The 223,532-nt window shown below is 68.3% G+C and carries 209 protein-coding genes, 3 tRNA genes and 12 pseudogenes; 133 read left to right on the top strand and 91 right to left on the bottom strand.

Annotated elements, in window-relative coordinates; genetic code table 11:
* Positions 1–365: 365 nt before the first annotated feature.
* The 3 genes from AB8P05_RS09510 to AB8P05_RS09500 form a co-directional block, all read right to left on the bottom strand.
* Entirely contained in the window at positions 366–1,286 is a 921-nt protein-coding gene (locus AB8P05_RS09510) for a manganese catalase family protein (protein ID WP_472759331.1), read from the bottom strand.
* Positions 1,287–2,831: 1,545 nt separating this feature from the next.
* A complete protein-coding gene (locus AB8P05_RS09505) occupies positions 2,832–3,326 on the bottom strand; it encodes a BLUF domain-containing protein (RefSeq protein ID WP_472759330.1) in 495 nt (164 codons plus the stop codon).
* Positions 3,327–3,560: 234 nt separating this feature from the next.
* Positions 3,561–3,902 carry a recombinase family protein gene (locus tag AB8P05_RS09500; RefSeq protein ID WP_472757757.1) on the bottom strand — a complete coding sequence of 114 codons (342 nt, stop codon included), beginning with the start codon at positions 3,900–3,902 and terminating at the stop codon, positions 3,561–3,563.
* A gap of 308 nt (positions 3,903–4,210) precedes the next feature.
* Here AB8P05_RS09500 and AB8P05_RS09495 point away from each other — a divergent pair.
* From AB8P05_RS09495 to AB8P05_RS09475, 5 genes and pseudogenes are all read left to right on the top strand, one after another.
* A pseudogene (locus tag AB8P05_RS09495) lies at positions 4,211–4,330 on the top strand (IS5/IS1182 family transposase); the annotation flags it as partial.
* A gap of 530 nt (positions 4,331–4,860) precedes the next feature.
* Entirely contained in the window at positions 4,861–6,378 is a 1,518-nt protein-coding gene (locus AB8P05_RS09490) for a GGDEF domain-containing protein (protein WP_472757756.1), read from the top strand.
* Positions 6,379–7,070: 692 nt separating this feature from the next.
* Positions 7,071–7,238 carry a hypothetical protein gene (locus AB8P05_RS09485; RefSeq protein WP_188092299.1) on the top strand — a complete coding sequence of 56 codons (168 nt, stop codon included), beginning with the start codon at positions 7,071–7,073 and terminating at the stop codon, positions 7,236–7,238.
* 1 nt (position 7,239) lies between these two features.
* A complete protein-coding gene (locus tag AB8P05_RS09480; RefSeq protein ID WP_149223678.1) occupies positions 7,240–7,488 on the top strand; it encodes a type II toxin-antitoxin system Phd/YefM family antitoxin in 249 nt (82 codons plus the stop codon).
* 958 nt (positions 7,489–8,446) lie between these two features.
* A pseudogene (locus AB8P05_RS09475) lies at positions 8,447–9,520 on the top strand (IS630 family transposase).
* A 32-nt stretch (positions 9,521–9,552) separates the two neighbouring features.
* Here AB8P05_RS09475 and AB8P05_RS09470 read toward each other — a convergent pair.
* Both AB8P05_RS09470 and AB8P05_RS09465 read right to left on the bottom strand, forming a co-directional pair.
* Entirely contained in the window at positions 9,553–9,945 is a 393-nt protein-coding gene (locus AB8P05_RS09470) for a nuclear transport factor 2 family protein (protein ID WP_149223679.1), read from the bottom strand.
* A 428-nt stretch (positions 9,946–10,373) separates the two neighbouring features.
* Positions 10,374–11,527, bottom strand: a pseudogene (locus AB8P05_RS09465) (YifB family Mg chelatase-like AAA ATPase); the annotation flags it as partial.
* 208 nt (positions 11,528–11,735) lie between these two features.
* Between AB8P05_RS09465 and AB8P05_RS09460 the strand changes: the two are divergent.
* The 4 genes from AB8P05_RS09460 (at position 11,736) to AB8P05_RS09445 (ending at position 14,870) form a co-directional block, all read left to right on the top strand.
* Complete coding sequence (locus tag AB8P05_RS09460; RefSeq protein WP_472757755.1) at positions 11,736–12,482, top strand: creatininase family protein; 747 nt, start codon at positions 11,736–11,738, stop codon at positions 12,480–12,482.
* Between the two features lie 151 nt (positions 12,483–12,633).
* Positions 12,634–13,674, top strand: a complete 1,041-nt coding sequence (hrcA, locus tag AB8P05_RS09455; protein ID WP_455172970.1) for a heat-inducible transcriptional repressor HrcA — start codon at positions 12,634–12,636, stop codon at positions 13,672–13,674.
* Positions 13,675–13,732: 58 nt separating this feature from the next.
* The gene (gene grpE / locus AB8P05_RS09450) at positions 13,733–14,347 is read left to right on the top strand and encodes a nucleotide exchange factor GrpE (protein WP_472757754.1); all 615 of its coding nucleotides are present in this window, start codon (positions 13,733–13,735) and stop codon (positions 14,345–14,347) included.
* Between the two features lie 157 nt (positions 14,348–14,504).
* Positions 14,505–14,870 (top strand): response regulator, encoded by a 366-nt coding sequence (locus AB8P05_RS09445; RefSeq protein WP_455172968.1) that lies wholly within the window; start codon positions 14,505–14,507, stop codon positions 14,868–14,870.
* Positions 14,871–15,012: 142 nt separating this feature from the next.
* Here AB8P05_RS09445 and AB8P05_RS09440 read toward each other — a convergent pair whose 3' ends face one another.
* The 6 genes from AB8P05_RS09440 to AB8P05_RS09415 form a co-directional block, all read right to left on the bottom strand.
* Positions 15,013–15,897 (bottom strand): DUF1848 domain-containing protein, encoded by an 885-nt coding sequence (locus AB8P05_RS09440; protein WP_472757753.1) that lies wholly within the window; start codon positions 15,895–15,897, stop codon positions 15,013–15,015.
* 65 nt (positions 15,898–15,962) lie between these two features.
* On the bottom strand, positions 15,963–16,520 hold the full coding sequence (locus AB8P05_RS09435) for a NifU family protein (RefSeq protein WP_063636273.1): 558 nt from the start codon (positions 16,518–16,520) through the stop codon (positions 15,963–15,965).
* A 166-nt stretch (positions 16,521–16,686) separates the two neighbouring features.
* On the bottom strand, positions 16,687–17,217 hold the full coding sequence (locus AB8P05_RS09430) for a universal stress protein (RefSeq protein ID WP_472757752.1): 531 nt from the start codon (positions 17,215–17,217) through the stop codon (positions 16,687–16,689).
* 18 nt (positions 17,218–17,235) lie between these two features.
* The gene (locus AB8P05_RS09425) at positions 17,236–18,018 is read right to left on the bottom strand and encodes a TIGR02186 family protein (protein ID WP_472757751.1); all 783 of its coding nucleotides are present in this window, start codon (positions 18,016–18,018) and stop codon (positions 17,236–17,238) included.
* A complete protein-coding gene (locus AB8P05_RS09420) occupies positions 18,018–18,935 on the bottom strand; it encodes a sulfite exporter TauE/SafE family protein (RefSeq protein WP_455172964.1) in 918 nt (305 codons plus the stop codon). Before AB8P05_RS09420 ends, AB8P05_RS09425 begins: the two co-directional genes overlap by 1 nt.
* Before the next feature lie 108 nt (positions 18,936–19,043).
* Positions 19,044–19,574 carry a hypothetical protein gene (locus AB8P05_RS09415; protein WP_472757750.1) on the bottom strand — a complete coding sequence of 177 codons (531 nt, stop codon included), beginning with the start codon at positions 19,572–19,574 and terminating at the stop codon, positions 19,044–19,046.
* Between the two features lie 145 nt (positions 19,575–19,719).
* Between AB8P05_RS09415 and AB8P05_RS09410 the strand changes: the two genes are divergently transcribed.
* Positions 19,720–20,199 (top strand): hypothetical protein, encoded by a 480-nt coding sequence (locus AB8P05_RS09410; RefSeq protein ID WP_472757749.1) that lies wholly within the window; start codon positions 19,720–19,722, stop codon positions 20,197–20,199.
* Between the two features lie 180 nt (positions 20,200–20,379).
* On the opposite strand, the gene AB8P05_RS09405 is transcribed toward AB8P05_RS09410, so the two are convergent.
* Positions 20,380–21,387, bottom strand: coding sequence for an adenosine kinase (locus AB8P05_RS09405; protein ID WP_472757748.1), 1,008 nt, complete (start codon positions 21,385–21,387; stop codon positions 20,380–20,382).
* A gap of 97 nt (positions 21,388–21,484) precedes the next feature.
* On the opposite strand from AB8P05_RS09405, the gene AB8P05_RS09400 reads away from it, so the two are divergent.
* The 4 genes from AB8P05_RS09400 to AB8P05_RS09385 all read left to right on the top strand — a co-directional run bounded on the left by AB8P05_RS09400 (position 21,485) and on the right by AB8P05_RS09385 (position 25,047).
* Positions 21,485–22,012: a winged helix-turn-helix transcriptional regulator gene (locus AB8P05_RS09400; protein WP_472757747.1), complete on the top strand. Its 528-nt coding sequence runs from the start codon at positions 21,485–21,487 to the stop codon at positions 22,010–22,012.
* On the top strand, positions 22,009–23,265 hold the full coding sequence (gene fabF / locus AB8P05_RS09395) for a beta-ketoacyl-ACP synthase II (RefSeq protein WP_472757746.1): 1,257 nt from the start codon (positions 22,009–22,011) through the stop codon (positions 23,263–23,265). Before AB8P05_RS09400 ends, fabF begins: the two co-directional genes overlap by 4 nt.
* 94 nt (positions 23,266–23,359) lie before the next feature.
* Positions 23,360–24,043, top strand: a complete 684-nt coding sequence (locus AB8P05_RS09390; RefSeq protein WP_472757745.1) for an EI24 domain-containing protein — start codon at positions 23,360–23,362, stop codon at positions 24,041–24,043.
* Between the two features lie 119 nt (positions 24,044–24,162).
* Entirely contained in the window at positions 24,163–25,047 is an 885-nt protein-coding gene (locus tag AB8P05_RS09385) for a bactofilin family protein (RefSeq protein WP_472757744.1), read from the top strand.
* 83 nt (positions 25,048–25,130) lie between these two features.
* Here the strand turns inward: AB8P05_RS09385 and nth are convergent, their stop codons facing one another.
* Positions 25,131–25,766: an endonuclease III gene (nth, locus tag AB8P05_RS09380; RefSeq protein ID WP_472757743.1), complete on the bottom strand. Its 636-nt coding sequence runs from the start codon at positions 25,764–25,766 to the stop codon at positions 25,131–25,133.
* 272 nt (positions 25,767–26,038) lie between these two features.
* Here nth and AB8P05_RS09375 point away from each other — a divergent pair, with 272 nt between their 5' ends.
* Both AB8P05_RS09375 and AB8P05_RS09370 read left to right on the top strand, forming a co-directional pair.
* Complete coding sequence (locus AB8P05_RS09375; protein ID WP_472757742.1) at positions 26,039–26,515, top strand: hypothetical protein; 477 nt, start codon at positions 26,039–26,041, stop codon at positions 26,513–26,515.
* 100 nt (positions 26,516–26,615) lie between these two features.
* On the top strand, positions 26,616–27,230 hold the full coding sequence (locus AB8P05_RS09370) for a DUF2244 domain-containing protein (RefSeq protein WP_472757741.1): 615 nt from the start codon (positions 26,616–26,618) through the stop codon (positions 27,228–27,230).
* 105 nt (positions 27,231–27,335) lie between these two features.
* On the opposite strand, the gene AB8P05_RS09365 is transcribed toward AB8P05_RS09370, so the two are convergent.
* Entirely contained in the window at positions 27,336–29,660 is a 2,325-nt protein-coding gene (locus AB8P05_RS09365; protein ID WP_472757740.1) for a mechanosensitive ion channel domain-containing protein, read from the bottom strand.
* Positions 29,661–29,921: 261 nt separating this feature from the next.
* Between AB8P05_RS09365 and AB8P05_RS09360 the strand changes: the two genes are divergently transcribed.
* Both AB8P05_RS09360 and AB8P05_RS09355 read left to right on the top strand, forming a co-directional pair.
* A complete protein-coding gene (locus AB8P05_RS09360) occupies positions 29,922–30,635 on the top strand; it encodes a sulfite oxidase-like oxidoreductase (RefSeq protein ID WP_472757739.1) in 714 nt (237 codons plus the stop codon).
* A gap of 72 nt (positions 30,636–30,707) precedes the next feature.
* Positions 30,708–30,784 (top strand) — tRNA-Arg (locus AB8P05_RS09355).
* A 57-nt stretch (positions 30,785–30,841) separates the two neighbouring features.
* Here the strand turns inward: AB8P05_RS09355 and ybaK are convergent.
* The 3 genes from ybaK to apaG all read right to left on the bottom strand — a co-directional run bounded on the left by ybaK (position 30,842) and on the right by apaG (position 32,870).
* On the bottom strand, positions 30,842–31,324 hold the full coding sequence (gene ybaK, locus AB8P05_RS09350) for a Cys-tRNA(Pro) deacylase (protein WP_472757738.1): 483 nt from the start codon (positions 31,322–31,324) through the stop codon (positions 30,842–30,844).
* Positions 31,325–31,396: 72 nt separating this feature from the next.
* Positions 31,397–32,017, bottom strand: a complete 621-nt coding sequence (gene folE / locus AB8P05_RS09345; RefSeq protein WP_455173073.1) for a GTP cyclohydrolase I FolE — start codon at positions 32,015–32,017, stop codon at positions 31,397–31,399.
* Positions 32,018–32,477: 460 nt separating this feature from the next.
* Entirely contained in the window at positions 32,478–32,870 is a 393-nt protein-coding gene (gene apaG / locus AB8P05_RS09340) for a Co2+/Mg2+ efflux protein ApaG (protein WP_455172950.1), read from the bottom strand.
* 473 nt (positions 32,871–33,343) lie between these two features.
* Here apaG and AB8P05_RS09335 point away from each other — a divergent pair, with 473 nt between their 5' ends.
* From AB8P05_RS09335 to AB8P05_RS09190, 30 genes and pseudogenes are all read left to right on the top strand, one after another.
* The gene (locus AB8P05_RS09335; protein ID WP_472757737.1) at positions 33,344–34,015 is read left to right on the top strand and encodes a GNAT family N-acetyltransferase; all 672 of its coding nucleotides are present in this window, start codon (positions 33,344–33,346) and stop codon (positions 34,013–34,015) included.
* A 180-nt stretch (positions 34,016–34,195) separates the two neighbouring features.
* Positions 34,196–35,590 carry a tRNA (N6-isopentenyl adenosine(37)-C2)-methylthiotransferase MiaB gene (miaB, locus tag AB8P05_RS09330; RefSeq protein ID WP_472757736.1) on the top strand — a complete coding sequence of 465 codons (1,395 nt, stop codon included), beginning with the start codon at positions 34,196–34,198 and terminating at the stop codon, positions 35,588–35,590.
* A 56-nt stretch (positions 35,591–35,646) separates the two neighbouring features.
* Complete coding sequence (locus AB8P05_RS09325) at positions 35,647–36,681, top strand: PhoH family protein (RefSeq protein ID WP_472759329.1); 1,035 nt, start codon at positions 35,647–35,649, stop codon at positions 36,679–36,681.
* Positions 36,678–37,184 (top strand): rRNA maturation RNase YbeY, encoded by a 507-nt coding sequence (ybeY, locus tag AB8P05_RS09320; protein ID WP_472757735.1) that lies wholly within the window; start codon positions 36,678–36,680, stop codon positions 37,182–37,184. Before AB8P05_RS09325 ends, ybeY begins: the two co-directional genes overlap by 4 nt.
* Positions 37,181–37,396, top strand: a complete 216-nt coding sequence (locus tag AB8P05_RS09315) for a hypothetical protein (RefSeq protein ID WP_472757734.1) — start codon at positions 37,181–37,183, stop codon at positions 37,394–37,396. The genes ybeY and AB8P05_RS09315 overlap by 4 nt, the downstream gene beginning before the upstream one ends.
* A gap of 41 nt (positions 37,397–37,437) precedes the next feature.
* Entirely contained in the window at positions 37,438–38,136 is a 699-nt protein-coding gene (locus AB8P05_RS09310) for a hemolysin family protein (protein WP_472759328.1), read from the top strand.
* 175 nt (positions 38,137–38,311) lie between these two features.
* Complete coding sequence (gene lnt, locus AB8P05_RS09305) at positions 38,312–39,925, top strand: apolipoprotein N-acyltransferase (RefSeq protein ID WP_472757733.1); 1,614 nt, start codon at positions 38,312–38,314, stop codon at positions 39,923–39,925.
* Positions 39,926–40,055: 130 nt separating this feature from the next.
* Positions 40,056–40,550, top strand: coding sequence for a helix-turn-helix domain-containing protein (locus AB8P05_RS09300; protein ID WP_455172944.1), 495 nt, complete (start codon positions 40,056–40,058; stop codon positions 40,548–40,550).
* A gap of 236 nt (positions 40,551–40,786) precedes the next feature.
* Complete coding sequence (gene metK / locus AB8P05_RS09295) at positions 40,787–41,956, top strand: methionine adenosyltransferase (RefSeq protein ID WP_455172943.1); 1,170 nt, start codon at positions 40,787–40,789, stop codon at positions 41,954–41,956.
* Between the two features lie 108 nt (positions 41,957–42,064).
* Complete coding sequence (gene trmB / locus AB8P05_RS09290) at positions 42,065–42,787, top strand: tRNA (guanine(46)-N(7))-methyltransferase TrmB (protein ID WP_472757732.1); 723 nt, start codon at positions 42,065–42,067, stop codon at positions 42,785–42,787.
* 264 nt (positions 42,788–43,051) lie between these two features.
* Complete coding sequence (rimP, locus tag AB8P05_RS09285) at positions 43,052–43,552, top strand: ribosome maturation factor RimP (protein WP_455172941.1); 501 nt, start codon at positions 43,052–43,054, stop codon at positions 43,550–43,552.
* A gap of 127 nt (positions 43,553–43,679) precedes the next feature.
* Complete coding sequence (gene nusA, locus AB8P05_RS09280) at positions 43,680–45,239, top strand: transcription termination factor NusA (protein ID WP_455172940.1); 1,560 nt, start codon at positions 43,680–43,682, stop codon at positions 45,237–45,239.
* A gap of 74 nt (positions 45,240–45,313) precedes the next feature.
* Positions 45,314–46,120, top strand: a complete 807-nt coding sequence (locus AB8P05_RS09275) for an RNA-binding protein (protein WP_472757731.1) — start codon at positions 45,314–45,316, stop codon at positions 46,118–46,120.
* A 14-nt stretch (positions 46,121–46,134) separates the two neighbouring features.
* Positions 46,135–49,005, top strand: a complete 2,871-nt coding sequence (gene infB, locus AB8P05_RS09270; RefSeq protein WP_472757730.1) for a translation initiation factor IF-2 — start codon at positions 46,135–46,137, stop codon at positions 49,003–49,005.
* A 197-nt stretch (positions 49,006–49,202) separates the two neighbouring features.
* Positions 49,203–49,703 (top strand): annotated as a pseudogene (rbfA, locus tag AB8P05_RS09265) (30S ribosome-binding factor RbfA); the annotation flags it as partial.
* Positions 49,704–49,800: 97 nt separating this feature from the next.
* Positions 49,801–50,742 carry a tRNA pseudouridine(55) synthase TruB gene (gene truB, locus AB8P05_RS09260; protein WP_472757729.1) on the top strand — a complete coding sequence of 314 codons (942 nt, stop codon included), beginning with the start codon at positions 49,801–49,803 and terminating at the stop codon, positions 50,740–50,742.
* A gap of 14 nt (positions 50,743–50,756) precedes the next feature.
* On the top strand, positions 50,757–51,026 hold the full coding sequence (gene rpsO, locus AB8P05_RS09255) for a 30S ribosomal protein S15 (protein ID WP_014249210.1): 270 nt from the start codon (positions 50,757–50,759) through the stop codon (positions 51,024–51,026).
* A gap of 346 nt (positions 51,027–51,372) precedes the next feature.
* Positions 51,373–53,484: a polyribonucleotide nucleotidyltransferase gene (gene pnp, locus AB8P05_RS09250; protein ID WP_472757728.1), complete on the top strand. Its 2,112-nt coding sequence runs from the start codon at positions 51,373–51,375 to the stop codon at positions 53,482–53,484.
* A gap of 123 nt (positions 53,485–53,607) precedes the next feature.
* Entirely contained in the window at positions 53,608–54,297 is a 690-nt protein-coding gene (locus tag AB8P05_RS09245; RefSeq protein WP_472757727.1) for a helix-turn-helix transcriptional regulator, read from the top strand.
* A gap of 106 nt (positions 54,298–54,403) precedes the next feature.
* Positions 54,404–54,826 carry a VOC family protein gene (locus AB8P05_RS09240; RefSeq protein ID WP_472757726.1) on the top strand — a complete coding sequence of 141 codons (423 nt, stop codon included), beginning with the start codon at positions 54,404–54,406 and terminating at the stop codon, positions 54,824–54,826.
* Positions 54,823–55,278, top strand: coding sequence for an EVE domain-containing protein (locus AB8P05_RS09235; protein ID WP_472757725.1), 456 nt, complete (start codon positions 54,823–54,825; stop codon positions 55,276–55,278). Before AB8P05_RS09240 ends, AB8P05_RS09235 begins: the two co-directional genes overlap by 4 nt.
* A gap of 234 nt (positions 55,279–55,512) precedes the next feature.
* Positions 55,513–56,259 carry a heme ABC transporter permease gene (locus AB8P05_RS09230; RefSeq protein WP_472757724.1) on the top strand — a complete coding sequence of 249 codons (747 nt, stop codon included), beginning with the start codon at positions 55,513–55,515 and terminating at the stop codon, positions 56,257–56,259.
* 19 nt (positions 56,260–56,278) lie between these two features.
* A complete protein-coding gene (gene ccmD, locus AB8P05_RS09225) occupies positions 56,279–56,512 on the top strand; it encodes a heme exporter protein CcmD (RefSeq protein ID WP_455172929.1) in 234 nt (77 codons plus the stop codon).
* Positions 56,509–56,973 (top strand): cytochrome c maturation protein CcmE, encoded by a 465-nt coding sequence (gene ccmE / locus AB8P05_RS09220; protein WP_455172928.1) that lies wholly within the window; start codon positions 56,509–56,511, stop codon positions 56,971–56,973. Before ccmD ends, ccmE begins: the two co-directional genes overlap by 4 nt.
* 7 nt (positions 56,974–56,980) lie before the next feature.
* Positions 56,981–58,975, top strand: a complete 1,995-nt coding sequence (locus AB8P05_RS09215) for a heme lyase CcmF/NrfE family subunit (protein ID WP_472757723.1) — start codon at positions 56,981–56,983, stop codon at positions 58,973–58,975.
* A gap of 13 nt (positions 58,976–58,988) precedes the next feature.
* Positions 58,989–59,528: a DsbE family thiol:disulfide interchange protein gene (locus AB8P05_RS09210; protein WP_472757722.1), complete on the top strand. Its 540-nt coding sequence runs from the start codon at positions 58,989–58,991 to the stop codon at positions 59,526–59,528.
* Positions 59,528–60,010: a cytochrome c-type biogenesis protein gene (locus AB8P05_RS09205; protein WP_455172925.1), complete on the top strand. Its 483-nt coding sequence runs from the start codon at positions 59,528–59,530 to the stop codon at positions 60,008–60,010. The genes AB8P05_RS09210 and AB8P05_RS09205 overlap by 1 nt, the downstream gene beginning before the upstream one ends.
* Positions 60,010–61,422: a c-type cytochrome biogenesis protein CcmI gene (gene ccmI, locus AB8P05_RS09200; RefSeq protein ID WP_472757721.1), complete on the top strand. Its 1,413-nt coding sequence runs from the start codon at positions 60,010–60,012 to the stop codon at positions 61,420–61,422. Before AB8P05_RS09205 ends, ccmI begins: the two co-directional genes overlap by 1 nt.
* 136 nt (positions 61,423–61,558) lie before the next feature.
* Positions 61,559–62,134, top strand: a complete 576-nt coding sequence (locus AB8P05_RS09195) for a Smr/MutS family protein (RefSeq protein WP_472757720.1) — start codon at positions 61,559–61,561, stop codon at positions 62,132–62,134.
* 24 nt (positions 62,135–62,158) lie between these two features.
* Positions 62,159–62,556 (top strand): annotated as a pseudogene (locus AB8P05_RS09190) (helix-turn-helix domain-containing protein).
* A 103-nt stretch (positions 62,557–62,659) separates the two neighbouring features.
* Here AB8P05_RS09190 and AB8P05_RS09185 read toward each other — a convergent pair.
* Genes AB8P05_RS09185 through hisB form a run of 7 tightly spaced genes read right to left on the bottom strand, consistent with a single transcriptional unit; the run spans position 62,660 to position 66,899 of the window.
* Entirely contained in the window at positions 62,660–63,028 is a 369-nt protein-coding gene (locus AB8P05_RS09185) for a histidine triad nucleotide-binding protein (RefSeq protein WP_111067488.1), read from the bottom strand.
* A gap of 38 nt (positions 63,029–63,066) precedes the next feature.
* The gene (locus AB8P05_RS09180) at positions 63,067–63,462 is read right to left on the bottom strand and encodes a phosphoribosyl-ATP diphosphatase (RefSeq protein WP_472757719.1); all 396 of its coding nucleotides are present in this window, start codon (positions 63,460–63,462) and stop codon (positions 63,067–63,069) included.
* The gene (gene hisF / locus AB8P05_RS09175; RefSeq protein WP_472757718.1) at positions 63,455–64,252 is read right to left on the bottom strand and encodes an imidazole glycerol phosphate synthase subunit HisF; all 798 of its coding nucleotides are present in this window, start codon (positions 64,250–64,252) and stop codon (positions 63,455–63,457) included. Before hisF ends, AB8P05_RS09180 begins: the two co-directional genes overlap by 8 nt.
* Complete coding sequence (gene hisA, locus AB8P05_RS09170; RefSeq protein ID WP_472757717.1) at positions 64,252–64,998, bottom strand: 1-(5-phosphoribosyl)-5-[(5-phosphoribosylamino)methylideneamino]imidazole-4-carboxamide isomerase; 747 nt, start codon at positions 64,996–64,998, stop codon at positions 64,252–64,254. The genes hisF and hisA overlap by 1 nt, the downstream gene beginning before the upstream one ends.
* 31 nt (positions 64,999–65,029) lie before the next feature.
* Positions 65,030–65,572, bottom strand: coding sequence for a GNAT family N-acetyltransferase (locus AB8P05_RS09165; RefSeq protein ID WP_455172917.1), 543 nt, complete (start codon positions 65,570–65,572; stop codon positions 65,030–65,032).
* 4 nt (positions 65,573–65,576) lie between these two features.
* Complete coding sequence (hisH, locus tag AB8P05_RS09160; RefSeq protein WP_472757716.1) at positions 65,577–66,221, bottom strand: imidazole glycerol phosphate synthase subunit HisH; 645 nt, start codon at positions 66,219–66,221, stop codon at positions 65,577–65,579.
* Between the two features lie 54 nt (positions 66,222–66,275).
* Positions 66,276–66,899: an imidazoleglycerol-phosphate dehydratase HisB gene (gene hisB, locus AB8P05_RS09155; protein ID WP_455172915.1), complete on the bottom strand. Its 624-nt coding sequence runs from the start codon at positions 66,897–66,899 to the stop codon at positions 66,276–66,278.
* A 171-nt stretch (positions 66,900–67,070) separates the two neighbouring features.
* Between hisB and AB8P05_RS09150 the strand changes: the two genes are divergently transcribed.
* The 3 genes from AB8P05_RS09150 (at position 67,071) to hslU (ending at position 70,602) form a co-directional block, all read left to right on the top strand.
* Positions 67,071–68,588 carry a serine protease gene (locus AB8P05_RS09150; RefSeq protein WP_472757715.1) on the top strand — a complete coding sequence of 506 codons (1,518 nt, stop codon included), beginning with the start codon at positions 67,071–67,073 and terminating at the stop codon, positions 68,586–68,588.
* Between the two features lie 101 nt (positions 68,589–68,689).
* The gene (gene hslV, locus AB8P05_RS09145; protein ID WP_455172913.1) at positions 68,690–69,253 is read left to right on the top strand and encodes an ATP-dependent protease subunit HslV; all 564 of its coding nucleotides are present in this window, start codon (positions 68,690–68,692) and stop codon (positions 69,251–69,253) included.
* Positions 69,254–69,258: 5 nt separating this feature from the next.
* Positions 69,259–70,602, top strand: a complete 1,344-nt coding sequence (gene hslU / locus AB8P05_RS09140; RefSeq protein ID WP_472757714.1) for an ATP-dependent protease ATPase subunit HslU — start codon at positions 69,259–69,261, stop codon at positions 70,600–70,602.
* Between the two features lie 179 nt (positions 70,603–70,781).
* Here the strand turns inward: hslU and mltA are convergent, their stop codons facing one another.
* Both mltA and AB8P05_RS09130 read right to left on the bottom strand, forming a co-directional pair.
* On the bottom strand, positions 70,782–71,996 hold the full coding sequence (gene mltA / locus AB8P05_RS09135) for a murein transglycosylase A (RefSeq protein WP_472757713.1): 1,215 nt from the start codon (positions 71,994–71,996) through the stop codon (positions 70,782–70,784).
* Positions 71,996–72,691, bottom strand: coding sequence for a Tim44/TimA family putative adaptor protein (locus AB8P05_RS09130; RefSeq protein ID WP_472757712.1), 696 nt, complete (start codon positions 72,689–72,691; stop codon positions 71,996–71,998). The genes mltA and AB8P05_RS09130 overlap by 1 nt, the downstream gene beginning before the upstream one ends.
* Before the next feature lie 212 nt (positions 72,692–72,903).
* Here AB8P05_RS09130 and AB8P05_RS09125 point away from each other — a divergent pair, with 212 nt between their 5' ends.
* Together AB8P05_RS09125 and secB are read left to right on the top strand one after the other, a co-directional pair.
* Positions 72,904–73,521 (top strand): FxsA family protein, encoded by a 618-nt coding sequence (locus AB8P05_RS09125; protein ID WP_472757711.1) that lies wholly within the window; start codon positions 72,904–72,906, stop codon positions 73,519–73,521.
* A gap of 184 nt (positions 73,522–73,705) precedes the next feature.
* Complete coding sequence (gene secB / locus AB8P05_RS09120) at positions 73,706–74,194, top strand: protein-export chaperone SecB (RefSeq protein WP_472757710.1); 489 nt, start codon at positions 73,706–73,708, stop codon at positions 74,192–74,194.
* Between the two features lie 165 nt (positions 74,195–74,359).
* Here secB and rho read toward each other — a convergent pair whose 3' ends face one another.
* From rho to hemE, 4 genes are all read right to left on the bottom strand, one after another.
* Positions 74,360–75,616, bottom strand: a complete 1,257-nt coding sequence (gene rho / locus AB8P05_RS09115) for a transcription termination factor Rho (protein WP_014249179.1) — start codon at positions 75,614–75,616, stop codon at positions 74,360–74,362.
* A gap of 381 nt (positions 75,617–75,997) precedes the next feature.
* Positions 75,998–76,426 carry a protoporphyrinogen oxidase HemJ gene (gene hemJ, locus AB8P05_RS09110; RefSeq protein WP_324867703.1) on the bottom strand — a complete coding sequence of 143 codons (429 nt, stop codon included), beginning with the start codon at positions 76,424–76,426 and terminating at the stop codon, positions 75,998–76,000.
* A gap of 27 nt (positions 76,427–76,453) precedes the next feature.
* Positions 76,454–77,569 carry a ferrochelatase gene (gene hemH, locus AB8P05_RS09105; RefSeq protein WP_455172906.1) on the bottom strand — a complete coding sequence of 372 codons (1,116 nt, stop codon included), beginning with the start codon at positions 77,567–77,569 and terminating at the stop codon, positions 76,454–76,456.
* Between the two features lie 89 nt (positions 77,570–77,658).
* A complete protein-coding gene (hemE, locus tag AB8P05_RS09100; RefSeq protein WP_472759327.1) occupies positions 77,659–78,684 on the bottom strand; it encodes a uroporphyrinogen decarboxylase in 1,026 nt (341 codons plus the stop codon).
* Between the two features lie 502 nt (positions 78,685–79,186).
* Between hemE and AB8P05_RS09095 the strand changes: the two genes are divergently transcribed.
* The 5 genes from AB8P05_RS09095 to dnaQ are packed head-to-tail and all read left to right on the top strand — an operon-like array spanning position 79,187 to position 82,818.
* On the top strand, positions 79,187–80,026 hold the full coding sequence (locus tag AB8P05_RS09095) for a pyruvate, water dikinase regulatory protein (protein ID WP_472757709.1): 840 nt from the start codon (positions 79,187–79,189) through the stop codon (positions 80,024–80,026).
* On the top strand, positions 80,023–80,625 hold the full coding sequence (locus AB8P05_RS09090; protein WP_455172904.1) for a Maf family protein: 603 nt from the start codon (positions 80,023–80,025) through the stop codon (positions 80,623–80,625). The genes AB8P05_RS09095 and AB8P05_RS09090 overlap by 4 nt, the downstream gene beginning before the upstream one ends.
* Entirely contained in the window at positions 80,622–81,488 is an 867-nt protein-coding gene (locus tag AB8P05_RS09085) for a shikimate dehydrogenase (protein ID WP_472757708.1), read from the top strand. The genes AB8P05_RS09090 and AB8P05_RS09085 overlap by 4 nt, the downstream gene beginning before the upstream one ends.
* Before the next feature lie 9 nt (positions 81,489–81,497).
* Positions 81,498–82,142 carry a dephospho-CoA kinase gene (gene coaE / locus AB8P05_RS09080; protein WP_472757707.1) on the top strand — a complete coding sequence of 215 codons (645 nt, stop codon included), beginning with the start codon at positions 81,498–81,500 and terminating at the stop codon, positions 82,140–82,142.
* Positions 82,135–82,818, top strand: coding sequence for a DNA polymerase III subunit epsilon (dnaQ, locus tag AB8P05_RS09075; protein WP_472757706.1), 684 nt, complete (start codon positions 82,135–82,137; stop codon positions 82,816–82,818). Before coaE ends, dnaQ begins: the two co-directional genes overlap by 8 nt.
* Positions 82,819–82,965: 147 nt before the next feature.
* On the opposite strand, the gene AB8P05_RS09070 is transcribed toward dnaQ, so the two are convergent.
* The 3 genes from AB8P05_RS09070 to AB8P05_RS09060 are packed head-to-tail and all read right to left on the bottom strand — an operon-like array spanning position 82,966 to position 86,564.
* Positions 82,966–83,940: a quinone oxidoreductase family protein gene (locus AB8P05_RS09070; RefSeq protein WP_472757705.1), complete on the bottom strand. Its 975-nt coding sequence runs from the start codon at positions 83,938–83,940 to the stop codon at positions 82,966–82,968.
* 41 nt (positions 83,941–83,981) lie between these two features.
* Complete coding sequence (locus AB8P05_RS09065; protein ID WP_472757704.1) at positions 83,982–84,494, bottom strand: methylated-DNA--[protein]-cysteine S-methyltransferase; 513 nt, start codon at positions 84,492–84,494, stop codon at positions 83,982–83,984.
* Positions 84,495–84,512: 18 nt separating this feature from the next.
* Entirely contained in the window at positions 84,513–86,564 is a 2,052-nt protein-coding gene (locus AB8P05_RS09060; RefSeq protein ID WP_472757703.1) for a thioredoxin domain-containing protein, read from the bottom strand.
* A gap of 183 nt (positions 86,565–86,747) precedes the next feature.
* On the opposite strand from AB8P05_RS09060, the gene AB8P05_RS09055 reads away from it, so the two are divergent.
* From AB8P05_RS09055 to AB8P05_RS09025, 7 genes and pseudogenes are all read left to right on the top strand, one after another.
* Complete coding sequence (locus tag AB8P05_RS09055; RefSeq protein ID WP_472757702.1) at positions 86,748–86,999, top strand: DUF6489 family protein; 252 nt, start codon at positions 86,748–86,750, stop codon at positions 86,997–86,999.
* On the top strand, positions 86,996–87,355 hold the full coding sequence (locus AB8P05_RS09050; protein WP_310110846.1) for a (2Fe-2S) ferredoxin domain-containing protein: 360 nt from the start codon (positions 86,996–86,998) through the stop codon (positions 87,353–87,355). Before AB8P05_RS09055 ends, AB8P05_RS09050 begins: the two co-directional genes overlap by 4 nt.
* 25 nt (positions 87,356–87,380) lie before the next feature.
* A pseudogene (gene mnmE / locus AB8P05_RS09045) lies at positions 87,381–88,708 on the top strand (tRNA uridine-5-carboxymethylaminomethyl(34) synthesis GTPase MnmE).
* A gap of 226 nt (positions 88,709–88,934) precedes the next feature.
* Complete coding sequence (mnmG, locus tag AB8P05_RS09040) at positions 88,935–90,815, top strand: tRNA uridine-5-carboxymethylaminomethyl(34) synthesis enzyme MnmG (RefSeq protein WP_472757701.1); 1,881 nt, start codon at positions 88,935–88,937, stop codon at positions 90,813–90,815.
* On the top strand, positions 90,812–91,426 hold the full coding sequence (gene rsmG, locus AB8P05_RS09035) for a 16S rRNA (guanine(527)-N(7))-methyltransferase RsmG (RefSeq protein ID WP_472757700.1): 615 nt from the start codon (positions 90,812–90,814) through the stop codon (positions 91,424–91,426). The genes mnmG and rsmG overlap by 4 nt, the downstream gene beginning before the upstream one ends.
* Before the next feature lie 65 nt (positions 91,427–91,491).
* On the top strand, positions 91,492–92,289 hold the full coding sequence (locus AB8P05_RS09030) for a ParA family protein (protein WP_063635622.1): 798 nt from the start codon (positions 91,492–91,494) through the stop codon (positions 92,287–92,289).
* Positions 92,286–93,197 (top strand): ParB/RepB/Spo0J family partition protein, encoded by a 912-nt coding sequence (locus tag AB8P05_RS09025; protein WP_472757699.1) that lies wholly within the window; start codon positions 92,286–92,288, stop codon positions 93,195–93,197. Before AB8P05_RS09030 ends, AB8P05_RS09025 begins: the two co-directional genes overlap by 4 nt.
* A 158-nt stretch (positions 93,198–93,355) precedes the next feature.
* On the opposite strand, the gene AB8P05_RS09020 is transcribed toward AB8P05_RS09025, so the two are convergent.
* The 3 genes from AB8P05_RS09020 to rdgB are packed head-to-tail and all read right to left on the bottom strand — an operon-like array spanning position 93,356 to position 95,635.
* The gene (locus tag AB8P05_RS09020; protein WP_472757698.1) at positions 93,356–93,850 is read right to left on the bottom strand and encodes a dihydrofolate reductase; all 495 of its coding nucleotides are present in this window, start codon (positions 93,848–93,850) and stop codon (positions 93,356–93,358) included.
* Between the two features lie 34 nt (positions 93,851–93,884).
* Positions 93,885–95,054, bottom strand: coding sequence for a radical SAM family heme chaperone HemW (hemW, locus tag AB8P05_RS09015; protein WP_472757697.1), 1,170 nt, complete (start codon positions 95,052–95,054; stop codon positions 93,885–93,887).
* On the bottom strand, positions 95,042–95,635 hold the full coding sequence (rdgB, locus tag AB8P05_RS09010) for an RdgB/HAM1 family non-canonical purine NTP pyrophosphatase (protein WP_472757696.1): 594 nt from the start codon (positions 95,633–95,635) through the stop codon (positions 95,042–95,044). Before rdgB ends, hemW begins: the two co-directional genes overlap by 13 nt.
* Positions 95,636–95,781: 146 nt before the next feature.
* Here rdgB and AB8P05_RS09005 point away from each other — a divergent pair, with 146 nt between their 5' ends.
* The gene (locus AB8P05_RS09005; RefSeq protein WP_472757695.1) at positions 95,782–97,680 is read left to right on the top strand and encodes a hypothetical protein; all 1,899 of its coding nucleotides are present in this window, start codon (positions 95,782–95,784) and stop codon (positions 97,678–97,680) included.
* A gap of 5 nt (positions 97,681–97,685) precedes the next feature.
* On the opposite strand, the gene rph is transcribed toward AB8P05_RS09005, so the two are convergent.
* Positions 97,686–98,402: a ribonuclease PH gene (gene rph / locus AB8P05_RS09000; protein WP_472757694.1), complete on the bottom strand. Its 717-nt coding sequence runs from the start codon at positions 98,400–98,402 to the stop codon at positions 97,686–97,688.
* Positions 98,403–98,733: 331 nt separating this feature from the next.
* Between rph and AB8P05_RS08995 the strand changes: the two genes are divergently transcribed.
* A complete protein-coding gene (locus tag AB8P05_RS08995; protein WP_472757693.1) occupies positions 98,734–100,998 on the top strand; it encodes an NADP-dependent malic enzyme in 2,265 nt (754 codons plus the stop codon).
* A gap of 288 nt (positions 100,999–101,286) precedes the next feature.
* Here the strand turns inward: AB8P05_RS08995 and AB8P05_RS08990 are convergent.
* From AB8P05_RS08990 to AB8P05_RS08980, 3 genes and pseudogenes are all read right to left on the bottom strand, one after another.
* Positions 101,287–101,550 (bottom strand): annotated as a pseudogene (locus tag AB8P05_RS08990) (GNAT family N-acetyltransferase); the annotation flags it as partial.
* Positions 101,551–101,720: 170 nt separating this feature from the next.
* On the bottom strand, positions 101,721–102,134 hold the full coding sequence (locus AB8P05_RS08985; protein ID WP_472757692.1) for a cupin domain-containing protein: 414 nt from the start codon (positions 102,132–102,134) through the stop codon (positions 101,721–101,723).
* Positions 102,131–102,325 (bottom strand): helix-turn-helix domain-containing protein, encoded by a 195-nt coding sequence (locus tag AB8P05_RS08980; protein ID WP_472757691.1) that lies wholly within the window; start codon positions 102,323–102,325, stop codon positions 102,131–102,133. The genes AB8P05_RS08985 and AB8P05_RS08980 overlap by 4 nt, the downstream gene beginning before the upstream one ends.
* Before the next feature lie 161 nt (positions 102,326–102,486).
* Between AB8P05_RS08980 and AB8P05_RS08975 the strand changes: the two genes are divergently transcribed.
* From AB8P05_RS08975 to AB8P05_RS08945, 7 genes and pseudogenes are all read left to right on the top strand, one after another.
* Positions 102,487–104,082, top strand: a complete 1,596-nt coding sequence (locus AB8P05_RS08975) for an ATP-binding protein (RefSeq protein WP_472757690.1) — start codon at positions 102,487–102,489, stop codon at positions 104,080–104,082.
* Between the two features lie 168 nt (positions 104,083–104,250).
* Positions 104,251–105,305 (top strand): annotated as a pseudogene (locus AB8P05_RS08970) (PstS family phosphate ABC transporter substrate-binding protein).
* 28 nt (positions 105,306–105,333) lie between these two features.
* On the top strand, positions 105,334–106,716 hold the full coding sequence (pstC, locus tag AB8P05_RS08965) for a phosphate ABC transporter permease subunit PstC (protein WP_455172884.1): 1,383 nt from the start codon (positions 105,334–105,336) through the stop codon (positions 106,714–106,716).
* Complete coding sequence (gene pstA, locus AB8P05_RS08960; RefSeq protein ID WP_472757689.1) at positions 106,709–108,034, top strand: phosphate ABC transporter permease PstA; 1,326 nt, start codon at positions 106,709–106,711, stop codon at positions 108,032–108,034. The genes pstC and pstA overlap by 8 nt, the downstream gene beginning before the upstream one ends.
* Before the next feature lie 113 nt (positions 108,035–108,147).
* Positions 108,148–108,894 (top strand): phosphate ABC transporter ATP-binding protein PstB, encoded by a 747-nt coding sequence (pstB, locus tag AB8P05_RS08955; RefSeq protein ID WP_472759326.1) that lies wholly within the window; start codon positions 108,148–108,150, stop codon positions 108,892–108,894.
* Between the two features lie 96 nt (positions 108,895–108,990).
* The gene (gene phoB, locus AB8P05_RS08950) at positions 108,991–109,695 is read left to right on the top strand and encodes a phosphate regulon transcriptional regulator PhoB (RefSeq protein ID WP_083896944.1); all 705 of its coding nucleotides are present in this window, start codon (positions 108,991–108,993) and stop codon (positions 109,693–109,695) included.
* 149 nt (positions 109,696–109,844) lie between these two features.
* Positions 109,845–110,572 (top strand): annotated as a pseudogene (locus AB8P05_RS08945) (SAM hydrolase/SAM-dependent halogenase family protein).
* Positions 110,573–110,664: 92 nt separating this feature from the next.
* Here the strand turns inward: AB8P05_RS08945 and AB8P05_RS08940 are convergent.
* From AB8P05_RS08940 to AB8P05_RS08930, 3 genes are all read right to left on the bottom strand, one after another.
* Entirely contained in the window at positions 110,665–111,390 is a 726-nt protein-coding gene (locus AB8P05_RS08940; RefSeq protein WP_222531732.1) for a Bax inhibitor-1/YccA family protein, read from the bottom strand.
* Between the two features lie 145 nt (positions 111,391–111,535).
* The gene (locus AB8P05_RS08935) at positions 111,536–114,061 is read right to left on the bottom strand and encodes an ABC transporter permease (RefSeq protein WP_472757688.1); all 2,526 of its coding nucleotides are present in this window, start codon (positions 114,059–114,061) and stop codon (positions 111,536–111,538) included.
* A gap of 252 nt (positions 114,062–114,313) precedes the next feature.
* Positions 114,314–115,081, bottom strand: a complete 768-nt coding sequence (locus AB8P05_RS08930; RefSeq protein WP_472757687.1) for an ABC transporter ATP-binding protein — start codon at positions 115,079–115,081, stop codon at positions 114,314–114,316.
* A 112-nt stretch (positions 115,082–115,193) separates the two neighbouring features.
* Here AB8P05_RS08930 and AB8P05_RS08925 point away from each other — a divergent pair, with 112 nt between their 5' ends.
* The 5 genes and pseudogenes from AB8P05_RS08925 to AB8P05_RS08905 all read left to right on the top strand — a co-directional run bounded on the left by AB8P05_RS08925 (position 115,194) and on the right by AB8P05_RS08905 (position 118,721).
* Positions 115,194–115,814: an arylesterase gene (locus AB8P05_RS08925; protein WP_472757686.1), complete on the top strand. Its 621-nt coding sequence runs from the start codon at positions 115,194–115,196 to the stop codon at positions 115,812–115,814.
* A gap of 6 nt (positions 115,815–115,820) precedes the next feature.
* The gene (locus tag AB8P05_RS08920) at positions 115,821–116,972 is read left to right on the top strand and encodes an FIST signal transduction protein (RefSeq protein WP_472757685.1); all 1,152 of its coding nucleotides are present in this window, start codon (positions 115,821–115,823) and stop codon (positions 116,970–116,972) included.
* 29 nt (positions 116,973–117,001) lie between these two features.
* Positions 117,002–118,057, top strand: a complete 1,056-nt coding sequence (locus tag AB8P05_RS08915) for an NADP(H)-dependent aldo-keto reductase (RefSeq protein WP_472757684.1) — start codon at positions 117,002–117,004, stop codon at positions 118,055–118,057.
* A gap of 66 nt (positions 118,058–118,123) precedes the next feature.
* Positions 118,124–118,471 (top strand): annotated as a pseudogene (gene thpR / locus AB8P05_RS08910) (RNA 2',3'-cyclic phosphodiesterase); the annotation flags it as partial.
* A 61-nt stretch (positions 118,472–118,532) separates the two neighbouring features.
* Complete coding sequence (locus AB8P05_RS08905; RefSeq protein ID WP_472757683.1) at positions 118,533–118,721, top strand: 2'-5' RNA ligase family protein; 189 nt, start codon at positions 118,533–118,535, stop codon at positions 118,719–118,721.
* Here AB8P05_RS08905 and AB8P05_RS08900 read toward each other — a convergent pair.
* Positions 118,718–119,605, bottom strand: a complete 888-nt coding sequence (locus AB8P05_RS08900) for an SDR family oxidoreductase (RefSeq protein WP_472757682.1) — start codon at positions 119,603–119,605, stop codon at positions 118,718–118,720. The genes AB8P05_RS08905 and AB8P05_RS08900 overlap by 4 nt on opposite strands.
* A 119-nt stretch (positions 119,606–119,724) precedes the next feature.
* Here AB8P05_RS08900 and AB8P05_RS08895 point away from each other — a divergent pair, with 119 nt between their 5' ends.
* A complete protein-coding gene (locus AB8P05_RS08895; RefSeq protein ID WP_455172874.1) occupies positions 119,725–120,654 on the top strand; it encodes a helix-turn-helix transcriptional regulator in 930 nt (309 codons plus the stop codon).
* Between the two features lie 6 nt (positions 120,655–120,660).
* Here AB8P05_RS08895 and AB8P05_RS08890 read toward each other — a convergent pair whose 3' ends face one another.
* The 5 genes from AB8P05_RS08890 to dnaK form a co-directional block, all read right to left on the bottom strand.
* The gene (locus AB8P05_RS08890; protein WP_472757681.1) at positions 120,661–121,836 is read right to left on the bottom strand and encodes a GGDEF domain-containing protein; all 1,176 of its coding nucleotides are present in this window, start codon (positions 121,834–121,836) and stop codon (positions 120,661–120,663) included.
* Between the two features lie 275 nt (positions 121,837–122,111).
* On the bottom strand, positions 122,112–122,681 hold the full coding sequence (locus tag AB8P05_RS08885; protein WP_455172872.1) for a hypothetical protein: 570 nt from the start codon (positions 122,679–122,681) through the stop codon (positions 122,112–122,114).
* 110 nt (positions 122,682–122,791) lie between these two features.
* A complete protein-coding gene (locus tag AB8P05_RS08880; RefSeq protein WP_455172871.1) occupies positions 122,792–123,085 on the bottom strand; it encodes a hypothetical protein in 294 nt (97 codons plus the stop codon).
* A 396-nt stretch (positions 123,086–123,481) separates the two neighbouring features.
* Complete coding sequence (gene dnaJ, locus AB8P05_RS08875) at positions 123,482–124,633, bottom strand: molecular chaperone DnaJ (protein ID WP_455172870.1); 1,152 nt, start codon at positions 124,631–124,633, stop codon at positions 123,482–123,484.
* Positions 124,634–124,781: 148 nt separating this feature from the next.
* Entirely contained in the window at positions 124,782–126,698 is a 1,917-nt protein-coding gene (gene dnaK / locus AB8P05_RS08870) for a molecular chaperone DnaK (protein WP_455172869.1), read from the bottom strand.
* 622 nt (positions 126,699–127,320) lie between these two features.
* On the opposite strand from dnaK, the gene AB8P05_RS08865 reads away from it, so the two are divergent.
* A complete protein-coding gene (locus tag AB8P05_RS08865; protein ID WP_455172868.1) occupies positions 127,321–127,524 on the top strand; it encodes a hypothetical protein in 204 nt (67 codons plus the stop codon).
* 40 nt (positions 127,525–127,564) lie between these two features.
* On the opposite strand, the gene AB8P05_RS08860 is transcribed toward AB8P05_RS08865, so the two are convergent.
* The 3 genes from AB8P05_RS08860 to ddpX all read right to left on the bottom strand — a co-directional run bounded on the left by AB8P05_RS08860 (position 127,565) and on the right by ddpX (position 130,047).
* Positions 127,565–128,122 (bottom strand): hypothetical protein, encoded by a 558-nt coding sequence (locus AB8P05_RS08860; RefSeq protein ID WP_455172867.1) that lies wholly within the window; start codon positions 128,120–128,122, stop codon positions 127,565–127,567.
* 118 nt (positions 128,123–128,240) lie between these two features.
* Positions 128,241–129,293, bottom strand: coding sequence for a polysaccharide deacetylase family protein (locus AB8P05_RS08855; protein WP_472757680.1), 1,053 nt, complete (start codon positions 129,291–129,293; stop codon positions 128,241–128,243).
* A 205-nt stretch (positions 129,294–129,498) separates the two neighbouring features.
* Entirely contained in the window at positions 129,499–130,047 is a 549-nt protein-coding gene (gene ddpX / locus AB8P05_RS08850) for a D-alanyl-D-alanine dipeptidase (RefSeq protein ID WP_472757679.1), read from the bottom strand.
* A gap of 210 nt (positions 130,048–130,257) precedes the next feature.
* On the opposite strand from ddpX, the gene tsaB reads away from it, so the two are divergent.
* Together tsaB and AB8P05_RS08840 are read left to right on the top strand one after the other, a co-directional pair.
* Positions 130,258–131,004 carry a tRNA (adenosine(37)-N6)-threonylcarbamoyltransferase complex dimerization subunit type 1 TsaB gene (tsaB, locus tag AB8P05_RS08845; protein WP_472757678.1) on the top strand — a complete coding sequence of 249 codons (747 nt, stop codon included), beginning with the start codon at positions 130,258–130,260 and terminating at the stop codon, positions 131,002–131,004.
* Positions 131,001–131,471 (top strand): GNAT family N-acetyltransferase, encoded by a 471-nt coding sequence (locus AB8P05_RS08840; protein ID WP_472757677.1) that lies wholly within the window; start codon positions 131,001–131,003, stop codon positions 131,469–131,471. The genes tsaB and AB8P05_RS08840 overlap by 4 nt, the downstream gene beginning before the upstream one ends.
* Positions 131,472–131,474: 3 nt before the next feature.
* Here the strand turns inward: AB8P05_RS08840 and AB8P05_RS08835 are convergent, their stop codons facing one another.
* A complete protein-coding gene (locus AB8P05_RS08835; protein WP_455172862.1) occupies positions 131,475–131,729 on the bottom strand; it encodes a sulfurtransferase TusA family protein in 255 nt (84 codons plus the stop codon).
* A gap of 89 nt (positions 131,730–131,818) precedes the next feature.
* Between AB8P05_RS08835 and AB8P05_RS08830 the strand changes: the two genes are divergently transcribed.
* The 8 genes from AB8P05_RS08830 to AB8P05_RS08795 all read left to right on the top strand — a co-directional run bounded on the left by AB8P05_RS08830 (position 131,819) and on the right by AB8P05_RS08795 (position 137,068).
* Positions 131,819–132,232 carry a Ros/MucR family transcriptional regulator gene (locus tag AB8P05_RS08830; protein WP_014249126.1) on the top strand — a complete coding sequence of 138 codons (414 nt, stop codon included), beginning with the start codon at positions 131,819–131,821 and terminating at the stop codon, positions 132,230–132,232.
* A gap of 320 nt (positions 132,233–132,552) precedes the next feature.
* The gene (locus tag AB8P05_RS08825) at positions 132,553–133,431 is read left to right on the top strand and encodes a GNAT family N-acetyltransferase (RefSeq protein WP_472757676.1); all 879 of its coding nucleotides are present in this window, start codon (positions 132,553–132,555) and stop codon (positions 133,429–133,431) included.
* A 7-nt stretch (positions 133,432–133,438) separates the two neighbouring features.
* Positions 133,439–134,353, top strand: coding sequence for a lysophospholipid acyltransferase family protein (locus AB8P05_RS08820; protein ID WP_472757675.1), 915 nt, complete (start codon positions 133,439–133,441; stop codon positions 134,351–134,353).
* A gap of 47 nt (positions 134,354–134,400) precedes the next feature.
* A tRNA-Gly gene (locus AB8P05_RS08815) sits at positions 134,401–134,474 on the top strand.
* Positions 134,475–134,663: 189 nt separating this feature from the next.
* The gene (locus AB8P05_RS08810) at positions 134,664–134,942 is read left to right on the top strand and encodes a hypothetical protein (protein ID WP_455172859.1); all 279 of its coding nucleotides are present in this window, start codon (positions 134,664–134,666) and stop codon (positions 134,940–134,942) included.
* Between the two features lie 618 nt (positions 134,943–135,560).
* Positions 135,561–136,148, top strand: a complete 588-nt coding sequence (locus tag AB8P05_RS08805; protein WP_472757674.1) for a YgjV family protein — start codon at positions 135,561–135,563, stop codon at positions 136,146–136,148.
* Between the two features lie 101 nt (positions 136,149–136,249).
* The gene (locus AB8P05_RS08800) at positions 136,250–136,693 is read left to right on the top strand and encodes a ferritin-like domain-containing protein (RefSeq protein ID WP_472757673.1); all 444 of its coding nucleotides are present in this window, start codon (positions 136,250–136,252) and stop codon (positions 136,691–136,693) included.
* 138 nt (positions 136,694–136,831) lie between these two features.
* Positions 136,832–137,068 carry a hypothetical protein gene (locus tag AB8P05_RS08795; RefSeq protein WP_149223793.1) on the top strand — a complete coding sequence of 79 codons (237 nt, stop codon included), beginning with the start codon at positions 136,832–136,834 and terminating at the stop codon, positions 137,066–137,068.
* Here AB8P05_RS08795 and AB8P05_RS08790 read toward each other — a convergent pair.
* Positions 137,052–137,306 (bottom strand): DUF1289 domain-containing protein, encoded by a 255-nt coding sequence (locus AB8P05_RS08790; protein ID WP_472757672.1) that lies wholly within the window; start codon positions 137,304–137,306, stop codon positions 137,052–137,054. The two genes, AB8P05_RS08795 and AB8P05_RS08790, sit on opposite strands and share 17 nt — an antisense overlap.
* A gap of 501 nt (positions 137,307–137,807) precedes the next feature.
* Between AB8P05_RS08790 and AB8P05_RS08785 the strand changes: the two genes are divergently transcribed.
* Positions 137,808–139,040, top strand: a complete 1,233-nt coding sequence (locus AB8P05_RS08785; protein ID WP_472757671.1) for a hypothetical protein — start codon at positions 137,808–137,810, stop codon at positions 139,038–139,040.
* Positions 139,041–139,061: 21 nt separating this feature from the next.
* On the opposite strand, the gene AB8P05_RS08780 is transcribed toward AB8P05_RS08785, so the two are convergent.
* From AB8P05_RS08780 to AB8P05_RS08770, 3 genes are all read right to left on the bottom strand, one after another.
* A complete protein-coding gene (locus AB8P05_RS08780; RefSeq protein WP_472757670.1) occupies positions 139,062–139,856 on the bottom strand; it encodes a DUF1003 domain-containing protein in 795 nt (264 codons plus the stop codon).
* A 279-nt stretch (positions 139,857–140,135) separates the two neighbouring features.
* Entirely contained in the window at positions 140,136–141,959 is a 1,824-nt protein-coding gene (locus AB8P05_RS08775; protein WP_472757669.1) for a phosphoenolpyruvate carboxykinase (GTP), read from the bottom strand.
* A 525-nt stretch (positions 141,960–142,484) separates the two neighbouring features.
* Positions 142,485–143,372 carry a HugZ family pyridoxamine 5'-phosphate oxidase gene (locus AB8P05_RS08770; RefSeq protein WP_472757668.1) on the bottom strand — a complete coding sequence of 296 codons (888 nt, stop codon included), beginning with the start codon at positions 143,370–143,372 and terminating at the stop codon, positions 142,485–142,487.
* Between the two features lie 227 nt (positions 143,373–143,599).
* Here AB8P05_RS08770 and AB8P05_RS08765 point away from each other — a divergent pair, with 227 nt between their 5' ends.
* The 8 genes from AB8P05_RS08765 to ptsP all read left to right on the top strand — a co-directional run bounded on the left by AB8P05_RS08765 (position 143,600) and on the right by ptsP (position 150,969).
* Positions 143,600–144,295 carry a response regulator transcription factor gene (locus tag AB8P05_RS08765; protein WP_472757667.1) on the top strand — a complete coding sequence of 232 codons (696 nt, stop codon included), beginning with the start codon at positions 143,600–143,602 and terminating at the stop codon, positions 144,293–144,295.
* Positions 144,267–146,030, top strand: coding sequence for a stimulus-sensing domain-containing protein (locus AB8P05_RS08760; RefSeq protein ID WP_472757666.1), 1,764 nt, complete (start codon positions 144,267–144,269; stop codon positions 146,028–146,030). Before AB8P05_RS08765 ends, AB8P05_RS08760 begins: the two co-directional genes overlap by 29 nt.
* A 360-nt stretch (positions 146,031–146,390) precedes the next feature.
* Complete coding sequence (locus tag AB8P05_RS08755; protein ID WP_472757665.1) at positions 146,391–146,639, top strand: hypothetical protein; 249 nt, start codon at positions 146,391–146,393, stop codon at positions 146,637–146,639.
* 168 nt (positions 146,640–146,807) lie between these two features.
* On the top strand, positions 146,808–147,311 hold the full coding sequence (locus AB8P05_RS08750; RefSeq protein WP_472757664.1) for an HPr kinase/phosphorylase: 504 nt from the start codon (positions 146,808–146,810) through the stop codon (positions 147,309–147,311).
* Positions 147,308–148,285: an RNase adapter RapZ gene (gene rapZ / locus AB8P05_RS08745; RefSeq protein WP_472757663.1), complete on the top strand. Its 978-nt coding sequence runs from the start codon at positions 147,308–147,310 to the stop codon at positions 148,283–148,285. The genes AB8P05_RS08750 and rapZ overlap by 4 nt, the downstream gene beginning before the upstream one ends.
* A 122-nt stretch (positions 148,286–148,407) precedes the next feature.
* Positions 148,408–148,806, top strand: coding sequence for a PTS sugar transporter subunit IIA (locus AB8P05_RS08740; RefSeq protein ID WP_042690507.1), 399 nt, complete (start codon positions 148,408–148,410; stop codon positions 148,804–148,806).
* Positions 148,807–148,817: 11 nt separating this feature from the next.
* Entirely contained in the window at positions 148,818–149,120 is a 303-nt protein-coding gene (locus tag AB8P05_RS08735; protein WP_149223804.1) for an HPr family phosphocarrier protein, read from the top strand.
* On the top strand, positions 149,110–150,969 hold the full coding sequence (gene ptsP, locus AB8P05_RS08730; RefSeq protein WP_472757662.1) for a phosphoenolpyruvate--protein phosphotransferase: 1,860 nt from the start codon (positions 149,110–149,112) through the stop codon (positions 150,967–150,969). Before AB8P05_RS08735 ends, ptsP begins: the two co-directional genes overlap by 11 nt.
* 15 nt (positions 150,970–150,984) lie before the next feature.
* Here ptsP and AB8P05_RS08725 read toward each other — a convergent pair whose 3' ends face one another.
* Complete coding sequence (locus AB8P05_RS08725) at positions 150,985–151,860, bottom strand: thermonuclease family protein (protein WP_472757661.1); 876 nt, start codon at positions 151,858–151,860, stop codon at positions 150,985–150,987.
* A 52-nt stretch (positions 151,861–151,912) separates the two neighbouring features.
* Here AB8P05_RS08725 and AB8P05_RS08720 point away from each other — a divergent pair, with 52 nt between their 5' ends.
* Both AB8P05_RS08720 and AB8P05_RS08715 read left to right on the top strand, forming a co-directional pair.
* Positions 151,913–153,400 (top strand): M48 family metalloprotease, encoded by a 1,488-nt coding sequence (locus tag AB8P05_RS08720; RefSeq protein WP_472757660.1) that lies wholly within the window; start codon positions 151,913–151,915, stop codon positions 153,398–153,400.
* 126 nt (positions 153,401–153,526) lie between these two features.
* Entirely contained in the window at positions 153,527–155,545 is a 2,019-nt protein-coding gene (locus tag AB8P05_RS08715) for an adenylate/guanylate cyclase domain-containing protein (RefSeq protein WP_472757659.1), read from the top strand.
* A 65-nt stretch (positions 155,546–155,610) separates the two neighbouring features.
* Here the strand turns inward: AB8P05_RS08715 and cobT are convergent, their stop codons facing one another.
* The 4 genes from cobT to AB8P05_RS08695 form a co-directional block, all read right to left on the bottom strand.
* Positions 155,611–157,416, bottom strand: coding sequence for a cobaltochelatase subunit CobT (gene cobT, locus AB8P05_RS08710; protein WP_472757658.1), 1,806 nt, complete (start codon positions 157,414–157,416; stop codon positions 155,611–155,613).
* A gap of 148 nt (positions 157,417–157,564) precedes the next feature.
* Positions 157,565–157,948, bottom strand: a complete 384-nt coding sequence (locus tag AB8P05_RS08705; protein WP_472757657.1) for a GxxExxY protein — start codon at positions 157,946–157,948, stop codon at positions 157,565–157,567.
* Between the two features lie 92 nt (positions 157,949–158,040).
* Positions 158,041–159,045: a cobaltochelatase subunit CobS gene (gene cobS / locus AB8P05_RS08700; protein ID WP_455172840.1), complete on the bottom strand. Its 1,005-nt coding sequence runs from the start codon at positions 159,043–159,045 to the stop codon at positions 158,041–158,043.
* Between the two features lie 74 nt (positions 159,046–159,119).
* Positions 159,120–159,704 carry a J domain-containing protein gene (locus AB8P05_RS08695; protein WP_462620070.1) on the bottom strand — a complete coding sequence of 195 codons (585 nt, stop codon included), beginning with the start codon at positions 159,702–159,704 and terminating at the stop codon, positions 159,120–159,122.
* A gap of 192 nt (positions 159,705–159,896) precedes the next feature.
* Between AB8P05_RS08695 and AB8P05_RS08690 the strand changes: the two genes are divergently transcribed.
* Positions 159,897–160,172 (top strand): BolA family protein, encoded by a 276-nt coding sequence (locus tag AB8P05_RS08690; protein WP_085087049.1) that lies wholly within the window; start codon positions 159,897–159,899, stop codon positions 160,170–160,172.
* A 281-nt stretch (positions 160,173–160,453) separates the two neighbouring features.
* Positions 160,454–160,906, top strand: a complete 453-nt coding sequence (locus AB8P05_RS08685; RefSeq protein ID WP_455172838.1) for a ribbon-helix-helix domain-containing protein — start codon at positions 160,454–160,456, stop codon at positions 160,904–160,906.
* Between the two features lie 70 nt (positions 160,907–160,976).
* On the opposite strand, the gene AB8P05_RS08680 is transcribed toward AB8P05_RS08685, so the two are convergent.
* The 5 genes from AB8P05_RS08680 to AB8P05_RS08660 all read right to left on the bottom strand — a co-directional run bounded on the left by AB8P05_RS08680 (position 160,977) and on the right by AB8P05_RS08660 (position 164,830).
* Positions 160,977–161,597 carry a DUF2889 domain-containing protein gene (locus AB8P05_RS08680; protein ID WP_472757656.1) on the bottom strand — a complete coding sequence of 207 codons (621 nt, stop codon included), beginning with the start codon at positions 161,595–161,597 and terminating at the stop codon, positions 160,977–160,979.
* Positions 161,598–161,711: 114 nt separating this feature from the next.
* The gene (locus AB8P05_RS08675) at positions 161,712–162,173 is read right to left on the bottom strand and encodes a CBS domain-containing protein (protein ID WP_472757655.1); all 462 of its coding nucleotides are present in this window, start codon (positions 162,171–162,173) and stop codon (positions 161,712–161,714) included.
* 166 nt (positions 162,174–162,339) lie between these two features.
* A complete protein-coding gene (locus tag AB8P05_RS08670; RefSeq protein ID WP_472757654.1) occupies positions 162,340–162,828 on the bottom strand; it encodes an SRPBCC family protein in 489 nt (162 codons plus the stop codon).
* Between the two features lie 132 nt (positions 162,829–162,960).
* Positions 162,961–164,106, bottom strand: a complete 1,146-nt coding sequence (aroB, locus tag AB8P05_RS08665) for a 3-dehydroquinate synthase (protein WP_472757653.1) — start codon at positions 164,104–164,106, stop codon at positions 162,961–162,963.
* Positions 164,107–164,155: 49 nt separating this feature from the next.
* Positions 164,156–164,830: a shikimate kinase gene (locus AB8P05_RS08660; protein ID WP_472759325.1), complete on the bottom strand. Its 675-nt coding sequence runs from the start codon at positions 164,828–164,830 to the stop codon at positions 164,156–164,158.
* A gap of 400 nt (positions 164,831–165,230) precedes the next feature.
* Here AB8P05_RS08660 and AB8P05_RS08655 point away from each other — a divergent pair, with 400 nt between their 5' ends.
* From AB8P05_RS08655 to AB8P05_RS08645, 3 genes are read left to right on the top strand one after another with little or no spacing between them, the layout of a single operon-like run.
* Positions 165,231–165,371, top strand: a complete 141-nt coding sequence (locus tag AB8P05_RS08655) for a hypothetical protein (protein WP_167331734.1) — start codon at positions 165,231–165,233, stop codon at positions 165,369–165,371.
* Entirely contained in the window at positions 165,352–167,250 is a 1,899-nt protein-coding gene (locus AB8P05_RS08650) for a hypothetical protein (protein ID WP_472757652.1), read from the top strand. Before AB8P05_RS08655 ends, AB8P05_RS08650 begins: the two co-directional genes overlap by 20 nt.
* 28 nt (positions 167,251–167,278) lie before the next feature.
* A complete protein-coding gene (locus AB8P05_RS08645) occupies positions 167,279–168,280 on the top strand; it encodes a site-specific tyrosine recombinase XerD (RefSeq protein WP_472757651.1) in 1,002 nt (333 codons plus the stop codon).
* 229 nt (positions 168,281–168,509) lie between these two features.
* Here the strand turns inward: AB8P05_RS08645 and AB8P05_RS08640 are convergent, their stop codons facing one another.
* The 6 genes from AB8P05_RS08640 to coaBC form a co-directional block, all read right to left on the bottom strand.
* Entirely contained in the window at positions 168,510–168,821 is a 312-nt protein-coding gene (locus AB8P05_RS08640) for a polyhydroxyalkanoic acid system family protein (RefSeq protein ID WP_149223817.1), read from the bottom strand.
* Positions 168,822–168,891: 70 nt separating this feature from the next.
* On the bottom strand, positions 168,892–171,168 hold the full coding sequence (locus AB8P05_RS08635) for a sensor histidine kinase (RefSeq protein WP_472757650.1): 2,277 nt from the start codon (positions 171,166–171,168) through the stop codon (positions 168,892–168,894).
* A gap of 173 nt (positions 171,169–171,341) precedes the next feature.
* Complete coding sequence (locus tag AB8P05_RS08630; RefSeq protein WP_472757649.1) at positions 171,342–172,145, bottom strand: response regulator; 804 nt, start codon at positions 172,143–172,145, stop codon at positions 171,342–171,344.
* Between the two features lie 418 nt (positions 172,146–172,563).
* Complete coding sequence (locus tag AB8P05_RS08625) at positions 172,564–175,056, bottom strand: sensor histidine kinase (protein ID WP_472757648.1); 2,493 nt, start codon at positions 175,054–175,056, stop codon at positions 172,564–172,566.
* A 130-nt stretch (positions 175,057–175,186) separates the two neighbouring features.
* Complete coding sequence (dut, locus tag AB8P05_RS08620) at positions 175,187–175,642, bottom strand: dUTP diphosphatase (RefSeq protein WP_472757647.1); 456 nt, start codon at positions 175,640–175,642, stop codon at positions 175,187–175,189.
* A gap of 172 nt (positions 175,643–175,814) precedes the next feature.
* Positions 175,815–177,053, bottom strand: a complete 1,239-nt coding sequence (gene coaBC, locus AB8P05_RS08615) for a bifunctional phosphopantothenoylcysteine decarboxylase/phosphopantothenate--cysteine ligase CoaBC (protein ID WP_472757646.1) — start codon at positions 177,051–177,053, stop codon at positions 175,815–175,817.
* A gap of 220 nt (positions 177,054–177,273) precedes the next feature.
* On the opposite strand from coaBC, the gene AB8P05_RS08610 reads away from it, so the two are divergent.
* Complete coding sequence (locus AB8P05_RS08610; RefSeq protein ID WP_472757645.1) at positions 177,274–178,701, top strand: sigma-54-dependent transcriptional regulator; 1,428 nt, start codon at positions 177,274–177,276, stop codon at positions 178,699–178,701.
* Positions 178,702–179,002: 301 nt separating this feature from the next.
* Positions 179,003–179,212 carry a cold-shock protein gene (locus AB8P05_RS08605; RefSeq protein ID WP_014249082.1) on the top strand — a complete coding sequence of 70 codons (210 nt, stop codon included), beginning with the start codon at positions 179,003–179,005 and terminating at the stop codon, positions 179,210–179,212.
* Between the two features lie 185 nt (positions 179,213–179,397).
* Here the strand turns inward: AB8P05_RS08605 and AB8P05_RS08600 are convergent.
* Positions 179,398–179,988 (bottom strand): annotated as a pseudogene (locus AB8P05_RS08600) (response regulator); the annotation flags it as partial.
* 318 nt (positions 179,989–180,306) lie between these two features.
* Between AB8P05_RS08600 and trpB the strand changes: the two are divergent.
* Genes trpB through AB8P05_RS08560 form a run of 8 tightly spaced genes read left to right on the top strand, consistent with a single transcriptional unit; the run spans position 180,307 to position 186,852 of the window.
* Complete coding sequence (gene trpB, locus AB8P05_RS08595; RefSeq protein WP_472757644.1) at positions 180,307–181,524, top strand: tryptophan synthase subunit beta; 1,218 nt, start codon at positions 180,307–180,309, stop codon at positions 181,522–181,524.
* Positions 181,521–182,366: a tryptophan synthase subunit alpha gene (trpA, locus tag AB8P05_RS08590; protein ID WP_472757643.1), complete on the top strand. Its 846-nt coding sequence runs from the start codon at positions 181,521–181,523 to the stop codon at positions 182,364–182,366. The genes trpB and trpA overlap by 4 nt, the downstream gene beginning before the upstream one ends.
* 39 nt (positions 182,367–182,405) lie before the next feature.
* Positions 182,406–182,876, top strand: coding sequence for a hypothetical protein (locus AB8P05_RS08585; protein ID WP_472757642.1), 471 nt, complete (start codon positions 182,406–182,408; stop codon positions 182,874–182,876).
* Positions 182,873–183,346, top strand: a complete 474-nt coding sequence (locus tag AB8P05_RS08580) for a hypothetical protein (RefSeq protein WP_472757641.1) — start codon at positions 182,873–182,875, stop codon at positions 183,344–183,346. The genes AB8P05_RS08585 and AB8P05_RS08580 overlap by 4 nt, the downstream gene beginning before the upstream one ends.
* Positions 183,343–184,359, top strand: coding sequence for an acetyl-CoA carboxylase, carboxyltransferase subunit beta (gene accD, locus AB8P05_RS08575; protein WP_472757640.1), 1,017 nt, complete (start codon positions 183,343–183,345; stop codon positions 184,357–184,359). The genes AB8P05_RS08580 and accD overlap by 4 nt, the downstream gene beginning before the upstream one ends.
* A 35-nt stretch (positions 184,360–184,394) precedes the next feature.
* A complete protein-coding gene (locus tag AB8P05_RS08570; protein WP_472757639.1) occupies positions 184,395–185,741 on the top strand; it encodes a bifunctional folylpolyglutamate synthase/dihydrofolate synthase in 1,347 nt (448 codons plus the stop codon).
* A gap of 53 nt (positions 185,742–185,794) precedes the next feature.
* The gene (locus AB8P05_RS08565; protein ID WP_472757638.1) at positions 185,795–186,064 is read left to right on the top strand and encodes a hypothetical protein; all 270 of its coding nucleotides are present in this window, start codon (positions 185,795–185,797) and stop codon (positions 186,062–186,064) included.
* Positions 186,064–186,852 carry a DMT family transporter gene (locus AB8P05_RS08560; RefSeq protein WP_472757637.1) on the top strand — a complete coding sequence of 263 codons (789 nt, stop codon included), beginning with the start codon at positions 186,064–186,066 and terminating at the stop codon, positions 186,850–186,852. Before AB8P05_RS08565 ends, AB8P05_RS08560 begins: the two co-directional genes overlap by 1 nt.
* A gap of 177 nt (positions 186,853–187,029) precedes the next feature.
* Here AB8P05_RS08560 and AB8P05_RS08555 read toward each other — a convergent pair.
* A tRNA-Ala gene (locus tag AB8P05_RS08555) sits at positions 187,030–187,105 on the bottom strand.
* Between the two features lie 294 nt (positions 187,106–187,399).
* Between AB8P05_RS08555 and AB8P05_RS08550 the strand changes: the two genes are divergently transcribed.
* From AB8P05_RS08550 to AB8P05_RS08525, 6 genes are read left to right on the top strand one after another with little or no spacing between them, the layout of a single operon-like run.
* On the top strand, positions 187,400–187,684 hold the full coding sequence (locus AB8P05_RS08550) for a YggT family protein (RefSeq protein ID WP_455172817.1): 285 nt from the start codon (positions 187,400–187,402) through the stop codon (positions 187,682–187,684).
* Entirely contained in the window at positions 187,684–188,028 is a 345-nt protein-coding gene (locus AB8P05_RS08545) for a DUF167 domain-containing protein (protein ID WP_472757636.1), read from the top strand. The genes AB8P05_RS08550 and AB8P05_RS08545 overlap by 1 nt, the downstream gene beginning before the upstream one ends.
* 1 nt (position 188,029) lies before the next feature.
* A complete protein-coding gene (folD, locus tag AB8P05_RS08540; RefSeq protein ID WP_455172815.1) occupies positions 188,030–188,947 on the top strand; it encodes a bifunctional methylenetetrahydrofolate dehydrogenase/methenyltetrahydrofolate cyclohydrolase FolD in 918 nt (305 codons plus the stop codon).
* Complete coding sequence (locus AB8P05_RS08535; protein ID WP_472757635.1) at positions 188,944–189,939, top strand: magnesium transporter CorA family protein; 996 nt, start codon at positions 188,944–188,946, stop codon at positions 189,937–189,939. The genes folD and AB8P05_RS08535 overlap by 4 nt, the downstream gene beginning before the upstream one ends.
* A 19-nt stretch (positions 189,940–189,958) precedes the next feature.
* On the top strand, positions 189,959–190,399 hold the full coding sequence (locus tag AB8P05_RS08530) for a beta/alpha barrel domain-containing protein (protein ID WP_472757634.1): 441 nt from the start codon (positions 189,959–189,961) through the stop codon (positions 190,397–190,399).
* Positions 190,399–190,788, top strand: a complete 390-nt coding sequence (locus tag AB8P05_RS08525) for a beta/alpha barrel domain-containing protein (RefSeq protein WP_472759324.1) — start codon at positions 190,399–190,401, stop codon at positions 190,786–190,788. The genes AB8P05_RS08530 and AB8P05_RS08525 overlap by 1 nt, the downstream gene beginning before the upstream one ends.
* A 317-nt stretch (positions 190,789–191,105) precedes the next feature.
* Here the strand turns inward: AB8P05_RS08525 and AB8P05_RS08520 are convergent, their stop codons facing one another.
* On the bottom strand, positions 191,106–193,802 hold the full coding sequence (locus AB8P05_RS08520; RefSeq protein WP_472757633.1) for a bifunctional acetate--CoA ligase family protein/GNAT family N-acetyltransferase: 2,697 nt from the start codon (positions 193,800–193,802) through the stop codon (positions 191,106–191,108).
* A 266-nt stretch (positions 193,803–194,068) separates the two neighbouring features.
* Between AB8P05_RS08520 and AB8P05_RS08515 the strand changes: the two genes are divergently transcribed.
* Positions 194,069–195,019: an L-lactate dehydrogenase gene (locus tag AB8P05_RS08515; protein WP_472757632.1), complete on the top strand. Its 951-nt coding sequence runs from the start codon at positions 194,069–194,071 to the stop codon at positions 195,017–195,019.
* A gap of 127 nt (positions 195,020–195,146) precedes the next feature.
* On the opposite strand, the pseudogene AB8P05_RS08510 reads toward AB8P05_RS08515, so the two are convergent.
* Positions 195,147–195,926: pseudogene (locus AB8P05_RS08510) on the bottom strand (LysR family transcriptional regulator); the annotation flags it as partial.
* A 101-nt stretch (positions 195,927–196,027) separates the two neighbouring features.
* On the opposite strand from AB8P05_RS08510, the gene AB8P05_RS08505 reads away from it, so the two are divergent.
* Positions 196,028–197,083 (top strand): NAD(P)H-binding protein, encoded by a 1,056-nt coding sequence (locus tag AB8P05_RS08505; RefSeq protein WP_472757631.1) that lies wholly within the window; start codon positions 196,028–196,030, stop codon positions 197,081–197,083.
* Between the two features lie 23 nt (positions 197,084–197,106).
* Here the strand turns inward: AB8P05_RS08505 and ppa are convergent, their stop codons facing one another.
* A complete protein-coding gene (ppa, locus tag AB8P05_RS08500; RefSeq protein ID WP_455172808.1) occupies positions 197,107–197,664 on the bottom strand; it encodes an inorganic diphosphatase in 558 nt (185 codons plus the stop codon).
* Positions 197,665–197,828: 164 nt separating this feature from the next.
* Between ppa and AB8P05_RS08495 the strand changes: the two genes are divergently transcribed.
* Both AB8P05_RS08495 and AB8P05_RS08490 read left to right on the top strand, forming a co-directional pair.
* A complete protein-coding gene (locus AB8P05_RS08495) occupies positions 197,829–199,676 on the top strand; it encodes an extracellular solute-binding protein (protein ID WP_472757630.1) in 1,848 nt (615 codons plus the stop codon).
* A gap of 238 nt (positions 199,677–199,914) precedes the next feature.
* Positions 199,915–201,891 (top strand): methyl-accepting chemotaxis protein, encoded by a 1,977-nt coding sequence (locus AB8P05_RS08490; protein ID WP_472757629.1) that lies wholly within the window; start codon positions 199,915–199,917, stop codon positions 201,889–201,891.
* A 53-nt stretch (positions 201,892–201,944) separates the two neighbouring features.
* Here AB8P05_RS08490 and AB8P05_RS08485 read toward each other — a convergent pair whose 3' ends face one another.
* Positions 201,945–202,247, bottom strand: coding sequence for a 4a-hydroxytetrahydrobiopterin dehydratase (locus AB8P05_RS08485; protein ID WP_455172805.1), 303 nt, complete (start codon positions 202,245–202,247; stop codon positions 201,945–201,947).
* A 141-nt stretch (positions 202,248–202,388) separates the two neighbouring features.
* Between AB8P05_RS08485 and AB8P05_RS08480 the strand changes: the two genes are divergently transcribed.
* Complete coding sequence (locus AB8P05_RS08480; protein ID WP_014249055.1) at positions 202,389–202,739, top strand: metallopeptidase family protein; 351 nt, start codon at positions 202,389–202,391, stop codon at positions 202,737–202,739.
* 20 nt (positions 202,740–202,759) lie between these two features.
* On the opposite strand, the gene AB8P05_RS08475 is transcribed toward AB8P05_RS08480, so the two are convergent.
* Positions 202,760–203,359: a uracil-DNA glycosylase family protein gene (locus AB8P05_RS08475; protein WP_472759323.1), complete on the bottom strand. Its 600-nt coding sequence runs from the start codon at positions 203,357–203,359 to the stop codon at positions 202,760–202,762.
* A 1-nt stretch (position 203,360) separates the two neighbouring features.
* Entirely contained in the window at positions 203,361–204,104 is a 744-nt protein-coding gene (locus AB8P05_RS08470) for an NAD-dependent deacylase (RefSeq protein ID WP_472757628.1), read from the bottom strand.
* A gap of 109 nt (positions 204,105–204,213) precedes the next feature.
* Between AB8P05_RS08470 and AB8P05_RS08465 the strand changes: the two genes are divergently transcribed.
* On the top strand, positions 204,214–204,711 hold the full coding sequence (locus AB8P05_RS08465; protein ID WP_472757627.1) for a low molecular weight protein-tyrosine-phosphatase: 498 nt from the start codon (positions 204,214–204,216) through the stop codon (positions 204,709–204,711).
* Positions 204,712–204,779: 68 nt separating this feature from the next.
* Positions 204,780–205,976 carry a sensor histidine kinase gene (locus AB8P05_RS08460; RefSeq protein WP_472757626.1) on the top strand — a complete coding sequence of 399 codons (1,197 nt, stop codon included), beginning with the start codon at positions 204,780–204,782 and terminating at the stop codon, positions 205,974–205,976.
* A 22-nt stretch (positions 205,977–205,998) separates the two neighbouring features.
* Here AB8P05_RS08460 and AB8P05_RS08455 read toward each other — a convergent pair whose 3' ends face one another.
* The 5 genes from AB8P05_RS08455 to AB8P05_RS08435 all read right to left on the bottom strand — a co-directional run bounded on the left by AB8P05_RS08455 (position 205,999) and on the right by AB8P05_RS08435 (position 211,156).
* Positions 205,999–206,466, bottom strand: coding sequence for a DUF2000 family protein (locus tag AB8P05_RS08455; RefSeq protein ID WP_472757625.1), 468 nt, complete (start codon positions 206,464–206,466; stop codon positions 205,999–206,001).
* Positions 206,467–206,508: 42 nt separating this feature from the next.
* The gene (locus tag AB8P05_RS08450; RefSeq protein ID WP_472757624.1) at positions 206,509–207,360 is read right to left on the bottom strand and encodes an AraC family transcriptional regulator; all 852 of its coding nucleotides are present in this window, start codon (positions 207,358–207,360) and stop codon (positions 206,509–206,511) included.
* Positions 207,361–207,387: 27 nt separating this feature from the next.
* A complete protein-coding gene (gene fliG / locus AB8P05_RS08445; protein ID WP_455172798.1) occupies positions 207,388–208,410 on the bottom strand; it encodes a flagellar motor switch protein FliG in 1,023 nt (340 codons plus the stop codon).
* A gap of 191 nt (positions 208,411–208,601) precedes the next feature.
* Positions 208,602–209,981 (bottom strand): leucyl aminopeptidase family protein, encoded by a 1,380-nt coding sequence (locus AB8P05_RS08440; RefSeq protein WP_472757623.1) that lies wholly within the window; start codon positions 209,979–209,981, stop codon positions 208,602–208,604.
* A 497-nt stretch (positions 209,982–210,478) separates the two neighbouring features.
* On the bottom strand, positions 210,479–211,156 hold the full coding sequence (locus AB8P05_RS08435; RefSeq protein ID WP_472757622.1) for an alanyl-tRNA editing protein: 678 nt from the start codon (positions 211,154–211,156) through the stop codon (positions 210,479–210,481).
* 224 nt (positions 211,157–211,380) lie between these two features.
* Here AB8P05_RS08435 and AB8P05_RS08430 point away from each other — a divergent pair, with 224 nt between their 5' ends.
* The gene (locus AB8P05_RS08430; protein ID WP_472757621.1) at positions 211,381–212,031 is read left to right on the top strand and encodes a glutathione S-transferase family protein; all 651 of its coding nucleotides are present in this window, start codon (positions 211,381–211,383) and stop codon (positions 212,029–212,031) included.
* Complete coding sequence (locus tag AB8P05_RS08425) at positions 212,028–212,555, top strand: GNAT family N-acetyltransferase (protein WP_472757620.1); 528 nt, start codon at positions 212,028–212,030, stop codon at positions 212,553–212,555. Before AB8P05_RS08430 ends, AB8P05_RS08425 begins: the two co-directional genes overlap by 4 nt.
* Positions 212,556–212,876: 321 nt before the next feature.
* Here the strand turns inward: AB8P05_RS08425 and gltB are convergent, their stop codons facing one another.
* Together gltB and AB8P05_RS08415 are read right to left on the bottom strand one after the other, a co-directional pair.
* A complete protein-coding gene (gltB, locus tag AB8P05_RS08420) occupies positions 212,877–217,424 on the bottom strand; it encodes a glutamate synthase large subunit (RefSeq protein ID WP_472757619.1) in 4,548 nt (1,515 codons plus the stop codon).
* A gap of 220 nt (positions 217,425–217,644) precedes the next feature.
* Positions 217,645–219,093 (bottom strand): NAD(P)-dependent oxidoreductase, encoded by a 1,449-nt coding sequence (locus tag AB8P05_RS08415; protein ID WP_472757618.1) that lies wholly within the window; start codon positions 219,091–219,093, stop codon positions 217,645–217,647.
* 385 nt (positions 219,094–219,478) lie between these two features.
* On the opposite strand from AB8P05_RS08415, the gene AB8P05_RS08410 reads away from it, so the two are divergent.
* On the top strand, positions 219,479–220,279 hold the full coding sequence (locus tag AB8P05_RS08410) for an undecaprenyl-diphosphate phosphatase (protein ID WP_455172791.1): 801 nt from the start codon (positions 219,479–219,481) through the stop codon (positions 220,277–220,279).
* Between the two features lie 3 nt (positions 220,280–220,282).
* Here AB8P05_RS08410 and AB8P05_RS08405 read toward each other — a convergent pair whose 3' ends face one another.
* From AB8P05_RS08405 to AB8P05_RS08395, 3 genes are all read right to left on the bottom strand, one after another.
* On the bottom strand, positions 220,283–221,470 hold the full coding sequence (locus AB8P05_RS08405) for an MFS transporter (RefSeq protein ID WP_472757617.1): 1,188 nt from the start codon (positions 221,468–221,470) through the stop codon (positions 220,283–220,285).
* A gap of 111 nt (positions 221,471–221,581) precedes the next feature.
* Entirely contained in the window at positions 221,582–222,367 is a 786-nt protein-coding gene (locus tag AB8P05_RS08400; RefSeq protein WP_472757616.1) for a sulfite exporter TauE/SafE family protein, read from the bottom strand.
* Between the two features lie 73 nt (positions 222,368–222,440).
* Entirely contained in the window at positions 222,441–223,412 is a 972-nt protein-coding gene (locus tag AB8P05_RS08395; protein WP_472757615.1) for a complex I NDUFA9 subunit family protein, read from the bottom strand.
* Positions 223,413–223,532: the final 120 nt, after the last annotated feature.

Below are 223,532 nucleotides of genomic sequence, written 5' to 3'. Positions count from 1 at the left end.
CGAAGCCTAGCCATCACTTGGTGCGTCGGAGGTCGGTAGATGCAGGGTGGGGCCGATGGGACGCGGGCGGATGGCTGGCCAGCTCACTGAAGGTGCGATCCAGCAGCCCCTGGACTCCCACCGTGCCGGAAGGCGGTTCGCTGGAAGAACCGTTCGCATGCAGAGTGGGGAACGGCGAGTGGTTGTCGTCATCCCAACTCAGTCAGAGAGCCAGCAGCATGTGTGCTGAAACATATAAACCCGCTTACCGGCAACCAGCAGTGCCTCGATACACCACCACATGCTGATCGATCTTGAGGAAACAAAGGGCTGGCCCTTGCGTTGGGGCCAGCCGCAATCCAGAATGCCAAGGATTATGGTGGTTTTTACTTGCCTTTCTTCGACTTCATTTTTGCTTTTTCTTTTGTAACGGTTCCGCCCGCTCGCGGGCCGGCGCCCAGTTCTGCGCCGGTCAGCGGATCGGCGTCCGGCTTGGACATGGTGCGGGCGGCCACCGCATTGACCGCGGCCATCTCCGATGCGGCCAGTTTGACCGTCGGGTTGCCGTCGCCGCCGTTGACCGGGGCATCGCCCATCTTGACGTCCACGAACTCCCACTGGGCGCCCTGGTTCCAGGGGCCGCGCATGTCGCCCTCGCCCTGGCTCATGTTGTAGTACTTGTCGGTGTATTCCGGCTTGCCCGGCAGCTTGCCGGGCGGGAAGTTGTTGTCGATGGAGTACAGCGCCTTCTCGAAGCTCTTCTGGTGGGCGATCTCGCGGGTCATCAGGAAGCCCAGCGCATCCTTCACGCCCGGATCGTTGGTGACGTTGATCAGGCGCTCGTAGATGATCTTGGCGCGCGATTCCGCCGCGATGTTGGAGCGCAGATCGGCCGTCGGGTCGCCGATGCTGTCGATGTAGCCGCCGGTCCACAGCTGCCCGGCGGAATTCACCAGGGCCGGGCCGCCGCCATACAGAAGCGACAGGGTGTGGCTGCCGTTGCCCTGGGTGATGTTGGCATAGAGGTCGGCGGTCTCCTCCGCCCCCTCGGCCAGCTTGCCCTTGGCGCCCTTGGTCAGCATGGCGACGATGGAGCCGATCACCTCGAGGTGGCTCAGTTCCTCGGTCGCGATGTCGATCAGCATGTCCTTGCGGCCCGGATCCTCGTCGGCCAGACCCTGGGTGAAGTAGCGCATGGCTGCGGCGAGTTCACCCTGCGGGCCGCCGAACTGCTCCAGCATCAGGCTGGCGAGCACCGGGTTGGGCTCCGACACGCGAACCGTGTACATGAGCTTTTTGTTATGCATGAACATGAAAGGACGACTCCTGCCTATGCATGCCAATGGTTTGCTGAGCCTGAGCGCATCTCCGTACACAGCGAAGAGGTAGGGATGTAACGCTCCGGTCACGCTTCGATGCTATGAACGCAGCTAGCGGAGGCCTGTTCCCACCAGCCAAGTTTCAGCATTGCGTTCCCGTTCATCGGGCGAGTTATCGACCGGTGCTGGATATAGAGCATCGTCGCACCAGATCAGGCGTTAACAACGCGCTTCCAGCTCCACGGCAGGAGCTCGGCAAGGCCGTTGGCGGGATAGCCATTCAGGATGTCGCGGACCTAAGCCAAAGCGCGAGGCGAGCATTGTTGAGCGCACCTTCAACGCCGGCCCCTGCCCAGCTGTCCCGGACGTCCGCCGGGACAGCCTTCCGGCTTACTTGGATTGTCCAGTGGCCCGGCCCTCTCTCCGGCGTCGGGATCGGTGCGGCGGCTCCCGCAGGTCGGCTGAGAGACTGAGCCGAGCGATCGCTGGCGGAGTGTCTGGACCAGTTCCCGTGCATCCCCCTCCGATCGACGTCGGAAGCGGACCTGATGAACGGTTTCCTGCGCTTCGATCCGCAGCTCCGCTGCGCGCGAGCGCTGCAGCAGAGACAGGGCATGGAGCTTGCGGGCAAACCGCTGAGTGCTCGATGCCCAGGCACGGAGGTCGGCCATGAAATCGTCGAAGTCGTCGGCAGGATGATCGTTCATGCTGGATGCTGGTTAGGAAATTGGTGCTGTGGTCTATGTCTCTGTGCCCAGGCGGCTCGGTCGGGGCTTCAGGCTGAGGACGTGGACGGGAGTTGGTACGTCGGGCAGGTCATGAGGCGGCAGTCACAATTGGGAAAACGACAGCCCACCCCGTTCACCTCCGCAGCATGGTTGGCAAGGAGACGATGGAGCGCTCGGATGTCCCGACTCGGAAGCACACCCTGAACCATGCTGTCCGCAAGGATGATCTTGAGCAATGCCATGATGTGGCGCTCTGCATCGATGGCGGATGCAAGAATGCGGTTGAGAGACGTCGTTGCGGGGTCCCCGGTATCGATGGAGCTGTGGGGGCTGGGCTGAGGGGGTTCGGTTCCAGGAGGGGCTGTCGACTTATCGAGATCCATGCTTGCGTGACTCTGTGGCGTGCATTGCCGGGAAATGCTCTCCCGGATTGCGAAGGTTGTCATGGAAGTATGATAAGGTCGGGTGGCTTGGCGATGGTGGGGCTTTTGGCGGCCGGCCCAGCCGCCATCTGTGCGCGGTTAGAGCACCCTCTCACTGTCGAAGTGGCGCCACTCGAAGCCTGCTCCGGCGTTCAGCCGGACCATCGCCGCGCCCTGGCCAACCCTGCACCTGAACCGTCAAAGAGGCCTGACTGCCGAAAACCAGAGCCGCGGTCTGGAACAACGCCGATCATCATCAGGCCTCATAATTGAGATCAAACAATTCATGCAAATATAATCCTGGCTGCATGGCGATGTTCATTATATTATTAGCCATATTAGAAAAATTTAATTATCTTAGATCACTGGACTTGATTTGCTTACTACCTTCCCAGCATATGGTGAGCCTGCGGTATTCGGCCATGCCTTGCCTCGGTTGAGGTGGGGTCCACGCCCGCTGCAGCGCAAGCGTATTTGTAAGCATGTGACAGCAAGCCAAGTGAAAAGATGGGGTCTTGTGATCGCTGCAAGAAATCATCGTATGGGCTTAGGGAGCCAATCACTTGGCTCCAGAGGATCGGGTCATCCATAAACATCAGGTTCATGGCCCAAGCACCGAATTGCCGCTGCCTCAACCCGTCATTGGAAAGCAGAAGATCCACGTGATGGTGTCGCGTGTCGATGGATATCCTACGAAAGATCGAGATAACAGCATCGTCAGGCCCCTCCAAAATCTGAAGGAACACACCACCACACTCAACCATAAACCCTGTGACCCCGGCCCTTCGGTTATATTTTGCGGATGATATGCATATATCCTGCATATCTGGGTATGGCATTATGGATTTCAGCTCACTCCGAAAAGCATATGTTATCATCATTCCTCCCATTCTGTTTGATTGGAACTCTGCGGTTCCTCATTTTTGCTTTAGCATCAGAGATTACGCTTGCATCCGATGTTGTCACTGAACGAAATGGTGCAACAGATTTCTTGATTGTAACGGAGTGTAATCGTACAACGCGCGAATATAGGGAGAAGCCCATGTACCAAAGCTCCACCGTCCTCAGCAGTTCGGGGTAACCGTCAAGCTCGCGTTAACCCGATGGTTGGCTTACAGGGTTACGGCATAGGCCTGCCATGACGATGCGCTTCGACCGATTATCCGCCGGCGACCGACTCTCTGGTGAGATGATCCGCAACCAGCAGCAGATGCAACCATCGAAAGCTGAAACGGTAACGCCGGTGCGACGGCTAGGGTCCGAACCCATAAAGAGTCTTTTCCGCAGGGGGCGTTGTGATTCCCGCTATAGCCGTCATCGCGAAAGATGGTCTCGCTGACGATGTCCTCGCCTTGCTCCTGCATATGCGTGCGACGGCGATCGAGTTGCTGCTCAATGGTCTGCGCTTGGGCTTGCCGTGAGGTCGAAACCCGCACATAGAACGCTGTCCTCATGATTCCCCTCCTGTGCTGGTGGGGAGGGATCGACCGCTTGCGGTGAAGCCGGCGAGACGGCCTGAAGGGTCATCTCCAGGATGAGCATGTATGCCCGATCCCATCGCCGGGCCCGATCCATCGTCGCCTGCATTTGGCGGCGAATTTGCCAGTGGCGCTTTATCGGCACCTCCCCGATCTGCGTTCAGACCGGGAACCGTGCTCACGCCTATTTGAATACAATCCCGTAGACGCAAAGCAACCCGCCACCAACTCAGGAAAAGCCATCCTGAGCGTGACAAGCAGAATTTATCATTTGCGATCAGCCCGTTGAGCGCATGTTCGGACGCCTCAAGGACTTCCGGCGCATCGCCACCCGCTATGACCGCTCCGCAACCAACTTTATGGCCGCAGCCCACATCGCCGCAACCGTCGCCTACTGGTTATGAGTCCGGACCCTATGCGAGACGGTAGTCCTGGAATGCGCAAAGTCGAATGATCAGACTGTCCGGGATGTGGGAAGATGATGTGAATCCAACCTGACCCGTTCTGACCAGCAGTCGTTTTGCCGGATGAGACCCAGCCAAGCCGGACTTCAACCAGAAATGGCTGGATGAAAGGCGGTCGCGACAAGATGTTGAGTTCGTCCCCGGCTGGCCCGGATTTCACAAGTTTGCGCGATGCGCGAAGTCGTGGCGGACCAAGCGCTTACGCCCTCGACAACCGGGGCGCCGGACAGCGATTATGGAACACCGGTTTTTGCAACCGAAAGCGAAGGGGACCCATCCACTCTTGAAACGGTCCCTTCCGCTGTCCGACGCAACCGCATTCTGCCCAGCGCCTCCAGTTTTGCGAGGCGACCTGCAATGATGCAGGGACCGATCAGGGTTCCCCCGCGCATATCTGAACCTCTCGCTCTGGTATGCTCCTTGCCTAAGAGTTGACGTTCTTATCATCTCGCTGTTGCAGCGGAGTTGCCATGCCCCGACACAAAAGCGCTCTGCTCGCCGCCGCATTGGCTTTGATCGTCGTCATAGGCATGACGGTCCACGTCGTTTGGCGGGACCGGCAGACCACCATCGCACAGATGGAGGCGCTTGCCGCCGACATGGCCAAGGTCGTCGAATCCCATGTCCTGCATACCACCAGAGGCGCAGACATCGCCTTGCGCCAAGCTGCCACTGTGGTCGACGACGCCGGCAGCCTGGAGGCCGTCCGAGTTCCCCCTTACTGGTACCGACTGCGCGACGCACTCGCCAATGTGGACGGTGGCGACACTCTCTGGCTGTTCGACGCCAAGGGAAACAGCGTGGTCGGGACCGGGCGGCAGCAGGACCGACCGATCAACATTGCCGATCGCCCCTATTTCCGGGCGGTGATGGAGGGCGCCGACCTCGTGATCAGTCCGGCACTGCGCAGTCGTTTGGACAACCGTATCATCTTCATCATCGCGCGACCGATCCGCGACTGGACCGGCGAAATCATCGGCGTCGCAAGTACCGCAATGAAGACGGAATGGTTGGTCAACTTCTATGCCTTGATGTCCTTCGGGCTGGAGACCACCGTGACAGTCTTCCGCACCGACGGCGAGATCGTTGCCCGTAGCCCGGACCTCGCCAACCACATCGGCAAGAACAACCGGAACGGACCGCTCTTTCAGGAACAACTCCCACGCTCTCCAACCGGCGTCTACTGGGCACGATCCATGCTGGATGGCACGGAGAGGCTCGCGGCCTACCGGCTCATTCCCAATCTGAACCTGGTCGTCTATGCCGGGATCGACAGCGGATCGGTGTTTGCCGCTTGGCAGTCCCGTTCGCTCTGGTTCATCGCCGAAGTGATCCTGACCACGATCCTCGTCCTGCTCCTGCTCCTATGGGGGGCCGGCATGATCCGCCGCGAACACCATGTCCAAAAGCGTGCGCTCGAAGCAGAAGGCGCTGCACGGCAACTGGATGCCGAACTCCATCAGGCCCGGCGCGATGCCCTGACCGGTCTGCCCGCCCGAGGGCTGTTCCTGGAAATGGCGGAGGAACTGCACCTGAGCGCCAAGAAAAAGAGGGCTACCCTGGCCTTTCTCTACATCGACCTGGACGGCTTCAAGGGTGTCAACGATCGCCATGGCCACGAGCAAGGCGACAAGGTCCTGAGGATGGTTGCCGAGATCATGCGCCGGACCACTCGGGACAGCGATCTGCTCGGCCGGCTTGGCGGCGATGAGTTCGTCATCTGCCTGTCCGGACATGGCCCCGATGTCCGGGCCGTCGCCACCGGCGTCGCCGCCCGCATCATCAGGGACGTTCGCGAGCTGGATCTGGGGGTGGGGTGCAGCGTCGGAATTGCGCTCACCGCGGACGAGTGTGACGACGTGGGCTGTGTTCTGCGCTTGGCAGACGCCGCGATGTATCGTGCCAAGACGGCAGGAAAAGGGGTGTGGTCCATTCACGAACCGGCGCAAGAGCCTTGCCTGTCTTGCGACAGCAGAATAGTTGCCTGAGCCGCTGCGCCCCTTTGGTCGCAGGGGACGGGAACCGGTCTGGCTGAGAGGCCTCGCTCCTGCTGCTTGCGCCGGCACCTGGCTGATGCCGCGCGACAAGATACCAAACCGATCGGTCACCTTGGGGACCATGGCCGAAGCTGCAGAGGAAGCGGACTGCGGTGGGCACGTCAGCGCTTCGGGAGTTCTCCTTGCACTCTCGGTGGGATGCCCTTCGCCCGCGGCTTACGCCCCGGGCTTTTCACATGAGTCACTCTTATTTCACACCTCCGATCTGCCAAATAACGCCGGAAGAGGGGTGACAGCCCCGAACATCTCGCGAACTTCGTCAGTTGATCGACACCAGGGGCAGTAGACGGGTGCCGACCGGTTCATCCTCAAACCGTTGCAACTCATTGAACTGTCACGATGCACGCTTTGGCACCGCTCCCCCTCCTGCCCCGTCCCGGCCCGTCTGAGCGAGCCGCCACGCCAGTCGGCCGGCTGACCCGGGCGACGGTCAAGGGTGCCTTCCATGACCCGGTCGGTCGGCGTACCATCACCACCGTCAGGTGCGGCATGCAGGGCGCGGAACGACCGCTACAGTGGGGTGGGTCATGCAGGGCACAGATCGGCAGGGCACAGATCGCCAAGAACGCCTCCGGACAGTCATCGACCTCCTGCCTCTGGGCAAGCGCCAGAAGGCACTCGCCATGGAAAGCATCGACAGCATGTCAGCGGATGAGAAAAGCGATATGCTCGCACTTTGCGATCAAACAATCAGCCACCTTCCAGCCGCTCTGGAAGCCGTCAGGCGACTGCGGGGCATCGCTCCAATCGTTCAAGTCGCCGATCCATCGCCGTCCGATACTGAGCAGTGACATGCCTCGTCTCATATCCGCAACCGATGCCAGACGGCAATTCTCTGCGATCCTCAAGCAGGCCGCCAGCGGCCGGACGGTGATCATCACCCAGCGCGGGCAACCCATGGCGCGGCTGGAGCCATATGCGTCACCCTCAGCCAATGGCGATGCCTGCTCGGCTTGGAACCGCTTGTTCCAAACCCTGGATGAGGGTGTGCATCTCGACACTCGCAGAGTGGATCGCACGTCCTTGTACAACCGGCGATGAGTGGTCCCACCGGGTGCAACACCCGTTGGCTGTCGATTCATAAGCAGCGTTTCCAGGGACCCGGCACGCCCATGGATGACCGGGTTCTCGTCAGGACGATCACGCGTCAACGCGGCTACGCCCGGCTGCGGCCGATGACTGAATACCATCGCCATGGAGATGCCCCAGGGCGCCGATGTCGTTCTCATCGACACGTCGATCGACTTGAAGACGTGGCGTGAACGCTGCGGATCGCCGTCGGCAAGGCGAAGCCGATCCGCAGCCCTACCGAAGTCAATCCCGGCGATGCGGTGGACAGATCGGGTAGGCATGCCGGAAACGCCGTCCGCGCACGATGTGATTGACCGTTCCGGAATTCAAACCAACCTGAATACTCGCTTCTGTCTGGCTGGTCTTCTCTACGTTCACCAACCACAACACGTAGCAAGCTTTCATGAACGTAGCCCTTCTCGACTGGTGGGAACACATGCCGCTACGATCGCCTCCTTCTGGAGAGGCCTGCCATGGGATTTTCGCGATCGAACTCTAAGCCCCAAAACCGGCTATCCGGACGCGGTTTTTGGATTGTCCACACCGTGGTGCGACTAACCTGAAACATACGGGCAACATCTTCCACGGGCCATTCTCCGGAAAGAACGGCGCATAGAATACACCCGGCGTGTTCAAGCGAAATCTCCGGTGGACGACCAGATGAGCGAATGGCAATAGCTCTCTCGAGCACTGAAGTAATCAGCGCTTGACAAACCCACACCCGTGCGCAATCCTCGTAATTGTGTGGTTGAGGGATGCGCAAGAGCATACTCATTTTCTAGAAAGGGCGGCCGGTGCAACGGCTGCCCTTTTTGCATTGCCTAGTCTATTCCATCTTTGCCCCCTCCGTCGCCTAGTGGTCCGCGCCGAACGGGCAGTTACGTTCTACAAAGGATGCTGGCAGGCTGCGGGGCATGGATGTCTCGCAGTGGCCATTGACCTGAAGCTGGCGCCTGCCGACCGGAAGCGGTTGGCGGCCCTTGTCCGCAGCGGCAACACGCCGCAGAAGCTGGTACCGCGCGCCCGGATCGCTCTGCTGAGCGACGGCATGCACCTGAACGGCGCCATTGCCCGGGGGGTCAGCGTCGCCTTGCCGACCGTGCACCGCTGGCAACGCCGCGTTCAGGAGTAGGGCGTGGACGGGCTGGTGCGCGACAAGACGAGCCCGTCACGCATCCCACCCTTGGCGCCGGAGGTGGTCGAGCGCGTGGTGGAGATGACGCTCCAGGAACCGCCCGATGAAGCCACGCACTGGAGCAGCCGCACGATGGTGGCGGCCAGTGGGGTGAGCGATACCAGCGTGCACCGGATCTGGCGCGCTCACGGCCTCAAGCCGCATCGGGTGCGCACCTTCAAGCTCTCGCGCGATCCCAAGTTCGTCGAGAAGGTTCAGGACATGGTCGGCCTGTACATGGACCCGCCGCAGCACGCGCTGGTGCCGTCGGTCGATGAGAAGTCGCAGATTCAAGCCCTCGAGCGCACCCAGCCGGCGTTGCCGCTGGCCAAGGGCCAACCCGCCACGCACACGCACGACTACACCCGGCACGGCACGACGACGCTGTTCGCAGCACTGAACGTGCTGGACGGTACTGTGCTCGGCCAATGCGCGGCACGGCACCGGCATCAGGAGTTCATCCGCTTTCTCAACGCCGTCCAGGCGGCGGTGCCGGTCTGTAAGGTGGTGCATGTCATCCTGGACAACGACGCCACCCACAAGCACCCGAAGGTCCGTGCTTGGCTGGAGAAGCACCCGCGCTGGGTCTTCCACTTCACCCCGACCTCGGCGTCTTGGCTGAACGCGGTGGAGGGCTTCTTCGCTAAGCTAACCCACAAGCGCCTGCGCCGGGGCAGCTTCCGCGGCATCGTCGATCTTCAGGCTGCCATCCACCGCTTCATCAAGGAGCACAACAAGACCGCCAAGCGCTTCGTCTGGACCGCCAATCCCGACCGCATCATCGCCAGCATCAACAAGGCTGAACGAGCGTCATCCTCGCGCCATTGAACACCCTCTCTACGGCGTGGGGAGGGTGTTCTTCAGGATGCTCGGCCAGTCGCGCAACTGACCTCGTCCCATGCCTGGACAGTGAGGTGCTTTGCGATCCGGCCGTTCCGCAGTTCGAGGGTCATCGCCGACATCACGTGGCACCCGTCAGAATAGGCGCACTCCTCGACGAAGGCGGCGCGGTCCGGCCCAACCACCTCATGACCGACGCGATGCGTCATGTCCCTGGAGCAGACATCGCGCCAGAACGCCGCAATCGCCTCCCTGCCCGACAACGTCATCGGCGAACTGGGCGGACGGTTGCGATCGACGATCACCATCTCGGCATCATCGGCGTAGAGCCCGACCAAGGTGGTGGCGTCGCTATGTTCAAGGGCCTGTTTCAGGTCACCGAAGTTGAAGGTTTTGGTTGCGGATGTCGCCATGGCACACCCCTTGGGAAAGTTTCGGCGCAGCTGCGCTAGGATACTCCTCCGTGTTCCGCACGTCCGCAGCGCGGACGGGTATCGAAAGGCCGGCCGTCGCCGCATTTGCCACTGCAAACTGGTGAGGTTCTTCAGACGGTTTGAACAGCCCTATGGTGTCATGCCCGAGCTTGACAAGGGCATCCACGGCCAACGAAGAACGACGCCGGATTTGCGGATGACAACAGCACGCCGCGCTTCTGCCCAGCTACAAACGATACCATCTGTCTGGTTCGGGCCACCAGTCGCACGCAGTATCCTCCATGCCATCACGACAGACGACGGCGCCACCAGCCTGTGAGGGTACAAGGCACGGAACGCCAAGTCTGAAATTTAACTGAACCAGTCTGATAGTTAGCTGAAGAGTCTGAAATTTAACTGTAATTAACAATGTGCAGGTCGATGCGGTCGAACAGCGGCCCGCTGATCTTCGACTGATAGTCGGCCGCGCATTTCGGCGCGCGGGCGCAGGCGAGCGAGGCGTCGTCGAGATGGCCGCAGCGGCAGGGATTCATCGCCGCCACCAGCTGCACGCGCGCCGGATAGGTCACATGGTGGTTGGCGCGGCTGACCACCGCCTTGCCGGTCTCCAGCGGCTGGCGCAGCGCCTCCAGCAGCGGACGGGGGAACTCCGGCAGCTCGTCCAGGAACAGGACGCCCTGGTGCGCCAGGGAAATCTCGCCCGGCTTGGCCCGCGTGCCGCCGCCGACCAGCGCCGGCAGGCTGGCGGACTGGTGCGGGGCGCGGTAGGGGCGCTGGCGCAGCAGCCGCCCCTCCTCCAGCAGCCCGCCGACGCTGTGGATCATCGACACCTCCAGCGCCTCCGCCGGGTCGAGCGGCGGCAGCAGGCCGGGCAGCCGGGCGGCCAGCATCGACTTGCCAGAACCGGGCGGCCCGATCATCAGCAGATTGTGCGATCCGGCGGCGGCGACCTCCAGCGCGCGCTTGGCGGTCTCGTTGCCCTTGACGTCGCGCAGGTCGGGCGGCGGCGCGTCCTGCTCCTGCAGCCGCGGCTTCGGCGGGGTCAGCACCTGCGTGCCCTTGAAATGGTTGATGAGGGCCAGCAGGTTGGCCGGCGCCAGCACGTCCAGATCGGGACCGGCCCAGGCCGCCTCCCCGCCGCAGGCCGCCGGGCAGATCAGGCCGCGGTCATTGGCCAGCGCGTCGATGGCGGCGGGCAGCACGCCGGCCACCGGGGTCAGGGCGCCGTCCAGCGCCAGTTCGCCCAGCGCGACATAGCGGGCGATCTCCGCATCCGGCAGCACCCCCATCACCGTCAGCAGGCCGAGCGCGATGGGCAGGTCGAAATGGCTTCCTCCTTCAGCACGTCGGCGGGGGCGAGGTTGACGGTGATGCGCTTGGCCGGCAGCGCCAGCCCCAGCGCGTGCAGGGCGGCGCGCACCCGCTCCCGGCTTTCGCCCACCGCCTTGTCGGGCAGGCCGACGACGGTGAAGGCGACGATTCCGCCGGACATCTGGACCTGGACGTCGATCCCCAGCACCTCGATGCCCTGGAACGCCACCGTGTTGACGCGCGCAACCACCACCACACCCCGGAAGAGACGCCCATGCGGACGGAATGCACGCGATTGTAGTCATCGCCGCGGCAATGCGCCAGCGCGGGCTGAGCATCCGCGGACGTCCCGGTCCCCTCATGCCCGCCCGGCGCAGGGAGCGGTTGTCGCGGCCCGCGCGCCGCATAACATGAGGACGACGCAGTTCCAGCCCCCGTTTCCAAAAGGATCAGCCACCGTGCAGCTTCACCTGAGCACCTGGGCCGAGGTCGAGACCTATCTGAAGACCTCCAAGGGCATCATCATGCCGATCGGCTCGACCGAGCAGCACGGGCCGAACGGGCTGGTCGGCACCGACGCCATCTGCGCCGAATTCATCGCCAAGGGCGTCGGCGACGCCACCGGCGCGCTGGTCGGCCCGACGATCCCGGTCGGCATGGCCGTTCACCATATGGAATTTCCCGGCTCAATGACGCTGAAGCCGTCGACGCTGATCGCCGTGCTGCGCGACTATGTCGGCTCGCTGGCCGAACACGGGTTCGAGCGCTTCTTCTTCGTCAACGGCCATGGCGGCAACATCGCCACGCTGCGCGCCGCCTTCTACGAGATCTATGCGGAGAACCGGGCGCTGCGCGGCCGTGACGCCCCGGACCTGCGCTGCACCCTGGTGAACTGGTGGGAGAACGGCGAGGTCGGCCGCCTGTCGCGCGAGCTGTACCAGGGCAAGGAAGGCTCGCACGCCACGCCCAGCGAGGTGTCGGTCACCCAGTACGCCTATCCCGACTCGATCAAGACCGCCGCGATGGAACCGGAACAGGCGCCGGCCGGCGGGTTCCACGACGCCCGCGACTTCCGCCGCCGCTACCCGGACGGCCGCATCGGCTCCGCCCCCGGTCTCGCCCGCCCGGAGCATGGCCAGCGCCTGTACGAGGCGGCGGTCGGCGCCATCAGCGCCCAGTACCGCGCCTTCCTGTCGGAGCAGTAAGGACGGCCTGCGGTCGCAGGCGAGCGGGGCTTCTTCGCCCCGCACGTTGATTCGGCGGTTGGACCTGCCTAAATTCGGACCGGTCGACGGGATTTCCGATCCGCGTCGGCCGAGTGCGAAACGACGGCCCAGAAGAGACCGCCCGGCGTCCATGATCAACGAGCTGAACCAGCGATCGCGCGAGATTTTCCGGCTGATCGTCGACGCCTATGTGGCGTCCGGCGAACCGGTCGGCTCGCGCACCATTTCGCGGCGGCTTGGCATGGCCTTGTCGCCCGCGACCATCCGCAACGTGATGGCCGACCTGGAGGAGCAGGGGCTGCTCTACGCCCCGCACACCTCCGCCGGCCGCATCCCGACCGATGCCGGCCTGCGCATGTTCGTCGACGGCCTGCTGGAGATCGGGTCGCTGACCGAGGACGAGCGTGCCTCGATCGAAGCGAAATGCTCCGCCTCCGGCCGCGCCTTCGCCGACGTGCTGGGCGAGGCGTCGGCCATGCTGTCCGGCCTATCGCACTGCGCCGGCCTGGTGATGGCCCCCAAAACCGACCGCCCGCTGAAACATATCGAGTTCGTGTCGCTCGGCCCCGGCCGCGCCCTGGTCGTCCTGGTAAACGAGGACGGTCTGGTCGAGAACCGGGTGATCGAGGTGCCGATGGGCGTCCCCACCTCCACCCTGCAGACGGTGTCGAACTTCCTCAGCGCCAAGCTCGCCGGCCGCACGCTGGAGGAGGCCCGGCAGGAGGTCCTGCAGGAGATCGAGCAGCAGAAGACCCAGCTGGACGAGCTGTCGCGCAAGGTGGTCGCCGCCGGGCTGGCCACCTGGGCCGGCAGCGGCGGGTCGAACGCCGGCCAGCTGATCGTCCGCGGCCAGTCCCGCCTGCTGGAGGACGTCACCGCCCTGTCGGACCTGGAGCGCGTGCGCGCCCTGTTCGAGGCACTGGAGACCAAGGAGACGATGCTGCGCATGCTGGACGCCACCGGCCGCGGCGACGGCGTGCAGATCTTCATCGGGGCGGAGAACGTGCTGTTCAACCACTCCGGCTGTTCGATGATCATCTCTCCCTTCCAGAACAGCCGCGAGCAGGTGATCGGCGCCATCGGGGTCATCGGCCCGACCCGCATCAACTACGCCCGCATCATTCCGCTGGTGGATTACACCGCCAAGGTGGTCAGCCGGCTGATCGGCTGACCGCCCCCACCTCGCCTCAACTCCCCGCCATATCGACCAAGCAAGAATTGAGAAAACCATGAGCGAAGAGCAGAACAAGCCCGCCGACGCCACCGTGGAGCCGACCGAGGCCGCCGCCGAGACCGCAAACACGGCCGCCGCCGGTGCAGATACCGGTTCGCCCGAGGACCGCGTCGCCAAGCTGGAGGCCGAGGTCGCCAGCCTGAAGGACCAGCTTCTGCGCGCCATGGCGGAGACGGAGAACACCCGCCGCCGTGCCCAGCGCGACCGCGAGGACGCCAGCAAGTTCGCCGTGTCCAGCTTCGCCAAGGAGCTGGTGTCGGTCGCCGACAACCTGCGCCGCGCGCTGGAAGCGGTTCCGGCGGAAGGCCGCGAGAAGGACGAGATGCTGAAGGGCCTCGCCGTCGGCGTCGAGGCGACCGAGCGCCAGCTGTTCGCCGCCTTCGACCGCGCCGGCATCAAGAAGCTGGACCCGGCCGGCGAGCCGTTCGACCCGAACTTCCATCAGGTGATGTTCGAGATCGAGAACACCGGCAAGGCCGCCGGCACCGTCGTCCAGGTGCTGCAGCCCGGCTACACCATCCACGGCCGCCTGCTGCGCGAGGCGATGGTCGGCGTCGCCAAGGGCGGTGCCGGCGAGGCTGGCGGGCAGCACGTCGATACGAAGGCGTAATGATATAGCCTCTGCAAAGATCCCGGTGCCGCGGCGATGCCGCCGGACCGGGATCTTCGCGTTTGCGGGATTGGGGATGCTACCGGTTGACGCTCGGCGGGAAATTGCCTAGGGCTTGCGGACGATCCATTCGGCCGAGCAACCGGAGCCGCGTCCCATGCCCAAGAGCGTCCTGACCGTCGACGATTCCAAGACCATCCGCGACATGGTCGGCTTCACGCTGAAAGGCGCCGGCTATGAGGTGGCGGAGGCATCGGACGGCAATGCCGGGCTGGCGCTGATCAGCCAGCGCAAGTTCGACTGCATCATCACCGACCTGAACATGCCCGGCATGGACGGGCTGGCCCTGACCCGCGCCATCCGCGCCTCGGCCGTCAACCGCGCCACCCCGGTGCTGCTGCTGACCACCGAAGCCGACCCCGCCAAGAAGACCGCCGGCCGCGAAGCCGGCGCCACCGGCTGGCTGGTGAAGCCCTTCAATCCGGAAAAGCTGGTGGAGACGGTGCGGAAGGTTTGTCCGTAAGCGATCTGATTGCCCCCTCCCCATCCCTCCCCGCCAAGGCGGGAGAGGGGGCCGGAGCTTAGCGAGAGTGATGCAAAGGAGGGGCGGCAGTCCCCTCTCCCGCGATCGGACCGGCCTTCGGCCGGCAGAGGGCGGGGGAGGGCTAGGGAGGGGGCATCCGCCGCGCCACCAGAAACTCCCCCTCCGGGTCATGCGCGGCAAAGCTCTGCTGCGCTTTGCCGCGATCGGCGACGGCATAGCAATAGACGCAACCGTGCGGACAGCTGTCATAGTCGCCGATGTCGCGGCTTTCGGCGCACAGGCAGCCGGGGCGGTTGCCCTTCTCCCGCGCGGGCACCGCATGGCCCGCCACGTCCGACAGCCGCGCCGCATCGACGCAGCGCGCCGGCGCCGTGCCGGGCGTGTCCACCAGTTCCGGCTGGGTGCAGAGCGTCAGCGCCATCCCCTCCCCCGCCGCGATCCCGGCCAAATCCGCCAGAAGCGCGCGCTTCTCCTCCGCCTCCGGATCGCGCCAGCCGATGCCGGCGGCGGCGAGGTTGCGGGCGGTCTTGCGGTAGGGCTGCAGGAAGGACACCACCACCTCGTCGGTCACCCCGCGCAGCGAACGGGCGATGGCGGCGAAGGTCTCGCGGTGCCGGTCCGGCGGGGTGGCGTCGGTCAGCACGATGGGGTCGTAGCGCCAGACCGCCGCCCGTGGCCCCCAGCGCTCGCGCACCCGCGCCATGTGGCCGACGGCGGTCTCCCAGGCCGGGACCGAGCGTTCCAGGGCCGTCGGCAGGCCGGTGACGCTGTACTGCACGAGGAACGGAAAGCCCCGCTCCGCCACGCTGTCGAGCGCGCCGAGGAAGGGTCCCAGATTCTTTGTCCAGAAGATGAAGCCGTCGACCGCCGGCCGGGTCAGGTCGATGCGGTAGGTCTGGCCGCCATAGGGATTGACCATCCGGCAGTAGCCGGCGTCCAGGCGGTTCAGGAACCAGCGCCCGTAGAAGGCGGGGATGTCGGTCTTGTAGCTGGCGGAGACGATCATGCAGCCAGCATGGGAATGCCGGCCCGCAGTATCAAGGGCGGGCCGGCATCAACCACGGGCGGGCCTTACTGGACCGCGCGGACTTCGACCACTTCGGGGATGTAGTGGCGCAGCATGTTCTCGATGCCGTGCTTCAGCGTGGCGGTGGAGCTGGGGCAGCCGGAGCAGGCCCCCTTCATCGCCAGATAGACCACGCCCTTCTCGAAGCCCTGGAAGGTGATGTCGCCGCCGTCCTGGGCGACCGACGGGCGGACGCGGGTGTCCAGCAGTTCCTTGATCTGCTCGACGATCTCCTCGTCGTCGGCGTTGGACGCCGCGGCATGGCCGTCGCCGCCGTCCTCCAGCAGGACCGGGCGGTCGGCGGTGAAATGCTCCATGATGACGCCGAGGATCGACGGCTTCAGCAGGAACCAGTCGCGCGCGTCGGTCTTGGTGATGGTGATGAAGTCGGCACCCAGGAAGACGCCGACGACGCCCTCGATCTCGAACAGGCGCTGGGCGAGCGGCGAACGGGCGGCATCCTCGCGGCTGGTGAAGTCGGCGGTGCCGCGTCCGAGCACGTCACGCCCCGGCAGGAACTTGAGAGTCGCCGGGTTGGGCGTCTGCTCGGTCTGAATGAACATGGTCTGGTCCTCCATCGGCGGCGGAATGGAACCGCCGGCGCGCCCGGGATTGGGCCGCGGCACGATTGGGGGAAATTTGGGCCGAAACGCCGGGCGGATCAAGGACCCGGGCTGTGTGGGTATTGGGCGTCCGGCATGCGCGGCTATCCTTACCTGCGTGCCCCGCTCAGGTGATCGCGTCCAGCGCCTCGTTGCTGAGGCCGCCGGGGACGATGGTCAGCGGGATGCGCAGGCGACCAAGCCCGCGGCCGGTGTAGTAGGAGATCAGCGGTCCGGGGCCTTCCGGGTCGGTGCCGGCGGCGAGCACCAGGATGGAGATGCTCGGCTCCTCCGCGATCAGGGACAGCACCTCCTCCAGCCGGTTGCCTTCACGGACATAGAGCGCCGGCAGGGTGCCGGTCAGCTGGTTGACCTCGCGCGCCAGCTTCTGCAGCTTCTGCTCCGCCTCGGCGCGCTGTTCCTCGCGGATCAGGTTCTCCACCGCCAGCCAGTGCTGCATCTCGCCCTGTTCCAGCACGGTCAGCAGCGCCACCTTGCCGCCCGACTTGCGGGCGCGCAGGCAGGCATAGCGCAAGGCCACCTTCAGTTCGGGGCTGTCGTCCACCACCACCAGGAAGATGCGCACCGGCTTGGCCGCCTGCGCCTCCGGCTGGGATTGGGGGTTTTCGGGCGTGGGAGTCTGCGTCGCGTCGGTCATCTCGGTTACCCTCTCGGCTTAGACCCGGCGGAATGCGGCGCCGGCCGCCCAGCCGGCCGCGATGGCGCCGATGACGGCGGCCACCCCGTAGGTGACCGGGCGGTTGCGGGCGAAGTCCGAGACTTCGGCGCTGAACCCGATCTTGGACACCACCAGCGGCGTGGTCTGGGCGCTGACCACGTCGCCGTCACGAATCAGCAAGGCTTCGACATTGTACAGCCCGGTCGGGACGTTGGCCGGAAAATAGATGTTGGTGCGGAACAGCCGTTCGCCCAGGAAGGCGACCTGCCCCATGGAGATGGCATACAGCCCCTGGCGCTGCTTGTTGCGGATCAGCGCGCTGCGGTAGGCGGCAAGCTCCTGCGGCGGCAGGGTGGCGTCGGCCGGCAGCTGCAGCTGCGGCAGGCCAAGCTGATGGCGCTCCAGCACCGGGCGGCCGACCAGCTGGTCGAGCGGGCGGCTGACCGCCACCGTGTAGAAGCTGGGCACCTGGTCGAAGCGCAGGCTGTCGGTGTTCATCCACATGCCGGCCACCCGCTCCTTGCGGCGGACGGTGGCGGGCGCCCGCGGGCCGGTGACGACGATGGCGACGTCGCCCGCCCCGTCGGTGGTGCCGAACAGCACGACCTCCGTGCCGGTGAAGCCGGTGGTGATGGCGATCAGGTGGCTGGACAGGTCGGCGACCAGTTGCTGCGCCCACACCGTCGCCGCCACGGCACCGCCCAGCAGCAGCCCGGCCAGCGCCGCCACCCCCTGCACGATCAGGCGCTTCGTGGGCCGGCCTTTCGCCCTCTCGGCCATCACCGCACCCCCATGGTCAGGGTGAACAGGTCGTCGGGGCGCGAGAACAGGTCCCAGGCCAGCTTCAGCGCCACCGCCACCACGATCGTCGCCAGCGCCAGCCGGGCGTTCTCGCCGCGCAGCCGGCTGCCGGCCTTGGTGCCGAACTGCGCGCCGACCACGCCGCCGATCAGCAGCAGCAGCGCCAGCATGGCGTCCACCGTCTGGTTGGTGGCCGCCTGCAGCAGGGTCGCCGCGGCGGTGGTGAAGATGATCTGGAACAGCGAGGTGCCGGCCACCAGACCGGCGGGCATGTTCAGCAGATAGATCATCGCCGGCACCAGAAGGAAGCCGCCGCCGATGCCCATGATCGCCACCAGCATGCCGCCGACCGCGCCGATCCCCGCCGGCAGCAGGGCGGAGATGTAGAGCTTGGAGCGCTGGAAGCGCATCTTGAAGGGCAGGCCGTGCAGCCAGATGTGGCGGTGCAGCTTGCCGCGCTTGGCCGTGGGGGCGCGGCGGCGCAGGATGGCGCGGCTGCTCTCCACCAGCATCATCCCGCCGATGGTGCCCAGGAAGAAGACGTAGGACAGGGTGATCGCGATGTCGATCTGGCCCAGCCGCTGCAGGATGCCGAAGATCCACACCCCCACCGCGGTGCCGACCACGCCGCCGCCCAGCATGACGACACCCAGCTTCACGTCGACATTGCCGCGCCGCCAGTGGGCCAGCACGCCCGACACGCTGGCGGCCACCAGCTGGTTGGCCTGGGTGCCGACGGCGATGGCCGGGGGAACGCCGATGAAGATCAGCAGCGGCGTCATCAGGAAACCGCCGCCCACCCCGAACATCCCCGACAGGAAACCCACCAGCCAGCCCATGCCGAGCACCAGCAGCGCGTTGACCGACATCTCGGCAATCGGCAGGTAGACTTGCATGGAGGGACGATCTGTCGGAAGCGGCGGGAGCGGCAGCTTACCCGAGCCCGCGCGGTGGCGGAAGACCGCAGCGCCGGCCTTTGGGGCTAGGACCGCGGCGGGAAAGGGTCAGGACACCGCCGCATGGAAGAAAACCTGATAGCCGGCCTTGTGCGGGAAGACGTGCTCGGCCTCGCGCCGGGCGGACTGCATGTCCAGCGCATGCACCACGATCCGGTTGCCGTAGCGCCATGCCGGGTTCACCGGCTTTCCCGCGGCGCGGGCGGCGGCGGCGACGGTGGTGTCGTACTGCACCTCCGCCCGGAATGTGCGCCGGTTGGCGCCGGGCGTGCCGAGGATGTGCAGGAAGACCGGCGGCTCCTTGTCCAGCGTGTCGATCTGGCGCTGGAGATGGTTGACCCGCTGTTCGGCGGCCGACAGGCGGCCCTTCGCCTCGTCCAGCCGGCAGGCGAGGTCGGCCAGCGCCTCCGACTCCGCGCGCTGGCGTTCCTTCAGCGGCACGACCGACCGCCGCATCCGCTCCAGCCCGGCCGCCCGTTCCCAGCCGCGGCGGAAGCCGACCCAGCACAGATGGCACAGCACCGCCAGCGCCGCCACCAGCGGGACCACCGAGTCGAGGATCGTCCGCACCGCCTCCATCACCCCACCATCCCCGTGCTTCCCGCCCGTCCGTGGCACGCCCATTGCTGAACCGCCGTAGGTCGGGCACGCAGCAAGGAGCGTGCCGGAGGAGCGGAGGAACGGTAAGGGTGCGCGTGGACGCTACGACACGGGAGATGCGGCGATGACGTCGGACGCACCGCTGCTGCTTGTCCTGGAGATGGTGATCCTGATGGCCTGCCTCAGCTGGGTCACCGTGTCGATCATCCGGATCGGCAATCGGATCGCCTCGGTCCAGCGCCGCAAGTCGCAGCTGCGCCAGGGCCGGACGGAGCTGACCCAGACCACCGAGGCGCTGCGCCGCGACATGCGCCGGCATGAGGCGGAGCTGCGCCAGACCGAAGAGGCCATCGCCGTTCGCAACGCCCAGGCGGAAGAATTGCAGTCCCGGCTGAACGACCTTCGCCGCCATGGTCCCCGGGAATACACGCTGATGAACGAACGGTTCGGCGACAAGGACCGGCTGTGGCTGCTCACCGTGCCGCGGCCGGACCGGCCGGAGCGCTGGGCGGTGGCCGCCCCGGACAGCGGGACGGCGATGGCGCTGCTGTGCGCCAGGATCACCGTGCCGGAACGGCCGGTGGTGGACGACCAGCTGAACTAGAGTCCGTCAGATGCTTACTGAAGCATCTGACGGACTCTAGCCTTTTGATTTTCCGTGCGATTCACGCTTTAGACGGTTCCGTCTGAACCGATCGCACTCTAGCGCGAAAACGGAACCGGCCGCAGTTGCAGAATGCAACGCGGCCGGCAACGTCGTCGCGAAATGACGCGCATTTCGCGCTTACAGGACGCCCTTCGAAGCGACCAGCTCGCGCAGGTTCACCTCCGGCCGGGCGCCGACATGGCTGATGATCTCCGCCGCGGCGATGGCGCCCAGACGGCCGCAGACCGCCGGAGACAGGCCGCGGGTGTGGCCGAACAGGAAGCCGGCGGCATAGAGGTCGCCGGCACCGGTGGTGTCCACCACGCGCTCCACCGGCTCCGCCGCCACCTCGACCACCTCGCCGGCCGACACGATGACGGCACCCTTCTCGCTGCGGGTCAGGGCCGCGGTCTTGCCCAGCCGCTTCACCGCGGCCAGCGCATCCTCGAAGCTGTCGGTGCCGTAGAGGGCGCCGATCTCGTGTTCGTTGGCGAACAGGATGTCGACGTGGCGTTCCACCAGATCGAGGAACTCGGCATGGTGGCGGTGGACGCAGAAGCTGTCGGACAGCGACAGCGACACCTTGCGGCCGGCGGCGTGCGCGATCTCCGCCGCCTTGCGGAAGGCTTCCTTGGCGCGGGGCGGATCCCACAGATAGCCTTCCAGGTAGGTCACCTGCGAGCCGGCGATCAGTGCCTCGTCGATGTCCTCCGGGCCAAGCTCCACGCAGGCGCCGAGATAGGTGTTCATGGAGCGCTGGGCGTCCGGCGTCACCAGGATCAGGCAGCGCGCCGTCGGCGCCCCGCCCACCAGCGGCGCGCTGTCGAAGGCGACGCCCGAGGCGCGGATGTCGTGGCGGAACACCTCGCCCAGCTGGTCCTTGGCGACCTTGCCGATATAGGCGCCGCGACCGCCCAGCATGGCGATGCCGGCCATGGTGTTGCCCGCCGAGCCGCCGGACACCTCGACGCCTGGACCCATTCGGCCGTACAGCTCCTCCGCCCGGGCGGCGTCGATCAGCGTCATCGCCCCCTTCTCGATGGTGTTGGCGGCGAGAAAGGCGTCGTCGGCGTGGGCGATCACGTCCACGATGGCGTTGCCGATGCCGGTGACGTCGTAGGCGGCATCGTGGATGGAACTGGCCATGGGCTTTCCTGACAGGTCTGGCGGTGAAGGCGATGTTGCGGCGCGAGTATAACCGTGGCCGCTCACATCACAAGTGCGGCTCCTGGAAGCACTCCCGATGGTCTCCGGCCGCACCGGCGATGCGAGTTACTTGCATGATGAAAGTGACTATGCCACTGTCGCCGTCATGCAACGCACCCGACTGGCCGATGTCCCCTGTCCCATCGCCCGCGGCCTCGACGAGGTCGGGGAATGGTGGTCCCTGCTGATCCTGCGCGACGCGATGCGGGGACTGACGCGATTCGACGAATTCCAGCGGAGCATCGGACTCGCCACCAACATGCTGACCCGCCGCCTGCAGGCTCTGGTCGAGGCCGGGCTGCTGGAAAAACGGCCTTATCAGGAGCGTCCGCTGCGCCACGGCTATCATCTCACCGACAAGGGACGGGATTTCCTGCCGGTGCTGGTTGCCATGGCCGACTGGGGCAGCCGCTGGCTGCTGCCCGGCGGGGCGTTCCGGCTGGTCGACCGCGAGACCGGGCAGCCCATTGACCCGGTGCTGGTCGACCGGAACAGCGGCGAAACGGTCCGACCGGAACGGCTGCGCGCGGAAATGACGATCCCTGAAAAGGACGAAACGGAATGAGAAGAGTCGTGGTCACCGGTCTGGGCGCGGTTACGCCGCTCGGCGCCGGCGTGGTGCCGAGCTGGCGCGCCGTTCTGGACGGGCGGAGCGGCATCCGGGCGCTGACCGGGATCGATGCCGCCGACCTGCCCTGCCGCATTGCCGGACAAGTGCCGGAAAGCGGCGACGCCGCTTTCGACGCGGATGCGATCGTGCCGCCCAAGGACCAGCGCAAGATGGACCGCTTCATCCTGCTGGCGCTCGCCGCTGCGGAGGAAGCGGTGTCCGATGCCGGCTGGCGCCCGTCGGATGCCGAGGCGCAGGAGCGCACGGGCGTGATGATCGGCTCCGGCATCGGCGGCCTGCCGGCTCTGGCCGACGCGGCGCTGACCCTGCACGAAAAGGGGCCGCGCCGCATCTCGCCCTTCTTCGTGCCGTCGACCCTCATCAACCTCGCATCGGGCCATGTGTCGATCCGATACGGCTTCCGCGGGCCGAACCACGCCGCCGTGACCGCCTGCGCGACGGGGGCGCACGCCATCGGCGACGCCGCCCGGCTGATCGCCATGGACGATGCCGACGTCATGCTGGCCGGCGGCAGCGAAGCGGCACTCTGCCGTCTTGGGCTGGCGGGCTTCTGCGCCGCCCGCGCCATGTCCACGGGGTTCAACGACGACCCGGTCCGCGCGTCCCGACCCTGGGACCGCGACCGGGACGGCTTCGTGATGGGCGAAGGGGCCGGCGTGCTGGTGCTGGAGGAGCTGGAGCATGCCCGGCGGCGCGGGGCAACGATCTATGCCGAGGTCGCCGGCTACGGCCTGTCGGGCGACGCCTATCACATCACCTCCCCGGCGGAGGACGGCAACGGCGCCTTCCGCGCCATGCGCGCCGCGCTGAAGCGGGCGGGACTTGCACCGGATGCCATCGATTACGTCAACGCCCACGCCACCTCCACCCCGGCCGGCGATCCGGTGGAGATCGCGGCGGTCAAGCGCCTGTTCGGCCCGGCGGCGGCCGGCCTTTCCATGTCCTCCACCAAGTCGGCGACCGGCCATCTTTTGGGGGCGGCGGGCGCCGTGGAGGCGATCTTCGCCATCCTGGCCCTGCGCGATCAGGTGGCTCCGCCCACCCTGAACCTTGAGGCGCCGTCTGAGGGCTGCGACCTGGATCTCGTGCCGCTGCGGCCGAAGGAGCGGCGCATCCGTCACGTCCTATCCAACAGCTTCGGCTTCGGCGGAACCAACGCCGCGTTGGTGTTCAGCCCGGTGGCCTGATGGGGTGACGGAAGGGGGACTGGAACCAGGAGCCCGGCCACCGTAGATATGCGGGCGGCCGCGCGCCCTTCTCCCACCGCCTTACGGACCGTCGATGATCCGCGCCCTTTTCCTCGCCTTCTCCCAGCTGTCCGACCCGCGCGTGCGCCGGGTGGTGTGGACGGGGGTGTTCGTCTCGGCGCTCACCTATGCGCTGCTGGCCGGGGGGACATGGTGGGCGCTGTCGGTGACGCCGCTCAGCGGCTATGTCTGGCTCGACACCATCATCGACGTGCTGGGCGGGCTGGGGGTGCTGGTGGTGGCGTGGCTGCTGTTCCCGGCCACCGTCGGCATGGTGTCGAGCTTCTTCCTGGACGAGGTGGTCGAGCGCGTGGAGGCACGCCACTATCCCGCCCTGCCCGCCCCGCGCCAGGCCGGCCTGATGGAGGAGCTGGCGACGGCCCTGCGCTTCCTGGTTCTGGTGCTGGCGATCAACCTGGTGGCGTTGCCGATCTACATCTTCGCGCCGGGCCTGAACCTGATCGTCTTCTACACCGTCAACGGCTATCTGCTGGGGCGGGAGTATTTCGAGATGGTCGCCCACCGGCGGCTGGACCGCGCGTCGGCGCGGATGCTGCGGCGGGCCCGGCCGCTGAAACCTTTTTGGCCGGGGTCGCCATCGCCTTTCTTTCGACAATCCCCTTCGTCAATTTGCTGGTCCCGGTCGTCGCCAGCGCCTTCATGGTTCATGTCCTACAGTCCATGTCGGCTCCCCTTGCGGCGGGCCGGACGACCGTGATACGCCGCTAGGCGGCACGGCCGCACATCGTCGCCTGCCCGGCGGCGCCCTTCCGGCACCGGGCCTCCAGACTCCCGGCCCATCCCGCCACCCGTAAGTCCAGATTGGGGGAACCGCTCATGCTGTTCGGACGAAAGACTCCGCCCGCCGCTCCCAAGGCCGACAGCCCCGCCCCGCCGCAGCCGGGTGCCCGTCCGTACGCACCGGGCGAGGCCGGCGCCGTCTCCTCGCCGCTCGCCTCGCTGAACAATCCGGTTCCGGGCCAGATCCCCGGGCACATGCCCGGACAGATGCAGGGCGGCGACCCGTCGTCCGCCGTCGCAGCCGGTGCCGCCGCACCCAGCATGGCCCATGCGCTGGCCGACGCGCAGCACGCCGCACCGGCTTATCCCGATATGCCTTCCGCCTCGAAGGGACCTGACATGAACAGCATTCCCAAGCCCCCGACCGCGCCGTCCGTGCCCGGTGCCGGCTTCAAGACCGATGTGCCGCGCCGCGTCGTCGACATGCCGGGCGCTGCCCCGCGCCAGCCGTCGATGCCCGTCGGCACCCCGGCGGCCCCGGTCGCCGCCGCTCCGGTTGCGCCCGCCCCGGTCGCCCCGGCCATGCCGGAGCAGCGCCGCCTGACCGTCGGCCGCGACATCTCCCTGACCGGCGAGATCGGTTCCTGCGACGTGCTGGTGGTCGAGGGCACGGTGGAGGCCAAGCTGCGCGAGGGCCGTCTGGTCGAGATCGCGGAGAGCGGCCTGTTCAAGGGCTCGGTCGACATTGAGGAAGCCGACATCGCCGGCCGGTTCGAGGGCGACATCGCCGTCCGCGGCCGTCTGACCGTGCGCTCCACCGGCAAGATCACCGGGTCGATCCGCTTCGGCGAGCTGGCGGTCGATGCCGGCGGCCAGCTGATCGGCGACATCCAGATCTACGGCGCGGGCACCAAGCCGGCCGCCGCCCCGGTCCCGGCTCCGGCGCAGGTCGAGCAGGCCCCGACTGCCGAAGCGGTCTGACCTGCTTCAAGTGTAAGAAAAGCCCGGCTGGCTTCCGCCATGCCGGGCTTTCTTATGTCCGGACGCGACCCAGCGGCCACGGATCAGGCGATGATCTTGTCCTTGAAGGCGCAGAGGTCGGCCACCGGGCAGATCGGACAGTCGGGCTTGCGGGCCTTGCAGACATAGCGGCCGTGCAGGATCAGCCAGTGGTGGGCATGGCGGCGGTAGAGCTTCGGCACCGCCTTCAGCAGCTTCGCCTCCACCGCGTCCGGCGTCTTGCCGGGAGCGAGCCCGGTGCGGTTGCCAACGCGGAAGATGTGGGTGTCGACCGCGATGGTCTCCTCCCCGAAGGCGACGTTCAGCACGACGTTGGCGGTCTTGCGGCCGACGCCGGGAAGCTGTTCCAGCGCCTCGCGGTCGCGCGGCACCTCGCCGCCATGGCGTTCGATCAGCAGTTCCGACAGGCGGATGACGTTCTTGGCCTTGGTGTTGAACAGGCCGATGGTCTTGATGTAGTGGCGCAGCCCTTCCTCGCCCAGCGCCACCATCTGCTCGGGCGTGGTGACGACCTTGAACAGCGGGCCGGTTGCCCTGTTCACCCCGACGTCAGTCGCCTGGGCCGACAGGACGACCGCGACCAGCAGCGTGTAAGGATTGACGTATTCCAGCTCGCTCCGGGGTTCCGGGTTGGCGGCGGACAGGCGGCGGAAGAATTCCTGGACGGCGGCGGGCTTCATGGCCGCCACCATAGCCGCAACGGCCGGGGTTGCGCCAGCGCCGGAGAGCCGTCGGCGAAGGGCATGCCAAACTGCAGCGCCGCATCGCAGATTGCGACAGAAATCGAGGGAAATCACACCAATCCAACAGAATTCGTCGCAGGAATGGCGCTTCTCCCCGGATCCGGCGGTGGCGTATGATTTGCTGTCCGGCAAGACACCGGCCGAACGCCTGTGCCTGAACCATGGATCTTCCAGGTTGTATTGCTCGGTCCGGAAGAGGGTATATGGATATGACCGCGTCTTATCTTGTGGAAATCGAGGATTGGGGCCTGCATGTCCGGTTGCAGGGCTCGCTGTCGATCGGCGAACGCGACGCCGTCGCCCGGCAGGTGGAGGTGCAGTGCGCCAATCTGGGCAGCCGCGGCACGCCGTGGAGCAGCCTGATCGAGTTCGACCGGTTCGAGATCGACGATTTCCGGCCCGAGATCGTCGTCGCCCTGATGAGGCTGGCACGGCGCTGTGGCCAGCTGCGCTGCGCGGTGGTGATGACCGACTGGCACTGGGCCTCGGTGATGGCCGACGCGATGATCGCCGCCGGCACCGAAGATCAGGCGCGGATCTTCGTTCAGGCCGTTGGCGATACCGCGGAGGCGCCGGTGGAGGACCCCGCCGGCGGGATGCCGGCCGGCGACCTCGCCGGGATGGACAGCGCCATGGCCTGGGTGCTGCACGGCGGCGCCGTGCCGATGGTGTCGAAGGCGGCATAACCGCGCCGTCCCGACGTTTTTCGCCATGCCACCTTCAGTGGGCGGTTTTCAGCGGACGGTTTCCAGCAGGCGGTTTTCAGCGGCGCGCCGGTCGTCTAGTATGGCCGCCATGCCCATCGACATCTCCGACTCCCGGCCCGGCGACCAGCCGCAAGGCCGGCCGGACGGTCAGGCCGGCGACGCTCCCCAGGGGGACGGCGCCGGAAGCGGTCCCGTGCGCGTGTTCTTCGACGCCATCCTCCACCCCCACCGCAGCCTGGGCCGCAACGGCTACCGGGTGCTGATGGCGGTGGTCATCCTGCTGAATCTGGTCGTCGCCGGCATCTTCGTCGCCAACGGGGCGTGGCCGGTGGTGCCCTTCTGCGGGCTGGACGTGCTGGCCCTGTGGCTTGCCTTCCGCGTCAGCTACCGCTCCGCCCGCCAGTATGAGCGGGTGCGGCTGACCGAGACCGCGCTGACGGTGCAGCGGGTCCACTGGAAGGCGCCGGAGCGGCGCTGGTCCTTCCATCCCTACTGGCTGCGGATCACCCACGATGAGCGGGCCGACCATGACCGCCGCGGTCCGGCCGGTCAGGTCACGCTGAGTTCGCACGGCCAGTCGGTGGGGGTGGGGAGCTTCCTGTCGCCGGACGAGCGTTCCAGCTTCGCCCGCGCCCTGGACGACGCGCTGCGCCGCTGGCGCCGTCCCCCCTGCCCGCCGGCACCCGCCGGGTGAGGATGGCGGCGGGGCGAAGGCGGCAAGGAAAAGGCACCGAGGAAAACGCCCGGCACTGCCGGGCGTTTTCCTGTCCCCGAGACGGGACCGGAGCCGGCGCCTGCGTCACGAGCCCTGGCTGAGCGCCTCCGCCAGCGCGCGGTCGTGCGGGTTCTGGCCGACGACCAGCTGCATCGACTGGGTCGGCATGGCGATGCCCAGCTCGTCGAACTTCTTCTTCAGCAGGCGGTTGAACTCGCGGCTCACCCCCCACTGGCGGGTCGGACGGGTCTTGAACTGGGCCAGGATGTTGATGCCGGTGTCGGACAGCTTATCGACGCCCAGCACCTCCAGCGGGTTCAGGATGTCGGCGGCGAACTGCGGCTGGGCCTGCACCTCGGCGCCCGTCTCCTTCAGCACGGAGATGATGCGGTCGGGATCCTCGCGGTTGGACACCGTGACGGTGAACAGCGTGACCGAGAAGTCCTTGCTCATGTTCTTCACGGTGGTCACCGCGCTGAAGGGCACCGAGTGGACGGCGCCGGCGCCGTCGCGCAGGCGGATGGAGCGGATCGAGATCGCCTCCACCGTGCCGGAATGGCCGCCACCCACATCGACCACGTCGCCGACCGACACCGTGTCCTCGAACAGGATGAACAGGCCGGTGATGATGTCCTTGACCAGCGTCTGCGATCCGAAACCGATGGCCAGACCGACGACACCGGCGCCGGCCAGCAGCGGCGCGATGTTCACGCCCAATTCCGACAGGGTGATCAGCGACACCATCGTCACCAGCAGGATCAGGAAGGCGTTGCGCAGCAGCGGCAGCAGCGTGCGCATGCGGGCGCTGCGTTCGATCCGGGTACCATTCTTGTCGGTGGCACGCAGCAGATGCTCGATCAGCGCGCTCACCACCTCCCAGGCGACAATGGCGCCGGCCAGCAGCAGGCCGATGGAGATGGCGCTGCCGACGATGCGGCGGCCGGCGGCGGATTCGACCAGCCCCAGCGTGTCCACACCCCAGCCGTTCAGCGCAACGCCCAGCGCCACCAGCCAGATGATGATCTTGCCGATGCGCTGGACGATGGGAAGATAGTGGAAGGCGCGGGTGTGCAGCTGCGGCAGGTTGCCGGCCAGATCGCGGTTCATGGTCAGGCCCCGGCGCAGCGCGCGGTTCAGCCCGCCCACCAGCAACCGGGCCGCCACCACCGCCACCACCGTCACCACGGTGCCGCGGGCCAGGAATTCGAAGCCGCCATAGACGTTCAGCACCCAGACGCCCAGGGTCACCACGACGTAGAGGATGGCCAGGACGTGCCAGATCTCGGCGAAGCGGCGGCGCGCGGTGCGCAGGACCGCCCCCTGCCCTTCCGCCTCGCGCCGGGCGGTGGCCAGCGGGTCGCCGTCGCCCGACAGCGGGTTGCCGCGCATCCAATCGGCGACGGCAACGCGGTTCTGCAGGATCAGCACGATGGTCATGGCGGCAAGCACCACGCCCAGCAGCTTCAGCAGCGCGCCGTAGGCGCCCAGCGGCAGGCCCAGCACATAGGCGCCCTCCGCCAGGAAATAGCCGTAGACCGCCACCGCGATCAGGCGGCGCGACCAGACGTAACAGCGGCGCGCCCCGGCGTCGCTGGTCTGGACCAGACGCAGGTTGGGCGCATCGGGGGCGAAGGTCATCCGCACCAGGATCAGCAGCGCCTGGGTGATGACGGTCGCGTTCACCACCGCCAGCGCCACCAGCCGCACGCGCGGCGCCGGTTCGGTCACCGACAGGATGGTGTAGGCGACGACGATGAAGCCGACGATCGGCGCCAGTTCCAGCACCGCGCGGCCGAGCAGCATCGGGATGCGCAGAAGGGCGGAGCCGACATGGCGGGCGGCCAGCGCCTGGCGCGGCCGGGCGAGCAGCCAGGCGATGCCGCGGGCGGCGAGAGCGCCGATGCCGAGGATCATCGCCAGCTGGACGGCGATCTGCACCCAGCGTTCGCGCGCCATGTCGTCCTGCACTTGCCGCTGCACCCAGGATATGGCACCCGGCAGGTCGGAGAAGACGTTGGCCACCTGCACCAGCTGGCGGCTGACCACGTCCATGCGCGCCGCCAGGAAGGCCAGCGCCCGGGCGCCGATGGTCTGCGGCAGCGCCGACTCGCCCTCCGCCTCCTTGGCCTGGGCCAACCCGCGCTGGGCGGTGATCAGATTGCGCAGCTGGGTGACCAGCTGGGAGCGGGCGTCCTGGTTCTCCAGCGTGCCGACCAGCGCCTCCAGCTGCTGCACGGTGGCCTCGTCCACCACCACTGGGGCCGCGGCCGCAGGAGCGGCGGCGCCGGCGGTGGGTGCCGGAGCAGCCGGTACGGCAGCGGGCGCAGGCGATGCGGCCAGTGCGGCAGGCCCCGCCCCGGCGAGCAGGGCGGCGAGCAGCAGGACGGCAAGGCCGCCGGACAGGAACAAACGCCAAGCGCGTGCGACTGGGTTTGCGGCGGGCGTTGCGGACCGGATCATCGGCAATTCACTCGGGTGGTCTCGGACATGTCGGCGGAAAGCGGGACCGGCGGAAGAGGGCCGGCCGGCACCCTGGCGCGGAACTGTGGCTCCAATATGCCGGGTTTCGGGAAGTTAGTTCTCCCGCTTCCGCTTGCCAACCCGACTGTCTGTTCCTTTTTTAAGCGGGACCCCTGCCGGACGGACCGGACACGCAGAAGAGGACGAGCCATGAGCGATACACCCCCCAAACCGGACGTGACCACCGGATTGGAACAGGGCCAGGAGGTCGAACAGGAGGGTTCCGTCCGCGACAAGCTGGTCGCCGTCAAGGAGCAGTGGGCCCGCGACGGCCGCGCCCTGACCGGCCATGCCGCCGACCTGGCACGCGAGCGGCTGCCGCCCGGCCAGCGGCTGGTGACGGACTGGCCGGTCCTGGACCTCGGCATCACGCCGAAGGTGACCACGGCCAACTGGACGCTGGCGGTCGACGGGCTGGTGGAGAACCCGTTGTCCTGGACGTGGGAGGATTTCCAGGCCCAGCCGCAGGAGAGCTTCGTCTCCGACATCCATTGCGTCACCACCTGGTCGCGCTACGACAACCGGTGGGAGGGCGTCAGCGCCCGCCGCCTGCTGGAACTGGCCCGGCCGAAGCCGGAGGCGCGCTTCGTCGTCTTCCATTCCTTCGACGGCTACACCACCAACGTCGCCCTGTCCGACTTCGACGACGACGGCGTGCTGCTCGCCACGACATGGGAAGGCCAGCCGATCAGCCGCGACCATGGCGGGCCGGTGCGCATCGTGCTGCCCAAGCTGTATTTCTGGAAGAGCGCCAAGTGGGTGAAGCGGATCGAGCTGCTGGCCGGCGACCGCAAGGGCTATTGGGAGGTCCGCGGCTACAACAACCACGCCGACCCGTGGCTGGAGGAGCGCTATTCCGACTGACGCCGTGAAGCGGCTCCTCCCCCAAAAGCCACTTTCACCTTGCCGACGAAACCGTTAAGGTGCGGCGCAAGTGGCCCCGTAGCTCATCAGGATAGAGCGCGAGTTTCCTAAACTTGAGGCAGCAGGTTCGAGTCCTGCCGGGGTCACCACCGCCATTGTCACCACCGCCATTCCGGTTTCAGTGCGCAACGGTCACTGCGCCACGATCAATGAGCGACGATGGCGCAGACCGTCGCCTTCGTCGCCTTCGCCAGATCGGCGGGCGCCAGCACGATCTGCAGGCCGCGCCGGCCGCCGTTCACCACCATTTCCGGCAGCATTTCGGCGCTCGCGTCGATGAAGGTCGGCAGCGCCTTCTTCTGGCCCAGCGGGCTGATGCCGCCGACCAGGAAACCGGTGGTCTTTTCCGCCAGCGCCGGGTCGGCGAGGTCGGCCTTCTTCGCCTTGGCCGCCGCGGCGATGGCCTTCAAATCCAGCTTGGCCGCCACGGGAATGACAGCGCAGGCCAGCGCCTTCGGCTCCAGCTGGACGATCAGGGTCTTGTAGACGATGGCGGGGTCGAGCCCGAGCGATTCGGCGGCGTGCAGCCCGATGGCGTCGGCCGACGGGTCGTACTCGTACTCCATAAGCCGGAAGGCGACGCCCGCCGCCTTCGCCGCATTGACCGCCGGTGTCACCTTCGCCGCCATGCTCCACACCGCTTACTAAGATTGCGGCGGGAGCTTGGCAGGCGGCGCAAGGGGTGTAAAGACCTCCGGACCTTATTCCATCCCGCGCGAGGTCGGGTTGCCGATCATCGTCAGGAATTCGCGGCGGGTAGACGGGTCGGTGCGGAAGGCGCCCAGCATGCGGCTGGTCACCATGGTCACGCCGGTCTTGTGCACGCCGCGGGTCGTCATGCACTGGTGCTGCGCCTCGACCACCACGGCCACGCCCTCGGGCTGCAGGACCTCGTCGATGGTGTTGGCGATCTGGGAGGTCATCTTCTCCTGGATCTGCAGGCGCTTGCCATAGGCCTCGACCAGGCGCGCCAGCTTGGAGATGCCGACGACGCGGCGGCGCGGCAGATAGGCGACATGGGCCTTGCCGATGATCGGCACCATGTGGTGCTCGCAATAGGATTCCACGCGGATGTCGCGCAGAATGACCATCTCGTCGTAGCCGTCGGTCTCCTCGAAGGTGCGCGACAGGATCTCAACCGGATCGATGCCGTATCCGGCGAAGAATTCCTCGTAGGAGCGGACGACGCGGTCCGGCGTGCCGACCAGACCCTCGCGCGCCGGGTCGTCGCCGGCCCAGCGGATCAGGGTGCGCACCGCCTCCTCCGCCTCGGCGCGGGACGGACGGGCGTCGGGCCGGGACAGGCCGGGGCCGCGAAGCACGTTGTCGATCGCCGGGGGTTTGGCGTGCGGGGTCTTGGTAGCCGTCACGGGAATATCCTTTCCATAACTGGGAAACGCCCTGCGCGAAGACGATGGCAGCGATCCGATGGCCGCAATCCGATGGCGGTCGCGCAACACGCCCATCGTGTCTGGCGTCACTTCCGTCGTCAGTACGGAGCCGAAGCCTCGGCGGATCAACCGAACGGCTCACAAGACGAAAAGGAATCATCTTATGAACGGAGCGGCGGCGCCCGCCTTCCCATTTCCGCCCAGTTTCCGTCTCCGGGCGCCATTCGGAAGTCCCTAGATTAGGTCCCGCCCCATGGCCTTCAAGCTGCGGACAAAGTACGGACAGTCATGCGGCTTGTCAAAGCCGCGTGTTAATTCCATCCAATATCCACACACATTCTATTGTATTATTGGTCTACGTCCGGAAACGCCCGGCACCCGGACCGTCCGATCAGTTCAGCTGCATCGGCTGGTGCGGGCTGTCGAGCGAGAAGGCCGGGATGGTCACATCGAAGGCGCGGCCGTCGGCCGCTTCCATGCCATAGGTGCCGGCCATGATGCCGGACGGCGTGCCCAGCGGCGTGCCGCTGGTGTATTCGAAATGCTCGCCCGGCTCCAGGACCGGCTGTTCGCCCACCACGCCGGGACCCCGCACCTCCTGCACGCGGCCCATGGCGTCGGTGATGCGCCAGTGGCGGGTGCGCAGCTGCACCGTCTCGCTGCCCTCATTCTCGATGCGGACGTGATAGGCCCAGACGAAGCGGCCCTCGGCCGGCGCCGACTGGTCTTCCAGGAACACGGGCTGGACGGTGACGCGGATGTCGTTGGTGACGGCGGTATACATGTCTGGCGATCCTGGCGGACTATCCGATGGACGGCCCGATCCGATGTGCGGCGCCGGCCGGAAATGGGCCGGCGGCCGGGGAGTCCGGGTGGCCGGGCGGTGGTTCGGCGCAGAATAAAGTCGGCCTTCCCCACTGTCCAGAACCCGGCCGGACAAAGCTGCGACATCCACGCACGGTGATGGATACAGTCATGCATCATCGCCGGGTCTCCACGGTCTTGCGACGGGGGGCGACGATGATATATGCGCAAGTCCCAGCAACGGCCGAAGAGCCTTGTCCATGTCTCGTTCGCACGCCCTTCGCATCCGACGACGGAGCCTCGCACCGCGCATCGCGGTTGCGGCCGTCCTTGGGTCGCGTGCGGACGCCAAAGGCACAACGGGGACCTGACACCCCCGGCCTTCCGGCGGCGGCGCGATCCGCCCTTCAGAAGCCTTCTGAGAAGACCTTCTTCCCGCCGGGAGCCCCACGCATGATCATCACCGTCGAAGAGCCGAAGCACGCCGCCGCCATCGAAGCCCTGCTGGACGCCTCCTTCGGTCCGGACCGCTTCACCAAGACCGCCTACCGGCTGCGCGACGGCGTCGACCCGATCCCCGCCCTGAACCTCGTCGCCATCGAGCATGACGAGCATGGGCGCGAGGTGGTGGTGGGCACCATCCGCTACTGGCCGATCCTGGTCGGCGGCACCGTCCAGTCCATCCTGCTCGGCCCGATCGCGGTCGCCGCCCATCTGCAGGGCAGCGGGCTGGGCAGCAAGCTGATCCGGATGAGCCTGAACAAGGCGGTGGCACTGGGCCACAAGTCGGTCATCCTGGTCGGCGACGCCCCCTATTACGAGCGGTTCGGCTTCTCCCGCGCGCTGACGCTGGGCATGGAGATGCCGGGTCCGGTCGATATGAACCGGCTGCTGGGCCTGGAGCTGGTCGAAGGCGCGCTGTCGGGCGCCGCCGGCATGATCGGCAAGCCGGAACAGACGGACGCGCAGGACGCCGCTGTCGGCGCCACGCCGGTGCTAGCGGGAGACACCCCCGTCCCTTTCAGCGCCCTGTTCAGCCGGACGGCGGCGGAGCGACTTTGGACTGACCGGGTGCGGCGGACCGACTGGTTCTGGCGCGGCGGGCTGCAGGCCGGGGCGGCGTGACGATCTCGAATTGTGGAAACACCCTGTTTGCAAATAGGGGTGGGGCGAAGCGGGATTGACTCGATTCGCCCCACACGCGATACCATCTTTTCAGGAGCGACGCCGGACGGACGGCGTGCCGCGCGCCACGCAGCATCGTGAGCGCGCTATTCGTTTTTGTTCCAAGCGGAAGGGTGCGGGTTGACCAAGAAGCTGTTCATCAAGACCTGGGGCTGCCAGATGAACGTGTACGACTCCGCCCGGATGGCGGACGTCCTGGCACCGCTGGGCTACCAACCGGTCGATGAGCCGGACGGCGCCGACATGGTGATCCTGAACACCTGCCACATCCGCGAGAAGGCGGCCGAGAAGGTCTTTTCCGAACTGGGACGCCTGCGCCAGCTGAAGGACCGCAAGGCGGAGGCCGAGGACGGCCGGATGATCCTGGCGGTCGCCGGCTGCGTCGCCCAGGCCGAGGGCGAGGAGATCGTCGCCCGCGCCCCCTTCGTCGACATGGTATTCGGCCCACAGACCTACCACACCCTGCCGGAGATGGTGGCGAAGGCCAGCCGCGCCGCCGGCAGCGTGCTGAACACCGATTTCCCGGCCGAATCCAAGTTCGACTTCCTTCCGGAGGAAGCCGGCAGCCAAGGCGTGTCCGCCTTCCTGGCGGTGCAGGAGGGCTGCGACAAGTTCTGCACCTTCTGCGTCGTGCCCTACACCCGCGGCGCCGAGTTCTCCCGCCCCGCCGCCCAGATCCTTGCGGAAGCGAAGCGGCTGGTCGCCGGCGGCACGCGCGAGATCAACCTGCTGGGCCAGAACGTCAACGCTTGGCACGGCGACGGGCCGGACGGCACGACCTGGGGCCTTGGCCGGCTGATCCGCGAACTGGCGGAGATCGACGGGCTGGAGCGCATCCGCTACACCACCTCGCATCCGCGCGACATGGCCGACGACCTGATCCGCGCCCATGCCGAGGTGCCGCAGCTGATGCCCTACCTGCATCTGCCGGTGCAGGCCGGGTCCGACCGCATCCTGGCAGCGATGAACCGCAAGCACAGCGCTGACGACTACCGCCGTCTGGTCGACCGGCTGCGCACGGCCAAGCCGGATCTGGCGATGTCCGGCGACTTCATCGTCGGCTTCCCCGGCGAGAGCGACGCCGATTTCGCCGCGACGCTGAAGCTGGTCACCGACATCGGCTATGCCCAAGCCTATTCCTTCAAATACAGCCCGCGTCCCGGCACCCCGGCCTCGGTTGATGGCGCCCAGGTGCCGGAAGAGGTGAAGGAGTCCCGGCTGGCGGCGCTGCACCAGCTGCTGAACGCCCAGCAGGTCGCCTTCAACCACAGCTTCGTCGGGCGCAGCGTGCCGGTCCTGTTCGACCGCGTCGGCCGCCGCGACGGCCAGCTGCTGGGCCGCAGCCCGTGGATGCAGTCGGTCCATGCCGAGGCGAACGAGCGGCTGCTCGGCCGCATCGTCGAGGTGCGGGTGGATGCCGCCCTGGCCAACAGCCTTGCCGGCACCGTCGTGACCGGTGAATACATCACCGCCTCTCCCTTCCAGCCTGCCGTAACCTTGGAGGCAAGCGCTTGAACGGTCTGCCCGAACGGCGTATCGACGTTCAATTCGATGACAACCGGCTTCTGCCGATGCTGTACGGGGAGCATGACCGCCACCTCGCCCGCATCGAATCCCTTCTGGGCGTGTCGCTGATCTCCCGCGGCAACACCCTGACCATCTCCGGCCCGCCCGATGCCGCCGAGACGGCCCAGGCGGCGCTGAACGGCCTGTACCAGCGGCTGACCCGCGGCCAGACCATCGACAGCGGCGAGGTCGACGGCGCCGTCCGCATGGCGACCGCCGATCCGGGCTTCGTCGGCGTGACCGGCAGCGAAGAGCCGCGTGCACCCGGCCAGCAGGCGACCATCACCCGGGCCGAGATCGCGCTGCGCACCCGCCGGCGCGGTCCCATCACCCCGCGGTCGCCCACCCAGGCCGCCTATCTGCAGGCGTTGGCGGAAAGCGAACTGGTCTTCGGGCTCGGCCCGGCCGGCACCGGCAAGACCTATCTGGCGGTGGCGCAGGCGGTGGCGCTGCTGACGACCGGTCAGGTCGACCGCATCGTCCTGTCGCGGCCGGCGGTCGAGGCCGGCGAGCGGCTGGGCTTCCTGCCCGGCGACCTGAAGGAAAAGGTCGATCCTTACCTGCGCCCGCTCTACGACGCGCTGCACGACATGCTGCCGGCGGAACAGGTGAAGAAGCGGCTGGAATCCGGCGAGATCGAGATCGCGCCGCTGGCCTTCATGCGCGGCCGGACGCTGGGCAACGCCTTCGTCATCCTGGACGAGGCGCAGAACACCACGCCGATGCAGATGAAGATGTTCCTGACCCGCCTGGGCGAGGGCGGGCGCATGGTCGTCACCGGCGACATCTCGCAGATCGACCTGCCGTCGGGCACCCGGTCGGGCCTGCGCGACGCGCTGGACATCCTGCGCGGGGTGGAGGGCGTGCGTTTCGTCCGCTTCACCGACGCCGACGTCGTCCGCCATCCGATGGTGGCTCGCATCATCCGCGCCTACGACCAGGCCGATGTCCGCGAAGCGGCGCGCAAGCAAGCTCGCCGTACCGGTTCCACACCCGAAACGACCGACCGCGAGGCCGGTATCGTTGGGGAGGAGGAATGACCAGCGCCGTCGACATCACTGTTTCACGTGAAGCCGGCGACTGGGCCGAGGACGCCGAGTGGCTGGCGGAGCGCGCGGCGCTCGCCGCCCTGGCTGCAGCCTATGACGACGAGGAAGGCCCGGCCGAACTGTCGGTCGTCCTGGCCGACGACGCGCTGGTCCACAGGCTGAACCGCGAGTATCGCGGCAAGGATAAGCCGACGAACGTGCTGTCCTTCGCCCTGACCGAAGCGGAGGAGCCGGAGCCGGAAGACGGCGTGCCCGTCATGCTGGGCGACGTCATCCTGGCTTATGAAACAGTGGCCCGCGAAGCTGCCGAACAGCGGAAAAACTTCAAAGACCACATGACTCACCTTGTGATGCATGGTGTTCTGCATCTGCTGGGCTATGATCACGAGACGGACGACGAGGCCGAGGAGATGGAGGCGCTGGAAACCCGGTTGCTCGCCAGCCTCGGAATCGACGATCCTTATGCCGCCAACCACCAACCGCCGGACCGATGAGCGAAATATCCGACAGTCGCACGCCCCGTGATGACCACGGGGCCGAAGACCATTCCCTGGGCCACCTGTTCAAGGGGTGGCTCCGCACCGTCTGGGGCGGCCGCGGGGACACATCCCTGCGCGGCACGATCGAGGAACTGATCGCAGGCCTGGACGATGCCGCCGGCGAGGACGGCGAGGATCGCTGGGTTCCGGCGAGCGGGCGCTGCTGACCAACATCCTGAAGCTGCGCGACCGCACCGTCGCCGACGTGATGGTGCCGCGCGCCGACATCGTCGCCGTCGAGATCGAGACCCCCTTCCCCACCCTGGTCCAGCGCGTCGCCGAGGAAGGCCATTCCCGCCTGCCGGTGTTCCGCGAGACGCTGGACGACGTGGTCGGCATCATCCACATCAAGGATGTGCTGACGCTGCTGGCCAAGCAGGCGATCTCGCCGGAGGGCCTGAGCGAGAAGCCGGACCTGACCGGCATCATCCGCGAGGCGAAGATCATCGCCCCTTCCATGCATGTGCTCGACCTGCTGGTGCAGATGCGCCAGACCCGCCAGCACATGGCGCTGGTGGTGGACGAGTTCGGCGGCATCGACGGCCTCGTCACCATCGAGGATCTGGTGGAGGAGATCGTCGGCGAGATCGAGGACGAGCATGACGAGGCCACGGCCCCGCGGCTGGTCGAGCGTCCCGACGGCAGCCTGATCGCCGACGCCCGCCTGCCCATTGAGGATTTCGAGCATCGCGTCGGCCCGGTCCTGACCGGGGAGGAGCGCGAGGACATCGACACGCTGGGCGGCCTCGTCGTCTCCATCGCCGGCCGCGTGCCCGGCCTGGGCGAGCGGCTGGTCCATCCCTCGGGCCTGGAGTTCGAGATCGTCGACGCCGATTCCCGCCGCCTGAAGCGCCTGCGCGTCCACAATGTCCCGGCCGACAGCGTGAAGCTGGCGGAGACGGCGTAACGTCTCCGGCGCTTGCCCTTACCCCGACCCTCCACCGCTGACAAGCGGGGAGGGGGCACCCCGCGACGACATCCCCACTTCCACAACCCAGCCACGCCCGCAAGGACCTTGGCGCCCCTGCCCGGCCGCATTACCTATGGCGCCGCCCGCCCTTGCCGCTGCCGGAGTCTCCGCCTTGACCGCCACCGACACCCTGCCCGTCCCGGCCCGGCTGGGCCGCGTCTCCGCGCGGCTGTCCGCGCTGACAGGCTGGCGCCGGCTGGCCGCCGCGATGGCGCTGGGCGGGCTCGCCACGCTGGCGCTGCCGCCGGCCGGGCTGCTGCCGGTGCTGCTGGTGGCGTTTCCCGGACTGATCTGGCTGCTGGACGGGGTCGAGACGAAAAAGGGTGCCTTCGCGGCCGGCTGGTTCTTCGGCTTCGGCCATCACCTGCTGGGGCTCTACTGGATCAGCGCCGCGCTGTTCACCGACATCGAGCGGTTCTGGTGGGCCCTGCCGCTGTCGGCGGTCGGGCTGCCGATCCTGCTGGCGATGTTCAGCGGCGGCGCCACGCTGACGGTCCACCTGCTGCGCCGCCGCGGCTTCGGCGCCGGGCTGGGGCGGCCCCTGCTGTTCGCCGCCAGCTGGTGCCTGTGGGAATGGCTGCGCGGCCATGTCTTCACCGGCTTCCCGTGGAACCTGATCGGCTATGGCTGGGTCGGGGTGCTGCCGGTTCTGCAGAGCGTGTCGCTGTTCGGCATCTATGGGCTGACGCTGGTGACGGTCCTGGCGGTCTCGCTGCCCGCCGCCCTGCCCGACCGCGACACCACGCCGCGCCGCGCCTGGGCCGGCTTCGCCGCCGGGCTGGCGCTGCTGGCCGTGCTCGGCGGCTGGGGAGCCTGGAGGCTGGCGGGCGCGGTGGACGAGCCGGTGCCGGGCGTGAGGCTGCGGCTGGTCCAGGCGGCGATCGACCAGCGGTTGAAATGGGCGCCCGGTGAACGGGTGCAGAATTTCCAGAGCCACCTCGCCCTGTCGGCCGCTCCGCCCGCCGACCCCGGCGCCCCGCCGCCCAACGTCGTCATCTGGCCGGAGACCGCCGTCCCCTTCTTCATCGAGGACGACGCGCGCGTGCGGCAGGCGATGGCATCGGTCACCCCGCCCGGCGGGCTGCTGATCACCGGCGCGCCGCGCACCACCGTCGGCGAGGACGGCGAGCGGCGCTACTACAACGGCATGGTGGCGGTGGACGGCAGCGGGGCCGCGGTCGCCAGCTACGACAAGTTCCACCTCGTGCCATTCGGCGAGTACATGCCGCTGCGGCAGTGGCTGCCGGTGGGCGCCATCGCCGGGAACGGGGCGGAGTTCAGCGCCGGGCCGGGGCCGCGCACCCTCCATCTCGGCGGCAATGCGGCCGGCCTGCCGCCCTTCAGCCCGCTGATCTGCTACGAGAGCATCTTCCCCGCCGCGGTGGTCGACACCGCCGACCGGCCGCAATGGCTGCTGAACCTGACCAACGACGCCTGGTACGGCCGCACCGCCGGCCCCCACCAGCATTTCGCGATCAACCAGGTCCGCGCGGTCGAGGAAGGGCTGCCGCTGGTCCGGGTGGCGAATACGGGAATATCCGGGCTGGTGGACGCCTACGGACGTGTGCGACACTTGCTCGGACTGGGTGAACGAGGCTTCATCGATACCACATTGCCGAAAGCGCCGGACGGCGTCACAGCCTATGCCCGCATGGGCGACTGGATTTTCGGCATAGGGCTTCTGGGCTGTTTTCTGGCGGCCCTGGCCTCGCGATATCACCGGTGACGCAGCATTACGGGCAATCCGCCCGCCACGGGCAGGACAATTTCGTGTAACCGGCTTGACCGGAGCGGGCTTGACTGCATACGTGGATATGTCGTAACTAGGTTGCACAACCGTTACAGGGATAAACGAGATGCAGACTGAAACTGGGGCGCCGCGCGGGCGCCGTGCGGGTGCGGGCCGTCCGAAGACCGGAAAGCCGAATCCCATCGACGTCCATGTCGGATCCCGCGTCCGTCTCCGCCGCACGCTTCTCGGCATGAGCCAGGAGAAGCTGGGCGAGGCCATCGGCCTGACCTTCCAGCAGGTGCAGAAGTACGAGCGCGGCGCCAACCGCATCGGCGCGTCGCGTCTGTTCGATCTCAGCCGCGTTCTCGACGTGCCGGTCTCCTTCTTCTTCGACGACATGCCGGCCGATGCCGCTGCCGCCCGTGTCGAGGACGACGATGAGTCGGGCGTGTCGGACGAGCGCTCCGCCGGCGCCTACGAGCCCGATCCGATGGCCAAGCGCGAGACGCTGGAACTGGTCCGCGCCTATTACAAGATCAGCGACCCGTCGGTGCGCAAGCGCCTGTTCGAACTGACGAAAGCGGTCGCCAGCGCCGCCGTCGCCGAAGCTGCCGAGTAACCGCCGCCGCACACGCGCGGCGAGCGATACCCACCGAAAGGGGAAGGCGCGGCGCGACCGCGCTCCCCCTTCGTGTGGCGTGTGCGTTGATTGGTCCGATGCCTTACCGCCGGTAGTCTTCTTGACCGCGGGGGAATTCCTTGTCAAAACCGGTTTTGGACCGGTGTCTGCGGCCGCTGTACCGGTCTGCCGTTTCGGCTCATGAAATAGCGTGCCGCCGAATGCCGAGGTTTCCCGTGGCAAAGCTCAACTACGTCTTCACCAGCGAGTCCGTGTCGGAAGGTCATCCCGACAAGGTCTGCGACCGCATTTCCGACGCCATCGTCGATCTCTATCTTTCGCACGACCCGCAGGCCCGCGTGGCCGTCGAGACGCTCGCGACCACCAACCAGGTCGTGCTCGCCGGCGAAGTCCGCGGCCCCGACAGCATCAAGGCCGACCAGCTGGTCGAGGTCGCCCGCGCCGCGGTGAAGGACATCGGTTACGAGCAGGACGGCTTCCATTGGGAGAAGATGGACGTCAAGTGCTTCGTCCATTCCCAGTCCGCCGACATCGCCGTCGGCGTCGACGCCGCGGGCAACAAGGACGAGGGTGCCGGCGACCAGGGCATCATGTTCGGCTATGCCTGCCGCGAGACCCCGGCGCTGATGCCGGCCCCGATCTATTACAGCCACGCCATCCTGAAGTCGCTGGCCGAGGCGCGCCATTCCGGCGCCGCCCCGCAGCTGGGCCCGGACGCCAAGAGCCAGGTCACCCTGCAGTACATCGACGGCCGCCCGACCCGCGCCACCGCCATCGTGCTGTCGACCCAGCATGCCGAGGGGCTGGACCAGGACGCCGTGCGCGAGATCGTCCTGCCGCACATCGTCAACTGCCTGCCGGAAGGCTGGATGTGCGAGGCGAAGAACCTGTACGTCAACCCGACCGGCCGTTTCGTCATCGGCGGCCCGGACGGTGACGCCGGCCTGACCGGCCGCAAGATCATCGTCGACACCTACGGCGGTGCCGCCCCGCACGGCGGCGGCGCCTTCTCCGGCAAGGACCCGACGAAGGTCGACCGTTCGGCCGCCTATGCCGCCCGCTACCTCGCCAAGAACGTCGTCGCGGCGGAACTGGCGGAGAAGTGCACGATCCAGGTCTCCTACGCCATCGGCGTGTCGAAGCCGCTGTCGGTCTATGTCGACACCCACGGCACCGGCAACGTCGACGAGGACCGCCTGTCCGACGTTCTGCAGCAGCTGGTCGACCTGTCCCCGCGCGGCATCCGCACGCATCTGGGCCTGAACAAGCCGATCTACGCCCGCACTGCCGCCTACGGCCATTTCGGCCGCGAGCCGGAGGTGGACGGCGGCTTCTCGTGGGAGAAGACCGATCTGGTCGGCGACCTGCGGAACGCCTTCCTCTAAGGCGCGTCCGCGTCATAGTATCCGCAGCCGATGCGGACAGGACGGCAGGGGCTGGCAACGGCCCCTGCTTTCTTTTGCGCTTTCCCCCATTCCATTCAGCGTTCCGACATGACCGACGACAGCATCTCCGGCCCGCTCTCCGAAAGCTCCAACCGCCTGTTCGGGCGCCGCAAGGGCCGGCCGCTGCGCAAGCGCCGGACGGAGCTGATCGACGTCCTGTTGCCGCAGCTGCAGATCGCGCTGCCCAAGCCCGGCGACAGGCTGGACCCGGCCGCCCTGTTCGACGGCCCGAAGCGCGATGTCTGGCTGGAGATCGGCTTCGGCATGGGCCACCACCTCGCCTGGCAGGCCGGGCACCATCCGGATGTCGGCATCATCGGCGCCGAACCCTTCCTCAACGGCATCGCCGGCCTGCTGGGCATGGTCGACGACGACGGGTTGCGCAATGTCCGCATCCAGCCCGACGACGCCCGGCCGCTGCTGGACGCCCTGCCCGACGCCTCCATCGGCCGCGCCTTTGTGCTGTTCGCCGATCCCTGGCCGAAGAAGCGCCACGCCGACCGCCGCTTCATCGGGCCGGAAAACCTGCCGCGGCTGGCCCGCGTGCTGAAGGACGGGGCGGAGCTGCGGCTGGCCAGCGACGACATGGGGCTGGTGCGCTGGATGCTTGAACATACGGTGAAGCATCCCGATTTCGAATGGACGGCCCGCCGTCCCTCCGACTGGCGCGTCCGCCCCGACGACTGGCCAGCCACCCGCTATGAGGAGAAGGCCATCGCCGCCGGGCGGAAGCCGGTCTTCATGCGCTTCGTCCGCCGCCCGCGGCGCTGACGCATACCCGTTCCGCTTGAGATTCCGGCCCGCCACGACGATCGGGCCGGAAAAGGCTTGCGGCATCGGGCGGAATGACTATATTCACCCTCTGAGAACCCATACGGATCGGCGGCCCGGGCAACCGGGCCGGCGAGACGCTTTGCGGGTGGGCTTTTGCCCACTTATTTTTTTATCAGCGTGTGGAAACGCGCGCTTTTTGAACCTTCTGTTGTGGAAACCTCGTCCGGTTCGATCCCGGCCGCAGGCTTTGGGTCAGGTGGAATGGACGCTACAGGTCGCATCGAACAGATCATCACGCCGTCGGTCGAAGCCATGGGCTATGAGGTCGTGCGCGTTCAGATCTCAGGCGGCCAGCGGGCGGTTCTCCAGATCATGGCGGAGCGCGCCGACGGCGCGCCCATGACCGTCGAGGACTGCGCCGACATCAGCCGTTCCGTTTCGGCCCTGCTGGACGTGGAAGACCCGATCCGCGAAGCCTATACTCTGGAGGTCAGCTCGCCCGGTATCGACCGGCCGCTGACCCGCCTCAAGGATTTCGAGCGCTTCGCCGGCTTCGAAGCCCGGCTGGAGAGCCGCATGGCCATCGACGGCCGCAAGCGTTTCAAGGGCATGCTGAAGGGCGTCGAGGACGGCCTCGTGTGCATCGACACCGAACAGGGACCGGCCCGGCTGGAGTTCGACAACATCCTGCGCGCCAAGCTGGTGCTGACGGACGAGTTGATCCGCGCCAGCCAGGAGCAGCAGGAGGGCCCGCACAACTGACGGCCCGGGTCCGCAAGGACACGCCGACAGGATGCCCGCCTCCGAAAGCCGAACCGACATCCCGCCGACCCGACCGGACATCACGCAAGACCGGCACCACACAAGACCGACCCAGGAAGTGTAACGGATGGAACTGCTGCAAGTCGCTGACGCGGTCGCCCGCGAAAAGAACATCGACCGGGACGAAGTCCTGGAGGCGATGGAGCAGGCGATTCAGAAGGCCGGCCGCTCCAAGTACGGGCACGAGCACGACATCCGCGCGCGCATCGACCGCAAGACCGGCGACATCCATCTGACCCGCCACCTGGAGGTGGTCGAGACGGTGGAGAACGAGGCGACGCAGGTCACCCTGCCCTACGCCCAGCGCCGCAAGCCCGGCGCCAAGATCGGCGATTTCCTGGTCGACCCGCTGCCGCCGATCGACTTCGGCCGCATCGCCGCCCAGACCGCCAAGCAGGTGATCGTGCAGAAGGTGCGCGACGCCGAGCGCAAGCGCCAGTTCAACGAGTACAAGGACCGCAACGGCGAGATCGTCAACGGTCTGGTCAAGCGCGTCGAGTACGGCAACGTCACCGTCGACCTGGGCCGCGCCGAAGCGATCCTGCGCCGCGACGAACTGCTGCCGCGCGAGCATTTCAAGAACGGCGACCGCGTGCGTGCCTACATCTACGACGTCCGCGAGGAACCGCGCGGGCCGCAGATCTTCCTGTCGCGCACGCATCCCATGTTCATGGCGAAGCTGTTCGCCCAGGAAGTGCCGGAAATCTACGACGGCATCATCGAGATCCGGGCGGTGGCCCGTGATCCGGGCAGCCGCGCCAAAATCGCCGTGCACAGCAACGACAGCTCCATCGACCCGGTCGGCGCCTGCGTCGGCATGCGCGGCAGCCGCGTCCAGGCGGTCGTTGGCGAGCTGCAGGGCGAGAAGATCGACATCATCCCGTGGTCGGGCGAGGCGGCGACCTTCGTCGTCAACGCGCTCGCCCCGGCCGAGGTCGCCAAGGTCGTGCTCGACGACGAGAACCGCCGCATCGAGGTGGTGGTGCCCGACGACCAGCTGTCGCTGGCCATCGGCCGCCGCGGCCAGAACGTGCGCCTCGCCTCGATGCTGACCGGCTGGGACATCGACATCCTCACCGAGCAGGAGGAGTCGGAGCGCCGGTCGGAGGAGATCCACAGCCGCTCCGCCCTGTTCATGCAGGCGCTGGACGTCGACGACGTGATCGCCCACCTGCTGGTCGCCGAAGGCTTCACCTCGGTGGAGGAGATCGCCTTCGTCGAGACCGAAGAGCTGGCCGAGATCGAAGGCTTCGACGAGTCGGTCGCCGACGAGCTGAAGCAGCGCGCGCTTGCCTTCCTGGAAGTGCAGGACGAGCAGGCGAACGAGCGCCGCCTGGAGCTGGGCGTCGAGGATATCGTCGCCGAACTGACCGGCTTCACCGCCACCCAGCTGGTGAAGCTGGGCGAGAACGGCGTGAAGACGCTGGACGACCTGGCCGATCTGGCCGGCGACGAGCTGGTCGAGATCCTGAGCAAGGACGGCGCCAAGGACGCTCCTTCGGAAGAGGAAGCGAACGCGATCATCATGGCCGCGCGCGCCCACTGGTTCGAAGGTGAGGAACAGGACGGCGCCGCCGCGGCCCCTGCGGCGGATGGCAGCGCCGGTGGTCAGGGCGCGCAGGCCTGACCGGCAGCAATGCCGGTTGGAACTGCGCCCGACAGGAACGATTATTCGGGACCGCGCGAGCGGATGACGATCGGATGACCGAACGGAACGTCGAACGGACACCGACCGCCGCCGCGGATGCGGTGCCGGATCAGGAATTGGCACAGGACGACGGTGCCGGGACGGACCGCCTGCCGGCCGACGACGAGAAAGGGCCTCTGCGCCGCTGCATCGCGTCGGGTACGGTGGGGCCAAAGGAGAGCATGATCCGCTTCGTGATCGGCCCCGACGGCGAGGTGGTTCCCGACCTGGAGGAACGTCTGCCCGGCCGCGGCCTTTGGGTCACGGCCGACCGGGATGCCCTGGCGAAGGCCATGGGCAAATCCGTTTTCGCCAAGGCGGCCCGTCGTGCGGTGAAAGTACCGACCGATCTGGCCGAGAGGCTGGAACGGCTGCTGGAACGGCGGTGTCTGCACGCGTTGGGCCTTGCCCGCCGTGCCGGCCACGTCCTGGCGGGATACGAGAAGGTGCGCGAGGCGTTGAGGGCCAACCAGGTCGGCCGTGCGGGTCCCCCGCCGGCCCTGCTGGTGGAGGCCGCGGACGGCTCGCTGGACCAGCGCGGCAAGGTGACGGCGCTCGCGCCATCGCTGCCGGTGATCGACCTGTTCCTGTCCTCGGCCTTGGCCGCGGCGCTGGGACGCGATCACGCGGTGCACGCCGTGGTGGCGCGGGGCAGGCTGGCCGTTGGGCTGGCCCGCGATGCGGCACGCCTGAGGGGGCTGAAAGGTCCCCAGGGGCACCTGGACCCGAAAGGTCCCGAAGGGGACCGGAGCGCGCACCAGGATTCTGATAAGGGCTGGGAGTCGGCGATAAGGCCGGCCGGCCTGCGATGTAACGTCTGACCATTCGGGAACCGATGACCGATAGCAACGACCAGGACCAGAAAAAAGTCTTGCACCTAACCGGCGCCAGCAAAGGAAAGCTGGAGTCGAAGAAGCCGGTCGAGACCCAGGTCCGGCAGAGCTTCTCCCATGGCCGGTCAAAAGCGGTGACCGTCGAGGTCAAGCGCAAGCGTCATGTTGAAAAGGGCGCCGTGCCCGGCGTTGCCGACGGCGGCGCCGCCGCGCGTCAAGCTGCCCAGGGCCTGCCCATCCGCGGCGCACAGGGCCAGCGTCCCCGCGGCGGCGGAGCCCCTGCCGGGCGCCAGCTGACCCGTGAGGAGCTGGAATCGCGCCTGCGTGCGCTTCGCGGCGCCGCGGCGTTCGAAGAGCAGCGCCGGATCGAGGCCGAGGAAGAAGCGGCCCGCGCCGAAGCGCGCGCCGCCGAGGCCGCCGCCCGCGCCGCCGAAGAGGCTGCATCCGCTCCGGCCGACACCGGTGCCGCGGCTCCTGCCTCCGCTCCCGCCGCCGCCGATGCTCCGGCGCAGCCGGAAATGCCGCCGATCATCCTGGACGCCGAGACCTTGCGCCAGCGCGAGCTGGACGAGATGCGCGCTATCCAGGAGGAAGAGCGCAAGATCGCCGAAGAGGCCGAACGCCGCCGCAAGGAGGAAGAGGCCAAGCGCAAGGAAGCCGAGGAGGCCAAGCGCCGCGATGCCGAACCGCCGGCCCGCCGTGATGGTGGCCGCGACGGTGGCCGCGACGGCGCCGGCCGTGACGGCGCCCGTCCCGCCGGTGCCCGTCCGGGTGGCGACCAGCGCCCCGGCGGTGCTTCCGCCCGTCCCGCCGCCGATGCCGCTCCCGGCCGTACCCTGCCGGGCGCCGGTGCCCCGCCGGCCCGTGCCGTCGAGGAAGACGACGACAACCGCCGCAAGGGTGGCCGTGGCGGCGCCCCGGCCAAGGCCGCTCCGGCCCGTCCGGCCGCCAAGGCTCCCGCCGGCGCCGACCGCCGCAAGGGCACCAAGCTGACCGTCTCGCAGGCGCTCAGCGACGATGGTGGCGACCGCACCCGGTCGCTGGCCGCCGTCCGCCGTGCCCGCGAGCGTGAGCGCATGCGGCAGATGAGCCGTCAGGAGACGGCGAAGGTCACCCGCGACGTCGTCCTGCCGGAGGTCATCACCGTCCAGGAGCTGGCCAACCGTATGGCCGAGCGTGGCGCCGACGTCATCAAGGCGCTGATGCGCATGGGCGTGATGGCGACCATCAACCAGACCATCGACGCCGACACCGCCGAGCTGGTCATCACCGAGTTCGGCCACCGCGTCCGCCGCGTGTCGGAGTCCGACGTCGAGATCGGCCTGCGTGCCACCGAGGAAGAGGGCGCCATCCTGGTGCCGCGTCCGCCGGTCGTCACGATCATGGGCCACGTCGACCACGGCAAGACCTCGCTGCTCGACGCGCTGCGCCAGACCGACGTGGTGTCGGGCGAGGCCGGCGGCATCACCCAGCACATCGGCGCCTATCAGGTGCAGCTGGAGTCGGGTGCGCGCATCACCTTCATCGACACGCCGGGCCATGCCGCCTTCACCGAGATGCGTGCCCGCGGCGCCAACGTCACCGACGTGGTCGTGCTGGTGGTCGCCGCCAACGACGGCGTCATGCCGCAGACGATCGAGGCCATCCGCCACGCCAAGGCGGCCAAGGTTCCGATCATCGTCGCCATCAACAAGTGCGACCTGCCCGATGCCAAGCCGGAGCGCGTCCGCCAGGAACTGCTCCAGCACGAGCTGGTGGTCGAGGAGATGGGCGGCGACGTTCTCGACGTCGAGGTGTCGGCCAAGGCCAAGCGCAACCTGAACAAGCTGGAAGAGGCCATTCTTCTCCAGGCCGAAATCCTGGAGCTGCGGGCCAACCCCGAGCGTGCCGCCGAAGGCGTCGTCATCGAGGCGAAGCTGGAGCGTGGCCGCGGTTCGGTCGCCACCGTGCTGGTCCAGCGCGGCACGCTGAAGGTCGGCGACGTGTTCGTGACCGGTGCCGAATGGGGCCGCGTCCGCGCCCTGATCAACGACCGCGGCCAGAACGTCAACGAGGCGGCCCCGGCCGTCCCGGTCGAGGTGCTGGGCCTGAACGGCACGCCGATGGCCGGCGACGACTTCACCGTCGTCGAGTCCGAAGCCCGTGCCCGCGAGATCGCCGAGTTCCGCCAGCGCAAGAAGCGCGAAGCGGTGGTGGCGGCCTCCGCCCGCGGTTCGCTGCAGGACATGTTCAGCCGCATCCAGGCCGGCGAGGCCAAGGAACTGCCGGTCGTCATCAAGGGCGACGTGCAGGGCTCGATCGAAGCCATCGCCAGCTCGCTGGAGAAGCTCACGGCCGAGAACACCGAGGTCAAGGTCCGCGTCCTGCACAACTCGGTCGGTGCGATCAACGAGTCCGACATCACGCTGGCCAATGCGTCCAACGCGATGATCATCGGCTTCAACGTCCGCGCCAACCCGCAGGCCCGCGACCTCGCCAAGCGCGACGGCGTGGAAATCCGCTACTACTCGATCATCTACAACGTGATCGACGACGTTAAGGCGGCGCTGACCGGTCTGCTGTCTCCGACGCTGCGGGAACGCTTCATCGGCTACGCGACCATCCGCGAGGTGTTCAACATCACGAAGGTCGGCAAGGTCGCCGGTTGTATGGTCACGCAGGGCACCGTCAAGCGCGGCGCCGGCGTCCGCCTGCTGCGCGACAACGTCGTCATTCACGAAGGCACGCTCAAGACGCTCAAGCGCTTCAAGGACGAAGTCAAGGAAGTGCGCGAGGGTTACGAGTGCGGCATGGCCTTCGAGAACTACGACAACATCCAGGCCGGCGATCAGATCGAAGCCTTCGAGATCGAGGAAATCGCTCGCGAGCTGTGATCTGTCAATGCACCCGATCCTTTCCGACATGCTGCCGGGATGGATCGGGTGGCCTTCTTGGCTTTGAGGGGCGCGGGATCCATCCTGCGCCCTGTTCCTATATTGGGGCGGGAAGACCGACGGTTCCCCCCGACCCGTGTGACCGGCCGGAGAGCTGACAACGCCCGGCCAAGCGACATCGACGAAAGACACGTACCATGGCCAGCAAGAAGCGCGGCGCGTTCATCGCCGGCAAGCCCCCGTCCCAACGGCAACTGCGCGTCGGCGAGGAGTTGCGCCACGCCCTTGCCGACCTGTTCCGCCGCGGGGATTTCCACGATCCGGAGCTGGCCTCGCTGAACGTCACGGTCACCGAGGTGCGGATCAGCCCCGACCTGTCCAACGCCACCGTCTTCTATTCGACGCTGGGCGGCGAGCGGATGGAGGAGGCCCAGGTCGCCCTCCGCCGTGCCGCCGCCTTCCTGCGCGGACAGGTGGCGCGCATGGTCAACCTGCGCCACGCCCCGACGCTGAGCTTCGAGGGCGACACCTCCTTCGACTATGCCCACCGCATCGACAGCATCCTGCACAGCCCCGAGGTCGCCCGCGACCTGAGCGGCCATCCGCTGGGCCGCGTCAACGGCGACGACGACCATGATGAGGATGAGGACGATTCCTGGGACGAGGAGGACGATCTCGGCCCCGACGAGGCGGACGAGGACGACGACCTCGAGGACGAGGACCGCGCCATGCTCGACGACGAGGATAAGGGCGAGGATAAGGCCGAAGGCGAGGACGAGAGCCGGGGCGGCCGTCGTGGTTCGTAAGCGCAAGGGCACGCCGATCCATGGCTGGATCGTGCTGGACAAGCCCGAGGGCATGACCTCCACCCAGGCGCTGTCGAAGGTGCGCCGCCTGCTGAACGCCGAGAAGGCCGGGCATGGCGGCACGCTGGACCCGCTGGCGACCGGCATCCTGCCGATCGCGCTGGGCGAGGCGACCAAGACCGTGTCCTATGCCATGGACGGCGCCAAGACCTACCGATTCTCCATCCGCTGGGGCGAGCGCACGACCACCGACGACCGCGAGGGCGCGGTGATCGACCGCTCCGACCTGCGCCCGACGACGGAGGAGATCCGCGCCGCCCTGCCCGCCTTCCTGGGCGAGATCCAGCAGGTGCCGCCGCAGTTCTGCGCCATCAAGATCGACGGCGAACGCGCCTACGACATCGCACGCGAAGGCGACGCCGTCGATCTGGCGGCCCGCACCGTGCGCATCGACCGCTTCGAACTGGTCGAGGAACCGGACACCGACCATGCGGTGTTCGAGGTGGATTGCGGCAAAGGCACCTATGTCCGCTCGCTGGCCCGTGACCTGTCGGAGGCGCTGGGCACGGTCGGCCATGTCGGGCTTTTGCGCCGCCTGCGCGTGGGATCCTTCACGCTGGACCGCGCGATTTCCCTGGACGAACTGGCCGCCATGGAGCAAGGTGCGGCCGTCGAACGACTTCTGTTGCCGATCGAGACCGCGCTGGACGACATCCCGGCGCTGGCCCTGACGGAAACGGAAGCGCACCGACTGAGGCACGGCCAGACGGTCGCTCTCCTCACCCGGCAGGATCGTGAACGGCTGATGGCGGTTCAGGGTGCTGACGGTGGGGATGGCACCGTCATTGCGCTTTTCGGCGGAACGCCGGTGGCGTTGGCCCGTGTCGAGGGGGCGGAGGTCCGTCCGGTGCGCGTACTCAACCTCACTTGATTTAGGAGACCCCGATGTCGATTACGCCCGAGCGCAAGCAGGAGCTGATCAAGGAATTTTCCCGCGGCACCAACGACACCGGTTCGCCCGAGGTCCAGGTGTCGATCCTGACGGAGCGCATCAGCAACCTGACGGAGCACCTGAAGGGCCACAAGAAGGACTTCCACTCCCGCCGTGGTCTTCTGGTGATGGTCGGTCAGCGCCGCCGTCTGCTCGACTACCTGAAGAAGAAGGATCAGTCGCGCTACGCCGCTCTGATCGAGCGTCTGGGCCTGCGCCGCTAACGGCTGCGCCGTCCCGCTGACGGTTTCGGGTTCCTCCGGCCGGCCACCGGCCGGGGGTTTCCCTCCAGTCCAGCGGAGCATGAAGTTCTCGTTCACCTGTATCGTTCCGGAACACCTCATTGGTTATTGGCAATAGAAACTCGATCTTGAGCGTTTCGTGACGGACAGGCCGGCCCGTTTATTCGGGGACCGGCCTTTTTTGCATCCACGGCGCCTCTATCTTGATTCGTTCATTCCTGTTGTCGAACACCAATCTCCAGTTTTCTCGCGGGGTCCTACGACCGATGGCCCCGGCCTTGGGCGGCAATCCGGCCGTTGCAGGGTGTCGGATGGAAGGAAAGAATCCATGTTCACTGTTCATCGCAAGGAAATCGAGTGGGGCGGGCGCAAGCTGGTCCTGGAAACGGGCAAGATCGCCCGTCAGGCCAATGGCGCGGTCATGGTCACCTATGGTGACACCACCGTCCTGTGCACCGCCGTCGCCGCCAAGGCGCCGAAGCCGGGCGTCGATTTCTTCCCGCTGACCGTCAATTATCAGGAAAAGGCGTTCGCGGCCGGCAAGATCCCCGGCGGCTTCTTCAAGCGCGAAGGCCGTCCGACCGAGAAGGAAACGCTGGTCAGCCGCCTGATCGACCGTCCGATCCGTCCGCTGTTCGCCGATGGCTTCCGCAACGAGACGCAGGTCGTCTGCACCGTGCTGAGCCATGATCTGGAGAATGATCCGGACATCGTGGCGATGGTCGGCGCCTCCGCCGCCCTGACGATCTCCGGCATTCCCTTCCTGGGCCCGATCGGCGCCGCCCGCGTCGGCTACAAGAACGGCCAGTATGTGCTGAACCCGACCATGGACGAGGTCGAGGACAGCGACCTGGATCTGGTCGTCGCCGGCACCACCGAAGGCGTGCTGATGGTCGAATCGGAAGCCAAGGAGCTGACCGAAGAGGTCATGCTGGGCGCCGTCATGTTCGGCCACACCAATTTCCAGCCGGTGATCAACATGATCATCGACCTGGCCGAGGAAGCCGCCAAGGAGCCGTGGGACCTGCCGGAGCCGGCCTATGACCGCAAGGCCCTGAAGGCCCGCCTGCGCGAGACCGTCGGGTCGGACGTCGAAGCCGCCTACACCGAGACGGTGAAGCAGAGCCGCTACGAGAAGGTCGGCGCCGCCAAGGCGAAGGCGCTCGAGACGCTGGCCGAGGAGTTCGACGCCCAGGCCATCGGCTTCGAGTTCAAGGAGCTGGAGGCCGACATCCTGCGCGGCGCCGTCCTGAAGACCGGCCGCCGCATCGACGGCCGCGACACCAAGACCGTGCGCCCGATCGTGTCGGAAGTCGGCGTTCTGCCGCGCGCCCACGGTTCGGCCCTGTTCACCCGCGGCGAGACCCAGGCGCTGGTCGTGACCACGCTGGGCACCAGCCAGGACGAGCAGATCATCGACGCGCTCGAAGGCGAGTACCGCGAGCACTTCATGCTGCACTACAACTTCCCCCCGTACTCGGTGGGTGAAGCCGGCCGCATGGGCAGCCCGGGCCGCCGCGAGATCGGCCACGGCAAGCTGGCGTGGCGCGCGATCCACCCGCTGCTGCCGAAGAAGGAAGACTTCCCCTACACGCTGCGCGTCGTGTCGGAAGTCACGGAGTCCAACGGCTCCTCCTCGATGGCCACCGTCTGCGGCACCTCGCTGTCGCTGATGGACGCCGGCGCGCCGCTGGCCCGTCCGGTCGCCGGCATCGCCATGGGCCTGATCAAGGAAGACAGCGGCTTCGCCGTCCTGTCGGACATCCTGGGTGACGAAGACCACCTGGGCGACATGGACTTCAAGGTCGCAGGCACCGAGGTCGGCGTCACCGCCCTGCAGATGGACATCAAGATCACCTCGATCACCGAGGAGATCATGAAGATCGCGCTGGGCCAGGCCAAGGACGGCCGCCTGCACATCCTGGGCGAGATGGCCAAGGCGCTGACCGGCGCCCGCGAAGGCGTCAACGAGAACGCCCCGCGCATCACCGTCATCAACATCCCGAAGGAGAAGATCCGCGACGTGATCGGCTCCGGCGGCAAGGTGATCCGCGAGATCGTGGAGCAGACCGGCGCCAAGATCGACATCGAGGACGACGGCACCGTCAAGGTTTCTGCCGTCGACCAGAAGAAGTCGGACGCCGCCATCGAGTGGATCAAGGGCATCGTCGCCGAGCCGGAGCTGGGCGTCGTCTACACCGGCAAGGTGGTGAAGGTCGTCGATTTCGGCGCCTTCGTGAACTTCCTGGGCTCGCGCGACGGCCTCGTCCACATCTCCGAACTGGCGCAGCAGCGCGTCGGCAAGGTGTCGGACGTCGTGTCGCAGGGTGACTCGGTGAAGGTGAAGGTCATCGGCTTCGACGACCGCGGCAAGGTCAAGCTGTCGATGAAGCAGGTCGACCAGGCCACCGGCGAGGACCTGACCAAGAAGGCGGAGTGATCCGTCGGTAAGGTTCAGGAACGCCCGGCAACCGCCGGGCGACACCTGCCATGAAGAGGGGCGCTTCCCATCGGGGAGCGCCCCTTGTCATTATGGGCCTCCCTTCCCTTTTGCGCAGTCCCCATGTCCCGCGCCGAACGTCTCCTCGATCTGATGCAGGTTCTGCGGCGGCATCGGCAGCCGGTCAGCGGCAGGTCGCTTGCCGGCGAGCTGGGGGTCAGCCTGCGCACGCTCTACCGCGACATCGCCACGCTGCAGGCGCAGGGCGCCATGATCGAAGGGGAACCGGGGGTGGGCTATCTGCTGCGCGCGGGTTTCCTGCTGCCGCCGCTGATGTTCACCGAGGAGGAGGTGGAGGCGCTGGTGCTGGGGTCGCGCTGGGTGGTGGACCGCGGCGACAGCCGGCTGGGCGGGGCGGCCCGCAACGCGCTCGCCAAGATCGCCGCCGTGCTGCCGCCGGACAAGCGGGAGGGGTTGGACGGCTCCGCCCTGCTGGTCGGGCCGGGCGAGCCCATCCCGGCGGGGGATGCCGAGCTGGCGACCATCCGCGCCGCCATCCGGACCGAGCGCAAGCTGGAGATCGCCTATCGCGACCGCGACGGGTCGGAAAGCCGGCGCATGGTCTGGCCCTTCGCCCTCGGCTTCTTCGACCGGGTGCGGGTGATGGTGGCGTGGTGCGAGCTGCGCCAGTCCTTCCGCCATTTCCGCACCGACCGCATCCTGGCATTGACCGCCAGCGACATCCGCTATCCCCGCCGCCGGCAGGCGATGCTGAAGGAGTGGCGCGCGGCGGAGGGCATCCCGCAGCGCTGACATCATGCTGACGGAAACTGTCAGCATGTCGGCCTAGTCTTGGCTGTGCCGGTGAGGGCGGCGAACGGAACCGCCCCACCCCAATCCTTCAAGACCGGAGCCGACCATGACCGCTACCACGACCGCTGCCGCCAAGCTCGCCCTCGACTTCGTGCTGCTCCATGTCGACAGCCCGGCCGCCAGCGCCGCCTTCTACGCCGACCTGCTGGGCCGGCCGCCGGTCGAGGCCTCCCCCACCTTCGCCATGTTCAAGGCGGGCGACGGGCTGATGCTGGGCCTGTGGTCGCGCCATACGGTGGAGCCGGCGGCGACCCTGCCGGGCGGCAGCGAGATCGCCTTCACCGTCGCCGACGAGGCGGCGGTGCGCGACCTCCACGCCGACTGGAGCGCCCGCGGCCTGACCATCCTGCAGCCGCCGACGGCGATGGATTTCGGTCATACCTTCGTTGCACGCGACCCCGACGGCCACCGCCTGCGCGTGTTCGCCCCCCACCGGGAAGAAGCCCAGCCGGAACAGGTGCGGTCGTGAGCGGCGGCGCGCGGACGGGCAGCTGGATCGCGGTCGCCAGCGCCGAGCATGTTCGGCGCGGCCGGGCCGGCGGCTTCATGCAGGTCTGCCACGGCAAGGCGGCACCGCTGCGGCGGATCCGGCCGGGCGACCGGGTCGTCTACTACTCCCCCACCGACCGGTTCGGCGCGGCGGACGGGCTGAAGTCCTTCACCGCCATCGGCACGGTGCTGCCCGGTGAGCCCTACCAGTTCGACATGGGCGGTGGCTTCGTGCCCTTCCGGCGCGACGTGTCCTGGTGGCCGGCGGAGGAGACGCCGATCCAGCCGCTGCTGGACCGGCTGGAGCTGACCGCCGGGGTGCGGAACTGGGGCTATCCCTTCCGCTTCGGCCTGCTGCCGATCAGCCCCGGCGACTTCGACCTGATCGCCGCGGCCATGGGGGCGGCCATGCGGGAGGAGCTGGCGGCCTGACCTAAAAAGATCCGCCGGCGGGACGGGATGAAAAGCCCTTCCCCGGCGTCTTTATCAGGTGGTGAACCGAGGGCCTCCAGGGGCTTGGGACCTCTCATACCTTGGTGTCAGAGTACGAACGAATGGCGGATTCTCCTGACCGAGATCAAGGCGAAACCCCTCGCAGTCCGCCATACATGCGCTTATATCGTCCGCAAGCCTGACCAAGGTCACTTGTACCGGGGCCATCGTTCTATGCATCGCTTCGCCAATCCCGCCCGTTTCCTGCGCCTGTCGGCCGTGCTTCTGCCGTGGTGCGCCGGGGCGACCGTGATCCTGACGATCCTCGGGCTGTGGCTCAGCCTGTTCGGCTCGCCGCCCGACTATCAGCAGGGCGAGACGGTGCGGATCATGTACATCCATGTGCCCGCCGCCTGGATGAGCCTGTTCGTCTACACCAACATGGCCATCGCCGCGGCCTGCGGCCTGGTGTGGAAGCACCCGCTGGCCGACCTGTTCGCCAAGGCCGCCGCCCCCATCGGCGCCGGCTTCACCTTCGTGTGCCTGGTGACAGGGTCGCTGTGGGGCGCGCCGATGTGGGGCACCTGGTGGGTGTGGGACGCGCGGCTGACCAGCGTGCTGATCCTGTTCTTCCTGTATCTCGGCTACATGGCCCTGGTGAACGCCTTCGACGATCCGCAGCGCGGCATGAAGGCCGGCAACGTCCTGCTGCTGGTCGGCATCGTCAACGTGCCGATCATCAAGTTCTCGGTCGACTGGTGGAACACGCTGCACCAGCCCGCCAGCGTCGTGCGCATGGGCGGTCCCAGCATCGACCCCAGCATGCTGACGCCGCTTCTGGTGATGGCCGGCGCTTTCACCGCCTATTTCCTGTCGGTGGTCCTGCTGCGCGTGCGCACGGAGATCGCCCAGCGCAAGATACAGACGCTGCGGCTGTCGGTTGCCGGCGACGGCGCGGTGACGGACGGGATGCAGGGCTGAGGACGCAGGGGACAAGACGATGAACGACTTCCTCCACATGGGCGGGTACGCCGCCTACGTCTGGCCGGCCTACGGCATCGCCGCCCTTGTCCTGCTGGGCCTGCTGGTTGCCACCTGGAAAGGGCTGCGCAACGCCGAGGCGACGCTGAAGGCGCTGGAGAGCGCCCGCCCGGCCCGCCGCCGCACCCGCAACGCCGGCCGGAAAGCGGCCGATCAGAACGCCGGAACGCCGGCGGAAGCGAGCGAAGGATGACCCGCAAGAAACGCCGCCTCTACATGCTGGGCCTCGCCCTCCTGGGGCTGGGCTCGGCGACCGCCCTGGCGCTGACCGCCTTCCAGGACAACATCGTCTTCTTCTACAGCCCGACCCAGCTGCAGACGCAGCAGGTGGGCGACCGCAATTTCCGCCTGGGCGGGCTGGTCGAGGAAGGCAGCGTGCAGAAGACGCCGGACGGCCTCACCACCTCCTTCCGCGTCACCGACACCGCCCACACCATCGACGTCCGCTACCGCGGCCAGCTGCCCGACCTGTTCCGCGAAGGCCAGGGCGTGGTGGCCGAGGGCAAGATGACCGGCGGCGTCTTCGTCGCGCGCGAGGTTCTGGCCAAGCATGACGAGAACTACATGCCGCCCGAGGTGTCGGAGGCGCTGAAGCAGGCCGGCGTCTACAAGAACCCGGCGGAGTCCGGAACGAAGACCGCGAAGAAGGAGTAGCGGGACCGTGATCCCCGAACTTGGCCATTACGCGCTGGTGCTGGCGCTGTTCGTTGCGCTGGTGCAGTCGGTGCCGCCGCTGGTCGGCGCCGCCACCCGCAACGGCGCCTGGATGAACGTCGCGGTGCCCGCGGCCATCGCCCAGATGCTGCTGGTGCTGGTCGCCTATGCCGCCCTGACCTGGGCGCATGTGGTGTCCGACTTCAGCGTGCTGAACGTGGTGCAGAACAGCCACTCGGCCAAGCCGATGCTCTACAAGGTGTCGGGCGTGTGGGGCAACCACGAGGGCTCGATGATGCTCTGGATCGTCATGCTGACGGTCTTCGGCGCCGCCGTGGCCATGTTCGGGCGCAACCTGCCGCCGACCCTGAAGGCCCGCGTGCTGGCGGTCCAGGGGCTGATCGGGATCGGTTTCCTGCTGTTCATCCTCATCACCTCCAACCCCTTCACCCGCGTGGTCCCGGCGCCGATCGACGGCAACGACCTGAACCCGCTGCTGCAGGACCCCGGCCTCGCCTTCCACCCGCCCTTCCTCTATGCGGGATATGTCGGCTTCTCCATGGCCTTCTCCTTCGCCGTCGCAGCACTCATCGAGGGGCGGGTCGATCCCGCCTGGGCGCGCTGGGTGCGGCCCTGGACGCTGGCGGCATGGTCGACCCTGACCATGGGCATCGCCATGGGCTCCTGGTGGGCCTATTACGAGCTGGGCTGGGGCGGCTGGTGGTACTGGGACCCGGTGGAGAACGCGTCCTTCATGCCCTGGCTGGCCGGCACGGCGCTGCTGCATTCCGCCATCGTGGTGGAGAAGCGCGACGCGCTGAAGAGTTGGACCATCCTGCTGTCCATCGTCACCTTCTCGCTGTCGCTGATGGGCACCTTCCTGGTGCGCTCCGGCATCCTGACCTCGGTCCATGCCTTCGCCGTCGATCCCAAGCGCGGCGTCTTCATCCTGGTGCTGCTGGCGATCGCCACCGGCGGCTCGCTGCTGCTCTACAGCCTGCGCGCGCCGTCGCTGAAGGCCGGCGGGCTGTTCGCGCCGATCAGCCGCGAAGGGTCGCTGGTGCTGAACAACCTGCTGCTGTCGACCGCGACGGCGACGGTGTTCATCGGCACGCTCTATCCGCTGTTCCTCGACATCCTGAACCTGGGCAAGGTGTCGGTCGGCGCCCCCTTCTTCAACGCCACCTTCATCCCGGTCGCCATCCCGATGATCGTCGCCATGGTGGTCGGTCCCTTCCTGTCCTGGAAACGGGCGGATCTGGGTGCGGCGCTGAGCCGGCTGTGGGTCGCCGGCGTCGCCGTGGCGGTCGCCGTCGCCATCACCGCCTATGTCAAGGCGGGCGGCGGGCCGCTGCTGGCGCTGGTGGGCATCGCGCTCGCCGCCTGGGCCTTCGTCGGCTCGCTGGTGGAGTTCGCCGACCGCATCGCCCTGTTCCGCACCTCTTTCCGCAACAGCTGGCACCGCGCGGTGCATCTGCCGCGCAGCGCCTGGGGCATGACCATCGCGCACGCCTGCGTCGGCCTGTCGATCCTCGGCATGACCGGCACCTCGGCCTGGCAGACGGAATCGATCACGGCGATGAAGCCGGGCGACCGTGCCAGCGTCGCCGGCTACGAGTTCCGCTTCGACAGCATCGGGCTGGTCGACGGCCCGAACTTCAAGGCGGAACGCGGCATCTTCACCGTCACCAAGGATGGGCAGCCCATCGCCACATTGACGCCGGAACGCCGCAGCTACAGCACCACCCGGATGACGACCACGGAATCGGCCATCCACACCACGGTCTTCTCCGACCTGTATGTGGCGCTGGGCGACCCGACGCAGAACGGCACCGCCTGGATCGTCCGCATCTACCACCACCCGCTGGTTCCGTGGATCTGGATCGGCGGCGCGGGGATGATGCTGGGCGGACTGGTGAGCCTGACCGACCGCCGCTTCCGCGTCGGCGCGCCGGAACGCCGCCGTGCAGGCGGCAAGTCGGCTCCGCTTCCGGCCGAATGAGGACCAAGACACGATGCGCCGCCTTCTGTATCTGCTGCCCTTCCTGCTGTTCATCGGGGTGGGCGTCGCCTTCTACCTGGGGTTCCAGCGCGACCCGCGCGACATCCCGTCGGCCCTGATCGACAAGCCGGCGCCGACCTTCGACCTGCCGGCCATTCCGGGCCAGCCCGCGACCAGCGGCCTGTCCTCGGCCCGGCTGAAGGGCGACGTGACGCTGGTGAACGTCTTCGCCTCCTGGTGCATCCCCTGCAAGGCGGAGCATCCCGTCATCACCCGTCTGGCGCGGGAGCAGGGGGTGACGGTCTTCGGCATCAACTACAAGGACAAGCCGGAGGACGCGCTGACCTGGCTGGCGCGCAACGGCAACCCCTATGCCGCCATCGGCGCCGACCAGGACGGCCGGGTGTCGATCGACTGGGGCGTCTATGGCGTGCCGGAAAGCTACCTGATCGACCGGCAGGGCCGGATCCGCTTCAAGCATGTCGGCCCGCTGACCCCGCAGGTGGTGGAGGAGCAGCTTCTCCCCATGGTCAAGCATCTGAGGCAGGGCTGATGAAGCGCGCTCTTCTTTCCGCCCTGCTGGCCCTGTCGCTGACCCTGCCGGCGCTGACCCCAGCCCTGGCCGTCCAGCCCGAGGAGGTGCTGCCGGACCCGGCGCTGGAATCGCGCGCCCGCGCCATCAGCCAGGAGCTGCGCTGTCTGGTCTGCCAGAACCAGTCGATCGACGACAGCAACGCGCCGCTGGCCCGCGACCTGCGGGTCCTGGTGCGCGACCGGCTGCAGGCCGGCGACAGCGACGCCAAGGTGATGGAGTACGTCACCGACCGCTACGGCGATTACGTGCTGCTGCGCCCGCCCTTCAAGGCGACCACGCTGGTGCTGTGGATCGGCCCCTTCGCCGTGCTGCTGCTGGGAGCGATCGGCACCTTCCTGTTCCTGCGCGGGCGGCGGGGTGCCGCCGCCGGCGCCGACACCGCTCCTTTGAGCGCGGATGAGCGGCGGCGGCTGGATGCCCTGCTGCGGAAAGACGACTGATGCTGTTCTGGATTCTCGCCGCCGTCCTGACCGCGGCCGTGCTGCTGCTGATCGTGCCGCCGCTGCTGCGGTCCGGTGCCGCCGCCCCCGACCGCGAGGCCTTCGACCGCGAGGTCTATCGTGACCAGTTGGACGAGCTGGAGCGCGACCGCGCGCGCGGCCTGATCAACGACGCCCAGGCGGAGGCCGCGAAGGCGGAGATCGCCCGGCGCATGCTGGCGACCGCCGAGAAGGGTGCCGCCGCCGCGACCCCGGCGGCGCCGCGCAGCGCGCGGGTGCTGGCGGTGCTGCTGGCGCTGGTGCTGCCGCTCGGTGCGCTCAGCGTCTATGGGCTGTATGGCCGCCCGGATCTGCCGGCGCAGCCGCTGGCCTCGCGCAACCTGGAACAGGAACGCGGCGGTCCGCCGAAGACCGTGCTGGCGGCGATGGACAAGCTGAAGGCCCAGCTGGCGGAGAATCCGAACGACCTGCAGGGTTGGCTGATCCTGGGACAGGCCTATGCCAAGATGGGCCGCAACGCCGACGCGGCCGAGGCGCTGCGCCACGCCGTCGCCCTGAACAAGGACGATGTGGAGCTGCAGGGTCTGTTCGGCGAGACGCTGGTGTCGGCCAACGACGGCATGGTTCCTGAAGAGGCGGTGAAGGCCTTCGACGCCGTGCTGGCGAAGGAGCCGAAGGACCCGCGCGCCCGCTTCTTCGCGGCACTCGCCCGCTATCAGGCCGGCGACCGCAAGGACGCTCTGGATCGCTGGAGCGCGCTGATGGCGGAATCGCCGGCCGACGCGCCCTGGGTCCCGGTCCTGCGCGACCAGATCCGCGAGGCCGCGATTGCGCTGGACCTCGACCCGGCCAAGGTAACGCCGCAGCCGCTGCCGGCCGAGCAGAAGCCCGCCGGCCCGGTCGCCCAGGGCCAGAACGGACAGGCCGGACAGGCCGGACAGGCGGGCGAGGGCCAGAGCCAGGACGAGATGATCCGCGGCATGGTCGCCGGCCTCGCCGCCCGGCTGGACGCCGATCCGTCGGATGTCGATGGCTGGCTGAAGCTTGCACGCTCCTACGGCGTGCTGGGCGAGCCGGCAAAGGCGCTGGAGGCCGCCCGCAAGGCGCGCGAACGGGCGCCGGACCGTGCCGACGTGCAGGTGGTCTACGCCAACGCCGTGCTGCAGACCCAGCCGCGCAACGAGACGCCCAAGCCCCTGCCGGAGGAGGCGACCTCCGCCCTGCGGCTGGCGCTGAAGGCGGAGCCGGAGAACAAGGACGCGCTGTGGCTGCTCGGCCTCGACGCCATGATGTCGGGCCGCCGGGACGAGGCCGCCGCCCATTGGGGCAAGCTGATCGCCCAGTTCAAGCCGAGCGACCCGGAATACACCCTGTTGAAGGGGCGTTTGGACGCGTTGAAGGCCGGCGGCTGAGGCCGGCGGCCGTCAAGGGCGCCTTTCCTTTTGCGCCTTTTCTTTCGCGGTGCGGCGACACACATTGACAGGGGCGGGCCGACGGGCTTTATCCGTCGGCACCGCCCTTTTCGTTTCCGCAGAAGGTTCCGCGCCGATGACCCGCAGACGACTGCCCACGCCCGACGAGCGGCGCCTGTGGCGGCTCGCCATGCGCGACGCCGAACCGATGCCCGGCCGCCTGATCGAGACCGAGCCGGAACCCCTGCCGACCATGGCGGAGCTGGTGGAGGAGCCGGTGGCGACCAGCCTCGCCCCGCCGCCGACGGCGAAGCAGTTCCCCTCCCCGCCCCGTCCGGGCCGCGCAGCCCATCCGCCGCTGACGCCGGGCTCCACCGCCAACATCGACCGCCGCACCGGCGACCGCTTCCGCCGCGGCGAGCTGGAGATCGACGGCCGGATCGACCTGCACGGCATGACCCAGGCGCAGGCGCACACCGCCCTCGCCTCCTTCGTCCACCGCGCCTGGAACGAGGGGCGGCGCTGTGTCCTGGTCATCACCGGCAAGGGCAGCTTCGGCGGGCTTGGCGTCCTGCGTCAGGCGACCCCCCGCTGGCTGGCGGATCCGGCCCTGCGCCCCATGGTGCTGGCGATCCAGCCGGCCCGGCCGAAGGACGGCGGCGACGGGGCGCTGTATGTCTTGATCAAACGGCGGCGCGACCGTAAGGACTGAGTCCCACACAGTCAGGGACTCCACATGACCCCGTTCGGCGAACGGGTCCGGTCGCTGCGCGACGCCAAGGGCGTGACGCTGAAGCAGATGGCGACGGACCTGTCCATCTCGTCCGCCTATCTGTCAGCCCTTGAACACGGCAAGCGCGGCCAGCCCTCCCCCAGCTGGTCCGGCAGATCTGCGCCTATTTCGGCATCATCTGGGACGATGCGGAGGAGCTGGAACGGCTGGCGGATCTGTCCCATCCCCGCGTGACGGTCGACACCGCGGGCTTGAGCGCGAAAGCGACGGAGCTGGCCAACCGGCTGTCGGAACGCATCGGCGACCTGGACGAGGAGCGGATCGACGCGATCCTGGCGATCCTGGACGCGGTGCCGCCGAAGAAGGGCACATGGCGGCGGGCGGGGGTGCGGCGTAGGTAAGGAGCTGCTGTGGAGGAGTGTCGGCTGACGATTGCCCCCTCCTATCCTCCCCGCTGGGCGGGGAGGGTTGGGGTGGGGGTCTAACTCAGCAAAACGCTGACGCTCAAGCCTTCCCGATCATCCGCCCCAGGTCGCGCCCGGCGAACAGGTGGATGTGCAGGTGGGGCACTTCCTGGTGCGCGGCCTCGCCGCAGTTGGACAGGATGCGGTAGCCGGGACCGTCGGCGCCGACCATGCGGGCGACCTCGCCAACCGCGCGGAACAGGCCGGCGATCTCGGCCTCCGACGCCTTGGCGGTGAAATCGTCCATGTCGATGTAGGCGCCCTTCGGGATCACCAGGACATGGGTGGGGGTCTGCGGGTCGATGTCGTGGAAGGCGAGCGCGTGCTCGGTCTCATGCACCTTCTTGCACGGGATCTCGCCGCGCAGGATGCGGGCGAACACGTTGCTGTCGTCATAGCTCTTGGCCATCGCATGCGTCCTCTTGTTGGGGAGTCCCGCTCAAGCCCTCAAGCCTTGCGGGACTTCTTCTCGTCGATGCCGCTGGTGCCTTCGCGCTGGGCGAGCTTGGTCCAGACCTCCGCCGGATCCAGCCCGAGGTCGGCCCACAACACCAGCAGGTGATAGAGCAGGTCGGCGGATTCAGCCGCCAGCGCCGCCTTGTCGCCGCGCACCGCCTCCAGGATGGCCTCCACCGCCTCCTCGCCCACTTTCTGGGCGATCTTGGCGGTGCCGCGGCTGTAGAGCTTGGCGGTGTAGGAGGTCTCCGGATCCGCCCCCTTGCGGGCCTGGACGGTGGCGAACAGCCGGTCGAGCACCTCGGCGCCCGGCAGGGCCGGCACTTTCTCGGCAGCCTTCTCGGCCGCTTTCTCCGCCGCCTTTTCAGCCGCCTTCTTGTCACCCATTCGCCGTCTCCACCGCCGCGTTCGACGCCTGGGCGGAGCGCACCGGGATGCCGGCGGCACTCAGCGCCGCCTTGGCCTGACCGATGGTGTAGGTGCCGAAATGGAAGATCGAGGCGGCGAGCACCGCGGTGGCATGCCCTTCGCGGATGCCCTCCACCAGATGGTCGAGCGTGCCGACGCCGCCGGACGCGATCACCGGGATGCGGATCGAGTCCGCCACCGTGCGCGTCAGTTCCAGGTCGAAGCCGCTCTTGGTGCCGTCGCGGTCCATCGAGGTCAGCAGGATTTCGCCCGCCCCCAGCGATTCCATCCGCTTGGCCCATTCCACCGCGTCGATGCCGGTGGCGTTGCGGCCGCCATGGGTGAAGACCTCCCACTTGCCGGGCGCGACCTTCTTGGCGTCGATGGCGACGACGATGCACTGGGCGCCGAACTTCTCCGCCCCCTCGCGCACGAAGTCGGGGCGGTGGATCGCCGCGGTGTTGATCGACACCTTGTCGGCGCCGGCCAGCAGAAGCTTGCGGATGTCGTCCACCGTGCGCACGCCGCCGCCGACGGTCAGCGGCATGAAGACCTGCTCCGCCGTCCGCCGCACCACGTCGAAGATGGTGTCGCGGTTCTCGTGGCTGGCGGTGATGTCGAGGAAGGTCAGCTCGTCGGCCCCCTCGCGGTCATAGACGCGGGCCTGTTCCACCGGATCGCCGGCATCGACCAGATCGACGAAGTTGACCCCCTTCACCACCCGGCCGTCCTTGACGTCCAGGCAGGGGATGACACGCATCTTCAGCATCAGTCGGCGTCCTCGACGGCGGTGGCGGAGAGCAGGGCCAGCGCCTCCTTGGGGTCGATCCGGCCATCGTACAGCGCGCGGCCGCAGATCACGCCCTCGATCCCGGTGTCCTCCTCCAGCTTCAGCGCCTTCAGGTCCTCGATGGAGGAGACGCCGCCCGACGCGATGACCGGCGTCGTCAGGTGGAAGGCGAGGTCGGAGGTGGATTCCACATTGACGCCGCCCATGGCGCCGTCGCGGTTGATGTCGGTGTAGATGATGGCGGCGACGCCGCAATCCTCGAACTTCAGCGCCAGATCCAGTGCCTTGATGTCGGAGGTCTCGGCCCAGCCGGCCACCGCGACATAGCCCTCGCGCGCATCGATGCCCACCGCGATCCTGCCCGGGAACTCGCGGCAGGCGGCCTTGACCAGGTCCGGATCGCGCAGCGCCACCGTGCCCAGGATGACGCGGCTGACGCCCTTCTCCAGCCACATGCCGATGGTGTTCAGGTCGCGGATGCCGCCGCCGAGCTGCACCGGGATGGTGACCGATTTCAGGATGCTCTCGACCGCGGCGCCGTTCACCGGCTTGCCTTCGAAGGCGCCGTTGAGGTCGACCAGATGCAGCCATTCGAAGCCCTGGCTCTGGAACAGGCGGGCCTGTTCGCCGGGATCGGTGTTGAAGACCGTGGCCTGGCTCATCTCGCCGCGCAGCAGGCGGACGCAGGCACCGTCCTTGAGGTCGATGGCGGGGTAGATGATCATCGCGGGCGTCTTCCTATGGCGTTGCTGGCGGTTATTGGGCTGGCGGTTGTTGTGCGGGCTCAAGGTCTTTGCAGTAGAAATGTCCGGCAAGCGGCTTTCCCTGCACCAGCGCATAGAAGGGATGGGTCCCCCAGCGCCTGAAGCCGAGCGATTCGTAGAGCGCGATGGCCGCCTCCTGCGTCACCCGGACATCCAGGTTCAGCACCTGGAAGCCGACGGCGCGCGCCTCCTCCACCACCGCCAGGGTCAGGCGGCGGGCAAGGCCGTGGCCGCGCGCCCAGGGGGCGACGAAGCTGGTGGTCAGCTGGGCGGCATGGGCCTGCGCCTCGTTGTTGCGGGGCGGCTTGACCAGCTGGGCGGATCCGGCGACGACGCCGTCCAGGCGGGCGACGAACAGCACCCGTTCCGGCACCACCAGCACGCCCTTCCAATAGCGTTCCATCACGTCGCGCGGCGGCGGCTCGACCCAGCCGAAGCCGCCGCCGGCCCGGATGGCGTCGTCGGCCGCGTCGCACAGGTCGTGCAGGTCGGCGGTCTTCAGCGCATCGACCTTGTCGATGGCGATCTCGGCCATCGCGTCAGACCTTCCAGCGCAGGAAGTTGGCGATCAGCGCCAGACCGGTGGCCTGGCTCTTCTCCGGGTGGAACTGGGTGCCGACCAGATTGTCGCGCCCGACCACCGCGGCGAAGGGCCCGCCGTAATCGGCCGACGCGATCAGCGTGTCGGGATCGGCCAGCCTGAACTGGTACGAGTGGACGAAATAGGCGTGCGACCCCTCGGGCAGCCCGGCCAGGACCGGGTGCGGATGGCGGATGTTCAGCTCGTTCCAGCCCATATGGGGGATCTTCAGGGCCGCATCCGCCGGCTCCAGCTTCACCACCTCGCCCCGGATCCAGCCCAGCCCCTCGGTCACGCCATATTCACGGCCGCGTTCGGCCATCAGCTGCATGCCAACGCAGATGCCCAGGAAGGGCCGGCCGCGGCGGTGCACCACCTCTTCCAGCGCCTCGAGCATGCCCGGCACCTCCGACAGGCCGCGCTTGCAGTCGGCGAAGGCGCCGACGCCGGGCAGGACCACGCGGTCGGCCTGCCGGACCGCATCGGCGTCGGAGGTGACGAGGACATTGTAGGAGGATTCGGCTTCGCCGGCCGCGCGCTCGATCGCCTTGGCGGCGGAGCGCAGGTTGCCGGAGCCGTAATCGATCAGCGCGACCGTTTCCATGGACGTGACAAACCTTCCGATAGGACGGCGGAGGGGGACTTCAGGTCCCCGCCGTCAGAGCGATCCGCCCAGCGTGCCCTTGGTGGAGGGCACCGCATCGCGCTTGCGCGGGTCGATCTCCACCCCGGCGCGCAGCGCGCGGGCAAGCGCCTTGTAGCAGCTTTCCACGATATGGTGGTTGTTCTCGCCATACAGGTTCTCGACGTGCAGCGTCACGCCGGCGGCCATGGCGAAGGCCTGGAACCACTCGCGGAACAGCTCGGTGTCGAAATCGCCGATCTTGTCGCGGGTGAAGTTCACCTTCCAGATCAGGTAGGGCCGGTTGGAGAAGTCCAGCGCCACCCGGGTCAGCGTCTCGTCCATCGGGACATAGGAATGGCCGTAGCGCTGGATGCCCTTGCGGTCGCCCAGCGCCTTCGCCACCGCCATGCCGATGGCGATGCCGGTGTCCTCGGTCGTGTGGTGATAGTCGATGTGCAGGTCGCCGTCGGCCAGGACCGTCAGGTCCATCAGGCTGTGGCGCGACAGCTGTTCCAGCATATGGTCGAGGAAGCCGATCCCCGTCTTGACGTCGTAGACGCCGGTGCCGTCAAGGTTCAGCGCGACCCGGATCCGGGTCTCGGTGGTGTTCCGCTCGATCGAGGCGCGGCGGCCGCCGTTGATGGGGGTCTGGTCCATGGCGGTTTTGTAGCAGGAAGCATCCCTGCGCGCCAGCATCCGGCACGATTGATGCGCGGCCTGTCCATTCCGACGATTGTCCTACGAAGGTGTGCGGGGTAGAGTTCCATACACTTCATGCGTGCATATCCGCTTATGACGACCCGCCCGCGCCCATTCGCCGCAGCATCTTTGCTCCTTCTCGGCCTGCTGCCGGCCGGCTGCGGCGGTAGTTCCCCACCCCCGCAGACGGGCAAAGCGGCACCGCCCGTCGCCGCCGGGACCACCGCGCCATTCCGCTTCGGCGAGCTTGCCATCGGCTCGATGCGGCGCGGGATGCAGATCGGCCATTATGTCTGGGGCATCGACTGCGCCCCGCCTTATGACGACGTCTATTGGACCAGCGGCGTCAACATGCGCCGCGGTTCCACCTTCGACGAGCGCTTCAGCGAGGTGATGACCGCCGCCGGCTTCGACGTGGTCGGACGGCCCGGCGGTCCCGACAGCCCCGACGGAAACCGCAGCCGCGCCCGTTTCACCGTGCAGGGCGACCTGCGCGACGTGCAGCTGGAGCTGTGCAACCGCGTCAACTGGCTGACCGGCGGCAGCAAGGGCAGTTCCGGCACCGGCAGCGTCAAGGTGGAATGGACGGTTTACGACACGCGCGGCGGCGGGCTGGTCCAGCGCATCGTCACCACCGGCGCCACGACGCAGGAGCGCGGCGTTCCGCAGGGCGACACCCTGCTGGTGGAGGAGGCCTTCGCCGCGGCGGTGGAGGCGCTCGCCGCCGATGCGGGGTTCCGCGCCCTGCTGTCGGGCGGCGCCCTGCCCGCACCGGCCGCGACGGTTTCCACGACGGTGCCGGCCGGATCCGGGCCGGTCCCGCTGACGCCGGCCGCCGCTGCCCCGGTCTCGGGTCCGGCATTGCCTTCCCCGCCGGCCGGGCGGCTTCTGCTGCGGACCGGGGGCGGATCCGGCCGGGTCGCGTCGGCGCGGGTGGCGGTCGGCGGGCCATCGGGCGTTTCCCATGGGCTGGTGATCGGCGAGACCGATGTGGCAGGCGAGGTGCAGTCCGTGCTGCTGGCTCCCCTCCCCGGATCCGACCCCACCGTCACCGTCCGGCCGGCGCGCGGGGTGGAGCTGACCGGCTGGGTGGTGGGGCGCGACGCAGCGAGCGGCTTCGCGCTGGTGAGGGTTCCGGCGCGACTGACCGCCCTGCCCGTCCGCACCAGGGGCTTGCGTGTCAGCGAACCGGTGCGGGCTGTCCCCGGCGGGCGTGGCAACGAGATGGAGGGAATCGTCGGCGGTTTGCCCATCGGCGACGGCGGAGCAAGCACGTCGGTCCAGGCGGATCTGGGCTCCGCCGCCCTGTTCACGGCGGTGACCGAGGCGGGCGATCCGCTGCTGGATGGCGACGGCCTGCTGATCGGCGTGGCGCCGTCCGCCGGCCGCTCCGTCGCAACGCCGGCCGGGCTGGTCGACTTCCTGGCAGTCGGGCCGCTGCTCGACCGGCTGGGGGCGGATCCGGCCGCACCGGACCTGTCCGCGACGGTGGTCAAACGGCATCAGGCCGGGCGCAACCGGGCTCAGGCGACGGAACGGAGCCGGCAAGGCCGCGGCATTCCGTCCGACGATCCGGCCGATCCCCGGGCGGAGGATGGGGAGCTTGGCGGCGATGTTCTTGACGGGGACCGCGCCCCTCCCACATAGACCGGATGCCCTGCCGCTGCGGATCAAGGGGCCTCGCGCCCCGCAACGGCGCGCCTTTCCGGGGCGGCGGGCGGCTCCCCTATTTCCAGCATGGTTTCCGCATGACCCACCCAGCGTCCAATCCCCATGATCCCATCCAATGGCACGGCACCACCATCCTGTCGGTGCGCAAGAACGGTCAGGTGGTGATCGCCGGCGACGGGCAGGTCTCGGTCGGCCAGACGGTGATGAAGGCCAACGCGCGCAAGGTCCGCTGGCTGGCCGGCGGCACGGTGATGGCGGGCTTCGCCGGCGCCACCGCCGACGCGCTGACCCTGTTCGAACGGCTGGAAGGCAAGCTGGAACAGTATCCCGGCCAGCTGACCCGCGCCTGCGTGGAGATGGCCAAGGACTGGCGCACCGACCGCTATTTGCGCCGGCTGGAAGCGATGATGGCGGTGGCCGACAGGAACGTCAGCCTCGTCCTGACCGGCAACGGCGACGTGCTGGAGCCGGAGGACGGGCTGATCGGCATCGGTTCCGGCGGGTCCTATGCCCTGTCGGCGGCGCGCGCGCTGATCGACATCGACGGGATGGATGCGGAGGCGGTGGCGCGCAAGGCGATGAAGATCGCCGCCGGCATCTGCGTCTACACCAACGAAAACGTCACCCTGGAAAAGCTGTGAGCGCCATGACGATTCAGACCGCTTCCGTGTCCGCCGACACCGCCGCCTTCAGCCCGCGCGAGATCGTCTCCGAACTCGACCGCTACATCGTCGGCCAGAACGACGCCAAGCGCGCGGTCGCGATCGCGCTGCGCAACCGCTGGCGCCGGCAGCAGCTGCCGGAGGGTCTGCGGGAAGAGGTGCTGCCGAAGAACATCCTGATGATCGGCCCGACCGGCGTCGGCAAGACCGAGATCGCCCGCCGCCTCGCCAAACTGGCCCAGGCCCCCTTCCTGAAGGTGGAGGCGACCAAGTTCACCGAGGTCGGCTATGTCGGCCGCGACGTCGAGCAGATCGTCCGCGATCTGGTGGAGGCCGCCATCGGCCTGACCCGCGAGCGTCTGCGCAAGGAGGTCGCCGCCAAGGCCGAGCTTCGGGCCGAGGAACGCGTGCTGGACGCCCTGTGCGGCGACAGCGCCAGTGCCGAGACGCGCGCCAAGTTCCGCAAGATGCTGCGCGAGGGCACGCTGAACGACAAGGAGATCGAAATCCAGGTGGCCGACACCGGGGCGGGCTCCATGCCGACCTTCGACATCCCCGGCATGCCGGGCGCCCAGATGGGCATGCTGAACCTGAACGACATGTTCGGCAAGATGATGGGCGGCCGCACCAAGACCCGCCGCATGTCGGTGGCCGAGAGCCACGGCGTGCTGATGGCCGAGGAATCCGACAAGCTGCTGGACCAGGAGAAGGTGGTGGCGGAGGCGATCCGCGCGGTCGAGCAGAACGGCATCGTCTTCCTGGACGAGATCGACAAGATCTCCGCCCGCTCCGACGCCCGCGGCGCCGATGTCAGCCGCGAGGGCGTTCAGCGCGACCTGCTGCCGCTGATCGAGGGCACCACGGTGTCGACCAAGCATGGTCCGGTGAAGACCGACCACATCCTGTTCATCGCGTCTGGCGCCTTCCACATCGCCAAGCCGTCGGACCTGCTGCCCGAACTGCAGGGCCGCCTGCCGATCCGCGTCGAGTTGAAGGCGCTGAGCCAGGACGACTTCAAGCGCATCCTGACGGAGCCGGAAGCCAGCCTGATCCGCCAGTACAAGGCGCTGATGAAGACGGAGGAGGTCGATCTGGTCTTCACCGACGACAGCATCGACGAGCTGGCGCGTCTGGCGGCGGAGATCAACAGCTCCGTCGAGAACATCGGCGCGCGTCGCCTGCACACGGTGCTGGAACGCCTGCTGGAGGAAATCAGCTTCGTCGCCAGCGACCGCGCGGGAGAGACCGTCACCATCGACGCCACCCTGGTGCGCGAGCGCGTCGGCGGGCTGGCGAAGAACGCGGATTTGTCGAAGTTCATTCTGTGAGGGTGTGGGAGGCTTTTCGGCGTTAGCCCCCACCTAACCTCCCCGCTGGGCGGGGAGGAGATCAAGTGTTGTAGCGAAAGAGCGGCGGCAGTCCCTCCCCGCCCAGCGGGGAGGTTAGGTGGGGGTCTAGCTGCCTTACTTGCTGCCTCACTTGCCCCCGCTTCACGTGAAACATTCCCCTACCCGCCTGCCGCCACCGTCACGCTCTTCGGCAGCAGCAGCGCGTAAGTGCCGCGGCTCTTCATCACACCGGCCTTCTGCTCCGCCTCCGCCCCATGGCCCCAGAAGACGTCGCCGCGCACCGGCCCGCGGATGGCGCCGCCGGTGTCTTGGGCGATCAGCAGCCGCTGCAGCCGCTGTTGGCCGTCCAGCGGGTCCTCGGCATCGAGCCAGACCGGTGCGCCGTAGGGCATGAACTTGGAGTCCACCGCCAGACTGCGCCCCGGCGTCAGCGCCACGCCCTGGGCGCCGTTCGGGCCGTCGCCGGTCAGCGGCTGGAAGAAGACATAGGACGGGTTGACGTTCATCACCGCCGCCGCCTGATCGGGATTGGCGAGCAGCCAGGTACGGATGGTCTGGAGCGAGACCTCCTCCCGCTTCAGTGCGCCACGGTCGATCAGCGCCTTGCCGATGGCGACGTATTTGTGGCCGTTCTGGGCGGCATAGCCGACGCGCATCTCGCCGCCTTCGGCCAGCCGGATCCGGCCCGACCCCTGGATTTGCAGGAAGAAGGCACCGATCGGGTCCTTCACCCAGACCAGTTCCAGCCCCTTGCCCTTGAGCGAACCGGCGACGATGGCAGCGCGGTCCTCATAGGGCTTCAAACGGCCGTTCACCACCCGGCCGGCGGTGCGTTCCCCCTTCCAGCGGTCAGAGAAATCGCCGAGGTCCACCATCACCAAGTCCGGAGGCTGGCGATAGAGCGGCACGGGATAGGCCGGATCTGGCCGGCGGCTGCCCTCCAGCTCGGGTTCGTAATAGCCGGTGAACAGCCCTTCGCGCGCGCCGTTGTTGCCGGCGGCATAGGGGGTGAAGTTGGCCTCGAAGAAGGCGCGGGCGGCATCGTCGCCGGGCGGCAGATCCGCCAGCCGGGCGCAGGGGCCCTGCCAGTCGCCGACGGTGCCGGCCACCCCGTTCGGCCCGACCGGCCGATCCGCCGGCTGCGTCCTGAAACGGGCACAGGAGCGGGCGAGCGCCGGGATCGCCTGGGCGACCGGATCGGTCCGCCAGCCCGGCAGATCGGCGAAGGTCAGCGGCGCCAGGGTCAGCGCGTCGGGCGGCGGCTTGGCCTCCTCCCGCTTCGTTTCGTCCTTCGGCGTACAGGCCGAAAACAGCAACGCCACCGCCCCGAAGAGGGCGATGGCGCTGAATGCGGTACGATGACGGAGGATCATTACTGGACCGGACGCACCTCGACCAGCGACCAGTTCGGGTCGCGCGAGCGGATGTTGCGGGCGAAGGTCCAGACGTCGACGTTCTCCACCAGCTCCTTGGGATCGCCGTCGACGATGGTGCCGTTGCGGTCGCGCACCACATTGACCTGATCGGTGACCAGACGGACGGTGACGAACGCGGTGCGGCCGGCATCCAGCCGGGCTTCCACCACCTCGGCCTCGCGCACGAACTCGATGCGCGCTTCGTGCTGCTCGCCGGCGGCCTGACGGTCGCGGATGACGCGGGCGAAGCTCTCGTACACCTCGTCGGCCAGCAGCGGGCGCAGCGTGGCGGTGTCGCCGCGGGCGAAGGCATCGACGATCATCGAGAAGGCCGCCTTGGCGCCTTCCAGGAAATGCTTCTCGTCGAAGGTCGGGTCGGCGGCCCGGATCTGGTCGATGGAGGCCGCCAGCGACAGCGGCTCGTCCGGAGAGACTGCGACATCAGGACGCGGCCGGTTGCGCTCCGGCAGGGGCACGACATTGTCGGGCTTCGCCGCACCGGCGGCCGGGGTGAAGGGGTTGGGGCGCTGACGCTCCTCCCCGTCCGGCGGCCCAGGACGCTGCGCAGCCGATAGACGAGGAAGGCCGCGATCATCGCGAAGATCACGATCTCGATGAACACGAACCCATCTCCCATCATCTGTTCCTTCCAACGACTTGAGCGATTTGACCTGCTGAACGGTCCGACCGGCGGCGGCATCGCCATCGGTCCCGCCTCTGGACCTTGCGGACAGGCGGCATTACGTGTTGCTTGCCCGTCAGAAACCGCCATCCGGATCGGGAGGCCGGCATTTCGACCGGACGACCTATCCAAACCTAGATAGGGGCAGCGAGCCCGAAGAGCAAGGACACCATGAATCCCCTGTTGTTGATCCTTCTTCTGCCGATCCTGGAGATCGTCGGATTCATCCAGGTCGGCGACTGGATCGGCGCCGGGCCGACCATCGGGCTGCTGGCCCTGTCGGCGGTGGTGGGCGTGCTGCTGGTCCGCCACCGGGGCCTGGCGTCGCTGACCCGCGCGCAGGCCGCCGCGGCCCGCGGCGAGGCGCCCATCGGCACGGTGCTGGACGGCTTCTGCGCCGTGCTCGCCGGCATCCTGCTGATCATCCCCGGCTTCCTGACCGATATCCTGGGGCTGGTCCTGCTGGTCGGCCCGCTGCGCCGGGGCATCGGCCGCTGGCTGCTCGGCCGCATCGGCGCCGGCATGCCGGTCTTCACCATGGGCGGGAGCGGCATGGGCGGGACCGGCGGACGGCCCGGTTTCGGGGCGGGCGGATTCGGCGAGGCGGGTTTCGGGGCCGACGGTCCGCGCCATGATTCCCGCCGGGCCGACGATCCCTTCCGCCCCGCACCCGGCGTCATCGACGCCGACTACCGCGACGTCACGCCCGGCGACGGGAATGGCGATGGGAAGGCGGACGGCGACGCGCCGCGGCTGACCGATTCACAATGGGGGAAGCACCGCCCGGATGAGCGGCGCTGAGCCGCCCTCCCGCCGGTGGTTTCCGTTGGCAGGACGGCCGATCCGTGATAGCCAGCCCTTTGGGCGAAGGCACAACCGTCGCGAACCAAACCCTGTCACCTCACATCCGGGTCGGCCCGCCGCCCCTGCCCTGCCCCAAGCCGGGACCTGGGCCGGGAGGAGGGCCGGCGATTAGGAGTCCGTTATGTCCGATCAGATGAGCAACGGCGCCGAGCAGCAGCAGGCGTCCTCGCTGCCGATGCATGTCCTCGCGCAGTATGTGAAGGACCTCTCGTTCGAGAACCCCAACGCCCCGCAGAGCCTGCTGCCCAACCAGCCGCAGCCGCAGGTGAACATCGGCGTCGACGTCCAGGGTCAGAAGGTCGGCGAGGACATCTACGAGCTGACGCTGAACCTGCGTTGCGAAGCCCGCCAGGGCGAGGCCGTGGCCTTCCTGGTCGAGCTGTCCTATGGCGCCCTGTTCCAGTTCCCCGGCCTGCCGGAAGAGCATCACCGCCCGGTCCTGATGATCGAAGGCGCCCGGATGATCTTCCCGTTCGCCCGCGCCATCGTGTCCAGCGCGACCCGCGAAGGCGGCTTCCCGCCGCTGATGATCAACCCGATCGACTTCGCCGAGCTGTATCACCGCCAGGCGGCCCAGCAGGCCGAGCAGCCGCAGCAGCCCCCGTTCTGATCCGAAGCCGGATCGGACGGAGCCGAAAAGAAAAGGGCGGGTGGCCGAAAGGCTCCCGCCCTTTTTCATGCTCTTCTTCGAACCAACCGGCGGTTCCCCCTCCCCCCGGGGGGAGAAGGGATCCTTTCCAGCGTCATGAGGTCTGTCAGGACCAGGACCCGGTCCTTACTGGTTCATGCTTTCGAAGAACTCGTTGTTCGACTTGGTGTGCTTCAGCTTGTCGACCAGGAAGTCCACCGCGTCGGTCACGCCCATCGGCATCAGGATGCGGCGCAGGATCCACATCTTCGACATGGTGCCCTTGTCGACCAGCAGCTCCTCCTTGCGGGTGCCGGACTTGGAGATGTCGATGGCCGGGAAGGTGCGCTTGTCGGAGAGCTTGCGGTCCAGCACGATCTCCGAGTTGCCGGTGCCCTTGAACTCTTCGAAGATCACCTCGTCCATGCGGCTGCCGGTGTCGATCAGCGCGGTGGCGATGATGGTCAGCGACCCGCCCTCCTCCACGTTGCGGGCGGCGCCGAAGAAGCGCTTGGGCCGCTGCAGGGCGTTGGCGTCGACACCGCCGGTCAGCACCTTGCCGGACGACGGCACCACGGTGTTGTAGGCGCGGGCCAGACGGGTGATGCTGTCCAGCAGGATCACCACGTCGCGCTTGTGCTCGACCAGCCGCTTGGCCTTCTCGATCACCATTTCGGCGACCTGGACGTGGCGGGTGGCCGGCTCGTCGAAGGTGGAGCTGATGACCTCGCCGCGGACCGAGCGGGCCATGTCCGTCACTTCTTCCGGACGTTCGTCGATCAAGAGGACGATCAGGTAGGCTTCGGGGTGGTTGGTGGCGACCGAATGGGCGATGTTCTGCAGCATCACCGTCTTGCCGGTGCGCGGCGGCGCCACGATCAGCCCGCGCTGCCCCTTGCCGAGCGGCGCCACCAGGTCGACGATGCGGCCGGTGAGGTTCTTCTTGGTGGGGTCTTCGACCTCCATCCGGATGCGTTCCTCCGGATAGAGCGGCGTCAGGTTGTCGAAGTTGATGCGGTGACGGACCTTGTCGGGCGCGTCGAAATTGATGGTGTTGACCTTCAGCAGGGCGAAATAGCGCTCACCGTCCTTGGGCGAGCGGATCTGCCCTTCCACCGTGTCGCCGGTGCGCAGGCCGAAGCGGCGCACCTGGCTGGGACTGACGTAGATGTCGTCGGGACCCGGCAGATAGTTGGCTTCCGGCGAGCGCAGGAAACCGAACCCGTCCTGCAGCACCTCCAAAACGCCGTCGCCGAAGATCGGAATGTCGTTTTCGGCCAGCTGCTTCAGGATCGCGAACATCATGTCCTGCTTGCGCAGCGTGCTCGCGTTCTCGATCTGCAGCTCCTCCGCGAACGCCAGCAGTTCGGCGGGGCTTTTGCACTTCAGCTCTTGGAGATGCATCGGATTGCCTGTGAAATCGTCATGCGGGGGAGTGGCCTTGGGGGTATGGGAAGTGCCTGGAATCCCGGCCGACGGCGGTTGGGGGCGGCGGGTGCCGCAACGCGGTCGCGTCGGGTGGGCAGCGGGTGGCGCTTGGACGATCGCACGCCAGGGCGTCCGGAAAATGGTCGCACGGGAGCGGGTCGCCAGCCACCAGGCCCGGCTCAAGAACAGAGCGTCGGATCGGCAGATGTGGGCGTGGGAGGCCGCGGGGCGAAAACCCCGTGGTCCTGACATGGTTATCGGATCGGCGGGCGCAAGTCAAACGAAAGCGAAACCCGCGCCGGTGGCGGATTCCGCTTTTTCCGGGAGATGGAAGACAGGGCGATCACCTGCCGCCGGTCAGAAGGGCTTCACGATCACGAAGATGACGATGCCGATCATCAGCAGCGTCGGCACCTCGTTGGCGATACGGTAGAAGCGCTGCGGCCGCGTGTTGCGGTCCTCGGCGAACTCCCGCCGCCACTTGGCCATCATCATGTGGCTGGCGGTCAGCAGCAGGACGAACAGCAGCTTGGCATGCAGCCAGCCCTGCTTCATCCATTCCGGCGTCAGCACGATCATGGCGATGCCGAACACATACGCCGCGATCATCGCCGGGTTCATGATGGCGCGCAGCAGGCGGCGTTCCATCACCTTGAAGCGTTCCGACGTGTCGGATCCGGCCGGCACCTCGCAATGGTAGACGAACAGGCGCGGCAGGTAGAGCAGCCCCGCCATCCAGGCGATGATGCTGATGACGTGCAGCGCCTTGATCCATTCGTACAGCACCGGGCGTGTCCCCTCTCTGGTTGCGGTTCAGCGCCGCGCCTGCGGGCAGCCGGGGAAGTTGGACGGGCAGATCCGGTCGCCCTTCTGCGAGCAGATCGCCGCCTTGCCTGCGACCGTCTGCCGCACCAGCCGGGCCAGCCCGTCGATGAAGCCGGGATGCACCCCCACCGTCGGCACGCGGGTGAAGTGCGGCACCCCCGCCTCCTTGGCGAGATGGCGGTATTCGATCTCGATCTCCACCAGCGTCTCGGAATGCTCCGACACGAAGGCCATCGGCACCACCAGGATCGGCACGCCGTCCTGCCCGGCGCGGCGGATCTCGGCGTCGGTGCTGGGGCCGATCCATTCCATCGGGCCGACGCGGCTCTGGTAGCAGTTCACCCAGTCCAGATGCTCGATGCCCAGCGCCGCGGCGATGGATTCGGCCGTACGCTCGCACTGCCACTGATAGGGGTCGCCGCCGGTCACCACCTTCTTCGGCAGCCCGTGGGCGGAGAACAGCACGCGCGGCGTGCCATGGGCCTTGGCGGCCTCGTACAGCGGGCGGATCAGGTCCGCCGACGCGTCGATGAAGCCGGCCTGGGTCGGGTAGCAGCACAGCAGCCTGGTCGGCGCCGTCAGCCCGACGGTCTTCGCCGCCTCGGCCCAAGCCTTGTTGCTGGATGCCGTGGTGGTGGTCGAGAATTGCGGGTAGAGCGGCAGCAGGACGACCAGATCTGGGTCGTATTCCTTCACCCGCGCGGCCGTCTCGGCGCTCATCGGGTGCCAGTATCGCATGGCGATGAAGACCTTGGTCTCCGCCCCATCGGCCGCCGGATCTGCTCCCGGATCTGCTCCGAGCGCCGCCTCCAGCGCCGCGGCCTGGGCCTGCGTGTTCTCCAGCAGCGGCGACTTGCCGCCGAGCTGCGCATAGATTTCCGTCGCCGGCTTCGCCCGCCGCCCGCTGATCAGGCTGGCGATCAGGAAGCGGAACGGGTTCGGCAGCCGGATGATCGCCGGATCCGCGAACAGGTTGAACAGGAAGGGCCGCACGGCCTCCGGCGCGTCGGGACCGCCGAGGTTGAACAGCACGACGGCCACGCGGCGAGGCCGGCCGGCGGGGGCGGATCGGACGGCGGAGGTCTGGGAAGGTTGCTGGCTCATGGTGCCCGCTAAACTGGAGCGTCGCCTTGCTTGTGTCCAGACCCCTGCCGTCGCTTTTTCAGTCCTTTAGCCCCTTGCCCGGATAGCGGTCAGCCGCGCTCCGGCCAGTCGCGCAGGATGCGGGTCAGCGCCGCCACATGGTCGGGCGGGGTGGACTGGATCACGCCATGGCCCAGGTTGAACACGAAGGGCCGGTCGGCCAACGCCTCCAGGATGCCGCGGGTCGCCGTTTCCAGCGCCTTGCCACCGGTGGCCAGCATGATCGGATCGAGGTTCCCCTGCACCGGCAGCCGGGTCTGCAGGTTGCGCGCCGCCCAAACCGGCGAGACGGTGGTGTCGAGCCCGACGGCATCGACGCCGGCGTCGGCGACGTAATCCACATAGGCATGGCCGGCCCCGCGCGGGAAGCCGATGATCGGCGTGTTCGGGTGCCTGGCCTTCACCAGTGCGACAATCCGCCGCGTCGGCTCGATCACCCAGCGGCGGAACTCGCCGACCGGCAGGACGCCGGCCCAGCTGTCGAACAGCTGCACCGTCTCCGCCCCCGCCTCGATCTGGCGGCAGAGATAGTCGGCGGTGACCTCCACGATCAGGTCGATCAGCCGGCCGAATCCCGCCGGGTCGCCGTAGGCCCAGCGCTTGACATGCGCATACTCCTTCGACCCCGCCCCTTCGACCATGTAGCAGGCGATGGTCCAGGGAGCCCCCGCAAAGCCGATCAGCGTCGTGCCCTCGGGGATCGCGGTGGAGAGCCGGCGCACCGTCTCGTAGACCGGCGCCAGTGTCTCGTGGAAGCGGTCGCGCGACAGGCGCTTCAGGTCCTCGACGTTGCGGACCGGATCCAGCTTCGGCCCCTCCCCTTCCAGATAGGCCAGCGGCTGGCCCAGGGCGTGCGGCACCACCAGGATGTCGGAGAACAGAATCGCCGCGTCCATGCCGTAGCGGCGCAGCGGCTGCAGGGTGACCTCCACCGCGAAGTCTGGGTTGTAGCAGAGGTCGAGGAAGCTGCCCGCCTTGGCCCGCAGTTCCCGGTACTCCGGCAGATAGCGCCCGGCCTGACGCATCAGCCAGAAGGGCGGACGCGACCGCACCTCTCCCGCCAGGGCGGCGAGCATCGGCTTCAGCGGGGACTTCGGATTCTGGACGGCGGAGCTGGAATCGGACAAGGCGGTGCGTTCCCCTGAATGCGAATCTCGATTCCGTGATTCCAACACGGAATCGGACCCGGAATCTCGGACGGGTTTATCCCCTCTTCTTCACTATATTTTTTAAAGGGAGAAAGGAAGAGGATGAGGTGGATGGCTGTGGATAACGGTGATCCCCGGGCAGCGCGAATCTATCCACAGATCCGGGGGCTTGTGCGGACATGTGCGCGGATCTGTGGACGATTCGGAGCACTACCCCGGGAAACGGCGGAAATGCTATAGCTGGACGAACGGGAGTCCCGTGGATAACAGCGCGGGCGGGGCCGGATCTTCCCAGCTTCCGAAGCGGTCGGCGGAGTTGTCCTCCCCTTGGCCGTATCGGGGAGGAGGAGTCCCCCGGTCGGGACGAAACGCAGGCGGATCCGGTTGTCCACAGATCTGGGCCGGGTTCTCCACAGAATGTTGGGGACGGATGAAAGAGTTCCACCTACATCTCGTGTCCGATGCGACGGGCGAGACCATCAACAGCGTGGCGCGCGCCTGCGTCATCCAATTCGACGACGTCCGGCCGATCGAGCATTTCTGGAATCTGGTGCGGACCGACCGTCAGCTCGACCTCGTCCTGGAGGGGATCCGGGACAATCACGGGCTGGTGATGTTCACGCTGGTCGATGAGACGCTGCGCCGCCGCCTGCAGGATTTCTGCCGCGAGATGCAGGTGCCCTGCATCCCCGTGCTCGATCCGCTGATCAACGCGCTCGCCGCCTTCCTGGGCGTGGAATCGCAGCGCCAGCCCGGCCGCCAGCATGTTCTGGACGCCGAGTATTTCAGCCGCATCGACGCGGTCGACTTCGCCCTGTCCCATGACGACGGCCAATCGAACTGGGACCTGCACGAGGCCGACGTGGTGCTGATCGGCGTGTCGCGCAGTTCCAAGACGCCGACCTGCATCTATCTGGCCAACCGCGGCATCAAGGCGGCGAACATCCCGCTGGTGCCCGGCAGCCCGCTGCCGGCGGAGGTCGATCTGCTGACCCGGCCGCTGATCGTCGGGCTGACCAAGGACCCCGACCGGCTGGTGCAGATCCGCCGCAACCGACTGAAGCTGCTCAACCAGGGCGAAGGCTCCAGCTATGCCGATCCCGAGTTGGTGCGCTCCGAGGTTCAGGAGGCGCGGCGCCTGTTCAGCCGGCGCGGCTGGCCGGTGATCGACGTCTCCCGCCGCTCCATCGAGGAGACGGCGGCCGAGATCATGATGCTGCTGGCCCGTCGCCAGAGCGGCAATTTCAGCCCGGAAGGAAAGAAGACGTGAGCGCGCCCCTGCTGGTGCTGGCGTCCGGCTCGCGCACGCGGGCGGCGATGCTGGAGCAGGCGGGCGTCAGCGCCATCCTCGACAAGCCGTTGGTCGACGAGGACGAGGTGAAGGCCGCCGGCCGTGCCGAGGGCGTGCCGGCCGACGCGGTGGCCGAAGCCTTGGCCGAGCTGAAGGCCCAGCGCATCACCCGCCGCCATCCCGGTGCGCTGGTGGTCGGCGCCGACCAGATGCTGGAATGCGAGGGGCGCTGGTTCGACAAGCCGGCCGACCGTGCCGCGGCGCGCGCCCAGCTCCTCGACCTGCGCGGCAAGACCCACCGGCTGGTCAGCTGCGCCGTGGTGGTGCGCGATGGCGAGCGGATGTGGCACAAGGTCGACAGCGCCCGCCTGACCATGCGCAACTTCACCGAAGATTTCCTGGACGACTATCTGGACCGCGTCGGCGACGATGTCCTGCACTCCGTCGGCGCCTACCAGCTGGAAGGGCTGGGGGCGCAGCTGTTCCAGCGGGTCGAGGGGGACTTCTTCACCATCCTCGGGCTGCCGCTTCTGCCGCTGCTCGGGTTTCTGCGCGTGCATGGGGTGGGCAGGGAATGACGGCTGTGCATGCAATCAGCGGCAAGGCGAAGGTCGCCGGCGTGATGGGCTGGCCGATCGGCCATTCGCGGTCCCCCCGCCTGCATGGATTCTGGCTACGGCAGTATGGGATCGACGGCGCCTATGTTCCGTTGGCGGTGGCGCCGGATCGTGCCGAGCAGGCCATCCGCGCCCTGCCCGCCCTGGGCTTTCGCGGCTGCAACGTCACCGTGCCGCTGAAGGAGATCGCCTATCGCACCGTCGACCGGCTAGACGAGACCGCCCGGCGCATGGGTGCGGTCAACACCATCGTGGTGGGCGACGACGGCGCGCTGGAGGGCGGCAACACCGACGGCTTCGGCTTCATCGAGAATCTGCGCGCCGAGCAGCCGGCTTGGACGGCGGAGAGCGGCCCGGCCGTGGTGATCGGCGCCGGCGGTGCCGCCCGTGCGGTGGTGGTCGCCCTGCTCGACGCCGGTGCGCCGGAGGTCCGTCTGGTCAACCGCACCCGTTCCCGCGCCGAGGAGCTGGCGGCGGATCTTGCCGCGGTCGGGCTGAACGGCGGCGTGACGGTGCTGGATTGGGTTTCACGTGAAACGGCGCTCGACGGTGCCGGGCTGCTGGTGAACACGACAACCCAGGGCATGGCGGGCCAGCCGGCGCTGGACCTGCCTTTGCGCGCCCTGCCCGTCTCGGCGGTCGTCAACGACATCGTCTATGTGCCGCTGGAAACCCCGCTGCTGGCCGAGGCCAGGACTCGCGGCAATCCGGTGGCCGGCGGCATCGGCATGCTGCTGCATCAGGCGCGTCCCGGCTTCAAGGCCTGGTTCGGCGTCGAGCCGCAGGTGACGCCGGAACTCTCCCGCTTCGTTCTGGAAGGCTGAGGCGGCGCCATGATCGTGCTGGGCCTGACCGGCTCCATCGGCATGGGCAAGAGCACCGCCGCCCGCATGCTGCAGGCGATGGGCGCCCCGGTCTGTGATTCCGACGCGGTGGTGCATGGGCTGCTCGGCCGCGGCGGCCGGGCGGTGCCGGCCATCGACGCCGTCTTCCCCGGCGTGGTGATCGACGGAGAGGTCAGCCGGCCGGCGCTGGGCGCCGCGGTGTTCCGCGACCCGGAAGCGCTGAAGCGGCTGGAGGCCATCCTGCACCCGATGGTCCAGGCCGCGCAGCGCGACTTCCTTGCCCGTGCCGCCCGCCGTGGTGCGAAGATCGCGGTGCTGGATATCCCGCTGCTGTTCGAGACCCATGGCGAACGGCGCGTCGATGCGACCATCGTCGTCTCCGCGCCTTTCGCGGTTCAGCGCGCCCGCGTGCTCGCCCGGCCGGGCATGACGGCGGAGAAGTTCGCCGGTATCCTTGCCCGCCAGATGTCGGACGCTGAGAAGCGGCGGCGCGCCGACTATGTCGTGCCGACCGGGGCCGGTCGGCTGGTGACGCGGCGGGTACTTCAGGGCATTGTGCGGAACATGCTGCGGCGGCCGGGCAGGCACTGGCCGCCACGCGGCTATCAACCAGGGCAGATCCATCATGCGTGAAATCGTTCTCGACACGGAAACCACGGGCTTCAAGCCGGAGGAGGGTCACCGGCTGGTCGAGATCGGCTGCATCGAGCTGGTCAATCACCTCGCCACCGGTGAACGCTTCCACGTCTACCTCAACCCCGAACGCGACATGCCGCCGGAGGCTTTCGCCGTCCACGGGCTGAGCACGGAGTTCCTGGCCGACAAGCCGCTGTTCAACGATGTCGCCGCCGACTTCGTCGCCTTCATCGGTGACTCCCCGCTGGTGATCCACAACGCCGCCTTCGACATGCACTTCCTGAACTGGGAGCTGAAGATCGCCGGCTATCCGGTGATGCCGAAGGACCGTGCCATCGACACGCTGCTGATGGCCCGGCAGAAGTTCCCCGGCTCGCCCGCCACCCTGGATGCGCTGTGCAAACGCTTCGGCGTCGACAACTCCAACCGCACGCTGCACGGCGCGCTGCTCGACGCCCAACTGCTGGCTGAGGTCTATCTGGAGCTGTTGGGCGGCCGGCAGACTGGCCTGTCCTTCGCCGGCGGTCCGGTGTCGAAGAGCGGATCCGCCGGCCCGGTCCGCATCGACCGTCCCTTCCGCGAAGCCCGCGTCTTCGCCGTCAGCGAGGAGGAGGCCGCGGCCCATGCGGAGATGCTGAAGAAGATGAAGAACCCGCTCTGGGCGGTGGAGTGAGGGGGTGGAATTAGGGGAACGTTAGACCCCCACCTAGCCTCCCCGCTGGGCGGGGGAGGGACTGTCGCCACTCTCCCGTATGAGCGCTTGCTCCCTCCCCCACCCAGCGGGGGAGGGTTGGGGTGGGGGCAATCGCCGGCCGAAACCTTACGGCACCAGCACCGTCGACCCCGTCGTTGCCCGCGCCTCGAGCGCCCGGTGCGCCTCCGCGGCGTCCTTCAGCGCGAAGCGCTGGTTGACCGTGAAGGTCACGCCGCCATTCTTTACCGCGTCGAACAGATCCGCGGCGGACGCCATCAAATCTTCCCGCTTGGCGGTGTAGGTCGCAAGCGTCGGCCGGGTCACGTAGAGCGATCCTTTCGCCGCCAGCAGCCCCAGATCCAGCGGCGCCGGTGCGCCGGACGCGGCACCGAACAGCACCATCAGCCCGCGCGGCCGCAGGCAGTCCAGCCCATCCAGGAAGGTCGTCTTGCCGACGCCGTCATAGACCACCGGCACGCCCTGCCCGTCCGTCAGGTCCTTCACTCGGGTGACGAAATTCTCGCGGGTGTAGTCGATGGTGTGGTGACAGCCATGGGCCTTGGCCAGTTCGGCCTTCTCCGCCGACCCGACCGTGCCGATCACCGTGGCGCCGAGATGCCGCGCCCAGGAACACAGCAGCAGCCCGACCCCGCCGGCCGCGGCCTGCACCAGGATGGTGTCGCCAGGCTGCACCACATAGGTGCTGCGCAGCAGATACTGCGCGGTCAGCCCCTGCAGCAGCGTGGCCGCCGTCGCCTGTTCGTCGAGCCAGCTCGGCAGCGGCACCAGCCGGTCGGCGGCGATCAGCCGGCTCTCGGCATAGGCGCCGATGGACATGGCGTAGCCGACGCGGTCGCCGAGCTTCAGCGTGGTGACGTCCGGCCCCAGCGCCTCGACCACGCCGGTGCCCGCCATGCCGATCACCGCCGGCAGATCCGGCAGCTTGTAGGCGCCGGAGCGGTGATAGGTGTCTATGTAGTTCAGCCCGACCGCGGTCTGGCGGATGCGCACCTGGCCGGGGCCGGGTTCTCCCACCTCGATCTCGTCCCAGCGCAGAACCTCTGGCCCGCCGTGCTCATGGATGCGGATCGCGTGAACCATGGTGGTGTGGTCTCCCTTCTTGTTTGGAGTTTTCGTGCGTTTCAGAGCAGTGCGAACTGCTCCGCCGCCGCACCGTTGCCCAGCCCTCTGCCGGACTCCTCCGGCCCGGCATGCCGGCGTTCGAGAGCCAGCAGCCACGCCTTGGTGTCCAGCCCGCCATGGCCGGAATAGCCGCCGGGCGCCCCGCCGCTGGCCAGTATCCGGTGGCAGGGGATGACGATCGGGATCGGGTTGGCGCCGCAGGCCCCGCCGACCGCGCGCGGCCCGCTGCCCAGCATCTTCGCCATCCCGCCATAGGTCGCGGTGCCGCCATAGGGGATCGCCAGCATCGCGTCCCACACACTCCGCCGGAAGGCGGTGCCCGCCGGCTTCAGCGGCAGGTCGAAGCGCTGGAGCCGGCCGGCGAAATAGGCCTCCAGCTGACGCGCCGTCTCGACCAGCACCGCATCCGGCTCGTCATGGTCGAAGCGGCCCCAGCCGACCGAGGTCAAGGCGGATCCGTCCCCGGTCAGCATCAGGGACCCCAGCGGGCTGTCGATGGATAGACGCGCCATAGCTTTCCTCCCCGGAAGTCAGTTTCCCGTTGCCAGAAGGGCGGCCAGATCCGCCGGCGCGGTCACCGGCGCCGAACAGGTCATGCCGCGGCAGACATAGGCGGTGGCCATCCCGTCGCGCATCCCCTTCCCCTGTGCCGGATGACCGGCGGGCAGATCCGCCCCCGGAGCGAGCACGGTCAGGATACGGTTGGGCAGCGACCGGTCGAGCACCGTCCGTCGCAACGCCTCCGTCTCCGCCGCCTTGGGCGGTCCGACGATGACGATCTGCAGCGGCGCCGTCATCAGTTCCACGGAGTTCAGGAAGGTGGTCAGGGGGAAGAAGTTGCGGGTCAGCTCGCCGGAGAAGGCGGCGGCAAGCGCCTCCGCCCGTTCGCGATAGGCATCCTCGCCGGTGCGCTGGAACAGCGTGGTCAGCACCGCCAGCATGGTGCCGTTGCCGCTGGGGGTGGCGTTGTCGTAGGCGGTCTTGGTGCGGACGATCAGCCCTTCCGCATCGTCGGCGGTGAAGAAGTAACCGCCGTTGGCGCCGTCCCAGAAATGGGCGTCGAGCGTCGCCACCCACACCTTCGCCTGATCGAGCGCCGCCGGATCCCCGGTCGCCTCGTGCAGCGCCAGGGCGGCGCGCGCCATCTGGGCGTAGTCGTCGAGCATGCCGGCATGCTTACCCTGTCCGTGCCGCCAGCTGTGGCAGAGCCGCCCGCCGCTGTCCATCCGGTCGCGAACGAAGGCGAAGGCTCGGCCGGCGGCGTCCAGCCATTCCGGCTCGTCCAAAGCCAGGGATGCATGGGTCAGCGCCGCGATCATCAGGCCGTTCCAGTCGGCCAGCACCTTGTCGTCCCAGCCCGGCCGCACCCGCTTGGCCCGCGCCCGCAACAGGATTTCGCGGCCCTTGGCGAGCGTCGCCTCGGTCGCGCCGTCGGCCAGCGTCAGGCCGCCCAGCCGGTTCAGGATGGTGACACCTTCCCAATTGCCCTGGGGCAGCACCTCGTAAACGCGCTTAAACGTCGCCAGTCCATCGGTGCCCAATGCCGGGGCCAGCAGCCGGTCGACCTCCTCTTCCCTCCATATATAGAAGAGTCCCTCCTCCCCCTCGCTGTCGGCGTCCAGCGTCGCGGCGAAGCCGCCGCCGTCGGCGATCATCTCGCGCAACAGCCAGCCGACCGTCTCGCGGATGCGCGTCTCCAGCAGCGGGTCGCGCGTCTCCTGCCAGACCAGCGTCATCAGGTCGAGCAGTTCCGCATTGTCGTAGAGCATCTTCTCGAAATGCGGCACCAGCCAGCGTTCGTCCACCGAATAGCGGGCGAAGCCGCCGCCGAGATGGTCGTAGATGCCACCCTGCGCCATGTTGGCCAGCGTGTGGGTCACCGCTTCGCGGAACGGTTCGCGCCCGGTGCGCTGCCACGCCCGCCACAGCAGCTCGAACAGCGGCACCTGCGGGAATTTCGGCGCCGTGCCGATACCGCCATGGATGGGGTCGACCTCCCGCAGCAGCCGCTGCGCCACCTGGTCCAGCACACCGGCATCGACGGCGCCGGCCGACCGGTTCTCCCCCATCCCCGTGAGCGCCGATTTCAGCGCGTCGACATTCTTGCCGACCTTGTCCGGCTCCTGGGCATAGGTGCCGGCGATGCCGCGCAGCACGTCAGGGAAGCCGGCCCGGCCATAGCGCGGCGCCGGCGGGAAATAGGTGCCGCCCCAGAAGGGTTCGGCATCCGGGGTCAGGAACATGGTCAGCGGCCAGCCGCCCTGCTGCCCCAGCAGCGCAAGCGCCGACTGGTAGATGGTGTCGAGGTCCGGACGCTCCTCCCGGTCCACCTTGATGTTGACGAACAACTCGTTCATCAGCCCGGCGATCTCCGGATTCTCGAAGCTCTCATGCGCCATCACGTGGCACCAGTGGCAGGCGGCATAGCCGACCGACAGCAGCACCGGCTTGTTCTCCGCCTTGGCGCGGGCGAAAGCCTCTGGTCCCCAGGGCATCCAATGCACCGGGTTGTCCTTGTGCTGGAGCAGATAGGGGCTCGTCTCCCGGCCTAGCAGGTTCGCGCCCAACGGAGTGGCGGGCATGGCGGTGTCCGATCTGTTGGTGTGTCGAGACTCAATAGGTGGCGCCGGGGTGGCGTTGCGCCAGTGCATCCTATCTGTATAGTGGGGCATGAGCCGCCGCGGCGCTCAACCCCAAAATCAAATCGGCCAATGCCTGGACCGGTGCCGAGATCGGTGCCCGGCTCCGGCTCTGGAGGGGGTCCCATGAAAATCACCGTCGACATCGACTGCACCCCGGACGAAGCCCGGCACTTCCTGGGCCTGCCCGACGTGAAGCCGATGCAGGATGCCATGATGCAGGAGATCCAGGAGCGGATGCGTGCGAACCTCCAGGCCATGGACCCGGAGACCATGCTGAAGATCTGGCTTCCCGCCGGCATCCAGGGCATGGAGCAGATGCAGAAGATGTTTTGGTCCCAGATGGCGTCGGCCCTGGGGCAGGAAGGAAGAAAGTGACCGATCCGAAGCCGTATTTCGAAGCCCATGTTTTTTGCTGCACCAACCGCCGCCCCGATGGGCACAAGCGCGGATCCTGCGCTGCCCACGGCTCGGAGAAGCTGCGCGACTATATGAAGGCCCGCGCCCGTGAACTCGGCTTCGACGGCAAGGTGCGGATCAATTCCGCAGGCTGTCTCGACCGCTGCGAACTGGGCCCGACGCTGGTCATCTATCCGGAAGGCGTCTGGTACACCTATCACAGCACCGGCGACGTGGACGAAATCCTGCAGACCCATCTGGTCGAAGGCCGCCGCGTCGAGCGCCTGATGCTGACGACGGAGCAGCGCGAGCTGCGGCCCGAGCAGCGCGGCTGATCCACCCCCTATGGCCACCACCAATTTGTCCACCACCATCTACGCGCTCGCCACCGCCCCCGGCCGATCCGGTGTGGCGGTGGTTCGCATTTCGGGACCGGCGGCCGGATCAGCCCTCGCCGCGCTGACCGGCCGGTCCCTGCCCGACCCGCGCCGCGCCGTGCTGACCAAGCTGCGCGATCCTGCCACCGGCGATGCGCTGGACGACGCGCTGGTCCTGCGCTTCACCGCCCCCGCCAGCTTCACCGGCGAGGATGTGGTGGAACTGCACCTGCATGGCGGCCGCGCCGTCGTCACCGGCGTGATCGAGGCGCTCGCCACCCTGCCCGGCCTCCGGCTGGCCGAACCCGGCGAGTTCACCCGCCGCGCCTTCGAGAACGGCAAGCTCGACCTGACGGAGGCCGAGGCGGTCGCCGACCTGATCGACGCCGAGACCACCGCCCAGCGCCGGCAGGCATTGCGGCAGATGGAAGGGGCGCTCGGCCGGCTCTATGACGGCTGGCGGGAACGGCTGACCCGCGCGCTGGCCCACATCGAAGCCGACATCGATTTCGCCGAGGACGATCTGCCCGGCGGTGTCGCCGACGCCGTCCGTCCGGTGATCGCCGGTCTGGCCGGGGAGATCGCCGCCCATCTCGACGACGGCGGCCGGGGCGAGCGTCTGCGCGAGGGGCTGCACATCGCCATCGTCGGTGCGCCCAATGCCGGCAAGTCGAGCCTGCTGAACGCCCTCGCCCGCCGGGACGCCGCCATCGTCTCCGCCCGCGCCGGCACCACCCGCGACATCATCGAGGTGCATCTGGACCTCGGCGGTTATCCGGTCGTGCTGGCCGATACCGCCGGACTGCGCGAAGCCGCCGCCGACGAGGTGGAGGAGGAAGGCATCCGCCGCGCCCGTGACCGCGCAGCGCGGGCCGACGTGAAGGTGGCGGTGTTCGACGCCACCACCCTGCCCGACCTCGATCCGGCGACGCTGGACCTGATCGACCGCGATACGGTGGTGGTGTTCAACAAGTCCGACCTCGCGCCCGCTACGGACCTGCGGCCGGATCTGTCCCCCATCCCCGTCTCCGCCCACACCGGCGCCGGGCTGAAGGTGCTGGAGGAGAAGCTGACGGAGTTCAGCGCCGATCGGCTCGCCATCGGCAGCGCGCCTTCCCTGACCCGCGCCCGGCACCGTGCGGCGCTGACCGAATGCCGGGAGTCGCTGCTGCGGGCGCTGGAGGCACCGTTGCCCGAACTGGCGGCGGAGGATGTGCGGCTTGCCAGCCGGGCGCTGGGGCGCATCACCGGGGGGTGGATGTGGAGGACCTGCTGGACGTGATCTTCCGGGACTTCTGCATCGGGAAATGAGGGCGTGTTTCACGTGAAACAGCGGGTGGGTAACTAGGCAATTGCCCCTCCCCACCCCTCCCCCGCTGGGCGGGAGAGGGGGCCGAACTTTTGCGGAGGTACAGCGGAGTTCCCTCCTCCGCCCAGCGGGGGAGGGTTAGGGTGGGGGCATTCAGCGACCACTCCACCCCACTTATCCCCGCCCCGCCTCTTGGATCCCCCGCGCCATTCCGCTATGGTCCCGCGCATGCGAAGCTTTGATGTCATCGTTGTCGGCGGCGGTCACGCCGGCTGTGAGGCGGCTGCGGCGGCAGCGCGCATGGGTGCGCGTACGCTCCTGCTGACCCACAAGGTCGAAACCATCGGCGAGATGTCCTGCAACCCCGCCATCGGCGGCTTGGCCAAGGGCCATCTGGTGCGGGAAATCGATGCGCTGGACGGGGTGATGGCGAAGGCCATCGACCGCGGCGGCATCCAGTTCCGCATCCTGAACCGCAGCAAGGGTCCCGCCGTTCGCGGGCCGCGCGCCCAGGCCGACCGCAAGCTCTATCGTCAGGCGATGCAGTCGCTGCTGGCTGAGCAGGAGAACCTGTTCATCGAAGCCGGCGGTGCCGAGGACCTGATTGTCGATGCTGACCAGCGCATCACCGGCGTTGTGACCGGGGCCGGCGAGTCCATCCGCGCCGGTGCCGTGGTGCTGACCACCGGCACGTTCCTGCGCGGCCTGATCCACATCGGCGAGGAGCGCACCCCCGCCGGCCGCGTCGGCGAGGCGCCGTCCATCGGCCTGTCCGACACGCTGGCCCGTCTGGGCTTCCCTCTCGGCCGCCTGAAGACCGGCACGCCGCCGCGCCTCGACGGCCGCACCATCGACTGGGACGCGCTGGAGAAGCAGCCCGGCGACACCCCGCCCCCGCCCTTCTCCTATATGACGGAGCGGATCGACACACCGCAGATCGACTGCGCGATCACCTGGACCACGCGGGAGGCTCATGAGCTGATCCGCGCCAATCTGCATCGCGCCCCGATGTATTCCGGCCAGATCACCGGCACCGGCCCGCGCTATTGCCCGTCGATCGAGGACAAGGTCGTCCGCTTCGCCGAGAAGGAGAAGCACCAGATCTTCCTCGAACCGGAAGGTCTGGACGATCCGACCGTTTACCCGAACGGCATCTCCACCTCCCTGCCCCGCGATGTGCAGCTCGGCATTCTCGCCAGCATGCCGGGGCTGGAGAAGGTGGTGATGATCCGCCCCGGCTATGCCATCGAATACGACTATGTCGATCCGCGCGAACTGAAGCCGACGCTGGAGACCCGCCGGGCGCCGCGCCTGTTCCTGGCTGGCCAGATCAACGGCACCACCGGCTATGAAGAGGCAGCGGCCCAGGGTCTGATGGCCGGCATCAACGCCGCACTGGTGGCGAGCGGCAATCGCGACGGCTTCGTGCTCGACCGCGCCGACGCCTATATCGGCGTGCTGATCGACGACCTGATCGGCCGGGGCACCAACGAACCCTACCGCATGTTCACCTCGCGCGCCGAATACCGGCTGCTGCTGCGTGCCGACAATGCCGACCAGCGGCTGACCGACAAGGGTGTCGCCATCGGCTGCGTCGGGTCCGAGCGTCGCGACGTCTTCGCTGCCAAGAGCGCTGCGCTGTCCGCCGGCCGCGCCCTGGTTGCCGCGCTACAAGCGACGCCGGCCGAACTGGCGCGCCAGGGCGTCGCGGTAAACCAGGACGGCGTGCGCCGCAGCGCCGCCGACCTGCTGCGTTACCCGGACATCGATCTTGCCGCCCTGACCCGCCTGTGGCCGGAACTGGGCGAGATCGCGCCGGAGATCGCCGAGCAGTTGGAGATCGACGGCAAATATGCCGGCTATCTCGGCCGGCAGGAGGCCGACATCCGCGCCTTCCGCAAGGACGAGTCTCTCGCCCTGCCCGACGATCTGGATGTCGACGGCATCGGCAGCCTGTCCGCCGAAATCCGGCAGAAGCTGCGCCAGTCGCGCCCGGCAACCCTGGGAGCGGCAGCCCGCATTCCCGGCATGACCCCGGCAGCACTGGTCGCCCTTCTTCGTCATGTGAAGCGTCGCGATGCGGCGCCGTCCGGAGTGGCCGCTGAATGAGTGGGTTCGGCGCGGTCGCGTTCCAGGAGGCCACGGGTGTTTCACGTGAAACACTGGACCGCCTGATCGCCTATGAGGGCTTGCTGCGCAAGTGGCAGCCGAAAATCAATCTGGTCGGCCCCTCCACCCTGCCCGACGCCTGGAAGCGCCACTTCCTGGATTCCGCCCAGCTCTATCCGCTGCTGCCGGAGGGCACGCGGGTGCTGGTCGATCTCGGCAGCGGCGCCGGCTTTCCCGGTTTGGTGCTCGCCATCCTCGGGGTGCCGCAGGTGCATCTGATCGAGAGCGACGTGCGCAAATGCGCCTTCCTGCGCGAGGTCGCCCGTGTCTGCGAAGCGCCGGTCACCGTCCACACCAAGCGGATCGAGACGGTCAACGGGATCGCAGCCGATGTGGTCACCGCTCGCGCCCTGGCGCCACTGGCCGACCTCTTCGCCTGGGCCCATCCCTTCATCGGATCGCGCGGCAAGTGCCTGTTTCTGAAGGGGGCCGCGCTGGACGACGAATTGACCGCCACCACGCAATACTGGACAATGGACTCCGAGCGATTTGACAGCCGCACCGATCCCAGCGGAACCATCCTGCGTGTGAGTCACCTTGAGCGTGCGTGAAGACCGTGCCTGACACTGTTGTTCCCCCACCCTCCTCCCGCCAACCGGACTCCCGAGAGGCTGCCATGTCTGCCGTCACCCGTCCCCTTGCCCGCGTGGTTGCGATTGCCAACCAGAAGGGCGGCGTGGGCAAGACCACGACGACGATCAACCTCGCCACCGCGCTCGCCGTCATCGGCAAGCGGGTGCTGGTGATCGACCTCGACCCGCAGGGCAATGCGTCCACCGGCCTCGGCATTCCCCGCTCGGACCGCCGCGTCGGCATCTATGACGTGCTGTTCGACGACGTGTCGCTGGAAGAGGCTGCCACCCCCTCCTCCGTGCCGAACCTGTCGATCATCACCTCCTCGGTCGATCTGTCGGGGGCGGAGATCGAGCTGGTCGGTGCCGAGCGCCGCGAGTTCCGCCTGCGCGAGGCGGTCGCCAACAGCGCGCTGGAATACGATTACGTCCTGATCGACTGCCCGCCGGCGCTCGGCCTGCTGACGCTGAACGCGCTGGTGGCGTCGCACGCCGTCATGGTGCCGCTGCAGTGCGAGTTCTACGCGCTGGAGGGGCTTAGCCATCTGGTCCGCACCATCGAGCGGGTGAAGCGCGCCTTCAACCCGAACCTCGACATCCACGGCGTCGTGCTGACCATGTTCGACAAGCGCAACAACCTGTCGGACATGGTGGCGGCGGACGTCCGCGGCTTCTTCGGGGAGAAGGTGTACGACACCGTGATCCCGCGCAACGTCAAGGTTTCCGAGGCGCCGTCGCACGGCAAGCCGGTGCTGATCTACGACATGCGCTGCCCCGGATCCCAGGCCTACATCCATCTGGCGGGCGAGGTGCTGCGCCGTGAGAAGAGACTGACCGCATGATCGATGACACCAAGCAAGGTAGCGCCCGCCGCGCCAGCCTGGGCCGCGGCCTTTCCGCCCTGTTCGGCGAGGCGACCGAGGATTATTCGGCGCTCGACAAGGTGCGGCAGTCCAAACAGGTGCCGATCGAGTTCGTCCATCCCGGCAAGTACCAGCCGCGGCGGAAGTTCGACGAGGAGGCGATCAGCGGCCTCGTCGAGTCGATCCGCGACAAGGGCATCCTGCAGCCACTGCTGGTCCGCCGCGATTCCGAGGACGCGAATTCCTACGAGTTGATCGCCGGCGAGCGCCGCTGGCGCGCGGCGCAGATCGCCGGCCTGCACGAGGTGCCGGTCATCATCCGCGACCTCAGCGACCGCGAGGCGCTGGAAATCGCGCTGATCGAGAACATCCAGCGCCAGGATCTGACCCCTCTGGAAGAGGCGGAAGGCTACCGCCGCCTGATGGAGGAGTTCGAGCACACGCAGGAGGATCTGGCCCGCGCCGTCGGCAAGAGCCGCAGCCATGTTGCCAACATGATGCGCCTGCTGGCCCTGCCGGACCCGGTCAAGTCGATGGTGCAGGACGGCGCGCTGACTGCCGGCCACGCCCGCGCCCTGCTGACCGCCCCGGATCCGGCCGCGGTCGCCCGCGAGGTCGTGAGCCGTGGCCTGAACGTGCGCCAGACCGAAGACCTGATGCGCGGCGACCAACCCAAGGCCAAGAAGGGTGCGTCTGCCGGTGGCGGATCCGGGGCGGCGCCCGCGGTGAAAGACGTCGACCTGATCAACCTGGAGGAAGAGATCTCCGCCCGCATCGGGCTGAAGGTCGCGATCAATCCCCAGGGTCAGCGCGGGACGATCACCATCCACTACCAGACGCTTGATCAGCTGGACGACGTTCTGCACCGGCTGGGCGGCGAGGAGTAAGGCGATTTCGGCGGGAGGTTGATTGCCCCCTCCCTCCCGCGCTAAAGGCGCGGGTCCCTCCCTCCCCGCCTTCAGCGGTAGAGGGTAGAGTTGCGGTACAGCGGCAGTTCCCTCTCCCGCGGAACGCGGGGAGGGTTAGGGAGGGGGCCAGATCTCTCCTACCCCCGCGCCTTCTCGAAGTCGATGTAGCGGTAGAACAGCCCGTTCTCTTCCATCGGCGCGCTCGACCAGACCTCGCCCCATTCCGGACCGATGGGCGGCATCAGCGTGTCGCCGTCCACCGCGCTCTCCACGCGGGTCAGGTGCAGGCAATCGGCGATGGGCAGAGTCTCGCGGAACAGCGCGGCGCCGCCGATGACGCAGAGTTCAGCGGCACCGGACTCCTGGGCCCAGGCGATGGCTGGTCCAAGGCCGGAGAACCAGTGGGCGCCGTCCTGCTCGCCGACTGTACCCTGACGGCTGACGACGAGGTTGTCGCGGCCGGGAAGCGGGCGCAGCGGCAGCGACTCCCAGGTCTTGCGGCCCATCAGCACCGGCTTGCCCAAGGTCAGCTGCTTGAACCGGCGCAGGTCGCCGGGAAGATGCCAGGGCAACCGGCCGTCGCGGCCGATCACGTCGTTCATGGCGGCGGCCACAATCAGGCTGATGCGCATCCCCTGCCCTTTCGCGGTTCTGAACCGGCGGATCTTACGCCAGAATTGCGCTGAGGACGGCGTTCAGTCGCTGTAGCCCCTCCGATGTCGCAGACAGCCGCTCCGCATCACGGGTCAGGAAACCGCCCTCGATCAGGCGGGATAAGGCCGCAGAGTCTACGAAATCGTCGAGAGGTCGGCCGGTTTCCTCCACCAGCCGGGCAAGCCGCACCCCTTCGCTGAGGCGCAGGCCCATCATCAGCAGCTCGGTGCCGCGTGCATCGCGGTCGATGGGATCGGGCGCTGCGGCGCCATGACCGTCGCGTTCCACCCGCTCCAGCCAGATTTCGGGCGCCCGGTGGGCACGCGTCGCGAACTTCTCGCCGTCCAGGGTCAGCCGGCCATGGGCACCGGGGCCGATGCCGACATAGTCGCCATAGCGCCAGTAGGTCAGGTTGTGGCGGCTTTCCTCGCCGGGACGGGCGTGGTTGGAAATTTCATAGGCCGGCAGCCCCGCCGCGTTCAGTTGGCTCTGCGTCGCCTCGTAGAGGTCGCCGGCCAGATCCTCGTCGGGCAGCACCAGATCGCCGCGGGCATGCAGCGGGTAGAAGGCCGTCCCCTCCTCGATGGTCAACTGGTAGACGGACAGGTGGCCGACGGCGTAATCCAGCGCCCGCGCCAGTTCGGCCTGCCAGGCCGCCACCGTCTGGCCGGGACGGGCATAGATCAGGTCGAAGGAGAAGCGGTCGAAGGTCTTCGCCGCCAGTTCGATGGCGCCGGTCGCCTCCGCCGCATTGTGCTGCCGGCCGAGGAACTTCAGGCTGGCGTCGTCCAGCGCCTGGATGCCCAGGGAAACACGGTTGATCCCGGCGGTGCGGAATGCGCGGAACTTGTCGGCTTCGACGGAGGTCGGGTTGGCCTCCAGCGTCACCTCCAGCCGGTCGGCGACGGCCCAGCGCCGGGCGACGCGGTCAATGAGGGCGCCGACAGTCGACGGCTCCATCAGCGACGGGGTGCCGCCGCCGAAGAAGATCGAGGTGACGGTGCGCCCGGCGGTCAGGTCGGCGTAATGATCCAGCTCGCGCAGCAGCCCGGCCCGCCAGCGGTCATGGTCGACGCGCTCGCGGACATGGCTGTTGAAATCGCAGTAAGGGCACTTCGATTTGCAGAAGGGCCAATGGACGTAGACGGCAAACCCGGGATCGGATGCACTCACCGGAAACACCGCTCCACCAGCTGGCGGAAGGCGTCGGCGCGGTGGCTCATCTCGTGCTTCTTGGCCGGATCCATCTCGCCGAAGGTCAGGTCATGGCCGTCCGGCAGGAACATCGGGTCATAGCCGAAGCCATGCGGACCGCGCGGCGGCCAGACCAGCGTGCCGTAGCAGCGTCCCTCCACCGTCTCGACATGGCCGTCCGGCCAGGCGAGCGACAGGGCGCAGACGAAATAGGCGCTGCGATCCGACTTGCCGGCAAGACCGTCCTCGACCTTCCGCATCGCCATATCGAAGTCCTTGGCCGGGCCGGCCCAGCGGGCGGAATAGATGCCGGGATCGCCGTTCAGCGCCGGCACCACCAGCCCGCTGTCGTCGGCGAGCGCCACATGGCCGGCAGCGGCGGCGGCCTTGGCCTTCAGCTCCGCATTGGCGATGAAGGTCGTACCGGTTTCCTCCGGCTCGGGCAGGCCCAGCTCCCCGGCCGAGGTGAAATTGGCGACATAGGGGCTGAGCAGGTCGGCGATCTCGCGCACCTTGCCCTTGTTGTGGCTGGCGATGACGAGGGTGTCGCCAAGAAAAATTCGAGCCATAGACTTCATTATGCTATTTCCTTCGTGTCTACTGTTTAGCGCTCATTGAGCGGATGGTCCATGGGAAACCGTTCCATTCTGGACCCTTTGCCGAAGCCATTGTATATAGAACAGGATATTCCTCTGTAGAAATGGAGTTCCTTCGGATGAGCAACTTAAAAATACTTGATGCTGATAGAGTTCGCTCATTAGACGAAATTGAAAATAGCCTTGATGAGTGGAGAGCATATAACGATCTGTTTGATCACTTTACTAGAGACTTTGACGAAATTTTTAGTTCCGATTACAATAATAATCGCATAATTGATGAGCTGTATGTAGAAAGATTTGATGGAAGCGCCGATCAGTCATTTGAAGATAAAATGGTCGACCTCCTGTTTTTTGACCACAATCTGCCCGAAGGAAAAATATATGTTTTAACTGGAGACGTTGGAACAGGTAAAACTACATTTATAAAATATCTTTGTGAAAAGAAAATTAGAGCGAAGTATAATAAGAGTTTCCTCTGTGTCTATATGGATATGTTTTCTTCTATGATATCAGAGTCTACGCCATTTTCAGATGTAGAAAGGAGTTTTCTTGAAAAGTTAAAAAACCAAATTTGGTCATCCCCACATTCAAAATTCAGCGGTCCGCTTGATTTCTCTAAATATTACCTAAATAGAAACGGAATACATAATGTATCTATACAGGACATTATTAATATGTCTGAGTCTATAAACCGTATGTCTCTCTCAGATTTTTTGAACTTTGTTCTCACTAATTGCGGCTTTACACATGTTGTTTTCGTTGTAGACAATATCGATGAGGGAAATTTCTACAAAAAAATGGCGGGAGGTGAATTTGCTAGGTATCTGAAAGGATTATGCAGTGAAACTGCTTCTTCTGCAAAAACCTGTATAATCCTTCCGGCCAGAACCTATACTCGAAACGAGTTTTTTTCGACTGATCATTACTTTAGCAAGAAAATGCCTCCACCTCCAGCGAGTGCTATAATCTCGAAGAGAATATACGCAATGAGAAATAGGTTTTCACATTACATAAAGAACAAATCTCACAGTGTTGAGATATATGAACAAGATAAGCACGGACAAAAAAGATTTGTAACAGCAAAAAGTGTAAGAATTTCTCCAGAAACTGCCCATGCCTTTTTGATGGAAGTTTTAAAAATCCTTGATCTCACGCAAGAAAGACCAGCTAGATACATGCTACTTTGCATCTCAAACAAAAATATGAAAATACTGATGAAAATAGTTTATTACTTATTTCACTCTTGCAAGCTTAATTACCTACCTATATTCCAGATGGTATTCGGTGGTGCAAGAGCTACCGATAAAACAGCACATGGAGATGAAAGTATATTTCCGATCCACCTTATAATAGAGTGTTTAATGGCCATACATTATCCCTTTTATGACAAAGATGCATCACCTATAGCAAATATATTCAATGCTGACATATCAACTAATGTCAATGACTATAGGAACACACTTGTTATTCCAAGAATTATGTTCTTTCTGAAGCGTAGGCCGTCTGTCGAATATGAAGAAATGGTAAAGGAATTTATTGCAATTGGCTATGATGCATTTTCGATCAGGCAAGCTTTAAACGTCTTGCTTAAGTATGGATTAGTAGAAATTGATGTCGGCTATACTGTAGAGCACGTGAGAGAGAAATCTAAGATCAAAGTGTCCATGTCAGGGGATTTTTACGTCAATTGCATATTTACACAAGTCAGGTATTTAGAGCTAATAGTTGTTGATGTAGTGATGCCTAAGAAATACGTTATCCCTATCAATGAGATCTATCCCACCAAGAGTGCCGGTAGCAAGCATCCCGCAGCTGTAGTAAAGAGCAAGGTTAGACAAGCAGTTAGAAACTTTCTTATGTTCCTTAGGCTAGAGGAGGACAGGGAGTGGGAGGTAGTTGAGAAGAGGTCCCGATTGGATAAGTTAAATTTCATGGCAAAATTCGGCCCCCCTGGTGGACAGCCAACGTCAATCGCTGACTGCCTCACCCAAGCTATATCAAGGCAGTGGAACTGAGAGGATCATATCTGGAGAACCTGCTTCTGCAACGCCACCAGCTCGTTCACGCCCTTGCGGGCGAGCGCCAGCAGCTCCATGAACTGCGGCTCCGAGAAGGGGGTTTCCTCGGCGGTGCCCTGGATTTCGACGATACCGGCCTTGCCGGTCAGGACGAAGTTGGCATCGGCCTGGGCCTTCGAATCCTCGTCGTAATCGAGGTCGAGCACGGCGTTGCCCTGGAACAGGCCACAGGACACGGCGGCGACCTGATCGGTTAGCGGCATGGTCTTCAGCGCGCCGATCTGCATCAGGTGCTGGAAAGCCAGATGCAGGGCGACATAGCTGCCGGTGATGGCGGCGGTGCGGGTGCCGCCATCGGCCTGGATGACGTCGCAGTCGATCTTGATCTGCTTCTCGCCCATCGCCGAGCGGTCGGTGACGGCGCGCAGCGCGCGGCCGATCAGGCGCTGGATTTCCTGGGTGCGGCCGGACTGTTTGCCCTTTGCCGCCTCACGGTCGGTGCGGCTGTGGGTGGAGCGCGGCAGCATGCCGTACTCGGCGGTGACCCAGCCGAGCCCGGTGTTCTTCAGGAAACGCGGCACCGTATCGTCGACGCTGGCCGTGCACAGCACATGCGTGTTGCCGAAGCGCACCATGCAGGACCCTTCGGCATAGCGGCTGAAGCCGGGCTCGAGGGAGACGGTGCGCAGTTGGTCGAAGGCGCGGCCGGAGGGGCGCATGGGCATCATTCCGAAGGTCGTTTGCAATCGGGCGGCAAGCTAACGACTCCGTCCGTCCCCGTCCAGCATGGCGTCCCGCAAGCCGGTCCCCGACGGCCGGCGGTCTGCACCGTCCGCAGGGCGGAATGGAATTGGATGGGATGGCAAACAAACGGGATGTGTCGTCAATCGCGGAAAAAATGCATGATTCGTACAAAACAGGGTTGATCGAGGCTTGGCGAGTTGCGCATTCGGCGTATACCATCGCTCCCCCACCGTCGGCAGCGCACCGCACAAAAAGGCATCAACGACGACCGACGGGCTGTACACTCCGTTGAGGAACACGACATCCATGTCCGACACCAAGCGCGTCACCGACGAAGAGGCCCTGCTGCTGCATTCCAGCGGCCGGCCCGGCAAGCTGGAAATCACCCCGACCAAGCCGTTGACGACCCAGCGCGATCTGGCTCTGGCCTATTCGCCCGGCGTCGCCGTGCCCTGCTTGCGCATCGCCGAGGATCCGTCCCTCGCCTACGACTACACGGCCAAGGGCAACATCGTCGCCATCATCTCCAACGGCACGGCGGTGCTGGGCCTGGGCGACCTGGGCGCGCTTGCCGGCAAGCCGGTGATGGAAGGCAAGGCGGTGCTGTTCAAGCGCTTCGCCGACGTCGACGGCATCGACCTGGAGGTCGACACCCGCGACGTGGACGAGTTCGTCAACTGCGTGCGCTTCCTCGGCCCCAGCTTCGGCGGCATCAACTTGGAAGACATCAAGGCGCCCGACTGCTTCATCATCGAGGAGCGGCTGCGCGAGCTGCTGGACATCCCGGTCTTCCATGACGACCAGCACGGCACCGCGATCATCGCCGCCGCCGGCCTGATCAACGCCTGCGATATCACCGGCCGCAAGATCGAGGACGTGAAGATGGTGGTGAACGGCGCCGGTGCGGCGGGTATCGCCTGCGCCGAGCTGTTCTGCACGATGGGTGTTTCACGTGAAAACATCATTCTGTGCGACACCAAGGGCGTGGTCTACCGCGGCCGCACCAGCGGCATGAACCAGTGGAAGTCGTCCTTCGCCGTCGACACCGACAAGCGCACGCTGGAAGAGGCGGTGGCGGGCTCCGACGTGTTCGTCGGCCTGTCGGCCAAGGGGGCGATGACGCCGGAGATGGTGAAGTCGATGGCGGCCAAGCCGATCATCTTCGCGCTGGCCAACCCCGATCCGGAGATCACGCCGGAAGAGGTGAAGGCGGTGCGCAGCGACGCCATCGTGGCGACCGGCCGCTCCGACTACCCGAACCAGGTCAACAATGTCCTGGGCTTCCCCTACCTGTTCCGCGGCGCGCTGGACGTCCGCGCAACCACCATCAACGAGGCGATGAAGGTCGCCGCCGCCCGTGCGCTGGCCGCGCTGGCGCGCGAGGATGTGCCGGACGAGGTCGATGCCGCCTATTCCGGGCGCCGGCTGCGCTACGGCCCGGACTACATCATCCCGGTGCCCTTCGACCCGCGCCTGATCGTCACCGTCCCCGCCGCCGTGGCCCAGGCCGCGATGGAAAGCGGGGTGGCGCGCAAGCCGATCCTCGACCTGACCAGCTACAAGCATTCCCTGCGCACCCGCCTCGACCCGACGGCCGACAGCCTGGAGCTGATCCTGGAGAAGGTGCGGACCAACCCCCGCCGCGTCGTCTTCGCCGAGGGTGAGGAGGAGCGGACGATCCGCGCCGCCATGGCCTTCCGCGCCGGCGGCTACGGCACGCCGGTGCTGATCGGCCGGGAGGAGGTGATCCGGGAGCAGCTGGTGGCGATGGGCCAGCCCAACGTCCAGTTCGAGATCCACAACGCCCGTCTTTCGGATGCCAACCGGCGCTATGCCGACCATCTCTATCGCCGCCTGCAGCGCAAGGGCGCCCTGCTGCGCGACTGCCAGCGGATGGTCAACCAGGACCGCAACGTTTTCGCCGCCTGCATGGTGGCGCAGGGCGACGCACACGCCATGGTGACCGGCCTGACCCGCAGCTTCGGCGTCGCCTATGAGGAGATCCGCCGCGTCATCGACCCGAAGGCGAACGAGCCGGTGTTCGGCCTGCACCTGTTCATCACCCGCAACCGCACCGTCTTCATCGCCGACACCACCGTCCATGTCCGTCCCGACGGCAAGACGCTGGCCGACATCGCGGTCGGTGCCGCGGCCAAGGCCCGGCAGATGGGGCATGAGCCGCGGGTGGCCCTGCTGTCCTTCTCCAACTTCGGCCAGACGCCGCACCCGAACACCGATCCGCTGCGCGAGGCCCTGTCGATCCTCGACAGCCGCCGGGTCGATTTCGAGTATGACGGCGAAATGTCGGCCGACGTGGCGCTGGACTACCAGCTGATGAAGCGGGTCTACCCGTTCTCGCGGCTGTCCGGCCCGGCCAACGTGCTGATCATGCCCGGCCTGCATTCGGCCAACATCTCGGCCAAGCTGCTGAACAAGATGGCCGGCGGCCAGATGATCGGCCCGCTGCTGATCGGCCTGGACAAGCCGGCGCAGATCGTCACCATGGGCGCCTCGGTGAACGACATCGTCACCGCTGCGGCCCTGGCGGCGCATGATTCGTTGCCGTGGTGAATTAAGGCAATCCCTTCCCACAGTCCCCTCCCCGCTCAGCGGGGGAGGGATAGGGTGGGGGGCACGCACCTGCCGAACCCACTTCGGCTGCGCCGAACCCCTCATCCCGACCTTCTCCCCAGGGGGAGAAGGAGATTCTCCCATCACCCCAACGCCTTGTAGAAATACGTCGTGTCGCAGAAGCCGCCTTCCGGCCACAGGGCGTAATTCGGGATGACGCCGACCTTCACCCAGCTTGCGCGCGTAGAGGCGTTCGGCATCGGGAGAGGCGGTGTCCAGCACCAGCAGGGTCTTGCCGGCGGCTCGGCCTGCGTCCTCGGCCGCCTGCATCAGGGCGGCGCCGACGCCGCGGCGGCGGGCGCGGCGGTGGACCAGCATCTTGGACAGGTCGGCCCGGTGCGGCTGGTTCGGCGGCTGGCCGACCACCAGCTGGACCGTGCCCAATATGCCCTCCCCGTCCTCCGCGACCAGCAGGATGCGCTCCCCCTGCTCCACGCCTGCCGCCACCTTGCGCCAGAAGTCCTCGGCGGTCCCGCGGTCGAGCGGAGCCATGAAGCTGACGGATGCACCGCCCGCCACGCAATCCAGCAGCACGTCGGTCAGCCCCGGCACCGCGGCATGGGCTTGCGGACCCGACAGCACGCGCACCGTCACGGGGGCGGCGGCGCTATCCCCATCCTGTTGGCCGGTGTCCGGGCAGGCACTGTCCATGGCAGGCTCCTTCAGCGTTTAATGGCGTTTAAGGCCGGTCGCCCGTCGGTCGTCAGCGCCACGATGTAGCGGGCGGGCCGGTCGGTGGGATTATGGAAGCCGGTCGGCCGGTCGAGCCGCATGGCGAGGCAGTCGCCGGCGGACAGCCGGTGCGTCGTCTCCCCCACCGTCAGCTCGATGGTGCCGTCCAGCAGATAGACCTGCTGTTCCACCGTGGCGGCCCGGTTCCCGCTGTCGTAGGCGACGCGGGCACCCGGCGGCAGTTCCACCTCCACCAGTTCGATGGGCGACGGGAAGCCCGGCGGCGACAGGTTGCGGCGGCGGTAGCCGGTGGCGGGGTCCGTCCAGGCGACCTGATCGGCGCGGCGGGCGACCGGACTGGCATCCTCCCGCTCCGCTTGCGCGAACAAGGCGGCCAGCGTCACGCCCAGTCCGGCGGCGAGCCGGTCCAGGACGGAGGCGGTCGGGCTGCTCTCCCCCGCTCCACCAACGAGATCATCGAGCGGCTGACGCCCGACCGTTCTGCCAAGCCGTCGAGGGTCAGGCCACGGTCCGCCCGCAAGGCCCGCAGGCGGGTGGCAAGGCGGCGGTCGATGTCGGTTTCCCTGTTTTCCATGAAGATAGAATGATGATCCAGGATATTGGAGTCAACGGCCAGCCGCACAGTCGCCGCCATGAATCTTTTATGACCGGCGCGCGGGCGTCGCGGCGATGGTGTAGAAGGGCTTGACCCGTGCTTTCCCGCTCCGTTTCCACCCTCATGTCCGGTGTCACCCCATGCGCCAGAAGGCGTTGCCGCCCACCCCGCTTCTGACCGCCATCCTGTTGATGCTGGCACCGCTTGCCGGCGTGCTGACCTGGGCGGTCTATAGCGGTGCCTTGCATGGCGGGCTGGCGCTGGCGGCGGGCATCGCGGCCCTGGCGGGGGCGGTCCAGATCCTGCGGACCTACCGGCGCGACGCCAACGCAGTGACCGATTATGCCGCCCGGCTGGCCGAAGCCGACGAGCCGCTGGCCCCGGCCGGCACGCCGCCGGCCCTCAAGGCGCTGGCCGCCACCATCGGCCGCCTGCACCGGGTCGGGCTGCGCCGGGCCGAAAGCGTGCGGATGCAGCTGGACGCCGACGAGGCGGTGATCGATGCCCTGCCCGCCCCGCTGCTGCTGATGGATGCAGAGCGGCAGGTGGTGCGCGCCAACCAGACCGCGCGGGAGCTGTTCGGCGACAAGGTGGTGGACCGCGACCTCGCCTCCTCCCTGCGCACGCCGGCGGTGCTGGAGGCGGTGGACTCGGTCCTGCGCGGCGGTGCGTCGCGCATCATCGAGTTCACGCTGCCGGTTCCGGTCGAGCGCAGCTTCGAGGCGCAGGTGAAGCCCTTCCAGCGGCTGGTGCCGGAACCCGATCCTTCCCTGCTGGATGGCGAGATCGAGGAGGAACCGGCGCCGCGTCCGCCCACCGTCGCCCGCATGGCGATCCTGACCCTGCACGACGTCACCGCCGCCCGGCGGTCGGAGCAGATGCGCGCCGACTTCATCGCCAACGCCAGCCACGAGCTGCGCACGCCGCTGTCCTCGCTGCTGGGCTTCATCGAGACGCTGCGCGGCCCGGCCCGCGACGATCCGGAGGCGCAGGACCGCTTCCTGTCGATCATGCACGACCAGGCCAGCCGTATGACCCGGCTGGTCAACGATTTGCTGTCGCTCTCCCGCATCGAGCTGGACGAGCATATGCCGCCGAACGGCCGGGTCGATGTGGTGGAGGAGCTGGAGAACGTCATCGCCGCGCTGGAGCTGAAGGCGGCCCAGCGCCGCATCCGTCTGCGGCTGGAAGCGCCGGAGACCCTGCCCTACGTCGTCGGCGACGAGGACCAGTTGACTCAAGTGTTCCAGAATCTGGTCAGCAACGCGATCAAGTACACGCGCGAGGACACCGACGTGATCGTCACCGTGGCGCTGGCCGACGGTGCCGCCGTGGGGTTCGCCGGGCTGCCCGCGCCCGGTGGTGCCGCTGCGAAGGACAAGCGCGTGGTGCGCAGCGGCACCGGGATGGTCTCGGTCTCGGTGCGCGACCATGGCGACGGCATCGCCCGCACCCACCTGCCCCGCCTGACCGAGCGCTTCTACCGTGTCGATGCCGCGCGGTCCCGCGCGATGGGCGGCACCGGGTTGGGGCTCGCCATCGTCAAGCACATCCTGAACCGTCACCGCGGCCGCCTGACCATCGAGAGCGAAGTGGGGGTGGGCAGTGCCTTCACCGTCTATCTGCCGGCTGTGGGAGAGGCTGTTTCTCCCTCTCCCCCCGGGGAGAGGGCCGGGGCGAGGGGGAAGCGTGGCAGGATTTTCGCGAAAGAGCCGCCGCGCGGCCCCTCACCCTAACCCTCTCCCCGGGGGGAGAGGGGACTTGGCAATGTGCGAGAGGGGTGAACCGGCTCTGTGACCGTGTCATGAAAGTGTCATAAAAACGCAATCAATCGGTCGCCCTCCGGGTCTATGGTCCGCGCCATTCCGATGGACCAGTCTCCGTTTCCTTAAGGAGGGGCACCCATGACCACCCGGACCCATGTCTTTGCCGCGACCGCCTTGAGCCTGGGATTGGGCCTTGCCCTCGGCCTCGCCGCCACCCCCGCTTCCGCGCAGTCGCGCGACCAGATCCGCGCGGTCGGCTCCTCCACCGTCTTTCCCTTCACCACCGCGGTGGCCGAGGCATTCGGCAAGACCGGCAAGTTCAAGACGCCGGTGATCGAATCGACCGGCACCGGCGGCGGGCTGAAGCTGTTCTGCGCCGGCGTCGGCCCGGCCCATCCCGACATTGCCAACGCCTCGCGCCGGATCAAGAAGTCGGAGGTCGACCAGTGCGCCGCCAACGGCGTCACCACGATGACCGAGTTGAAGATCGGCTATGACGGCATCGCGCTCGCCTCGTCCAAGAAGGCCGCTCCGGTGTCGCTGTCGACCGTCGTGCTGTGGAAGGCGCTGGCCAAGGAGGTGCCGGTGAACGGCGCGATGGTCGCCAACCCGTACAGGCTGTGGTCGGACATCGACCCGTCGCTGCCGAAGGCGGCGATCGAGGTGCTGGGCCCGCCCCCACCTCCGGTACGCGCGACACCTTCAACGAGCTGGCGATGCTGGAAGGCTGCAAGAAGGTGGCCGAGGTCGCCAAGGCGGTCCGCGACGAGAAGGCGCGCGAGCGGGTCTGCATGACCATCCGCGAGGATGGCGCCTATGTCGAGGCCGGCGAGAACGACAACCTGATCGTCCAGAAGCTGACCGCCAACCCCAATGCCTTCGGCGTCTTCGGCTACAGCTATCTCGACCAGAACCGCGACACGCTGCGCGCGGCGCCGATGGACGGGGTGGACCTGACGGCGGAGACGGTGGCGGCCGGCAAGTATGAGCTGGCACGTCCGCTCTACATCTACGTCAAGACCGCCCATGCCGGCGTCATTCCGGGCATCCGCGAGTTCATCGGCGAATACACCTCCGAACGCGCGATGGGCGAGGACGGCTATCTGGTCGACAAGGGGCTGATCCCGGAACCGAAGGCCCTGCGCGACGCCGCCCGCACCCAGGCGGTCGGCCTGACGCCGCTGCAGTTCTGACCACCCATTCTCCCTCCGGGCACCCCGCATGCAGCTGACCCTTCTCGCCCTGATCCTGGCCCTGCTCACCGTGATCGGCTTCATGACCGGCCGGTCGCGGGCGGCGGCGTCCGTCGGCGGGCGGGTGGCGGAACTGCATTCGGTTCCCTCCTACCACGGCGTCTATGTGGCGCTGTGGGCCGGTCTGCCGGCGCTGCTGCTGTTCGTGGCCTGGACCGCGTCGGAAGGCTGGCTCGCCATGCAGCTGGTCCTCTCCTCCCTGCCGGAGCGGCTGACCACCGGCGATGGCCAGTCGGTCGCCCTGCTGAAGGCCGATATTCTCAACCTCGCCCGCGGCATCGCCACCGGGCGCGAGCCTGATCCCCTGGTGCAGGACGCCGCCCGCCGCTATGCGGAGCTGCGCGACCTCGCCGACTGGAGCCTGCTGGCCGTCGGCGCCAGCCTGGCCGTCGCCGGTCTCGCCTGGGGCCGCCACCGCATCGGCCCGGACCTGCGCGCCCGCCCGTCGGTGGAGCGGGTGGTGCGGGTGGCGCTGGTCGTCTGCTCCATGGTCGCCATCCTGACCACGGTCGGCATCGTCCTGTCCCTGCTGTTCGAGGCGTTGCGCTTCTTCACCGTCGTCTCGCCGCTGGATTTCCTGTTCGGCACCCATTGGAGCCCGCAGATGGCGATGCGGGCCGATCAGGTCGGCTCCAGCGGTTCCTTCGGCGCGATCCCGCTGTTCGCCGGCACGCTTCTCATCACCGTCATCGCCATGCTGGTGGCGGTGCCGGTCGGGCTGATGGCGGCGATCTACATGTCTGAATATGCCGGTCGCGGCGTGCGCACCTGGCTGAAGCCGGCGCTGGAGATTCTGGCCGGCATCCCGACCGTGGTCTATGGCTTCTTCGCGGCGCTGACCATGGCGCCCTTTGTCCGGTCGGTGGGCGAGGCGCTGGGGCTGGACGTCAGTTCGGAATCTGCGCTGGCGGCCGGCATCGTCATGGGGGTGATGATCATTCCCTTCGTCAGCTCGCTGTCGGACGACGTCATCAACGCGGTGCCGCAATCCTTGCGCGACGGCTCCTACGGCCTCGGCGCCACCAAGTCGGAGACGATCAAGCAGGTGGTCCTGCCGGCGGCGCTGCCGGGCATCGTCGCCGCGGTGATGCTGGCGGTCAGCCGTGCCATCGGCGAGACGATGATCGTCACCATGGCGTCCGGCCTGACCGCCAACATGACCGCCAACCCGCTGCAGGCGGTGACCACCGTCACCACCCAGATCGCCACGCTGCTGGTCGGCGACCAGGAGTTCGACAGCCCGAAGACGCTGTCGGCCTTCGGCCTCGGCCTTGTGCTGTTCCTCGTCACGCTCTGCCTCAACATGGTCGCCCTGCGGGTGGTCCGGACCTATCGGGAAAAATATGACTGACCTCGTCGAGCAGGACGCGGCGGCCGTGACGCCCTCCCCTGCCTCCTCCCCCGGCTCCAACAGTCCGGCGAAGTCGCGCGTCCGGAGCGAGGCCTTCGCCCGCCGCCTGCGCGCCCGCCATGCCGCGGAGCGCCGCTTCCGGATGGCCGGTGCAGCGGCGGTGGCGCTGGCAGCGCTGATGCTGGTGGTGCTTCTGGGATCGATCGTCGCCAAGGGCAGCACCGCCTTCTGGGAAGCGCGGATCCGGCTGGAGGTGACGCTGGACCCGGCGGAGCTGGCCGAGCGCAACTACGCCCCGCTGCTGCGCCGGGCGCTCCATGCCCAGTTCCCGCAAGTGACCGACCGCGCCGGCAAACGCGTGCTGAACGACCTGCTGTCGTCGGGCGCGCCCTACGAGCTGGAGGCGATGGTCGCGAAGAACCCGGCGCTGGTCGGCACCACGCTGACCGTCTGGGTGCGCGCCGACGACGAGATCGACCAGCTGGTGAAGGGCCGCTACCGCCGCGACCTGCCGGAGAGCGAACGCGGGCTCAGCGACGCCAAGATCGCCGCGGCCGATGCGCTGCTGGCCTCCGGCGCGCTGGCGCAGGGCTTCAACACCACGCTGTTCACCGCCGGCGACAGCCGGGAGCCGGAACAGGCGGGCATCGGCGGCGCCATCGTCGGCTCGCTGCTGACGTTGCTGGTGACCATGGCGCTGTCGGTGCCGGTCGGCATCTCCGCCGCGGTCTATCTGGAGGAATTCGCGCCGAAGAACCGCTGGACCGACCTGATCGAGGTGAACATCAACAACCTCGCCGCGGTGCCGTCGATCATCTTCGGCCTGCTGGGTCTGGCCGTGTTCCTCGGCTTCTTCGGCATGCCGCGCTCGGCCCCGCTGGTCGGCGGGCTGGTGATGGCGCTGATGACGCTGCCGGTCATCATCATCTCCTCCCGCGTCGCGCTGAAGGCGGTGCCGCCCTCGATCCGCGAGGCGGCGCTGGGCATCGGCGCCTCGCCGCTGCAGACGGTCCTGCACCATGTGCTGCCGCTGGCGATGCCCGGCATCCTGACCGGCACCATCATCGGCATGGCCCGCGCGCTGGGCGAGACGGCGCCGCTGCTGATGATCGGCATGGTCGCCTTCATCGTCGACGTTCCCCACGGGCTGACCGACAGCGCCACGGTGCTTCCGGTGCAGATCTACATGTGGGCCGACAGCCCGGAGCGTGCCTTCACCGAGCGCACCTCAGCGGCGATCCTGATCCTGCTCGGCGTCCTGATCCTGCTGAACGGGACGGCCGTGATCCTGCGCAAGATTTTCGAGAGACGGTGGTGAGCGCCATGAGCATCCAGAGCGGCATCCCCGGCGGCATCCCGGGCCAGCTGAAGCTGCGGCCCCGAGCCGATGGACGCGCTGAGCCGCGCTCCGCAGCGGACTTCCCGGCCAAGATGACTGCCCGCGGGGTGAAGGTGTACTACGGCGCCAAGCAGGCGTTGAAGGGCATCGACCTGGACATCCACGAGAACCGGGTGCTGGCGCTGATCGGCCCGTCCGGCTGCGGCAAGTCGACCTTCCTGCGCTGCCTGAACCGGATGAACGACACCGTCGAGGGCTGCCGGGTCGAGGGGCGGATCGCGCTGGACGGCGAGGACGTCTACGGCAAGGCGGTGGACGCGGTGCAGCTGCGCGCCCGCGTCGGCATGGTTTTCCAGAAGCCGAACCCCTTCCCGAAGTCGATCTACGACAACATCGCCTATGGTCCGCGCATCCACGGCCTGGCTTCCGGCCGCGACGAGCTGGACGAGGTGGTGCAGACGTCCCTCAAGCGCGCCGGCCTGTGGGGCGAGGTGAAGGACCGCCTGCGCGAGCCCGGCACCAGCCTGTCCGGCGGCCAGCAGCAGCGGCTGTGCATCGCCCGCGCCATCGCCGTCAGCCCCGAGGTGATCCTGATGGACGAGCCCTGCTCAGCGCTCGACCCCATCGCGACCGCCCATATCGAGGAGCTGATCGACGAGCTGCGGGCCAACTACACCATCGTCATCGTCACCCACAACATGCAGCAGGCCGCCCGCGTGTCGCAGCGCACCGCCTTCTTCCATCTGGGCGAGATGGTGGAGTGCGACGACACCGAGGAAATCTTCACCAACCCGCGCGACGAGCGCACCCAGGGCTACATCACCGGCCGCTACGGCTGAACCCTTCCGCCGACCTATGCGCCCCCTTCCCTCCTTTGTTGAAAAGGCTGTCCCATGCCGGTTAACGTCGAGACGCGCGCTGTGAACGGAGCCTCCATGAACGCGGCCCTGAAGCCGCTCGTCCTGATCGTCGAGGACGAGGCCGACATCCTGACGCTGTTGAAGTACAACCTGGAAAAGGAAGGCTTCCGCGTCGCCACCGCCAGCGATGGCGAGGAGGCCCTGCTTGCCGCCGGCGAACAGACGCCGCACATCGTGCTGCTCGACTGGATGCTGCCGCTGATGAGCGGGCTGGAGGTCTGCCGCCAGCTGCGCCGCAATGCCAAGACCCGCGACATCCCGATCATCATGCTGACCGCCCGCGGCGAGGAAGGCGACCGGGTGCGCGGCCTGAATTCCGGCGCCGACGACTACATCACCAAGCCCTTCTCCCCGACCGAACTGGTGGCGCGCATGCGCGCGGTGCTGCGCCGCGCCTCCCCCGGCATGACCGACGAGGTGCTGACCTTCGCCGACGTGACGATGGATCTGGCCGCCCACCGCGTACGCCGCAACGGCCGGGACGTACATCTCGGCCCGACCGAATTCCGCCTGCTGCGCCATTTCATGCAGCATCCCGGCCGCGTCTTCTCGCGCGAACAGCTGCTCGATCTGGTATGGGGCCACGACGTGTACGTCGAGCCGCGTACGGTGGACGTACACATCCGCCGCCTGCGCAAGGCGATGAACGAAGAGGACGAGCTGGACCTGATCCGCACCGTACGCTCGGCGGGGTACGCGCTGGATACGAAGTCGGTGTGAGGGTTCCTGCCGCGTATGCCCCTCCCCATCCCTCCCCGCTTCGCGGGAGAGGGGGTAGAACGCTTGTCCAGCTGAGTGTATGCGAGGGAGCAGCGGAGTTCCCTCTCCCGCTGACAAACGGGGGAGGGCTAGGGAGGGGGCAACACGCCATGATCCTGCTCTTCACCGACTTCGGCCTCTCCGGCCCCTACACCGGCCAGATGAAGGCGGTGCTGGCGCAACAGGCGCCAACCGTCCCGGTCATCGACCTGTTTGCCGACGCCCCCGCCTTCGACCCGCAGCTGTCGGCCTATCTCCTGGCCGCCTACGCCCCGGCCTTCCCCGCCGGCAGCGTCTTTCTCTGTGTCGTCGATCCCGGCGTTGGGACCGACCGCCTGCCGGTGATGGTCGAGGCGGACGGGCGCTGGTTCGTCGGTCCCGACAACGGCCTCTTCGCCCTGCTCGCCCGCCGCGCAACGTCGCTAAACGCCTGGACCATCGACTGGATTCCGGACCGGCTGTCCGCCAGCTTCCATGGCCGCGACCTGTTCGCCCCCGTCGCCGCCGATCTGGCGGCCGGCCGGCCGGTGCAGCGCAGCCCCTCCCCCTCGCCGCCATCGACCGCCCAGACTGGCCGGACGAGCTGGCCCGCATCGTCTATGTCGATGTCTACGGCAACGCCATGACCGGGATGCGGGCATCCGCCCTGCCCGCGGACGGCGTGCTGACCGCCGCCGGCACCCGCATCGCCCGTGCCCATACCTTCGGCGCCGTCGGGCCCGGAGAGGCGCTGTGGTACGAGAACTCCAACGGGCTGGCGGAGATCGCCGTCAACCGCGGCCGGGCCGACGAGGCGCTGGGTCTCAAGGTCGGCGATGCGGTGACGGTCGGGTCCTGAAAGAAAACCGCCCGGAAGCGGGTGCTTCCGGGCGGTTGCTGCATCGATCAGGTGCTTGTCCGATCAGGCAACTCGGATCAGGTGTCTGGGGATCAGTCGTTGTTGCGCTGGCCCAGGAACTGCAGCAGGAACTGGAACAGGTTGATGAAGTCCAGGTACAGCGTCAGGGCGCCCATCAGGGCGAGCTTGCCGGTGCTCTCGTGATCGTAGCCCTCGGCGTAGCTTTCCTTGATCGCCTGGGTGTCGTAGGCAGTCAGGCCGGTGAAGATCAGCACGCCGATGGCGGAGATCGCGAAGTGCAGGGCCGGCGACTGGAAGAAGATGTTCGCCAGGCCGGCGATGACCAGGCCGATGACGCCCATCATCAGGAACGAGCCCATCTTCGACAGGTCGGCCTTCGTGGTGTAGCCGTACAGGCTCATCGCCAGGAAGGTCGCGGCGGTGACGAAGAAGGTCAGCGCGATCGACGCCCCGGTGAAGACCAGGAAGATCGCCGACATCGACAGGCCCATGGCGCCGCAATAGGCCCAGAAGATCATCTGTGCCGATGCGAAGGACAGGCGCTGGATACCGAACGACAGCACCATCACGAACGCCAGCGGGGCCAGCATCACCACCCACTTCAGCGGCGTGCCGAAGATGGCCGCCATCATGGCCGGGCTGGACGACACGAGCGCGGCGACCAGACCCGTCAGAATCAGGCCGGCGCCCATGTAGTTGTACACGCGCAGCATGTGCTGCCGCAGGCCTTCGTCGAAGTATCCCCGATCTGTCGCGCGGCCTGCGGTCGCGAAGCGGTTATAGGTCGGGTCTGCCATGTTGGTTTCCTCGGTGGAATAGGGTGATCCCGTCGGGATGACATATTGGCGAGTCCGCAATTCGGTTCAATAGGAATCGGCAGCGGTTCTCCAAGATGAAAAAGCTTTCACGTTTCGTTTTTGCTATGGCTTTCCGCTCCGGGAATCACTCGTTGCGAAGCAATGGCGCGGACGGCTGGCCCAAAGCCCGCCAAGTACCATAGAACCCGAAGGCGAGCGTGATCGCCGTGCTGAGCAATGCCGTGGTGACCACCGCCGATGGCAGGAAGCTCCACTCCCACCGCATCAGGAAGCGCAGCACCGCCCAGGCGGTCAGCGTGCCGATGCCGCCGGCGATGACCGCGGTCAGCAGGCCCAGCAACCCGTACTCCAGCAGGAAGGCGCGCAGCACGTCGCCGCGCGTCGCCCCCAGCACCTTCAGCACCACCGCGTCATAGACCCGGCGGCGATGTCCGGCGGCCACCGCCCCGGCCAGCACCAGCGTGCCGGCGGCGAGCGTGATGCCGGCGACGATGCGCACCGCCGTGCCGATATGGCCCAGCATCTCCGACACCGTGTCCAGTGCGTCCTTCACCCGCACCATGGTGATGTTGGGGAAGCGCTGTAGCACTCCGCGCTGCACCTGGGTCTCGGCGTCCGGCGTGGCGCGGACGGTGGCGACCCAGGTCTGCGGCGCCCCTTCCAGCGTGCCGGGGGCGAAGACCATGGTGAAGTTGATCGCCATGCTGCTGAAATCGGCAGCGCGGACGTTGGCGACCGTCGCCTCGATGCTGCGGCCCAGGATGTTGATCGACAGCGTGGCGCCGGGACCGATGCCGAAGGCCTCGGCGACGCTCTGGTGGATGGAGATCAGCGGCGGACCGGCATAGTCGGTCGGCCACCACTCGCCGGCGGTGACGGTGGAATGCCTCGGCAGCGTCGCCGAATAGGTGATGCCGCGGTCGCCGGCCAGGATCCAGGCCTGCTCCGGGTTGACCAGCGCCTTTTCGGCGTCCTGCCCGTTCACCCGCTCGATCCGGCCGCGCAGGCTCGGCACCGCCTCGAAGGCGCTGGTGCCGGGGATGGCGGTGACGAGATCGCGCAGGGGGTCGAACTGGTCGCGCTGGATGTCGACGAAGAAGAAGCTGGGGGCGTCCTGCGGGATCGTCTCCGAAACCCGGCGGGAGAAGTTGCCCTGGATCAGCGCGATGGCGACCAGCACCGTCAGGCCGAGACCCAGCGACAGAACCACCGCCGCCGTCGGGTTGCCCGGCCGGTGCAGGTTGGCGAGCGCCAGCCGCAGCCCCGGCCGCCTGACCCGGCCGACGCGGGCCGCAGCCCAGGTGACCAGCGCCGCCGCGGCGCGGAAGGCGATGAAGGTGGCGATGGAGCCGCCGACGAACCACAGGGCGAAGACCTTGTTGTGCGCGGTCAGCACCGCCAGCCCGGCCAGCGCCACCGCCGACGCGATCATCGCGACGGTGTAGGGCGTGCGCGGCCGGCCGGCGGCCGGGGCGATCACGTCGCGGAACAGCGCGCCCGCCGGCACCTCCCGGGCCCGGCCGAGCGGCCAGAGCGAGAAGGTCAGCGCCGTCAGCACGCCATAGAGGGCGGCAAGCGCCAGAGCGCCGGGATAGACGCCAATATGGGCCGACACCGGCAGCACGCCGTCGAGCAGCCGGCCCAGCGCCAGCGGCGCCACCGCGCCCAGCGCCAGCCCGATGACGATGCCCAGCAGCGCCAGCGCCAGGATCTGCGCCAGATAGAGCTGGAAGACCAGGGCGCCCGGTGCGCCGATGCACTTCATCATGGCGATGGTGCGGGCGCGCGAATCCAGATGGCTGCGCACTGCGTTGCCCACCCCGACGCCGCCGACCAGCAGCGCCGTCAGCCCGACCAGCGTCAGGAACAGCGTCATGCGGTCGATGAAGCGTTCGATCTGCGGCGAGGCGTTGGTGTAGTCGCGCATCCGCCAGGGGGCATCGGGGAAGCGGGCGCGCAAATCCTCCTGCCACGCCTTCAGCTCGGTCTGCGGCGGCAGCGCCACCTTGGCGCTCCACCAGGTGAGACTGCCGGGTTGCAGCAACCCGGTGCCCTGCAGCGACGGCAGCGCCACCATCAGGCGCGGCCCGAGCGAAAAGGCGTTGGAGGAGGCGCGGTCCGGCTCGCGGTCCAGCACGGCGGCGACGCGATAGGCGCCCTCCCCGACATGGATGGTGTCGCCGGTCTTCACGCCCAGCCGGTCGACGAGGCTGGCCTCGATCACGGCACCCCAGCGGCCGTCCTTCTTCGCCAGCGCGTCGCGCAGGTCGCCGCCGCCCACCAGCGTGACGGTGCCGTAGAGCGGGTAGACGTCGTCGACTGCCTTCAGCTCGACCAGGGAAGCGCGCACCTCGTCATCGGCGCGTGCCATCGCCCGCATCTCGGCGGAGGTCGACACCCGGCCGCCGGCGGTCAGCGCCGCCATCTGCTCGTCGGCCGGCGGGCTGTAGAGTTGCCGCAACGCCACGTCGCCGCCGAGGATGGAGCGCCCGTCATTGGCCAGCCCGTCGAGCAGACCGCTCGACACCGACTGCACCGCGGCGATGGCGGCGACGCCAAGCGCGAGGCAGGCGAGGAAGACCCAGAAGCCCTTCAGGCCGGTGCGCAACTCCCGCCGGGCAAGGCGGAGGGCGAGGGTGAGGTTGGTCATCGCGTTGCCCCCTCCCTACGACTGTCCCCTCTCCCCCGCTTTCGCGCAAACGAAGTTTGCGCTGTCGCGGCAGGCGGACCAAAGGTCCGCTGAGAGCGGGGAGAGGGTTAGGGTGAGGGGGATGCATGGCGAGGATTGGCGAGAATGGAAGGCCACTGCATGCCGAATGACGCCACGCCGTGCACCCCCTCACCCCGACCCTCTCCCCGGGGGGAGAGGGGGAAACGGTCCCGAGCAGTTCACCCATCCCCCTCACTCCCCCGCCGCCTGCAGCTTCGCGCGCCGTGCCGCCTGTCCGTCGTCGGCGATGCGGCCGTCGGCCAGCCGGACGGTGCGGTCGCAGCGCGCGGCGAGGCTGGGGTCGTGGGTGATCAGCACCAGCGTCGTGCCGCGCCGCTCGGCCAGATCGAACAAAAGCTTCACGATGGTGGCGCCGGTGTCGATGTCGAGGTTGCCGGTCGGCTCATCGGCCAGAAGCAGCGACGGCTCGGTCACGAAGGCGCGGGCCAGTGCCGTGCGCTGCTGCTCGCCGCCCGAAAGCTGGCCGGGGTAATGGTGGATGCGGTGACCCAGCCCCACCTGCTCCAGCCCGACCCGGGCACGGTCGAAGGCGTCGGCGACCCCGGCGAACTCCAGCGGGATGGCGACATTCTCCAGCGCCGTCATGGTCGGCACCAGATGGAAAGCCTGGAAGACGATCCCCACATGCTGGCGGCGGAAGCGCGCCAAGCCGTCCTCGTCCAGCCGGTTCAGCTCCTGTCTGGCGACGCGGACGGTGCCGCCGCTGGGGCGTTCCAGGCCGGCCATCACCATCATCATGGTGGACTTGCCGGAGCCGCTGGGGCCGACGACGCCGACCCGCTCGCCTGCGGCCACCTGAAGATTCACGCCCCGCAGGATGTTGACGGGCCCGGCACCGCTGTCCAATCTCAAGTGGACGTCGTCGAGTTCCACGATGGAATCGGGGAGCGACCGGGCGATGGAATTGGACGACGTTGCAGGGGACTGAGCCTTGGACATGCGACTCTCGCACAAGCGGAACGGACCATCGCCATATGGCACGACCCGCCGGGCTTTCAACATGGGCGCCATCGGCGCCGCGTTCGCCTTCGTATTTGCGTCAGGGGTATCGATGACCGTTCCGACCCGCGCGGACGCGGCGCAACCGGTGAAGCTGCTTGCCCTGGGCGACAGCCTGACCGCCGGCTACGGCCTGCCGGAACCGCAGGGATTCACCCGCCAGCTGGAAAAGGCGCTGGCCGACAAGGGTTACAGCGTCACCGTCATCAATGCCGGCGTGTCGGGCGACACCACCGCCGGCGGCCGGGCGCGGCTGGACTGGGCGCTGGCCGACAAGCCCGACGCCGCCATCGTGGAGTTGGGCGCCAACGACATGCTGCGCGGGCTCGATCCGGGTCAGGCGAAAGCCAATCTCGACGCCATCCTGAAGACGCTGAAGGACCGCGGGATCCCGACGCTGCTGGCCGGGATGTACGCCTCCCCCAGCCTGGGAAAGCCCTACACCGACAAGTTCAACGCCATCTATCCCGACCTTGCGAAGACCTACGACCTGCCGCTCTACCCCTTCTTCCTCGACGGGGTGGCGCTGGAACGGTCGCTGATCCAGCAGGACGGTCTGCATCCCAATGCCCAGGGCGTGGCGGTGATCGTGGAGCGCATCCTGCCGTCCGTCACCGCCCTGCTCGACGGCCTGCCGCAGACGCAAAAGACCAACGAAAAGACCGGAGGCTGACCCATCATGACCGTGACCCTGGACAGCGACACCCGCTTTCACGCCGCCTGCGCCGCTGGGGCGGAGTGGGGACCGACGGTCAAGGCCTGTCTGGACCGGCTGGGGCCGGTCGCCGGCTGCAACCTGGGCTTCCTCTACCTGACCGACGGGCTGGCGGAGCATGCGACCAGCATCGTCACCCTGCTGCGCGGCGTCACCGGCATCCGCCATTGGGTCGGCACCACCGGCATCGGCGTGATGGCCAACGGCGCCGCCCTGTTCGACGAGCCGGGGCTGGCGATCATGGCCGCCCGCCTGCCGGAGGACAGCTTCCGCCTGTTCCCCACCCTGACCGACGGGCTGGAGCCGCTGCGCCACAGTGCCGGCGGCTGGCTGGACAAGCATGGCGCGGCGCTGGCGCTGGTGCATGTCGATCCGCACCATGCCGATATGGCCGGGCTGGTGTCCCGTCTGTCGGAGGAGGCCGGGGTGTTCCTGGTCGGCGGCCTCACCGCCTCGCGCGGGGAGTTCCCGCAGATCGCCGCTGGGGCGGAGGATGCCGATCCGGTCACCGACGGCGGCGTGTCGGGGGTGCTGTTCGCGCCCAACCTGCCGGTCGCCACCGCCCTGACCCAGGGCTGCCGCCCCATCGGGCCGACGCGCACCGTCACCGCCAGCGACGACAACGTGATCCTGGAGATCGACGGCCGCCCGGCGCTGGACGTCTTCAAGGAGGACATCGGCCCGGAGCTTGCCGCCGACCTGCGGCAGGTGGCCGGGCTGATCTGCGCCGGGCTGCCCATTGCCGGATCGGACACCCAGGACTATCTGGTCCGCGACCTGATCGCCATCGATCCGCGTGCCGGCTGGATCTCCATCGCCGAACGGGTAACGACAGGCCAGCCGGTGATGTTCACCCGCCGCGATCATGAGACCGCCGCGGCAGACATGCGCCGGATGCTGGACAGCCTCAAGAAACGGGTGAAGGCGACGCCGAAGGGGGCGGTGTATGTCAGCTGCATCGCCCGCGGACCAAGCCTGTTCGGCGCCGCCAATGCCGAGCTGGCGATGATCCGCGAGACCTTCGGCGATATCCCGCTGACGGGCTTCTTCGCCTCGGGCGAGGTGTCGCACAATCGGCTCTATGGCTATACCGGCGTGCTGACGCTTTTCCTGTAAAAGATCATTTCGAACAAGGAACGTTCCGGATGCAGTATCGTCCGCTCGGCCGCACCGGCCTGTCGGTCAGCGCCATCGGCCTGGGCACCATGACCTGGGGCCGCCAGAACACCGAGGCCGAAGGCCATGCCCAGATGGACGCGGCGCTGGACCGCGGCATCAACTTCTGGGACACGGCGGAGATGTACGCCATCCCGCCCACCGCCGACACCTACGGCAAGACGGAGGAGGTGATCGGCAGCTGGTTCCGGTCGCGCGGCAAGCGCGACAAGGTGATCCTCGCCACCAAGATCATCGGCGCGCCGGCCGGCGGCTTCGGCTGGGTGCGCGAGGGCAAGTCGCGGCTGGACCGCGCCAACCTCTTCGCGGCGGTGGAGGCCAGCCTGTCGCGACTGAAGACCGACTATATCGACCTCTACCAGATCCACTGGCCCGACCGCGTCACCAACCGCTTCGGCGTCCGCACCTACCAGCACAAGCCGCAGCATGACGGCGTGCCGATCGAGGAGACGCTGGCGGCGCTGGCCGAGCTGGTTCAGGCCGGCAAGATCCGCCATGTCGGCCTGTCGAACGAGAGCCCGTGGGGCGTGATGCGCTGGCTGCGCGCCGCCGAGGTGGCAGGGGAATTGGCTGGCCTGCCGCGCGTCGCCTCGATCCAGAACGCCTACAACCTGCTGAACCGGACCTTCGAGAACGGCCTGTCGGAGGTGGCGCTGCGCGAAGATGTCGGGCTGTTGGCCTATTCGCCGCTGGCCGCCGGAACGCTGACGGGGAAGTATCTGAACGGTGCCATCCCGCCCGGCAGCCGCCGCGCGCTCGACCACCGGCCGTCGCGCTACAACACCGTCAACGCCGACGCGGCGACGGAAGCCTATCTGGACATCGCCCGCCGCCATGGTCTGGCGCCCAACCAGATGGCCATCGCCTTCACGGTGCAGCAGCCCTTCGTCACCTCGTCCCTGATCGGGGCGACGACGATGGAGACGCTGATCTCCAACATCGACTCCATTGACCTCACCCTGTCGCCGGAGGTCATGGCGGAGATCGACGCCGTGCACAACCGCATGCCGGATCCGTGCCCGTAAGGTGTTGGTAGGGGCGTAGCCGCGGTTACCCCCTCTCTAAACCCTCTCCCGCGCAGCGGTGGAGGGATGGGGAGGGGGCAATCCGCAGCCGTTGCAGCAACCCTGGAGGTGCCCATGCTCCGCCTGTTCGTCGCCATCGACCTGACGGAGGAGATTCGCCAGCGGTTGGCCGGGCTGGCCGGCGGGGTGCCCGGTGCGCGCTGGACCGAGCCCGAGAACCTGCACCTCACCCTGCGCTTCATCGGCGAGGTGCCGGAGGACCAGGCGATGGACATCGACGCCGCGCTGGCCGAGATCCACGCGCCGGCCTTCCCGCTCACCCTCGACGGGGTCGGCGTGTTCGGCACCGGCCGCAAGGCGCGGGTGCTGTGGGCGGGGGTGGAGCGCAACGAGGCGCTGGCCCATCTCCAGGCCAAGGTGGAGTCGGCGCTCGTCCGCTGCGGCCTGCCCGCGGAGGAGCGGAAATACCCCCCATGTGACGCTGGCCCGGCTGAAGGACGCGCCGGCCGACCGCATCGGCCGCTTCCTGTCCGACCGCGGGCTGTTTCGCGCCGGGCCGATGCCGGTGGAGCATCTCACGCTCTACCGCAGCCATCTCGGCAATGGCGGGGCGGTGTACGAGTCTTTGCGGGAGTATCCGCTGACGGAAGACGTGAGGAGCTAGACGTAGCGCATCGCCCGGAGATCGGCGATCAGGCCCGGGCCTTGCGGCTGCCAGCCGAGCTTCTCCCGGGTCCGGGCGCTCGAAGCGGGCATGTCCATGCCGGCGAATGCCGCCAGCCAGCCGAAATGGTCGGCGGCCTTGTCCTGCGGCACGGAAACCGCCGGGATGCCGAGGCCGCGGGCCAACGTCTCGACGATCTCGCGGAACCCGATCCCCTCCTCGCCGACCGCGTGATAGCGCGCGCCGGGCTCCTTCCTCTCGATCGCCAACCGATAGAGGCGGGCCGCATCATCCAGGTGGCAGGCGGACCAGCGGTTGGTCCCCTCGCCGATGTAGCAGGCCGTGCCGGCTTCGCGGAACATTCCAATCAGCGGGGTGATCAGCCCCTGCTTCTCCGTGTCGTGGACCTGGGGTAGACGCAACGCCGAGACGTTGACGCCGGCCTCCAACAGCGCGTTTCCGGCCCGTTCGGAGGCGATGCGCGGATTGCGGTGGCCGTCGTCGAAGACGTCCTCGCGGGCCAGCCGGCCCTGACCGACACCACCCATGCTGACCGACGAGGTGATCAGCAGCGGACGATCCGACCCCTTGAGCACCTCGCCGAGGGCGCCGATGACCCGGCCGTCCTTCTCGCAATTCTCGGCGAAGCGCGAGAAGTCATGATCGAATGCCGTGTGGATCACCGCGTCGGCCGTCTCGGCGCCGTGGCGGATGCCGGCCGGCTCCTCCAGAGTGGCATGGAACGGCTCGGCACCGGCGGCTTCCAGCGCGCGGGCGCCGTCCCGGGATCGGGTCATGCCGATGACATGGTGGCCGGCCCGCAGAAGCTCGGAAAGCACGGCCGATCCGATGAAGCCGGTGGCACCGGTGAGAAGAATTCGCATGGACCATCACCTTTTCAATTCCGTCGCCTCAGACTCTGATGCTCCACGCTATCCTGTTAAAGTAGTGACCTTTTCCTAGTATAATGACCACCAGCATACGCCCATTGCCGGGATCGCTCATGCCGCCGGAGCCCAAGCAGAACAAAGAGCCGAAACAGCCGGATCGAACGCAGGAGGTCCCGGAACAGGTCGGCAAGACCAACACGCTCGCCGCCTTCCTGCGCGACCGCCGCATGCGGCTGGATCCGGCGGCCTTCGGCTTCTCGGGCCGCCGCCGTACGCCGGGACTGCGCAGGGAGGAGGTGGCGCAGCGCGCCAACATCAGTCCGACCTGGTACACATGGCTGGAGCAGGGGCGCGGCGGCGCGCCATCCGCCGACGTGCTGAACCGCATCGCCGCCGGCCTGATGCTCACCGATCTGGAGCGCGAGCATCTGTTCGTCCTTGCGCTCGGGCGGCCGCCGGAACTGCGGTACAGGCCGGTGGACGGGGTCAGCCCGCGTCTGCAGCGGCTGCTGGATGCCTTCGACGCCTGTCCGGCCTTCATCAAGACGGCGACCTGGGACGTGGTCGCCTGGAACCACGCCGCGGCGATTGTCCTGACCGACTACGGCACCCTGCCGGCCGATCAGAGGAACATATTGCGTCTCGTCTTCTGCAATCCGTCGATCCGCGCCAAGCAGGCGGACTGGGAAAGCATGGCGCGCTTTCTGGTGGGCGCCTTCCGTGTCGATGCCGCAAGGGCCGGCGCCGCCAAGGAGGTCACCGGCCTGGTCGAAGAGCTGTGCCGGGCCAGCCCGGACTTCGCCGCCTTCTGGAGGGAGACCGACGTGTATGCACCCAGCGAGGGCACCAAGCACCTCCTGCATCCACAGCTCGGCAGCGTCCGGATGGAGTATTCGGCCTTCGCCGTCGACGGCCGCCCGGACCTTGGCCTGATGGTCTACAATCCGCTGGACGAGCAGGTGAAAGAGCGGATCCGCAGCTTGGTCGGCCGGAGGATCGAAGCCGAACGGAAAGCGGCTCCGTCGGGCGGAGGGCAGGATTGACGGTCGTCAGGCGACGATGCTGTCCCAGGGCTCGGCGCCGTCCCTGCCCGGTCCGATGACGCGGTTCTTGCCGTCCTGCTTGGCGCGGTACATGCGCTGGTCGGCCATCTCCACCAGGGCTTCCCAATCGGCGGGGCGGTCGGCGGTCTGTTCGGCGATGCCGATGCTGGCGGTCTGCAGGCTGCCGTCCGGGCGCTTGCCGAAACCGGCGCGGCGCATCCGCTCCACCGCGATCATCGCGCCGTCCGTCGGTGTGTCGGGCATGATGATCAGGAACTCCTCCCCGCCCCAGCGGACCAGCGCGTCGGACTGGCGCAGCAGGCTGCGGATGGTGTTGGCGGCATGGCGCAGGACCCGGTCGCCCTCCTCGTGCCCGTAACGGTCGTTGACCGCCTTGAAATCGTCCAGGTCCACGAAGATCGCCGTCAGCGGCTGCGACGTCCGCTCGGCATGGGCGACCTGGAGTTTCAGCAACTCCTCGCCGATGCGGCGGGAAAAGGCGCCGGTCAGCGCGTCGTGCGCCGCCTGCTCCAGCAGCGCGACCATGAAATGCAGCTGGCTGATCGCCGCCAGCGTCGCCACCACCGCGATCAGCGCCAGCAGCCACAGCGCGCTGATGTAGGAGGGGAACGGCATCACCAGCGACCCGTAGAAGCCGGCGGCCAGATGGGCGCCCAGCATCGGGGTGGCGAACAGGGCGCCTTCCAGCGCGGTCAGCGGAAAGACGCTGAGCCCCGCCACCATCACGAAGGGCAAATAGCCGTAGCCGGCGCTGACGGCGATGCGCAGGTCGTCGACGCCCTGGTTGTAGAGCAGCGGGTGCGAGATGGCGAAGAACAGCGTCGGGATCGCGAGCAGCGCCGCCAGCCGCCACCAGGCGCAGGCCATGTCCTCGCACGACCGGCGGTCGAAGGCGAGCGCCAGGAAGGCGGCGCTGGCGGTCAGGCGCAGGACGATCAGCCAGACCGCCAGCGACCATTCGAAGACGGTCACGTCGATGGCGATCCACAGCGGCGTCAGGATGCCGAAGACCAGCGCCACCATCCGCACGCGCGACTGGATCATCGCGGCGCGCCGCCGCTGCAGGATCGGCGTATGGCCGGCAGGATGGATCAGCGTGGGCAGTTCGTCGCCCTGCACGAAGGCATCGAGCAGGGCGGCGAGGAGCCTGTCAGCCCGCATTCGGCCGCCTGCCCCCGGCATCGGCCGGGCATGTCGCCAAAGGAATAGCCATGATGGGTGATTACACGCGCGTGCTTCGTCCGGCAACGTGTTTCATACACCCATTGGGTTTGATGGCTGCCGGAAGCCGCGACAAAATGCGCTGCCGTCCGCGGCGATGCCGAAGTGGGGTGGAGTCAGGATGGGGGTGGACGGAATCGTCCGAAGCGTGAACCGCACGCAATAAGCCAAGAGCTGGGAGCCCTTCAGATGCTTGGATGTGCATCTGACGGCCCCTAGGGCCGTGGGTCGCCCCAGCGCGTGCGGCTCTGATCCAGAGGATCGGGGGCGGGGCAATCCTCGGTCGGCAATTGCGCCTTGCGTTCGACGGCGCAGCCGCAAAGATCGCAGACCCGGCCGTCCTTCCCGGCCGGAAACAGCTTATGGACGATGCGGTCGCCGGGGGCGGTCAGGTTAGGACAGGCCCGGCAGGCGGCCTGCCGGCGTTCGAAGGTCTCCCGGTCGACCGTGCCGAAGCCGGCCCGCGCCCAACGAAGCAGGGCGGCGGATGCGCGCAGCATCATCTCCGGCGAGGATGGCGGCGTGCGCCAAGGGCGTGGCGGCTGGTCGGGCGGACCGATCAGTGTCGCAAGAATCTCGGGTGATCGGCGGTTGCCAATCAGTTGATGCAGGAAGAAGCGGTCGTTGGCCGCCCGGTGAACGATTTCCTCCGGCAACTCCGTCGGCCATTCCAGCGCCGCGGCCAGCTGTTTGCCCAGGGACTGCCGATCCTCGATACCGTCGAGCGCATCCGGTTCGGCCGGCTGCTGCGGTGGCATGCCGGTTTCAGCCATGGCGTCGGTCATCGCTGCTCCGTTGAGGCGGTGGCAAGCATCGCTCGCTTCGTCTTCGATTGAAGGCGGGCCGGGGAGGCGGTGACCCTCCTCCCCCGGCGATGACGCGGCTGGCGTCAGCGTCAGGCCTCGACCATGGCCGTCATGGTGATCTGATTCTGGGTCAGACAGGCCTCGACGGCATCGTTCAGCTTGCTGTTGATGACCGAGCAGGGAGCCCAGAACGGGCTGTCGGTGCACTGGACCGTCGCGGTGCTGTTGGTCGGGTTGTAGTTCCACTGGATCGTGAAACCCGACACCGTCGCGCTGCCGCTGTTGGAGGTGATGTTCACACCATAGGCCTTCGCAGCCTGGACAGCGCACTGCCAAGCGGCGGGGGTGACGTTGTTGTAGGAGAGCATGGCGCAAGCAGACATTTGTTCGTCTCCAGGTTGGTTGTGACGAACAGATTTTATCGGATAAAGGATGGCGATCAACTTTCACACGATTTTGAGAGAATAATTGCGCAAGGAAACATCCAAAAGTAGATTAAATCATTGCGGATAATAACCTTAAGTCAGTACTTTATTTCTTTATGTGAAAATATGTAGAAAGTAGTCACACACAAGACACGCGTAAAATCCGAATCGGGTTACTATTAAGCTGCTATCACCATACATATAAATGAAATAGCGGGGAATTATTAAATCTCATACAACTGAATGTGCCTGAGCGCCGGAGTCTTAAAAGCAAAAAGGGGTGCAACAGCGGTTGCACCCCCGATTGGCGAAAGCTCGAGCGGAGTCCGTGACGACCCGACGGCCTCGTGCAGATCAGTCCTTCAGGTCTTCCCAAAGCTCCTTCACCTTGGCGAAGAAGCCCTCCGACTGCGGGTTCGATCCTTCCTTGCCGGCGCCCTCGAACTCGCGCAGCAGCTCCTGCTGGCGCTTGGTCAGGTTCACCGGGGTTTCCACCACCGCCTGGATGTACATGTCGCCGCGCTGGGCGCTGCGCAGCACCGACATGCCTTTGCCCTTGATGCGGAACTGGTGGCCGGACTGGGTGCCCGGCGGCACCGTCACCTTGGTGCGGGTGCCGTCGATGGTCGGAACCTCCACCGAACCGCCGAGCGCCGCCGTGGTCATCGGGATCGGCACCCGGCAATGGATGTTGGCGCCGTCGCGCTGGAAGATCGGGTGCGGCGCCAGCGCCAGGAAGATGTAGAGGTCGCCGGCCGGTGCCCCGCGCAATCCCGCCTCGCCCTCGCCCGCCAGACGGATGCGGGTTCCGTCCTCCACGCCGGCGGGGATGTTGACCTGCAGGGTCTTCTCCTTGCGCAGGCGGCCGGAACCGCCGCAGTTCTTGCAGGCGTCCTTGATGACCTTGCCGGCGCCGTGGCAGCCGGGGCAGGTCCGCTCGATGGTGAAGAAGCCCTGCTGCGCCCGCACCTTGCCGTGGCCCTGGCAGGTCGGGCAGGTGATCGGCTGAGTTCCCGCCGCGGCGCCGGAGCCGTTGCAGCTGTCGCACTGCACGGTGGTGGGCACACGGATGGTGGTCTGGGTGCCCTTGAAGGCCTCCTCCAGCCCGATCTCCAGGTTGTAGCGCAGGTCCTGGCCGCGGCCGGACGCGCCGCCGCCGCCGCGGCGCCCGCCCATGAACTCCCCGAACATCTCGTCGAAGATGTCGGCGAAGCCGCCGCCGCCGCCGAAGTCGAAGTTGAAGCCGCCGGCCCCGGCGCCCGCGCCCGGACCACGGCCACCCTCGAAGGCGGCGTGGCCGAACCGGTCGTAGGCCGCGCGCTTCTGATCGTCCTTCAGGACGTCATACGCTTCGCTGATTTCCTTGAACTTCTGCTCGGCGTCCTTGTCACCCTGGTTGCGGTCCGGGTGGTACTGCATCGCCATCTTGCGATAAGCCTTTTTCAGCTCATCCGCGCTGGCGTTCTTCGCCACACCGAGCAGCTCGTAATAATCCTGTTTCGCCATGGGGGCCGACCGCCTTTGAGTCGTTCTGGTCCAAACTGTCCGCGTCGTGCCGGAGCCTGAGCCCAGCATACCGAAGGCCCGCCGCCGGGAAAAGGCGGCGGGCCATCGATGCTCGCGTCAGGTCCGTATCAAAAAGAAGCTGGCCGGATCAGGCCGACTTCTTCTTGTCGTCCTGGACCTCTTCGAAGTCGGCGTCGACGACGCCCGGCTCGTTCGGCTGGGCGCCCGGCGCCTCGCCGCCCGCAGCCGGGGCCTCGCCCTGGCCGGCCTTGTACATCGCCTCGCCCAGCTTCATCGAGACCTGGGCCAGCGCGTCGGTCTTCGCCTTGATGCCGTCCAGATCCTCGCTGTCCAGCACCGACTTCAGCTCGGCGACGGCAGCTTCAGCGGCGGTCTTGTCGGAGGCCGGGATCTTGTCGCCGTTCTCCTTGATGGTCCGCTCGGTGGTGTGGATCAGGGCGTCGGCATGGTTGCGGGCGTCGACCAGCTCGCGGCGCTTCTTGTCGGCGTCGGCATGGGCCTCCGCGTCCTTCACCATCTTCTGGATGTCGGCGTCCGACAGGCCGCCCGATGCCTGGATGCGGATCTGCTGCTCCTTGCCGGTCGCCTTGTCCTTCGCCGTGACGCTGACGATGCCGTTGGCGTCGATGTCGAAGGTCACCTCGATCTGCGGCACGCCGCGCGGGGCCGGCGGGATGCCGACCAGATCGAACTGGCCAAGCATCTTGTTGTCCTGCGCCATCTCGCGCTCGCCCTGGAAGACGCGGATGGTGACGGCGTTCTGGTTGTCCTCGGCGGTCGAGAAGGTCTGGCTCTTCTTCGTCGGGACCGTGGTGTTGCGGTCGATCAGGCGGGTGAAGACGCCACCCAGCGTCTCGATGCCGAGCGACAGCGGGGTGACGTCGAGCAGCAGGACGTCCTTGACCTCGCCCTTCAGCACGCCGCCCTGGATGGCGGCGCCGATGGCGACCACCTCGTCCGGGTTCACGCCGCGGTGCGGCTCACGGCCGAAGAACTGCTTCACCGCGTCGATGACCTTGGGCATGCGGGTCATGCCGCCGACCAGGATCACCTCGTCGATCTCGCTGGCCTTCAGGCCGGCGTCCTTCAGGGCCGCCTTGCAGGGCTCGATCGTGCGCTGCACCAGGTCGTCCACCAGGGCTTCCAGCTTGGCGCGGGTCAGCTTGATGTTCAGGTGCTTCGGACCGGTCTGGTCGGCGGTGATGAAGGGCAGGTTGACTTCGGTCTGCGTGGTCGACGACAGCTCGATCTTCGCCTTCTCGGCAGCTTCCTTCAGGCGCTGCAGCGCGAGCTTGTCCTTGCGCAGGTCGATGCCCTGCTCCTTGTTGAACTCGTCGGCCAGATACTCGATGACCCGGCTGTCGAAGTCCTCGCCGCCCAGGAAGGTGTCGCCGTTGGTCGACTTCACCTCGAACACGCCGTCGCCGATCTCCAGCACGGAGATGTCGAAGGTGCCGCCGCCCAGGTCATAGACCGCGACGGTGCCGGTGCCCTTCTTCTCCATGCCGTAGGCGAGCGCCGCGGCCGTCGGCTCGTTGATGATGCGCAGCACGTCCAGGCCGGCGATCTTGCCGGCGTCCTTGGTGGCCTGGCGCTGGCTGTCGTTGAAGTAGGCCGGGACGGTGATGACCGCCTGCGTGACCTTCTCGCCCAGATAGTTCTCGGCGGTCTCCTTCATCTTGGTGAGGATGAAGGCGCTGATCTGGCTGGGGCTGTACTTCTTGCCGTGCGCCTCGACCCAGGCGTCGCCGTTGTCGCCGGAGATGATGCGGTAGGGAACCAGACCCTGGTCCTTCTTCGTCAGCGGATCGTCGAAACGGCGGCCGATCAGACGCTTGATCGCGAAGAGGGTGTTTTCCGGATTGGTGACCGCCTGACGCTTGGCGGGCTGGCCGATCAGCCGCTCGCCGCCCTGGCTGAAGGCGACCATGGACGGCGTGGTCCGCGCGCCCTCGGCGTTCTCGATCACCTTGGCGCTGCCGCCTTCCATCACGGCGACGCACGAGTTCGTGGTGCCGAGGTCGATACCAATCACTTTGCTCATGTTCAGCCTCTTTCGTTCGGCAGATGCGTGGCGGCCCGTCTGGTCCGGCACCGCCGCGATCCCCATTGGGTCGGTGAAACGTCGGTGGAGCGCTTGGGGGTCTGGCCCATGGAGTTGCGATCCATGGGGTCCTGCCCGTGCTGGCGGAGATATAGGCGGAGCCGTTTCGGGCTGCAACAGGGTGGCGCGCCTTTCGGCCCGCAAAAGCGGGGAAAAAACGCGGCCGTCTCCTCCTTCCCGCAGGCGTTGCCGATCGCCGTCGTCCGGCAGTAGAATACCGGTGTATTCAGTTCCGAGAAGATGAATATCCCGATATTCATCGCTTCTGATTCAACTCGTCACAAGCGTTACAAGTGAATAATGGTTCGACAGCAAACCATCTTCTGAAGTTAACCTTTCATTAACAAGCAACGGCGTGCAAAGCTGCTTCCAATCAATTCGCGGTTGCTGTGTTTATTCATGGAACTGCGAATCAATTAGTGAAAACCCAAAGGGAATATGCTATCTCCTTTGCGCTATGGGGGATGACCGCAAGGGGTCGGGTCGGCGACGTTTCCATCGTCGCCACCACAGCATGCGGTTCCATGCAATGCTGGTCACACAGGTGTGAAAGGGAAGCGCGATGATGGACGAACGACGCGATGTGGCCCTGGCCATCAAGTCCTGCCTGGACAGCCTGATGAGCGACGCGACGCGTTGCGACCTGGACGATCTGGCGCGCTTCATCAGCCTCGCCGCCCTGGCCGCGGAAGAGGCGGCGGTCGCCCACGATCCGAAGGCCGTCCACCTGAAGGCGCTGATGGCCACCGGCGCCGGTCACTGCTGACCGTCCATCCCGGCTTTCCGGCCGGGACGGCCGCCGGTCCCTATAGTATCTCCGCGTTGCGGATGGCGTCGTCGATCCGGCCCAGCATTTCGGCGCAGGAATCGTCGCCATCCATCAGGGCGGGCAGCGCGAAGCTGAACATCGCGACCGCGGCCACCGCCCCCGCGACGGTTCCCGCCACGGTTCCTGCCGCCTCCGCGCGTTCCGCGCCAACCAGCCACAGATAGTGGGTCTCGGCCCGGCCGTCCTCTTCGGTTCGCATCATCGCCTGGGCGATCACCGCGCCGTCGGCCCGGCTTTCCACCGTCCGGTCGCCGGCCCGCGGATCCTGCGGCCTGACGAAGCGCAGGGCCATCTCCTGCAGGGTGCCGGCCACACCGCCGGACTCCGGCCGCGGCGCAACCCGGTCGGTCACCAGCCGCAGCACGCCGGCGGCCGGCGGCGGCGGCCGGAAGGTGCCGACAGGCTGGCCCTCATGCTCCTCCACATCCACCGCCCATCCCGGCGGCAGGCGGAAGCGCACCGTATCGGCCCAGCCGATGTCGGAGCCCGGTCCGTTCGTCAGATGTCCGTCCTGCGTGTGGGGGCCTTGCGTCATCGCTCCCTCCCGGAGATTCTCCGCACGCGCCGCAACGGCGCGCCGGGGCCGGCACCATAGGCGCCGCCGGGCGCGTCGCCAATGCCCTATCGGAACCCTCGGGCAAACCCTCAGGCCGTCATTCCGGGATCAGGAACTGCACGCCCAGCCAGCGCCAGCGTCCGTCGGCGGCCGGCAGGGTACAGTTGACGCGGGCGCGGCCCGGCGGAAAGGGATCCCTGATACGGACCTCCACCCGGTCCTCGGCGATGCGTTCCAGCGCGGTGCGGCCCTGCCCGGTGGCGAAGCAGGCCAGCTTGGAGCTGTCGCCCACCCCGTCGGCGATGGTGAAGCCCAGCGGCGGCGGGTTGACGGTGACCAGCGGGTCGTCGGGCGTCAGGTCCGACACCGGCAGCGGCAGGGCGTTGGCGGCCAGCTCGAACCGGTCGGCGCTGCCGTAGGTCTCGTTCATGACGAAGCGCGGCAGGCTCCAGGGATCGGCCTGGGGGTGCAACACGCCCGACTGCTGCCCGAAGGCGGCGGTGAAGCCCTGGTCGATCACCAGCTGCCGCACCGCCAGCGAATATTCCCCCTGCGGGTATGAGAAGACCGTCGGGCGCCGTCCCAGCTCCGCCTGGAACCGGTCGGACATCCGGCGCAGGTCGGCGGCCAGCTGCTCCGGGCTGCGCGCCAGCATCGACTGGGTGGAGGTGCCGAGCGCGCCGATGGTGACGCCGGCCGCCGCCAGCTGCCGGATCTCGGCCCAGGTCATGTGGGTGGGGGAGCCGCGGTCCACCGGGTCGGTCGCGACGAACAGCGTGAAGGGCAGGTTGGCCGCCTTCAGCCGCGGCCACGCCTCGGTGAAGGCGGAGCGGCTGGCCTCGTCGATGGTGATGGCGACCGTGCGGTCGGGCAGCGGCTTGCCGGTGCGCAGGGCATCCAGGATCCGGGGCAGCGGCAGGACGCGGTATTCGCCGTCCGTCAGCTCGTCCAGATGGGCTTCGAACTGATCGATGCGGATGCTGATCGACGGGTTCTGGTCCTCGCCGAAGCGGTCATAGGCGAAGACGACCGCGCTGGCGCCCGGCGCGGCGGCCGAGTCGGCCATGGCCGGCCGCGACGCCGGCACGAGCGCGGTCCAGGCGGACAGCGCGGCGGCGGCGAAAACCCTGACGGCACGACGGAACGGCATGGCGCCCTGCGGAATAGGCTGGCCGGGGCGACCTCCGCCCCGACGCAAAGGATGTGCCACACTCCCCGCCATGGGAACAAGCGCGGACCGCCACTTTCCCGCTGAGGGCAGCGATGCGGTGCGCGCGTGCAACAATGGAACGCGTGATCCGTAGCACACGCGCCGATACGTCCCGATACGGGCGGCGCTTTCCGCCGCCTTTCCCTTACATCAGCCGCCCGCCGGCGGCGGCATCGGTCAGCAGGGGATAGCGCCCGGCGTCCGGCAGCTGGTAGTGCCACCATTCCGACGGGTAGTGCTCCCAGCCCGCGGCGACCATCACCCCCAGCAGCATGGCGCGGTTGCGCTGCTGCTCGGCCGTCAGGTCGCTGCGGCCGTGATGCGACCGCTCGGTCATCGCGTCGAAGCCGGTGCCCATGTCCAGCGGCACGCCGGCGGCATCGGCCAGCGTCAGATCGATCGCCACGCCGCGGGTGTGGTTGGAGCCCAGCCGCGGGTCGGCGATGTAGGTCGGATCGGAAAAGGCGTGCCAAAGCCGCCATTGCGCCTCCGCCGGGCGGAAGGCATCGTACACCCGCAACCGGCAGCCGATGCCGCGCGCCAGCCGGATGGCCTCGGTCAGCCGACGGGCCGCGTCGGGGTGCAGCAGGCACACCGCCGACCGGTAGATCGGCGCGCCCGACAGGTTGTCGGCGGTGGCGTAGAGAAGCTCCAGGTCGATGTCGAAGGCCGGGGGCGCGATTTCGGTCAGCATGGAAAGGGCAATCGTCGGCGTATTGGGAGGGGGCACGACCTCTAGCATGGCCCCGGCGGCGCCTGCCATGGTCGCGGGTCTGCCATGCCCGAGCCGGCCGCCGGTGCGGGATTGTGTCCGGCGGGCAATCCATGGTGAAGGCAGGCTCGTATGAAGACGGGCCGGCGCGGCGGGGAAACCCGGTGCGGCGGCCGCAAGGAAGGTGGGGCGATGAAGGTTCTGGGTCTGGATACGGCGACGTCCGGCTGTTCGGCCGCGCTGTGGGAGGGGACGGCCGGCCTGACGGGCGGCGCCCGCGTCACCGTGCGGCGCAGCGCCCCGATGGCGCGCGGGCAGGCCGAGGTGCTGGTGCCGCTGGCGCAGGAGGTTCTGGCGGAGGCCGGCGCCGGGTTCGGCGACCTCGACCGCATCGCCGTCACCGTCGGGCCGGGGGCCTTCACCGGGCTGCGCATCGCGCTGGCCGCGGCGCGGGGCATCGCCGTCGCGCGGGACCTTCCGGTGGTCGGCATCACCAGCTTCGACGCCATCGCCCATGGCGTGCCGGAGGCCGAGCGTGCCGGGCGTCTCCTGCTGGTCGCCGTCGACAGCCGGCGGGCCGAGCCCTTCCTGCAGCTCTACGACGCCGCGCTGGCGCCGCTGGGGGAACCGGCGATGCCCGACCCGGCGGCGATCCCCGGCTGGCTCGACGCGCTGTGCCCGCCGGGGCCGCTGCTGCTGGCCGGCGACGCGGCGGCGGCGCTGGTCCCGCTGCTGGCCGGGCGGGCCGGGCTGGAGGTGACGGCGGGCGACGGGCTGCCCGACGCGGCGGTGGTGGCGGCGCTGGGAGCCGCCCGTCCGACCGGCCTGCCGGCCGAGCCCTTCTATCTCCGTCCGCCCGACGTGACCCTGCCGAAGGCGGCCGGCGGCAAGGCCCTTCCCAAGGCAGATCCGAAGGACGCAGCGGGGCGCGCCCCGTGACCGCGCCCGCCGTCAGGCTTCATCCGGCCGGCCCGCTGGAGCCCGGGGTGGTCGCCGCCCTGCAGCAGGCCTGCTTCCCGGACGATCCGTGGGACGAGGCGTCGGTCGCCACCTTGACCACCCCACCCGCCGGTTTCGCCGTCATCGCGCTCGACGCGCTCGACCAGCCGGTCGGTTTCGTCATGGCCCGCGTCGCGGCGGAGGATGCGGAGATCCTGGCCATCGGCGTGCTGCCGCAGGCCCGGCGGGGCGGGGTCGGCCGCCTGCTGGTCGAAGCCGCGGTTGCAGGGGCCCGTGACCTGGGAGCGACTGCGCTGTTTCTTGAAGTCGCCGAAGACAACCAAGCGGCATGGACTCTATACAAGGCCTGCGGCTTCTTTTCCGTCGGACGGCGCCCCGGATACTACAAACGACCTGATGGCCGGGTCGCGGCGCTTGTCCTGCGCCGCAATCTCGACGGGGCATAGGGGTTAATTTTTCCGCACGATCAGGCGGTGGACTCCGTCCGGCTCATCCAATCGTTCGGGGTGGACAGACAGAATGCTGTGACCCAACTCCATCAAGGATCGTGGAACGTTTTCCAAGGGTTCGCCTGCATTCAGCCGGACTTCGAGGGTCTGCCCCGCGTCCATCCGTTCCACCATCAACTTGGTCTTGACGAAGGTTAACGGACAAACCTGCGAGGTGATGTCGAGAAACAAGTCTGTGGAGCTTTTTTCGGTCACCGATTCCTCTTTGTTCCAAAGGATGGATATTGCACGCCGCAGAAAACCTCTTTATATGGTGAGGTACGAATGCCGCGGAGCAAGCTTACATGAGCAACGGGTCCCCTTCCAACGCGCTGTTGTCTCTGACCACGGAGATCGTGGCGGCGCATGTCTCCAACAATACAGTCGCACTGACCGATCTTCCGACCCTGATCGAGCAGGTCTACAAGTCGCTGGCCAATGTCGGCACCGAACCGGTGGTGGCGGAGGAGCGGCCGCAGCCCGCAGTGCCGATCAAGAAGTCGGTCACGCCGGACTATATTGTGTGCCTGGAAGACGGCAAAAAGCTGAAGATGCTGAAGCGCCATCTGAAGACGGCGTACAATATGACCCCAGAAGAATACCGTGATCGCTGGGGCCTGCCGGCCGACTATCCGATGGTCGCGCCGAACTACGCACGCCAGCGCAGCTCGCTGGCCAAGCAGATCGGCCTCGGCACCCGCGCCCGTCGCGGCGCCTGAGGGTAGGGATTTCCGCAGGGCGGGCGGATGCCGATTGCGGCGCCCCCGCTCCGGCCCATCCTCCTCCCTTACCCTCTTCCCGCCAGGCTGCCGCCCCTCCCCCTCCCCCTTGCCCATGCCCCGACGCCGTCGCCTGCGCGACCGCGGACGCCGGTTCTGCCCGGCCCGCGGCGCCATACGATGTCGGTTGACCGGGAACCGGCTGATCGTGTTATGCCTTGCGCTGCGTGCGACGCTGTTCGTCCCGACGTGGCCGCTCCGGCCCCGGCGGGGACGGCCGCGCGGCGCATCGTCCCGAACCACCGCAGCGGACCGTCGACATGGCTGATGCAAGCTTGGACCAGCCGGACATGACCCGGACCAGCCCGGACGCGGCCGGCTCCGATGCAGCCGTCTCAGGCAGGCTCATGGACGGCATCCGCCTGGGCACGCTGGAGGTGCGGCTGGCCCGGTCGGCGGATGAGATCGACTGGGCGCAGGCCCTGCGCTACCGCGTCTTCTATGAAGAGATGGCGGCGATCCCCTCCCCCGCGATGCAGGCCCAGGGCCGCGACTTCGACGATTACGACGATGTGGCCGATCATCTGCTGGTGATCGACCATGCGCGCGGCAACGGCCCGGACATGGTGGTCGGCACCTATCGCCTGATCCGCCGGCCGGCCGCCGAGAAGGTCGGGCGCTTCTATTCCAGCGACGAATACGACATTGGCCGGCTTGCCGACTATCCCGGCGAGGTGCTGGAGCTGGGGCGGTCCTGCGTCGACGCCGGCTATCGCACCCGCGGCAGCATGCAGCTGCTGTGGCAGGGCATCGCCGCCTATGTCTTCCAGTACGACATCGCCCTGATGTTCGGCTGCGCCAGCCTGCCCGGCACCGATCCCGATGCGCTGGCGGAGCCGCTGTCCTACCTGTACCACCATCATCTGGCGCCGCCGGAGCTGCGGGCGACGGCCCTGCCGGAACGCCATGTGTCGCTGGACCGCATGCCGAAGGACCACATCGATCCCCGGCGGGCCCTGAACATCCTGCCGCCGCTGATCAAGGGCTATCTGCGCCTGGGCGGATTCATCGGCGACGGTGCGGTCATCGACCATCAGTTCAACACCACCGACGTCTGCATCGTGGTGAAGACCGACCTGATCACCGACAAGTACTTCAAGCATTACGAACGTCGCAGCCGCGACGCCCAGGGCAGCTGAGGCGACCATGACTCCGACCGCGCGCGCCCTGGGATCCTCCGGCCGCGGGGCCCTGCGCCTGAGCCTGTACCTGCTGTGGACCCTGCTGCTGATCCCGCTCCAGGCGCTGGCCGTGGCGCGGGATTGGCGTCTGTGCCGCACCCTGCCGCGTTTCTATCACCGCGTCTGCACCCGTCTGATGGGGTTGGAGGTGGTGGTGCGCGGCGAACAGGCGGCCGGCGGGCCGGTGCTGTTCGTGTCCAACCACTCCTCCTACCTGGACATTTCGGTGCTGGGGTCGCTGATCCCCGGTTCCTTCGTCGCCAAGACGGAGGTCGGGACCTGGCCCTTCTTCGGCCTGCTCGCCCGGCTTCAGCGCACGGTGTTCGTGGAGCGCAAGGCCCGCACCTCGGTCGACAAGCAGCGTGACGACATCGGCGGCCGCCTGGATGCCGGCGACAGCCTGATCCTGTTCCCGGAAGGCACCTCCAGCGACGGCAACCGCACCCTGCCCTTCAAGACCGCCCTGTTCGCCGTCGCCGCCCGCCGCATTGACGGCCGTCCGCTGACGGTGCAGCCGGTCAGCGTCGCCGCCACCCGGCTTGACGGCATCCCGATGGGCGTCGCCTTCCGCCCCTTCTATGCGTGGTACGGCGACATGGATCTGGTGCCGCACCTGTGGCAGGCCTTCCGCCTCGGCGGCATGACCATTGAGGTGGAGTTCCACCCGCCGGTGACCATCGACGGCTTTTCCAGCCGCAAGGCCCTGGCCGACCATTGCCAGCGCGTGGTCGCCGACGGCGTCGCCCGCGCCATCTCCGGCCGTCCCGACGCCCCGGTCCGGGCCAAGGACACGGTTGCGCCGGCTGCCGTCTCCGCTCCGGTTTCCGCCACTCCGGCCGCCGCTTCGCCGATCAGCGATCCCGCGCACGGGAGTGCTTGATTCCGCTCTTGTATCCGCCGCGGCGGTCGCCTATAAACAGCGGGCGCGCGGGTGTAGCTCAATGGTAGAGCAGAAGCTTCCCAAGCTTACGACGAGGGTTCGATTCCCTTCACCCGCTCCAAACGCCGCATAGTCCGCGGCCTGCGCTTCTCCCTTTTGAAAATTCGATGCTGATGGTCGGGCGGTCCGTGCCGGTGGGCGCGGATGGGCGCTCTCTTTTGCGTTGGCGCTTCGCCGATGGGGCGGTTGCCGGGCCGGCTGCGATCCTTGAGGCTGACGGCACCGTCCGTCCGACCGAAGGGGAACGCCCATGCAGCCAATCGAACGAGCGCGCCGGCTCAGCCGGTCCCTGCAGGCGCGCTTCCGCATCGACCTGTTCTCCGCCCTGGTGGAGCGCGAGTTCGAGAGGCGGCTGGCGGACGCCATCCTGGAGGCTGAGCGCGACGCCTATCGCCGCGGCCGTGAAGAGGCCCTGGCCGGATCGGCCGCCGCCGCTCCGATGAGTGGCAGAGACGGGAATGCCGCGGTCAATCCATCTCCGCGGCGGGAAGAGGGGGGACGGACGGCCGCGAGGCCCATGACCATGTAAGGCCCGCCCGCTCGGCGCAGGCGTAATGCCAAGGGCGCTGGTCGCCATGACCGGCCCAATGCGGATCGCCCGTGCGGATCGGCCGCCCGCAGGCGCAGCACAGCGGACCGTTGCGCGCCGCCCGCCCGGAATGGGCGCCATGGGGGCGCGCGGCGCCGGTCTTGGCCGATTTCGGCTTCGGTTCCCATCCCAGCGAGGCGGGATGCCGTCCGTACAGCGCCATGGTCTTTCCCCTGATTTGCGATGATCCCCCGATCACGGCCCGGCCGCATGAATAGGCGTCGATAACAACGCGGTCCCGGCGGGGGAGAATGCCGCCGTCCTGTTGCATTGCCAACAACAAGGATGGACAGGTTCCAACCCGAAATCGTTGCCCCGCCGCGCGAGCAGGCGGCTCAAAACCTTCTGGTGACCGGCGTCCACGCAGAGAACACACAATAATCACTGCCGCAATCCGCAAGCTTCACATCATTGCATTCCCCAATTGTCGGGGGTCATGGAGCGGTCATCTTTTGGTCTGTTTCCGGTCACATCGCCGTTCATAACCAGTTAACCGTCGGAGACTAGCGTCCGCCGCCTTCGCTGCATTGCGGCATGTTCTTCGTGCGAAGGCGCTCCATGACGGCATTTCTACTGGATTATCTTCCCACCTTTACCGCCATTTCTCCCGTCGCGGCGACCGGCATTGCCGGACTGATGGCCGGCACCCTCTCGACCCTGCTCGGCGGACGGCGGTCGATCCTGCTGGCGCAGGCGGCTGCGTCCACGCTTTTCCTGCTGCATTTCCTGCTGCTGGGGGCGTGGACCGGCATGCTGATGTGCGCGTTGGGACTGGTCCAGATGGCCGTGCGCTGCCGGCGGCAGCCGGGGCGGCTGCTGGGTCTGGTCTATGCCTCGACCGTTCCGGGCGCGCTGGCGGTGGCGGCGCTGACCTGGCAGGGGCCGATGTCGGCGCTGTCGGCGACCGGCTTCCTGCTGGCGACGCTCGGCCGCTGGCAGAGCGCGGTCGGACGGATGCGGCTGTTCTTCGTCGGCGCGACACTGGTCGGCTCGGGGCACAATCTGCTGGCCGGGTCGATCTTCGGGCTGGTCTCGGACGCGATGGCGCTGACCGGACATGGCATCGCCCTGTGGCGGGCCGGGGCCTTCCGGCGGCTGCCCGGCCACCGGCCCGGGAGCCGTGCCGTTTCCGAGGCGGCGGCTTAAGGCCACCGGTGCAACCCGATTGCTCCCGGCGGGATACGGGAACATTCGGCACCACGGCAGGGTTGTGGCAACGAAGGGGATGTTTGGGAGGACCTGCCGTCATGGAAAAAGACCAGATCGTCGATACGCTCAATGACCTGATCCGCATCGTCGAGGACAGTCACGAAGGTTACCGGCAGGCCGCCGAGAGCGCCGAGGACGAGGATCTGAAGGCTCTCTTCAACGATCTGGCTGCCCAGCGCGGCGCCATCGTCCGCGAGATCCAGCGTCTGGTCGCCGAACAGGGCGGGGCGCCCGACATGGGCGGCACCATGCTGGGCGGTGCCCACCGCTTCTTCCTGGAACTGAAATCCGCCGTGATGGGCCATGACCGCGCCGCCATCATCGCGGAGGTCGAACGCGGCGAAACCGAATGCCTGCGCCGTTACGACGAAGCCATGGAGAAGGAGCTTCCCCTGCCCATCACCGCCGTCATCGCCCAGCATCTGGACCGCATCCGCGTCGACCGTGACCGCATGGCGGCCTTGCGCGGGGTGGTGGCATGATGGTGCGTCGCAGCATTGCGGGGGCGCCGGAGCGGGCGTAGGCTTTCCATCCGTGGTCCCGCCCGATGGCCGGACCAAACGCCCCGCCGATCATCCGGCTTTGGTGGCCGGATGTCGGCTCCACCTGGACATGGATTGATGAACAGCGACAAACAGAAAGCGGACCAGTCCGGCAACGATCTGGTCACCAAGGGCGCTTTCGCCCTCTACCACGCCGAGAATGCCCACCGCGTGGCCGAATTCAAGAAGTCCAAGAATGCCGAGGCGGCCATTGCCGCCGATTTCGACGCCTACCGCTCCCGCTATCTGCGGAAGTTCAAGGACGTCTTCGACAGCCTGTCCGAACAGGGGCTGACCGTCACCCGCGCGGTGTGACCCGGCCGGGCGCCGCCGCCGGCACCCGACCCGACATCCCGGTCCCCGCCGCCGCCGCCGCCGCACGACGCCGGTCCGCCGCGTCCAGCACCGCGAGGCGCCCGGCGGGATCGAGATCCCTCCAAAGCCTGATGTCGTCCAGCGTCCGGTAACAACCGACGCAGACCTCCCGTTCGTCCAGCGTGCAGAGCCGGATGCAGGGGGATGGCACCTGTTCGTCGCGAGGCGTTTGCGTCATGGCGCGACTGTGCCAAGGCTGCCGCGTTGCCGCAAGCGCTGCGCTGCGGGAGCCGCCTCTCTCCCGAATGGGATGGGAAAGCCGCAGGGCCGCCGCTATACTGCGCGGCATGGCCCGCATGCTGTTCCTCCGCGACATCGACGCCGACGTGCAACTGCGCTGCCGCGCCTGCGGGCATGGCGGCGTGCTTCCCCGTGCCATGCTGGAACGGCGCTTCGGCCCCAACTATCCGGTGCTGTCGATCGCGCCGCATTACCGCTGCTCGCGCTGCGACTCCCGCGACATCGAAAGCCGGCCGATCCTGGCGGCTCCCCCGGCCGCCTCCTTCGATGCCGCGAACGAGGAGCCGTCCTTCGACGCCCCGCTGGCGGCGCTGAACGGACTGCTCGCCTCGCTGCGCGGCGAAAGCCAGACGGCGCCGGCGCAGCCCCCGCTCCGCCCCCGCCTCCCCCTGCTCCGCCGCGCAGCAGGCCGCTGTCGGAACTTCCGCTGTCCGATCTGGTGGCCGACGGTCCGGGGGAGAACGGAACCGCTCCGCTGTGGGAGCCGGTCTCGCTGGCGGACATGGCGGCGCGGCTGGGTGCGATCAGACCGGACGACGACTCTGTCGATGACAGTGGTCCTGATGGCGGCGATCCGGTGGATGGCGATTGGGACGCCCCGCCACCGCCGGCCGGACCCGCCCGGAAGGAGACCGTCCGCGACAAGCTTCCTGCCGCCGATTCCGATCAGAGCGGGCCCGATCAGGACGGGGACGAGACGCTGGCGGCGATGCATCGCCTGCTGGCCCAGGCCCATTGGAGCGAGGACGACGAACCCGACGACCGTCCGCCGGCAGCCGCCCGCCGTTTCGAGCAGCCGGGGACGGAAGACGACATCGACGGGCGGGAGGACGAGGACGGGCCGCCGGTCTTCTCCCACAAGGTCCTGGTGCGCAAGGATTTCGAGGAGGATTGGGACGACCGCGACTCCGAACCCGACCGCTGGCGGATGGAGGGGGACGAGCGCGACACGGCGGACGGCGCCGATGAGGATGAGGAGCCGTCGGACGAGGAGATCCTGTCCTTCGCCATCCGCGATCCGGAAAAGCCGGCCGCCCGGCCGGCGGTGGAAGCGGTCAAGCCCGCGGCACCGGTTCCGGCCGACGAACCGCTCGACTTCGACCAGCACCGCGCCGAACGCCGCGCCCAGCGCCCGCCGCCCCCTCCGGAGGATGAGGAAGGCTTCGACCGCACCCTCGCCGCCCTGCGGTCGATGATCGAGGACGCGGCCAACGACCCGGACGAAGACGCCCCGCCCCCGTCCCTGCCGCGGAAGCCGCCCGCCGCTGCGGAAAAGGGCGTCGGCAAGGCGGACGGCGACAGGACATCCGCTGCGGCGATCGGCCGGGAGGACGATCCGTTCCCCGGATTCGACGCCGTGCCGGAACCGGAGCCGGAACCGCCGCCGGCCGGCCGCCGCTCCGCCCAGGAACGCGAGATTGAAGAGGCGATGAAGGCCCTGCGCGGCCTGATCGAGGAGGAGGTGGCGTCCGAGCCCCCGGCACCGGCTCCCGCTCCCGCCCCGCCGCCGAAACCGCGTGCCGGCAAGCCGCGCCCGCCGCCTCGCAGCGAGCCGCCCGCCCCTGCCGGGAAAGAGGCGGCGCCTGTGAAGCCGGTCGATCCGACGCCGCTCAGCAAGACCATCGCGGCGTTGCGCGGCATGCTGGAACTGGACGGCAAGCGCAAGCGCTGACGCCGCCCAACCGGCGAACGGTCACTTGCGCAGGCGTTTTTCCTGCATGATCTCGAGCTGCAGCTGCTGGATTTCGGTCAGCCGCTGCCATTGGCGCTGGATCAGGTAATCCATCTTCTCGTGCAGGTGCCGGATTTCCAGCTCTGCCTTCAGGTTGACGCGGTAGTCGTTCTCGGAGCGCAGCCGGTCCTTCGCCTCCTGCCGCTTCTGGCTCATCATGATGACCGGGGCCTGGATGGCGGCCAGGCAGGACAGCACCAGGTTCAGCAGGATGAAGGGATAGGGGTCGAAGGCCCGCGCATCGCCTTCCAGCATGTTGACGATCATCCACACGCCCAGGAAGAAGGCGAAGGAGATCAGGAAGGCCCAGCTGCCGCCGAAGCTGGCCAGACCGTCGGACAGCCGTTCTCCCAGCGTGCGGCGGTCGTCGTACTCCTCCTCCGGGTTCTCGGCCAGCGTCTCGTGGCGGGCGAGGCTTTCGGCGACCTCGCGGTCCAGTTCGCTGAGTTCGCCATGTTCGGCCTGCAGCAGCTCCGCCACATAGAGCGAGCGGTAGCGCGCCAGCTCCTGCCGGCTGATCTGCGAGTCCGGCTCCAGATGCGGGTGGTCCAGCCGGATTCGGTCGGCGAGGCTGGGGCGCAGGGCGTCCAGCGCGATCAGGTCGCGCTTGGGCCGGCGCTTGCCGCTGATGGCGCAGGGATGGCGCTTGGACGCCGACGGGCCGGTGTCCTCCTGGCCTACATCCTCCTGGCCGGCGCCGGGGGTCGGCCGTGCGGATTCGTCGCCGTCCTCCGGCGGAAGCTGATGGTCGGTCATGATGTCGCCCTCCCTCGAATGCGCGGACCGGGGTGGCCGACTTTATGCCCGAGGATTGCGACAAGCCTGTTAAATCGCTGCAAACCCGCAGGGCTTCGCAGGGAGTCGGCGGAGAGAAGAAAACGTTGCAACGGCTGGAGACTTGCGGCGGCGCGAGACCTCGTTGGCCGCCGCCTTGGCCGGTCCAAGATGACAGGCGGTTCATCCTTGTCGCCAGCCTAAGGAAAAGGGGCCGCCTCGCGGCAGCCCCTATCCTTACCTGCAGACGGTTCCGGCCGGTCAGCCGATGCGCCAGACGTCCGGGCTGTTCTCCAGCCGCTTCAGCAGGGCGATGCGCTGCTGCTCGATTTCCGTCGGAAGACGGTCGCCGAAGCGGTTGAACAGCTCCTCTTGGTCCTTCGCCTCGGCCTCGGCCTCCTTGCGGTCGATGTCCATGATCTTGGCGAACTTGTCGGCCGGGAAGTTCAGGCCCGACCAGTTCAGATCCTGGTAGCGCGGGGAGTAGCCGAAGGGCGATTCCGCCACGTCGGTGGCGCGGCCGCGGACGCGGTCGACGATCCACTTCAGCACGCGCATGTTGTCGCCGAAGCCCGGCCAGACGAACTTGCCGTTCTCGTCCTTGCGGAACCAGTTGACGCGGTAGATGCGCGGCAGGCTTTCCACCTTGCCTTCCATCGACAGCCAATGGTTCCAGTAATCGGCCATGTTGTAGCCGCAGAAGGGCAGCATGGCGAACGGGTCGCGGCGGATGGCGGCCTGGCCGACGGCGGCGGCGGTGGCTTCCGAACCCATGGTCGCCGCCCAATAGACGCCTTCGCGCCAGTTGTAGGCCTCGAACACCAGCGGGAAGGTCTTCGACAGGCGGCCGCCGAAGATGAAGGCGCTGATCGGAACGCCGGCCGGATCCTCCCAGGCCGGGTCGATCGACGGGCACTGCGCGGCCGGGGCGGTGAAGCGGCTGTTCGGGTGGGCGGCGACGCGGCCGCAGCCCGGGGTCCAGTCCTTGCCCTGCCAGTCGATCAGGTGGGCCGGCGGCTCCTCCGTCAGGCCTTCCCACCACACGTCGCCGTCGTCGGTCAGGGCGACGTTGGTGAAGATGACGTTGTGGTCCAGCGTCTTCAGCGCGTTCGGGTTCGACTTCACGCTGGTGCCGGGGGCGACGCCGAAGAAGCCGGCCTCCGGGTTGATGGCGCGCAGCGTGCCGTCGGGCTGCGGCTTGATCCAGGCGATGTCGTCACCGATGGTGCGGACCTTCCAGCCCTCGAACTCCTTCGGCGGGACCAGCATGGCGAAGTTGGTCTTGCCGCAGGCCGACGGGAAGGCGGCGCCGACATAGGTCTTCTCGCCGGTCGGGCTTTCCACGCCCAGGATCAGCATGTGCTCGGCCAGCCAGCCCTGCTCGCGGCCCATGGAGGACGCGATGCGCAGCGCGAAGCACTTCTTGCCCAGCAGCGCGTTGCCGCCATAGCCGGAGCCGTAGGAGACGATGCGGTGCTCTTCCGGGAAATGGACGATGTACTTGTTGTCGGCGTTGCAGGGCCAGGGAACGTCCTTCTGGCCCGGCTCCAGCGGCGCGCCGATGGAGTGCAGGCAGGGGACGAAATCGCCGTCGCCCAGGATGTCCAGCACCTTCTGGCCCATGCGGGTCATCAGGCGCATGTTGACGGCGACATAGGGGCTGTCGGAGATCTGCACGCCGATGTGCGAGATGTCGGAGCCCAGCGGCCCCATGCTGAACGGCACCACATACATGGTGCGGCCGCGCATGCAGCCCTCGAACAGGCCGTCCAGCTTGGCCTTCATCTCCTCCGGGTCCATCCAGTTGTTGGTCGGACCGGCTTCCTCGCGCGTCTTCGAGCAGATGTAGGTGCTGTCCTCGACACGGGCGACGTCGCCCGGATCGGAGCGGCAGAGGAAGGAGTTCTGGCGCTTGGCCTCGTTCAGGCGGATGAAGGTGCCGGCTTCCACCATCTCGTTGCAGAGACGGTCATACTCCTCCTGCGAGCCGTCGCACCAGTGAACGCGCTCCGGTTTGCATTTCAGCGCGATCTCCTCGACCCAGGCCAGGAGCTTCTTGTTCCGCGTCCGCATATTGCCAGTCATATCGTCCTCTCGAAGGCTGGGCCGGTACCGCCGCGCCGGGTATCCCCCATCGGGATCCCGCGGCCGGTCCGGCCGTCTTTGTCCGTTGTCGTGTCAGATGGAAAACGTCCGCCGGATCGGCGGCCCGATCAGCGGCCCGGTCAGCGGGGTGCCGGTCCGAACGGGCGGCGAAGCCGGAGGCCGGCCGGGATCGGCGGCACCGCGCAGGCGCGGCGACGAAACGGTGCAAAGGGCGGCCCTGAGGCGACAGGTCTGGGGGCCATTGGCCCGGACGGGAAACGGGTCGATCCGTTATGGTCCACTGAAGTGTTCTCCTGGTTGCGCGTGCCCAGGCGCCGCCTTCTTGTTTTTGGTGCGGCGCCCGGTCGTGTCGAAGCGACCTCTCGGCTGGTCGTTCGGGCTGACGGTTGGCTTCTCGTCTCTCTCGGTCTGTGATCGCGCCTTTTGGCTTGTTACGCCGTCGGCTTCTTCGGTTTTTTATCGTCGGGCCTTTCTGGTTGGCCCTTGTTTGGGCTTCGGGGTCCGTCAGGCGCCCCCTTCGCCGGTTGTCGCGTGTCCTGGCCGGTGTTCCGGCCGCCCGGGCGGTCCGGTCCCGTCCTGCGGCCGGATCAGTGCATCCAGCATCAGTTTAGCCGATTCCGGGTCATGGATTCTCTGCTCAAAATCGACGCGGGCGACGTACCCCCCGCGTCGCAGGTCGCATCCCTCCGGGTCCACCCCGGTCAGGCTCCAGCTTTTCCCATCCCCGCTTCCGTCCTGATCGGTGGAGGGAACCAGCCGGGGGCCGTACCCCTCGCCGTTCAGGCGGTCGAGCAGTTCCGCCTCCCCCGCCGTCAGCGCCGGGGCGGAGGCGGGCAGGTCCAGCTCGGCGGCGGACAGCCAGTGGATGCGGCCGAAGCCGGCGACCAGATGAGCGCGCTCCACCGTCACGCGGTAGATGGCGAAGTCGGCGAAGCCGGCATAGAAGGCGGCGTCGGGATGGCGGCGCAGATAGCGCGCCCGGTGGGCGGGATCGTCCGACCGTTCGGCGCGGCCCAGCACCGACAGGCGCGCGCCGGTCAGCGGCTGCGCCAGCCCGGCGGTGCCGTCGAACAGCAGCCCGACCCGGCTGTCGGCCAGCAGGTTGCGGGTGTGGTCGGCCAGCGTGGAAAGCAGAAGCAGCGGGCTGCCGTCATGATCGAACGCCACCAGCACCAGCGAGGGGTAGGGCCAGCCGGCGGCTTGAGCGTTGCCGGTGTCGTCCGGCCGCTGGGCGGTCGCCAGCGCGGCGCGGTCGCAGGCGCGCATCAGGCGCCGGGCGCTGCTGGCCGGAGCCGTGCCGCCCGGGCGGTCGCCGGGAGGCGTCGCGTCCTCCTTGCCGTCCGGAGCGGTGCCGGCCGGAGAGGACGCCGAAGAGGCGTTCAGAAAACTCATTCCAAAACGAGTGCGTTCTCCCGCGCGGCACCGTTGTTCGGCGCCGCATTGCCGCCATATTGGACCATACAAATGCTGCGGGAAAAGAGAAAACTGCCGCTGGTACCTGGACTCTGGCATAAAGTATTGGGATGACCACTCGGCCTATGCCTGATGTTTCCGCTAACATTTCAGGTCCCGCCCCGCTCGACCGTTCCGTCCTGACCGATTGGGAAGCTGTTACGACCATGGCCCACACCGTCGCCCTGGTGGATGACGACCGCAACATCCTGGCCTCCGTCTCCATCGCCCTGGAGGCCGAAGGTTTCGACGTGCGCACCTACACCGACGGCGCCGAGGCGCTGCGCGGCCTGAGCCAACGCCCGCCCGACCTCGCCGTGCTCGACATCAAGATGCCGCGCATGGACGGCATGGAGTTGCTGCAACGTCTGCGTCAGACCAGCCACATCCCCGTCATCTTCCTGACCAGCAAGGATGACGAGCTGGACGAGCTGATGGGCCTGCGCATGGGTGCCGACGACTACATCAAGAAGCCCTTCTCGCAGCGGCTGCTGATCGAGCGCATCCGGGCGCTGCTGCGGCGCGAGGCCCTGCGCGGCGAGACGGCGGATGCCGACCCCGGCCAGATCATCACCCGCGGCCCGCTTCTGCTGGACGGCGCCCGCCATGCCTGCAGCTGGAAGGGCCAGCCGATCGACCTGACGGTGACGGAGTTCCTGCTGGTCCGGGCGCTGGCCCAGCGGCCGGGCCATGTGAAGAACCGCGACCAGCTGATGGACGCGGCCTATGGCGAGCATGTCTACGTCGACGACCGCACCATCGACAGCCACATCAAGCGGCTGCGCAAGAAGTTCAAGGCGGTCGATCCCGACTTCGCCCAGATCGAAACGCTCTATGGCGTCGGCTACCGGTACAAGGAGTAGGCCGGTGCCGGCGACCGGCGGAGTGGGCCCCAAGGAGAGGCCGGCGCGGCGGCGCGGTGTCTCGCCGCTGACCCTGCGCATCCTGGCGGTGAACGTGCTGGCGTTGCTGGTGCTGCTGGCCGGGCTGCTCTATCTCGGCCGCTACCAGGACCGGCTGATCCAGGCGGAGACCGAGGCGCTGGCGACGGAGGCGCGCATCTTCGCTTCGGCACTGGGCGAGGGCGCGGTGAACCGCATCCTGACGGCTCCCTCCCCCACCGGGGACGAGGGGGGCGAGCGGTTCGAGCTGGCGCCCGAGCTGGCCCGCCCGATGGTCCGCCGGCTGGCGGAGGCGACGGCGACCCGCACCCGCCTGTACGACATCGACGGGCACATGCTGTCCGACAGCCGCGTGCTGGTCGGCTCACAGGGGCGCATTGAGATCCGCGAGCTGCCCTCGCCGCCCGCCGGCGACCCGGTCAGCCGCGCGATCAACGACCTCTACACCCGCCTGATCGACGTGGTGCCCAGCCGCGAGGGGCTGCCGGCCTACCGCGAGACGCCCGGCCGGCCCAACCCCGACGTGGAGCGGGCGCTTGGCGGCGAGGCGGCGGCCACCGTCTGGCGCGTCGACGGCGAGGGCGGCGACCCGGAGCTGCTGCTGACGGTGGCGGTGCCGGTGCAGCGCTACCGCGAGGTGCTGGGTGCGGTGCTGCTGGCACGCAGCGGCGGCGAGATCGACCGGGCCATCCGCTCCGTCCGCTTCGACATCCTGCGGGTGTTCGGCGTGGCGCTGCTGGTGACGATCGGCCTGTCCTTCTATCTGGCCGGCACTATCGCCCGGCCGATCCGCCGGCTGGCCCAGGCCGCCGACCGGCTGCGCACCAGCCACGGCCGCCATGCCGGCATCCCCGACCTGACCCGCCGCGGCGACGAGATCGGCGAGTTGTCCGGCGTGCTGCGCGAGATGACCGACGCGCTGTGGACGCGGATGGACGCCATCGAACGCTTCGCCGCCGACGTCGCCCACGAGATCAAGAACCCGCTGACCTCGCTGCGGAGCGCGGTGGAAACCGCCGGCCGGGTCAGCGACCCGCGCCACCGCGACCGGCTGATGGCGATCATCGCCGACGACGTGCAGCGGCTGGACCGGCTGATCAGCGACATCTCCAACGCCTCGCGCCTCGACGCCGAGCTGTCACGGGCGGAGCCGGAGCCGGTGGACATCGGCCTGCTGCTGACCATGCTGGCCGAGCTGCGCCAGACGGTTGCCGAAACCGTGGACGAGACGGTGGCTGCCGGCGGTGGGGAAGCGCCCGGGGAAGGCGGCGCAGAGGACGGCCGGTCCATGCCGCCCCGCGTCGTGGTCGACATTCCCGCGGGCGAGCGGCTGGTGGTGCCGGGGCTGGAGGGGCGGCTGACCCAGGTGTTCCAGAACCTGATCGACAACGCCCTGTCCTTCTCGCCGCCCGGCGGGGTCGTGCGGCTGGCCGCCCGGCGCACCGGCCGCACCGTGACGGTGGTGGTGTCCGACCAGGGGCCCGGCATCCCCGAGGGGAAGGAGGAGGCGATCTTCGACCGCTTCTATACCGAACGCCCGGCGGGCGAGAAGTTCGGCACCCATTCCGGTCTGGGACTTTCGATAGCAAAGCAGATAGTCAGTGCACACAACGGTTCGATAACCGTGCGAAACCGTCAGGTATCGGAGGGGGCAGTCGAGGGCGCCGACTTCACAGTTACCCTGCCTTTGCTATGAGACCTTCGACTAAAATACATACATCCTCCCCACTATCGGGTGGACAAGCCCGGCTTATCGGCCGATCATGAAGGCGGTCGTTCTCGCTTGCCGGCTGACGCGGCGGCCGGTCCCTGTCGGCCCGGTTGCATTCTTCCGCTCTATGCGGTGATCGGAGGGTGGCCATCCCCCGGAACGAATATGTGGGGTTGCCATGCCTGAGTCCGCTCCGCCCGAGTCGCTCGCGAACAGATTGTCCCCGCGGGATGGCCGTTCCCGCGGACACGCTCCGGGGAAGCCGAGGTCGTCGATCTCCGCCGCTACCGGCTGGCCCGCCTGATCCGCGATGCCGGACGGCAGCAGGGGGAATTGGCCCGCCTGATGCGGGACGGCGCGCGGGAGCGCAACCAGCTGGCGGAGGCGCTGCAGGGCGCGCAACGCCATCTCGCCAGCATCGCCGACAGCTACAAGGTCCTGCTGGTGCGGCTGCAGCGGGAAAAGGACTTCCGCGACGCCTGCCAGGAGGCGGCGGAGCTGGAGGATCTGGACGAGATGATCCGCCGCCGCGACGCCCTTGCCCTGGAACTGGAGGCGATCCGCCGCACCCCACGCGGGCTTGCCGGCGGCTGATCGGCTGCGCATGCGGTCTCCTCCCGTGTTCCGGCCGGGCGTGAACCGCGCCGAAAGAACGGGGGCAAGCGGATGGGGGATCCCGGTCAGGTTTCCTCTCCTGACCAGTCGGGCCACCGTTCCGTTTCCATTGACAGAACCCGCGCCACGTCTCACCTTCGCCAGACTATGGTGACGATTCACGGCACCTGCGTCTTGCTCTCCGACATCGGCGTGCTGCTGCGCGGGGAGTCCGGACGAGGAAAATCGGATTTGGCCTTGCGACTGATCGACGGCGGCGCCCGGCTGGTCTCTGATGACCGGGTGGCGTTGCGCGCCGGTTCCGGACGGCTGACCGCTTCCGCCCCGCCGGCCCTGGCCGGGCTGCTGGAGGTGCGGGGCGTCGGCATCCTGCCGGTCCCGTCCGTCGCGTCGGCCGATGTCGGGCTGGTCGTCGATCTGGTCGCGCGCGAGGAGGTCGAACGCCTGCCGCAGGAGGAGGCCGAGATGCTGATGGGCATCGCCCTTCCCCGGCTGGGCCTGCACGCCTTCGACGCCTCCACCCCCGCCAAGATCCGCCTTGCCGCCGCCAGCCTGCGCGACGGTCGGCTGGAGCGGGTGCCCGCCGGCCTGTCGGTTCAGCCCAACCAGGCCCAATCCACCCCGGCCCAATCCATCCCGGTCATGCCATGACCCTGTCCGACGTGCCGTCCGATCCCGCCACCGGCGTGCTGCCCAACCCTTCGACGGCCCGCGGCCGCATCGTGCTGGTCACCGGCCTGTCGGGAGCCGGCATGTCGGTGGCGCTGAAGGCGCTGGAGGATCTGGGGTACGAGGCGGTCGACAACCTGCGCCTGTCGCTGGTTCCCGCCCTGATCCAGCAGGCCGACCCGAAGCGCCGGCCGCTGGCGCTGGTGATCGACAGCCGGACCCGCGACTTTTCCGCGCAGAACTTCCTGGACGAGCTGGCGGAGCTGCGCGGCCGCGACGACCTGGACGTCAGCCTGGTCTTCCTCGATTGCGGCGACGAGGTTCTGCAGCGCCGCTTCACCGAGACGCGCCGCCGCCACCCGCTGGCGGAGGACCGGACGGTGCCTGACGGCATCCAGCGCGAACGCGCCCTGCTGTTCCCGCTGAAGGAGGAAGCCGACGTCACGATCGACACGACGCAACTGTCCATTCACGATTTGCGGCGCATCCTGTCCGGGCATTTCCGGCGTGACGCCCAGGCAGCCCTGCAGGTGTTCGTGACCTCCTTCTCCTTCCGCCAGGGTCTTCCACGCGAAGCCGATCTGGTCTTCGACGTGCGGTTCCTGACCAACCCGCATTACGACCCGGAGCTTCGGCCGCTGACCGGCCTGAACCCGGCCGTCGCGGCGCGGGTGGAAAGCGACCCCGATTTCCCCGCCTTCTTCCGGAACCTGACGGAGCTGCTGCGTCCGCTGCTGCCCCGCTACAACCAGGAAGGAAAGAGCTATCTGACCATCGCCATCGGCTGCACCGGCGGCAAGCACCGGTCGGTCTTCATCGCCGAACGGCTGGCCGCCTGGCTGAAGGAGCAGAGGCTGCGGGTCAGCCTGAGCCACCGCGAGCTGGACCGGCTGGGGCTGCGCACTGCCGGGCAGACGGGCACATCGGCCGGCACCCAGACTGGCAACATGGGATGATGCAAATTGCGCCTTGACGACCATACGTCCAACCAACGATCCAGATGCGATGCGGGCGGTTGCCTTGCGGCAGCGGTCCTCGCGCAGGTCTCCGGGGAGGACCCAACCTTGAAGGATGTCCCATGATCGGTATGGTTCTTGTCACCCACGGGCGGCTGGCCGAGGAATTCATCGCCGCGCTGTTCCACGTGGTGGGCGAACAGCAGCAGGTGCGCGCAGTGTGCATCGGCCCGGACGACGACATGGAACAGCGCCGCCAGGACATCCTGAACTCGGTGGCGGAGGTCGACGACGGGTCGGGTGTCGTGGTGCTGACCGACATGTTCGGCGGCACGCCGTCCAACCTCGCCATCTCCATCATGGACAAGGCGAAGGTGGAGGTGATTGCCGGCGTCAACCTGCCGATGCTGATCAAGCTGGCCAGCGTGCGGAAGACCGAGCCGCTCGACAAGTCGGTGATCGCCGCCCGCGACGCCGGGCAGAAATACATCAACGTCGCTTCCACCCTCCTGTCGGACTGAAACCGCCCTCGATGAGCCCTCCCGACGAAACGGCGCCCGCCGACGGCGAAATCCGCCGCACCGCCACCATCACCAACCAGCGCGGCCTGCACGCCCGCGCCTCGGCCAAGTTCGTGAAGCTGGTCGCCACCTTCGACGCCGAGATCTCGGTGCGCCGCGGCGAGTCCGTCGTCTCCGGCGAATCGATCATGGGGCTGATGATGCTGGCCGCCGGCCCCGGCACCACGGTGGAACTGCGCGCGACCGGCACCGACGCCGACGCGGCGATGGACGCCCTCCTGGACCTGATCAACCGCAAGTTCGATGAAGAGTGACCTGCCCTCCACCGGCGTGGCCAACGGCCCCGTGGCCGGTCCGGATCGCGGCGGCTCGGGCGGTGTCCCGTCGCCAGAATCTTGGAGCGGTTCTGGGAGCGGTTCGGCGCGCGCCCTGCGCGGCCTGGGCGTGTCGCCCGGCATCGCCATCGGCCCGGCCCATGTGGTGGAAAGCGGCGCCGTCTCCATTCCCGAATACGCCGTCGCGCCCGACGCAGTCGAGGCGGAGGTCGCCCGCTTCAACGAGGCGGCGGCCAAGGCCCGGCGCCAGATCAAGAAGCTGAAGAGCAAGGCGCTGGTCCTGCCCGATTCGGCGTCGGAAGAGATCGGCTTCCTGCTGGACGCCCACCTGTCGATGGTCACCAACTCGCGCCTGACCCGCGGGGTGGAGCATCGCATCAAGCAGGACCGGGTCAATGCCGAGGCCGCCATCCAGGCGGAAATCACCGCCATCGCCGCGACCTTCGCCGGCATGGACGACGCCTATCTGGCCGGCCGCATCGACGACATCCGCGAGGTCGGGCGGCGGTTGACCCGCAACCTGATGAAGCAGGAATACCGGGCCTTCAGCAACCTGCCGCCCGGCAGCATCATCCTGGCGGAGGAGCTGACCCCCGCCGACACGGCCCTGCTCGACCCCGCCGTCGTCGGCGGCTTCGCCACCGTGCTGGGCGGGGCGGAAGGGCACACGGCGATCCTCGCCCGCTCGCTCGGCCTGCCGGCGGTGCTGGGCGCGCCCGGCCTGCTGGCCGGGGTGCGCAACGGCGTGACGGTGATCGTCGATGGCCTGCAGGGCCGCGTGCTGATCGACCCGCCGGCCGACGTGCTGGCGGAGTATGGCGAGCGCCGCGCCGCGCGCGAACGCGAGCGCCAGGGGCTGAAGAGCCTGCGCAAGCTGCCGGCCGTCACCCGCGACGGCACCGCGGTGACGCTGATGGCGAACCTGGAACTGCCGCGCGACCTGGACCAGGCGCTGGAGCACGGCGCCCAGGGCATCGGCCTGCTGCGGACCGAGTTCATGTTCATGAACCGTGACCATCTGCCCGACGAGGACGAGCAGTACGGCGTGCTGCGCACCATGATCGAGGGGATGGGCGGCCGCACCGTCACCGCCCGCACCATGGATCTGGGCGGCGAGAAGCTGGCCGGCTGGATGGCGGGGCGCTATGGCGAGCCGGCCAACCCGGCGCTCGGGCTGCGCGCCATCCGGCTGGGCCTGCGCGAACCGAAGCTGCTGGAGACCCAGTTGGCCGCCATGCTGCGCGCCGGGGCGCATGGGCCGCTTCGCATCCTGCTGCCGATGATCGGGTCGGTCGCCGAGGTGCAGAAGGTGCGGGAGATGATGGGGCAGGTCGCCCGCCGCCTGCGCCGCCGCGGCATCGCCATCGCCGATCCGCTGCCGCCGGTGGGGGTGATGGTGGAGGTGCCGGGGGCGGCGCTGTCGGCCGACGCGCTGGCCTATGCCGCGGATTTCTTCGCCATCGGCACCAACGACCTGACCCAGTACACGCTGGCCATCGACCGCGCCGACGAACAGGTCGCCACGCTGTACGACCCGCTGCATCCGGCGGTCCTGCGCCTGATCCAGTTCACGATAGAGGCGGCGCTGCGTGCCCGCATCACGGTGTCGGTCTGCGGCGAGATCGCCGGCGACCCGCGCTATTCCGCGCTCCTGCTCGGGCTCGGGGTGCGGGAGCTGTCGATGGCGCCGCTGGCGGTGCCGGCGGTGAAGAAGCGCATCCGCTCGCTCGACCTGATGGAGGCGAGCAAACGCGCCCGCGTCATCATGGACCAGAGCGACAGTGGGAGAATCGCCACGCTGCTGGACGATTTCAACGCGACGGTGTGAGGGCGTCAGACCCCCTCACTCCTCCTCATCCTCCTCCCAATCATCCTCCTCCCCCTCCGGCGTCGGCGACACCGCCGCATTCCGCACCGCCTCCGGCTCCAGCCGTTCGATCTGCTCGGGGTGGGCGATCTCGATCAACGGACCGTTGCGCAGGGTGATCCAGCCGCGCACGCGCACCCGCCGCCCCTCGAAGGACAGCGGGTCGATGCCGGAGCGGGTGACCTCGCGCATCGCGGCGCGGCCGATATGGACGGTGACGTCGCTGCGCCAGTCGGCACCGAAATTCAGCCAGGCCTCGCCGCCGCTCTTGGTGACGGCCAGCACCACCCCTTCCACCAGCTGGAAGCTGTCGCGGTCGCGGGCAAGCTCCTCGGGATCGGCGGCGTCGCGCACCGCATAGACCCGGCTGCGCCAAAGCCCCCGTCCGGCGTTGCGCGCCGCTTCCTCCCCGGCCAGCAGTTCGGCGGCATAGGCACGGGCGTCGGGGCGGGTGTGGACGCGGGCCAATCCGCGGACGACCAGGGCCGATTGCAGCCACAAGCCGTCCTCCCGCACCAGATGGGCGAGCAGCCGGCCATGGCGGTCGAGCGGCGCCGGTCCGTGCAGGGCGACGCGGCGGCCGAGCGCCAGTTCGGACAGCGCCCGGGTCGCCGCCTCCGCCAGCGGCCAGACGCGGCCGTCGGCCGGGTTGGCGTGGCGCGGCGGCTTGGCGGCTTCGATCCCGGCCAGCCGGACGCGGCGGCCGTCCTCCAGCTCCAGCGTGTCGCCGTCCAGGACGGCGGTGACGCGCAACGGCTCCGCCGACGCGGCACCGGCCAGCAACAGCCAGTTCAGCAGCAAGACCGGCAGCAGGACCGGCAGGCGCGCAAGCGGGAGCGGGACAAGTCGCATCGGGAACGCCGTCGTTGCGGAACATCCGCCGCCGGGCGGGGTTTTGACCGGTATGCCGACCCACGCCCCCTTCCGCAAGCCGTTCCGTGCCGCGCTGGCCGCCCTGTGTTTGGCCGCCCAGTGTTTGGCTGTCGCGTCGCCTGCCCTGATCGCCCCTGCCCCGGCGAAGGCCGGGCTGCTGGACAATGTGCTGTCCGGCGACGAGGCGGCGCTGGGCGCGCAGGAGCATCCCAAGATCCTGGCCCAGTTCGGCGGGGCGGTGAAGGACGCCCGGCTGCAGGGCTATGTCGAGCAGCTGGGCCGCAAGCTGGCCGCCACCACGGAGCGGGCGCGCGAGCCCTGGACCTTCACCGTGCTGGACAGCGAGGTGGTCAACGCCTTCGCCGTGCCTGGCGGTTATGTCTACGTCACCCGCGGCCTGTTGGCGCTGGCCAAGGACGAGGCGGAGGTGGCCGGCGTGCTGGCGCACGAGATCGGCCACATCACCGCCCGCCATTCGGCGCAGCGCCAGACCCGGCAGACCATCGCCGGCATCCTGGCCGCCGGGGTCGGGCTGGTGTTCGGCAACGACACGCTGGCGCAGCTGGCCGGGCTGGGCGGCACCGCGGTGGTCGCCAGCTATTCGCGCGAGCAGGAGCTGGAGGCCGACCAGATCGGCGTCGAGACTCTGCGCCGCGCCGGCTACGACCCCTTCGCCATGGCGACCTTCCTGGAGACCCTGCGCCGCGACAGCCAGTATGAGGGCCTGCGCGCCGGCAACAAGGGAGAGGGCGGATTCGACTTCTTCGCCAGCCATCCGGCGACCGAGGACCGCGTGCGCCGCGCCGCCGACCTTGCCCGCGCCATCCCCCAGGGCGGTGCCCGCCCGCGCGATCCTTACCTGGCGGCGGTCGACGGCATGATCTATGGCGACAGCCCGGAGAACGGCTATGTCCGCGACCGGACCTTCGCCCACCCGCAGCTGGGCATCGCCTTTACTGTGCCGAAGGGCTATTCCCTGCTGAACGGCGCGGAACAGGTGATCGCCAAGGGACAGAACGGCGCCGCCATGGCCTTCGACGGCGGATCGGCGGCGGGCGTCGCCGACCCGGCGTCCTTCCTGACCGGGGTGTGGGGAAAAGGAGCCAACCTGTCCAACCTCCAGCGCATCACCATCGGCGGCATGCCGGCCGCCACCGCCACCACCCGCGGCGAGGCGGAGGGGGAGAGCGCCGACATCCGGCTGGTGGCGATCCGCATGCCGGACGGGCGGATGTACCGCTTCACCTTCCTGGCGCCGGCCGGATCGCTGGCCCGTTTCGATGCCGATTTCCAGGCGACGGCCAACAGCTTCCGCCAGCTGACCGCGCAGGAGGCCGCCCGCTACCGGCCCCGCCGCGTCCAGGTGGCGACCGTGCAGCCCGGCGACAGCGTCGCCGGCTTCGTCCGCCGCATGCCGCAGGAGGCTTACGCCGAGGAATTGTTCCGGATCATCAACGACCTGCCCCCCGGCACGCCGCTGCAGCCGGGGCAACGGGTGAAGGTGATCGTCGGCGAATAGCGGTGTACGCAAGCATCGGCTTGGCCGCATGAAATCCGCGTAAGGATACAGCCCGGCGGGTTGCTCCCGAACGTACGGGCGGGTAGGCTGCGGCGCATGCCCGACAGCCCTTCAGCACGCGTACAGTTGCCTCTGCCCGCCCCGGCGCCGGCCGCGAAAGCGGGCGGGCGGGCAGGCGGCAAGCCGCGGGCGAAGCTGGCGCCCGAACCGGCGAAGCGGCGGCGCCTGCGGCTGCCGATCGCCGCGGTGCTGGTCGCGGGGTTCGGATCGCTGATGCTGGCGGCGGTCGCCAGCGTTCTGGTGCTGGGGCTGGTCAGCGCCAGCACCAACACCTTCGCCCTGCTGAACGACAAGGCCGATCTGGCGCTGGCCGGGGTGGAGGTGCGGGTGCGCCACCAGCTCGACCCCGCTCGGGAGATGGCGCGCTTCGTCGCCGGGCTGGTCGAGCGCGGCGACCTGCAGGCGAATGACGGCACGGCGATGACCGACACGCTGCGCGGCGCGCTGGCCGGGGCGCCGGACGTGACCGGGCTGGCCTTCATCCGCCCGGACCTGACCGGGGTGCGCGTCGGCCGGCTGAACGGCGGGCTGGTGGCCGAGCCCTTCGACATGCAGGGCGAAAGCGACATCCCGCCGGAAATCCTCGACGGCCCCAATCGCAGCGCCGCCAGCTGGGCCGACCCGCGCTGGCTGAAGGAGGCGCAGAACAGCTTCCTCACCCTGTACCAGCCGGTGCGGCGCGACGGCCGCTATCTGGGGCAGGTGGCGGTCGGCGTGTCGCTGGGCGACCTGTCGCGCTTCCTGTCGGTGCTGTATGTGGAGCAGGGGCTGAACGCCTTCGTGCTGTACGACCACAGCCATGTGCTGGCCCATCCGGCGCTGGTCGGCCGCAGCTTCGATTTTTCCGGCAAGCTCGACGGACCGCCGCTGCCGCGGATCGATCAGGTGGACGATCCAGCGCTGGCGGCGCTGTGGACCAGCGGCGTCCCGGTCCAGTCGCTGAAGAAGCGGGTGGAGGCACGCGGCGTGCGCGTGCTGGGCAGCGACTACATCTTCCTGACCCGCGGCATGGCGGGGTATGGCCAGCAGGACTGGATCATCGGCATCGGCTATCGCGACGGCGAGATGGGCGTCGAGATCCGCCGGCTCTACATCACCGGCGCCGTGGGCCTCGCCATCCTGCTGGTGTCGGTCGGGGTGGCGTTGCTGGTCGGGCGGCGGATCAGCCGGCAGGTGGCCCGGTTGGCCGAAGCCGCCGACCGCGTCCGCGCCTTCGAATTCCGCACCATCGCCGACCTGCCGGACTCCCGCCTGCGCGAGATGGCGCGCGCCGCCACCGCCTTCAACGCCATGGTCGCCGGCCTGCGCTGGTTCGAGACCTATGTGCCCAAGGCGCTGGTGCTGCGCCTGATGCGCCAGCGCGAGACCGAGGGCGGGCTCGATTCCGTCCAGCGCGAGGTGACGGTGATGTTCACGGACATCCGCGGCTTCTCGCGCATGGCCGAGCATATGGCCGCCGCCGACACCGCCACCCTGCTGAACGAGCATTTTACCCTGCTGGCCGCCTGCATCGAGGCGGAAGGCGGCACGGTGGACAAGTTCATCGGCGATTCCCTGATGGCCTTCTGGGGCGCGCCGGAAGCGCAGGAGGACCATGCCGCCCGTGCGCTGCGTGCCGCGCTTGCCATCCATCACGCGATCCGCGCCGACAACCGCCGCCGCGTCGCCGCCGGGCAGGCGCCGATCCATGTCCGCGTCGGCCTGCACAGCGGCCCGGTGGTGGTGGGCAACATCGGCTCCGACAGCCGGATCAACTACACCATCGTCGGCGACACGGTGAACGTCGCCGCCCGCATCGAGGAACTGTCGGGCGGACTCCAGGGCGACGCCGAGGTGATCGTGCTGACCAGCGGCGTCACCGCCGCCAAGGGCAAGGACGCCGTCCCGCTGGTCCGCCAGGGTGGCCGCTCGCTGCGCGGCCGCACCGGCATGACCGAACTCTGGCGCCTCGTGCTGGAGGAGGAGAAGAAGGACGCGGCAAAGCCGGCGGCGCCGTCGGGCGCCAATGCCACGCCATCCCAAGCACCTTCTCCCGGGCCGGCAGAGGGCATCAAGCCCGCCTTTGCAGGTAAGGATACACCCTGAACCGGGCCGATGTTTCCAGCTAAGTTATTGATAAAACTGGAAACACCCTTGCCCCTATCCTTACGTCAACGCCAGCCGCGCCGGCCGCCGCGGCGGTCGTCCTCGTCGAACAGTTCGGCCAGCTTGTTCATCATCGTGCCGCCCAGCTGCTCCGCATCGACGATGGTCACGGCGCGGCGGTAGTAGCGGGTCACGTCGTGGCCGATGCCGATGGCCACCAGTTCCACCGGCGAGCGGGTCTCGATCTGCTCGATGGTCTGGCGCAGGTGGCGTTCCAGGTAGTTGCCGGCATTCACCGACAGGGTGGAGTCGTCCACCGGTGCGCCGTCGGAGATCACCATCAGGATGCGGCGCTGTTCCGGCCGGCCGAGCAGGCGGTTGTGCGCCCACTGCAGCGCCTCGCCGTCGATGTTCTCCTTCAGGATGCCTTCGCGCAGCATCAGGCCCAGATTCTTGCGGGCGCGGCGCCACGGCATGTCTGCCGCCTTGTAGACGATGTGGCGCAGGTCGTTCAGCCGGCCGGGATGCGCCGGCTTGCCAGCGGCGACCCAGGCCTCGCGCGCCTGTCCGCCCTTCCAGGCGCGGGTGGTGAAGCCCAGCACCTCCACCTTCACCGCGCAGCGTTCCAGCGTGCGGGCGAGGATGTCGGCGCTCATCGCGGCGATGGAGATCGGCCGGCCGCGCATGGAGCCGGAATTGTCGATCAGCAGCGACACCACCGTGTCGCGGAAGTCCATCTCCTTCTCCTTCTTGAAGGAGAGCGGCAGGACCGGGTTGGCGACGACGCGGGCCAGCCGGGCGGCGTCGAGGATGCCTTCCTCCAGGTCGAAGTTCCAGGAGCGCTGCTGCTTGGCCATCAGCCGGCGCTGCAGCCGGTTCGCCAGCTTGGAGATCACGCCCTGCAGATGCTGCAGCTGTTGGTCCAGCAGGTGGCGCAGCCGCTCCAGCTCCGCCGGGTCGCAGAGGTCGGCGGCATCGACCACCTCATCGAACTGGGTGGTGAAGGCCTTGTAGGCGTTGGGATCGGGCTCGTTGCGGCGGTTGACGTCGTTGCGCCAGGGCTGGCCGGGGCCGGCGGGCTCCTCCGCCCCCTCGCCCTCGCCCATCTCCATGTCGCCTTCCTCGCCGGCACCCTCCTCGGCGCTGTCGCCAGCCTCCGACGAATCCTGCATCTCGGACGAGGCCATGGATTCGGACTCGGACTGGTCCTCGTCCTGACCGCGGGTCTGGCCGCTTTCGGGCGAATTCTCATCCTCGGAGGACTGGGTCTGCTGGTCCTCCTCCTCTTCCTGGTCGGCTTCCTGACCGACTTCCATGTCGAGGTCGGCCAGCAGCCGGCGCACGGCCTTGGCATAGGCTTCCTGGTCGCCGGCGTAATTCGCCAGCCCCTTCATGTCCTTGCCCAGCCGCTCCTCGATCCAGGGGCGCCAGAGATCGACGGCATGGGCGGCGGCGGGCGGCGGTGCAGCGCCGGTCATCGCCTCGCGCGCCATCAGTCGCAGCGCCTCGGACAGCGGCACCTGCCCGCGGTCCTCGACGCGGTCGAGGCCCTGGCGCGTGTAACGGTCGTCCAGCGCCGCTTCGAGATTGTGGGCGACGCCGGCCATGTCGCGGCTGCCCAGCGCCTCGCAGCGCGCCTGTTCCAGTGCGTCGTAGGCCTGGCGCGCCGCGTCGCCCAGCGGCATGCGGTGGGCATGCACCGTGGCGTCGTGATAGCGCAGCCGCAGCGCCACGGCATCGGCCGCCCCGCGCAGCTTGGCGACCTCGACCGGGTTCAGGTCGCGCGCCGGCAACGGCACCCGCACCCGCTGGCCCGACAGCCCCGGCGGATCGGATGAAAAGCCCACCTGCACCTCCGCCCGCCGGGACATGGCGCGCACCGTGGCGGTGGTGGACCGCTTGAAGGCCTCGACGGGGAGTCGTTCTGGGTGGTCATCGCGGGGCGTCTTTGTTCTTGGGTAAAGTTAAGGCGCGGTGGGCAAGATTGACACGGATTTCACGGATTTAGACACGGATTTTCTAATGCATCAGTACCCGCTTGACCGTAAGGCTAGGCGCGGCGAAGTTGAACAAGAGTCCAACCGGCAGTCCGCTGACCCGCAGATAATTCAAAACTTGGCGGCTATGGGCTTGAACAAGCGCTTCACAGACCTTCAGTTCCACAATCACCTGCCGCTCAACAACAAGGTCAGCGAAATAGCTGCCGACCGCATCGCCTTTGTAAAGCACCTTGAAAGGCACTTCCGTGGCTGCTGCCAAGCCGCCATCGGACAACTCACGAAGCAGTGCCTTTTTATAGACCTGCTCGGCAAACCCATGCCCCAATGCGGCGTGAACCGCGAAGGCGGCACCGATGACTCGCTCGGTCAAGCGGTCGAGATCGGCACCCAGGCTCACCTTCATCCGTGAAATCCGTGTTTTGATCCGTGAAATCCGTGTGAATCCTTGTATGCCGCGCCCCGGCTTCACCGAAGGACAGGGCGCAACGCACAAGATCACACGAGGTTCGCCTGGACCCCCGTCTCCGGCAACTCCACGCCGAAGCAGCGCTGGTAGTATTCGGCCACCGTCGGACGCTCCACCTCGTCGCACTTGTTGAGGAAGGTGATGCGGAAGGCGAAGGCGACGTCGTTGAAGATCTTCGCGTTCTCGGCCCAGGTGATGACCGTGCGCGGGCTCATGACGGTGGAGATGTCGCCGTTGATGAAGCCGGCGCGGGTCAGGTCGGCCAGACGCACCATCGACGCCACCGTGTCGCGGCCCCTGGCGTCCTCGTAGGACTTCACCTTGGCCTGGACGATCTTCACCTCGGCGTCGACCGGCAGGTAGTTCAGCGTCGCGACGATGTTCCAGCGGTCCATCTGGCCCTGGTTGATCTGCTGCGTGCCGTGATACAGGCCGGTGGTGTCGCCGAGGCCGACGGTGTTCGCGGTGGCGAACAGGCGGAAGGCCGGGTGCGGGCGGATGACGCGGTTCTGGTCGAGCAGCGTCAGCTTGCCTTCCACCTCCAGCACGCGCTGGATCACGAACATCACGTCGGGGCGGCCGGCGTCATACTCGTCGAACACCAGGGCGCAGGCATGCTGCAGGGCCCAGGGCAGGATGCCCTCGCGGTATTCGGTGACCTGCACGCCGTCGCGCAGGACGATGGCGTCCTTGCCCATCAGGTCGATGCGGCTGATGTGGCTGTCCAGGTTGACGCGGATGCAGGGCCAGTTCAGCCGCGACGCCACCTGTTCGATGTGGGTCGACTTGCCGGTGCCGTGATAGCCCTGGACCATGACGCGGCGATTGTAGGCGAAGCCGGCGAGGATGGCCAGCGTCGTGTCCCGGTCGAACCGGTAGGCGCTGTCGAGGTCGGGCACATGCTCCGAGCGCTGGCTGAAGGCCGGCACCTGCATGTCGCTGTCGATGCCGAAGACCTCACGCACCGAGACCGTCGTGTCGGGCTTGTGGTCGAACAGGGCCGAGCTGGCCTGGGTCGCTCCTTGGGAAGCCATGGGTGGTTTCTTACGTTCCAGCGAGTGTCGGTTGTCCGGCGGCCGCGGGATTGACCCGGCCCGCCAACGGGGTTTCAGGCAGCATAACAGGCTTTCAGCGTATTGTAGGCCTGATTGATTTCTTTCAGGCGTTCTTCCGCAGCCTTGTCGCCGCCGTTGGCATCGGGATGATGCTTTTTCGCAAGCTCCCGATAGCGTGCTTTGATCCGTGCGAAGTCCACCGGCGGAGTCAGCTCAAGGACCGCCAGCGCCTTTTCCTCGTCGGTGCGGGCGTGATGGCGCCGATGCGCTTTTTCCTCATCCTTCGTCTTGCCGGTGTCCTGGCCGAACTCGAAACTGAAGCCGTTGACCACGCGGTCGCGGATGAAGCGCTCCTGCGTCGCCCATTTGCCGAGCGGCCAGCTCGGCCGCTGCCAGGTGGTGTCGCGCCGCACCTCCGCCTCGATCTGGTCGGTGGACATGCCGGCGTAATAGTCCCAGGCGCGGTTGTACTCCCGGACATGGTCCAGGCAGAACCACCAGTATTCGTTGAGGCTGCTGCGGCTTTTCGGCGCACGGTATTCGCCGGCGGCGACGCACTCGGGGTGGTCGCACACACGGGTGGCCGCACGCGGGGCGGCATAGCTGTCGTAACTGGAGCGGGCGCGGTTCCTGGTCATCGGGCAAGTATGGGAAGAGCCGAAGCCTCTGGCAAGCACGCCGAATCGGGCTTCCGTCATCCGCAACGCGCGGGTCGCGGCGCTTGACAGACGGGGAATCGCGCCCTCTCCTTTCCGGTGCGGTCCGCCGGGAATTCCTTGCCCCTGCCGCCGCCCTTCCACCGCTCATGCGAGAAAAACCGGGACCCCGCCATGGAATACGCCACCCGCATCCGCGAGAAGCTGACCGCCGGACTGGCGCCCGACCGGCTGGAGGTGGTCGACGACTCCGCCCGCCATGCCGGCCATGCCGGCGCGGACGCCGCGGGCGAGACCCATTTCCACGTCACCGTCGTCTCCGCCGCCTTCGCCGGCAAGTCGCGGGTGGAACGCCAGCGCATGGTCTACGCCCTGCTGGCCGACGAACTGCGCGAACGGGTGCATGCGCTGGGCCTGACCACCCACGCCCCGGGCGAAGCCGGGGCCTGAACCGCCGGCGATACCGCCCCCGTCAACACTCGCCCGCCGCCCCCAAAGTAACGCGCGGTTGAGGGGCTGAAATAGCATACATATGAATGCAACTACGAGTCGATTTCAGGAAATGTTGTAAGAATGGAAGACGCGTGCGTGGTTGCAATTCCCGCTGCGTTTAGTAAAGTGCGATATATGCAACCATTTATCGCGCCGTGGCGGACACATACTTCGCATGTCCGCCGGCGGCTTCGTGGAAGGGGCTGCGGATGGCGAAGCGTGGGCCGAAGAAAAAGCGGGTGAACACTCCACAGGCGGGGGTGGAACCGTTGAGAAGCCAGAACATCATGATCGGCGGACATCGCACGAGCATGCGGCTGGAACCGTCGATGTGGGATGCTCTGGAGGATATCGGCCGTCGGGAAGGTCTGACCGTCAATCGTCTCTGCACGCAGATCAAGGAACGGATCGAGGAGCAGGCGCGCCGCCGCGGCATCAGCCCCGAGGATGCGGACGTCACCCTGACCTCCGCCGTGCGTGTCTTCATCGCGTCCTATTACCGGCGGGCCTGCACGGAGGACGGTCATCTGCGCGCCGGCCATGGCGGCAGCGATCCGTTCATCGGCACGCCCTTCGAACTGCCGGCGGCCGACGACGTCGACGGCAGCCAGTCCACGGTCGCGGCGGGCGGCAGCTTTCCCGCCGGCGGCGGCAGCCAATCCGCATCGCCGGGCAGCCGCCTGGAGGCTTGAACGCGCGCGGCTGTGCGGCGGACACCGGCCGTCCGCCCTGCTCTTCCGTCACCCTTTGGAACAGCGAAACCTATTCCGCCGCTTCATCGCGCGCGGAGTCTTCCTTTCGGTCGCCGGTGTAGTGGGCCGGCCAATGCTTGCGCACCACTTCGCCGTTGCTGTCGAAGATGTGGCACATGTTCAGCAGGACCGGCCGCTTGCCGTCTTCGTGGGGCGGCTTGCCGGCCGCTTTCGCCCGTTCGGCCGCCTCGCGGGCCAGGATCGGGTAGACGGTCTGGAAGGCGGTGGTGGCCAGCGGACCCAGCAGTTCCACCAGATGGGTGCAGCCCTTCGGGCCGCCCAGCCGGTCCTTCACCGCACGGGTCCAGCCCGGACCGATGCGCAGGCCGACCAGCTGCTGGAACTGCGGCGTGATGCTGCCGCAGGCGTTGTAGGGGCTGTGCTCGGTCACCGCCTCCACCGCCTGGACGGTCAGCTTGTCGTCGACTGTCAGGCGCATCCACATCTGGTGGATCGGCGTTCCCGGCTCCAGATGCCCGCGCTCCTCGGTTTGGAAGCCATAGCTCTTGACGTCGGTCAGGTGGCCTTCGATGTCCCACAGCCCGTCGGCGCGCCGGAAGCCCTGGCAGGTGACGCGGCGGGTGTGGATCGGCTCGCGCGCGGCGGGGGCGGACAGCGAGGGCGCGGACATCGGGCTTTCCAGTTCAGCAGGTAGGATGGCTCACCCTCGACTATCGGCGGGGCCGGGCGCCCGGTCAACCCGACCCCGCCGCAACGCAGCGTTACCTATAGGTCAACCTTGCGCTCAGCCGAGCCTGGCCTCCGCCGAATAGCCGGAGCCGAACATATAGGCTTCGCGGCTGCGCAGTTCGTCCTCCAGATGAGCGCGGACGACGGCGAACAGGTCGCGGATCGACACCATGCCGACCACCTCGCCGTCCACCGCGATGGGCAGGTGGCGGTAATGGCGCCGTTCCATCAGGTCGAGCGCGGACAGCGCCGTGGCCGAAGGCTCCAGCGTGTCGGGATCCGCGGTCATCACGGCCGACAGCGGCGTGGTGTCGGGGTCGAGTCCGGCCGCGACCACGCGGGTGGTCATGTCGCGTTCGGTGACGATGCCCTTCAGCGTCCGCCCTTCGGTGACCAGCACCGCGGCGATGCGCTTTTCTGCCATCAGCGTGGCGGCGTCGCGCACGGTGGCGCCGGGCGGCAGGCAGGTCAGTTCCTGGTTCTTGATGACGTCAGGCATCAGTCGGCGTGTCGGCATGTGTCCCATCTCCCTCGTGATTGCAGGTTTTGTGGACGAACGATGCACTCGACCGCGATTTCGCAGCGCGGTATGCCGATCCTGTCAGCTTGATGGACGTATAGTCAATAGAACCGATTGTTAAAAACTGTACATGTTTTTGGAGCGGCCTGCGCGCCCGGCGGTTTTACTGGCCGGATTCCAGCCGCTTGCGTAGGCCTTCGAAGCCGCTCGTGTAGATGCCGGCGATGGTCTTGCGCGCCTCCGCGTCTGGGGCGCCGCTGGCCTCGAAGCTTGACGACCAGGTGATGCGGGTGGTGCGGGCATCGACCGCGCTGAGCCGGATGGTGGAGCTGTAGTTCTTCACCGGCAGCGGCCCGCTCAGCAGCGTGTAGCGCAGCCGGTGCTTGGCGTCGGAGACGGACATCAGCCGTTCCTGGATGGCGCCGCCACCCTTCAGGGCGATGTCGCGCTCCTGCATGCCGCCGGTCTTGCGCAGGGTGCATCCCTCGACGGCAGGGTGCCAGTCGGAGATGGCGCAGAAGGGCGCGATCTGTTTCCACACCTGCTCGACCGGCGCCTTGATCGTCGCCTGTTCGCGGACCTCCAGCGCCAGGGCCGGCACTGCCGCCAGTATCACCGCTCCCAAGGCCGAAATGCCAAGAATTGCCTTCATCGCCCATCCTCCCGTTCCGTTCCGCGGCTGAACGGCCACGGCCTTGGGCGGGAGTATGGGCGGGCGGACACGGCGCCCGCTATTGTGCGAAAGACTGACTATCCGCAAACGCTCGGGTAAGCGGCTGCGGGATCAGGCGGGGGCCACCGCCTCTTCCAGGACGGCGCGGACGGCGGCGGCATCGACGTCGCGGCGGGTGAAGGCGTTGCCGATGCGGTCGGCCAGGATGAAGGTGATGCGGCCGTCCTGCACCTTCTTGTCCTTGGCCATCGACCGCACCAGCCCGTCGACGTCCCAGGAGACGCCGGGGATGTCGGCCGGGCGCACCGGCAGGCCGACCGCGGCCAGATGGGCGCGGGCGCGCCGGGCGTCCTCGGCCGGGCACAGCCCCAGCCGGACCGACAGGTCGAAGGCCAGAACCATGCCGATCGCCACTCCTTCGCCGTGCAGCAGGGTCTGGCCGAAGCCGGTCGCCGCCTCCAGCGCATGGCCGAAGGTGTGGCCGAGGTTCAGCAGGGCGCGGTCGCCGCTCTCGCGCTCGTCGACGCCAACGATGTCGGCCTTGGCGCGGCAGCTGACGGTGACGGCATGGCGCCGGGCGTCGCTGTCGCCCTCCACCACGCGGCGGCCGTTCTCCTCCAGCCAAGCGAAGAAGTCGGGCTGGCGGATCAGGCCGTACTTCACCACCTCGGCATAGCCGGCCAGCACCTCGCGGCGCGGCAGGGTGTCGAGCGTGGCGGTGTCGGCGATGACCAGCCGCGGCTGGTGGAAGGCGCCGATCAGGTTTTTGCCGTGGCGGCTGTTGATGCCGGTCTTGCCGCCGACCGAGCTGTCGACCTGGGACAGCAGCGTCGTCGGCACCTGGATGAAGTCGATGCCGCGGAGCGCCGACGCCGCGGCGAAGCCGGTGATGTCGCCGATCACCCCGCCGCCCAGCGCCAGCAGGACGGTGGACCGCTCGATGCCGCGGCCCAGGATGTCGTCCATCAGCTGCTGGAAATGGGCGAAGTCCTTGGTCTTCTCGCCGGCCGGCAGGACGATGGCCGGCTGCGGCGCGATCCCGGCCTCCAGCATGGCGGCGTTCAGGGTGTCCAGGTGCAGCGGGGCCACGTTGGCGTCGGTCACCACGATGGGCGCCCGGCCACGGGTGACGGCGGCGATGCGTTCGCCGGCATCGGCCAGAACGCCGTCGCCGACCAGGATGTCGTAGCTGCGGGCGCCAAGCTCCAGGCGGACGGTGTCGAGGGCGGCCGGGGTGGTGGCGGAGACGGAGGTCATCGGGGCAGTCCGCGAAGCTGGAGGGTGGGGAAAGCGGCGGGAACGGGGATCAGGGCGCGTCGGCCTTGGAAGCGTCGGCTTTGCCGGACCGCCCGCCGCGCGGCTGGCGGTGGGGAAGCTGGACGCCGAAATGCGCCTCCAGCGCGTCGATCACCAGTTCTACCGTCACGTCGGGCGGGCGTTCGTCGCTGACCACGGTCAGGTCGGCCTCGGCATAGACGGGATAGCGCTGCTCCATCAGCCGGCCCAGGATGGCGCGCGGGTCGCCCTGATTCAGAATGGGGCGGTGGGTGCGCCGCGCGGTGCGGGCGACCAGTACGTCCAGTTCGGCGCGCAGCCAGACGGAGATGCCGTGCTCGCGGATGGCGGCGCGGGTGTCGGGGTCCATGAAGGCGCCGCCGCCGGTGGCCAGGATGTGCACCGGCTCGTCCTTCAGCAGGCGGGTGATGATCCGGCGCTCGACGGAGCGGAAGACCGGCTCGCCGTCGCGGGCGAAGATCTCGGCGATGGTGCAGCCGGCCGCGGCCTCGATCTCGGTGTCGGCATCGCGGAAGGGCAGGTGCAGCCGGGTCGCCAGCCGGCGCCCGATGGCGCTCTTGCCGGCGCCCATCAGGCCGACCAGCACCACGGTGCGCGGCAGCAGCGGTGCCCTGTCCTCCGCCGCACCGGCCCCCGTCTCCGGAAGCTGGGCCGCAGTCGCCTTGTGCAATCCCATCACGTCCATCTGATCCGCCACCCGTACCCGCAACTCCGCTGTCCGTTCGATCCGGTCGGCCCGATCCAGTGGGCCCAATCCGGTGGGACAGCCGTCATACCGCTGAAACAGACAACACTCATACCTGCCGAAAGCTGGCCGGCACAAGCGCGCTCCTCCGGGGCGCCCCTCCGGAAGGCCGGCCCGAAAAGCCGGGTGGCCGGGTTGCGCGGCGGTCCAACCTGTGGCTACACTGCGCCGCCGTCCGACGGTGTCTCCGTCGGCGGTGCTCCCGGCCGCCGGTCACCGCCGCGGCCGGGGTGCGGATGCTTTAGCAGAAAAGCCATTGCTTGTCCCAAGCCCTGCGACCGCCGGGCGTGGTAGCTCCGCCCCGATCCGCTGTTTTCCGACACAACGCGTCCTTGGTGCCATGAGCCGGTTTCTCTCGATCCTCATCGTCCTGCTGTTGCTGGTGATCGCCGGCGGCATGGTCTTCCTCGCCTCGTGGGACCTGCCGGCTCCATCGAAGACGGTGGAGAAGGTACTGCCGGATGAGCGCTTCCCGCGCTGAATCCCGACCATCGGCCGGGGCCGTTCCGTCATCTGCTCTGCTGCTGGCCGTCCTGCTGGCGGCCGGCTGGCCGGCGACCGCCGCGGCGCAGATCGCCGGTCCGCCGATCCGGCTGACGCCTGACGCCGGCATGCCGGCGCCCGTTCCCTCCCAGGTTCCCGCTCCGGCTCCTGCCCCCACGCCCATCGTCGTGCCGGCCTATCCGCCCGCCGTCACCCCGCCGCCGCCCGTGTCCCCGGTGGTGGCGCGGCCGGCGCCGGTCGCGCGCGAGGCGCTGGGGGCGCCCGATCCGGACGGGGCGGGCACGCTGAGCGGTTTGCGGGGGCTGGGCGCCGACCCCTGGCGCGGCATCGGCCGGGCGGAGCTTCTGCCGCTGATCGCCGCTCTTCCGGTCTATACCCCCTCCCCCGCCGTCAAGGCGCTGGAACGCCGGCTGCTGCTGAGCGCCGGGTCGCCCGCCGTCGCGGAGGGGGAGGTGCCGCCGCCCCGCCGGTTCGGCGCGCTCCGCATCGAAAAGCTGGCGCGCATCGGCGATCCCGCCGGGGCGGCCGATCTGGCGGCCCTGCTGCCCGCCGCACTGGCTGCGGACGAGGCGGCGGCGAAGGCGCTGACCGATGCGGAGCTGGTGCGCGGCGGCCTGGACTGCACACGCGCCCTCGCCCGCGGCAAGGACTTCGCCTCCGCCTACTGGACCAGGCTGGCGCTGTTCTGCCATGCCCGCGTCGGCAACCGTGCCGGCACGGACGAGGCGCTGGCGAGCCTGCGCAGCGGCGGCGCCCGCCGCTCCGACCCGTTCCTGATGGTGGCCGATGCGCTGGCCGGTGCCGCCCCGCCCCCTGCCCGCTCGCTGATCCTGCAAGGCGACCCCGAGGGGCTGGCGCTGACGCTGGCCGCCATGCGGACGGCGCGGATCGGGGTTCCGCCCGACCGGCTGCCGCTGGACAACCCGCAGGCCCTGGCAGCCATCGCGACCAACCCCTCCACCGATCCCGCCACCCGCGCCGCGGCCGGGGAACGGGCGGCGGCCTCCCTGTTCCTCGACGCCCGCCAGCTGCTCGACCTCTATGTCCAGGTGCCGCCGTCCGGTGACGAGCTGCTGCGGGTGAGGGATATCGCCCGGCGCGACCGCGGCGCCCGCACCCGCGCCCTGGTCCATCAGGCGATGGCGGCGGCGATGGACGGGCAGCGCCGCGTCGCGCTGGCTTCCCTGGCGGTGGAGCTGGTGGACCCGCGCCTGCGCGCCGGGCCGGTCGGCGGTGCGGCGGCCGGGCTGCTCGACACCGTGTCGCCCGGCGGGGACGCCGCGGCGCTGGCCCCGGCGGCGGCACGGCTCTATTACGCGCAGGGCCGGCTCGATCAGGCGCGGCGCTGGCACGATGTGGCCCTGCGCAGCGGACGCAGCGCCGACACCGCCTGGCTGTGGCCGCTGGCCGTGGTGGCCACGGGACGTGGCGCCGAGGACCCGCGTGCGCTGACGGCCTGGCTGGAGGAGGCGCTGCGCGGCGCCGACGGTCCTGCCCGCAGCCGCATCGCCGGCCAGCTGGCCCTTCTCCAGGCGACCGGCGTCGCCATTCCGGACGAGGCGTGGATGCAGGCCACCGACGGCGCCGGGCCGCCCAGCGGCAGCGATGCCGGGGTCGATCCAGCGCTGTGGCAGCGGCTGGGCGATGCCGCCGGCGGCGGCCGGGTCGGCGAGACGGTGGTCGCCGCCCTGCTCCTGCTGGGGGAGGCCGGTCCGGCCAGCCTGCCGCCGGTCGTCACCGCGCGGGTGGCCGCCAACCTGAAGGCGGTCGGGCTGGAGCCGGACGCCCGTGCGCTTGCCCGCGAGGCGATGGCGGCCATCGCCGGTCCAACCGCTCCCGCACCGATCGCGCAATGACCTCATGCCCGGAAAGCCTGCCACCACGATGACCGTCTCCAAGAGTCCCGCCAAGCGGCGCGGCAGGCCGTGCAAGCCGCGCCCGCTCGCCACCTCCCCGCATCTGGACGCCTTCCTCGACATGCTGACGGCGGAGCGCGGGGCGGCGGTGAACACGCGGCTGGCCTATGAACGCGACCTCGCCGACCTCGGCCGCTGGCTCGCGCAGCGCGGCGTGGCGCTGGAAGCGGCCGGCACAGAGGATTTGCGCGCCTATCTGGCGGTGCAAAGCAAGGACGGTGCCCCGCGCACCGTGGCGCGGCGGCTGTCGGCGATGCGGCAGTTCTACCGCTTCCTGCTGTCGGAAGGCCGGCGGGTGGACGATCCCGCCTCGCCGCTCGACAGCCCCAAACAGGGGCGCCCGCTGCCCAAGATCCTGACGGAGGCGGAGGTCGGCGCCATGCTGTCCACCGCCGAGGCGCGCGGCGGGCCGGAAGGGCTGCGGCTGGTGGCCCTGCTGGAGGTGCTCTACGCCACCGGCCTGCGCGTGTCGGAACTGGTCGGCCTGCCGATGACCGCCATCATGCGCGACGGCCGCGGCCTGCTGGTGCGCGGCAAGGGCGGCAAGGAGCGCATGGTGCCGCTGTCCGACCCGGCGCTTGCGGCGCTGGCCGCCTACATCCCCTTGCGCGGCCACTTCATTCCGCCCGTTGCCGGTGGGGATGCCGGGCACAGTCCCTTCCTGTTCCCGTCACGCAGTTCCGGCGAAGGGCACCTGACCCGCCAGCGCTTCGCCCAGCTGCTGAAGCAGCTGGCCATTGACGCCGGCATCGACCCCGAGAAGGTCAGCCCGCACGTGTTGCGCCACGCCTTCGCCACCCATCTGCTGGATCATGGCGCCGATTTGCGCTCGGTGCAGAAGATGCTGGGTCATGCCGACATCGCGACGACGCAGATCTACACCCATGTGGTGACGGAACGGCTGAAGAAGGTCATGCACGACCACCACCCGCTCGCCCGCCGCAAGGTGGAGGAGCCTTCGGAGGGGTGATGGAGGTAAGGATGGGATGGGAGGTGCGGGCTCCGATTGCCCCCTCCTAACCTCCCCGCTGGGCGGGGAGGGACTGCCGACGCCTTACCGGTCAAGCACTTGCTCCATCCCCCGCCTGGCTCTCGCACAAAGCTACGCTTTGTGCTGACGCGGCAGGCGGACCATAGGTCCGCTGAGAGCGGGGAGGTTAGGTGGGGGCATCGTCAGCCGACACTTCCCCAGCCGATCCTTACTTCTTCTCCAGCATCAGCGTGCCCTGGCGCGACACCTTGTTCTTGATCTTGTCGGCCAGCAGGGCCAGCGCCCAAGGCAGCTGAACCTCCATCTCGACGCTGTCGTCCAGCACGTCGATGTGGCCGGCGATGGTCTGGGCCAGGGCCACGACGCGGAAGTTCAGGCGGTCGTCGGTCCAGCTGTCGTCGACGCTGGCCGACACGGCGCTGAGACGGGCCCGCGCCTCGCCCATGCCGTCGACCAGCCGGCGCTTGGCCTCCGCCCGGCCGAGCGAATGGGGGATGGACAGGGTCAGGGGCTTGGGCATCGTCGGCGGCTCCGCACTGCACGGGATCGGATGGACAAGGATAACGCCGGGGACGCGTCTTTGGTCCCGCTCACCCGGCCTTCACGCCGTTGGCCGGCGCGCGCACCGGCATGATGCAGCGGACATGGGCGCTGCGGTAGACGCCGGCGCCGCCGGACTCGTCCAGCTCCAGCCGGCCGCCATGCAGCTCCATCACGTTGCGCGCCAGCGAGACGCCGAGCGCCGCGGCTCCCTGCGGATCGGCGTCGGGCGGGGCGGCGCCGCTGACCGACAGGGTGATGCTGCCGTTCAGCCGCTCGCCGGCCAGCCGGATGCGGCGGTCGGGCGGCGGGTTGCGGATGGCGCCGACCACCAGGGTGAACAGCGCCTGCTTCAGCCGCTTGCCGTCGCCCTCGATCTCGCCCAGCGCCTCCGGCGCCACCACCTCCATGCGCAGACCTTCGCGCCGGGCCCATTCGCGGGTGAGGCTGGCCACCGAGTCGAGCAGGTCGGGCAGGCTGACCGCCTCGCGCTCCAGCGTGGTCACGCCGGCTCCCAGGCTGGTCAGGTCGACCACGTCGTCGATCAGCTCCAGCAGCCGTTCCCCGGCCGTCAGCATGCTGCGCACATACTCCATCTGCCGGGCGTTGAGTTCGCCGAAATACTGGTTCGCCAGCACCTCGGCAAAGCCGATGATGCCGTTCAGCGGCGTGCGCAGATGGTGGGAGACGTTGGCGATGAACTCGCTCTTCAACTGGTCGGCGGCCTCCAGCGCGGCGTTGGAGGCGCGCAGCGCCGTCTCCAGCCGGGCGCCGTCGGTGACGTCCAGATAGCTGTTCAGCACCGCCCCGTCGGGCAGCGGCAGGGTGGAGAACTCCACCACCGACCCGTCGCTGCGCTCCACCCGGCCGGAGCGGACGCTGCGTTCCAGCGTGGCGCCGATCAGCTCCTCCTTCAGGGCTTCCCAGCCGGAGGCGGCCTCCCCCGGCTTGTCCGAAGGCGCGATCTCCAGCAGCGGGCGCATGCGCTCGAACACGTCGGCGATGTGCGGTTCGCCGTGCAGGTCGCCGTCCGCCAGATCCCAGATGCGGGCGAAGGCCGGGTTGGACAGCTTCAGCCGGCCGTCGCCGCCGAACACGGCGATGCCCTCCGCCAGATTGTCCAGCGTCTCCTGCTGCACCGCCATCAGCGTGTTGTAGGAGGATTCCAGCGCCAGCGTGTTGGTCACGTCCTCCAGGATGGTGATCAGCCCGCCCTGGGGATGGGGGGCGGCCAGATGGCGCAGCGTGGTGCCGTCGGGCAGGTGCAGCATCTCCTCCACCGGCTCCACCAAATGGGTGTAGCGGGTCAGGCGCTCGCGCTTGAAGGTCTGGTAGTCGGCATATTCCGGCAGGCGGCGGCGGGCGCGCAGCTCCTCCAGCAGTTCGGCGTTGGTGGGCTCGGTGCGCAGCCACGCCTCGTCCAGGTCCCACAGCCGGGCATAGGCCTGGTTGAAGAAGGTCAGGCGGGTGTCGGGGCCGAAGATGGCGATGGCGGTGCCCAGCCGTTCCAGCACCTCCGCATGCGCCGTCAGGTGGCGGTCAAGCTCGCCGCGCAGTTCCTCCAGCGGGGTCAGGTCCAGGGCATAGCCGACCACCAGCGTGCCGCCGCCGTCGGTCAGCGGCAGCGGCGCCTCCGTCACCTCCAGCAGGCGGCGCTCGGTGCCGATCACCACGGGGGCGCGGTCGGACTGGGCGAAGCCGCCGCTGCGCGCCCGTTCGGCCAGCGCCGGGCCGGTGGCGGTCAGTTCCCGCCCTTCCGCCACCACGCTGTCGGGATCGCCGTCGACGGCGCGGGCATAGGCGCGGTTGCACCAGGACAGCCGTAAGGAGCGGTCGCGCATCCACACCGGGATCGGCAGGGCGTCGGCCATCGCCTGAAATTCGGCAAGGCGGGAGCGGGCGTCCCCGGCCTCCTTCTCCTGGCGGCGGGTGGCGTCCCGGGCGGCGTCGCGGGCGACGGTGACGTCCTCGATCCACACCACGTCGCAGCAGCTGTCGCCGGCACAGCCGCGCCGGCCGGTCAGCACCAGCCGCCGGCCGTCGGGCGCCAGCCCTTCGCAGCGGAAAGGCTCGCCGTCGCGGCGCAGGCGGGCAAGGGCGGCGGCGAAGTCGGGCGAGGACACCGCCTCCGGCAGTGCATCGGGGTTGGAGATGCCCAGCAGGGCCGCCGCCTCGTCCGACAGGGCGCCCCCACCGGATTCCGTCCAGGCGCACCAGGGATAAGGAGCGGCGGCGAGCATGGCCCGCCAGCGGTCGCGGTCTGCGGCGGCATGTTCGGCCTGGCGCCGGGTTTCCTTGTTCCAAAAGAAGCCAGCGAAACCGACCACGCTTTCCACCCCCGGACCGCCGGGGCTTGGCGATGGCCCGGCTGAATCAGTCGAAATGAATCAAGGTATCCAGAGTAGTTCAGCCATACCCCACCGACAAGCAACTCGCGTCCACCGTGCGCCTTTTCGGGTTGCCGTTCCCGTGCAGGTAGATTTCGCCCCAACACGTCCGGTCACGCCATGCTCTCTTCCGGCTGGGACAGCGTCTCTTTCGTGTGGCGCAGCGCATGAATCGCCTTTTCGACCTCCGGGAAGGCTTCGGCCATTGCGCGGGCATGGCGCTCCACCTCCTCCAGGCGCGCTTCCACGATGGCGCGTTCCAGCGCGGTGCAGGCGGCGGCCAGCACCCGCGCGCCCGCCGTCCGGGCCGCACCGGCGGCGGAATGGGCGGCCGCCCGCGCCTCCTCCATCTCTCCGGCGTCGAGCGCCTGCCGAACCCGGTCCAGCGTCGGCCGCGTCGTCTCGATGAAGAAGTCCATCATGTCCAGCGTGCCGGCATCGACGCCGTCGTCCCAGTTTCCGCCGAAGGTCTCGCGCAGATGGCCGAGGTCGAGCACCGGCAGGGCCGCATCCTCCGGCGGGCGGGCGGCTTGCGGCTCCGGCGGCTCCGGCAGGCGTGAAGCCGGGTCGAGCCGGCGGGCGAGGACCTGCGACAGCTGGGCCAGCGTCACCGGCTTGGCGAGGTAGTCGTCCATGCCCGCGGCCAGACAGCGCTCCATCTCGCCGGACAGCGCGTTTGCGGTCATGGCGACGATGGCGGTGCGCCGCCCCGTCCCCTCTTCCTCCGCCCGGATGCGGCGGGCCAGCTCGTAGCCGTCCATCACCGGCATATGGCAGTCGGTGATGACCAGCCGGTGGCGGCCGGCACGCCAAGCCGCCAGCGCCTGTTCCCCATCGGAGGCCAGATCCACCGCGCAGCCCAGGCGGCGCAGCTGGCGCAGCACGACCTGCTGGTTGGTCGGATGGTCCTCCGCCACCAGGACCGGGCCGTGGGCCGGCGGGCGCTCCCGCCCCCCTCTCCGGCGCCGGCCGGGATGGGGAGCGGCGGGCCGGATTGCTCCGCAGCATCATTCGAGGCGTTATCCGGAGTGATATCGGGCATGCCGGCCCGGTCCGCGTCGGGTGCGGCACGGCCGGTCAGGAGGGCGGCGGCGCGGATCAGGGCGGCGCGGTGGACCGGCTGGGCCAGTCCGCTCGGTCCGCCCGTTCCGCCGTGGGGCGAAGCGGCCGTGGCGCCGTTCCCCCGCCCATCGCCCAGAAGCAGCCGCGGCAGTCCGGGACCGCAGGCGCCGGCGAGAGGCTCCAGCCGTCCGGCCATCGCGGCGCTGGCGACCAGCAGTCCGCAGCCCCCGCGTCCCAGGCGGGACGCCGCCTCGGCCACCGTGGCGGCGGCTGTCACCGTCGCCCCGCCCTGTTCCAGATAGCCGGCCAGCACCCTGCGCTGCACCTCGTCCTCGTCGGCGACAAGGACGGGCAGTCCGGCCAGCGGTGCCGGGGCCGGGGCGGACGGGGAGGATCCGGCACCCGCTGCAGTTCCACCGTGAACCAGAAGGTCGATCCCAGGCCGGGCGCCGACTCGAGGCCGATCCGCCCGCCCATCCGCTCGACCAGCCGGGTGCAGATCGCCAGACCCAGCCCGGTGCCGCCGAAGCGCCGGGTGGTGGAGCTGTCGGCCTGGCTGAAGGGCTGGAACAGCCGGGCCTGCCCGTCCGGCCCGATGCCGATGCCGGTATCCTCCACCGCCACATGCAGGCGGACATGAGTCCGGCGCGTGGACTCGGCGGAATGGACGCGCAGCACCACCCGACCGCGGTCGGTGAACTTGATGGCGTTGCCGGTCAGGTTGAACAGGATCTGGCGCAGCCGGCCGGAATCGCCGCGCAGCCGCGCCGGCACCGACCGGTCGATGTCGCAGATCAGCGCCAGCCCCTTCTGGTGGGCCTGGGGCGCCAGCAGGTCGGCCACACCCTCCACCAGTTCGGCCGGGCGCAGGTCGAGATCCTCCAGGTCGAGCTTGCCCGCCTCGATCTTCGACAGGTCCAGGATGTCGTCGATGATCCGCAGCAGCGCCGCCCCGCTCTCCCGCATGGTGGAGACCAGCGTGCGCTGCTCCTCGTCCAACGGGGTCAGCGCCATCAGCTCCAGCATGCCGAGCACGCCGTTCATCGGGGTGCGGATCTCGTGGCTCATGGTGGCGAGGAACTCCGCCTTCGACCGGGCGGCGATCTCCGCCTGCTCCTTGGCGGCGCGCAGCGCCTCCTCCGCCTGCTTGCGCGCGGTGATGTCGTAGCTCCAGGCCAGCACCGCCGGCTTGCCCTCGAAACTGGTGCGCTGGAGCGTCTGCAGCGCCCAGACCCGGCTGCCGTCGGGACGGTCGACCGCCACCTCCGCGTCGCGCATCACCACGCCGCCGGACTCCGCCTCCTGCCCCTGTCCCTGCCCTGCCCCGCTCCGGCTGATGCTGGCGCCCGGCAGGGCCAGCGCATGGCGGCTGCCGACGAACGCGTCCAGCGGCCGGCCGGCCAGCTCGGCGGCGCGGGCATTGGCGAAGGCGACGGTGCCGTCGGTGCGGCCGATGGAGACGCCGACCGGGCTCTGTTCCAGGATGGTGCGCAGCCGCCGCTCGCTGTCGGCCAGCGCGCTTTCGCGGGCGCGGATGGTGGTGACGAAATAGGCCAGCGCGCGGGCCATCTCGCCGATCTCGTCCCGGCTGCCGGCCGGGGTGGCGGGAGGCAGGTCGAGGTCGGGCATCGCCGCCGGCTCGGCCGTCTCCACCGCCCGCATGGCGCTGCGCAGCCGGCGCAGCCGCGCCACCACGTTGCGGTGGATGTAGGCGAAGATGGCGGCGGCGCCCAGGATCGACAGCAGCGCCATGGCGATCACCGCCCGCCTGCCGTCGCCGATCACCCGCTCGAACTCGGCGGAGCGCCGGGCGACGTCCTGCTCCACCGCCAGGAAGTAATCGGACACGATGCCGACCAGTTGGTCCGACACCGCCTGGTTGCGCGCGGCCGACCGCTTGATCGCCCGCTGCAGCGACAGCTCCGCCTCGCGCAGGGCGAACAGGGGGGACCGTCCGAAGGCCGCCTCCTCCACCTCGCGCTGCAGCGGCTCCAGCCGGGCGGCGCGGTCCGGCGGCAGCAGGGCCAGCGCCGCGGCGGCGTTGTCCAGCGCGATGCGCGTCTCGGCCTGGAAGCCGTCCAGCTGCAGATCGCGGTCGGCGCGCAGGGCGGCCAGCAGCGTGGTGGCCGCCCCGGTCAGTTCCCGGCGCCAGCGCTCCAGCGCGTCGCGGCTGCGCTCCGCTGCCTCGGCATCCGGAAGGCCGGAGCGCGTCTCCATCGGCCAGGGCGCCTCTTCCTCCCGCGACTCGGCGGCGCCGAGCCGGCCGGTCAGGGCGGCCAGGGCCTGGGCGCGGGCACTGGTCTCGGCGGTCAGGGCCAGCTGCTGCCGGACCTGGGCGTTCAGGGTCAGCAGCGTGCCGACCAGCTCGTTCTTGCGGCGGTCGAGTTCGCCCAGATCGGCCTGCCCGCCGTTCGACTGGTTGCCGTTTGTCTGGCCGCCACTCGCTTGTGCGCCGTGGCCTTGGCCGCCGCCATGGGCGATCAGCCGGGCCATCAGCTGTTCCAGCCGGACGATCTGGTCGCCCATCCGCGCCATCACCGCTTCACGCGCGGGCTGGTCCTGGGCGGCGACCAGGGCGGGGGCGATGGCGGCGACGGCGCCGCTCTGCTGCACCAGTTGGGCGGCGGCGACCAGCCCCGGCACCTTCGCCGTGGCGATCTGCTCATATCCCTGGTGGAAACGGGAGAACAGCGAGACGGCGACGACGCTGGTCGCCGCGGCCAGCCCGCCGATGACCGTCAATCCCGCCAGGATGCGGAACGCCACGCTCCGCCGGGGACTCCGCATGACCACCCCCTCGCCCGCCGCCAATGCCTTCGGGGTGCTTCGCCCGCTGCGTCATACCCCTTCCGGCGCGGCGATCATGCCACAGAAACGCAGGCGGGGGATGGGGTTCTCAGGCGACCCCGGTGGACCCGAACCCGCCGGCGCCGCGCGCGGTCTCGTCCAGCGACTCGACTTCGACCAGCGCGGCCTGCGGGGCCGGGGCGATCACCGCCTGGGCGATGCGGTCGCCGCGGGCGATGGTGAAGGGCTGGTCGCCCAGATTGATCAGGCAGACGCCGACCGGCCCGCGATAGTCACAATCGACGGTGCCCGGCGTGTTCAGCACCGTGACGCCATTCTTCACCGCCAGCCCGGAGCGCGGCCGGATCTGCATCTCCCACCCCGCCGGCAGCCCGACGGCGAAGCCGGTCTGCACCAGCATCCGCTTGCCGGGATCCAGCACGGCGGGCTCGTCCGCCGGCACCGCGGCGCGCAGGTCGAACCCCGCCGCCCCCTCGGTGGCGTAGGACGGCAGCGGCAGGTCGTCGTTGCCGGGCAGGCGGAGGAAGGCGACGGTGGGGGGCATGGGGGGATCCTGTGGTTGAATGTCGGCTGGCGAATGCCCCCTCCCTAACCCTCCCCCTCTTCGAGGGAGAGGGAACTCCGCCGCTTTGGCGCCTAACTCCCTCTCCCGCGATCGGATCGGCCTTTGGCCGACCGAGGGCGGGGAGGGTTGGGGAGGGGGCACCGGGTAGACGCTACTTCCCTGCGAAATACCCCGCCACCGCCTCGGCCAGCCGGGCGGCGACGGCCTCTTTGGGCATGGTCGGCCAGGACTCGACCCCGTCGGCGCGGATCAGGTGGACGGTGTTGTCGCTGCCGCCGAAGGTGCCGGTGCCGGGGGAGACGTCGTTGGCGACGATCCAGTCGCAGCCCTTGCGGGCGCGCTTGGCGGTGGCATAGGCCAGCACGTCGCCGGTCTCCGCCGCGAAGCCGACGACCAGCTCCGGGCGGCGCTCGCCGGGCCGGGACAGGGTGGCGAGGATGTCGGGGTTCTCGGTCAGGGCCAGGGCGGGCGGGCCGCCGCCGTCCTTCTTCAGCTTGCGGTCGGACGCGCCGTCGACGCGCCAGTCGGCGACCGCGGCGGCGCAGACCGCGATGTCGGCGGGCAGCGCCGCCTCGCAGGCCGCCAGCATCTCGCGCGCCGTCTCGATGTGGACGACGCTGCAGCCGGGCGGGTCGGGCAGGCGGGTCGGGCCGCTGACCAGCGTCACCGCCGCCCCCAGCTTCGCCAGCGCCGCGGCGATGGCGTGCCCCTGCTTGCCCGACGAGCGGTTGGCGATGTAGCGAACCGGGTCGATCGGCTCGTGCGTCGGTCCGCTGGTGACGACGGCGCGGCGGCCGGCCAATGGGAGGTTGGTCGTGGGATGGTGGGCGTCCTCCGAGAAGATCTCCGCGATGGCGTCGATGATCTCCATCGGTTCGGCCATGCGGCCGGGGCCGTATTCGTTGCAGGCCATCACGCCCTCGTTCGGGCCGACGCGCCGCACGCCGCGGCTTTCCAGCAGCGCCATGTTGGCCTGGGTCGCGGCATGCTGCCACATGCGCACATTCATGGCGGGGGCAACCAGCACCGGCTTGTCGGTGGCCAGCAGGACGGTCGCGGCCAGATCGTCGGCCATGCCGGCGGCCATCCGTGCCAGCAGGTTCGCGGTGGCCGGCGCCACCACCAGCAGGTCGGCCTCGCGCGACAGGCGGATGTGGCCCATCTCCGATTCGTCGGTCAGCGACCACAGGTCCCGGTAGACGGTATCCTCGGTCAGCGCCTGAACCGACAACGGGGTTACGAAGCGGGCCCCGGCCTCGGTCAGCACGGCGCGCACCGTCACGCCCCGTTCCCGCAGGCGGCGGATCAGGTCCAGGCTCTTGTAGGCGGCGATGCCGCCGGCGATGACCAGCAGCACGCGCTTGCCGGCCAGAATGGCGTGATCGGCCATGGCGACCCCCTCTTCCCGACGCCCCTTCAGGACGCCCCGATGCCCGCTGCTGATAGTTCATCGCGCCGTCCCCGGCAAGCGGTGGCACCGCGACATATCCGGTCCGGTGGGGATATCGATGCGTTCGCGGCCCGTGCATGCGCGTGGGGGTGGGATTTTCAGAAATATCTGTTAGACAATAGGACCAGCCCCGCCCCTACCTCTGCGTGTCGCCCACAGCATGCCGCCCGGTTCCATCCCCGTCCTGCTGATCGAAGACACGCCGTCGCTGGCCCGTGTCTATGCGGAATATCTGAAGAAGGAATCCCACGCCGTCATCTCGGTGGAAACCGGGGCCGACGCGCTGGCGCAGCTGAACGACGGCGCGCCGATGGTGGTGCTTCTGGACCTTCAGCTGCCGGACATGAACGGAATGGAGGTGCTGAAGCGCATCGACGCCCAGGCCCTGCCCTGCGCGGTCATCGTCATCACCGCGCATGGCTCGGTGAAGGCGGCGGTGGAGGCGATGCGCTACGGCGCCTATGATTTCCTGGTGAAGCCCTTCTCGGCCGACCGGCTGGTGGTGACGGTCCGCAACGCGATGGAGCGGCTGCGGCTGGCCCAGCTGGTCGACACCTTCGAGAAGGACCTGAACCGCGCCCGCTACCACGGCTTCATTGGTTCGTCGCTGGCGATGCAGGCGGTCTACCGCATCGTCGACAGCGCCGCCTCCTCCCGCGCCACCGTCTTCATCACCGGCGAGTCGGGCACCGGCAAGGAGGTCTGCGCCGAGGCGATCCACCGCCAGAGCCAGCGGGCGGCAAGGCCCTTCATCGCCATCAACTGCGGCGCCATCCCGAAGGATCTCATGGAAAGCGAGATCTTCGGCCATGTGAAGGGCAGCTTCACCGGCGCGGTGTCCGACCGCGAGGGTGCTGCGTCGCGCGCCGACGGCGGCACCCTGTTCCTGGACGAGATCTGCGAACTGGCGCCCGACCTGCAGACCAAGCTGCTGCGCTTCATCCAGACCGGCACCTTCACCCCCGTCGGCGGGTCGAAGCTGGAGAAGGTCGACCTGCGCATCGTCTGCGCCACCAACCGCGACCCTCTGCGCGAGGTGGAGGAGGGGCGCTTCCGCGAGGACCTCTATTACCGCCTGCACGTCATCCCCATCCACTTGCCGCCGCTGCGCGAGCGCGAGGACGACGTGCTGGAGATCGCCCGCCACTATCTGGCGGAATTCGCGAAGGAGGAGAAGAAGGGCTTCGCCCGCTTCTCCCCCGAAGCGGAACAGGCGCTGCGCCACTATCATTGGCCGGGCAACGTTCGGCAGTTGCAGAACGTGGTGCGCATCGTCGCGGTCCTGCATGACGGCGACACGGTGACGCCGGAGATGCTGCCGCCGCCGCTCGGCACGCCGCAGCCGCCGGTCCCCGCCGCCGCGCCCGTTGCGGCGGCGGCCGGCGCCGCACCGGCACCGGCACCGCGCCCGCATGTCCCGCCCTCCCCGGACTCCATCAAGCCCCTGTGGGAGGTGGAGAAGGACGCCATCGAGGACGCCATCGCCGCCTGCGACGGCAACATCCCGCGCGCCGCGGCGCTGTTGCAGATCAGCGCCTCCACCATCTACCGCAAACGTCTGGCCTGGCAGGCCGAAGGGAAGCTCTAACCCTTTATTTCGGCAAGAAATTCCTGTTCATATCAGGAATCCGCCAAGAAATGGGCTAATACCCTTCGACAAGGCTCCGTCGCCTTGGTCGTAATTCCTCTCCGGTTTTCGCCATCCTTTGTCCTATGCCGTGAGACGGAATTGCCCGCAACCACAGCATGCGGCTAGCCTCCCCGCACAATGTCTTGGTTCCGCTTGCCCGGCAAACCTCACGGCGCGTCCGATGCCGGCGATCCCGGACCCGATCGGTCTTGAAAAGACCGTTCGCAGAGACCCGTTCGCAGTGACTAGGGGGAGGCCCATGACAAACGGCACCGTCAAATGGTTCAACACTACCAAAGGTTACGGCTTCATCGCGCCGGAAGCCGGTTCGAAGGACGTCTTCGTGCACATCACCGCGGTCCAGCGCTCCGGCCTGCATGCCCTGTCCGAAGGCCAGCGCGTCCAGTTCGAGGTCGCCCGCGGCACCAACGGCAAGGATTCCGCGGTGAACATCAGCGTCGTCGAGTGATGCGGTTCCGTTAGGTCAGACCGGATATCCGGCGGCGCGGTAGGCCGCGATGGCATCCCCGGCCAGCCGGGAGATGTCGCTGCGCAGCCCGTCCACCGCGTCCGCCGCTTCCCTTCCCCCGACTCCGCGGGCTGAGGCTCCGCGGCCGAGGCCCGGCAGGCCATCTCCAGCGCACGGGCGGTTGCGCAGAGCGCGCGGGCCCCGAAGGTGCCGGCGGTGCTCTTCAGCGTGTGCGCCTCGCGCGTCAGGACGGCGCGGTCGGTTTCCGCCATGATGCGCGCCACCCGCTCCCGCGTTTCCTCCACGAACTGCCGCAGCACGTCGGCCAGCAGGTCCGCCTCCAGGTCCTGGGCCAGCTGGGCCAGCACCTCGCGGTCCAGCACCTCGCCCGCCGCTTCGGGGGCTGCCGGGGCGCAGGGACCGAAGCCGGCCGATACATCGGCGGACTGGGAGGCGTGCAGCCATTTTTCCACCGTTTCCAGCAGCAGCGCCCGGTCCACCGGCTTGGCGACATGGTCGTTCATGCCGGCGTCCTGGCAGCGGACGCGGTCGGCCTCCTCCGTGTCGGCGGTCATGGCCACCACCGGAACCCGGCCGGCCCGCCCCGGCAGGTCGCGCAGCAGCCGCGTGGCGGTCAACCCGTCCATCTCCGGCATCGACAGGTCCATCAGGATCAGGTCGTAGCCGCCGGCCTGCGCCGCCATCAGCGCCTCCAGCCCGTTGTTGGCGGTGTCGGCGCGATGGCCGGCCTGGGCCAGGATGGCGGTGACCAGCATCTGGTTCAGCGGGCTGTCCTCCACCACCAGAATCCGGCAGGGTGCGGACCGGAGGTCCGTGGGGAGAAGCGACGGCGGCGTCCGCTCAGTCATCGCAAGCATGCTCCGCAATGAAGAAGGCGCCAGTGTAAGGGGGCGGCCTTGCCGGTGCAAAGCCCCGCTCCATGTTTGCGGACGGGCGGAATTCGCGGATATCCGCGGCCCGACGCTTCAAATCGGCGCGGTCCACCGGTATGGTGGCGCGCTTGGCCGGCGTCCGGACCCGATGCCGCCCACCTGGCTCCAGCTTCCCTTCGACTTCAGGCAGTGCCGCAGACGATGACCAAACTGAACACCTACCGCTCCGGTCCCGACGAGCGCGGGCATTTCGGAATCTTTGGCGGCCGTTTCGTCGCCGAGACGCTGATGCCGCTGATCCTGGAAGTCGAGAAGGCCTATCGCGAGGCGCGCGCCGATCCCGCCTTCGAAGGCGAGATGCGCCAGCAGCTGAAGCAGTATGTCGGCCGCCCCAACCCGCTCTATTACGCGGAACGCCTGACCGAGCAGCTGGGCGGCGCCAAGATCTACTTCAAGCGCGAGGAGCTGAACCACACCGGCGCGCACAAGATCAACAACTGCATCGGCCAGATCCTGCTGGCGCGGCGCATGGGCAAGACCCGCATCATCGCCGAGACGGGCGCCGGCCAGCATGGCGTGGCGACGGCGACGGTCTGCGCGCTCTACAACATGCCCTGCGTCATCTACATGGGCGAGACCGACATCGCCCGCCAGCAGCCCAACGTCTTCCGCATGAAGCTGCTGGGGGCGGAGGTCCGCGCCGTCACCTCGGGCGGGCGGACGCTGAAGGATGCGATGAACGAGGCGCTGCGCGACTGGGTCACCAACGTCGCCGACACCTTCTACATCATCGGCACCGCCGCCGGCCCGCATCCCTATCCCGCCATGGTCCGCGACTTCCAGTCGGTGATCGGCGACGAGGTGCGCACCCAGATGCAGGAGCTGGAAGGCCGGCTGCCCGACAGCCTGGTCGCCTGCGTCGGCGGCGGCTCCAACGCCATCGGCCTGTTCCATCCCTTCCTGGACGATCCGTCGGTGCAGATGATCGGCGTCGAGGCCGCCGGCCGCGGCATCGAGAAGGGACCGCTCGACCATGCCGCCTCGATCAACGGCGGGCGTCCGGGCGTGCTGCACGGCAACCGCACCTACCTGCTGCAGGACGAGGACGGCCAGATCCTGGAAGGCCACTCGATCTCCGCCGGCCTCGACTATCCCGGCATCGGGCCGGAGCACAGCTGGCTGCATGACGTCGGCCGCGTCGAATACGCCTATGCCACCGACCAGGAGGCGCTGGACGCCTTCCAGCTCTGCGCCCGCACCGAGGGCATCATCCCGGCGCTGGAATCCGCCCACGGCCTTGCCGAGGTCATCAAGCGCGCACCGAAACTGCCCAAGGACCACCTGATGGTGCTGTGCCTGTCGGGCCGCGGCGACAAGGACATCTTCTCCGTCGCCAAGCATCTGGGAGTGGAACTGTGAGTGCCGACATTTTGGCCGATGGCCGCATCGCCCGCCGTTTTGCCGCACTGAAGGCGGAGGGGCGCGCCGGTCTGGTCACCTTCATCACCGCCGGCGATCCCGATCCCGCCGTCTCGCAGGCGGTGCTGGACGGCCTGCCGGCCGCCGGCGCCGACCTGATCGAGCTGGGCATGCCCTTCACCGACCCGATGGCCGACGGCCCGGCGATCCAGGCCTCCTCGCTGCGGGCGCTGAAGGCCGGAATGACGGTGCGCAAGACGCTGGAGATGGTGCGCGGCTTCCGCAAGAAGGACGCCGACACGCCGATCATTCTGATGGGTTATTTCAACCCGATCCACGCCTATGGGGTGGAGCCCTTCCTGGCCGCCGCGCGCGAAGCCGGGGTGGATGGCCTGATCGTCGTTGATCTGCCGCCGGAAGAGGACGAGGAGCTGTGCCTGCCGGCGGTGAAGGCCGGCGTCAACTTCGTCCGCCTGACGACGCCGACGACCGACGAGGCGCGCATGCCGGCCGTGATGCGCAACACCTCGGGCTTCGTCTATTACGTGTCGATCGCCGGCATCACCGGCACCGCCAGCGCGTCGAACACCGCCATCGACGCGGCGGTCGCCCGGCTGAAGCGCCACACCAACCTGCCGGTCGCCGTCGGTTTCGGCATCAAGACGCCGGACCAGGCCGCCGAGGTCGCCCGTGTCGCCGACGCCGCCGTGGTCGGCTCCGCCATCGTCACCCGTCTGGCCGACGGTCTGGACGCGTCCGGCGCGGTCAAGCCCGGCACGGTCGAGGATGTGCTGGGCTTCGTCGGCGAACTGGCCGCCGGGGTGCGCGCGGCGCGGGCGTAGCCTATATACGGGGGAGCGGGCGCCACCGGGAGACCAGCCATGGCCTATCTCTACATCGACGACGATGAGCCGGAGAAGCCGCTTCCCAGCCGGGAGGAGGCGGAGGCCGAGATCGCCGATTGGAAGCGGCGGATCGACGCCCTCTATGACGAGGTTGTCGGCTGGCTGCCGCCCGGCGAGGGCTATGAGGTCGACCGTTCCCGCCTGCTCCCCCGGCATGAGAACATGCAGAAGATCCTGGAGCTTCCCGGCTACGAGATCCCGCTGCTGCGGATCCGCCGGGACGGCCGGGACATCCTGATGTTCCAGCCCGATGCCCGCTGGGTCCTGTTCACCCGCGGCCGGGTCAAGCTGTATGTCGGCACCATCCGTGCCGGCGACCGCCTGCTTGCCAAGGAGGCGGATGCCGAAGGGCCGGAGTGGAAATACCGGACGACGGGCGGCTGGCAGCCGGGCGGAAGGCCCTGGGATCGGGAGTGCCTGCTCGATCTTCTGCGGGAGGTCGGGTGAAGGACTTTGCCGATACCTTACTGGCGTTCGAGATTTCCAGCGAAAATCTGGATCGTATCCGGCAGGATGAGCTGGTCTTGAAAGGCGATCCGGATAGCGTGAAGCATCTGGACCGTCTGGTGCTCGTCAACCAGCAGGCCTTCTTCATCCTGTTCATCGCCTTGTTCGAGGCGGAGATGAACCGGGTGGCCGCCGCGTTGATCGACCGGATGAAGCAGCAGGCGGACTGGCGGGACCGCCGGGTCTGGGACGATCTGGAGCATCAGCCTGAACGGATCCGCAGCATTCCGGTCATGCGGAAGCTCGCATTGCTCACCGACAAGCGCGGAGCCGTTTACAGGCGCATCAAAGAGCTTTACGACATCCGCAATCGAATCGCCCATGGAACCCTGCTGACCGAAGAGATCGACGTCGCCGAGGTTGCTGATGAACTCCAGCTCTTCGCCGCCGGTCTGAACGAGGCATCATGAACTGGCTTACCAACTACGTCCGCCCCAAGATCCGCGCGCTCTACGCCCGGAAGGAAGTGCCCGACAACCTCTGGCACAAGTGCCCGAGCTGCGAGTCGATGCTGTTCCACCGTGATCTGGAAGAGAACCTGCACGTCTGCCAGCATTGCGGCTTCCACATGCGGCTCGACCCGGTCAAGCGGCTGGAGTCGATGTTCGACGACGGCGCCTACGAGGCCGTCGAGCTGCCGAAGTCGGTCGCCGACCCGCTGAAGTTCCGCGACCAGAAGCGCTATACCGACCGCCTGAAGGAAGCGCAGACCAAGACCGGCCGCACCGACGCCATCGTGGTGGGCGAAGGGCGCATCGGCGGCCATGCCGCCGTGATCGCCGCCTTCGACTTCGGCTTCATGGGCGGGTCGATGGGCATCGCCGTCGGCGAAGGGCTGCTGACCGCCGCCCGTCTGGCGGTGGCGAAGAACGCGCCGCTGATCGTCGTTCCCGCATCGGGCGGCGCCCGCATGCAGGAAGGCATCCTGTCGCTGATGCAGATGCCGCGCACCACCATCGCGGTGGAGATGGTCAAGGAAGCCGGCCTGCCCTACATCGTCGTGCTGACCGACCCGACCACCGGCGGCGTCACCGCCAGCTTCGCCATGCTGGGCGACATCCACATCGCCGAGAAGGGCGCGCAGATCGGCTTCGCCGGCGCCCGCGTGATCGAGAGCACGATCCGCGAGACCCTGCCGGAAGGCTTCCAGCGCTCCGAATATCTGCTGGAACACGGCATGGTCGACATGGTCGTCCACCGCCGCGACCTGCGCCCGACGCTGGTCCGCACCATCGGCCTGCTGATGACCCCGCGCATCGATGCGGTGGAGCCGGAGGACCTCGACCTGACCGCCGCCCAGGCGGCCGACGGCGAGCCGGCCCATATGCCCCAGCCGGGCACGCAGCCGACGGCGGCCCAGCCGGTTTCTACCCAGCCGGCCGCCGCCCAGCCGGCGGCTCCGGTCCAGGCCGGCGACGACTGACCGGCACCTCTCCGCCCACCCGACCAGAGACGATCATGACCGACGCCTCCCTTCCGCTGGCCAACCCGCCCGCCAGGCCGGCCGCGAACCGTTCCGACCCGGTGCTGGCCCGGTTGAAGGGGCTTCACCCCAAGGTCATCGACCTGTCGCTGGATCGGGTGCACCGTCTGCTGGCGGCACTGGACCATCCGGAGCGGAAGCTGCCGCCGGTGGTCCATGTCGCCGGCACCAACGGCAAGGGGTCGACGGTCGCCTTCCTGCGGGCCATGCTGGAGGCGGCCGGCTACCGCGTCCATGTCTACACCTCTCCGCACCTCGTGCGCTTCCACGAGCGCATCCGGCTCGCCGGCCGGCTGATCGACGACGATCATCTGGCTGCCCTGCTGGAGGAATGCGAGATCGCCAATGCCGGCAACCCGATCACCTTCTTCGAGGTGACGACGGTCGCCGCCTTCCTCGCCTTCTCCCGCGTGCCGGCCGACGTGGTCCTGCTGGAGACCGGGCTGGGCGGTCGGCTGGACGCCACCAACGTGGTGGCGAAGCCGGCGGTGACGGCGATCACCCGCATCTCCTACGACCACCGCCAGTTCCTGGGCGATTCGCTGCTGGAGATCGGCAGCGAGAAGGCCGGCATCTTCAAGCCCGGCGTCCCGGTGGTGCTGGCCCCGCAGCCGGAGGCCGATGCGCTGAGGGCGCTGAAGCTGCGCGCCAACGCCATCGCCGCCCCCATCCAGAGCTGGTCGGTGCAGGAGCGTGTGGACGGCTTCCGTTTCGAGAGCGCCAAGCGGCAGCTCGACCTGCCGATGCCGGGTTTGGCCGGTGTCCACCAGATCACCAATGCCGGCGTCGCCATCGCCTGCCTGGACCACCTGCCGCTGGCGGTGGACGACGAGGCGGTGCGCAAGGGCCTCGCCACCGTCGAATGGCCGGCGCGGCTGCAGCGCCTGACCCGCGGCCCGCTGGCCGAAAGCCTGCCGCCGGGCTGGGAGCTGTGGCTGGACGGCGGCCACAATGATTCGGCGGGCGAGGTGCTGGCCCGGCAGGCGGTCGACTGGTCGCGCGGCCAAACGGGCGGCGGGGCCGCCCTGCCGCTGTTCGTGATCTACGGCATGCTGTCCAGCAAGGACCCGTTCGAGTTCCTGGGACCGCTGGCCCCCTTCACCCACTCCCTGCGGGCGGTGGCGATCCCCGGCGAGGAGGCCAGCTTCACCGCCGAGGAGTCCTGCGAGACCGCCAAGCTCTGTGGCATCCGCGACCATGCGGCCGCCGACAGCGTCGACTCCGCCCTGGCCGACCTCGTGGCCAATCGCCCGGGTCCGGCGCGCGTCCTGATCTGCGGCTCTCTCTATCTTGCCGGTACGGTGCTGGCGGAGAACGGCTGAGATCGGCATGATCGGGGGCGGGGTTGTCCTGCCGCCGAACGGGTGAAGGTCCCATGGTGCAAACGGGTCCGACGACCGCGATCCTGGCTGCCGTGCTTTTCGGCGTCAGCACGCCGCTGGCGAAGCTGCTGGTCCAAGACCTGTCGCCCTGGATGCTGGCTGGCCTGCTGTATCTCGGTTCCGGGATCGGCCTTGGGCTGGTCCGGCTGGTCCGCGGGCTGGCGACCTCGCCGATGCGGAGCGAACGGAGCATCCGCGGCACCGAATGGCTTTGGCTGTTCGGCGCCGTCCTTGCCGGGGAGTCGCCGGACCGGTGCTGCTGATGTCCGGCCTGACGGCCACGCCGGCCTCCACCGCCTCGCTGCTGCTCAATCTGGAAGGGGTGTTCACCGCCCTCCTGGCATGGTTCGTCTTCCGGGAGGGCTTCGACCGGCGGCTGGTCGCCGGCATGGTCGCCATCGTCGCGGGGGCGGCCGTGCTGTCCTGGGGTGGACCGCTGGATATCGCAAGCGGCTGGGCCGGGGGATGGGGACCGGCCGCCGTCGCCGCCGCCTGCCTGATGTGGGCGGTGGACAACAACCTGACCCGCAAGGTCTCGCTGGCCGACCCCATGCACATCGCCACGATCAAGGGGCTGGTCGCCGGCAGCGTCAATGTCGGGATCGCCCTGGCCCTGGGCGACGGCCTGCCTGCGGTGCCGACGATGGTCGCAGCCATGCTGGTCGGGCTGCTGGGCTACGGCGTCAGCCTCGTCCTGTTCGTGGTCGCCCTGCGGCACATCGGCACCGCGAGGACCGGCGCCTACTTCTCCACCGCCCCCTTCGTCGGCGGCATCGCCTCTCTGGCGATGTTCGGGGAGCCGTTGACGGTCGGAATGGTCGCTGCGGCGGTCCTGATGGGGATCGGCGTCTGGCTGCACCTGACAGAGGATCACGACCATGAGCATGTGCATGAGGAGATCGAGCACGATCACCCGCATGTCCATGACGACCATCATCGGCACCATCACGACGGCCCGGTGACCGAGCCGCACAGCCACCGGCATCGTCACACGCGTCTGCGGCACCGGCATGCCCATTTCCCCGATGCCCACCACGTCCACACGCACTGAGGCATGGACCGGGCGGCCGGTGGGGCATGCATGGAAACCGGGAGACTATCGGTTTGTCGCGGCAAAGCCGCTGGGGCAGGGACGAACCGTCAAAACAAAAAGCGGGCCAGATGCCGTTCCCGGCAACGCCCGCTGACAATCGATCAACTTACCTCACCCTTCCAAGGAAGGGGAAAATGGTGGAGCCGAGGAGGATCGAACTCCCGACCTACGCATTGCGAACGCGTCGCTCTCCCAGCTGAGCTACGGCCCCACACTCACACCGTGGCGTCTTCGTCGCCCCGGCGTGGCGCGGATATTGTCCATGACGGGGGTGCTGTCAAGCGCTTGATTCAGAAAAAATGAAGCGCGGGCGCAACGGCCCGGGACAGGCCCCGGCCCCGGCGGCGTTCCGGTCTATGCGCCGCAGGCCACCCGGCCTATCGGCGGGCCGCCGTACTGGACAGGTCTCTCCGCTTATGCTTAGGGTGCCCGGAAAAGGCTGGCGCCCGCTTCGCAGTGCGTTGCGCGCGGCCATCCCAAAGAACCGCTATGGAGCTGGGCCGGCATGATCGCGCTGTATATGCTCATCAACACCATCCTGGACCTGTTCTTCTGGGTCCTCATCCTGTCGGCGATCCTCAGCTGGCTGGTGGCCTTCAATGTGGTGAACACGCGCAACCGCGCGGTCTATCTGATCGGCGACTTCCTGTACCGCATCACCGAGCCGGTGCTCCGCCCGATCCGCCGCGTCCTGCCCAACATGGGCGGCCTGGATCTGTCGCCGATCGTCGTGCTGCTGGCGATCACCTTCATCCAGAACCTGATGGCCCAGTACTGGCCGCGCTTCTGATGGCGGCGGCTTCCTCGCCGATGGAGGCCGTGTCAGACGGCTTGCGGGTGGCGCTGAGGGTGACGCCCAAGGCGTCGCGCAACGCGGTGACCGGCACGGCCGAAACGGCGGGTGGGGGGCGTGTCCTGAAACTGGCGGTCACGGCGGTGCCGGAAAACGGCAAAGCCAACGAAGCTGTCATAAAACTGTTGTCGAAGGCATGGAAACTGCCCAAGACCAGCCTGACGGTGGTGGCCGGCGCCACCGACCGGAACAAGATTTTGCATGTGGCGGGCGACCCGGCGGCATTGCTGGCCCGGCTGTCGGCCCTGATCGACGATGTGGGTAGCGAGGGTGGAGAGTAGCATGGCGGACGCGAAGATCATCGACGGCAAGGCCTTCGCGGCCGGCCTGCGCGCGCGGGTGGCGGACGGTGTGGCGGCGCTGAAGGCCAGCCATGGCGTCACCCCCGGTCTGGCCGTCGTGCTGGTCGGCGAGGATCCGGCCAGCCAGGTCTATGTCCGCTCCAAGGAACGGGCCCTGGTCGAGCTGGGCATGAACAGCTTCGACCATCACGAGCCGGCCGACATGGCCGAATCCGACCTGCTGGCCCTGATCGACCGCCTGAACGCCGATCCGGCCGTGCACGGCATCCTGGTCCAACTGCCGCTGCCCCGTCATATCGACAGCCAGAAGGTTCTGGCCCGCATCGTGCCGGAAAAGGACGCCGACGGCTTCCACGTCGTCAATGCCGGCCTGCTCGCCACCGGCCAGCCGGGCGCCATCGTGCCCTGCACGCCGCTGGGCAGCCTGCTGCTGATCCGCGACACGCTGGGCCGCGACCTGAAGGGCAAGCGCGCCCTGGTGCTGGGCCGCTCCAACATCGTCGGCAAGCCGATGGCCCAGCTGCTGCTGCAGGCCGACTGCACGGTGACGATGGCCCATTCCCGCACGGTGGACCTGCCGGAGGAATGCCGCCGCGCCGACATCCTGGTGGCGGCGGTCGGCCGGCCGGAGATGGTGCGCGGTGACTGGATCAAGCCGGGCGCCACGGTGATCGACGTCGGCATCAACCGCGTCGCCGCGGCGGAGCCGGGCAAGACCCGTCTGGTCGGCGACGTCGCCTTCGACGAGGCGGTGAAGGTCGCCGGCGCCATCACGCCCGTCCCCGGCGGCGTCGGCCCGATGACCATCGCCTGCCTGATGCTGAACACGCTGGCCGCCGCCTGCCGCGCCGCCGGCGCGCCGGTGCCGGAGGAAGCCGCCCAGGGGATCGCGCGTTGATCACCGTCCACGCCCGTGCCGAAGACGGGCGGGTGGTGCGCCAGCCGCTCGAACTCGGTGAAGAACTGCCGGTCGGCGCGGTCTGGATCGACCTTCTGCGCCCGACGGAAGCAGAGCGCGCCCATGTCGGCGCGCTGACCGGCTGCGACCTGCCGACGCGCGAGGAGATGAAGGAGATCGAGGCCTCCAGCCAGCTCTACGTGGAAGGGGAGGGGATCTACATGACCTCTCCCATCATCTCGCGCGCCACCTCGCCCCATCCGGAACAGGGCGAGCTGACCTTCGTGCTGACCCCGCGCCACCTCATCACGCTGCGCTACACCGAACCGCTGCCGGTCATCACCTTCGCCGCCCGCTGCGTCCGTCAGCCGGAACTGCTGGCGACGGGGGAGAGCGCGCTGTTCGGCCTGCTGGATGCGGTGATCGACCGGGTGGCCGACGTGCTGGAACTGGTCGGCGGCCGCATCGACGAGCTGTCGGCCCGCGTCTTCGACGATTCGCTGGATGGCGGCGGCTTCGGCAAGGCCGCGAAGAAGCCGGACGAGTTGCAGGACGTGCTGCGCGGCATCGGCCGGGCCGGCGACCTGACCCATAAGGTGCGCGACAGCCTGGCCGGCCTCGACCGGCTGGTGGTGTTCATGACCTCGGTCAGCGGCGGCCGGCTGAACAAGGAACAGAAGACCGCGCTGAAGACGATGACGCGCGACTTGCGGTCCCTGACCGAGCATGCCGGCTTCCTGGCGCACGAGGCGAATTTCCTGCTCGACGCCACGCTGGGCCTGATCAACATCGAGCAGAACGCCATCATCAAGATCTTCTCGGTCGTCTCGGTGGCGCTGATGCCGCCGACGCTGATCGCATCGGCCTATGGCATGAACTTCAAGCACATGCCGGAACTGGAGTGGGATTTCGGCTATCCCATGGCCATCCTGCTGATGGTGCTGTCGGCGGTGGTCCCGCTCTGGTACTTCCGCCGGCGCGGCTGGCTGTAGCATCAAGGAAACCCCGCCGATGACGACCATCCTGCCCGACGCCGCCCTCGACGCACTTCTGGCGCAGGATGTTCCCTACGGCGACCTGACCACCGACTCGCTGGGCATCGCCGCCTCTCCGTCCCGCATGACCTTCGCCGCCCGCGGCGCCATGGTGCTGGCGGGGACGGAGGAGGCGGCCCGGCTGGTGGAGAAGGCCGGCGGCCGCGTCCTGCGCGTCGAGGCCAGCGGCACGACTGTGGATGCCGGGGCGGTCTTCCTGGAAGCGGACGGTCCGGCGGGATCGTTGCATCGGGCCTGGAAGGTGGCGCAGACGCTGGTCGAATATGCCTCCGGCATCGCCACCCGCGCCCGGCGCATCGTCGAGGCGGCTCCCGGCGTCACCGTCGCCTGCACCCGCAAGAACTTCCCCGGTGCCAAGGACATCAGCGTCAAGGCGGTGCAGGCGGGCGGGCGGTGATGCACCGGCTGGGGTTGTCGGAAACGCTGCTGGTCTTCCCCGAACACCGGGCCTTCCTGACCGAGCCGCCGGAATCTTGGATCGCCGGACTGCGCCGCAAGGCTCCGGAAAAGAAGATCGTGGTGGAGGTCGGATCGGTGGAAGAGGCCGTGGCCTTCGCGAGGGCCGGCGCCGACGTGATCCAGCTGGAAAAGCTGCCGCCCGATGCCGCCCGCGCGGTGATCGAGGCGACGCGCGGCCTGACACCACCGCCGGTGGTTGCCCCCGCCGGCGGCGTGACCGAGACGAATGCCGCCGCCTATGCTGCGGCCGGCTGTCGCCTGCTGATCACCTCCGCCCCCTTCTTCGGCCAGCCCGCCGACGTGAAGGTGGTGCTGGAGCCGGCGTAACGCAGCCCCCGCGACGGCACGTCGCAGTTCCCTTAATTCCTGTTTTTGCGAGCAAAAGCGCTTCCGCAATACCTATGCGTGCGCCAGAGTGGCGGCGCGGACGGGATGGCGGATTGGCCGCCATCCCCGCCGCTTACGAGGAGCGAAGAGGATGTCGCAAATCCTCAAGCTCCTGATCCTCATGCTGGAGATCGTCAAGCGGCTGCTTGACCTCTGCCGGTAAGGATCGGGCCGGCGGGCAGGGGATAGGCGCCCCTGCCCGCCAAGCCTGATATTGCCCTATCCGTACCTGTAGTCAACCGCCGGTATAGGAACCCTCACGCCGCCAGCCCGCCGCCCAACTCGATGCGGACCTCCACCACGCCGGGCTCGTCCAGGTTCTCCTTGCGGACGAAACCCAGGGCGCGGCACATGTTCAGCATGTTGGTGTTCTCGCGCAGAACCTCGCCATAGACCTCCTTGATGCCGCGCGAGCGGGCGTAGTCCAGGATCTTGTTCATCAGGATATAGCCCAGCCCCTGGCCCTTCATGTCGGACCGCACCATCACCGCATATTCGGCGCGGCGGTTGTCGGGATCGGCGGTGATGCGCACCACGCCGTACATGATGGTGTCGCCGGTCTGTGGATCGGGACCGACGGCGATCAGCCCCATTTCGCGGTCGTAGTCGATCTGGGTCAGACGCGCCGCCGCCTGGTGCGACAGTCGTTTGAGCGGGGCGAAGAAGCGCAGGCGCAGGTCTTCGGCCGTCTGGTTCTCCACCAGATGGTGCACCAGCGGCTCGTCCTCCGGCAGGATCGGGCGGACCAGGAACTGGCGGCCGTCCTTGATGGTGATGCGATCCTCCAGCGCCTTCGGATAGGGGCGGATCGCCAGCCGCGCCGCGCCGGCCAAGGCTGGCACGCCGACCTTGATGCGGGCGTCCAGCGCCATCACGCCGTTGGCGTCGGCCAGCAGCGGGTTGATGTCCATCTCCGCGATCTCGGGGAAATCGACGACCAGTTGGCTGACCTTGTTGAGCGTCAGCGAAACCGCGTCGAGATCGACCGCCGCGCGGGAGCGGAAGCCCTGCAACTGCCGATAGATGCGGGTGCGGCTCATCTGCTCGGCCGCCAGCTTCATGTTCAGCGGCGGCAGGGCCAGCGCGTAATCCTCCACCACCTCAACGCCGATGCCGCCTTCGCCGAACAGCAGGACCGGGCCGAACATCTCGTTCTCGGTCATGCCGACGATCAGCTCGTAGGCGTCGGGGCTGACGGCCATCTCCTGCACGGTGAAGCCTTCGATCTTCGCCTCCGGCGCCAGTTCGGCGACGCGGGCCAGCATGGCTTCCGCCTCCGCCTTCACGTCCTCCGGGCTGGCCAGGCCCAGCGCCACGCCGCCGACGTCGGACTTGTGGGTGATGTCGTGCGACAGGATCTTCAGGGCGATGGGGCCGCCGATGACGCGGGCGGCGTTCGCCGCCTCCTCCGGCGTTTCGGCGACGCGGGTGTCGACCACCGGGATGCCGTAGGCGGCCAGCACGCGCTTGGCCTCATACTCGCTCAGCCACTCACGCTTTTCGGCCATGGCGCGGGAGATCACCTTCTTCACGGTGATCTCGTCGGGCTGGAAATCCTCCGCCACCGACGGCGGGGTTTCCATCAGCAGTTCCTGGCTGCGGCGGTAGCGCACCAGGTGCATGAAGGCGCGCACCGCGTCGGACGGGCCGTTGTAGGTCGGGATGCGCCCGTCGGCGAACAGCTTGCGCGCCTCCACCGCCGACTGGTCGCCGATCCAGCTGGTCAGCACCGGATGGCGGCGGGCCTTGTTGGCCTGCACCGTCTCCGCCACCGCCTGGGCGATGGCCTCGCTGTCGGTCAGGGCGGATGGGCAGTGCAGGACCAGCACGGCGTCGTTGCTGGTGTCCTGCATCAGCGCGTTCAGCGCCTCGGCATAGCGCTTGGGCGTGGCGTCGGCGCCGATGCGCAGCGGGTTGCGGAAGGGCGCCCCGCCCGGCTGGGGGCCGAGCACCTTGGACAGCGCCTCCTGTGTCTCCGACGCCAGGGCGGCGAGCCGGCCGCCGGCCTGGATCAGCTTGTCGGTGGCCATCACGCCCATGCCACCACCGTTGGTCAGGATCGCCAGCCGGTCGCCGGTGATCGGCACCCCGGTGCCCAGCGTGCCGGCGGCGTCGAACAGCTCGGCCAGATCGTTCACCCGCAGCACGCCGGCCCGGCGGAACACCGCGTCATAGACTGCGTCCGACACCGCCAGCGCCCCGGTGTGGGAGGCCGCGGCCTCCTGCGCCTCGTCGGAGCGGCCGGCCTTGATGACGATCACCGGCTTCTGGCGCGAGGCGGAACGGGCGGCCGACATGAATTTGCGGGCGTGCGTGATGCTCTCGATATAGAGCAGGATGGCGCGCACCGTGACGTCGGAGGCCAGATAGTCCAGCAGGTCGCCGAAATCCACGTCGCCGCGGTCGCCCAGCGACACCAGATGCGAGAAGCCGATCCCGCGCGAGGTCGCCCAGTCGGCGATGGAGGTCAGAACCATCGAGCTCTGCGCCACCAGCGCCACGTCGCCCTTGCGGGGCGCCACCGGCGCGAAGCTGGCGTTCATGCCGCGGCCCGGCACCATGGCGCCCAGGCTGTTGGGACCCAGCACCCGCATCAGATAGGGCTTGGCCGCGTCCAGCATCGCCTGGGTCTGGTCGGCGGACATGCCGTTGGTCATGACGATGGCGGCCTTGGTCCCGCGCTTGCCCAGCGCGTCGATGGTCGCCGCCACCGTGTCGGGGGCCGTGCAGATGACGCCCAGGTCCGGCGTAATCGGCAGGCTGTCCACCGTCTTGTAGGTCAGCACCCCTTCAACCGCACGTTCGGTCGGGTTGACCGGCATCACCGGCCCGTCGAATCCCGCCTGGAACAGGTTGCGGGCCACCACCGCACCCACCGTGCCGGGTTTGCGGCTGGCGCCGATCAGGGCGATGGAGGCGGGCTTGAACAGCTTGTCGAGGTTGCGAACGGTCATGACCGGATCCGGTGCTGGGGAAGGCGCCGGCCCCAGTCTGCCACGGGATGCCGACGGTTTTGATGACGAACAGCGCAGGCCCGGACTTTCATCCCCGCCATTTGCTGCGCCGCAACATTAGGGGCTGGTATGACCATTGGGCAAGGGGCGTTTCGTCGCGCCTATGCAAAACCGCCCAACTGACAGGATGCGCACTTGCGGCGGGAGGCCGACCGTCGCCAAGCTGTCGGCCCACCGGACGCCAACTTGCGCAAAGGAGCCTGTTCATGAAGGTCGGAATCGTCGGGGCGGGGTTCGTCGGCAGCACCGCCGCCTTCGCCATGGTGACCACCGGCGCGGCGAGCGAGGTCGTGCTGGTCGACATGAACGAGGCGCTGGCCCAGGCCCAGGCCCAGGACATCGCCCATGCCGTGCCCTTCACCCATGCGGTCACCGTTCGCGCCGGGTCCTACGCCGCGCTGGAGGGGGCGGGGGTGGTCGTGCTGTCGGCCGGCGTCGCCCAGAAGCCGGGGGAAACCCGGCTGGAACTGCTGGAACGCAACGCCAAGGTGTTCGGAGCCATCATTCCGGAGGTGCTGAAGGCCGCCCCCGACGCCGTCCTGCTGGTCGCCAGCAACCCGGTGGACGTGATGACGCAGATCGCGACGCGGATCAGCGGGCTGCCGCGCAACCGGGTCATCGGCTCCGGCACCGTTCTGGACACCGCCCGCTTCCGCGCCCTGCTGGCGGAGCAGCTGGCGGTGACGCCGCGCTCCGTCCATGCCCATGTGGTGGGCGAGCATGGCGACTCGGAGGTGCTGCTGTGGTCGAGCGCCACCGTCGCCGGCCTGCCGGTGGAACAGGCGGCCGAGCAACTCCGCCGCAGCATGACGGCGGAGGATCGCACCGCCATCGACGACGGGGTGCGCCGCGCCGCCTATCGCATCATCAACGGCAAGGGACACACCGCCTTCGGCATCGCCGGCGGGCTGGCCCGGCTGGTATCGGCCATCGGCGCCGACGAACGGATGGTGGCGACCTGCGCCATGCTGACCGACGAGGTCTGCGGGGTGCCGCAGGTGGTGCTGTCGCTGCCGCGCGTCATCGGTGCCGGCGGCGTGCTCGACACGGTGCTGCCGAACCTGTCGGCGGAGGAGGAAACCGCCCTGCGCCGCAGCGCTGAAATCCTGAAGGAGGCCGCCGACGGGGTGGAGCGCCGGATGGGCTGGGCCAGTTGACGCTACGCCATGTGATCCGCTGACACATGATCCGCCAGCCCCGCCGCCAACCCGTCGAAGACGGCGCGGCAGCGGGGGTGGAGCGCAGATCCTCGTGCATGGCGATCCACACCCCCATCGGCAATTCAAAGCGGTCGGCCAGCAGCCGGACCAGATCGGGGGTCCGCCGTGCCAGCGGGACCTGGCAGATGCCGATGCCGAACCCGGCCTCGATGGCCGCAAGTTGCGCCAGATGGCTGTCGGTGCGCAGCGCGAATCGGGGCAGGGTGAGGCCCGGCACCCGCTGCATCATGGCGCGGATGTCCGGCGTCTCGCGGTCGAAGCCGATCAGGCTGTGGCCGTCCAACTCCTCCAGGCTGCGCGGCGGGCCGTGGCGCTCCAGGTAACGCCGGTGGGCATGCAGGCCCAGCGCGATGCTGCCGACCCGCCGCACCAGAAGCGCCTGCTGATCCGGTTCCACCATGCGCACCGCGACGTCGGCATCCCGTTGCAGCAGGTTGTCGATGCCGTTGGACAGCACCAGCTCCACCTCCAGGGCCGGGTGGCGGGCTCGAAGGCTGGCCAGGATCGTCGGCAGGATGCGGGCGCCCACCACCTCGCTGGCGGTGATGCGGACGGTGCCGCGCACCTCCGCTCCCCAGCCTGATGCCGTCCGCCACAGGCTGGCTGCCGCCGCGTCCAGCGCTTCCGCCTGCGGCTTCAGGGCCAGCGCCGCGTCGGTGGGATCGAGCCCGCGCGGCGAGCGCACGAACAGGGAGCCGCCGACCGCCTCCTCCAGCGCCGCGACATGGCGGGCGAGGGTGGGTTGCGTCAACCCCAGAGCGCGTGCGGCCGCCGACAGCGATCCTTCACGGATCACCGCCAGGAAACTGCGGTAGAGGTCCCAACTGGGTGGCGGTGGGTTCATCGATTTCAGTATAGCGGATCGACGCAGTTCGACAATTCCGTTCATCTGTGTCCCGGTTCATCCTTACCGCCGTCACGAAGCGAAACGCGATGGAGGCAGCGATGGAACGGCAGGCGAGCGGCGGGGGCAGGACCGCCCTGGTTCTGGGGGCGACCGGCGGGTTCGGCGGCGAGATGGCGCGGGCGCTGGCGGCACGCGGCTGGACGGTGCGCGGCCTGCGCCGCAAGCCGGCGGAGGAGCGGCGGCAGGACCGCATCGACTGGATCGTCGGCGACGCGATGAGCGCCACCGATGTGGCGGCGGCGGCCGAGGGCGCCGCGCTGATCGTCCATGCGGTGAATCCCCCGGGCTACCGGTATTGGGACCGGCTGGTCCTGCCCATGCTGGACAACAGCATCGCCGCGGCCTGCGCCAACCGCGCCCGCATCCTGCTGCCGGGCACCGTCTACAACTACGGCCCCGACGTCTTCCCGCTGATCCCGGAGACGGCGGCGCAGAACCCGCTCACCCGCAAGGGAGCGATCCGGGTGGAGATGGAGTGCCGCCTTCATCGCGCGGTGGAGCGGGGGGCGAGGCTGCTGATCCTGCGCTGCGGCGACTTCTTCGGTCCGCAGGCCGGCAACAGCTGGTTCAGCCAGGGATTGCTGACTCCCGGCAAGCCGCCGACCCGGATCAGCCAGCCGGGCCGGCCGGGAATCGGCCATCAATGGGCCTATCTGCCCGACGTGGCGGAAACGGCGATGCGCCTGCTCGACCGCGAGGCGGAGCTGGGCGACGACGCGATGTTCCACATGGATGGGCATTGGGATGCCGACGGCGGCCGGATGGTCGCGGCCATCGCCCGCGCATTGGGCGAGCCCGACCTGCCGGTGCGGCGGATGCCCTGGTGGGTTCTGCGGCTGGCCGGTCCGGCGGTGCCGCTGTTCCGCGAACTCAGCGAGATGCGCTATCTGTGGCAGGAGCCGGTGCGGCTCGACAACCACCGCCTGCTGGCCTTCGTGGGGGAGGAACCGCACACACCGCTGGACTTGGCTGTGCGTCGGACGCTCGCCGGACTGGGATATCTCAAGCTGGGGCATCTCCCCGCACAACCGGCGGGATCGCTGGAGGCGGGGAAATGCATACCCGACCATGTGGCCTCAAACCGCCTGGGCTGAGGCCACTCGATTCATGCCAAACCTCAGACCACCGGGCCCGGGGTGCCCTTGTTGACTTCCAGGGCGCGGGCCAGGCCTTCCTCGATCTTCTTGGCGGCCTCTTCGGCGTTGCCCCAGCCGCGGACCTTCACCCACTTGTTCTTCTCGAGATCCTTGTAGTGCTCGAAGAAGTGGGCGATCTGCTCGATCACGATCGACGGCAGGTCGGTGTAGTTCTTCACGTCGGTGTAGAACGGGTGCAGCTTGTCGACCGGAACGGCCAGCAGCTTCTCGTCCTCGCCAGCCTCGTCCTCCATGTACAGGACGCCGATGGGACGCGAACGCAGGACCGCGCCCGGGACGACGCCGTGCTGGCCGACGACGCAGACGTCCACCGGATCGCCGTCACCCGACAGGGTGTGCGGGATGAAGCCGTAGTTGCAGGGATAGAACATGGCGGTGTGCAGGAAACGGTCGACGAACACCGCGCCCGATTCCTTGTCGACCTCGTACTTCACCGGCTGGCCGCCGATCGGAATCTCGATGACGACGTTCACGTCCCAGGGGGCATTCTTACCCGCGGCGAGCTTGCTCAGATCCATGTATCGCGTTCCTTCGACTGGCGTATTCAGGGCACGTTCTTGTTTCGGCGCCGATGCCCGGTCCGGCGCCACGCGGGGCCGGAGTTTAGGCGGAACGCCGATCAAGGCCAAGGAGCTTGCGTGGGCTCTTGCGCAGGTGCGGCAAAGGGGCAACCCTGCCGGGCATGGCCCGCCCGATCATCCTGCTCCTCATCCTTCTGGCTCTGCCGGCGCTCCGTCCGGCCAGCGCGGAGGCGCCCATACCCGGCACGTCCACGCACGGCATCGCCATGCAGGTCAGCGTGATGCATGGCATAGCCATGCATGGCGATCTGGCATTGCCGCCGGACTTCACCGCCTTTCCCTACGTCAACCCGGCGGCACCGAAGGGCGGGACCGTCCGGCAGGCGGTGACCGGCAGCTTCGACAGCCTCCACCCGCACATCGTCAAGGGCGTGCCGGCGCTGGGGCTGGGCTATGTGTTCGAGACCCTGCTGACCCGGTCGTGGGACGAGCCCTTCTCGCTCTACGGACTGCTGGCCGACCGGGTGGAGGTGGCCGATGACCGCTCCGCCGTCACCTTCCGCATCAATGCCAGGGCGCGCTGGCATGACGGCACGCCGGTCACCGCGGCCGACGTGCTGTTCTCCCTGGAGATGCAGCGGCAGCATGGCACGCCCAACCGCCGCCTGTTCTATGCCAAGGTCGCGACGGCCGAGGCGCCCGACCCGCTGACCGTCCGCCTTACCTTCGCCCCCAACCCGGACGGCGGCATCGACCGCGAGATGCCGCTGCTGATGGGGCTGATGCCGATCCATTCCAAAGCCTTCTGGGAAGGCCGCGACTTCAACCGTACGACGCTGGAGCCGATCCCGGGCAGCGGTCCCTACCGCATCGCCGCCGTCGATCCGGGCCGCCGCATCGTCTACGAGCGGGTGCGCGACTATTGGGGCCGCGACCTGCCCACCCGCCTTGGGCAGTTCAACGCCGACCGGCTGGAGTTCGACTATTACCGCGACGACTCCGTGGCGCTGGAAGCCTTCAAGGCGGGGCAGGGCGATGTTCGTTACGAAAGCGATCCGGCCAAATGGGCCACCGGCTACGACGGTCCCGCCCTGCGCGACGGCCGCATTGTGCGGGAGGAACTGCCGAACCGGCGGCCGGAGCCGGCGCGCGGCCTGATCTTCAACACCCGCCGGCCGATCTTCGCCGATCTGCGGGTGCGCCGGGCGCTGGGCATGGCGACCGATTTCGACTGGATTGGGCGCAGCCTGTTCCACGGCCTGCTGACCCGCACCGCCAGCTACTATCCCAACTCCGCCCTTGCCGCCCGCGGCCTGCCGGAGGGGGAGGAGTTGCGGGCGCTGGAGCCTTTCCGCGACCGGCTGCCGGCGGAACTGTTCACCCGCCCCTTCGCCCTGCCGGACGGCGGGACCGGCAGCGGCCCGGCGGGCCTGCGCGCCAACCGGCGGGAGGCGCTGCGGCTGCTGGAGGAGGCCGGCTGGCGGGTGCGCGACGGCCGGCTGACCGATGCGTCCGGGAATCGTTTCTCTTTCGAAATCATCCTGTCCGAACCGTCGGAGGAGCGGGTGGCGCTGGAGTTCGCCCGCTCGCTGGAACCGTTGGGGATCGACGCACGCGTCCGGACGGTGGACAGCGCGCAGTTCCAGGGCCGGCTAGACCGTTTCGACTTCGATATGACTATGCGCTGGTGGGCGTCCAGCCTGTCCCCCGGCAACGAGCAGCTCTATTACTATGGCTCCGACGCCGCCGGGCAGGAGGGCAGCCGCAATCTGGCCGGCATCCGTGATCCCGTCGTCGACGCGCTGGCCCGCTCCATCGCCGCGGCCACCACGCGGGAGGAGCTGGTCGGGCGAGTGCGGGCGCTGGATCGGGTGCTGCTGTGGGGACACTACATGGTCCCGCTGTTCCACAGCCCGGTGGACCGGATCGCCCGCCGGTCGACCCTGCAGCGTCCGGCGGGCACACCGCTGTACGGGCCGATGGTGGAAAGCTGGTGGGTAGCGCCCTGAGGCTTTCCCGAGCGCGTGGGTTTCCGTTGAAGAATTGTTGTGCACGCCCTGACGCGCGGACGATCAGGACGGCCCCTGACTGACCTCCGGCGAACGATCGTTGCTAACATCGGCCCTGAATGGACTCGTCGCGCCACGCAGGGGACACAGGATGAATATCCGCGCGAAAATATTGTGCGCAAATGTTCTGATCGCGGCCTTTCCGATCTGCATGGCCGTCGTCCTTGCATGGAATGCCGTGGGCGATCTCCGGCAGCGCCACCGGACGGAAGATTCGCTTTCGGCATTCGAAGCGACGCTGCAGGTCGGCCCCCTGCTGGCGAGCGAGCGGGGACGCTGGGCGGTCGCCTTCGACAGCGAGAAGCCGCTGGATGCCGCCGCGGCCCAGCCGCTTGAGGCAGCCATCGCGGCCAGCGATGCGGCTCTGACCAAGGCCCGTGAACAGATCGAAGCCGCGGGCTTGGCCCCCACCCCAATCGTTACCGCTGCCAACCAGCTGAAGGCGGCGCGGACGGCCGCCCGGCAGGCGGCGGAGCTGGCCAAGCCGGCCCGGCCGGCGGCCATCGCCGCGGCCACCGTCGATGCCATCGCCGCGGCCAACCAGAATGTCGGCAAGGCCATCGACGACACCTATCGCTCCACCATCGTCAACGGTCCGGACCTGTTCGGCCATGTCAACCTGGCGCGTCTGGCCCAGGACATGCGCGACGTCGGCGGCACCCGCTCCGCCTCCGTCGGGCTGTTCGTCGGCGGCATGGCCTTCGGGCCGGAGCGGCTGCAGGCGGCGACCGAGATGACCGGCAGGATCGGCGGGCTCTGGCAGATGATGCAGCAGGCGGTGCTCAACCTCGGCAACCCGCCGGAGCTGACCAGGGCGCTGGAGCATGTGCGCACCACCATGATGACGGAGGGCGAGCAGCGCTTCCAGAGCGTGATCGACGCCGCGCGCAAGGGCGCGCCGCCGCCCGTGCCGCTTTCCGAATGGCGTCCCTGGGTGACGCCGATGCTGAACAACATCCTGGTGATGCGCGACGCCGCCCTGGCGGTGGCGCACGAGTCGAACCGGGAGAGCGTGTCCCAGGCCTGGACCCAGCTGATCCTCGCCACCGTCGTCCTGGCCGCGGTCTGCATCACCTGCGGCATCGTGCTGATCGTGCTGTCGGCCCAGGTCACGCGGCGTCTGGGCTCCCTCACCTCCACCGTCGTCCGGCTGGCCGACGGCGACCTCGGCGTCGACATCGCCTATTCCAAGCTGCCGGACGAGATCGGCGCGATGGCGCGGGCGATCCAGGTGCTGAAGGAAAGCGCCATCGAACGCGTGCGGCTGGAGTCCGAACAGGAGGCCCAGCGCGCCGCCCGCGAGAAGCGTACCGCCGCCGTCGAGCGGATGGTGCAGGGCTTCGACCGGACGGTGTCGGCCATCCTGACCAGCGTGTCCGGCGCCTCCGCCCAGCTGAGCGAGACCGCCGAATCCATGGCGGCGCTGGCGGAGGAGACCAGCCGTCAGGCGTCCGCCTCCACCTCGGCGGCGGAGCAGACCTCGGTGAACGTGCAGACCGTGGCCTCGGCGACGGAGGAGATGACAGCCTCCATCCGCGAGATCAGCGAGCAGGTCTCCCGCTCCAACGGCGTTGCCGCCCAGGCGGTGCGCGAGGCGCAGGACACCACCGGTTCGGTCCGCAATCTGGCCGAGGAGGTCGCGCGCATCGGCGAGGTGGTAAAGCTGATCCAGGACATCGCCAGCCAGACGAATCTGCTGGCGCTGAACGCCACCATCGAGGCGGCGCGGGCGGGCGAGGCCGGCAAGGGCTTCGCCGTCGTGGCGAGCGAGGTGAAGCAGCTGGCCAACCAGACCGCCAAGGCGACGGAGGACATCTCCGCCCAGATCAACAGCGTGCAGAACGCGACGCAGGGAACGGTGAACGCCATCGAGGGGATCGGCGGCACCATCGGCACGATGAACGAGATCGCCGCCACCATCGCCGCCGCCATTGAGGAGCAGAGCGCCACCACGTCGGAGATCTCGCGCAACGTCCAGCAGGCGGCCCAGGGCACCGGCGAGGTCAGCGGCAACATCGCGCAGGTGCACGAGGCGGCCGCCCAGACCGGCCGGGCGGCGTCGCAGGTGCTGGACGCCTCCACCGGCCTGACGCGTCAGGCGGCCGACCTGCGCCGCGAGGTGGAGACCTTCCTGGCCGGCATCCGCGCGGCCTGACGCTTGCCGGCCCTTCTCCCACGGCGGGAGAAGGGCTTGGCTCATTTTGAACCCTACCGGTCGTGCAGCGGGGCCATCTGGTCCAGGCGGTGGGCGAACTCGATGTCCGCCGGGGTCACCGCGTCGGCGCTGCGGGTGTAGAGGATCACCTCCACCCGGCCGAGGTCGTTGAACCATTCGGGATGGTGGCCGGTCTTCTCGGCCAGCAGGGCGACCTGGTTCATGAACCCCCAGGCGGCCGGGAAATCGGCGAAATGGAAGGTCTTGCGGATGGCGTCGCGTTCCAGCACCTCCGACCAGCCGTGCAGTTCCTTCAGCGCCGTCTGGCGATGCGCGCCGACCAAACGATCGGACATGATGACCTCCCTTTCTTCCGTCGCTCTTTTGCCGCCCGCAGCTTCTTGGCGAACGGGCGGCGGTTCGCTACCTTCTGCGGCATGATACGGAAACCTTCAGGTCCCCATACGGTTCCGCCCACGGTCGAAGACCTGGAGCGCATGGCCGAAGAAGCGCTTGAAACCATCCCGGCGGAGCTGCTGGCCCCGGTCGGGAACCTCGTCATCCATGTCGAGGATTTTCCCGATGAGGATACCGAGCGGGAGATGGAGCTGGAAAGTCCATTCGACCTGCTGGGCCTGTACCGGGGGGTGGATCTGACGCGGCAAAGCGTCGCCGACCTGCGCGGCGGGCCGGACATGATCTTCCTCTACCGCCGTCCGATCCTGGATTACTGGTGCGAGACGGGGGAGGAGCTGCCGGCCATCGTCCGCCATGTCCTGATCCACGAGATCGGCCACCATTTCGGCTTCTCCGACGACGACATGGAGCGGATCGAGACGATGGAGTAAGGGGCGGAGTAGGGGGCGCCTCAGCCCTCCAGCGCCTCGGCTACCCGGCGGCGCAGCGCCGGCACCAGATCCTCCTCGAACCAGGGATTCCGGTTCAGCCAGGCGGTGTTGCGCCAGCTCGGATGCGGCAACGGGATATGGCCCGGGCCGTAGTCGCGCCAGTTCGCCACCGTCTCCGTCATCGTCGCCTTGCGCCGCTCGCCCAGATAGCGCGCCTGGGCGTACTGCCCGATCAGCAGGGTCAGCCGGACGCCCGACAGCGCTTCCAGCACCGGCGGGTGCCACAGGGGCGCGCATTCCGGACGTGGCGGGTAATCGCCACCCTTCGGCATGGTGCCGGGATAGCACAGACCCATCGGCAACACGGCGATGCGGGACTCGTCGTAGAAGGCGGCGCGGTCCATCGCCAGCCACTTGCGCAGCCGGTCGCCCGACGCGTCGTCCCAGGGGATGCCGCTGGCATGCACCCGCGCGCCGGGCGCCTGACCGACGATCAGCAGGCGGGCGGTGGGGCTTCCGCGCAGGACCGGGCGGCAGCCATGGGGAAGGACGCCCGCGCACAGCGTGCAGGCGCGGACCCTAGTGAACAGGCGGTCCAGCTGCGAACCGCCTTCAACCATGTCATCGGACAATCGACAGCAAATCCTGAACAAAGGCCGGCACCACCTCGGTCGCCGGGCCGTGGATCGAGCTATGGAAGTATGACGCGCCTTCCGACGGTTCCAGGTTCAGCTCGACCGTATAGGCGCCGGCCGACCGCGCTTCCGCCACGAAGCCGGCGGCGGGGTAGACATGGCCCGACGTTCCGATCGACACGAACAGGTCGCATTCCTCCAGCGCCCGCTGGATGCGCTCCATCTGGTAGGGCATCTCGCCGAACCAGACCACGTCCGGCCGCATGCCGCCCTTGCGCCCGCAGGTCAGGCAATGGTCGTGCACCGACAGGTCGCCCTGCACCTCCACCACCGTGCGGCAATGCAGGCAGAAGGCCTTCAGCAGCTCGCCATGCATATGCAGCGGCGCAACAGACCCGCCGCGCTCGTGCAGGTCGTCGATGTTCTGGGTCACCAGCAGGACCTCGCCCGTCCAGCGCCGCTCCAACTCCGCCAGCGCCCGGTGCGCGGCATTCGGCTGCACCGCCGGATCGGCGAGGCCGCGGCGGCGGTCGTTGTAGAAGCGGTGGACGAGATCGGGGTTGCGCGCGAAGCCCTGCGGCGTCGCCACATCCTCCAGATCGACCTGGCTCCAGATGCCGCCGGCGCAGCGGAAGGTGTCCAGCCCCGATTCCTTGGAAATCCCGGCCCCGGTCAGGATGACGATCGAGTCGGTCGGACGCAGGCGGTTGGTCAGCGCGGGTGAGGGCATGGGGATCCCCTTAGCGGTTCGGAAACCGGTCATGTGGAAAACTGCTGCGGCGTACGCTCGTCGCGCCCGGAAGTAAAGCCGCTGAAAAGAAAGAAGGGGGATACCGCAGGTGGTCAAGGTCCTGTTCGTCTGCACGGGCAACATCTGCCGCTCGCCCACCGCCGAGGGGGTGTTCCGCCATCTGGCCGAACGCGCCGGCCTGGGCGCGCTGGTGACCGCTGATTCCGCAGGTACTCACAGCTATCACGTCGGCGAGCCGCCCGACCCGCGCACACGGCAGGCGGCGTTGGCCCGTGGCGTCGATCTGTCGGGTCTGCGCGCCCGCAAGGTGTCGGCGGCGGACTTCACCCGCTTCGACCATATCCTGGCGATGGACCATGGCCATCTGGCCCAGCTGCGCCGCATCGCCCCGGCCGGCGCCACCGCGGCGCTCCGCCTGTTCCTGGACGATGCGCCGGGACTTGAGGGCCGCGAGGTTCCCGATCCCTATTACGGCGGCCCGGACGGCTTTGAAGAGGTTCTGGACCTGTGCGAGGCCGGGTCGCGTGGCCTGCTGGACCGCGTCATGCGCGAATGCAAGTTTCCGATTCGCGAACGCATCGGTTAACGTGTCGCCGTGCCCCGGCTGCATGGTTTATGCTGCCGAGATTACCTCTTTCGGAGCATCCGTCCGCCATGACCAGCGCAGCCACCGGCACCACCACGCCCGGCGGGATCCTCGACGGCATCGTCCTGTTCGAGGCCTTCTCGCCGGAGGAGCGCGCGGCCGTGGCCTCGCGCGGGCGGGTGTTCGACGCACCGGCGGGCACAGTGCTGATGCGCGAAGGCGATGGCGCCAGCTCGCTCTACGTGCTGCTGGACGGCACGGTGCGGGTGGTGCGCAACGACCAGTTCGGTGGGCAGGTCGAGGTCGGGTTCCGCCGCGCCGGCGACTGTTTCGGCGAGATGGCGCTGATCGACGGCGGCGCCCGCTCCGCCTCGGTGATCGCCGCCACGCCCGTGACGGTGTTCGAGCTGGAGCGCGAGCTGTTCCTGGCGCTGATCTCCCCCTCGCCCGATCTGCTGGCGAAGCTGCTGCGCGAACTCAGCCGGATGATCCGCGATGTGTCGGAACGGGTGGTGCGCGAGGATCTGGAACGCCGCACCCGCATCGCCGAATCGGCGCTGGCCCGCCAGCGTGCCATCACCCAGGCGGTGACCGGGCTGGCGCATGAGCTGAACACGCCGCTCGGCGTCTGCGTCACCGCGGCCAGCCACCTGCAGGAGCTGGCCCGTCCCGGCAACGGTCCGCTCGCGACCGAGGAGTTGCGAGAACCGGCGGCCCTACTCGACGCCAATCTGGCGCGCGCGGTGGATCTGGTGGAGGCGTTCTCCGCCATCGCCGCCTGCCAGAACGCCGAACCGCTGGAGGCGCTGGACCTGCGCCAGACGGCGGCCGACATTGCGGCGCTGTTCGCCGTCCAGCATCCGGACCTGCGGTTGTCCCTGCGGGTGATGCCGGGCGCTCCCTGCCCGTGGTTCGGCTGCACCCAGCCGCTGGAGCGGGTGCTGCATCACCTGTTCGCCAACGCCGCCGCCCATGGCTATGGCGGCGGTCCCGGCGCCGTCGAGGTGGCGGTGGAGCCGGCGACGCTGGATGCGGTGCCGGCCTGGAACCTGATCGTCCGCGACCGCGGCGCCGGCATCCCCGCGGAACATCTGCCGATCCTGACCGATCCCTTCTTCACCACCGCCCGCGGCCGCGGCCACAAGGGGCTTGGGCTGGCGGTGGTGTTCAACACGGTGACCGGCCCGCTCGGCGGCCGGATCGCCTTCGACAGCGCACCGGATGCCGGGACGACGGTGACGATCACCCTGCCGCAGGAGCTGTGAGGGCGGAGGCGGCCGTCGCCTCCTAGCCGTGCAGGGCGAGCCCCTTCACCGTCTTGTCCACCGCCTTCTTCGGCCCGCGCAGGGCCAGCCCGACCAGATCGGGGGCGGCCGGATCCTCCGCCCGGAAAGCGGCACGGTTGGCGGCATCGTGCCCGGTGGCGAACATCGCGGCGACATAGGGCGCCAGCGTCAGCCCCCGTTCCAGGGCATTGTCGCGGACGGCCCGCAGCTGGTCGCCGTCTGCGGCGAAGATCAGGATCGGCTGGCCGAGCATCCGGCCATAGGGGCGGCCGGCACCGTCGACATAGGGCTCGCCCAGCGCTTCGGGAGCCGCGGCGGCGATGCCGGTGGCGAGGAAGGCGGCGACGTTCAGCTTCTGCCACACCGGCAGATCGGCACGGATGACCAGGGCGACCTTGGTGTCGAAGCGGACGGGGGCGTCGGGGCCGGTTTCGGGCATCGGGTTGTCGGGCATTTGGCTGTCGGGCATGGGATGTCTCCTTCGCCCATCCAGATGCCGGATGATCGCACCTCAGTCTGGAACGTTCGTGCACAGAGCGCGGTAGGCGGCGGGCGTCATGCCGTAGGCACGGCGGAACCAGCGGCCGAGATGGCTCTGGTCGGCGAACCCGACCTCCGCCGCCACTAGGGCCGGGGCCTCGCCGTGGGCCAACAGGCGCCGGGCGGCGCGCAGGCGCAGCCGGACCAGATAGGCATGCGGCGACAGGCCGAAGGCGGCGCGGAAGGCGCGGTTCAGCCGGAAGCGGTCGACGCCGGCCGCCTCCGACAGCTCGTCCAGCCCGACATCCTCGGCCATCCGGGCGTGCAGCAGCTCGCGGGCCAGGGCGGCGGCGCGGTCGGGACGCAGGGGCCGGCGGTCGGTCGGCGGGGCGAGGTGGCCGGCCAGCCTCGCCGCCAGACGGTCCACCGACAGGTCGCGGGCAAGCCGCCCCTCTCCACGGTGCAGGGCCAGGAAGGCGGACAGGATCGTCGCGGCAAGTCCGGGATCGTCGGCCAGCGTGTCGCGGAAGCCCAAGGAGCCGGCGGCGCGCGGCATCAGATCGTTCAAGGCATCGGTGCGCGTGGTCAGCAGCGGCACCGGCAGGTAGAGCATGGCGTAGGTGAAGCCGTCCTCCGCAGGGCTGTGGCCGTCATGCGCCTCGCCGGGTTCGATCAGGATGACGCGGCCGGGCGTGCTGGTGTGCAGCCGCCGCCGGCAGCGGAAGGCCTGCACCCCCTGTTCGGTGACGCCGACCAGAAGCTCGTCATGGTCGTGCAGGTCATAGGCATGGCCGCGGAAATGGGCGCGGATGGTCTCGATCCCGGTCTCCGCGTCGCGGCGGACCGCCACCCAGTCCTTCTCGCCGTCTGCCATGCGTCCCATGCCGCACCCCTATGGCCGGATCGCCGGTCAGTAGATCAGTTCGTTCTCGCCGCCGCCTTCGGAGATGACCAGCTCGCCGCGGGCGGCGAGATCCTTGGCCAGCTGGACCATGTACATCTGCGCCTCGTCCACGTCGCGGACGCGGACCGGGCCCATGGCGGCCATGTCCTCGCGCAGGATCTTGGCGGCACGCTCGGACATGTTGGAGAAGAACAGGTCCTTCAGCGTTTCCGACGCGCCCTTCAGCGCGGTGCCCAGCTTCTGCTTGTCCACCGTGCGCAGCAGGGTCTGGACGCCGCTGGGGTCGAGCTTCGACAGGTCCTCGAAGGTGAACATCAGCGACTTGATGCGCTCGGCGCTGTCGCGGTTGCGCTCCTCCAGGGCCGCCATGAAGCGGTGCTCGGTGGTGCGGTCCAGACCGTTGAAGATCTCCGCCAGCATCTCGTGGCTGTCGCGGCGGCTGGTGCGGGCGAGATTGGTCATGAACTCCGTGCGCAGCGTGCGCTCCACGTCGTCCAGCACCTCCTTCTGCACCGCCTCCATGCGCAGCATGCGCATGATGACCTCCATCGCGAAGCTTTCCGGCAGCTGGGTCAGCACGCGGCCGGCATGTTCGGGGCGGATCTTGGAGAGAACGACCGCGACGGTCTGCGGATACTCGTTCTTCAGGTAGTTGGACAGGACCGACTCGTTCACGTTGGCCAGCTTGTCCCACATCGTTCGGCCGGCCGGACCACGGATTTCCTCCATGATCTGGTCGACCTTGTCCTTCGGCAGGGTCTTCAGCAGCAGCCGCTCGGTCGAATCGAAGGAGCCGACGAGGGAGCCGGTGGCCGACATCTGTTCGGCGAATTCGACGAACAGCCGCTCGATCAGGTTGGCGGAGACCGTGCCCAGGTTGGCCATCACCTGGGACAGCTCCTTGATCTCCTCGTCGTCCATCAGCGAGAAGAGCCTGGACGAATGCTCCTCGCCCAGGGCCAGCATCATGATGGCGGCCTTTTCCGGGCCGGTGAGGGTCCGGTAATCTTCGCGAACCTTCAACGCCATCCGTCCGCCTCCGCCACGCCGCCCACCTCGCGGCGGAGGCGGGCGGTTCATTCTTACACGTCAGGTTTCCTGTTCTTCCGTTTTAATACGATCCGCTTGGGCATTCCATCCCTTCGGGGGAGAAGGGCGGGGACAAAATTAGCCGATTCCCGACCCTTCACCTTATCCTCCGCCTCCAGGGGCTGTGGAGTTCAGCCGAACCGCTTGGCGATCACCGCATAGGCCGCGCGCAGGCCCAGCGCCTCGCCGCCCTCAGGACGGCCGGGACGGGCAGAGCCGTTCCAGGCATAGGTGTCGAGATGCGCCCAGGGCGTGCCCTTCGACACGAATTCCTGCAGGAACAGCCCGGCGGTGATGGCGCCGGCGAAGCCGTTGGTGGTGACGTTGTTGATGTCCGCCACCTTGCTGTCCAGCCCCTTGCGGTAGGGCGCCCACAGCGGCAGCCGCCACATCGGGTCGTCGACCGCGGTTCCGGCCTCCGTCAGGTCGTTCGCCAGCGCGTCGTCGTTGCACATCAGCGCCGGCAGGTCGGGACCCAGCGCCACGCGGGCGGCACCGGTCAGGGTGGCGAAGTCGATCAGCAGTTCCGGCTTCTCCGAATCCGCCTCGGCCAGCGCATCGCACAGGATCAGGCGGCCCTCGGCGTCGGTGTTGCCGACCTCCACCGTCAGGCCCTTGCGGGTCTTCAGCACGTCCTGCGGCTTGAAGCTGTCGCCGGACACGACGTTTTCCACCGCCGGCACCAACACGCGCAGCCGCACCGGCAGCCCGGCCATCATGATCATCCGGCCGAGCGCCAGCGCATGCGCCGCCCCGCCCATATCCTTCTTCATGATGAGCATGGCCGAGGACGGCTTCAGGTCCAGCCCCCCGGTGTCGAAGCACACGCCCTTGCCGACGATGGTGACCTTCGGGTGTTCTGCATTGCCCCAGCGCAGGTCGATCAGCCGCGGTTCCCGCGGGCTGGCGCGGCCGACGGCATGGACGGCGGGATAGTCGCGGTCGAGCAGGTCCTGCCCGACGATCACCTCAACCGCCGCGTCGAACTCCGCCGCCAGATCCTGCGCCGCCTGGGCCAGTTCGGCCGGGCCCATGTCGCAGGCGGGGGTGTTCACCAGATCGCGCACCAGATAGGTGGCGGTCGCCGCCCGCTCCACCTCGCCGCGGTCGGCCTCCGCCGGCCAGACCAGAGTGGCGAAGCCCTTCTCGGGCGGCTTCTTGTAGCGGGTGAAGCGATAGCTGCCGAGCGCCCAGCCGAGTGCGGCCCGCGTCGCCGCCCGCGCGTCCAGCGCCGCGTCGATCTTGTAGGAACCGGCCGGCAGCGAGGCGGGCAGGCCGGCGAAGGCCCACAGATCGTCGACGGCCGACACGCCGGCCAGCACATGGGCGACGCCCCCGTCCGGACCCGGCAGGAAGACGGTCGATCCGGCCTCGCCGGTGAAGCCCACCGCCTTGACCCAGGAGGCGACGGCCGGCGACTGCGCGGCCAGCCAGTCGGGCAGTCCGGCCTTGGTCACGGGGGTGAGGGCGACGGTGTCGGGGCCGTCGACGGCAAGCAGGGTGGCGAGCAAGACTGAGGATCCTTCTTGCGAGATCACGTCACGCATCCGATGCGGATGCCCATCCTCCAAGGATGGCGCGCCGACGGCCGGCTGGAAAGGGGGCGATGCGCCGGGCAGGCATGGGCGGGCTGTGAAAGGCGAAGGATGGAACAGAGTGGAACGGTTTTCCGGGGATGTTTCACTGTTCCATCCGGCCGCCACACATGCTCCGCAGCGCCGTTTTCGACGCGGGATGGAACGGATGGAACATCGTGAAACGGTTTTCCGCCGATGTTCCATCGTTTCCGGCGCCGGTCGGGCGATGCTGCCGGAAAGGCTGGAGGAGCGAACGAGCGGCTCCAATGAAGCGACTCTTCGAAGGCACGGCACGGCCTCCCCAGCGATGTAGGCAGATAATCCTATCATAGGGAGTGAAAGTTGCCAGCGGTTGAATGAAGCATGATGGCGAGCAAGAGAGGGCAGGCCGATGTCGCGCCCGCCCCGAGCGTCCATTCTCGTTCAGGGACCTATTCGCTTCCCGGCCGAGGCATGGCCGAAGCATGAGCGTCGGCCAGCGCGATTTCGATCCGCTCCTTGCCCTTGCCGGTGTTGCGGCGCTTGAGGGCCAGCGCGCCGATCTCGCCGGTCCGGCGCAGGTGCGTGCCGCCGCAGGGCACCCTGGCGAAACCGGGGATCTCCCAGAAGCGGCGCTCGGCGGCCTCGTCGCTGAAGCCGCTCAGGATGGGGGTGTCGGCGGCGACGATGCGCGCCGCCTCCGCGGCGAATTCGGGCAGCAGCGGGGTCAGCGGCTCGTTCCAGGCGAAGTCGATGCGCGCCTTGTCGGCGGCGATATGGGCGCCGATCTTGTGGATGCCGGGCAGGCGGGCCATCACCAGTTCAAGCACGATCTCGGCTGCGAAGTGCAGGCGCATCAGCCGGTAGCGGCGCTCCCAGTCGATCTCCAGCGCGACGGCGTCTCCGGGGGCAAGGCCGTGGCCGGGCGCAAGCCTGTAGCGGATCTCGCGGCCGTCCTTACGGGCCTCCAGCACCTCGAAGCCGCCGATCGTGCCGGCATCGCTCTCCTGCCCGCCGGAGAGCGCGTAGAGGATGGTGGCCTCCAGCGTGACCTCGTCGCCGTCGACCGCGGCTATGCGGCTATCCAGGCGGGTGCGGTAGGGGTCGTCCCAGAACAGTTTCCGGGTCATGGAAGACCTCGCGTAACGTAACAGACCGGTTCGTGTCGCGGATGGGCGGTTCATCCCGCCGATCCTGCCATACACTATAGCCGCTTCGATGAAATGCCCGGAAAGGCATTGTCGCGCGGGCGGGGCAGATGCTTGTCCCGATGCAACCGTATGGCTTGATACGGTCCCGGCGGCAGGTCATGCTCACGCCCCCGCAGATTGCGTGTAGAGAAAGGTGCAGCCCGATGTCCGACCTGACCCTGGTGATTGGGAACAAGGCTTATTCGTCCTGGTCGCTGCGCCCCTGGCTGGTGCTGAAGCAGGCGGGGCTGGCCTTTGCCGAGACCGTCATCCCCCTGCGCCAGCCGGACACCGCCGCGCGCATTGCCGAACATTCTCCGTCGGGCCGCGTGCCCTCCCTGATCCATCGCGGACTGACCGTCTGGGATTCGCTGGCGATCTGCGAGTATGTGGCGGAGCTGGCGCCCGATGCCCGGCTGTGGCCGGCGGACCCGGCGGCGCGGGCGGTCGCGCGGGCGGTGTCGGCGGAGATGCATTCCGGCTTCGTGTCGCTGCGCAGCACCATGTCGATGGACCTCAAGCGCGACCGCAAGGGCGAGGGCATGACCGAGGCGACCGCCGCCGACATCGCCCGGATCGAGGCGCTGTGGGCCGACGCCCGCGCCCGCTTCGGCAAGCCGGCCGGCGGGCCGTTCCTGTTCGGCCCCTTCACCATCGCCGACGCCATGTACGCCCCGGTGGTGACGCGGCTGGAGACCTACGGCGTCGCGGTGTCGCCGGAGTCGCGCGCCTATATGGACGCGGTGCTGGCCCTGCCTGCGATGCGGGAGTGGATCGCGGCGGCCAAGGCGGAGCCGTGGGAGTTGCAGCCTTGAGCGATGCCGGCTTCACCATCCGGCCGGCGGGGCCGGAGGATGCCGAGGCGGTCGGCGCGCTGCTCCGGGCCTCATACCCGCCGCTGATGGCCGTTGGCTATCCGGCGGACGTGCTGGAGCGCGCCCTGCCGGCGATGATGAAGGCCAACCCGCTGCTGCTGCGGTCGGGAACCTATCATCTGGCGGTGGCGGACGATGGCGCCGTCATCGGCTGCGGCGGCTGGACCCGCGAGCCGCCGGGGCCGCCCTGCCAGCCGGTCGATCCGACGGTCGGGCATATCCGGCATTTCGCCACCCATCCCGATGCCTTGCGCCGGGGCGTCGGCAGCGCCCTTCTGGGCCGTTGCATCGCGGAGGCCAAGGTTGCCGGTGTCCGCCGGCTGGAGTGCCTGTCGAGCCTCGTCGCCGAAGGATTCTACGCATCGGCCGGCTTCCGCGCGGTTGGTCGCCGGTCGGTGATCCTGGCGCCGGGCGTCCAGTTCGACAGCATCGTCATGGCGCTGGAGCTGTCCGCAGAGGTTTGACGCGGCGGCAAAAGAGAAACGGCGCGCCGTCCTGCCGGATGGCGCGCCGTTTTCATGTCTGTTCCTCGAAACACCCTCTCCCGTCCCGGGAGAGGGCACGGAACCGACGGCCAAAGGCCGGACGACCGCAAAGCGGTCGTAGGTGAAGTGCGGTCGCGAGACTTGCGAGCGATTTCGGGGCCCATGCGGAGCATGGGAAGGGTGAGGGGTTATCCAAGGAACCATGCGGTTCGGGATTCTTGCCTCACCCCTCACCCTCCCCACGCCTTGCGGCGCGGGTCCCCTCCCTCTCCCGGGGCGGGAGAGGGTAAGGAGAGGGCTTTACTCCGCCGGGATGGCGCGCGGCAGGGTCACCGGCACGGCCAGACGGTGCAGCATCTCCTTCGGGACCACCTGCCAGAAGTGGCCGAGTTCGCGCTGCCAGTCGTTGAGGATTTCGGCGGCGAAACGGCTCTGCGTCTCGGCGACGTGCTCCTCGATCAGGGCGCGGAGCTGGGCCTCGTAGTGGGGCACCTCGATCCGCTGGAAGATGACGCTTTCCTCGTTGATGTGCAGCGGCAGCGAGTCCTCCGGGTCGTACAGGTAGGCCATGCCCCCGGTCATGCCGGCGGCGAAGTTGTCGCCGACCTTGCCCAGGATGACCGCCGTACCGCCCGTCATGTACTCGCAGCCGTTGGAGCCGCAGCCCTCCACCACCACGGTGGCGCCGGAGTTGCGCACCGCGAACCGCTCACCCGCCTGGCCGGCGGCGAACAGCTTGCCGGCGGTGGCGCCGTACAGCACCGTGTTGCCGATGATGGTGTTCTTGTTCGACTCCAGCGGGCTGCTGGTCGCCGGACGGACGACGATGGTGCCGCCCGACAGGCCCTTGCCGACATAGTCGTTGGCGTCGCCCATCACCTCCAGCTTGATGCCCTGGACCGCGAAGGCGCCCAGCGACTGGCCGGCGGTGCCGCGCAGGCGGACGGTGATGTGGCCGGGCTGCAGCCCGAACATCCCGAACTTCCGCGTCACCATCGAGGACAGCCGCGTGCCGATGGCGCGCTGCGTGTTGCGGGCGTTGTAGGCGAGCTGCATCTTCTCGCCTTCCTCGAACAGCGGGCGGGCATCGGCGACGATGCGGGCGTCCAGCGTGTCCGGCACCTCGTTGCGGCCCTGCAGCGTGCAATAGCGCGCATTCTCGCCCGGATCGACCTGGGCCAGCAGCGGGTTGAGGTCGAGGTCGTCGAGATGGGCGCCGCCGCGGCTGACCTGATGGAGCAGGTCGGTGCGGCCGATCACCTCGGTCAGCGAGCGGAAGCCCAGGCGGGCCAGGATCTCGCGGACTTCTTCGGCCAGGAAGGTGAAGAGGTTGACGACCTTCTCCGGCGTGCCGACGAACTTCTCGCGCAGCTTCTCGTCCTGGACGCAGACGCCGACCGGGCAGGTGTTGGAATGGCACTGCCGGACCATGATGCAGCCCATGGCGATCAGGCTGGCGGTGCCGATGCCGAACTCTTCCGCACCCAGCATGGCGGCGATGACGATGTCGCGGCCGGTCTTCAGGCCGCCGTCGGTGCGCAGCCGCACGCGGTGGCGCAGCTTGTTCAGCGTCAGGACCTGATGCACCTCCGACAGGCCCATCTCCCAGGGCAGGCCGGCGAACTTGATCGAGGTCTGCGGGCTGGCGCCGGTGCCGCCGGAGTTGCCGGAGATCAGGATGATGTCGGCGTTGGCCTTGGCGACACCGGCGGCGATGGTGCCGATGCCCGACCGGCTGACCAGCTTCACCGTGACCTTGGCGTCCGGGTTGATCTGCTTCAGGTCATAGATGAGCTGCGCCAGATCCTCGATCGAGTAGATGTCGTGGTGCGGCGGCGGGCTGATCAGCATGACGCCCGGCGTCGAGTGACGCAGCCGCGCGATCATCTCCGTCACCTTGAAGCCGGGCAGCTGGCCGCCCTCGCCGGGCTTGGCGCCCTGGGCGACCTTGATCTCCAGCTCGCGGCACTGGTTCAGGTACTCGGCGGTGACGCCGAAGCGGCCCGACGCCACCTGCTTGATGGCGGAGTTCCAGTTGTCGCCGTTCTTGTCGGGACGGAAGCGCGCCGGATCCTCGCCGCCCTCGCCCGAGTCGGACTTGGCGCCGATGCGGTTCATGGCGACGTTCAGCGTGCCGTGCGCCTCGGGCGACAGGGCGCCCATCGACATGCCCGGCGTGATGAAGCGCTTGCGGATGGAGGTGATGCTCTCCACCTCGTCCACCGGAACGGCGGCCTTGGTGGTGCGGAACTCCAGCAGGTCGCGCAGCTGCATCGGCGGCCGCTTGTTCACCTGCTCCGAATACTTCTTGAAGGTGGTGTAGCTGTCGTTGGTGACGGCCTGCTGCAGGGTGTGGATGATCCCACCCTCCCAGCCATGGCGGTCGCCCGACTTGCGGAAGCGGTAGAAGCCGCCGACCGGCAGGGGCAGCGCCTCACCGGCATAGGCCAGCGCATGCTGCTCCAGAACCTTCTTCTGGATGCCGTTCAGGCCGATGCCGGAGATGCGGCTGACCATCGCCGGGAAATGCTCGGCGACCAGGGCGCGCGACAGACCGATGGCCTCGAAGTTGCCGCCGCCGCGGTAGCTGCTGATGACCGAGATGCCCATCTTGGACATGATCTTCAGCAGGCCGTCGTCGATGGCCTTCTTGTAGTTCGTCATCGCCTTTTCCAGCGACAGCGAACCGAGCAGGCCGCGGCGCTGGCGCTCCGCCACCGCTTCCTGGGCGAGGTAGGCGTTGACGGTGGTGGCGCCGACGCCGATCAGCACCGCGAAGTAATGGGTGTCCAGGCATTCCGCCGTGCGCAGGTTCAGCGAGGTGAAGGTGCGCAGGTTGGAGCGGATCAGGTGGGTGTGGACCGCACCGGTCGCCAGAATGGCCGGGATGGCGGCGCGGGCCGGGCCCATCGCCTCGTCGGTCAGGATGACGTGGTTGGCACCGCCGCGCACGGCGTCCTCCGCCTCCTGGCGGATGCGGCGCAGGGCGTCGCGCAGCGCGTCGGGGCCGGCATCGACCGGGAAGGTCGCGTCGATCACCGCCGCGGTGTCGCCCATATATTCCCGCATGGCGTGGAATTCGGCGGTGGTCAGCACCGGGCTGTCGAGCTGCAGCAGGCGGGTCTGGCTCTCATCCTCGTCCAGGATGTTGCCGAGGTTGCCCAGGCGCGTCTTCAGGCTCATCACCCGGCGCTCGCGCAAGCTATCGATCGGCGGATTGGTGACCTGGGAGAAGTTCTGGCGGAAGAAGTGGTGCAGGCCGCGGTACTTGTCGGACAGCACGGCGATGGGGCTGTCGTCGCCCATCGAGCCGACGGCCTCCTTGCCGTCCTCCGCCATCGGGTGGAGGATCAGCTCCATGTCTTCCATGGCGAGGCCGAAGGCCATCTGGCGACGGCGCAGCTCCTCCTTCTCCATCTCCGACGGCTCGCCCTTCAGCGAGGCGGACTTCACCAGCTCGTCCAGGTGCGTGGTGTTCTTGACCCACTGGCCCCAGGGCTTCTGGCTGGCCAGATGGTCCTTCAGCTCACGGTCGTTGAACAGCTTGCCGGCCTGGAGGTCGACGGCGATCATCTCGCCCGGGCCGAGGCGGCCCTTCTCGACCACCTGGTTCTCCTCGATCTTGACCATGCCGGTCTCGGAGCCGCCGATGATCAGCCCGTCGGTGGTGATGGTGTAGCGCATCGGGCGCAGGCCGTTGCGGTCCATGCCGCCGACGACCCAGCGGCCGTCGGTCATGGCGAGTGCGGCCGGGCCGTCCCACGGCTCCATGACGGAGTTGCAGTAGGCGATCAGCGCCTTGTGGTTGTCCGGCGTGGTCTGCGAGCTGGTCAGCGCCTGCGGCACCAGCATCATCTTGACCATCGGCGCGCTGCGGCCGGCGCGGACCATCACCTCGAACACCGAATCCAGCGCGCCCGAGTCCGACAGGCCGACGCCGATCACCGGCTTCAGGTCCGCCATGTGGGTGCCGAACACCGCATGCTCCATGCGGGTCTCGTGCGCCTTCATCCAGTTGACGTTGCCCTTCAGCGTGTTGATCTCGCCGTTGTGGGCGAGCATGCGGAAGGGCTGGGCCAGCGGCCAGGTCGGGAAGGTGTTGGTCGAATAGCGCTGGTGATAGATGGCGAAGGACGACTCGAAGCGGTCGTCGGTCAGGTCCGGATAGAAGGTGGACAGCTGTTCGGCGAGGAACATGCCCTTGTAGATGATCGAACGGGCCGACAGGGAGCAGATGTAGAAGTCGTTGATCTGCTCGCCATGCACCGCCTTCTCGATCCGGCGGCGGATGATGTAGAGGTCGAGTTCGAACTGCTCGTCCGACACGCCCTTGCTGTTGCCGATGATGATCTGCTCGATCTCGGGCCGGGTCGCGTTGGCCTTCTCGCCGATGATGTCGACGTTGATCGGCACCTGACGCCAACCGTAGATGTAGTAGCCGAAGGCCAGAATCTCGGTCTCGACGATGCAACGGCAGGCTTCCTGGGCGTCCAGGCTGATGCGCGGCAGGAAGACCTGACCGACCGCCAGGTTGTTCTCCGGCGGGGTGTGGCCGATGACCTTAACGTGGTCCTTGAAGAACTTCTGCGGCACCTGGACATGGATGCCGGCGCCATCGCCGGTCTTGCCGTCGGCGTCCACGGCGCCGCGGTGCCAGACGGCCTTCAGGGCCTCGATGCCTTTCTCGACCACCGAACGGCGGGGCTTGCCGTCGATCGCGGCGATGAAGCCGACGCCGCAGGCGTCGTGCTCGTCGGCCGGATTGTAGGCGTGCGCAGTGGTCAGCGCCGCGGCGTTGGCGCGGAAATCGGCGACGAACTGCTCACCCTGGTTCAACTCGGTGGTCATGGAACGACCCTTTCACAGTCTGGACGTTGACCTGGGGGGCGGAAGGGATGGCCCCCTGGGGTAGACGGTGGTTCTGATGTGGAGAAGGCGAGCGGCCCCCTCCCTAACCCTCCCCCACCTGCGGTGGGAGAGGGGACTGCCGCCGCCTTCCCGTGAGGCACCCTCTCCCGCGACGCGGGGGAGGGTCGGGGAGGGGCAGGCGGCGTTGCGACTGGGTGCCTTACTCGGCGGCAACCGCCAGCTTCGGCGCGCCGACGGTCTGGGCGTAGGCGTGCATCGCCTCGGCGGCGTCGCGGCCGTCGCGGATGGCCCAGACCACCAGCGAGGCGCCGCGGACGATGTCGCCGGCGGCGAAGACGCCGTCCAGGCTGGTCATCTTGGTGCGGTGGTCGACCAGCAGCGTGCCCCAGCGGGTGACGGTCAGGTCCGGCGCGCCGAACATGCCCGGCAGATCCTCCGGCTCGAAGCCGAGAGCCTTGATGACGAGGTCGGCCGGCTCGGTGAACTCGGAACCCTCGATCACCTGCGGGGTCTGGCGGCCGGTGGCGTCGGCCACACCCAGATGGATGCGGACGGCGCGGACGCCGGTCACCACATCCTCGCCAGTGAAGCCTTCGGGCGCGGCCTGCCAGACGAACTCGACGCCCTCTTCCTCGGCATGCGCCACTTCGCGCTGCGAGCCCGGCATGTTCTTGCGGTCGCGGCGGTACAGGCACTTGACGGAGGTCGCACCCTGGCGGATCGCCGTGCGCACGCAGTCCATCGCGGTGTCGCCGCCGCCGAGCACCACCACCTTCTTGCCGGCGGCGTTCAGCGAGCCGTCCTCATACGCCTCGACGGAATCGCCCAGGCCGACGCGGTTGGAGGTGGTGAGGTATTCCAGCGCCGGGACGATGTTCTTCAGCCCCGAACCGGGAGCCTTGATGTCGCGGGCCTTGTAGACGCCGGTGGCGACCAGGATGGTGACGTGGCGCTCGCGCAACTCGGCCAGCGAGGCGTCGCGGCCGACCTCGAAGTTGGAATGGAAGATGACGCCGGCATCGGCCAGACGCTGGACGCGGCGGGCGACGACGTCCTTCTCCAGCTTGAAGCCGGGGATGCCGTAGACCAGCAGGCCGCCCATGCGGTCGTAGCGGTCGTAGACATGGACCTCGTAGCCCTTGGCGCGCAGCTCCTCGGCGGCGGCGAGGCCGGCCGGGCCGGCGCCGATCACGCCGACCGACAGGCCCAGCTCGCGGGCCGGCTTGCGCGGCTTGACCCAGCCGTTCTCCCAGGCGGTGTCGTTGATGTACTTCTCCACCGAACCGATGGTGACGGCGCCGTGGGTCGACTGCTCGATGACGCAGTTGCCCTCGCACAGGCGGTCCTGCGGGCAGATGCGGCCGCAGATTTCGGGGAAGTTGTTGGTGGCCTGGGAGACCTCGTAAGCCTCCTCAAGACGGCCCTCGGCGGTCAGCTTCAGCCAGTCCGGGATGTTGTTGGAGACCGGGCAATGCACCTGGCAGAAGGGAACGCCGCACTGCGAGCAGCGGTTGGCCTGCTCGCCGGCACGCTCGTCGCTGAAGCGGGCATAGATCTCGGCGAAGTCCTGGCGGCGGTCGGCGGCAGACCGCTTGTCGGGCATCTTCTGCGCGGTGTGCACGAAGCCCAACATTTTCTGGTTCGCCATGACGTCTGCTCCTTGCTTCGCGGCCCCGTCGTCGGTTGCGGGGACATCGCCTTGCTGGGCCTGACCGGAGGCTGCGGCGTTGGCCTACACCGACCGGCTGGGTTGAAATCGAACGTCCGCAAAGTGGCGGACGCTCGTCATATAACGCATGCGCGAAGCCGGCGGAAGCACAAAAGAACCGATAGGTCCGTTTTGTTGACCTTTTCTGCTGCAAGCCTGAAATGCGTGAGCGGTGCGGCACAGCGTCACAAAAACGAGACAGAAAATTAGTCCCTAAACGAGACTATCTCGCAAATAGGGGTACCGACCCCTCGCCGTCGCCAAGCACCGGGCACGCTGCTATAAGCACCGCAACATCCAACCGTGCCGAAGGCTGCGTGCCACGATGATGATCGATCAATATCTGGACGCCACACTGATGGGGCTGGTGGAGGGGCTGACCGAGTTCCTGCCCGTCTCCTCGACCGGCCACCTCATCATGCTGGACGAGTTGCTGGGCTTCCAGGGACCGCCCGGCAAGGTGTTCGAGGTGGTGATCCAGCTCGGCGCCATTCTGGCGATCTGCGTGGTCTATTTCCAGCGGCTGTGGCATGTCGCCACAGGGCTGAAGGACGATCCCGGCGCACGGCGCTTCGTGATGGCGGTGCTGATCGGCTTCCTGCCGGCGATGGTGCTGGGCGCCGCCCTGCATGGAGTCATCAAGACGCTGCTGTTCAACCCGACCGTGGTCAGCATCGCGCTGATCCTGGGCGGCGTCGCCATCCTGCTGGTGGAGCGGCTGGTTCCGGTCGCCCGCTATCACCGGATCGAGAATTTCTCCGCCCCGCTGGCGCTGAAGATCGGCTTCTGCCAGTGCCTGGCGCTGGTGCCGGGCGTGTCGCGCTCGGGGGCCAGCATCCTGGGCGCCCTGCTGATGGGCGTCGACCGCAAGGCGGCGGCCGAGTTCTCCTTCTTCCTGGCGGTGCCGACCATGGCCGGCGCCACCGTGTACGACCTCTACAAGAACTGGTCGGTGATGAGCCTGGACAGCGGCCTGCTGATCCTGGTCGGCTTCGTCACCGCCTTCATTGCCGCAGCATTGGTGGTGAAGACGCTGGTCGAGTTCGTCGGCCGCTACGGCTTCACCCCCTTCGGCTGGTACCGCATCGCCATCGGCACCGGCATGCTGGCCTTCCTGTATCTGTAAACGTCACACCGCTTGCCGCGGCACCGCCCGTGCCGCGGCGACCGCCACGAACAGCGCGAGCACGGCGATCAGGGCGAAGGCGGTGGCGAGGCTGGTCGCCTGGGCGATGAAGCCGACCAGCGGCGGCCCGGTCAGAACGCCGGTGTAGCCCATGGTGGACACCGCGGCGACGGCATGGTCGGCGCGGCCGCTCTCCACCGCGCCGGCCGTGCTGAACAGCACCGGGACGATGTTCGACAGGCCGATCCCGGTCAGCCCGAAGCCGGCCATCGCCAGCAGCGGCGATCCGTCCGCCACCCAGCCGGCCGCCAGAACGAGTCCCAGCCCGGCCGCGGCCAGCAGGCTGCCGCCGCGCATCAGCGTCGCTCCGCCGAAGCGGTGGCGCAGCCGGTCGCCGCTGAAGCGGCCCACCGCCATGGCGGCGCAGAACACGCCGAACCCCATGCCGGCGAGCGAGGCCGGGGCGCCGAGATCGTCGCGCAGATGGATGGCGCTCCAGTCCAGGATGGCGCCCTCGCTCATGAAGGACAGGGCGGCGAGCAGGCCGAGCAGCAGCGTCTTGCGGTCGGGCAGGACCAGCCCGCCGATCGAGGCGTTGCGGTCGGGCAGAAACCGCCCTTGAAAGGCCAGGAACAGCGCGACCAGCCCGACCGACACCAGCGCGGCCTGCGCCGCCGGGGCCATCAGCGGCAGCAGCAGCCCGCCCAGGCCCGCCCCCGCCAGCCCGCCGAGGCTCCACATCCCGTGCAGCGAGGACATGATCGGCCGGCCGAGCCGCCGTTCCACCAGCGCGCCCTGCGCGTTCATGGCGACGTCCATGGTGCCGCCCGACGCGCCGAACAGCGCCAGCACGATGCACAGCGTCACCACGTCGGGCACCAGCGCCGGCAGGGGCAGGAAGGCGGCGAACAACAGGGCGGTCACCTTAGTCACCGGAGCGCTGCCAAGCCGGCCCAGCAGCGGCCCGCTGGCGATCATCGCGGTCAGCGCGCCGACGGCAAGGCAGAGCAGCGCCACCCCCAGCACCGCTGGGCTGAGGTCGAGCCGGTTCTTCAGCAGCGGGATCTGGGTCGCCCAGACGCCGAAGACGGTGCCGTTCAGGAAGAAGGCGGCGACGGTCGCCCAGCGCGCGGCGGCGGCCTGCTCCACCACCCGGCCCGCGCCGCCGCGGATATCCTCTGCCCCTGTCATCGCCCGTCCCGTCGCTGTTGAACTGCCGACATGACGGCGGACGGCGGGGAAATCAAGCAGGGAAGCGGCAGGCGTGCCATGCCGCAAGCGGGCGGAACTCCGCTGAAACTCTTAGTGCCGCCACATCTTGGCGGCGGACAGCAGCAGGATCGCCGACAGCGCCGGCAGCAGCACCGACTCCGGCACGACGCCCAGCAGCCGGCCGCCGATGAAGGCGCCGGCCAGCGATCCCGCCGCCATCAGCAGCACGAATCCGCGGTTGCGGGCCAGCACGGACAGGCTGCGGTCGCGGGCGTAGCGGGAAAAGCCGGCGATCATGGTCGGCAGGCTGATCGCCAGGGACAGGCTGCCCGCCAGCTTCACGTCGACGCCGAACAGCAGGACCAGCGTCGGAATCAGCAGCTCGCCGCCGGCCACGCCCAGGATGGAGGCGACGACGCCGATGGCGAAGCCGGCGGCGGTCCCGGCGGCGATCAGCGCCAAACCGCTCACCGGAGGCCCGCCGCCGCCCGCCGCGCCATGGCCGAACAGCAGGACGCCGGCGATCAGCACCAGCAGCAGGGCGATCACCCGGCGCAGCCGGGCGGCGTCCATCCGCACCGCCCAGCCCGCCCCGATCCAGGCGCCCAGCAGGCTGCCGGCCAGCAGGTTGACGATCACCGTCCCGTTGGCGGCGACGAGGCCGAGCGGGACCGCGCCGGCACGGAAGGGAAGGGCGGCGGCGACGACGACGAGGCTCATCGCCTTGTTCAGGATGACGGCGTCGAGCACCGCGAAGCGGAAGGCGCCGATCAGCAGCGGCAGCCGGAACTCGGCCCCGCCCAGCCCGATCAGGCCGCCCAGCGTGCCGATGACGCCGCCGCTGAGGAAGGAGGCAAGCGCGCGCAGCCCGTTCAAGGCAAACGCTCCAATGCGAAAGCCCCGGCGCAGGGGCCGGGGCTTTCGGGAGTCACGGGAGGGGCTCCGCCGCTCAGTGGGCGTTGCCGGTCAGGCCGCTGTACTTACCGCCGACGATGAAGCGCGACAGGTAGGTCGGCAGGATCACCTCGCAGGTGGCAAGCTCGGTGATGCCCAGGTCCTTGAAGCCCAGCGCGGTCGGGGAGGCGACGTTGTCCTGCTTCAGCAGCGCCACCTGGTCGCGGGTCAGGGCGGGGGCCAGCACCGGCACCTTCTCCAGGATGCCGGCCAGCGATTCGGCCGCACCCCAGGGGATGGTCACCAGCGGGCGATGGCGCTGGATGTCCCGCTGGGTCAGCTCCAGCAGTTCCCGGAAGGTGTAGACGCGCGGGCCGCCCAGCTCGTAGGTCTTGCCGCGGCTGGCGTCGGTCTCCAGCGCGGCGATGACGGCATCGGCCAGATTGCCGACATAGACCGGCTGGAACAGGGTCTTGCCGCCGCCGATCAGCGGCAGGGCGGGGGCCTTCTGCGCCATCGCGGCGAACTTGTTGAAGAAGTTGTCCTCCGGCCCGAAGACGATGCTGGGGCGCAGGATCGTCGCCGCCGGGAAGGCCGACAGCACCGCCTGCTCGCCGGCCGCCTTGGAACGGGCGTAGGAGGAGGGGGAATTGGCGTCGGCGCCGATGGCGGAAATCTGGATCAGCCGGTTGACGCCGGCGGCGGCGGCCAGGCGGGCGATGCGGGCGGCGGCATCGACATGCACGCCCTGGAAGCTCTGGCTCCCGCGCTCGTACAGCACGCCCAGCAGGTTGATGACGACATCCGCGCCCTGGACGGCGCGGGCGACCGACTCGTCCTTGGTGCAGTCGGTGGCGAAGGGCACGATCTGGCCGACGGCGCCGGCCGTCTTCAGGAAGGCGGCCTTGCCCGGAATGCGGGTGGCGATGCGGATCTGGGCGCCGGACTTGGCGAGGCGCCGGATCAGGTGGCGGCCGATGAAGCCCGAACCGCCGAACACCGTGATAACCTGAGTGCGATAGGACATCGACCGTCTCCCGTGTCGTTGCGCGCCGTCATCGGGGCTTTCGCGCGGCGGTTCTCCCGCCGTTGCGCGCGCCCCCGCGCGTCGTCCGACTGTGTGTCGCCATGAGGACTGCTGGAACTG

This window comes from Azospirillum sp. VT-I1, from assembly GCF_055698305.1.
Note: the sequence above shows the minus strand (reverse complement) of the source record. Positions and strands in the feature narration are given on the sequence as shown.

What these genes read in the sequence shown, in the direction of transcription:
- AB8P05_RS09510 (WP_472759331.1), bottom strand. Translation starts at nt 1,286, where the DNA reads ATGCATAACAAAAAGCTCATGTACACGGTTCGCGTGTCGGAGCCCAAC.
- AB8P05_RS09505 (WP_472759330.1), bottom strand. Translation starts at nt 3,326, where the DNA reads ATGATAACATATGCTTTTCGGAGTGAGCTGAAATCCATAATGCCATAC.
- AB8P05_RS09500 (WP_472757757.1), bottom strand. Translation starts at nt 3,902, where the DNA reads ATGAGGACAGCGTTCTATGTGCGGGTTTCGACCTCACGGCAAGCCCAA.
- AB8P05_RS09490 (WP_472757756.1), top strand. Translation starts at nt 4,861, where the DNA reads ATGCCCCGACACAAAAGCGCTCTGCTCGCCGCCGCATTGGCTTTGATC.
- AB8P05_RS09485 (WP_188092299.1), top strand. Translation starts at nt 7,071, where the DNA reads ATGGAAAGCATCGACAGCATGTCAGCGGATGAGAAAAGCGATATGCTC.
- AB8P05_RS09480 (WP_149223678.1), top strand. Translation starts at nt 7,240, where the DNA reads ATGCCTCGTCTCATATCCGCAACCGATGCCAGACGGCAATTCTCTGCG.
- AB8P05_RS09470 (WP_149223679.1), bottom strand. Translation starts at nt 9,945, where the DNA reads ATGGCGACATCCGCAACCAAAACCTTCAACTTCGGTGACCTGAAACAG.
- hrcA (WP_455172970.1), top strand. Translation starts at nt 12,634, where the DNA reads ATGATCAACGAGCTGAACCAGCGATCGCGCGAGATTTTCCGGCTGATC.
- grpE (WP_472757754.1), top strand. Translation starts at nt 13,733, where the DNA reads ATGAGCGAAGAGCAGAACAAGCCCGCCGACGCCACCGTGGAGCCGACC.
- AB8P05_RS09445 (WP_455172968.1), top strand. Translation starts at nt 14,505, where the DNA reads ATGCCCAAGAGCGTCCTGACCGTCGACGATTCCAAGACCATCCGCGAC.
- AB8P05_RS09440 (WP_472757753.1), bottom strand. Translation starts at nt 15,897, where the DNA reads ATGATCGTCTCCGCCAGCTACAAGACCGACATCCCCGCCTTCTACGGG.
- AB8P05_RS09435 (WP_063636273.1), bottom strand. Translation starts at nt 16,520, where the DNA reads ATGTTCATTCAGACCGAGCAGACGCCCAACCCGGCGACTCTCAAGTTC.
- AB8P05_RS09430 (WP_472757752.1), bottom strand. Translation starts at nt 17,217, where the DNA reads ATGACCGACGCGACGCAGACTCCCACGCCCGAAAACCCCCAATCCCAG.
- AB8P05_RS09425 (WP_472757751.1), bottom strand. Translation starts at nt 18,018, where the DNA reads ATGGCCGAGAGGGCGAAAGGCCGGCCCACGAAGCGCCTGATCGTGCAG.
- AB8P05_RS09420 (WP_455172964.1), bottom strand. Translation starts at nt 18,935, where the DNA reads ATGCAAGTCTACCTGCCGATTGCCGAGATGTCGGTCAACGCGCTGCTG.
- AB8P05_RS09415 (WP_472757750.1), bottom strand. Translation starts at nt 19,574, where the DNA reads ATGGAGGCGGTGCGGACGATCCTCGACTCGGTGGTCCCGCTGGTGGCG.
- AB8P05_RS09410 (WP_472757749.1), top strand. Translation starts at nt 19,720, where the DNA reads ATGACGTCGGACGCACCGCTGCTGCTTGTCCTGGAGATGGTGATCCTG.
- AB8P05_RS09405 (WP_472757748.1), bottom strand. Translation starts at nt 21,387, where the DNA reads ATGGCCAGTTCCATCCACGATGCCGCCTACGACGTCACCGGCATCGGC.
- AB8P05_RS09400 (WP_472757747.1), top strand. Translation starts at nt 21,485, where the DNA reads ATGGTCTCCGGCCGCACCGGCGATGCGAGTTACTTGCATGATGAAAGT.
- fabF (WP_472757746.1), top strand. Translation starts at nt 22,009, where the DNA reads ATGAGAAGAGTCGTGGTCACCGGTCTGGGCGCGGTTACGCCGCTCGGC.
- AB8P05_RS09390 (WP_472757745.1), top strand. Translation starts at nt 23,360, where the DNA reads ATGATCCGCGCCCTTTTCCTCGCCTTCTCCCAGCTGTCCGACCCGCGC.
- AB8P05_RS09385 (WP_472757744.1), top strand. Translation starts at nt 24,163, where the DNA reads ATGCTGTTCGGACGAAAGACTCCGCCCGCCGCTCCCAAGGCCGACAGC.
- nth (WP_472757743.1), bottom strand. Translation starts at nt 25,766, where the DNA reads ATGAAGCCCGCCGCCGTCCAGGAATTCTTCCGCCGCCTGTCCGCCGCC.
- AB8P05_RS09375 (WP_472757742.1), top strand. Translation starts at nt 26,039, where the DNA reads ATGACCGCGTCTTATCTTGTGGAAATCGAGGATTGGGGCCTGCATGTC.
- AB8P05_RS09370 (WP_472757741.1), top strand. Translation starts at nt 26,616, where the DNA reads ATGGCCGCCATGCCCATCGACATCTCCGACTCCCGGCCCGGCGACCAG.
- AB8P05_RS09360 (WP_472757739.1), top strand. Translation starts at nt 29,922, where the DNA reads ATGAGCGATACACCCCCCAAACCGGACGTGACCACCGGATTGGAACAG.
- ybaK (WP_472757738.1), bottom strand. Translation starts at nt 31,324, where the DNA reads ATGGCGGCGAAGGTGACACCGGCGGTCAATGCGGCGAAGGCGGCGGGC.
- apaG (WP_455172950.1), bottom strand. Translation starts at nt 32,870, where the DNA reads ATGTATACCGCCGTCACCAACGACATCCGCGTCACCGTCCAGCCCGTG.
- AB8P05_RS09335 (WP_472757737.1), top strand. Translation starts at nt 33,344, where the DNA reads ATGATCATCACCGTCGAAGAGCCGAAGCACGCCGCCGCCATCGAAGCC.
- AB8P05_RS09325 (WP_472759329.1), top strand. Translation starts at nt 35,647, where the DNA reads ATGCTGTACGGGGAGCATGACCGCCACCTCGCCCGCATCGAATCCCTT.
- ybeY (WP_472757735.1), top strand. Translation starts at nt 36,678, where the DNA reads ATGACCAGCGCCGTCGACATCACTGTTTCACGTGAAGCCGGCGACTGG.
- AB8P05_RS09315 (WP_472757734.1), top strand. Translation starts at nt 37,181, where the DNA reads ATGAGCGAAATATCCGACAGTCGCACGCCCCGTGATGACCACGGGGCC.
- AB8P05_RS09310 (WP_472759328.1), top strand. Translation starts at nt 37,438, where the DNA reads ATGGTGCCGCGCGCCGACATCGTCGCCGTCGAGATCGAGACCCCCTTC.
- AB8P05_RS09300 (WP_455172944.1), top strand. Translation starts at nt 40,056, where the DNA reads ATGCAGACTGAAACTGGGGCGCCGCGCGGGCGCCGTGCGGGTGCGGGC.
- trmB (WP_472757732.1), top strand. Translation starts at nt 42,065, where the DNA reads ATGACCGACGACAGCATCTCCGGCCCGCTCTCCGAAAGCTCCAACCGC.
- rimP (WP_455172941.1), top strand. Translation starts at nt 43,052, where the DNA reads ATGGACGCTACAGGTCGCATCGAACAGATCATCACGCCGTCGGTCGAA.
- nusA (WP_455172940.1), top strand. Translation starts at nt 43,680, where the DNA reads ATGGAACTGCTGCAAGTCGCTGACGCGGTCGCCCGCGAAAAGAACATC.
- AB8P05_RS09275 (WP_472757731.1), top strand. Translation starts at nt 45,314, where the DNA reads ATGACCGAACGGAACGTCGAACGGACACCGACCGCCGCCGCGGATGCG.
- infB (WP_472757730.1), top strand. Translation starts at nt 46,135, where the DNA reads ATGACCGATAGCAACGACCAGGACCAGAAAAAAGTCTTGCACCTAACC.
- rpsO (WP_014249210.1), top strand. Translation starts at nt 50,757, where the DNA reads ATGTCGATTACGCCCGAGCGCAAGCAGGAGCTGATCAAGGAATTTTCC.
- pnp (WP_472757728.1), top strand. Translation starts at nt 51,373, where the DNA reads ATGTTCACTGTTCATCGCAAGGAAATCGAGTGGGGCGGGCGCAAGCTG.
- AB8P05_RS09245 (WP_472757727.1), top strand. Translation starts at nt 53,608, where the DNA reads ATGTCCCGCGCCGAACGTCTCCTCGATCTGATGCAGGTTCTGCGGCGG.
- AB8P05_RS09240 (WP_472757726.1), top strand. Translation starts at nt 54,404, where the DNA reads ATGACCGCTACCACGACCGCTGCCGCCAAGCTCGCCCTCGACTTCGTG.
- AB8P05_RS09230 (WP_472757724.1), top strand. Translation starts at nt 55,513, where the DNA reads ATGCATCGCTTCGCCAATCCCGCCCGTTTCCTGCGCCTGTCGGCCGTG.
- ccmD (WP_455172929.1), top strand. Translation starts at nt 56,279, where the DNA reads ATGAACGACTTCCTCCACATGGGCGGGTACGCCGCCTACGTCTGGCCG.
- ccmE (WP_455172928.1), top strand. Translation starts at nt 56,509, where the DNA reads ATGACCCGCAAGAAACGCCGCCTCTACATGCTGGGCCTCGCCCTCCTG.
- AB8P05_RS09210 (WP_472757722.1), top strand. Translation starts at nt 58,989, where the DNA reads ATGCGCCGCCTTCTGTATCTGCTGCCCTTCCTGCTGTTCATCGGGGTG.
- AB8P05_RS09205 (WP_455172925.1), top strand. Translation starts at nt 59,528, where the DNA reads ATGAAGCGCGCTCTTCTTTCCGCCCTGCTGGCCCTGTCGCTGACCCTG.
- ccmI (WP_472757721.1), top strand. Translation starts at nt 60,010, where the DNA reads ATGCTGTTCTGGATTCTCGCCGCCGTCCTGACCGCGGCCGTGCTGCTG.
- AB8P05_RS09195 (WP_472757720.1), top strand. Translation starts at nt 61,559, where the DNA reads ATGACCCGCAGACGACTGCCCACGCCCGACGAGCGGCGCCTGTGGCGG.
- AB8P05_RS09185 (WP_111067488.1), bottom strand. Translation starts at nt 63,028, where the DNA reads ATGGCCAAGAGCTATGACGACAGCAACGTGTTCGCCCGCATCCTGCGC.
- AB8P05_RS09180 (WP_472757719.1), bottom strand. Translation starts at nt 63,462, where the DNA reads ATGGGTGACAAGAAGGCGGCTGAAAAGGCGGCGGAGAAAGCGGCCGAG.
- hisF (WP_472757718.1), bottom strand. Translation starts at nt 64,252, where the DNA reads ATGCTGAAGATGCGTGTCATCCCCTGCCTGGACGTCAAGGACGGCCGG.
- hisA (WP_472757717.1), bottom strand. Translation starts at nt 64,998, where the DNA reads ATGATCATCTACCCCGCCATCGACCTCAAGGACGGTGCCTGCGTCCGC.
- AB8P05_RS09165 (WP_455172917.1), bottom strand. Translation starts at nt 65,572, where the DNA reads ATGGCCGAGATCGCCATCGACAAGGTCGATGCGCTGAAGACCGCCGAC.
- hisH (WP_472757716.1), bottom strand. Translation starts at nt 66,221, where the DNA reads ATGGAAACGGTCGCGCTGATCGATTACGGCTCCGGCAACCTGCGCTCC.
- hisB (WP_455172915.1), bottom strand. Translation starts at nt 66,899, where the DNA reads ATGGACCAGACCCCCATCAACGGCGGCCGCCGCGCCTCGATCGAGCGG.
- hslV (WP_455172913.1), top strand. Translation starts at nt 68,690, where the DNA reads ATGACCCACCCAGCGTCCAATCCCCATGATCCCATCCAATGGCACGGC.
- hslU (WP_472757714.1), top strand. Translation starts at nt 69,259, where the DNA reads ATGACGATTCAGACCGCTTCCGTGTCCGCCGACACCGCCGCCTTCAGC.
- mltA (WP_472757713.1), bottom strand. Translation starts at nt 71,996, where the DNA reads ATGATCCTCCGTCATCGTACCGCATTCAGCGCCATCGCCCTCTTCGGG.
- secB (WP_472757710.1), top strand. Translation starts at nt 73,706, where the DNA reads ATGTCCGATCAGATGAGCAACGGCGCCGAGCAGCAGCAGGCGTCCTCG.
- rho (WP_014249179.1), bottom strand. Translation starts at nt 75,616, where the DNA reads ATGCATCTCCAAGAGCTGAAGTGCAAAAGCCCCGCCGAACTGCTGGCG.
- hemH (WP_455172906.1), bottom strand. Translation starts at nt 77,569, where the DNA reads ATGAGCCAGCAACCTTCCCAGACCTCCGCCGTCCGATCCGCCCCCGCC.
- hemE (WP_472759327.1), bottom strand. Translation starts at nt 78,684, where the DNA reads ATGCTCGCCGCCCTGGCGGGAGAGGTGCGGTCGCGTCCGCCCTTCTGG.
- AB8P05_RS09095 (WP_472757709.1), top strand. Translation starts at nt 79,187, where the DNA reads ATGAAAGAGTTCCACCTACATCTCGTGTCCGATGCGACGGGCGAGACC.
- AB8P05_RS09085 (WP_472757708.1), top strand. Translation starts at nt 80,622, where the DNA reads ATGACGGCTGTGCATGCAATCAGCGGCAAGGCGAAGGTCGCCGGCGTG.
- coaE (WP_472757707.1), top strand. Translation starts at nt 81,498, where the DNA reads ATGATCGTGCTGGGCCTGACCGGCTCCATCGGCATGGGCAAGAGCACC.
- dnaQ (WP_472757706.1), top strand. Translation starts at nt 82,135, where the DNA reads ATGCGTGAAATCGTTCTCGACACGGAAACCACGGGCTTCAAGCCGGAG.
- AB8P05_RS09070 (WP_472757705.1), bottom strand. Translation starts at nt 83,940, where the DNA reads ATGGTTCACGCGATCCGCATCCATGAGCACGGCGGGCCAGAGGTTCTG.
- AB8P05_RS09065 (WP_472757704.1), bottom strand. Translation starts at nt 84,494, where the DNA reads ATGGCGCGTCTATCCATCGACAGCCCGCTGGGGTCCCTGATGCTGACC.
- AB8P05_RS09060 (WP_472757703.1), bottom strand. Translation starts at nt 86,564, where the DNA reads ATGCCCGCCACTCCGTTGGGCGCGAACCTGCTAGGCCGGGAGACGAGC.
- AB8P05_RS09055 (WP_472757702.1), top strand. Translation starts at nt 86,748, where the DNA reads ATGAAAATCACCGTCGACATCGACTGCACCCCGGACGAAGCCCGGCAC.
- mnmG (WP_472757701.1), top strand. Translation starts at nt 88,935, where the DNA reads ATGCGAAGCTTTGATGTCATCGTTGTCGGCGGCGGTCACGCCGGCTGT.
- rsmG (WP_472757700.1), top strand. Translation starts at nt 90,812, where the DNA reads ATGAGTGGGTTCGGCGCGGTCGCGTTCCAGGAGGCCACGGGTGTTTCA.
- AB8P05_RS09030 (WP_063635622.1), top strand. Translation starts at nt 91,492, where the DNA reads ATGTCTGCCGTCACCCGTCCCCTTGCCCGCGTGGTTGCGATTGCCAAC.
- AB8P05_RS09025 (WP_472757699.1), top strand. Translation starts at nt 92,286, where the DNA reads ATGATCGATGACACCAAGCAAGGTAGCGCCCGCCGCGCCAGCCTGGGC.
- AB8P05_RS09020 (WP_472757698.1), bottom strand. Translation starts at nt 93,850, where the DNA reads ATGCGCATCAGCCTGATTGTGGCCGCCGCCATGAACGACGTGATCGGC.
- rdgB (WP_472757696.1), bottom strand. Translation starts at nt 95,635, where the DNA reads ATGGCTCGAATTTTTCTTGGCGACACCCTCGTCATCGCCAGCCACAAC.
- AB8P05_RS09005 (WP_472757695.1), top strand. Translation starts at nt 95,782, where the DNA reads ATGAGCAACTTAAAAATACTTGATGCTGATAGAGTTCGCTCATTAGAC.
- rph (WP_472757694.1), bottom strand. Translation starts at nt 98,402, where the DNA reads ATGCGCCCCTCCGGCCGCGCCTTCGACCAACTGCGCACCGTCTCCCTC.
- AB8P05_RS08995 (WP_472757693.1), top strand. Translation starts at nt 98,734, where the DNA reads ATGTCCGACACCAAGCGCGTCACCGACGAAGAGGCCCTGCTGCTGCAT.
- AB8P05_RS08980 (WP_472757691.1), bottom strand. Translation starts at nt 102,325, where the DNA reads ATGGAAAACAGGGAAACCGACATCGACCGCCGCCTTGCCACCCGCCTG.
- AB8P05_RS08975 (WP_472757690.1), top strand. Translation starts at nt 102,487, where the DNA reads ATGCGCCAGAAGGCGTTGCCGCCCACCCCGCTTCTGACCGCCATCCTG.
- pstC (WP_455172884.1), top strand. Translation starts at nt 105,334, where the DNA reads ATGCAGCTGACCCTTCTCGCCCTGATCCTGGCCCTGCTCACCGTGATC.
- pstA (WP_472757689.1), top strand. Translation starts at nt 106,709, where the DNA reads ATGACTGACCTCGTCGAGCAGGACGCGGCGGCCGTGACGCCCTCCCCT.
- pstB (WP_472759326.1), top strand. Translation starts at nt 108,148, where the DNA reads ATGACTGCCCGCGGGGTGAAGGTGTACTACGGCGCCAAGCAGGCGTTG.
- phoB (WP_083896944.1), top strand. Translation starts at nt 108,991, where the DNA reads ATGAACGCGGCCCTGAAGCCGCTCGTCCTGATCGTCGAGGACGAGGCC.
- AB8P05_RS08940 (WP_222531732.1), bottom strand. Translation starts at nt 111,390, where the DNA reads ATGGCAGACCCGACCTATAACCGCTTCGCGACCGCAGGCCGCGCGACA.
- AB8P05_RS08935 (WP_472757688.1), bottom strand. Translation starts at nt 114,061, where the DNA reads ATGACCAACCTCACCCTCGCCCTCCGCCTTGCCCGGCGGGAGTTGCGC.
- AB8P05_RS08930 (WP_472757687.1), bottom strand. Translation starts at nt 115,081, where the DNA reads ATGTCCAAGGCTCAGTCCCCTGCAACGTCGTCCAATTCCATCGCCCGG.
- AB8P05_RS08925 (WP_472757686.1), top strand. Translation starts at nt 115,194, where the DNA reads ATGACCGTTCCGACCCGCGCGGACGCGGCGCAACCGGTGAAGCTGCTT.
- AB8P05_RS08920 (WP_472757685.1), top strand. Translation starts at nt 115,821, where the DNA reads ATGACCGTGACCCTGGACAGCGACACCCGCTTTCACGCCGCCTGCGCC.
- AB8P05_RS08915 (WP_472757684.1), top strand. Translation starts at nt 117,002, where the DNA reads ATGCAGTATCGTCCGCTCGGCCGCACCGGCCTGTCGGTCAGCGCCATC.
- AB8P05_RS08900 (WP_472757682.1), bottom strand. Translation starts at nt 119,605, where the DNA reads ATGCGAATTCTTCTCACCGGTGCCACCGGCTTCATCGGATCGGCCGTG.
- AB8P05_RS08895 (WP_455172874.1), top strand. Translation starts at nt 119,725, where the DNA reads ATGCCGCCGGAGCCCAAGCAGAACAAAGAGCCGAAACAGCCGGATCGA.
- AB8P05_RS08890 (WP_472757681.1), bottom strand. Translation starts at nt 121,836, where the DNA reads ATGCGGGCTGACAGGCTCCTCGCCGCCCTGCTCGATGCCTTCGTGCAG.
- AB8P05_RS08885 (WP_455172872.1), bottom strand. Translation starts at nt 122,681, where the DNA reads ATGACCGACGCCATGGCTGAAACCGGCATGCCACCGCAGCAGCCGGCC.
- AB8P05_RS08880 (WP_455172871.1), bottom strand. Translation starts at nt 123,085, where the DNA reads ATGTCTGCTTGCGCCATGCTCTCCTACAACAACGTCACCCCCGCCGCT.
- dnaJ (WP_455172870.1), bottom strand. Translation starts at nt 124,633, where the DNA reads ATGGCGAAACAGGATTATTACGAGCTGCTCGGTGTGGCGAAGAACGCC.
- dnaK (WP_455172869.1), bottom strand. Translation starts at nt 126,698, where the DNA reads ATGAGCAAAGTGATTGGTATCGACCTCGGCACCACGAACTCGTGCGTC.
- AB8P05_RS08865 (WP_455172868.1), top strand. Translation starts at nt 127,321, where the DNA reads ATGATGGACGAACGACGCGATGTGGCCCTGGCCATCAAGTCCTGCCTG.
- AB8P05_RS08860 (WP_455172867.1), bottom strand. Translation starts at nt 128,122, where the DNA reads ATGACGCAAGGCCCCCACACGCAGGACGGACATCTGACGAACGGACCG.
- AB8P05_RS08855 (WP_472757680.1), bottom strand. Translation starts at nt 129,293, where the DNA reads ATGCCGTTCCGTCGTGCCGTCAGGGTTTTCGCCGCCGCCGCGCTGTCC.
- ddpX (WP_472757679.1), bottom strand. Translation starts at nt 130,047, where the DNA reads ATGCTGACCGAAATCGCGCCCCCGGCCTTCGACATCGACCTGGAGCTT.
- tsaB (WP_472757678.1), top strand. Translation starts at nt 130,258, where the DNA reads ATGAAGGTTCTGGGTCTGGATACGGCGACGTCCGGCTGTTCGGCCGCG.
- AB8P05_RS08830 (WP_014249126.1), top strand. Translation starts at nt 131,819, where the DNA reads ATGAGCAACGGGTCCCCTTCCAACGCGCTGTTGTCTCTGACCACGGAG.
- AB8P05_RS08825 (WP_472757676.1), top strand. Translation starts at nt 132,553, where the DNA reads ATGGCTGATGCAAGCTTGGACCAGCCGGACATGACCCGGACCAGCCCG.
- AB8P05_RS08820 (WP_472757675.1), top strand. Translation starts at nt 133,439, where the DNA reads ATGACTCCGACCGCGCGCGCCCTGGGATCCTCCGGCCGCGGGGCCCTG.
- AB8P05_RS08810 (WP_455172859.1), top strand. Translation starts at nt 134,664, where the DNA reads ATGCAGCCAATCGAACGAGCGCGCCGGCTCAGCCGGTCCCTGCAGGCG.
- AB8P05_RS08805 (WP_472757674.1), top strand. Translation starts at nt 135,561, where the DNA reads ATGACGGCATTTCTACTGGATTATCTTCCCACCTTTACCGCCATTTCT.
- AB8P05_RS08800 (WP_472757673.1), top strand. Translation starts at nt 136,250, where the DNA reads ATGGAAAAAGACCAGATCGTCGATACGCTCAATGACCTGATCCGCATC.
- AB8P05_RS08795 (WP_149223793.1), top strand. Translation starts at nt 136,832, where the DNA reads ATGAACAGCGACAAACAGAAAGCGGACCAGTCCGGCAACGATCTGGTC.
- AB8P05_RS08790 (WP_472757672.1), bottom strand. Translation starts at nt 137,306, where the DNA reads ATGACGCAAACGCCTCGCGACGAACAGGTGCCATCCCCCTGCATCCGG.
- AB8P05_RS08780 (WP_472757670.1), bottom strand. Translation starts at nt 139,856, where the DNA reads ATGACCGACCATCAGCTTCCGCCGGAGGACGGCGACGAATCCGCACGG.
- AB8P05_RS08775 (WP_472757669.1), bottom strand. Translation starts at nt 141,959, where the DNA reads ATGACTGGCAATATGCGGACGCGGAACAAGAAGCTCCTGGCCTGGGTC.
- AB8P05_RS08770 (WP_472757668.1), bottom strand. Translation starts at nt 143,372, where the DNA reads ATGAGTTTTCTGAACGCCTCTTCGGCGTCCTCTCCGGCCGGCACCGCT.
- AB8P05_RS08765 (WP_472757667.1), top strand. Translation starts at nt 143,600, where the DNA reads ATGGCCCACACCGTCGCCCTGGTGGATGACGACCGCAACATCCTGGCC.
- AB8P05_RS08760 (WP_472757666.1), top strand. Translation starts at nt 144,267, where the DNA reads ATGGCGTCGGCTACCGGTACAAGGAGTAGGCCGGTGCCGGCGACCGGC.
- AB8P05_RS08755 (WP_472757665.1), top strand. Translation starts at nt 146,391, where the DNA reads ATGCGGGACGGCGCGCGGGAGCGCAACCAGCTGGCGGAGGCGCTGCAG.
- AB8P05_RS08750 (WP_472757664.1), top strand. Translation starts at nt 146,808, where the DNA reads ATGGTGACGATTCACGGCACCTGCGTCTTGCTCTCCGACATCGGCGTG.
- rapZ (WP_472757663.1), top strand. Translation starts at nt 147,308, where the DNA reads ATGACCCTGTCCGACGTGCCGTCCGATCCCGCCACCGGCGTGCTGCCC.
- AB8P05_RS08740 (WP_042690507.1), top strand. Translation starts at nt 148,408, where the DNA reads ATGATCGGTATGGTTCTTGTCACCCACGGGCGGCTGGCCGAGGAATTC.
- AB8P05_RS08735 (WP_149223804.1), top strand. Translation starts at nt 148,818, where the DNA reads ATGAGCCCTCCCGACGAAACGGCGCCCGCCGACGGCGAAATCCGCCGC.
- ptsP (WP_472757662.1), top strand. Translation starts at nt 149,110, where the DNA reads ATGAAGAGTGACCTGCCCTCCACCGGCGTGGCCAACGGCCCCGTGGCC.
- AB8P05_RS08725 (WP_472757661.1), bottom strand. Translation starts at nt 151,860, where the DNA reads ATGCGACTTGTCCCGCTCCCGCTTGCGCGCCTGCCGGTCCTGCTGCCG.
- AB8P05_RS08720 (WP_472757660.1), top strand. Translation starts at nt 151,913, where the DNA reads ATGCCGACCCACGCCCCCTTCCGCAAGCCGTTCCGTGCCGCGCTGGCC.
- cobT (WP_472757658.1), bottom strand. Translation starts at nt 157,416, where the DNA reads ATGTCCCGGCGGGCGGAGGTGCAGGTGGGCTTTTCATCCGATCCGCCG.
- AB8P05_RS08705 (WP_472757657.1), bottom strand. Translation starts at nt 157,948, where the DNA reads ATGAAGGTGAGCCTGGGTGCCGATCTCGACCGCTTGACCGAGCGAGTC.
- cobS (WP_455172840.1), bottom strand. Translation starts at nt 159,045, where the DNA reads ATGGCTTCCCAAGGAGCGACCCAGGCCAGCTCGGCCCTGTTCGACCAC.
- AB8P05_RS08695 (WP_462620070.1), bottom strand. Translation starts at nt 159,704, where the DNA reads ATGACCAGGAACCGCGCCCGCTCCAGTTACGACAGCTATGCCGCCCCG.
- AB8P05_RS08690 (WP_085087049.1), top strand. Translation starts at nt 159,897, where the DNA reads ATGGAATACGCCACCCGCATCCGCGAGAAGCTGACCGCCGGACTGGCG.
- AB8P05_RS08680 (WP_472757656.1), bottom strand. Translation starts at nt 161,597, where the DNA reads ATGTCCGCGCCCTCGCTGTCCGCCCCCGCCGCGCGCGAGCCGATCCAC.
- AB8P05_RS08675 (WP_472757655.1), bottom strand. Translation starts at nt 162,173, where the DNA reads ATGCCGACACGCCGACTGATGCCTGACGTCATCAAGAACCAGGAACTG.
- AB8P05_RS08670 (WP_472757654.1), bottom strand. Translation starts at nt 162,828, where the DNA reads ATGAAGGCAATTCTTGGCATTTCGGCCTTGGGAGCGGTGATACTGGCG.
- aroB (WP_472757653.1), bottom strand. Translation starts at nt 164,106, where the DNA reads ATGACCTCCGTCTCCGCCACCACCCCGGCCGCCCTCGACACCGTCCGC.
- AB8P05_RS08660 (WP_472759325.1), bottom strand. Translation starts at nt 164,830, where the DNA reads ATGGACGTGATGGGATTGCACAAGGCGACTGCGGCCCAGCTTCCGGAG.
- AB8P05_RS08655 (WP_167331734.1), top strand. Translation starts at nt 165,231, where the DNA reads ATGAGCCGGTTTCTCTCGATCCTCATCGTCCTGCTGTTGCTGGTGATC.
- AB8P05_RS08650 (WP_472757652.1), top strand. Translation starts at nt 165,352, where the DNA reads ATGAGCGCTTCCCGCGCTGAATCCCGACCATCGGCCGGGGCCGTTCCG.
- AB8P05_RS08645 (WP_472757651.1), top strand. Translation starts at nt 167,279, where the DNA reads ATGACCGTCTCCAAGAGTCCCGCCAAGCGGCGCGGCAGGCCGTGCAAG.
- AB8P05_RS08640 (WP_149223817.1), bottom strand. Translation starts at nt 168,821, where the DNA reads ATGCCCAAGCCCCTGACCCTGTCCATCCCCCATTCGCTCGGCCGGGCG.
- dut (WP_472757647.1), bottom strand. Translation starts at nt 175,642, where the DNA reads ATGCCCCCCACCGTCGCCTTCCTCCGCCTGCCCGGCAACGACGACCTG.
- coaBC (WP_472757646.1), bottom strand. Translation starts at nt 177,053, where the DNA reads ATGGCCGATCACGCCATTCTGGCCGGCAAGCGCGTGCTGCTGGTCATC.
- AB8P05_RS08610 (WP_472757645.1), top strand. Translation starts at nt 177,274, where the DNA reads ATGCCGCCCGGTTCCATCCCCGTCCTGCTGATCGAAGACACGCCGTCG.
- AB8P05_RS08605 (WP_014249082.1), top strand. Translation starts at nt 179,003, where the DNA reads ATGACAAACGGCACCGTCAAATGGTTCAACACTACCAAAGGTTACGGC.
- trpB (WP_472757644.1), top strand. Translation starts at nt 180,307, where the DNA reads ATGACCAAACTGAACACCTACCGCTCCGGTCCCGACGAGCGCGGGCAT.
- AB8P05_RS08585 (WP_472757642.1), top strand. Translation starts at nt 182,406, where the DNA reads ATGGCCTATCTCTACATCGACGACGATGAGCCGGAGAAGCCGCTTCCC.
- accD (WP_472757640.1), top strand. Translation starts at nt 183,343, where the DNA reads ATGAACTGGCTTACCAACTACGTCCGCCCCAAGATCCGCGCGCTCTAC.
- AB8P05_RS08570 (WP_472757639.1), top strand. Translation starts at nt 184,395, where the DNA reads ATGACCGACGCCTCCCTTCCGCTGGCCAACCCGCCCGCCAGGCCGGCC.
- AB8P05_RS08565 (WP_472757638.1), top strand. Translation starts at nt 185,795, where the DNA reads ATGGTGCAAACGGGTCCGACGACCGCGATCCTGGCTGCCGTGCTTTTC.
- AB8P05_RS08560 (WP_472757637.1), top strand. Translation starts at nt 186,064, where the DNA reads ATGTCCGGCCTGACGGCCACGCCGGCCTCCACCGCCTCGCTGCTGCTC.
- AB8P05_RS08550 (WP_455172817.1), top strand. Translation starts at nt 187,400, where the DNA reads ATGATCGCGCTGTATATGCTCATCAACACCATCCTGGACCTGTTCTTC.
- AB8P05_RS08545 (WP_472757636.1), top strand. Translation starts at nt 187,684, where the DNA reads ATGGCGGCGGCTTCCTCGCCGATGGAGGCCGTGTCAGACGGCTTGCGG.
- folD (WP_455172815.1), top strand. Translation starts at nt 188,030, where the DNA reads ATGGCGGACGCGAAGATCATCGACGGCAAGGCCTTCGCGGCCGGCCTG.
- AB8P05_RS08530 (WP_472757634.1), top strand. Translation starts at nt 189,959, where the DNA reads ATGACGACCATCCTGCCCGACGCCGCCCTCGACGCACTTCTGGCGCAG.
- AB8P05_RS08525 (WP_472759324.1), top strand. Translation starts at nt 190,399, where the DNA reads ATGCACCGGCTGGGGTTGTCGGAAACGCTGCTGGTCTTCCCCGAACAC.
- AB8P05_RS08520 (WP_472757633.1), bottom strand. Translation starts at nt 193,802, where the DNA reads ATGACCGTTCGCAACCTCGACAAGCTGTTCAAGCCCGCCTCCATCGCC.
- AB8P05_RS08515 (WP_472757632.1), top strand. Translation starts at nt 194,069, where the DNA reads ATGAAGGTCGGAATCGTCGGGGCGGGGTTCGTCGGCAGCACCGCCGCC.
- AB8P05_RS08505 (WP_472757631.1), top strand. Translation starts at nt 196,028, where the DNA reads ATGGAACGGCAGGCGAGCGGCGGGGGCAGGACCGCCCTGGTTCTGGGG.
- ppa (WP_455172808.1), bottom strand. Translation starts at nt 197,664, where the DNA reads ATGGATCTGAGCAAGCTCGCCGCGGGTAAGAATGCCCCCTGGGACGTG.
- AB8P05_RS08495 (WP_472757630.1), top strand. Translation starts at nt 197,829, where the DNA reads ATGGCCCGCCCGATCATCCTGCTCCTCATCCTTCTGGCTCTGCCGGCG.
- AB8P05_RS08485 (WP_455172805.1), bottom strand. Translation starts at nt 202,247, where the DNA reads ATGTCCGATCGTTTGGTCGGCGCGCATCGCCAGACGGCGCTGAAGGAA.
- AB8P05_RS08480 (WP_014249055.1), top strand. Translation starts at nt 202,389, where the DNA reads ATGGCCGAAGAAGCGCTTGAAACCATCCCGGCGGAGCTGCTGGCCCCG.
- AB8P05_RS08475 (WP_472759323.1), bottom strand. Translation starts at nt 203,359, where the DNA reads ATGGTTGAAGGCGGTTCGCAGCTGGACCGCCTGTTCACTAGGGTCCGC.
- AB8P05_RS08470 (WP_472757628.1), bottom strand. Translation starts at nt 204,104, where the DNA reads ATGCCCTCACCCGCGCTGACCAACCGCCTGCGTCCGACCGACTCGATC.
- AB8P05_RS08460 (WP_472757626.1), top strand. Translation starts at nt 204,780, where the DNA reads ATGACCAGCGCAGCCACCGGCACCACCACGCCCGGCGGGATCCTCGAC.
- AB8P05_RS08455 (WP_472757625.1), bottom strand. Translation starts at nt 206,466, where the DNA reads ATGCCCGACAGCCAAATGCCCGACAACCCGATGCCCGAAACCGGCCCC.
- AB8P05_RS08450 (WP_472757624.1), bottom strand. Translation starts at nt 207,360, where the DNA reads ATGGGACGCATGGCAGACGGCGAGAAGGACTGGGTGGCGGTCCGCCGC.
- fliG (WP_455172798.1), bottom strand. Translation starts at nt 208,410, where the DNA reads ATGGCGTTGAAGGTTCGCGAAGATTACCGGACCCTCACCGGCCCGGAA.
- AB8P05_RS08435 (WP_472757622.1), bottom strand. Translation starts at nt 211,156, where the DNA reads ATGACCCGGAAACTGTTCTGGGACGACCCCTACCGCACCCGCCTGGAT.
- AB8P05_RS08430 (WP_472757621.1), top strand. Translation starts at nt 211,381, where the DNA reads ATGTCCGACCTGACCCTGGTGATTGGGAACAAGGCTTATTCGTCCTGG.
- gltB (WP_472757619.1), bottom strand. Translation starts at nt 217,424, where the DNA reads ATGACCACCGAGTTGAACCAGGGTGAGCAGTTCGTCGCCGATTTCCGC.
- AB8P05_RS08415 (WP_472757618.1), bottom strand. Translation starts at nt 219,093, where the DNA reads ATGGCGAACCAGAAAATGTTGGGCTTCGTGCACACCGCGCAGAAGATG.
- AB8P05_RS08410 (WP_455172791.1), top strand. Translation starts at nt 219,479, where the DNA reads ATGATGATCGATCAATATCTGGACGCCACACTGATGGGGCTGGTGGAG.
- AB8P05_RS08405 (WP_472757617.1), bottom strand. Translation starts at nt 221,470, where the DNA reads ATGACAGGGGCAGAGGATATCCGCGGCGGCGCGGGCCGGGTGGTGGAG.
- AB8P05_RS08395 (WP_472757615.1), bottom strand. Translation starts at nt 223,412, where the DNA reads ATGTCCTATCGCACTCAGGTTATCACGGTGTTCGGCGGTTCGGGCTTC.